Source organism: Adhaeribacter aerolatus (assembly GCF_007991635.1).
In the GTDB taxonomy this organism is placed as follows: domain Bacteria; phylum Bacteroidota; class Bacteroidia; order Cytophagales; family Hymenobacteraceae; genus Adhaeribacter; species Adhaeribacter aerolatus.
Map to the genome: position 1 here is coordinate 57672 of NZ_BJYS01000003.1, position 169136 is coordinate 226807.

Annotated in this window: 160 protein-coding genes and 1 pseudogene (1 of these 161 only partly in view); 73 read left to right on the top strand and 88 right to left on the bottom strand. The window is 44.1% G+C overall.

The window, feature by feature from the left end; genetic code table 11:
* A protein-coding gene (locus AAE02nite_RS03135) for a methyltransferase domain-containing protein (RefSeq protein ID WP_246150756.1) crosses the window boundary here: on the top strand, nt 1-645 show its 3' portion. Its footprint begins 69 nt before the window's first position; 645 of the gene's 714 nt are visible here — the last part of the coding sequence; the start codon falls outside the window, past its left edge; it ends in the stop codon at nt 643-645.
* A gap of 66 nt (nt 646-711) precedes the next feature.
* The gene (locus AAE02nite_RS03140) at nt 712-924 is read left to right on the top strand and encodes a hypothetical protein (protein ID WP_146894997.1); all 213 of its coding nucleotides are present in this window, start codon (nt 712-714) and stop codon (nt 922-924) included.
* A 4-nt stretch (nt 925-928) separates the two neighbouring features.
* On the opposite strand, the gene AAE02nite_RS03145 is transcribed toward AAE02nite_RS03140, so the two are convergent.
* On the bottom strand, nt 929-1831 hold the full coding sequence (locus tag AAE02nite_RS03145; protein WP_146894998.1) for a histone deacetylase family protein: 903 nt from the start codon (nt 1829-1831) through the stop codon (nt 929-931).
* 21 nt (nt 1832-1852) lie between these two features.
* Complete coding sequence (locus AAE02nite_RS26185) at nt 1853-2023, bottom strand: hypothetical protein (RefSeq protein WP_170252510.1); 171 nt, start codon at nt 2021-2023, stop codon at nt 1853-1855.
* 86 nt (nt 2024-2109) lie between these two features.
* Between AAE02nite_RS26185 and AAE02nite_RS03150 the strand changes: the two genes are divergently transcribed.
* From AAE02nite_RS03150 to AAE02nite_RS03175, 6 genes are all read left to right on the top strand, one after another.
* Nucleotides 2110-2739, top strand: coding sequence for a DUF6799 domain-containing protein (locus AAE02nite_RS03150; protein WP_146894999.1), 630 nt, complete (start codon nt 2110-2112; stop codon nt 2737-2739).
* Between the two features lie 471 nt (nt 2740-3210).
* The gene (locus tag AAE02nite_RS03155; RefSeq protein WP_146895000.1) at nt 3211-3807 is read left to right on the top strand and encodes an RNA polymerase sigma factor; all 597 of its coding nucleotides are present in this window, start codon (nt 3211-3213) and stop codon (nt 3805-3807) included.
* Nucleotides 3782-4012, top strand: coding sequence for a hypothetical protein (locus AAE02nite_RS03160; RefSeq protein WP_146895001.1), 231 nt, complete (start codon nt 3782-3784; stop codon nt 4010-4012). The genes AAE02nite_RS03155 and AAE02nite_RS03160 overlap by 26 nt, the downstream gene beginning before the upstream one ends.
* 18 nt (nt 4013-4030) lie before the next feature.
* Nucleotides 4031-4705: an endonuclease III gene (gene nth, locus AAE02nite_RS03165; protein ID WP_146895002.1), complete on the top strand. Its 675-nt coding sequence runs from the start codon at nt 4031-4033 to the stop codon at nt 4703-4705.
* Between the two features lie 368 nt (nt 4706-5073).
* Nucleotides 5074-6945, top strand: coding sequence for an asparagine synthase (glutamine-hydrolyzing) (gene asnB / locus AAE02nite_RS03170; RefSeq protein WP_170252511.1), 1872 nt, complete (start codon nt 5074-5076; stop codon nt 6943-6945).
* Complete coding sequence (locus AAE02nite_RS03175; protein WP_146895004.1) at nt 6945-8132, top strand: glycosyltransferase family 4 protein; 1188 nt, start codon at nt 6945-6947, stop codon at nt 8130-8132. Before asnB ends, AAE02nite_RS03175 begins: the two co-directional genes overlap by 1 nt.
* A gap of 50 nt (nt 8133-8182) precedes the next feature.
* Here AAE02nite_RS03175 and gldB read toward each other — a convergent pair whose 3' ends face one another.
* Nucleotides 8183-9175, bottom strand: a complete 993-nt coding sequence (gene gldB, locus AAE02nite_RS03180; RefSeq protein WP_146895005.1) for a gliding motility lipoprotein GldB — start codon at nt 9173-9175, stop codon at nt 8183-8185.
* Between the two features lie 81 nt (nt 9176-9256).
* Between gldB and AAE02nite_RS03185 the strand changes: the two genes are divergently transcribed.
* On the top strand, nt 9257-9922 hold the full coding sequence (locus AAE02nite_RS03185; protein ID WP_146895006.1) for a porin family protein: 666 nt from the start codon (nt 9257-9259) through the stop codon (nt 9920-9922).
* A gap of 71 nt (nt 9923-9993) precedes the next feature.
* On the opposite strand, the gene AAE02nite_RS03190 is transcribed toward AAE02nite_RS03185, so the two are convergent.
* The 3 genes from AAE02nite_RS03190 to AAE02nite_RS03200 all read right to left on the bottom strand — a co-directional run bounded on the left by AAE02nite_RS03190 (nt 9994) and on the right by AAE02nite_RS03200 (nt 13096).
* Nucleotides 9994-11607, bottom strand: coding sequence for an Rne/Rng family ribonuclease (locus tag AAE02nite_RS03190; protein WP_146895007.1), 1614 nt, complete (start codon nt 11605-11607; stop codon nt 9994-9996).
* A 240-nt stretch (nt 11608-11847) separates the two neighbouring features.
* Nucleotides 11848-12627 carry a tetratricopeptide repeat protein gene (locus AAE02nite_RS03195; protein WP_246150757.1) on the bottom strand — a complete coding sequence of 260 codons (780 nt, stop codon included), beginning with the start codon at nt 12625-12627 and terminating at the stop codon, nt 11848-11850.
* Between the two features lie 163 nt (nt 12628-12790).
* Nucleotides 12791-13096: an HU family DNA-binding protein gene (locus tag AAE02nite_RS03200; RefSeq protein WP_146895008.1), complete on the bottom strand. Its 306-nt coding sequence runs from the start codon at nt 13094-13096 to the stop codon at nt 12791-12793.
* Between the two features lie 197 nt (nt 13097-13293).
* On the opposite strand from AAE02nite_RS03200, the gene mutY reads away from it, so the two are divergent.
* The 6 genes from mutY to AAE02nite_RS03230 all read left to right on the top strand — a co-directional run bounded on the left by mutY (nt 13294) and on the right by AAE02nite_RS03230 (nt 21275).
* Complete coding sequence (mutY, locus tag AAE02nite_RS03205) at nt 13294-14373, top strand: A/G-specific adenine glycosylase (RefSeq protein ID WP_146895009.1); 1080 nt, start codon at nt 13294-13296, stop codon at nt 14371-14373.
* A 55-nt stretch (nt 14374-14428) separates the two neighbouring features.
* The gene (locus tag AAE02nite_RS03210) at nt 14429-14884 is read left to right on the top strand and encodes a single-stranded DNA-binding protein (RefSeq protein ID WP_146895010.1); all 456 of its coding nucleotides are present in this window, start codon (nt 14429-14431) and stop codon (nt 14882-14884) included.
* A 26-nt stretch (nt 14885-14910) separates the two neighbouring features.
* A complete protein-coding gene (gene gldE, locus AAE02nite_RS03215) occupies nt 14911-16248 on the top strand; it encodes a gliding motility-associated protein GldE (protein WP_246150759.1) in 1338 nt (445 codons plus the stop codon).
* Between the two features lie 55 nt (nt 16249-16303).
* On the top strand, nt 16304-16849 hold the full coding sequence (gldD, locus tag AAE02nite_RS03220; RefSeq protein WP_146895147.1) for a gliding motility lipoprotein GldD: 546 nt from the start codon (nt 16304-16306) through the stop codon (nt 16847-16849).
* 179 nt (nt 16850-17028) lie between these two features.
* Nucleotides 17029-19122, top strand: a complete 2094-nt coding sequence (gene recG, locus AAE02nite_RS03225) for an ATP-dependent DNA helicase RecG (protein ID WP_146895011.1) — start codon at nt 17029-17031, stop codon at nt 19120-19122.
* 668 nt (nt 19123-19790) lie between these two features.
* Nucleotides 19791-21275 (top strand): hypothetical protein, encoded by a 1485-nt coding sequence (locus AAE02nite_RS03230; RefSeq protein ID WP_146895012.1) that lies wholly within the window; start codon nt 19791-19793, stop codon nt 21273-21275.
* An 85-nt stretch (nt 21276-21360) separates the two neighbouring features.
* Here the strand turns inward: AAE02nite_RS03230 and AAE02nite_RS03235 are convergent, their stop codons facing one another.
* The 7 genes from AAE02nite_RS03235 to AAE02nite_RS03265 all read right to left on the bottom strand — a co-directional run bounded on the left by AAE02nite_RS03235 (nt 21361) and on the right by AAE02nite_RS03265 (nt 30725).
* On the bottom strand, nt 21361-23148 hold the full coding sequence (locus tag AAE02nite_RS03235; RefSeq protein ID WP_146895013.1) for an acyl-CoA dehydrogenase FadE: 1788 nt from the start codon (nt 23146-23148) through the stop codon (nt 21361-21363).
* Nucleotides 23149-23202: 54 nt separating this feature from the next.
* Nucleotides 23203-23568, bottom strand: coding sequence for a four helix bundle protein (locus AAE02nite_RS03240; protein WP_146895014.1), 366 nt, complete (start codon nt 23566-23568; stop codon nt 23203-23205).
* A gap of 39 nt (nt 23569-23607) precedes the next feature.
* Nucleotides 23608-24786, bottom strand: coding sequence for a thiolase family protein (locus tag AAE02nite_RS03245; RefSeq protein ID WP_146895015.1), 1179 nt, complete (start codon nt 24784-24786; stop codon nt 23608-23610).
* 184 nt (nt 24787-24970) lie between these two features.
* Complete coding sequence (locus tag AAE02nite_RS03250) at nt 24971-25267, bottom strand: GIY-YIG nuclease family protein (protein ID WP_146895016.1); 297 nt, start codon at nt 25265-25267, stop codon at nt 24971-24973.
* Nucleotides 25268-25489: 222 nt separating this feature from the next.
* Nucleotides 25490-27892: a 3-hydroxyacyl-CoA dehydrogenase/enoyl-CoA hydratase family protein gene (locus AAE02nite_RS03255; RefSeq protein WP_146895017.1), complete on the bottom strand. Its 2403-nt coding sequence runs from the start codon at nt 27890-27892 to the stop codon at nt 25490-25492.
* 97 nt (nt 27893-27989) lie between these two features.
* Nucleotides 27990-28472 carry a MarR family winged helix-turn-helix transcriptional regulator gene (locus tag AAE02nite_RS03260; RefSeq protein WP_146895018.1) on the bottom strand — a complete coding sequence of 161 codons (483 nt, stop codon included), beginning with the start codon at nt 28470-28472 and terminating at the stop codon, nt 27990-27992.
* Between the two features lie 495 nt (nt 28473-28967).
* Complete coding sequence (locus tag AAE02nite_RS03265; protein WP_146895019.1) at nt 28968-30725, bottom strand: AMP-dependent synthetase/ligase; 1758 nt, start codon at nt 30723-30725, stop codon at nt 28968-28970.
* Between the two features lie 172 nt (nt 30726-30897).
* Here AAE02nite_RS03265 and AAE02nite_RS03270 point away from each other — a divergent pair, with 172 nt between their 5' ends.
* Complete coding sequence (locus tag AAE02nite_RS03270) at nt 30898-32049, top strand: formimidoylglutamase (protein ID WP_146895020.1); 1152 nt, start codon at nt 30898-30900, stop codon at nt 32047-32049.
* Between the two features lie 4 nt (nt 32050-32053).
* Here the strand turns inward: AAE02nite_RS03270 and AAE02nite_RS03275 are convergent, their stop codons facing one another.
* Nucleotides 32054-32524, bottom strand: a complete 471-nt coding sequence (locus tag AAE02nite_RS03275) for a hypothetical protein (RefSeq protein WP_146895021.1) — start codon at nt 32522-32524, stop codon at nt 32054-32056.
* Between the two features lie 117 nt (nt 32525-32641).
* On the opposite strand from AAE02nite_RS03275, the gene AAE02nite_RS03280 reads away from it, so the two are divergent.
* From AAE02nite_RS03280 to AAE02nite_RS03295, 4 genes are all read left to right on the top strand, one after another.
* The gene (locus tag AAE02nite_RS03280) at nt 32642-32884 is read left to right on the top strand and encodes a cytochrome b5 domain-containing protein (RefSeq protein ID WP_146895022.1); all 243 of its coding nucleotides are present in this window, start codon (nt 32642-32644) and stop codon (nt 32882-32884) included.
* Nucleotides 32885-32978: 94 nt separating this feature from the next.
* Nucleotides 32979-33812 (top strand): N-acetylglucosamine kinase, encoded by an 834-nt coding sequence (locus AAE02nite_RS03285; protein ID WP_146895023.1) that lies wholly within the window; start codon nt 32979-32981, stop codon nt 33810-33812.
* 185 nt (nt 33813-33997) lie between these two features.
* A complete protein-coding gene (gene murQ / locus AAE02nite_RS03290) occupies nt 33998-34804 on the top strand; it encodes an N-acetylmuramic acid 6-phosphate etherase (RefSeq protein ID WP_146895024.1) in 807 nt (268 codons plus the stop codon).
* Nucleotides 34805-34980: 176 nt separating this feature from the next.
* The gene (locus AAE02nite_RS03295) at nt 34981-35547 is read left to right on the top strand and encodes a hypothetical protein (RefSeq protein WP_146895025.1); all 567 of its coding nucleotides are present in this window, start codon (nt 34981-34983) and stop codon (nt 35545-35547) included.
* Nucleotides 35548-35631: 84 nt separating this feature from the next.
* On the opposite strand, the gene AAE02nite_RS03300 is transcribed toward AAE02nite_RS03295, so the two are convergent.
* The 6 genes from AAE02nite_RS03300 to AAE02nite_RS03325 form a co-directional block, all read right to left on the bottom strand.
* The gene (locus AAE02nite_RS03300) at nt 35632-35829 is read right to left on the bottom strand and encodes a hypothetical protein (RefSeq protein WP_146895026.1); all 198 of its coding nucleotides are present in this window, start codon (nt 35827-35829) and stop codon (nt 35632-35634) included.
* Between the two features lie 518 nt (nt 35830-36347).
* On the bottom strand, nt 36348-36545 hold the full coding sequence (locus AAE02nite_RS03305) for a hypothetical protein (RefSeq protein ID WP_146895027.1): 198 nt from the start codon (nt 36543-36545) through the stop codon (nt 36348-36350).
* Between the two features lie 187 nt (nt 36546-36732).
* Nucleotides 36733-36954, bottom strand: a complete 222-nt coding sequence (locus AAE02nite_RS03310) for a hypothetical protein (RefSeq protein ID WP_146895028.1) — start codon at nt 36952-36954, stop codon at nt 36733-36735.
* A 58-nt stretch (nt 36955-37012) separates the two neighbouring features.
* Complete coding sequence (gene der, locus AAE02nite_RS03315) at nt 37013-38326, bottom strand: ribosome biogenesis GTPase Der (protein ID WP_146895029.1); 1314 nt, start codon at nt 38324-38326, stop codon at nt 37013-37015.
* A 255-nt stretch (nt 38327-38581) separates the two neighbouring features.
* Nucleotides 38582-39475 carry a GTPase Era gene (gene era, locus AAE02nite_RS03320; protein WP_146895030.1) on the bottom strand — a complete coding sequence of 298 codons (894 nt, stop codon included), beginning with the start codon at nt 39473-39475 and terminating at the stop codon, nt 38582-38584.
* A gap of 177 nt (nt 39476-39652) precedes the next feature.
* The gene (locus AAE02nite_RS03325) at nt 39653-40513 is read right to left on the bottom strand and encodes a TraB/GumN family protein (protein WP_146895031.1); all 861 of its coding nucleotides are present in this window, start codon (nt 40511-40513) and stop codon (nt 39653-39655) included.
* 297 nt (nt 40514-40810) lie between these two features.
* Between AAE02nite_RS03325 and hemH the strand changes: the two genes are divergently transcribed.
* Nucleotides 40811-41836 (top strand): ferrochelatase, encoded by a 1026-nt coding sequence (gene hemH, locus AAE02nite_RS03330; RefSeq protein WP_146895032.1) that lies wholly within the window; start codon nt 40811-40813, stop codon nt 41834-41836.
* Nucleotides 41837-41889: 53 nt separating this feature from the next.
* On the opposite strand, the gene AAE02nite_RS03335 is transcribed toward hemH, so the two are convergent.
* The 5 genes from AAE02nite_RS03335 to glmM all read right to left on the bottom strand — a co-directional run bounded on the left by AAE02nite_RS03335 (nt 41890) and on the right by glmM (nt 46895).
* Complete coding sequence (locus AAE02nite_RS03335) at nt 41890-42357, bottom strand: hypothetical protein (RefSeq protein WP_146895033.1); 468 nt, start codon at nt 42355-42357, stop codon at nt 41890-41892.
* Nucleotides 42358-42452: 95 nt separating this feature from the next.
* Nucleotides 42453-43034: an LOG family protein gene (locus tag AAE02nite_RS03340; protein WP_146895034.1), complete on the bottom strand. Its 582-nt coding sequence runs from the start codon at nt 43032-43034 to the stop codon at nt 42453-42455.
* Nucleotides 43035-43159: 125 nt separating this feature from the next.
* A complete protein-coding gene (locus AAE02nite_RS03345; protein WP_146895035.1) occupies nt 43160-44116 on the bottom strand; it encodes an L-threonylcarbamoyladenylate synthase in 957 nt (318 codons plus the stop codon).
* Nucleotides 44117-44206: 90 nt separating this feature from the next.
* On the bottom strand, nt 44207-45349 hold the full coding sequence (locus tag AAE02nite_RS03350) for a cysteine desulfurase family protein (RefSeq protein ID WP_146895036.1): 1143 nt from the start codon (nt 45347-45349) through the stop codon (nt 44207-44209).
* 160 nt (nt 45350-45509) lie between these two features.
* Entirely contained in the window at nt 45510-46895 is a 1386-nt protein-coding gene (gene glmM, locus AAE02nite_RS03355) for a phosphoglucosamine mutase (RefSeq protein ID WP_146895037.1), read from the bottom strand.
* Nucleotides 46896-47150: 255 nt separating this feature from the next.
* On the opposite strand from glmM, the gene mazG reads away from it, so the two are divergent.
* The 8 genes from mazG to AAE02nite_RS03395 all read left to right on the top strand — a co-directional run bounded on the left by mazG (nt 47151) and on the right by AAE02nite_RS03395 (nt 54689).
* Complete coding sequence (mazG, locus tag AAE02nite_RS03360) at nt 47151-47963, top strand: nucleoside triphosphate pyrophosphohydrolase (protein WP_146895038.1); 813 nt, start codon at nt 47151-47153, stop codon at nt 47961-47963.
* Between the two features lie 504 nt (nt 47964-48467).
* Nucleotides 48468-49361 (top strand): MotA/TolQ/ExbB proton channel family protein, encoded by an 894-nt coding sequence (locus tag AAE02nite_RS03365; protein WP_146895039.1) that lies wholly within the window; start codon nt 48468-48470, stop codon nt 49359-49361.
* Between the two features lie 26 nt (nt 49362-49387).
* The gene (locus AAE02nite_RS03370; RefSeq protein ID WP_146895040.1) at nt 49388-49990 is read left to right on the top strand and encodes an ExbD/TolR family protein; all 603 of its coding nucleotides are present in this window, start codon (nt 49388-49390) and stop codon (nt 49988-49990) included.
* An 11-nt stretch (nt 49991-50001) separates the two neighbouring features.
* On the top strand, nt 50002-50532 hold the full coding sequence (locus tag AAE02nite_RS03375) for an ExbD/TolR family protein (RefSeq protein WP_146895041.1): 531 nt from the start codon (nt 50002-50004) through the stop codon (nt 50530-50532).
* Between the two features lie 3 nt (nt 50533-50535).
* Nucleotides 50536-51348 (top strand): energy transducer TonB, encoded by an 813-nt coding sequence (locus AAE02nite_RS03380; protein ID WP_146895042.1) that lies wholly within the window; start codon nt 50536-50538, stop codon nt 51346-51348.
* A gap of 325 nt (nt 51349-51673) precedes the next feature.
* A complete protein-coding gene (locus AAE02nite_RS03385) occupies nt 51674-51925 on the top strand; it encodes a hypothetical protein (protein WP_146895043.1) in 252 nt (83 codons plus the stop codon).
* 171 nt (nt 51926-52096) lie between these two features.
* On the top strand, nt 52097-53038 hold the full coding sequence (locus tag AAE02nite_RS03390) for a PstS family phosphate ABC transporter substrate-binding protein (RefSeq protein WP_146895044.1): 942 nt from the start codon (nt 52097-52099) through the stop codon (nt 53036-53038).
* Nucleotides 53039-53081: 43 nt separating this feature from the next.
* A complete protein-coding gene (locus tag AAE02nite_RS03395) occupies nt 53082-54689 on the top strand; it encodes a tetratricopeptide repeat protein (protein WP_146895045.1) in 1608 nt (535 codons plus the stop codon).
* A 244-nt stretch (nt 54690-54933) separates the two neighbouring features.
* Here the strand turns inward: AAE02nite_RS03395 and AAE02nite_RS03400 are convergent, their stop codons facing one another.
* The 13 genes from AAE02nite_RS03400 to AAE02nite_RS03460 form a co-directional block, all read right to left on the bottom strand.
* Nucleotides 54934-55962: an RluA family pseudouridine synthase gene (locus AAE02nite_RS03400; protein ID WP_146895046.1), complete on the bottom strand. Its 1029-nt coding sequence runs from the start codon at nt 55960-55962 to the stop codon at nt 54934-54936.
* A gap of 134 nt (nt 55963-56096) precedes the next feature.
* Nucleotides 56097-56756 (bottom strand): OmpH/Skp family outer membrane protein, encoded by a 660-nt coding sequence (locus AAE02nite_RS03405; RefSeq protein WP_146895047.1) that lies wholly within the window; start codon nt 56754-56756, stop codon nt 56097-56099.
* A gap of 22 nt (nt 56757-56778) precedes the next feature.
* Entirely contained in the window at nt 56779-57474 is a 696-nt protein-coding gene (locus AAE02nite_RS03410) for an OmpH/Skp family outer membrane protein (RefSeq protein ID WP_146895048.1), read from the bottom strand.
* Between the two features lie 154 nt (nt 57475-57628).
* Complete coding sequence (gene bamA / locus AAE02nite_RS03415) at nt 57629-60145, bottom strand: outer membrane protein assembly factor BamA (protein WP_146895049.1); 2517 nt, start codon at nt 60143-60145, stop codon at nt 57629-57631.
* A 6-nt stretch (nt 60146-60151) separates the two neighbouring features.
* Nucleotides 60152-60895, bottom strand: coding sequence for an undecaprenyl pyrophosphate synthase (gene uppS / locus AAE02nite_RS03420; RefSeq protein ID WP_146895050.1), 744 nt, complete (start codon nt 60893-60895; stop codon nt 60152-60154).
* A gap of 157 nt (nt 60896-61052) precedes the next feature.
* On the bottom strand, nt 61053-61823 hold the full coding sequence (gene porG, locus AAE02nite_RS03425) for a type IX secretion system protein PorG (RefSeq protein ID WP_146895051.1): 771 nt from the start codon (nt 61821-61823) through the stop codon (nt 61053-61055).
* 43 nt (nt 61824-61866) lie between these two features.
* Nucleotides 61867-62835, bottom strand: coding sequence for a DUF6089 family protein (locus AAE02nite_RS03430; protein WP_146895052.1), 969 nt, complete (start codon nt 62833-62835; stop codon nt 61867-61869).
* Between the two features lie 117 nt (nt 62836-62952).
* Entirely contained in the window at nt 62953-63834 is an 882-nt protein-coding gene (locus tag AAE02nite_RS03435; protein WP_146895053.1) for an NAD kinase, read from the bottom strand.
* A gap of 112 nt (nt 63835-63946) precedes the next feature.
* The gene (locus AAE02nite_RS03440; protein ID WP_146895054.1) at nt 63947-64612 is read right to left on the bottom strand and encodes a CBS domain-containing protein; all 666 of its coding nucleotides are present in this window, start codon (nt 64610-64612) and stop codon (nt 63947-63949) included.
* A 117-nt stretch (nt 64613-64729) separates the two neighbouring features.
* Nucleotides 64730-65515 carry an alpha/beta fold hydrolase gene (locus tag AAE02nite_RS03445; RefSeq protein ID WP_146895055.1) on the bottom strand — a complete coding sequence of 262 codons (786 nt, stop codon included), beginning with the start codon at nt 65513-65515 and terminating at the stop codon, nt 64730-64732.
* Nucleotides 65516-65561: 46 nt separating this feature from the next.
* The gene (locus AAE02nite_RS03450; protein ID WP_146895056.1) at nt 65562-66128 is read right to left on the bottom strand and encodes an anthranilate synthase component II; all 567 of its coding nucleotides are present in this window, start codon (nt 66126-66128) and stop codon (nt 65562-65564) included.
* Between the two features lie 66 nt (nt 66129-66194).
* The gene (locus AAE02nite_RS03455) at nt 66195-66713 is read right to left on the bottom strand and encodes a CvpA family protein (RefSeq protein ID WP_146895057.1); all 519 of its coding nucleotides are present in this window, start codon (nt 66711-66713) and stop codon (nt 66195-66197) included.
* 4 nt (nt 66714-66717) lie between these two features.
* Nucleotides 66718-67179: a GatB/YqeY domain-containing protein gene (locus AAE02nite_RS03460; RefSeq protein WP_146895058.1), complete on the bottom strand. Its 462-nt coding sequence runs from the start codon at nt 67177-67179 to the stop codon at nt 66718-66720.
* Nucleotides 67180-67403: 224 nt separating this feature from the next.
* Here AAE02nite_RS03460 and AAE02nite_RS03465 point away from each other — a divergent pair, with 224 nt between their 5' ends.
* The 9 genes and pseudogenes from AAE02nite_RS03465 to AAE02nite_RS27000 all read left to right on the top strand — a co-directional run.
* Complete coding sequence (locus tag AAE02nite_RS03465) at nt 67404-68117, top strand: pyridoxine 5'-phosphate synthase (RefSeq protein ID WP_146895059.1); 714 nt, start codon at nt 67404-67406, stop codon at nt 68115-68117.
* Nucleotides 68118-68120: 3 nt separating this feature from the next.
* Nucleotides 68121-69179 (top strand): tRNA 2-selenouridine(34) synthase MnmH, encoded by a 1059-nt coding sequence (gene mnmH, locus AAE02nite_RS03470; RefSeq protein ID WP_146895060.1) that lies wholly within the window; start codon nt 68121-68123, stop codon nt 69177-69179.
* A gap of 219 nt (nt 69180-69398) precedes the next feature.
* The gene (selD, locus tag AAE02nite_RS03475; RefSeq protein WP_146895061.1) at nt 69399-70439 is read left to right on the top strand and encodes a selenide, water dikinase SelD; all 1041 of its coding nucleotides are present in this window, start codon (nt 69399-69401) and stop codon (nt 70437-70439) included.
* A gap of 16 nt (nt 70440-70455) precedes the next feature.
* Nucleotides 70456-71040 (top strand): PH domain-containing protein, encoded by a 585-nt coding sequence (locus AAE02nite_RS03480; protein ID WP_503826132.1) that lies wholly within the window; start codon nt 70456-70458, stop codon nt 71038-71040.
* Nucleotides 71041-71050: 10 nt separating this feature from the next.
* Nucleotides 71051-71815 (top strand): alpha/beta fold hydrolase, encoded by a 765-nt coding sequence (locus AAE02nite_RS03485; RefSeq protein ID WP_146895063.1) that lies wholly within the window; start codon nt 71051-71053, stop codon nt 71813-71815.
* Nucleotides 71816-71901: 86 nt separating this feature from the next.
* The gene (locus AAE02nite_RS03490) at nt 71902-72609 is read left to right on the top strand and encodes an SAM-dependent methyltransferase (protein ID WP_146895064.1); all 708 of its coding nucleotides are present in this window, start codon (nt 71902-71904) and stop codon (nt 72607-72609) included.
* A gap of 162 nt (nt 72610-72771) precedes the next feature.
* Nucleotides 72772-73689: a DUF5655 domain-containing protein gene (locus tag AAE02nite_RS03495; RefSeq protein WP_146895065.1), complete on the top strand. Its 918-nt coding sequence runs from the start codon at nt 72772-72774 to the stop codon at nt 73687-73689.
* Nucleotides 73690-74121: 432 nt separating this feature from the next.
* On the top strand, nt 74122-74412 hold the full coding sequence (locus AAE02nite_RS03500; protein ID WP_146895066.1) for a nucleotidyltransferase family protein: 291 nt from the start codon (nt 74122-74124) through the stop codon (nt 74410-74412).
* A 12-nt stretch (nt 74413-74424) separates the two neighbouring features.
* Nucleotides 74425-74538, top strand: a pseudogene (locus AAE02nite_RS27000) (hypothetical protein); the annotation flags it as partial.
* 14 nt (nt 74539-74552) lie between these two features.
* Here the strand turns inward: AAE02nite_RS27000 and AAE02nite_RS03505 are convergent.
* The 5 genes from AAE02nite_RS03505 to AAE02nite_RS03525 form a co-directional block, all read right to left on the bottom strand.
* The gene (locus AAE02nite_RS03505; RefSeq protein ID WP_146895067.1) at nt 74553-75341 is read right to left on the bottom strand and encodes a polysaccharide deacetylase family protein; all 789 of its coding nucleotides are present in this window, start codon (nt 75339-75341) and stop codon (nt 74553-74555) included.
* A 171-nt stretch (nt 75342-75512) separates the two neighbouring features.
* Complete coding sequence (gene feoB / locus AAE02nite_RS03510) at nt 75513-77666, bottom strand: ferrous iron transport protein B (RefSeq protein WP_146895068.1); 2154 nt, start codon at nt 77664-77666, stop codon at nt 75513-75515.
* Between the two features lie 6 nt (nt 77667-77672).
* Nucleotides 77673-77903, bottom strand: coding sequence for a FeoA family protein (locus AAE02nite_RS03515; RefSeq protein ID WP_146895069.1), 231 nt, complete (start codon nt 77901-77903; stop codon nt 77673-77675).
* A 156-nt stretch (nt 77904-78059) separates the two neighbouring features.
* Entirely contained in the window at nt 78060-80222 is a 2163-nt protein-coding gene (locus tag AAE02nite_RS03520; protein ID WP_146895070.1) for a cation:proton antiporter, read from the bottom strand.
* A 26-nt stretch (nt 80223-80248) separates the two neighbouring features.
* Nucleotides 80249-80836: a hypothetical protein gene (locus tag AAE02nite_RS03525; protein WP_146895071.1), complete on the bottom strand. Its 588-nt coding sequence runs from the start codon at nt 80834-80836 to the stop codon at nt 80249-80251.
* 608 nt (nt 80837-81444) lie between these two features.
* On the opposite strand from AAE02nite_RS03525, the gene AAE02nite_RS03530 reads away from it, so the two are divergent.
* Nucleotides 81445-81993 carry a lipocalin family protein gene (locus AAE02nite_RS03530; protein WP_146895072.1) on the top strand — a complete coding sequence of 183 codons (549 nt, stop codon included), beginning with the start codon at nt 81445-81447 and terminating at the stop codon, nt 81991-81993.
* 281 nt (nt 81994-82274) lie between these two features.
* Here the strand turns inward: AAE02nite_RS03530 and AAE02nite_RS03535 are convergent, their stop codons facing one another.
* The 8 genes from AAE02nite_RS03535 to xerD form a co-directional block, all read right to left on the bottom strand.
* Complete coding sequence (locus AAE02nite_RS03535; protein WP_146895073.1) at nt 82275-82991, bottom strand: LytR/AlgR family response regulator transcription factor; 717 nt, start codon at nt 82989-82991, stop codon at nt 82275-82277.
* 237 nt (nt 82992-83228) lie between these two features.
* The gene (locus AAE02nite_RS03540) at nt 83229-84032 is read right to left on the bottom strand and encodes a Rossmann-like and DUF2520 domain-containing protein (RefSeq protein ID WP_146895074.1); all 804 of its coding nucleotides are present in this window, start codon (nt 84030-84032) and stop codon (nt 83229-83231) included.
* Between the two features lie 222 nt (nt 84033-84254).
* Nucleotides 84255-86861, bottom strand: a complete 2607-nt coding sequence (ccsA, locus tag AAE02nite_RS03545) for a cytochrome c biogenesis protein CcsA (protein WP_146895075.1) — start codon at nt 86859-86861, stop codon at nt 84255-84257.
* 153 nt (nt 86862-87014) lie between these two features.
* Nucleotides 87015-87440, bottom strand: a complete 426-nt coding sequence (locus AAE02nite_RS03550) for a cytochrome c maturation protein CcmE domain-containing protein (protein ID WP_146895076.1) — start codon at nt 87438-87440, stop codon at nt 87015-87017.
* Between the two features lie 101 nt (nt 87441-87541).
* Nucleotides 87542-87820 (bottom strand): CcmD family protein, encoded by a 279-nt coding sequence (locus AAE02nite_RS03555; protein WP_246150764.1) that lies wholly within the window; start codon nt 87818-87820, stop codon nt 87542-87544.
* The gene (gene ccsA, locus AAE02nite_RS03560) at nt 87807-88478 is read right to left on the bottom strand and encodes a cytochrome c biogenesis protein CcsA (protein WP_146895077.1); all 672 of its coding nucleotides are present in this window, start codon (nt 88476-88478) and stop codon (nt 87807-87809) included. The genes AAE02nite_RS03555 and ccsA (AAE02nite_RS03560) overlap by 14 nt, the downstream gene beginning before the upstream one ends.
* Before the next feature lie 152 nt (nt 88479-88630).
* Nucleotides 88631-89272 (bottom strand): heme exporter protein CcmB, encoded by a 642-nt coding sequence (locus tag AAE02nite_RS03565; protein ID WP_146895149.1) that lies wholly within the window; start codon nt 89270-89272, stop codon nt 88631-88633.
* Nucleotides 89273-89531: 259 nt separating this feature from the next.
* On the bottom strand, nt 89532-90431 hold the full coding sequence (xerD, locus tag AAE02nite_RS03570) for a site-specific tyrosine recombinase XerD (RefSeq protein WP_146895078.1): 900 nt from the start codon (nt 90429-90431) through the stop codon (nt 89532-89534).
* 151 nt (nt 90432-90582) lie between these two features.
* On the opposite strand from xerD, the gene aroQ reads away from it, so the two are divergent.
* The 5 genes from aroQ to AAE02nite_RS03595 all read left to right on the top strand — a co-directional run bounded on the left by aroQ (nt 90583) and on the right by AAE02nite_RS03595 (nt 93993).
* On the top strand, nt 90583-91038 hold the full coding sequence (aroQ, locus tag AAE02nite_RS03575) for a type II 3-dehydroquinate dehydratase (RefSeq protein ID WP_146895079.1): 456 nt from the start codon (nt 90583-90585) through the stop codon (nt 91036-91038).
* Between the two features lie 68 nt (nt 91039-91106).
* A complete protein-coding gene (locus AAE02nite_RS03580; protein WP_146895080.1) occupies nt 91107-92168 on the top strand; it encodes an aminotransferase class V-fold PLP-dependent enzyme in 1062 nt (353 codons plus the stop codon).
* A 26-nt stretch (nt 92169-92194) separates the two neighbouring features.
* Entirely contained in the window at nt 92195-92767 is a 573-nt protein-coding gene (locus AAE02nite_RS03585; RefSeq protein ID WP_146895081.1) for a MarC family protein, read from the top strand.
* A gap of 42 nt (nt 92768-92809) precedes the next feature.
* On the top strand, nt 92810-93274 hold the full coding sequence (gene rnhA / locus AAE02nite_RS03590; protein ID WP_146895082.1) for a ribonuclease HI: 465 nt from the start codon (nt 92810-92812) through the stop codon (nt 93272-93274).
* 5 nt (nt 93275-93279) lie between these two features.
* Entirely contained in the window at nt 93280-93993 is a 714-nt protein-coding gene (locus AAE02nite_RS03595) for a tRNA1(Val) (adenine(37)-N6)-methyltransferase (RefSeq protein WP_146895083.1), read from the top strand.
* Between the two features lie 28 nt (nt 93994-94021).
* Here the strand turns inward: AAE02nite_RS03595 and AAE02nite_RS03600 are convergent, their stop codons facing one another.
* Nucleotides 94022-95353 carry a saccharopine dehydrogenase C-terminal domain-containing protein gene (locus AAE02nite_RS03600; RefSeq protein ID WP_146895084.1) on the bottom strand — a complete coding sequence of 444 codons (1332 nt, stop codon included), beginning with the start codon at nt 95351-95353 and terminating at the stop codon, nt 94022-94024.
* A gap of 120 nt (nt 95354-95473) precedes the next feature.
* On the opposite strand from AAE02nite_RS03600, the gene cdd reads away from it, so the two are divergent.
* Nucleotides 95474-95965, top strand: a complete 492-nt coding sequence (cdd, locus tag AAE02nite_RS03605; RefSeq protein ID WP_146895085.1) for a cytidine deaminase — start codon at nt 95474-95476, stop codon at nt 95963-95965.
* 145 nt (nt 95966-96110) lie between these two features.
* Here the strand turns inward: cdd and AAE02nite_RS03610 are convergent, their stop codons facing one another.
* From AAE02nite_RS03610 to AAE02nite_RS03635, 6 genes are all read right to left on the bottom strand, one after another.
* A complete protein-coding gene (locus AAE02nite_RS03610) occupies nt 96111-96503 on the bottom strand; it encodes a VOC family protein (RefSeq protein WP_146895086.1) in 393 nt (130 codons plus the stop codon).
* 12 nt (nt 96504-96515) lie between these two features.
* Nucleotides 96516-97265: an SDR family NAD(P)-dependent oxidoreductase gene (locus AAE02nite_RS03615; protein ID WP_146895087.1), complete on the bottom strand. Its 750-nt coding sequence runs from the start codon at nt 97263-97265 to the stop codon at nt 96516-96518.
* A gap of 3 nt (nt 97266-97268) precedes the next feature.
* Nucleotides 97269-98012 (bottom strand): type IX secretion/gliding motility protein PorT/SprT, encoded by a 744-nt coding sequence (porT, locus tag AAE02nite_RS03620; protein WP_146895088.1) that lies wholly within the window; start codon nt 98010-98012, stop codon nt 97269-97271.
* Complete coding sequence (ubiE, locus tag AAE02nite_RS03625; protein WP_146895089.1) at nt 97961-98683, bottom strand: bifunctional demethylmenaquinone methyltransferase/2-methoxy-6-polyprenyl-1,4-benzoquinol methylase UbiE; 723 nt, start codon at nt 98681-98683, stop codon at nt 97961-97963. The genes porT and ubiE overlap by 52 nt, the downstream gene beginning before the upstream one ends.
* Nucleotides 98684-98819: 136 nt before the next feature.
* Complete coding sequence (locus AAE02nite_RS03630) at nt 98820-100814, bottom strand: OmpA family protein (protein WP_146895090.1); 1995 nt, start codon at nt 100812-100814, stop codon at nt 98820-98822.
* 545 nt (nt 100815-101359) lie between these two features.
* A complete protein-coding gene (locus tag AAE02nite_RS03635; protein ID WP_146895091.1) occupies nt 101360-103351 on the bottom strand; it encodes a PD40 domain-containing protein in 1992 nt (663 codons plus the stop codon).
* A gap of 297 nt (nt 103352-103648) precedes the next feature.
* On the opposite strand from AAE02nite_RS03635, the gene yihA reads away from it, so the two are divergent.
* The 5 genes from yihA (at nt 103649) to AAE02nite_RS03660 (ending at nt 107425) form a co-directional block, all read left to right on the top strand.
* Complete coding sequence (gene yihA / locus AAE02nite_RS03640; RefSeq protein WP_146895092.1) at nt 103649-104251, top strand: ribosome biogenesis GTP-binding protein YihA/YsxC; 603 nt, start codon at nt 103649-103651, stop codon at nt 104249-104251.
* Between the two features lie 67 nt (nt 104252-104318).
* Nucleotides 104319-104717, top strand: coding sequence for an energy transducer TonB (locus AAE02nite_RS03645; protein WP_146895093.1), 399 nt, complete (start codon nt 104319-104321; stop codon nt 104715-104717).
* A gap of 16 nt (nt 104718-104733) precedes the next feature.
* Nucleotides 104734-105207: a DUF5606 family protein gene (locus AAE02nite_RS03650; RefSeq protein WP_146895094.1), complete on the top strand. Its 474-nt coding sequence runs from the start codon at nt 104734-104736 to the stop codon at nt 105205-105207.
* Between the two features lie 136 nt (nt 105208-105343).
* Nucleotides 105344-106600: an aspartate kinase gene (locus tag AAE02nite_RS03655; RefSeq protein ID WP_146895095.1), complete on the top strand. Its 1257-nt coding sequence runs from the start codon at nt 105344-105346 to the stop codon at nt 106598-106600.
* 51 nt (nt 106601-106651) lie between these two features.
* Nucleotides 106652-107425: an enoyl-CoA hydratase-related protein gene (locus AAE02nite_RS03660; RefSeq protein WP_146895096.1), complete on the top strand. Its 774-nt coding sequence runs from the start codon at nt 106652-106654 to the stop codon at nt 107423-107425.
* 182 nt (nt 107426-107607) lie between these two features.
* Here the strand turns inward: AAE02nite_RS03660 and AAE02nite_RS03665 are convergent, their stop codons facing one another.
* The 3 genes from AAE02nite_RS03665 to AAE02nite_RS03675 all read right to left on the bottom strand — a co-directional run bounded on the left by AAE02nite_RS03665 (nt 107608) and on the right by AAE02nite_RS03675 (nt 110840).
* Nucleotides 107608-108387, bottom strand: a complete 780-nt coding sequence (locus tag AAE02nite_RS03665) for a hypothetical protein (RefSeq protein ID WP_146895097.1) — start codon at nt 108385-108387, stop codon at nt 107608-107610.
* 23 nt (nt 108388-108410) lie between these two features.
* A complete protein-coding gene (locus tag AAE02nite_RS03670) occupies nt 108411-109643 on the bottom strand; it encodes a spore maturation protein (protein WP_146895098.1) in 1233 nt (410 codons plus the stop codon).
* 111 nt (nt 109644-109754) lie between these two features.
* Nucleotides 109755-110840: an aminotransferase class I/II-fold pyridoxal phosphate-dependent enzyme gene (locus AAE02nite_RS03675; RefSeq protein ID WP_246150766.1), complete on the bottom strand. Its 1086-nt coding sequence runs from the start codon at nt 110838-110840 to the stop codon at nt 109755-109757.
* A gap of 230 nt (nt 110841-111070) precedes the next feature.
* Here AAE02nite_RS03675 and AAE02nite_RS03680 point away from each other — a divergent pair, with 230 nt between their 5' ends.
* Nucleotides 111071-111688, top strand: coding sequence for a tetratricopeptide repeat protein (locus tag AAE02nite_RS03680; protein ID WP_146895099.1), 618 nt, complete (start codon nt 111071-111073; stop codon nt 111686-111688).
* A 190-nt stretch (nt 111689-111878) separates the two neighbouring features.
* On the top strand, nt 111879-112295 hold the full coding sequence (locus tag AAE02nite_RS03685; RefSeq protein WP_146895151.1) for a BrxA/BrxB family bacilliredoxin: 417 nt from the start codon (nt 111879-111881) through the stop codon (nt 112293-112295).
* A 184-nt stretch (nt 112296-112479) separates the two neighbouring features.
* On the opposite strand, the gene purD is transcribed toward AAE02nite_RS03685, so the two are convergent.
* Nucleotides 112480-113757, bottom strand: a complete 1278-nt coding sequence (purD, locus tag AAE02nite_RS03690) for a phosphoribosylamine--glycine ligase (protein ID WP_146895100.1) — start codon at nt 113755-113757, stop codon at nt 112480-112482.
* Between the two features lies 1 nt (nt 113758).
* On the opposite strand from purD, the gene AAE02nite_RS03695 reads away from it, so the two are divergent.
* Nucleotides 113759-113968, top strand: coding sequence for a hypothetical protein (locus AAE02nite_RS03695; protein ID WP_146895101.1), 210 nt, complete (start codon nt 113759-113761; stop codon nt 113966-113968).
* Between the two features lie 28 nt (nt 113969-113996).
* Here AAE02nite_RS03695 and recQ read toward each other — a convergent pair whose 3' ends face one another.
* Complete coding sequence (gene recQ / locus AAE02nite_RS03700) at nt 113997-116177, bottom strand: DNA helicase RecQ (protein WP_146895102.1); 2181 nt, start codon at nt 116175-116177, stop codon at nt 113997-113999.
* Between the two features lie 81 nt (nt 116178-116258).
* Between recQ and AAE02nite_RS03705 the strand changes: the two genes are divergently transcribed.
* From AAE02nite_RS03705 to AAE02nite_RS03715, 3 genes are all read left to right on the top strand, one after another.
* Nucleotides 116259-117230, top strand: coding sequence for a KpsF/GutQ family sugar-phosphate isomerase (locus AAE02nite_RS03705; RefSeq protein WP_146895103.1), 972 nt, complete (start codon nt 116259-116261; stop codon nt 117228-117230).
* On the top strand, nt 117230-118306 hold the full coding sequence (locus tag AAE02nite_RS03710; RefSeq protein ID WP_246150768.1) for a mannose-1-phosphate guanylyltransferase: 1077 nt from the start codon (nt 117230-117232) through the stop codon (nt 118304-118306). Before AAE02nite_RS03705 ends, AAE02nite_RS03710 begins: the two co-directional genes overlap by 1 nt.
* 156 nt (nt 118307-118462) lie before the next feature.
* The gene (locus AAE02nite_RS03715) at nt 118463-118822 is read left to right on the top strand and encodes a hypothetical protein (RefSeq protein ID WP_146895104.1); all 360 of its coding nucleotides are present in this window, start codon (nt 118463-118465) and stop codon (nt 118820-118822) included.
* A 123-nt stretch (nt 118823-118945) separates the two neighbouring features.
* Here the strand turns inward: AAE02nite_RS03715 and rlmB are convergent, their stop codons facing one another.
* The 5 genes from rlmB to AAE02nite_RS03740 form a co-directional block, all read right to left on the bottom strand.
* Nucleotides 118946-119755 (bottom strand): 23S rRNA (guanosine(2251)-2'-O)-methyltransferase RlmB, encoded by an 810-nt coding sequence (rlmB, locus tag AAE02nite_RS03720; protein ID WP_146895105.1) that lies wholly within the window; start codon nt 119753-119755, stop codon nt 118946-118948.
* The gene (locus tag AAE02nite_RS03725; protein WP_146895106.1) at nt 119725-120948 is read right to left on the bottom strand and encodes a GWxTD domain-containing protein; all 1224 of its coding nucleotides are present in this window, start codon (nt 120946-120948) and stop codon (nt 119725-119727) included. The genes rlmB and AAE02nite_RS03725 overlap by 31 nt, the downstream gene beginning before the upstream one ends.
* Nucleotides 120949-121102: 154 nt before the next feature.
* Entirely contained in the window at nt 121103-124066 is a 2964-nt protein-coding gene (locus AAE02nite_RS03730) for a glycosyltransferase family 117 protein (protein WP_146895107.1), read from the bottom strand.
* A gap of 126 nt (nt 124067-124192) precedes the next feature.
* Nucleotides 124193-124777: a T9SS type A sorting domain-containing protein gene (locus AAE02nite_RS03735; protein ID WP_146895108.1), complete on the bottom strand. Its 585-nt coding sequence runs from the start codon at nt 124775-124777 to the stop codon at nt 124193-124195.
* A gap of 443 nt (nt 124778-125220) precedes the next feature.
* Nucleotides 125221-125988, bottom strand: a complete 768-nt coding sequence (locus tag AAE02nite_RS03740; protein WP_246150771.1) for a biotin--[acetyl-CoA-carboxylase] ligase — start codon at nt 125986-125988, stop codon at nt 125221-125223.
* A 40-nt stretch (nt 125989-126028) separates the two neighbouring features.
* On the opposite strand from AAE02nite_RS03740, the gene rsfS reads away from it, so the two are divergent.
* The 9 genes from rsfS to AAE02nite_RS03785 all read left to right on the top strand — a co-directional run bounded on the left by rsfS (nt 126029) and on the right by AAE02nite_RS03785 (nt 135331).
* Nucleotides 126029-126400, top strand: a complete 372-nt coding sequence (rsfS, locus tag AAE02nite_RS03745; RefSeq protein WP_146895109.1) for a ribosome silencing factor — start codon at nt 126029-126031, stop codon at nt 126398-126400.
* A gap of 70 nt (nt 126401-126470) precedes the next feature.
* Nucleotides 126471-128588, top strand: coding sequence for an ATP-dependent zinc metalloprotease FtsH (gene ftsH / locus AAE02nite_RS03750; RefSeq protein WP_146895110.1), 2118 nt, complete (start codon nt 126471-126473; stop codon nt 128586-128588).
* A 20-nt stretch (nt 128589-128608) separates the two neighbouring features.
* Nucleotides 128609-129256 carry a LutC/YkgG family protein gene (locus AAE02nite_RS03755; RefSeq protein WP_146895111.1) on the top strand — a complete coding sequence of 216 codons (648 nt, stop codon included), beginning with the start codon at nt 128609-128611 and terminating at the stop codon, nt 129254-129256.
* Nucleotides 129240-130010 carry a UDP-2,3-diacylglucosamine diphosphatase gene (locus tag AAE02nite_RS03760; protein ID WP_146895112.1) on the top strand — a complete coding sequence of 257 codons (771 nt, stop codon included), beginning with the start codon at nt 129240-129242 and terminating at the stop codon, nt 130008-130010. The genes AAE02nite_RS03755 and AAE02nite_RS03760 overlap by 17 nt, the downstream gene beginning before the upstream one ends.
* Entirely contained in the window at nt 129970-130818 is an 849-nt protein-coding gene (locus tag AAE02nite_RS03765) for an NHL repeat-containing protein (RefSeq protein ID WP_146895113.1), read from the top strand. Before AAE02nite_RS03760 ends, AAE02nite_RS03765 begins: the two co-directional genes overlap by 41 nt.
* A 168-nt stretch (nt 130819-130986) precedes the next feature.
* Complete coding sequence (locus AAE02nite_RS03770; protein WP_146895114.1) at nt 130987-132144, top strand: zinc-dependent alcohol dehydrogenase; 1158 nt, start codon at nt 130987-130989, stop codon at nt 132142-132144.
* A 273-nt stretch (nt 132145-132417) separates the two neighbouring features.
* The gene (locus AAE02nite_RS03775) at nt 132418-133743 is read left to right on the top strand and encodes a PSP1 domain-containing protein (protein ID WP_146895115.1); all 1326 of its coding nucleotides are present in this window, start codon (nt 132418-132420) and stop codon (nt 133741-133743) included.
* Nucleotides 133740-134219 (top strand): gliding motility lipoprotein GldH, encoded by a 480-nt coding sequence (locus tag AAE02nite_RS03780; protein ID WP_146895116.1) that lies wholly within the window; start codon nt 133740-133742, stop codon nt 134217-134219. Before AAE02nite_RS03775 ends, AAE02nite_RS03780 begins: the two co-directional genes overlap by 4 nt.
* A 62-nt stretch (nt 134220-134281) precedes the next feature.
* Entirely contained in the window at nt 134282-135331 is a 1050-nt protein-coding gene (locus AAE02nite_RS03785; RefSeq protein WP_146895117.1) for an endonuclease/exonuclease/phosphatase family protein, read from the top strand.
* Nucleotides 135332-135504: 173 nt separating this feature from the next.
* On the opposite strand, the gene AAE02nite_RS03790 is transcribed toward AAE02nite_RS03785, so the two are convergent.
* Nucleotides 135505-135696, bottom strand: a complete 192-nt coding sequence (locus tag AAE02nite_RS03790; protein WP_146895118.1) for a cold-shock protein — start codon at nt 135694-135696, stop codon at nt 135505-135507.
* Nucleotides 135697-136001: 305 nt separating this feature from the next.
* On the opposite strand from AAE02nite_RS03790, the gene AAE02nite_RS03795 reads away from it, so the two are divergent.
* On the top strand, nt 136002-137708 hold the full coding sequence (locus tag AAE02nite_RS03795; protein WP_146895119.1) for a hypothetical protein: 1707 nt from the start codon (nt 136002-136004) through the stop codon (nt 137706-137708).
* A gap of 66 nt (nt 137709-137774) precedes the next feature.
* Here AAE02nite_RS03795 and AAE02nite_RS03800 read toward each other — a convergent pair whose 3' ends face one another.
* From AAE02nite_RS03800 to AAE02nite_RS03865, 15 genes are all read right to left on the bottom strand, one after another.
* The gene (locus tag AAE02nite_RS03800) at nt 137775-138647 is read right to left on the bottom strand and encodes an SDR family oxidoreductase (protein WP_146895120.1); all 873 of its coding nucleotides are present in this window, start codon (nt 138645-138647) and stop codon (nt 137775-137777) included.
* Between the two features lie 116 nt (nt 138648-138763).
* A complete protein-coding gene (locus tag AAE02nite_RS03805) occupies nt 138764-139618 on the bottom strand; it encodes a hypothetical protein (RefSeq protein ID WP_146895121.1) in 855 nt (284 codons plus the stop codon).
* A gap of 77 nt (nt 139619-139695) precedes the next feature.
* Nucleotides 139696-140655 carry a ComEA family DNA-binding protein gene (locus tag AAE02nite_RS03810; protein ID WP_146895122.1) on the bottom strand — a complete coding sequence of 320 codons (960 nt, stop codon included), beginning with the start codon at nt 140653-140655 and terminating at the stop codon, nt 139696-139698.
* Nucleotides 140656-140676: 21 nt separating this feature from the next.
* Nucleotides 140677-140823, bottom strand: a complete 147-nt coding sequence (locus AAE02nite_RS26190; protein WP_170252512.1) for a hypothetical protein — start codon at nt 140821-140823, stop codon at nt 140677-140679.
* Between the two features lie 3 nt (nt 140824-140826).
* Nucleotides 140827-142479 (bottom strand): sodium-dependent transporter, encoded by a 1653-nt coding sequence (locus tag AAE02nite_RS03815; RefSeq protein ID WP_146895123.1) that lies wholly within the window; start codon nt 142477-142479, stop codon nt 140827-140829.
* A gap of 176 nt (nt 142480-142655) precedes the next feature.
* Complete coding sequence (locus tag AAE02nite_RS03820) at nt 142656-143558, bottom strand: SDR family oxidoreductase (RefSeq protein ID WP_146895124.1); 903 nt, start codon at nt 143556-143558, stop codon at nt 142656-142658.
* Complete coding sequence (locus AAE02nite_RS03825) at nt 143555-144187, bottom strand: peptidylprolyl isomerase (RefSeq protein WP_146895154.1); 633 nt, start codon at nt 144185-144187, stop codon at nt 143555-143557. Before AAE02nite_RS03825 ends, AAE02nite_RS03820 begins: the two co-directional genes overlap by 4 nt.
* Nucleotides 144188-144231: 44 nt before the next feature.
* Nucleotides 144232-145170 (bottom strand): hydroxymethylbilane synthase, encoded by a 939-nt coding sequence (gene hemC, locus AAE02nite_RS03830; RefSeq protein ID WP_146895125.1) that lies wholly within the window; start codon nt 145168-145170, stop codon nt 144232-144234.
* 206 nt (nt 145171-145376) lie between these two features.
* Nucleotides 145377-146501 (bottom strand): DNA polymerase III subunit, encoded by a 1125-nt coding sequence (locus AAE02nite_RS03835; protein WP_146895126.1) that lies wholly within the window; start codon nt 146499-146501, stop codon nt 145377-145379.
* Nucleotides 146502-146701: 200 nt separating this feature from the next.
* The gene (locus AAE02nite_RS03840; RefSeq protein WP_146895127.1) at nt 146702-147907 is read right to left on the bottom strand and encodes a GlmU family protein; all 1206 of its coding nucleotides are present in this window, start codon (nt 147905-147907) and stop codon (nt 146702-146704) included.
* Nucleotides 147908-147979: 72 nt separating this feature from the next.
* On the bottom strand, nt 147980-148225 hold the full coding sequence (locus AAE02nite_RS03845) for a type B 50S ribosomal protein L31 (protein WP_146895128.1): 246 nt from the start codon (nt 148223-148225) through the stop codon (nt 147980-147982).
* 307 nt (nt 148226-148532) lie between these two features.
* Nucleotides 148533-149984: an efflux transporter outer membrane subunit gene (locus AAE02nite_RS03850; protein WP_146895129.1), complete on the bottom strand. Its 1452-nt coding sequence runs from the start codon at nt 149982-149984 to the stop codon at nt 148533-148535.
* A 34-nt stretch (nt 149985-150018) separates the two neighbouring features.
* A complete protein-coding gene (locus AAE02nite_RS03855; protein WP_146895130.1) occupies nt 150019-153156 on the bottom strand; it encodes an efflux RND transporter permease subunit in 3138 nt (1045 codons plus the stop codon).
* An 81-nt stretch (nt 153157-153237) separates the two neighbouring features.
* Nucleotides 153238-154377 (bottom strand): efflux RND transporter periplasmic adaptor subunit, encoded by a 1140-nt coding sequence (locus tag AAE02nite_RS03860; RefSeq protein WP_146895131.1) that lies wholly within the window; start codon nt 154375-154377, stop codon nt 153238-153240.
* A 157-nt stretch (nt 154378-154534) separates the two neighbouring features.
* Complete coding sequence (locus tag AAE02nite_RS03865; RefSeq protein ID WP_146895132.1) at nt 154535-154951, bottom strand: hypothetical protein; 417 nt, start codon at nt 154949-154951, stop codon at nt 154535-154537.
* Between the two features lie 566 nt (nt 154952-155517).
* Between AAE02nite_RS03865 and AAE02nite_RS03870 the strand changes: the two genes are divergently transcribed.
* Nucleotides 155518-156039 carry a phosphoribosyltransferase family protein gene (locus tag AAE02nite_RS03870; protein ID WP_246150773.1) on the top strand — a complete coding sequence of 174 codons (522 nt, stop codon included), beginning with the start codon at nt 155518-155520 and terminating at the stop codon, nt 156037-156039.
* A gap of 77 nt (nt 156040-156116) precedes the next feature.
* Nucleotides 156117-156779, top strand: coding sequence for an alpha/beta hydrolase (locus tag AAE02nite_RS03875; RefSeq protein WP_146895133.1), 663 nt, complete (start codon nt 156117-156119; stop codon nt 156777-156779).
* Between the two features lie 42 nt (nt 156780-156821).
* Here the strand turns inward: AAE02nite_RS03875 and AAE02nite_RS26480 are convergent, their stop codons facing one another.
* Both AAE02nite_RS26480 and AAE02nite_RS03885 read right to left on the bottom strand, forming a co-directional pair.
* On the bottom strand, nt 156822-156980 hold the full coding sequence (locus AAE02nite_RS26480; RefSeq protein WP_174761911.1) for a hypothetical protein: 159 nt from the start codon (nt 156978-156980) through the stop codon (nt 156822-156824).
* Between the two features lie 354 nt (nt 156981-157334).
* Nucleotides 157335-157964, bottom strand: coding sequence for a 3-keto-disaccharide hydrolase (locus AAE02nite_RS03885; protein WP_146895134.1), 630 nt, complete (start codon nt 157962-157964; stop codon nt 157335-157337).
* Nucleotides 157965-158711: 747 nt separating this feature from the next.
* Between AAE02nite_RS03885 and AAE02nite_RS03890 the strand changes: the two genes are divergently transcribed.
* The 5 genes from AAE02nite_RS03890 (at nt 158712) to secDF (ending at nt 164100) form a co-directional block, all read left to right on the top strand.
* Nucleotides 158712-159293: a non-canonical purine NTP diphosphatase gene (locus tag AAE02nite_RS03890; protein WP_146895135.1), complete on the top strand. Its 582-nt coding sequence runs from the start codon at nt 158712-158714 to the stop codon at nt 159291-159293.
* A 13-nt stretch (nt 159294-159306) separates the two neighbouring features.
* Nucleotides 159307-159798, top strand: a complete 492-nt coding sequence (locus tag AAE02nite_RS03895) for an SRPBCC family protein (RefSeq protein ID WP_146895136.1) — start codon at nt 159307-159309, stop codon at nt 159796-159798.
* Nucleotides 159799-159890: 92 nt separating this feature from the next.
* Complete coding sequence (locus tag AAE02nite_RS03900) at nt 159891-160529, top strand: uridine kinase family protein (RefSeq protein WP_146895137.1); 639 nt, start codon at nt 159891-159893, stop codon at nt 160527-160529.
* A 52-nt stretch (nt 160530-160581) separates the two neighbouring features.
* A complete protein-coding gene (locus AAE02nite_RS03905) occupies nt 160582-160950 on the top strand; it encodes a hypothetical protein (protein WP_146895138.1) in 369 nt (122 codons plus the stop codon).
* Between the two features lie 129 nt (nt 160951-161079).
* Nucleotides 161080-164100, top strand: a complete 3021-nt coding sequence (secDF, locus tag AAE02nite_RS03910; RefSeq protein ID WP_146895139.1) for a protein translocase subunit SecDF — start codon at nt 161080-161082, stop codon at nt 164098-164100.
* A gap of 417 nt (nt 164101-164517) precedes the next feature.
* Here secDF and AAE02nite_RS03915 read toward each other — a convergent pair whose 3' ends face one another.
* Together AAE02nite_RS03915 and AAE02nite_RS03920 are read right to left on the bottom strand one after the other, a co-directional pair.
* Nucleotides 164518-166776 carry a monovalent cation:proton antiporter family protein gene (locus AAE02nite_RS03915; protein ID WP_146895140.1) on the bottom strand — a complete coding sequence of 753 codons (2259 nt, stop codon included), beginning with the start codon at nt 166774-166776 and terminating at the stop codon, nt 164518-164520.
* Between the two features lie 726 nt (nt 166777-167502).
* Nucleotides 167503-169038 carry an aldehyde dehydrogenase family protein gene (locus tag AAE02nite_RS03920; RefSeq protein ID WP_146895141.1) on the bottom strand — a complete coding sequence of 512 codons (1536 nt, stop codon included), beginning with the start codon at nt 169036-169038 and terminating at the stop codon, nt 167503-167505.
* Nucleotides 169039-169136 lie beyond the last annotated feature (98 nt).

Sequence of the window (169136 nt, forward strand, 5' to 3'; positions counted from 1 at the left end):
AAAAACCTGGATGAGCTCGAAATAATTAACCATTGGCTGGGCGGCAATAAAGTAGTCACCAATGCCTTGGCCAAAGTTATCCGTCAGCCAACCAATTCCCCCTCTCCTTTTCAACCGCTAAATATTGCCGATATTGGTTGCGGCGGCGGCGATATTCTGCGCGTAGTAGCCCGATGGGCAAAAAGCCGGCAAATACCGGTAACCCTTACCGGCATCGATGCCAACGATTTTATGGTAAACTACGCCCGGCAAAAATGCCATAATTACCCCAATATCAATATTATACAAGAAGATATTTTTGCGCCTGCCTTTAAGAACCAACAGTTTGATGTTATTATTTGCAGTTTGTTTTGCCACCATTTTACAGATGCACAATTGCGAATAATGTGGCAGCAATTATACCAACAGGCAACCCGGGCCGTTATTGTTAATGATTTGCACCGGCATCCGTTAGCGTATTATTCTATAAAATGGCTGACAAAGCTGTTTTCGGGCTCTTATCTGGTTAAAAACGATGCGCCTTTATCGGTGCTGCGGGCTTTCCGGAAACCCGAAATAGGGAAAATATTAGATGAAATAAATATTACAAAATATTCCCTTCAGTGGCAATGGGCTTTCCGGTGGCAATTAATCTTGCACAAATAATTTCGATATAAGGCTGATTTACATTAAATTAGCTTTAGAACCAATAGCAGTAGTGCTTGTTAAAACATGATAGGTAAAACTTTTCATTTCTGGCTTTTACTCTTTTGCTCTTTATTTATTTCTACCCTCATCCTCTCTCTTGCTTTTCAAATAGTGAAAGCAATATTTTTCCTGTTGCTTTTAGCCGTACTTACGCCCGTTATTTACACCTTGCTTAAATATTTAATTTCGTCGGGTAATATTACGGGGCGTTCTGATAAACTCAAAAGCCGGCAATAATTTCTTAAAAATACAGGTATTGCGCCAGCCGGAAAGTATTGGCGTGCGCCTCCACTATATCGGCTATTTTTTCGGAGTAGCCGCCACCCATACTGGCGGTTACGGGTAATTTATGCCGCCGACAGGTTTCCAGTACCAGGCGGTCGCGTTCTTTGCAGCCGGCCATGCTCACTTTCAGCCGACCCAGTTTGTCGGTTTCCAAAATATCCACGCCCGATTGGTAAAACACAAAATCCGGCTGTACCTGGTCAAACAATTGGGGCAAGTGGGACTGCAATATTTTTAAATAACCCGCATCTTCCAGTCCGTCGGGCAAAGGTACATCCAAATCTGATTTTTCTTTATGGAAAGGATAGTTATGCCCCGAGTGCATACTAAAGGTAAATACCCGTGGTTCATCGGCAAAAATCTGGGCGGTACCGTTGCCCTGGTGCACATCTAAATCTATTACCAAAATGCACGAAATGGCGGTATGCTTGAGTAAATAATTGGCCGCAATGGCAATATCGTTCAGCAAACAAAACCCTTCGCCCCGGTTGGTAAAAGCGTGATGGGTGCCCCCGGCTATATTCATTCCGATGCCAAATTCCAAAGCGAAGAGCGCTGCTTGTACCGTGCCGTTCATAATAATTATTTCGCGCTGCACCAAACCCGCGGATAGTGGAAACCCGGTTTTCCGGATTTCTGAGGGAGTTAGTTGCAAGTGGCTTAGGCGGTGCCAGTAATCGGGGTCGTGGGTAAGCAATATTGTTTCTTCGTCGAGCGGTTCCGGCGAAAAAAGATTGTCTGGGGTAATAGTGCCTTCGTAAAGTAATTGTTCGGGCAGCAATTCGTATTTTAGCATCGGGAACCGGTGACCAGCAGGTAACGGGTGCGCATACCGGTGGTTCCAGGCAATTTTAAGCATGTAAACAATTATTTTTCTTCATTACAAACAAACGGCTTTTTTGTTTTGGTTTATTACCGGCAAAGCTGTTTTCCAATCCCTTGAATCAAGCCATTGTGGCCCAATTATTTCCAAAATTTGGAAGTGCCTGTCAGAAAAACAACAGAAATATGCCGAATTTTGTGGTTTTTCTATTCTTCTTGCTACCTTCATCCTTTAAATAGAACTCCGGCACTTTTATTGCGCTATAAAATCAAAGAAAAGGCCGAAATATTTATTAAGCATTAATGTACCCGATTATGAAAAAGTCATTTTTACTTTTTTTAACCTTTCTGTTTATTTCCGGAGCAGAACTGGCCAGTGCGCAAACTGCTACCAGTACCCAGGCACCCACCCAAGATCTGCAGCCTTCCCGGTTAAAAGATGGCTATGCCATGCACCAGGGCAAAATGATACAAATTAAAAACGGCGAAATTACACCGCTTACGCAAGATGTAACTTTACCTAACGGCACCAAGGTTTTACGCGACGGTACCGTATTGTTGCCTAAAAAGAAGCGGCAGAAAATACAGGAAGGTTATGTACTGAACAACGAAGGAAAAATTGTTATGCTGGATTACGACATGTTCCGGTACGATGTAATTCAGGACCATGCTCATAAAACCGTTGGCAGCACGGCCACCGAACTACTGGTAACCGATAATGGCATGGCGGTTGCTCCCAACTCTACTGAAGGCGAAATGTTTAACCGCAAAGTTGCCATTATTAACGAGCGGAATAGCTTAGTTAAAGAAAAAGCGGTTTTACTAAACAAAGCTAAAAACGTAAAAGAGCAAAAAAACAGTCCGGCCATAAAAAAAATAGACGAGCAGTTACAGAAGTTAGAGCAGGAGCTTAAACAAATAGAAGCGAACTTGCAAAAGAAATAAGTTATATTATAAGCAAACGGAAAAGCCCGTCTCTGCCGAGCCGGGCTTTTCTATTTTAAGGTAAGTAAAACAGACCAGTATTTTTAGTGGCCTAATTTTTGAGCAACTATTTTTTCAGTTAGTTGTTAAGGTGTGTTTTGACTTTTGAAAATAATTTTTTAAACTTTTTTTCTCACACCTAGCAACCATTATCGTGTTTGTGGAGTCTCGTAAGAAAGAGCTATTTATCGGGGAAAGTTGATTAACTGTTTTATTATTAAAAATCAGTGAGTTATACCCTGTTGGGTAAAATTTAGAAAATTTGAAAAAAGAGAGGCAGTTAAACTTTATTTTTAAAAAAACTTTTTTAAACTCATTGCTTTTCTGATAATACTTACATAAATTTGAATAAAGACAAAATAAAATTTACATAAACTTTTAACCGCAACCCGCATGAATAAAGCTCTACATTAATCCTTATGTAGCTTTAAAATGAATATTGTACAACTTAGCGATTCCGCTTTAGTTTCGCTCTATATTTCAGGTAACGAAAACGCTTTTGAGCTTTTAGTTAACCGCCATAAAAACAAAGTTTATACTACTATTTTACTGATCGTAAAAGATACTGAAACAGCCGAAGATCTGTTGCAGGACACTTTTATTAAGGCTATTCATACCATGAAAAGCGGTCGGTATAACGAAGAAGGCAAGTTCTCCTCGTGGATCTGCCGGATAGCGCATAACCTCGCGATCGATTATTTCCGGAAAGAAAAACGCAATCCGATGATAAATATCGAAGATAACGGCAATATTTTTAACACGCTGTCGTTTTCAGAAGAGTCAATCGAAGCATTGCAGATTAAAGAGGAAACGCATGATCGTCTGCGGGAGTTAATTCAGCAGTTACCGGAAGCCCAAAAGGAGGTGCTTATTATGCGGCACTACGCCGATATGAGCTTCCAGGAAATAGCCGAAACCACAGGTGTTAGCATTAATACCGCTTTAGGCAGAATGCGGTATGCCCTCATTAATTTGAGAAAGAAAATGACTAACCCTCAAATTTATGATAAAAACCTTTACTCAGAATGAACTGGTTCAGTATGTATACAACGAGCTGAACGGAAAAGCTAAAACCCAACTGGAAACCGCTCTGCTGCAGGACCAACATCTGGCCGAGCAATGTGCCGAACTTTTAATCGCGAAAGCCAACCTGGAACAATTAGAAAAAGGGCCCCGCGAAAAAACCATAAGTGCTATTTTAAGTTATTCTAAAAATTTAAGTTTGCAGCATTAAAAGCTGCAAACTTTTTTTATGCGCAAATCCGAACGCTTTCAGCACTTAATTAATTATTTCACGTCTAATTTTCCGGAACCCGAAACCGAATTACAGTACGGCAATGCTTACGAACTACTGGTAGCGGTAGTACTGAGTGCCCAATGCACCGATAAAAGGGTAAACATGGTAACCCCGGCTTTGCTCGAAGCTTACCCCACGCCCGAGCACCTGGGAGTTGCTACGCCCGAAGAAATATTGCCTTACATTAAAAGCATTTCGTACCCGAACAACAAAGCCAAACATTTGAGCGGCCTGGGTAAAATGCTGGCCGAAAAATTTAATTCCGAAGTACCCAGCACCGTAGAAGATCTGCAGAAATTACCCGGTGTAGGCCGTAAAACCGCAAACGTCATTGCCTCGGTTATTTACAACCAACCGGCCATGGCCGTAGATACGCACGTGTTCCGGGTTTCGAAACGGATTGGCCTGGCTACTAAAAATGCGCATACGCCCCGCGAAGTAGAAAACCAGTTGATGAAATATATTCCGACGGACCTGGTGCCGAAGGCGCACCACTGGCTTATTTTGCACGGCCGCTATATTTGCGTGGCCCGCCGCCCTAAATGCGAAGTATGTCCGCTTACCTTCTTCTGCGAGTTTTACCAGAAATATTACCCCAATCTCCCCGACGATCCGGAGAATAAACTTTAATGTGCGAATGATTGAATACTGAATGAGGGAGTTTTGAATGCATGAATTTTTAATAGGTGAGATAATTCGGAAATTCTTATAAACATTTAATACCTCTTTCTGGCCATTCTTCTGGAGAAGCGCTAAACGCTAAAAGCATAGTTTCCTCCACTATAGACGCTGGTAGGATAAGGAATTAACACAGTTTCCCAGAGGAACCTTTGGCAGGCAACTAATTTTTAAATTATTATAAATCCTACTTTCCTGATTTGGGTTACTCCCATGTGCCCCCTACCTTTGCAAACCTAACCGGCCATTTACTTATCAATTATTAAAGCTTTACGCATTCACTATTCAATCACTCTTTAAATATTCACTCCTTAGAACCTGTGTGCGGGATTAATCTGATAATTGATAAAAAAGGTAAACTTTCGGAGGAAACTATCCGGCAGATGACCGCTGCCACAGCACACCGGGGGCCCGATGTTACCGGTTTGCGGGTTGATTCGTACGGTTCCGGCGTTATTTATTTCGGACACAACCGGCTTAAAATTATTGATCCTTCGGATAATGCGAACCAACCTTTCTTTTCGGCTGATAACCGTTACGTGCTGCTCTATAATGGCGAGTTATACAACTACCGCGAGTTAAGAAAAGCGCTGCAACAGAAAGGCTGCACCTTCCGGACCAATTCTGATACCGAAGTAATTCTGCAAATTTTAATCCGGGAAGGTCAGCGGGGTTTAAGCCAGTTAAACGGCATGTTTAGCTTGGCCTTTTACGACCGGCAGGAACAGCACCTGTGGCTGGCCCGCGATCGCTTTGGCATTAAACCTTTATACTATGCCGAAACCCCGGATTACTTTCTGGTATCTTCCGAGATTAAAGCCATCGTTCGCACCAATCTGGTTCCGAAAGAATTAGACGAGACCCAACTGGCGCATTATTTGTATTATAAACATGCCGCTAAGCCCCAAACATTTTACCGGCACATTCATGAGCTAAAAGAAGGAACATCCTTATATTATGCCAAGGGTAAAAGTAACCTGGTAGCCTTTAACACTTCCAAACACTCAACTGTAAAAGCCGATAACCCTGCCCAATTAGTGCATTATACCGAAAGGTTATTAATGGATAGCGTGGAAAAGCACTTAATAGCCGATGTACCGGTAGGTTTGTTATTGAGTGGCGGCATTGATTCTACCTTATTGCTAGCCTTGCTGCACAAGGCCGGGCACCGGCACTTCCCGGCATTTACCATAGCGCACCAAACCACTGCCGGCACTTTTGGCACCCAGGATACCCGTTTTGCCCAAAAAGCTGCCCAGCAGTACGAAGCCAATCATACCATCTTTCAGATTGACGACTCGCTGTTAACCGGTACAGATGCCTTTGTGCAGGAACTGGACCAGCCCATTGCCGATGGCGCGGCTTTGTTAACGGGGTATCTGTCGGGCCAGGTAAAACCCCATATTAATGCAGTGCTTTCGGGTGCCGGAGCTGATGAATTATTTGGCGGGTATAACCGCCATTGGGCATTTTACAAATATTTACAAAACCAGGGTAAATCGGTGTTATTTAAGAATTTAGCCAAACCCTTGGTTCCGCTGTTGCCTACTGGTTTTAGCCATCCGTTCCGGAAAAAATTCTTACTCTGGCACAAGTTGGCGCATAAACTTCAGGCAAGCCCGCGGCAAACTTTCCTTAATTTTACGGCCATGGATTACCGGTTGCAGCAGCTACTCCGCCAAACCGACCTAACTGCTCACACCAATGGGCAAACCCCACTCGAAAATACCGACTGGCTGCGCTGGTGCCTGCGTCACGACCAGCACCAGTACTTAATTTCGGACGTACTTGCCCTTACCGACCAGGCCGCCATGCGGCACTCGCTGGAAGTAAGAACGCCTTATCTCGAAAATAACCTGCATCTGTTTTTGTCTGGTTTGTCCCCAGAAGTCTTATTCCGACACGGGCAAAAATGGGTATTAAAAGAATTGCTGGTGCAGCTACAAGGGAAAGAGTTTACCCAGCGGTCTAAAGAGGGTTTTGGCATGCCCCTAGGGCTTTGGTTAAGAAACCCGCAGAACAGCTACTTGCTAACCGAACTGCAGAACCCGGCTCATATTATTTTTAATTATATAGATTTTACCGGCACTCAAACCTTAATTCAAAAACACTTACGGAGCCGTCATGATTTTAGCACCGAGCTTTGGGCCTTAATCGTACTGGCGAAATGGCTGGGACATAATTTTGGCTAATGCATATTCTCTACATCCACCAATATTTCCGGAAGCCAGAACAAGGCGGCGCGTTGCGCTCGTATTATTTAGGCAAAGCCCTGGTAAATGCCGGCCACACGGTGGTGCTCCTTACCGCGCATAATGGACTTAAATATTACCAGGAAAATGTAGATGGCATAGAAGTACATTATCTGCCGGTGGCTTACGATAATCATTTTAATTTCATTAAGCGGATCTGGTCATTTCTGAGTTTTACCATCCGGAGCATCAAACTAGCTTTCCGTCTGAAAAATATTCAGCTGTGTTATGCTACTTCTACCCCGCTCACCATAGGGCTGGTAGCCTTAGCCTTAAAGAAATTTAAAAATATTCCTTTTTATTTTGAGGTACGTGATTTGTGGCCGGCGGCGCCTATCCAGTTAGGATATATCCGGAATATTTGGGCCCAACGCTGGTTATATGCCTTTGAGCATTATCTGTATCGGCAAGCCGAAAAAGTAATTGGCTTATCGCCGGGGATAGTGGCGCGCATCGAGCCCTATAAACCTGCTTCAGCCATTTACCTCTTACCCAACATGGCCGATTGCGATTATTATAATCCGGGCAGCCCTACCCGGAACAGCTTTAACGACCTGTTTTACATTTGCTATATCGGTGCTTTGGGGCGGGCCAATCGCGTGGCCTTTTTATTGGAAATTGCCCATGCTTGCCAGCAGCATGGTTTAAAACAGGTTAAATTTATAATTGTCGGAACCGGTGCCGAAGCAACCACTTTGCAGAATATAGCCGCCAATCTCAACCTGGAAAATATTACCTGGGCCGGCCCCCTGAACCGGGAACAAGTGCGGGAATATCTGGCGCTGGCGCATGCCACTTATACTTCCTTTGATACCCACCCCATACTGGAAACCAACAGCCCGAATAAATTCTTCGACTCGCTCGCGGCGGGCAAGCTAACCATTGTAAATACCAAAGGCTGGCTGCAACAACTGGTAGAAACGCATAAATGTGGCTTTTACGCCAATCCGGAAAAGCCCCGTGAGTTTGTAGAACAGCTTACATCTTATCTCGAACACCCGCCGTTACTTTTACAAGCCCAGCAAAATGCCCGTATGCTGGCCGAAGAGCAGTTCTCCCGCCAAAAAATAAGCCGAAAGTTTGTTCAGTTGTTTCCTCTGGAACCTCTAAACCCCATATTGGAATAAAGTAGCCTTACCACCAAGCTATCCAGCCTATTCAGAAGCGGCCAGAACATTTAATTGCGCTTGGGTTTGTACTTCGATTGGGTGAATAATTTCTGCGCATCTGTTTCAGCCATAAGCTGCGGCAACGTTACCTGCGGGTTTTCGGCCATGTATTTCTTAACAATCTGCCAGCCCACCCAGGTAGCAATACGGCCCGGACAGCGGGCGCTTATTTCGGGTACGCTGGGCCGCTCGCCGGTATATTTATTTACCTTAAAATGGCTGGTTTCGAACAATAAGCTTTTCTCGATAAAGTGTGCCCAGATTTTACCCTCGTTGTAATTAATATCGGCCATTTGCTGATCGGTATAGCCAATAATTAAGGAATCGGGCGTGCAGGGCATCATCTGCTTCGTAAAATAATAAGATTTACCGTAGTTCACCATTTCGGCCAGCATGGTATTCTTCTGGTCGGTTTTATTGTACTTCGATGAAATAAGCGTAACCAGTGCCGGCACTATATTCTCCTTTTCGTAGCGCTGCAGAATATAATCGGGTTGTTGGGGTCGGTAACTGGCTTTTCGGCCCGCAAAATAATCCAGGCCAATTATTACCAGGCTATCCGATAAAAATATATCCGGGCCTAATAATCCGCTCACAAAGGTTTTTACCTGCGGCACTGCAAACTGCGGGTAATAATATTTCAGGTGCTTAAAAGCGTTAGTCAGATCTTGCTGCACATCGGCCATATCGCCAAAATGCTGCTCCGTTTCTTTCGCAAATTTCTGCAGGTTTGGCTCCCGGATAAGCTGTAATAAAGAGCCAACCAACTGCTCTTCGCCGGGGTATTCACCGCGCTGTAAATATTTATCGGCAAAAACCGGGTGCTTTTCTAAAAAAGCGGCCACTTCCTTTTCGTTTTTTAAACCATAAAAAGGCTGTTCTAAACGTTCTATCTGGACATTAACATCAATTTTGGCAACCTCCGGATTTATTTCACAATTTTGCTTACCACAACTTAGAATGAATAGGAGAGTAAAAAGAAGTACTATTTGTTTACGCATGAAGTAAGTACATTTGAGTAAAATTATAAACGATTTTTAAAACCGTATAAATATTAGCCCTGTAATTTAATTTCTTATTCTATGAAAAAAATCTCTTTAGCTTTTTTACTTTTTTTAATTAGCGGTACGGCCTTCGCCCAATGGGAAATTGGTATAAAATTAACGCCCTCTATTGGTACCAACCGGGTAATAGCGCCCAAAAATTTTGAGTTTAAAAGCCTGAATGCTAAAACCCACTTTGGCGGTGGTGTTATTGCCGATTATTTTTTCCGGGAAAATTACGCAATCAGTACCGGACTTATTTATAATACCCGTGGTGCCGGCGTCTCTTACCTCGACCCCAACAGCTCCACTAACCAAAGAAAATCCGACGAATTTGCCATCCAATACCTGGAAATACCGGTTACCCTGAAATTATTCACGAACGAAATCGGTACCGATATGAAGCTCTACTTCCAAGCGGGCGGCTCGCTGGACCCGCGTATTACGGCTAAAGTAAACAATGAAAAACTGTCTAACAACGACGAAAAATATACCCGCCATTTTAATATTCTGGACATTAGTGTGCTGCTGGGCTCGGGTGTGGAACTACAGTTAGGCGAAAGCACCAAAGTGTTTGGGGGCCTATCTTATCATCGGGGCCTGATAGACGTTGATAATTTTTACGAAAATAAAGGCCAGTTTAACAACAATAAAATTTCTATCAAAAACAGCTATGTAGCCCTGGATATGGGCCTTAAGTTCTGATTTCAGCACTTTACCGCAACTAAAAAGCCCGTAATAAAATTATTACGGGCTTTCTGTTATTTACCGGTTAATTATTGAGCAGTTTCTACCTCCACCAGCTTTTCGGGTATATTATTCGGTTCCATATTAGTGGCGTGCAGTTCAATCTCTTCGCCCCGCTCATCTAATACCCGGAAATCGGTAATCCCCAGCGATGTATCCTGCACAAATTTTATCCATTTGTAATACTTAAAATACATCTTTAATTGTTTCGATACCAAACCTTTGGTATAGTAAGAATATACAAAAGGATGTACGTACAAAGTTATTTCTTTCTGATTCTGGACCGTTATTAAATCATCAATCGCGGACTCTATCTGGTCGGTTACCAGAATACTGGCGGTAATTTTACCGGTACCGCCGCACGAAGGACAAACTTCGCCGGTTACAATATTTTGTTCGGGCCGAACCCGCTGGCGGGTAATCTGCATTAACCCAAATTTCGAAATCGGAAGCACCGTGGATTTGGAACGGTCTTTCCTCATTTCTTCTTTTACCACATCGAAAACCTTTTGCCGGTTTTCTGCCGATTTCATATCAATAAAATCGGTTACAATAATGCCACCTAAATCCCGGAGCCGTAACTGCCTTACTACTTCGCGGGCGGCGGTCATGTTTACACTGAGTGCAGTGGCTTCCTGGTCGGTTTCTGAGTTAGATTTATTACCGCTGTTTACGTCTATTACGTGTAAGGCTTCGGTATGCTCTATTATCAGGTAACCGCCTCCGGGTATGCTCACTGTTTTACCAAAAAGCGATTTTAATTGCTTTTCGATGCCAAAGTGTTCGAAGGTCTTAACCTTGCCCGTATAATGCTTTAATATGCGAGCCTTATCTGGGGCAATCTTGTCAATATAAGTTTTGATTTCTTCGTACAGTTGCGGACTATCCACGACTATACTATCAAAACTTTCGTTCAAAATATCTCTCAGTATGGAGGACGAGCGTCCTAATTCGCCGATTACTTTATCGCGTTCTTTTGCTGTTCTTAAAACCCTTGTCCCTTCGTCCCAGTTGGCAACCATGCTGCGCATGTCCTTATCAAGTTCTGCCACCTCTTTGCCTTCGGCTACGGTCCGGATAATAACCCCGAAATTTTCGGGCTTTATGGACATAATAAGCCTTTTAAGACGTTGCCGTTCTTCTTTGCTCACTATTTTCTTCGACACGCTTACCGTGTTGGAGAAAGGAACGAGCACCAGGTAACGGCCCGCCAGCGACAGCTCACAGGATAAACGGGGGCCTTTCGTAGATATTGGTTCTTTTACAATCTGAACCAAAACCTGCTGGCCTTTTTTAAGCACATCCCCAATTTTACCCGTTTTATCTATTTCGGGCTCAAACTTAAAACCGTTAAGTCTGGCCGGTATATTTTTCTGGGTTTGGGTAGTTTTAACAAACTTATTAAGCGATTTTATATGTTCGCCTAAATCGTGATAATGTAAAAATGCGTCTTTCTGATAACCTATATCAATAAAAGCTGCATTTAAGCCCGGCATTACTTTTTTAACGGTGCCCAGAAAAATATCGCCGACGGTGTAATTGGTATCGTTCCGTTCGTGGTGAAATTCGACCAGGCGTTTGTCCTGTAAAAGGGCAATCCGTTCTCCATCTTGAGTAGAATTGATAATTAATTCGTTACTCAATGTCGTAATGATTTATGTAAAAAAGAAAATACTAAAACCCACGATTGCCTAGGCAACGTGGGTTATAAAGAAAATAACCGCGGGTTACTTCTTCTTATGTCTGTTTTTTCTTAGACGTTTTTTTCTTTTGTGGGTAGAGATTTTATGTCTCTTTCTTTTTTTTCCGCAAGGCATAGTTTAAATATTTTTGTGTTTAAAATTTATTTTGTGGCGCTGCTTGGTTTAAAGCAAACGCCAATATTATTTAAGTTTCTCCAACTCTGTATCAATAGAAGCCTGGAACTCCGGATTATTATCCAAGGTTTTGGCTTTTGTAAATACCTGCCGGGCTTCCTCCTTTTTACCAATTTCGGCCAAAGATACCGCCAGGTAAAAATTACCCTGAATATGCTTTGGATTTACCTCCACCAGGTGCTTGAATCGCTCAACGGCTTTATCGTACTGCCCGGACTGGATAGATAAAATACCCAGGTTAAACAAAGCTTTTTCATTGTTGGGGTTGGTGGTAATTACCTCTCTCAACAACTGAATTCCTTGCATAGGCTGCTCGCCGGCGGCAATGTAGGTCATCGCCAGGTTGGTTTTAGCATCCAGGTTAGCCGGGTTGTTCTGCAATACTTTGTTGTATAATTCGCGGGCTTTTCCGCTTAACTCTTTGGTGCGTTCTTCGGTGGCAGCAAAGCTAAAAGCTTCAAAATACTGATCGGCTGCTTTCTGGTAAGTTTTTTCACCGGGCCGAATGGCTGCTACCTGCTCGTAATAATAACCGGCACTGTCAAATTTAGCAATGGCGGTATACTGCACGGCAATTTCTTCGGCCAGCTTAGCCCGGTTAGCGTTCTCTCCGGCGGTCCGGTAATCTACCAACAAAGCTTTTAATTTGCTTAATGCTTCCGGGCTGGCCTTCACGTGTGCAGCCGAAGCTTCCGAACCATCGCTGTTATGCAAATGGCCCTCATGTTCGTCGGCTGTTCCGCCGGCAGCTTTATCGCGGTTGGCCGTGGCGGTAGCACCCGACAAAGCGGCGCCTGTTTCTTTATTTATAATTATTTTGGGTAAAGAAAACAATACCACCAACAGAACCAGGGCGGCAACAACAACCAGTATTTGTGCTCGGATAGTTTTCAGAAGTTCTTGGAAATAATTAATTTACAATACTTTACAAATGCAAAGATAGCAAAAATTAAGATACCACTTCGGATTTAATTTTTTTGCTGTTTTTGATTTTCTGAACAAAAGATTTAGAGGGTTTGAAGCTCGGCACAAAATGCTCATCTATAATAATGGAGGTATTTTTAGAAATATTTCGGGCTACTTTCTTAGCGCGTTTTTTATTTATAAAACTACCGAAACCTCTCACATAAATATTATTCCCGTTAGACATAGAATCTTTAACTACTTTAAAAAAGGCCTCTACTGTTGCCTGAACGTCAGCTTTTTCGATTCCTGTTTTGTCCGCAATCTCTGATATTACTTCTGCTTTAGTCACTTTACTGTATCAGTTAAATAGGTTGATATAAAATTTTACTTTCCCGTTTAAAGCGTTAACAAATTGTTTATTAGCTTTAAACGGGCACAAATGTAACCTCATTTCCGAAGAACTAAAAACTATTTAATTAAAAAAATATCCGGATGCCTGATTTATCTGTTTCCGGAATATAAATTTATACTTTTCAAATATACAGCATGATTTCTCCCGAGCCGGCTCTTTTTGGCAATGCCCTTATTAACTGGTATAGACAACACAAACGCCCCTTGCCCTGGCGCGAAACCCGCGATCCTTATGCCATCTGGCTGTCGGAAGTGATCCTGCAGCAAACGCGTGTGAATCAGGGATTGCCTTACTACCAAACCTTTTTAAGCAATTATCCTACCATAAAAGATTTAGCTCAGGCCACTGAAGATGAAGTACTCCGCCATTGGCAGGGTCTAGGCTATTATTCGCGGGCCCGCAACATGCACCATACTGCCAAATATATTTCTTTTGAACTGGACGGAAAATTTCCCGGCACTTACGCTGAACTATTAAAACTAAAAGGGATTGGGCCCTACACGGCCGCTGCCATTGCTTCGTTTGCTTTTAAAGAACCAGTAGCGGTACTCGATGGCAATGTTTTTCGGGTACTAGCCCGCGTATACGGTTTGGCCGATGATATCTCTTCGCCGGCTGGCAAAAAAGCTTTTCAGTTACTGGCTGATTCTTTGATTTACAGAGCCGAGCCGGATACCTACAACCAGGCTATTATGGAGTTCGGCGCTATACAGTGTACGCCGGTAATGCCCGACTGCCTTTTTTGCCCTTTACAGCAAACCTGTTTTGCTTTTTTAAATGGCTTGGTAGCCGCCTTGCCGCACAAATCTAAAGCCAAAGCAGGCCGCAAACGCTATTTCCATTATTTGGTGCTGCAATGGCAAGACAAATATTATTTACGCAAGCGCACCCAAACCGATATCTGGCAGGGGCTCTACGATTTTTATCTCCAGGAAACCGATTCGCCGGATTTGCCCGACGAAATCCTGCTGCAGGAATTAAAATTATTAGCGCCTGCGGAAACTAAACCGGTAATAAAAGGAGTTTCAGAGGTTTACAAGCACGTACTTACGCACCAAAAAATATACGCTAAGTTTTATCTTATCGGGCTGCACGCACGTTTAAGGGAGGAGGTTACAGAAAGCACAGGTTTGAGCCTTTTATCGGCATCCGAAATAGAGCAGTTACCCAAAGCTATTATGATTGACCGGTATTTGAAAGCTACTGTTTTTTAATTATATTTACCTTTAAATACTTTTAAGTAAACCTTAAAAAAAACCGCTAAAATAAATGGCAAGCATCAACAGAGTAATACTGGTAGGTAACTTAGGGAAAGACCCCGAAATTCGTCATATCGAAGGCGGTGTAGCCGTAGCCCGTTTTCCGATTGCTACCTCCGAAACGTACAAAGATAAAACCGGCAACAAAGTAGAGCGTACGGAGTGGCATAATATTGTGGTCTGGCGTGGTCTGGCCGAAGTTGCTGAAAAATACCTGAAAAAAGGGCAGTCGGTTTACATTGAGGGTAAAATCCGCACGAATAATTATCAGGATAAAGAAGGCATCCAGCGTTACAGCGTTGAAATTGTAGCCGATAACATGACGATGCTTAGTCGGGCTGAGGGCAGCAATGGCCAGGGCCAAAACAACGCGCAGGAAAGCAGCGCCGTTTACAACAGTGGCAACCCGGGCAAGCCCGAAATGAGCGCCAACTACGAAAACGAGCCGGATGACTTGCCGTTTTAAACGATTGTTGTACTAAATTTTAAAATTTGGAACCCACCGACGCCGGCGACCCTCCGAGTTATTTTACTTACCTGGTCTCCGCCTTTTTCTCGCCTTTAAGCCTGGATTTAGTTCTGGCTGCAACCGGCATAATCTTTTTGTTGCTGCTTTCTGCGCTGGTATCCGGCGCCGAAGCAGCATTTTTCTCTTTATCCGAAGCCGAGTTGGCTACCTGCCGGCAGCATCCGCGGCGATCTTATAAGCGTATTCTGGATTTATTGCAGCACCCGCGGCGCCTACTTACTACCATGTTGGTAATAGATAATATTATTAATGTGGCATTGGTTATGATTATTATTAACCTGGCCATGCGGCTGAATGGAAGCTACCTGGGCTTTTCTACGGTTTTAACAATTGCCGTTGTACTTACCATTGCCATTTCTTTTTTTGGCGAGGTACTACCCAAAATCAGGGCTACGCAAAACCGCTTAACCACCGCCTGCCGCATGGCTGGGTTCCTGCACTGGGCCGACATGCTGCTAACCCCCATTTCGGGGTTATTGTTGGGCCTGAGTAACCTGATTGAGCAAAATACAAAGTCCAGGCCACCTTCGGAACGGTTAGATGAACTGCAAAACGCCATTGATGCCACCTTAACCACCGAAAACCGCGAAGAAAAAGAAATATTAAAGGGTATTGTAAATTTTAGCACCACCACGGTAAAACAGGTAATGCACTCGCGGGTAGATGTTATTGCCTTCGACAGCAGCACATCTTACGCCGACTTACTCCCCCTGATAAACCAGTGGGGCTATTCGCGGGTACCCGTTTATACCGAAACCATCGATAAAATAGAGGGTATTCTGTACATTAAAGATTTACTGCAACACCTGGATGCAGGCCCGGATTTCGCCTGGCAAGCTTTACTGCGCCCGCCTTACTTTGTGCCCGAAAGCAAAAAAATAGACGATCTGTTGCGGGAGTTTCAGGAAATGCACGTGCACATGGCTATAGTGGTAGATGAGTACGGCGGTACCGCCGGATTGCTTACCTTTGAAGATATTGTAGAAGAGATAGTGGGCGAAATAAAAGACGAATTTGACGAAGAAGAGGAAGTGGAATATGCGCAAATCGATGAAAATACGTTTATTTTTGAAGGTCAAACTTCGTTGAATGAATTCTGCAAAGTAACCGGCATTGAGCCGGAAGTGCTGGAATCTGTCCGGAAAAACAACGAATCTGTCGGCGGGCTCATGCTGGAATTATTTTCTAAAATTCCGCAGGAAGGCGAAGAAATAGAGTTAGATGTATGTAAGTTTGTTATCCAATCGGCCGATAATAAAAGAGTAAAGCAGGTTAAAGTTTATGTGGGGGTTACCAAGTAGCGTTTTGAAATTTAAGTTTATTAAAAATATCTCCTGGCCACTAGCCTGTTTAGCCATGCTGGTATCGGCTTGCGGCCGCGAAGATTATACTCCCAAACCCAAAGGCTATAACCGCATAGATTTACCCCCGGCCAAATACCAGCCCTTAACCCAAAAGCATCCTTATTGGTTTGAATATTCGGCTTACGCCAAAATATTGCGCGACTCTTCACGCACGGCTATGCCCCACTGGATTAACATTTACTACCCGCAGTTTCAGGCTAACGTGCAGCTCACTTACCGCCCGGTTAACCACGGCCGGCAAATGCTGAATAAACTGCTCGAAGATGCCCGCACGCTCACCATTAAACACCAGATAAAGGCCGAATCAATTGAGGGTGGTATTATTAAAACCAAGAATGGCATGAACGTAAATGTAGCCGAACTAACCGGCGAGGTGCCTACCCAGTTTCAGTTTTACGTAACCGACAGCACCAAACATTTTTTCCGGGGCGCGCTTTACTTCCGGACCGCCACCGCCAACGATTCGCTTGCCCCGGTTATCAACTATATCAAAAAAGATATGGTGCACCTGCTCAATACCCTTAAATGGACGGAATAGTAATGAATTAAAGATTATGAATTAAAAATTAGAAATTAATTATCGTGAAATAATTAGGCAGTTTTGGTTATCAGAAATGATTAACGCTTAACAAGAAGACATATAAATTAATTATTCACAATTTTTAATTTTCTAGTTTAACTTCTAATTCAAAATTTCTAATTTTTAATTCAAGTAAGGTGTCCGGGTTTTTTAATACAAAGATTGAGTTTCTGAAAGGTATCGGTCCTCAAAAAGCCTTATTGCTGCAGCAGGAACTTAATATTTTTACTTATGGTGATTTAATCCAGCACTACCCTTTCCGGTATTTAGACCGTACCCAGTTCTACCAGATTGCCGAAGTCTACGAAGATTTACCCTACATTCAGGTCAAAGGCCGCATCCGCTCGAAAGAATTATTGGGCGAAGGCCGCAAGCAGCGCTTATCGGTAGTTTTAGCCGATGCCTCCGGCGAAATAGAACTGGTTTGGTTTAAAGGGGTGAAGTGGATGAACACCAGCCTGAAAACCGGCGTCGAATATATTGTATTTGGCAAGCCTACGCTGTTTAATGGCCGCTTAAACATGGCTCATCCCGAAATGGAAGAAGCCACCGACGTAAAGCAAGACCAAAGCTATTTACAACCCGTTTATTCTACCACCGAGAAACTAAAAAACCACCGCCTCGACAGCAAAGCCATTTCTAAAATAATGGCCGAATTGCTAAAAGCTGCCGCTCCCAATATTGCCGAAAGCCTTACCCCCGAACTTATCGATCAGTACAAAATGCTGCCGAAGCGGGAAGCGTTGCTGCAGATTCATTTCCCGGCTACTACCGATAAATTAAATGCGGCACGGTTCCGGCTGAAGTTTGAAGAGTTGTTTTACGTGCAGCTAAAGCTGCTCCGGCAAAAAACCGTGCGCAAAGCCGATTTGCGGGGACAAGTCTTTAAAAACGTACCGACCTTAACCGAATTTTACAACCACCACCTGGGTTTCGATTTAACCAATGCGCAAAAGCGTGTTATAAAAGAAATATATAAAGATTTGTGCGCCGGCAAGCAAATGAACCGGCTGCTGCAAGGCGATGTAGGCAGCGGCAAAACCATTGTGGCTTTTTTAACCATGCTCATGGCCACCGATAACCAGGCGCAGGCTTGCCTCATGGCGCCCACCGAAATATTAGCCGACCAGCACTATACCGGTTTAAAAGTGTACGCCGATAAACTGGGCATTAATCTAGGCAAACTAACCGGCTCTACCAAACAAAAAGAGCGCCGCCTTATTCACGAGCAACTGCAATCCGGCGACATGAAAATGATTGTAGGTACGCACGCTTTGCTCGAAGATGTGGTACAATTTCAGAATCTGGGTTTATGTATTATTGATGAGCAACACCGGTTTGGCGTAGCCCAGCGCTCTAAATTGTGGCAAAAAAATCCGGCCATTATTCCGCACGTACTGGTCATGACCGCCACTCCTATTCCGCGCACCTTAGCTATGACCTTATACGGCGACCTGGATGTATCGGTGATTGATGAATTACCGGCCGGCCGGAAGGAGATTGTAACGGTGCACCGTTACGATGCGCACCGGTTACGGGTATTTGGATTTATGCGGGAGCAGATAAAAGCCGGCCGTCAGGTATACGTCGTCTATCCGCTTATCGAAGAATCCGAAACCATGGATTATAAAGATTTGATGGATGGTTACGAAAGCGTGAAGCGGGCTTTTCCGGAATACGGCATCAGCATTGTACACGGCAAAATGAAACCCCAGGACAAAGATTTTGAAATGCAACGGTTTGTCCGAAACGAAACCCAGCTAATGGTGGCCACCACCGTAATAGAAGTAGGGGTAAACGTGCCTAATGCTTCGGTAATGGTTATCGAAAGCGCCGAACGGTTTGGCTTATCGCAGTTACACCAGTTGCGGGGCCGGGTGGGCCGGGGTGCCGAACAATCTTACTGCATTTTAATGACCAGCTACAAACTGAGCAAAGAAAGCAAAATCCGGCTAGAAACCATGGTACGCACCAACAACGGCTTTGAAATTGCCGATATCGACCTGAAACTCCGCGGGCCTGGTGATTTAATGGGCACCCAGCAAAGCGGCGTTTTAGATTTGCTCATTGCCGATTTATCTAAAGATGCCAGAATATTGCAGGAGTCGCGGGCTGCAGCGCAACAGATAATTGAAGAAGATCCGCAACTGCAACTGCCGCAACACGAAAACCTGCGCCGGCACATCCAGTCATTAAGTAAAAATACCGTAAACTGGAGCCGGATTAGCTAAAAACCGGTTTTAGTAGTTATTATACTTAAGCGATATTCTCTGAATATTATTCTCCTGAAGAGATTTTGGATTAAGGTTGGCATCGGTGTTATGAGAATATACGGGGCTATATAAACTTTTAGATGGCTTACTGATAACCTGATTTTGTTTTTCCATTTTGCTAATAACTATCAATACAACCAAAAGCAAAACTTTAAAAGCTAATTTCATAGTTTAAATTATTTACCGATATGCTATTGATGTAGATTAGTATTTTAACGACTTAGTTCTTTCGTAAGATGTTAAGTTTATGTAAAGGATTTTATTTGCCTTTATTCTATCATCCAGGAAAAATATCTAAGTAATTGGTGCCTACACTTTTAGTATTCGTTTTTCTTATGTTTTTTATTTAAATGAACTGTTTCTTAAACTGCTTACGCAGGGCTTACTTTTACTACTATTAAAAATAAATGTTACAAATATTTTAAGCCAAATAAATCAAAATTATTATTTTAATAAAAGCTTTCGGATTTATTTAACAAATTTACAATACAAGAATTTAAAATCCTATTATTAATAATAATTTTAATATTCTGATGGTTAAATTTTCGAAAATTTTAAATCGTCTTTTTACCGCTTTATCCTAAATAATATCTTTGCAGAAACTATTCTTTAAATTTGTAGTAGTTATGACGCGTAGCTCAGGTAAAAGTTGGTTTAGCTTTATTCTATCAGTGGCACTCACAGTGGCACTCATTCTGGTTGTTTCCAGCTTTGCTCAAGCGCAATCCAGAACCCGGTCGGTTCCTTTCAGTTATCTGCCTGATCAAACAGAAGACCAGTATAACCAACGCATTAAGCAAAAAACGTTGCCGGTAGGTACGGCCGGTTTTATTATCTTATCTAAAAAAGCCGCCGGCATTTACGCAGTTGAATTTTATAGCAACGAATTAAAAAAAATTTGGGAAGCCGCCCTGCCCCTATCGGCTACCGAAGAAGTAGAAGCTTTTGCCCGGAATACGGAGAATGCTTTGGTTCTTATTCACCGGAAAAACCAGGAAACCGCGACCCAGGGATTAATTGGTTATGCCATAGACTTAAAAACGGGTAAAAAATCAGAAATAAAAAAATTAGCCGAAGCCCCCCTAAAAAGCCGTCGGCTGGGAGCTGCCTTCTCCGAAGATGGTACGAAGCTCGTGACTTACAACTATCTGCAACAGCAAAGCGGGTTAAAAGCCATTCAGGCAACCATCTTTGATGGCAGTTTAAACAAGGTTCAGGAGCGCACCTACAGCTTCCAGGATTTAGCAGGTATCCAGTCGGCCAATGTTAAAATTGATAATGCCGGCCACCAGTACGTGGCCCTAATCAACAATAATGCTACGCGGCTTTCGGTAAGGCGTTATAACCAGGCTGGTCCCGAAATAAAAGGCATGGATATTCAGGTGGGCGGCGTGTTTGAGGGAAAGAAAGTTTATGTGTTGGATACGTTCTTCGCATTGCAGCAGGACAGTAGTATGTTTGCCGCCGCTACCGTGGCCGACGAAAAAACCGGGGATTTCTATAGCCTGAAAGTAATAAAATTTGATTTTGGCTCCGGCGACATGAAATACGCCCCGGAATTCAGGTTTACCCCCCAATATATTGCCGATATAAACAAGCTGAATAAAACCGGGAGCCCGGCGGTAAAACGCCTGTCTGATATTTACCTCTCGGAAATTGTAGTAAGCCCGGATAAAAACGTGCTGGTAATGGCGGAAAAGAAATACAACGAAGGCCCGAAGCTGCCTTTTGCTGCCCGCGAAATACACTTATTCTCTTACGACGAATTTCTGAACCCAACCTGGCACTCGATTCTGAATAAAAGTCAGATAGCGCCGGCATCCGAAGGTTTTACCGGTATTTCGTATAAGGCAAACTTGGCAGGCAATGAATTGCAACTTATTACCCTGGAAACCCTAAACGGTAAAACCGATTTATTTAGCCGCAAGATAAATATGAAGGATGGGACCACCGCTGCTCCGCAGCCACTGAAGCTGAATGTATCTACGAATCAGCCATTAGCTTACCTCAAAGATTTTACCGCCTGGTTAAACGAAAACACCCTGGTAGCCGTTTTTAAACCTTCCCGCAAATCCAAAGCACTCCAGTTAAGCAAAATAATAATTAAGTAAACAAATAGCCGTGCCTAAAAAGAAAGCCCGCTAGTAACTCTAACGGGCTTTCTTAATTACCGGAAATTTACTCAAATCTTTAAAGCTAATACACGTATTGGTTAGCTTGAATTAAAGTGCCTGCAATGCGCCGGCGGGCCTCTTTGGTATTATAAAATTCCGCTTTGGTAAAACGTTTTAACCCGATAAATAAAAGTTTCTGTTCGTCCCCACCTTCGCCCATGGCACCGATTGCTTCTTTTCCGGCTAAATAAATTTTATCGAGGGCCTCATACAGGGTAACACAAGCCATATCGGCCTGGCGGGCAGCTGCTTCCTCCCCTTTCTGACCAATCAGCTTTTCTACCCGCAGCAGCGTTGATTCTGCCACATAGGTTCTGATAATCATATCGGCAATATTCATTAATATTTCTTGCTCTTTCTCCAGGGTCATCATAAACTTTTGCACCGCGGTACCGGCCACCAGCAGAATGGCTTTTTTCAGGTTACGGATTATTTTCTTTTCAGCGATAAATAAACCTTCTTCCTCTTCGCCGAAATCCGGAATACTTAACAGTTCGTCTTGCACGGCTTTAGCGGGCCCCATTAAATCGAGTTCCCCTTTCAAAGCTTTCTTTAAAACCATATCTACAATCAGCATCCGGTTTATTTCGTTGGTACCCTCAAAAATCCGGTTGATGCGGGAGTCGCGGTAAGCGCGGTCCATGGGATAATCGGCGGAAAAGCCGTAGCCGCCGTAAATCTGCACGCCTTCGTCCACCACGTAATCCAGCACCTCGGAGCCTTCTACTTTCAGGATGGCGCATTCTGCGGCAAATTCTTTCGCGGCACCCAGCAAAGCCTCTGAGAAAGGTTTCCCCTCGGCTAACAGCTCCTGCTCTTTCTGATAAATATCGTTACCACAGCGGTACAAAGCCGATTCCATGGCAAATATCCGAACCGCCTGTTCGGCCAGTTTGTGCCGGATTGCGCCAAATTTAGAGATCGGTAATTTAAACTGCGCGCGTTCATTGGCATATTTTACCGAAAGATTGGCTACTTTTTTGGCGGCTCCCAGGGTAGCGGCACCGAGTTTAATCCGTCCGAGGTTTAATATATTGAAAGCGATGAGGTGGCCTTTGCCAATTTCGCCGAGCACATTTTTTTTGGGCACTTTGCAATCGGTAAAAAACACCTGGCGGGTAGAGGAGCCCTTAATTCCCATTTTGTGTTCTTCATTGCCCAGGCTTAATCCCGGCGCAGTTCGTTCCACAATAAAACCGGTAAATTTGTCGCCGTCTACCTGCGCAAACACAATAAACACATCGGCAAAACCGGCATTGGTAATCCACATTTTCTGGCCGTTCAGGATGTAATTTTCGCCGGAGGTATCCAGCACCGCTTTGGTTTTAGCCGCCAGCGCATCTGAGCCGGAACCCGGTTCGGTTAAGCAGTAAGCAGCTATCCATTCGCCGGCAGCAAGTTTGGGCAGATATTTATTTTTCTGCTCTTCGGTGCCGAAATACAGAATAGGCAGAATACCAATGCCCGTGTGGGCCGCAAAGGCCACCGGGAACGAATGCCCGCCCCCCACGGATTCGGTAACCAGCAAAGACGTATTAAAATCACGATCGAATCCGCCGTAAGCCGCTGGCAAGGATACCGCAAACAATCCCAACTCGCCGGCTTGTTTCATCAGGCCTTCCATTAAGCCTTCTTCGTGGTTATCCAGCCGATCGAGCAGCGGGGTTACCTCGGCCGCGATAAACTGATGCCCGGTTTCCGACATCATGCGCTGCTCCTCATCGAACTCCTCCGGAATAAATATTTCGGCAGCTTCGGTTTCCTTGATGATAAACTCACCGCCTTTCAGGGTTTTATGTTCTACGTTCATTACTTTTGGATTATTAGAATTTCGATATTCGATTATTAGCTTTTTAAATGATTTCTAAGCTTGCAACTTCTTGGTTATTGTGCTACGAAAACTGCTTATCATTCTTTGGGTTTTATCAATTTGCTCTGCCAATGCCGAAAATTTATCATCTGCAATAAATCCAAAGGAATGCGCCAACAAGACCTGCGTTTCCAGTTCGAAAGAGGAGCCTAAAGCAATATTTAAAAAATGCAGGAACTCTTTATTCGATTCTCGCCCTGCACCTTCTGCTATGTTTGAGGGAACCGATACTGCCGCACGGTTTAACTGAGAGGTTAACCCATATTTTTCTCCCATAGGGAAACTTGCTGTTGCAGTATAAATCATTTTGGTTAACTCCATTGCTTCCTGCCAGATTCTCAGTTCCTTAAATTTATGCATGGTTTTAAAATCGAAAAGCGATGATCGAACATCGAATATCTATTTTAACAACTCATAAATTCCCGCCACACCTTGTCCTCCTCCCACACAGGCCGTTACCAGGCCGTACTTTTGCTTACGTCGGCGGAGTTCGTGCCATTGCTGGATGCTGAGTTTGGCACCGGAGCAGCCGAGCGGATGTCCAGTGGCTATTGCGCCGCCACTTACATTTAATTTTTCTTCCGGAACATCCAAGTGCCGAATCACCGCCAGGGTTTGGGCTGCAAATGCCTCATTTATTTCAAACAGATCGATGTCTTTCATTTGCAAACCTGCTTTGGCCAGCGCTTTGGGAACAGCAGCAATGGGTCCCATGCCCATAATGCGGGGGTCTACCCCGCCGGTAGCGTAGGTAACCAGGCGGGCAATCGGCTCCAGGTTCAACTCCTTTACTAAACGTTCGCTCATGACCAGCACAAACGCAGCGCCATCGGAGGTTTGCGAGGCATTACCAGCGGTTACGGTGCCATTCAACGCAAAAACCGGCTTCAACTTGGCTAATTTATCCAGCGAGGTGTCGGCCCTGGGTCCTTCGTCGGTATCTACGGTATAGCTGCGGGTTTTCTTCTTACCGTTTTCGTCCACGTAAGTTTCTTCTACAGTTATGGGCACTATTTGCTCCTGAAACAAACCAGCTTGCATGGCTTTAATGGCTTTCTGATGGGAGTTATAGGCAAATTCGTCCTGATCTTCGCGCGTAACCTGGTAATCTTTGGCCACCGCTTCGGCGGTTAAACCCATACTCAGGAAATATTCCGGATGTTTTTGCGCCAGATTGTAGTTAGGCACCGTTTTATAGCCCACCGTTGGCACCAGCGACATAGATTCGGTACCGCCGGCAATAATGCAATCGGACTGCCCCGCGGCAATTTTGCTACAGGCTATGGCAATGGTTTCGATGCCCGAGCCACAATACCGGTTCACAGTCATGCCCGAAACACTAACCGGTAACGACAGGAGGGCAATCATGCGGCCCATTTGCAGACCTTGCTCCGCTTCCGGAACGGCATTACCCACAATCAGGTCGTCTACCCGCTCCGGGTCTAACTGCGGGACCGAGGCCAGTAAATGCTTGATTACTTCAGCCGCCAAATCGTCGGAGCGCATAAACCGGAAGCCGCCCCGGTTGGCTTTTGTTACAGCCGACCGGTAGCCGGCAACGATATAAGCATTTTGCATATTTTTAGATTCTTAGTTTAGATGTTAGGTTTTTGAAGTTAGATACTCGATTTCTTACACTTGCACCAATTAGCAGTACATTTAATTCCCGGCTTGTAATCCCCACCCGTCATTCTGAAAGAATCTTCTGCTTAGATCGGAATCTCAATAGCCCTACTTTTAAAATATTACCTGTACACTTTAATTAACCTTCGATTTTTAAAAACAGCAATTTAGGATTCGCGGATTTTATCAACTTCTCCTTTTCTTCTCTATTCATAAGCTTTACCTCTCCCTCTCTTTCAATCGCATGATTAGCAGTAGTATGTCTTTCATAATAAACTAGGTTATAACAGTAATATTTCCCGGCAAATGTCTCTGGCTTTCCTTTGTTCTCCCGATGCTCTTCTAATCGCCTTTCCAGATTATTCGTCATGCCAACGTAATAAGCGGTCTTCTTTGGGTTTGTGGTAATATATACGAAATAATTCTTGTTCCACATCTACATAGCTTTTGGTATTCAGGCTCATCAGAAGATTCTTTCAGAATGACAGAGAAAGTAGAATGAGTTATGCTGAAATTGTTCTTGAAGAGGAGTTAATGTGTTATAAAACCAACAATACGCTAACTTTATAATAGATTACAATTTTTAACCTAATCATTCAATGAAGTCGTCTCCTTATTGAATCTTAAATTCTCGACTTTCAACTCTTAACTCTCAAACCTAATTCCTCAAAGGCTTGCCACCCGTTAAAATGCTTTTAATGCGTTCCAAGGTTTTGCGTTCACCGGTTAAAGACAAAAACGCTTCCCGTTCCAGGTCGAGTAAATATTGCTCCGATACCGACGCGGGAGCCGACAAATCGCCTCCGCACATTACATAGGCCAATTTATTCGCAATTTTCCGGTCGTGCTCCGAGATGTAATTACCGTCGAACATGGCGTAAACTCCTGTAATAAACATGCCCAACGCACCCCGGCCTAATACCTTAATATCTCGGCGCGGAATGGGTTGGGTGTAACCGGCTTCCGCTAAATCAATGGCTGCCTGTTTGGCTTCAGATATTAAGCGATTGTTGTTAAGGGTAATCTCGTCGCCGCGACGCAGAAATTTATAATCGAAGGCTTCGTGCGCCGAAGTTGATACTTTTGCCATGGCAATGGTGGTAAAGGTATTGCGCAAGCTGTTGTATTCGGGATCGCCTTCTTCGAAGCTATCAGCGGTGCGGAGTACCATTTCTTTAGTACCGCCGCCGGCTGGTATTAAACCAACGCCAAACTCCACCAAACCCATATAGGTTTCGGCGGCCGCCTGCACCTTATCGGCGTGTAAGCAAAGTTCGCAGCCGCCACCCAGGGTTAAGCCATGTGGCGCCGCTACCACCGGAACAGCACTGTACCGCATCCGCATCATGGTGTTCTGGAACTGCCGGATCATCAGGTTTATTTCGTCGTAATCCTGGTCCAGGGCATACATGTACAACAAAGCCAGGTTAGCGCCCGCCGAAAAATTAGGTGCATCGTTGCCGATTACCAACCCTCTGAAATCTTTCTCGGCCATTTCCACGGCTTTATTCAGGCCTTGCGCTACTTCGCCGCCCATGGTATTCATTTTGGTATGAAACTCCAGGTTCAGAATGCCATCACCCATATCGAACAATGTAGCCCCGGCATTTTTCCAGACCACACTGCTTTCGCGGTAATTATCCAGAATAATAAAGCTTTCGGTGCCCGGTATTCCTTTGTAGGTCTTAGTAGGAATATCGTAATACAACTTCTGGCCCTTTTCTACTTTGTAGAACGAATTATTGCCACTTTCCAGCATTTCATACACCCAGGCGGCCGGTTTCTGGTCTTCGGCCTCCATAACACGTACAGTATCGGTTACGCCCAAAGTATCCCATAATTCGAACGGCCCCATATCCCAGCCAAATCCCGCCCGCAGGGCATCGTCAATGCGGTATAATTCGTCGGCTATTTCGGGAATGCGGTTGGATACGTAGCGGAATAAACCGTGGGCGGTAGCCCGGAAAAACTCACCGGCTTTATCGGTAGCTTTATAAAAGGCCTGCAGCCGGGGCTTCAGGCCTTCGATAGGCTTAAGCTGTTCCATGCTCGCAAACCGAACTTTCTGCTTGGGTTGGTATTCTAAAGTTTGCAGGTTCAGGGTTAATATTTCGGTTTCGCCCTGCGCATTTTTGGTTTTCTGGTAAAAGCCCTGTTTAGACTTGTCGCCGAGCCAGCCTTTATCGAGCATTTGCTGCACGTAAGGCGGTAATTGAAATAATTCGCGGGCTTCGTCATGGGTGCCGGTTTGGTAAAGACCTTGCGCTACTTTAGCCAGCGTATCCAGACCCACTACATCCAGCGTCCGGAAGGTGGCCGATTTGGGCCGGCCTATAACCGGCCCGGTAATGCGGTCTACTTCGTCGATGTTGAGGCCCAAACGCTGCATCTGGTTAAAAGCATCCATAATGCCAAATATTCCGACGCGGTTGGCAATAAACGCGGGCGTATCTTTGGCAAGCACGGTGGTTTTTCCCAGGTATAAATCGCCGTAATGCAACAGAAAATTTGTTACTTCTTGGTCGGTGTCCGGGGTCGGGATTATTTCTAATAACTTCAGGTAACGGGGCGGATTAAAAAAGTGCGTACCACAGAAATGCTTCCGGAAATCGTCGGAGCGGCCGGCGGCCATCAGGTGAATGGGAATACCCGAGGTGTTAGAGGTAATCAGGGTGCCGGGCTTGCGGAACTGTTCTACCTGCCCGAACAAAGATTGTTTTATTTTTAAGTTCTCTACTACCACCTCAATAATCCAGTCGCAGGAGGCAATATCTTTTAAATTATCGGTAAAGTTGCCGGTGGTAATTAAGCTGGCAGCAGACTTTTGGTACAGTGGCGCCGGATTAGAGCCAATTGCCGCCTGCAACGAGCTGTTTACAATCCGGTTTTTTACGGCCGGACTATCCAGGGTCAAACCACGGGCTGCTTCTTCGGGCGCTAGTTCCTGGGGAGCCATATCGAGCAGCAACACCGGCACCCCAATATTGGCAAAGTGGCAGGCAATGCGGGAGCCCATTACGCCAGAACCCAGTACGGCAACTTTTTTAATATTTCTTTTCATAGGCTGGAGTGAGTATCAGGTCTGCAGGCACACAACATATTGTTCGCCTTTCAGTTATGCTGTATCCTTTGTATTTATTCTTCGATAGAATTTCTTTTTATCTTTCGATTTTTGCTTCTTCCCGCAGGCTTTTTTGATTCGCAGAATCATAGATTTCTTTGTTATCAATCATGCGGTTTATCCGGGAAATTACTTTAAAGAAGGTAGTCAGTTCTTTGGCCGGTATCTTTTCCTGCACCTTTTTATTAAAATGCCGCACGGTTTGCCGGGAGATTTCTCTTTTTTCGAGGCCTTTATCGGTTAGCATAATGCGCACCGATCGCTTATCCTGTGAATCTGCTTTTTTACAAATCAGCCCTTTTTCTTCCATGCTTTTCAGGATGCGGGTCAGGCTACGGGCCTCGAGGCCCAACAGGGGCGCAATTTTGGTGGCGGGGGTTCCTTCCTGCGGATTAATATTGAGTAATACAAACCCAATGGAAGTAGTGATATCAAACTGAGCCGCTTCGGTGTTATACATCCGCGAAATAGCGTGCCAGCAGACCTTAACATTATAATCTACCGTTTCTTCAGGTTTCATAATTAAGCACGTTTGCTTTTTTAAGGTTTACTAAATATAATAAAAATTGTTATGCTTGCATACTAGTTGTTCTATATTTTTTATTCTGCATGTAAGCATAAAGTTTATTTTACAACTAACCGGATGATGTTGATTAATAGTAACAACAGAAAAGATAATAGTCCAGCAAAATAAATATAAGCGAAGGCCCTGCAGAAAAGCAACTACCATAAAAACCTGGTAAGCTTCTTTCAGGATAAGGATGTTAAATTGAGTAATTTCTCAGCAGTACGAAACGTTTGCGCGAAGCCACCAGCGTGTCTGTCCCAATGGTCATTACAAATAAACTAGTTTAGAGCTTCGTTTGGTAGCGAATGTACAGCAATGCTCACAGCAAGTCAGCAACAAAAGGATGAACTTTAAAAACGAAGTGCTTAGTACAATAAATAAAACTGCTAACCCGATGATGGGCAGCAACACAGACACTTCTACTATTTTTTACAGACTCAGCCGCTATTATTTATAAAGGCCTTCTATTAAATCACGGTAGTTGTTGTAAATAATTTTGCGTTTCAGTTTAAGCGAAGGCGTTAATTCGCCGCTTTCCACGGTCCAGCCGTTCGGCACAAGTTTAAACTTTTTAATTTGTTCCCACTGGGCAAACTGCTCGTTAAATTTAGCTATTTCTTTTTTGTATTTGTTCAGTACCTCCGGATGTTCAATCATTTCGGTATTGGTGGTGTATTCGATGTTATGGAGCTTGCACCAATCCTGTAAGCCGGTAAACGAAGGTACGATTAACGCCGACGGAAATTTTTGTCCTTCGCCTACTACCATCGCCTGCTCAATTACCAGCGATTCTTTCAGCTTATTTTCTATCATTTGGGGAGCAATATATTTACCGCCCGAGGTCTTAAACATTTCTTTTTTGCGGTCGGTAATCTTCAGGTACTTGCCGTGCACAAACTCCCCGATATCGCCGGTATGAAAATATCCTTCGGGGTCAATTACTTCGGCTGTCAGGTCGGGGCGATTGTAATAACCTTTCATCACGTGCGGACCCCGGGTTAATATTTCGCCGTCCGGCGCAATCTTTACTTCCACATCATCTACCAGCGGGCCCACAGTACCAATTACGTTCTCGTCGGGGTTGTGCCGGTTTACCGCAATTACCGGCGAAGTTTCAGTCAGGCCGTATCCTTCCATCACCCGGATTTGCGCCGCCCAGAATACCCGGGCCAGCCGCGGCTGTAAGGCGGCTCCACCCGATACAATGGCTATTACATTCCCGCCCAGCGCTTCGCGCCATTTATTAAATATTAATTTATTTGCAAGTGCCAGTTGGGCATTGTACCAGGGCGTGCGGTTTTGATTATCGTATTGCAGACCCAGATTAAGGGCCCAGAAAAATAATCCCCGTTTTACGCCAGTCAAATCCATGCCTTTGCTCACAATTTTGTCGTAAACTTTTTCCAGCAGGCGCGGTACCGTCGAAAAAACGTGTGGCTTTACCTCTTTTAAATTATCTGCAATGGTTTCCATGCCCTCGGCGAAGTAAATAGAAACCCCTACCGAAATATACAAGGCCGTCAGCATCCGCTCGTAAATATGGCAAAGCGGCAAGAAACTTAAAGCCCGGTGGGTGTTATCTACGGGTACGTAAGGCTGGCACGACCGCACATTACTGATTAAATTATGATGGGTCAGCATTACGCCTTTGGGGTTACCCGTAGTACCCGAGGTATAAATAATGGTAAATAAATCTTCCGGATCGATAGCCGCTTTTATTGGCTCCAGCTGGGAGATATCCTTTAAATCAGACTGATCTAGCAATTCACGCCAGTGGCGGGCGCCGGGTACTTCATCAAACGTATAAACCTCCTGAATGCCTTCTATATCGGCAGTGGCGGCCATTACTTTATTATACAAAGCACTGCCCGATACAAATATCATTTTCACTTCCGCTTCCCGGAAAATATAGCGGTAATCTTCTACGGTAATGGTGGGGTACATGGGCACACTTACAGCCCCTACCTGCTGAATGCCCTGATCCGCGATGAGCCATTCGGGCCGGTTCATGGCCACAATCGCAATTTTATCGTTTTTCTTGATGCCGGCTTTCAGCAATCCCAGACTCAAAAGATTTACGGTATTAATGACCTCCTGCGTACTTTGCTTTTCCCACCGCCCCTCAATTTTGGCCACCATACAATCGTCTTGCGGAAAATGCTGTAGCTGGTACGGCAGTACATCAAATACTCTTTTTATTTCCATGTCAATCGGCAGATCAGTTTTTTACCGTCTTAAATAAAAGACTTTTTTTCCAAAAATTTATGTATCCTACGCATAACATTTACCTCGGCTCTAAGAAATTGGCAAATTTGTTTCTGCTTCTGCGCGCTTTCTTAAATTTTGTTAATTTTGACTTTACGCCCGGTGCTCGTTTATGAACTTATCTATCTTTTTTGAACCCCTGCGGGATTTTGCCGATACCTATATTGCCGATCCTAAATCAGTAGGAAATGCCGTTAGTTTGTTTAGCCATAAATTTCCGGATTGGCGCACTGCCGATATTGCCTTGATTGGGGTAAACGAATACCGGGGCAGCGCTCAGGAAACAAGCGCCGAGCACCCGGCTAACGAAGTCCGGCGGAAATTGTATAACCTGAAAAAAGGAACCGGCGCTTACAAAATTGCTGACTTAGGCAACCTGCTGCCGGGCATTACCCTCGAAGACACCTATCTCCGGTTAAAAGAAATCCTGGAAAACCTGATAGCTCACCAAACTTTACCTATTGTTATTGGGGGTAGCCACGATCTGGATTTCGGGCAATTTCTGGCCTACGAAAACCTGGAAAGAGCCGTAAACCTGGTAACCGTGGATAGCTGCATTGATATGCAGGAAAGTGCTGCCGAACCGCACCAAAACAAACGGCACCTGCACCGCATTTTAATGCACGAGCCCAATTACCTATTCAGCCTGAGCCAGGTGGCCTATCAATCTTATTTAATAGAACCGGAGGTAATTGCCACCCTGGAAAAACTACATTTTGAAACCGTACGCATCGGCGAAATTCATCATAACCTACAGTTGGCAGAGCCCGTTATCCGGCAGGCCGATTTAATCAGTTTTGATATATCGGCTATTAACGCGCAGGCCGCGCCCAACAATACCGGCGGCAACCCGTTTGGCTTAACCGGCGAAGAAGCCTGTCAGCTTTGCTGGTACGCCGGCCTGAACGACAGCTTAAGTTCTTTTGGTTTGTACGAGTACCACCCCGAGAACGACTCCCACGGCTTAACTGCTATGACCATTGCCGTTATGATCTGGTATTTTGTAGAAGGCTATTATCACCGCAAAAACGAAACCGACTTTACGAGCAAAAAATTTGTGCGTTACGCCATTGCTTTCCACGACAACCCGAATAAAATGATTTTTTATAAAAGCAAGGTTTCGGATAAGTGGTGGATGGAAGTGGAAGGGCTGAGCGGCGAAAAGAATATTAAAATTGTACCTTGCAGCTACGACGATTACCTGTCCGCTTCCAAAGGTGAAGTACCCAACCGCTGGATTTTAACGCAGGGCCGTATGGCTTAGCTATTTAATTGGCCCCGCTAATTTTCTTCCGGACAAAGTAACTTTCAGAGCAATCATTACATGATTCAACAATTCGGGTATGGAGCGTGTCGGCACTTATAAGGTATAGCGGTCGTCGGGAATTATCTTTTTGCAGATAATAAACAAAAACAGAATCCTTGCCACCGGCAGCGCTCTTCTCTTTTTTAATGTAAAAAGCAGATTCTTCTATAACCTGACCATCCCGAAACTTTTTATAAATATTATCGGGTCCAAATAATATCTTTTCGGTGTAGCCAGTCTGTGCCGGGGTTTCAGTAGGTCCCCAGCCATGCTGGGTTTTAATCCACTGCCATTCGCCCAGAAACTGGTGACGTACTTTTTCCGTCGCGCCGGTTTCCATACCTGGCTCCACGCAGGTAACCAAATCGCAATTGCTTAGTAAAAATATTAGATTTAAAAAAATAAGATAGCAGCCGTATATTTTTGTTTTCATAGGTGGGTTAAGTTTACTTACATGACCCTTACTTTTGTTTTTGGTTGCATGCGACCAAAAGGATTAATTTAAAATCAGCATTATTTTAACCAAATAAATATTCCCAGATTTTACCGGATGCAGGATAAAGTACTACCAGAATACACTAAAAACCAGTTGGCCTTGCGCAATGGCCAGGATCGTGACGAAATCTGGATTGCCTACAAAGGCCAGATTTACGATGTAAAAAAGTCCCGCCTCTGGAGCCGGGGTAACCATTATGAACACTGGGCCGGCCAGGACTTGACCGATGAGTTAAAAGATGCCCCGCACGACGAGTATGTTTTTGATAAATTTGAAGTGATTGGCTTATTAAAATAGCCTATTATTATTTTTACCGCGATAACAATTTTTATTCTTACAGACAATTTAAACCAGGCCTTTGGTATTTTGCCGGAGCCTTTAAACCTAAAAGATGATTTTAATTGCCGATAGCGGCTCTACCAAAACAGATTGGCGCCTGCTTTTGCCCGACGGAGAAATTGCCCAGGCTACTACTGTCGGTTTTAACCCCAACTACCAATCCGCCGAAAATATTAGAACTGAACTGCAGGAGAGCTTACTGCCCCAATTAGGCAACAACCAGCCCACACAAATATATTTTTATGGCGCCGGTTGCAGCACCGAAGCCAAATGTAGCCTGGTAGCCGATGCAATTTTAAATGTATTTCCCGGCAGCCACGTGCAGGTAATGAGCGATGTGGTGGCTGCCGCCCGGGGCACTTGCGGTCATCAAGCTGGCATTGCTTGTATATTGGGTACGGGATCCAACTCCTGCTTGTACAACGGCGAAATAATTACAGCGCAAATGCCGTGCTTGGGTTTTACGTTGGGCAACGAAGGCAGCGGCAGTTATTTAGGTAAAAAATTATTGCACTTGTACCTGAACCACGAATTACCCGCAGATTTACAGGAAGCTTTTGGCAAGCAATATCCGGCCACGCAAGCCGAAATATTGCACCGAATTTACAACGAGCCATTTCCGAACCGCTACGTAGCTTCATTTGCGCTATTCTTACAGGGTCGGCAGCGCCACCCGTTTGTGGCCGAGTTGCTGCACCAAAACTTTCTCGATTTCTTTCGGCTAACCGTTTGCAAATACCCCGATTACCAGATGTTGCCCACCCATTTTGTAGGCTCCATTGCTTTTTATTTTGCCGATATTTTGCGCAAAACAGCCAAAAGTCAGCACATTCAGGTTGGCCGCATTCTGCAAAGCCCCATTGCCGGCTTAGCCCTTTACCATTAAGAAAAAGCCGCGATTATTTAACTGCTGCTAAATATTACAGAGCGGTTTAAGGCGTCTGTACTCCAAAATATTCTTTCTAATTTTGTCCTGATACCAGCCAGATATTAGATATTTGATACTTAACACCTGATACTTGTTTCTTAATACCTGATACCTGATAACAACAGCTAAAATCCATTCAACCTATGAGTACCACCGAGACCCGTTCGCATTTCGATAACCTGGAGCACATGACCGTACATGAGTTGCTGGTAAATATTAACCAGGAAGATAAAACCGTGCCATTGGCTGTCGAAAAAGCCATTCCGCAAATAGAAGCGTTGGTGCAGGCCGTAGTAGAACGGTTGCAGAATGGCGGCCGGTTGTTTTACATTGGGGCTGGTACCAGCGGGCGATTGGGTATTGTAGATGCTTCGGAATGTCCGCCTACTTACGGCGTTCCCCACGGCCTGGTAGTGGGTATTATTGCCGGCGGCGATACCGCTATCCGGAAAGCCGTTGAATTTGCAGAAGACGATCCCGAACAAGCTTGGAAAGATTTAGAACAACACCAGATAAATAGAAAAGATATTGTGGTGGGAATTGCTGCTTCGGGCCGGACACCTTACGTTATAGGCGGCCTGGATAAATGCCGGGCGGCGAGCATTGCTACCGGCTGTGTGGTGTGCAATGCCGGCTCTAAAGTGGCCCAAGTGGCTGACTATCCGGTTGAGGTAATTACCGGTCCTGAGTTTGTGACGGGCAGCACCCGCATGAAAGCCGGTACGGGCCAGAAGTTAGCCCTGAACATGCTTACCACGGCTACCATGATTCAGCTGGGCCACGTGAAAGGGAATAAAATGGTAGATATGCAACTCTCTAACCATAAGCTGGTGCACCGGGCTATCCGGATGGTAATGGAAGAAATACCGGTGAGCGAAGCCGAAGCCGAAAAATTATTGCAGCAATACGGCAGTGTCCGGGCGGCGGTTGATAATTATACTGCCAGTTAAGCAAAGGCTCTGTTCACCCACCGATTGCGGCCTGTTAAATTTTACGGTGTTTCAGCTAATGGTAGGCAGAAATAAAAATAGAATATTCAGGTATTTACGGAAACCTGGTACAACCTCTTTTTTGTATGTAAGTATGAAGAACATTCTTTTTAAAATAACCAAATGTTGGACTTTATATGCATACCATAGAGCCCTTTTATAACTGGATAGATCAATACAGCGCGACAGAGGATCCGCGGTCGCCGCTCTATGGAGCCGAAAATAATTTAATGGAATATACCCATAATATTTATGGCTACTATATCCATCCGCAATGGGACGATATTGAATCCGAAACGCTGTTTCTGAAAATATTATTCGTGGATTACGACCTGGGTTTTGGCGTAATTCAATTTATTGGCGAGTGGAACGATACGCTCCACAACGACATCATGCACCTGAAACGCAACATCATCGACCCGATGGTACAGGAAGGCATTACCCATTTTATTTTAATCGGCGAAAACGTTTTTAATTTCCACGGTTCCGACGATTCTTACTACGAAGAGTGGTTTGAGGACGTAGAAGACGGCTGGATTGCGGCCATTTGTTTTCAGGACTTTGTTCTGGACGAAATGAAACAATACAACCTGGATTATTATATAAATTTTGGCGGCACTCTCGAACAGATTAACTGGCGGACCCTGGAACCCCGCCTGCTTTTTAACCGGGTAGGCAACCTCATTCAAAAACGCTTAGGTTAGTACTGCCCAAAATTCATATTCCTTAAAAAGAAAACCGCCTGCAGAGAAATCAACAGGCGGTTTTCTTTTTAAGGAACATTATTTCTAACGGGGGTCATTTTTGTCGTTGCCATCTTCAACTTCATCCGCTTCGTCTTCCATGTCTGGCTTATCTTCATCCTCGTTTGCATCATCCACGGCTTCGGTTCTTTCTTCGGTATTATTTTGGCTGGCAGAATCGCAGGAAGCAAAAGCAAAACTAAATAAACCGGTGGCCAGTAACATTAAAAATATCTTTTTCATAGCAGGTAAATTCTTATTAAAATCAGAATAAAAAACAGTTTAACCGTTAATAATCAACGGTTTTTTATTTTTTAAGTTTAAACCTCAAGCTGCTTTTGTTAATTATACCCGACCCTGCGAATTGCTGGTGTACATAAGCCATGTAAGTTTTAGCAAACGTTTAAACTAAATGAATTATTGATACGGCTTTAGGAGCTATGCTTAGGACACAAAGAAAATGTCCTGTCCTGCTGAAAGCATCTATTGTTTAGAAAGTAAAGTAGGCAAACAAAGATATTACTAATTTACCTGTAACGCTTTTTACCCAATAGTTCCTTGCAGGATGACAGCAATGAAGTGTTATCCGTCTGTAGAACACCTTTGCTTTGCTATGTCCTAATCGTAGGGCTTTAGCAGAGACGTTAAAAAGATAGCACGTATTGTCTGGTTTTCAGGCAACGAAAACAAAACCGTTAAAAAAGAAAATGCCAATCAGAGAACTGATCGGCATTTTTGGGTGGTTCTGGATATTAATACTACTATTGGGGATCAACCGCATCAATGCTATCCTCTGCTTCTTCTGCGGCTTCCTCAGCGGCTGGCATATCTGCATCATCGGCGGCATCTTCCGCAGCTTCTGCCCTTTCTTCGGCTTTGTTTTCCCGACTGGAATCGCAAGAAGTGGTTGCAAAGCTAAACAAACCAGTAGCCAGCAACATTAAAAGTAGTTTTTTCATAGTTTTAGTTTTAGGTTCATAAATTTTTATTAAAAGCGCATAGGCTTATAATAATATTTAGATTAAACGATGTATTTTTTTTTTGGTTGAAGCTAAGCCAATATATTTTAAAGCTAACCTAGAGTTTAAATAAAAAAGAGGCTGACCCAAGGTCAGCCTCTTCAGTAAATAAAACAACACTTAACCTTTACAACGCACTACTATCTCCCGGCAGCGAATCCCTTAAAATAATCACCCTGGTCGAATCAGTAGGGGCGGCGAGCGTTTCAGCCCGGTCGGCCGCCGTTGCCTCTTCGGTTGCCCCATCCGTTCCTGACATATAAGTACCATTATCTTTTTTGGGAGAATTACAAGCGTTACTTAAAAGAAAGCTGCCTACCAACAGGCTGGTTAATATTAGTGTTTTCATGGATTTTAATTTTATCAGGGGCGAATCAAAATTTTAGTAATCTGTTTTGGCCGGACAACTACTTTTTCCGGTAAATCACATTAATGGGCACGCCTTCAAAACCAAAGTGCTTCCGAATTTTATTTTCTAAAAACCGGGTATAACTCTCGCGGATGTACTGGGGCGAGTTACAGAAAAAAGCAAACGTAGGGTTATGCGTAGGCAATTGGGTAACGTATTTAATTTTTACGAACTTACCTTTTATGGCCGGCGGCGGATAAGCCTCAATTTCTTTTAAAATAACATCGTTCAGCTTAGAAGTAGGTATTTTCTGGGTTTTGTTCTGGTATACCTGCACGGCTGTTTCGATGGCTTTATGCACCCGCTGCTTGGTTAATACCGATGTAAAAATAATAGGCATATAGGTCATAGGAGCCAGCTTTTCCCGGATCTGCTCTTCTATTTCTTTCATGGTATTGGTGGCCTTGTTTTCGATTAGGTCCCATTTATTTACCAGTATTACAATGCCTTTCCGGTTTTTATCGGCCAGACCAATAATATTTACGTCCTGGGCTTCCAGTCCGCGCGTGGCATCTATCATTACAATACAAATGTCCGATTCTTCTAAAGCCCGGATAGAACGCAGCACGGAGTAAAACTCTATATCTTCGTGTACTTTGGTTTTGCGGCGCAAACCAGCTGTATCGATAATGATAAATTCATTGCCAAACGCATTGTACCGCGAGTGAATAGAATCGCGGGTAGTTCCGGCCACATCGGTTACAATGTTCCGTTCTTCGCCCAACAATAAATTTACAAACGACGACTTACCTACGTTCGGGCGGCCCAGCACCGCAATTTTCGGAACACCTTCGTCGGGGTTTTCCGGATCTTCGGTCTGGAAATGCTTAACTACTTCGTCGAGTAAATCGCCGGTACCAGAGCCATTAGCCGATGAAATGGGGAATATATTATCGCCGAGGCCCAAAGCGTAAAACTCGCCGGCCAGGTGCGCCCGTAAATTAGTATCGGCTTTGTTAGCTACAATAAAAACGGGTTTATCGGTACGGCGCAAAACATCCGCAAACTCTTCATCTAGTCCGGTCAGGCCGGCATCCACATCTACCATAAATAATATTACGGTAGCCTCTTTTATGGCCAGTTCTACTTGTTTCCGGATTTCACCTTCAAATATATCGTCGGAGCCGTGCACATAACCGCCAGTATCAATTACGGTATAAAATTTACCACACCACTCGCCATAACCATAATGACGGTCGCGGGTTACACCGCTCACGTTGTCCATGATAGCTTTCCGTTCACCTACCAGGCGGTTAAAAAGAGTTGACTTACCGACGTTGGGCCGGCCGACAATAGCTACAATATTTGCCATTAACTTTAATTTGTTTTTTCAGCCCGGTTTAGTTGCGTCCGGGTATCCGAAAAAGATTTAGAAATTTATTTAAATTTTGCCTCAGCTTTTCAACCTCCGGCTACCTTATTTTTCTCTTTCGTAAGAGAAGAACTAAATATTTAATCTGGAACGCTAATTTAAACCCTTACGTCCGCCGGGTATTATCTTTAATATTTATTTACAACCACCAGCGAAAGCATCACTGATGGCAGGAATGTAATATTTAATTACAACCTACTCGCTGCTGTTGTAACCAAACCGGTTTAGGGCTTTAGGACTGGTGCGCCAGTTTTCGTTAACTCGTACGTACAGTTCCAGGTGTACCTTTTTACCAAAGAATGTTTCCATGTCTTTGCGGGCCAGCGTTCCTACTTTTTTCAGCATTTCGCCCTGGTGCCCGATAATAATGCCTTTCTGGCTTTTACGCTCCACGTTAATATCAGCCCGCATCCGAATAATGGTATCTTCTTCTTTAAACTCTTCTACCACTACTTCGCAGCTATAAGGCACTTCTTTTTTGTAGAGCAGGAATATTTTTTCGCGAATCATCTCGGCCGCAAAGAAACGTTCGGGCTTATCGGTTAGTTCATCTTTGTCGTAATAAGGCGGGTGCTCGGGCAAATACTGCAGAATCAGTTCAAATATTTTGTCGGTGCCTTTTCTTTCTAAAGCCGATATAGGCAATATTTCTTTGGCCGGCAATTTATCTTTCCAATATTCTATTTTCAGCAGCACATCGTCCTGGCTGGCCTGGTCTATTTTATTAATGAGCAGCAAAATAGGAACATTGGTTTTCTGCAACCGCTGCACTATTTCTTCTTCGTCGTGCTTTTCGTAAATATCGGTTACAAACAAAATAACATCGGCATCTTCTAAACTCATGTGCACAAACCGCATCATAGATTGGTGCAGCTCGTACTTAGGCTGAATGATGCCGGGCGTATCGGAATAAACAATCTGGAAATCGTCGCCGTTTAAAATACCCATTATGCGGTGGCGGGTGGTTTGGGCTTTGGAGGTGATGATTGAAAGCCGCTCGCCTACCATTACGTTCATGAGCGTAGATTTACCTACATTCGGTTTCCCGATGATGCTGACAAAGCCGGCTTTGTGTGGTTTTTCGCTCATAGCTAGGGCTGCTTTGTTATTAATTACTTAAAATTCAGCGTCTCCGTTTTGAATCAGGGGGCAAAAGTACAATAATTAAACGGGATTTCCGGCAGCTATTTTATTTATTAAGAACAACCGCAACGCCGGCAACCGGCACCGGCAAAAAGAGAAATTAAAATAAAGGCAAACTACATTTTAGTTTTCCTTTCTTTTTAATTTAACCGGGGTAAGTTTATACCCTTCTTTTCTTAACAACTGAATTAAACCAATTTCGTACTTCAGGTGCCCGGCACCTACGGCAATAAAGCACGAACCACTTTTAATCTGCTCTTCAATTTTTGGCAACCAAAGTTGATTTCGTTCCGACATTCGTTTGTCCAGTGAAACTTCCTTTAATTTTAAGTCAGCTTTCAAGGTTAAAATATAGGACGCGATTTCCGTCTCTAAATATTTACCTGTTAAACCTATATCCTGAATAAGATTTACCATAGCCACGGCCATCCCCCTCGGAGTTGTTAATTCCGAAAGATGCAGATAAGCTAAATTTAGATCATCGAGCGGAAAGATCTCTTTTTTCAAATCCTCGCTCATAAATTTCATTATCCAATAATCAAAAGTCATATTTTCTGCTGCCTTTGGATTATCTTTCATGGTCATAACCACGTAGAGCATTGCCAATAAATCAGCATTATGATTGTGTGGTTTTATGCTGCCATACATGGTTTTGGAAAAGAAATCATCTACTATTTCGTATTCTTCCCTGGTAAATATTTCATCTAAAGGCGGATTCATCTTCTTTTCCAGCGTTGAATCTAGTTTTATGGGGGATGACGGGGTAGTTTCAAACAAACCTTTATCTGTATTTTTAATAATTTTCAGGATTTTGGGAAATTGCTGGAGTTCCTGATACGGTGCCACATGATTGGTACCAAATAAATAGGAATGCTTCTTTAAACCCTTCCCCGATATTTTCCAGAGTACTGACTGCTCCTGCTGCGCCCAAACGGTGATTGGAAAAAGAAATAAAAAAACCAGTAAGAACTTTAGCGATTTCATGGCGACAGCAGGATGAGATTAAAGGATAATGATAGCATTAAATTCATGAAATTAAATATTTATAATATTTGTGGAATAATAGTAAACTCAGGACCAACTAAATATTACTTTCTGAACAAAATATTCCTACTAAAAGAACATCTGTTAAGGCACGCTGTTTAAGAGGAGATTATTAGCAGAACCTGCGTATCTTTGCGGGCGCATTTTACAGAATATTTTAAGTTAGCAGAAACTACCATTTACGGCTAGTGGCCAATGGCACCTTACTGCGCTTAGCTTAATACATATAATTTATTTATGGCAGCTTCTTACGGAAAAATTGGCGTTTTATTAATAAACCTAGGTACACCCGATACACCCGAAACGCCGGATGTGCGTAAATATTTGCGTGAATTTTTAATGGATAAACGGGTAATTGACATTCCGGCCCTGCAACGTTATTTTTTGATAAACGGGATTATTGCTCCTTTCCGGGCGCCTAAATCGGCAAAAGTTTACAAACAATTATGGGATGAGCGCGGCTCGCCGCTCTTGTATTACGGCCACGATTTACGCGATTTGTTACAAAAAGAATTAGGCGACGGATATTATGTGGCATTGGGGATGCGCTACCAGAGCCCCAGCATTAAAAGCGCTTTGGAAGAACTCCGGGAACAGCAGGTAGAACGTATTATTGTGCTGCCGCTTTATCCGCAATACGCCTCGGCCTCTACGGGCACTTCGCACGACATGGTTATGGAAATTGTGAAAGACTGGTGGATTGTACCCAGTATTAATTTTATCAGCACGTTCTGCGACGACCCGTTATTTATTAAGGCTTTTGCCGAAATTGGCCGCAAACATTTAGAAGCCAGAAAGTACGACCACGTGGTTTTTAGTTACCATGGCTTGCCGGAACGACATATTTTAAAGGGCAGTACCCGCAATTATTGCAAATTAGGTACTTGCTGCAACACATATCATAAATTAAACCGCTATTGTTACCGAGCCCAGTGTTTTGAAACCTCGCGGTTGCTGGCTAAAGAATTAGGTTTAGCTGAAGACCAATATACCGTGGCATTTCAATCGCGTTTAGGAAAAGACCCGTGGCTGAAACCTTATACCGACGAAATATTAAAAGATTTACCCGCGAAAGGCATTAAAAATGTGCTGGCCTACAGCCCGGCTTTTGTGGCCGATTGCCTCGAAACCACCATTGAAGTAGGCCAGGAATTTAAAGAATTGTTTGAACAGGCCGGCGGCGAACATTGGCAGCTGGTAGAAAGCCTGAACACGCATCCATTGTGGGTAGAGGCCGTTAAACAAATGGTACTCCGGAATTAAACAGATATACAATTGCGGCGGGTAAAACCCGCCGCTGTTATTTTACAAAATGGCTAATTATTAAAAATATATAACAAATGGTCACCACCATCTTCGAAACCAAACATAAAAGGATATTTGGCATATAAACCGGGAGCGAAAGTTTTTTGGTTGTTTATTCGACGCCAGCGCAAATTAATTCCGCCAAAGTAATTAGCCCAAGTATTGGTTTGGAACCCTAGGCGGATAACATCGTCTTTCCTCTTTTCGAATACCGGCCCGAAAGATAATCCGGCTAAACCAATGCCCACCTGCCCTTCAAAATAAAAACGCTTGGCTCCTTTCTGAAACTCCATGCCCACATCTAAACCAGCCGGAAATTTTTCTAAATTCCAATAAGCGGCTTCCAGGCCAAAACTCAGACGGTTGGTTTTTTCCCCAATATTCAGGTGGAGTATGGGCCCAATGCTCAAGGCACCCTGCTGGGCCCGGATCACTAATGGCAGGGATACCAGTAGTAGTACCAGAAATAATGTTTTCAACTTTAAATCAGGAAACGTTAAATATTAAGATTCGCTAATTTAAGAAGTGAAATTAGATTCTTTGGCAGAAGCAAAAATATTTAAAGTTAAGGTATTCAGGCTTTTTTCAGATCGGTCCATTTATCGGTAATCAGGGGCTCGTATTGCCGGATTTTTTCTAATATTTTTGCGCCATCTTCTTCTATAATCAGGCTGTCGCGGCGTTCCTGGCGCAGAAAGCCCTCGGTAACGCAGGTATCAAACATCTGTATTAACGGATTAAAATAACCATTTACATTCAGGAAAGCACAGGGTTTTACCAGAATGCCCAGTTGGTTCCAGGTAATAATTTCACAAATCTCATCAAAGGTCCCTAAGCCGCCTGGCATGGCTACAAACCCGTCCGACAAACTGGCCATTAAAGCTTTTCGTTCGTGCATGGTTTCTACTACGTGCAGTTGGGTCAGGTTGTCGTGGGCTACCTCGCGGGCTACCAGGCTTTGCGGTATTACGCCAATGGCAGAACCACCGGCGGCCAGCACACTATCGGCAATAATCCCCATCAGGCCCACTTTACCGCCACCAAAAACCAAGGTTATTGATTCCCGGGCCAGCAGTTCGCCAAAAGCTTTTGCCGCCGCCGCATAAACCGGACTATTACCATTATTGGCCCCACAGAATACCGCAATACTTTTCATGCTCAGAATATTATTTTGTACGTGACTTTGCAATAGACCTTATAAGCAGATTAAGCATTAGGGTTACGCCAAACCATTAAACGCCGATTTTCCGGTTTTAAACAGCCACCTGGTGCTGCCCGAAATCAAAAAGCCGCCCGGCGCAGCCGATCGTTTACCGCCCGGCCCAATCCTTCTTCCGGCACAAATTCCGCTAAAATAACTTCCACCGGCTGGGCATCGAGGTACCGGAGGCCGGAAAACAAGTTACGGGCTGCTTCAAATACATTGCCGGTGGCAGAAAGTTGTACCTGATGGGCCTGCGGAACTCTTGCATAAGTTTCGGAAAAAGAAAGAATGCCTATTTTTTCCGGATCGAACGCAGGTAGCAACTGCTTAATATTACCTACCAGTACTTTTTTACGCGGGGCATAATGGCTGCTGAGCATACCCGGTGCCTGGGGGTTAGAACTGGAGGTTTTTACCCGTTGGATTGATTTGCCCAACACCTTTTCTATTTCTTCCAAAGCCAATCCGCCCAAGCGTAATATTTCAGGTTCGCCGGCGGCAAAGCTAATGATGGTTGATTCGATGCCTACCTGGCAAGCACCACCATCCAAAATATAAGGTATTCTATCGCCTAACTGCTGATTTACGTGCTGGGCCGTGGTTGGGCTTACGTACCCAAACGGGTTGGCACTGGGGGCCGCTAGCGGAAATGGTAATTCTTTTAATAAACGTAGCGTAAGTGGGTGGTTGGGAATGCGCACCCCCACCGAATCGTGGCCGGAGGTTACCAGCAGCGGCACCTGCGGGGCCCGGGGCAATATTAGGGTAAGCGGACCGGGTAGAAATGCTTCGGCCAAGCGATAAGCCATATCCGGAATATTTGTGGCTACCTGCGTAAAGTTTTGAATACTGTGGGTATGAACAATCAGCGGATCGAAAGAAGGCCGGTTCTTAGCCGCAAATATCTTTAAAACAGCCCCTTCGTTAAAAGCATTGGCGGCCAGGCCATAAACGGTTTCGGTAGGAATAGCCACCAATTCCTGCTGCTTTAGTAAAGTTGCTGCCTTTAATATATCGGTACCTAATTCTGCCATAAATTTAAATATTGCCGCAAAGCTAAATAAATTATAAAAGAAAAAGCCTGTCCGGAAAAAGAACAGGCTTGCTTATACGGCAACTGGTAATCAACCTGTTACCTTTTTATACATTTTTGCGAGTTTTTCTACTACGTAGTCAATTTCTTCGGGGGTGTTGTACTTGCTCATCGAAAACCGGATGGCTCCCCGGTTTGGATCAGTATTAATGGCCTGCAATACGTGAGAGCCAATATTGGAGCCGCTGGTGCAGGCACTGCCTCCCGAAACCGAAATTTTATTTATATCGAGGTTAAAAAGCAGCATTTCGTTGATAGACGAAGCCGGCAAACTTACATTTAAAACGGTATATAAACTTTTATCAGCTTCGGCCGAATAGCCGTTAAACTGCAAGTCGGGCACGTTCTGCAGCAGTTGAGAAATTAACCTATCCTTCAAGCCCTGGATATATTTTTGCTGTTCGTTCATATCGCGGTAAGCAATTTCCAGGGCTTTGGCCAACCCGATAATGCCGTAAACATTTTCTGTTCCGCCCCGCATATTCCGCTCCTGCGCACCGCCATGGATGAGCGGCGGCACTTTTACGGCGGCATTGGTATAAATAAACCCCACCCCTTTCGGTCCGTGAAACTTATGCGCGGAACCCACTAAAAAATGTACGGGTAGTTTCTGCAAATCGTGCCGGTAATGCCCCATGGTTTGCACCGTATCGGAATGAAATATTGCCCCGTAGCGCTTACAAATTTCCCCAATAACCTGAATATCATTAATATTTCCGATTTCGTTGTTGCCGTGCATAATGGAAACCAGGGTCAGCGGCCGTTCGGCTAATAACTGTTCCAGGTGCTCCAGGTCTAATCCGCCTTTATCATCGTGGTTTACAAAACTTAATTCCAGTTCGCCGTTTTTTTGCAAAGCCTCTAAAGAGTGCAGCACCGCGTGGTGCTCCAGGGGCGAGCTAATGGCGTGCTTAATACCCAGACTACGCACCGTACTGAAAATGGCAGCATTATCGGCCTCGGTACCACCCGAGGTAAAAAATATTTCGGCGGGTGATGTATTTAATATATTAGCAATGGTTTTCCGGGCTTTTTCAATAGCTGCGCGTACCTGCCGGCCGTGGGTATGAATAGACGACGGATTCCCGAAATGCTCCAGCATATAAGGCGCCATTGCTTCAAACACCTCCTTATCTAAAGGTGTGGTGGCCGCATTATCGAGATAAACCTGCATATATTAGTTAAAAGTTGAGAGTTAATCGTTAAAAGTTAATCTGGTTAGAATAATTACTATAATGAGAACAACGTCCAGACATAAGCCGGTTTTTAAACAGGCTTTCTATAATCCTCCATATCTCACCTTTATCCATTTAACTTTTAACGATTCTCCAGATTTAATTATTAATAATCTCTTTTATATCAGTGATTATTTTATTGGCCAAATGGTCGGCGGTTACAATGGCATCCGATTCGGCATATATCCGGATGATGGGCTCTGTGTTTGATTTCCGAAGGTGTACCCATTCTTTTTCAAATTCAATCTTTACCCCATCGATGGTATTAATGGGCTGTTTGGCATATTTCTGCTGCACTTTCACCAGCACCTCATCCACATTAATATTGGGCGTTAACTCTATTTTATTTTTAGAGATGTGGTAATTGGGGTATGTATTTCTTAAGCGGCTGGTGCTTAACCCGGATTTTGCCAGGTAGGTTAAGAATAAAGCAATCCCCACCAACGCATCACGGCCGTAGTGCAGTTCAGGGTAAATTACACCACCGTTTCCTTCGCCGCCAATAACCGCATTTTCCTCTTTCATCTTGGTAACTACGTTTACCTCTCCTACCGCGGCCGCTGCATACTGGCCACCGGCTTTCTCGGTTACATCGCGTAATGCCCGGGTAGATGATAAGTTAGAAACTGTATTACCTTTGGTATGTTGCAACACGTAATCGGCAACGGCCACCAGGGTATATTCTTCGCCAAACATGCTACCATCCTCGCAAATCAGCGCCAGGCGGTCCACATCCGGATCTACCACAATACCCAAATCGAACCGGCCTTTTTCTATTAAATTAGAAATTTCGTGCAGGTTTTCGGGCAGCGGCTCGGGGTTATGCGGAAAATTACCGTCGGGCTCGCAGTATAGTTTTTCAATTTGGGTAACTCCCAGGGCCTCTAACAGCATTGGCACCGCAATACCCCCCGTAGAGTTTACCGCATCAATTGCTATTTTAAAATCGCGGGCTTTTATAGCTTCCAAATCTACCAGGGGTAAATCCAGAATAGCCTTAATATGCGCTTCCAGCGCATTGTCGTTTTGGGTATACGTACCTAACTTGTTTACCGGAGCAAAATCAAAAGCCTCTTGTTCGGCTAATTGCAGCAACAGTTTACCTTCGGCATCCGAAATAAATTCGCCTTTGTTGTTTAACAATTTTAAGGCATTCCACTGTTTGGGATTATGGCTGGCCGTTAATATAATGCCGCCCGCTGCCTTTTCGGCCGGTACCGCCATTTCTACAGTTGGCGTGGTAGATAAGCCCACATCAATTACATTAATACCCAAGCCCTGCAAGGTAGCACAAACCAGTTTGTTAACCATGTCGCCGGAGATTCGGGCATCACGCCCAACCACTACGGTGTTTCCCTGCGCTGCCTGCAATATCCAGGTTCCGTAAGCGGCCGTAAACTTTACAACATCCAGCGGCGTTAATGCTTCGCCAGCTTTTCCGCCAATGGTACCCCTAATACCTGATATAGATTTTATTAAAGCCACTTTTGTTTTAATTTTTGTACAAAAGTAGTTAATAGAATATAATATCACGCGAAAAATTCACTTGGCCCGGTTATAATTAACATGCGCTCCCCACCGCCCCAGCCGGTCAAAATTAAATTCGGATTTTTTTAGAAAAGATTTATGGAATTTCGAAAGCGCTGCATCTTATTAGTATAAATTGCACCAATGCGGCTATTTAAAACGTTAGCTAACCCTAAAAACGAAGCAATACCGCAGTAATGTAATTTATAAACAATGGAACACACTGAAGAAGGAAAAGAATCAGTAAGAGCAAAACAGTTGCAGGCCTTTAACCGGCTTTTGGATATTATGGACGACCTGCGGGAGAAATGCCCCTGGGACCGGAAACAAACCATTGCCAGCCTGCGGCATTTAACCATTGAAGAGACCTACGAGCTTTCGGATGCTATTATACGCAACGATATGCAGGACCTGAAAAAAGAATTAGGCGATGTAATGTTGCACCTGGTGTTTTACGCCAAAATAGCTTCCGAAACGAACACGTTTAATTTGGCGGAGGTGCTTGATACCTTATGTGACAAACTGGTATTCCGGCACCCGCACATTTACGGCGAAACCACCGCAAATACAGAAGAGGAGGTAAAACAAAATTGGGAGAAACTTAAAATTAAAGAAGGTAATAAATCGGTATTAGGGGGCGTTCCGGTTTCGTTACCCGCATTGGTAAAAGCCATGCGTATTCAGGAAAAAGCCCGCGGTGCAGGTTTCGACTGGGACGCAAAAGAGCAGGTCTGGCAAAAAGTGCAGGAAGAACTCCGGGAGTTTGAGCATGAGTTTAACCGTCCCGATTCATCTCAGGTAGATTTAGAGAAAGCTACCGGTGAATTTGGAGATTTGCTGTTTTCGCTCATAAACTTTGCCCGCTTTATCCGGATTAACCCCGAAGAAGCGCTGGAGAAAACGAATTTAAAGTTTATTAAACGTTTTCAGTACATGGAAGAAGAATCGGCGAAGGAAGGAAAAAATTTAGCTACGATGTCGTTGGCCGAAATGGATGTTTATTGGGAAAGAGCCAAGCAACATTAACGCACACCAGCCGTTAATGTCTGTAAAGTGTTACAAATCTGATGAATACCTTAGATTTAGCAGCTACAACATAGTAAAATACTTTAATAAATACTTGTTTTATTCCAAATTATTAAATAATATATTTGGCTTACTTACAAAATTTATAAATATTTTCCACCATCCTAGATTATTTACTAATATAAATTAGCTTTTATTAGTACAATAGTAAAATTCTTCTATATTTGTTAAATTATGAATGAAAACGTGAAAAGCGGTGTTTTGTGGGATATTTGATTTTAATTAGGTTTGTAAAGAGAAGGCAAAGCAAATAATGTAAAAAAAGCATATTTATCCGGTTGACCGCTTTGAAATTTCAATCCGTTTTACATATTTGCATAAACATTGGTTATTTAATAGTTAAAAAGATAATTAGTAAAAACACATTTTAACAACTTTATAGCAGGATAATTAAAATTTTAAAAACCCAAACACAAACAACTAAACTTTAAATTTACAACAACAATGGAAAGAAAGAATGTAGTAAGTACCAATGCTCCAAAACCAGCAGTTAATACCGCAACTGATAAATCTGATGGTAAAGCGGGTTCTGTTTTTGCCAGTATTGTTATTCCAGTAGCAATTGTGGTTTCGTTTTTAATTTACATGTTTATTTTAGGTAACCCTGCTAACTTCGAAGGTGGCAATCCGGAAAATCACCCGCTGCCAGGTAACTATTTAGGTGTAGTATACAAAGGTGGTATTATCGTACCTATGTTAATTTCGCTTAACCTAATGGTTTTAGTATTTGCTATTGAGCGTTTCTTAACTATCAGCAAAGCCAAAGGCACCAAAGGCATCGAGCAGTTTGTTCGGACTATCCGTCAGAAATTAAACCAAAAAGACATTAATGGTGCTATTGCGGCCTGCGATGTACAAAAAGGTTCGGTAGCTAACGTGGTTAAGGCTGGTTTAGGCAAATACAAAGAAATGGAACTGGACCGCGAATTACCAAAAGATCAAAAAATTCTGGCTATTCAGAAAGAAATTGAGGAATCTACCGCGCTGGAATTACCAATGTTAGAAAAGAACCTGGTTATTATTTCAACCATTGCTTCTATCTCTACGCTGGTTGGTTTGATCGGTACAGTACTTGGTATGATTAAAGCGTTCGCGGCTCTTGCAACTGCCGGTTCTCCGGATGCAGTAGCACTCGCCAACGGTATCTCTGAAGCCTTGATTAACACAGCTCTTGGTATTATTGGTTCTACCCTGGCTATTATTGCTTACAACTACTTTACCAGCAAAATTGATGCCCTTACTTACAGCATCGACGAAGCCGGTTTCAGTATCATTCAAACGTTTGCTGCCGAGCACGATAGTGTTGGTAATGCCACACACCGTCCGGCTAACGTATAATTTAAAAATTCTTAAAAGAAAAGTAAATGCCAAAAGTAAAACCGCACAGAGCCAAGCCCTCGCTGGATATGACACCCATGGTGGACTTGGCCTTCCTGCTGGTAACTTTCTTCATGCTGATTTCAAAATTTGCGCCTGAAGAAGTTGTTGTGGTAGATACGCCTTCTTCTACATCTGATATTAAACTGCCGGAATCTGATATTCTTACCATTACGGTAGATAAAAACGGCCGCATTTTTTACGGAGTAGAAGGGCAGCATACCAAGCGGGAATTAATTGATAAAATGTCAGCGAAATACAACATTGCTTTCACGGAAGCGGAAAAGGCAAAATTCTCGAATACCGCAAGTTTCGGGGTGCCTATAGCCAACCTGAAGCAAGTATTAAACGCATCTGAAAGCCAGATTAAAAATATTAATCAACCTGGCATACCGGCTGACTCTCTTAACAACGAATTGGGTGATTGGATTTACCAAACCCGTTTGTCTAATCCGAAAGTTAGGATAGCCATTAAAGGAGATAGCGACGCTGATGTGCCTACTATTAAAAAAGTAATTAAAACGTTGCAGGACAAAAAGGTAAACCGGTTTAACCTGATTACCGATATGGAAGCAAAACCTAGAATTTAAACCGCAAGAAAATGGCAGAAATACAAGAAAAAGGCGGCGGTGGCGGTAAAGGCGGGAAGAAAAGGGCAAAGAAGCAGTCAACCAAAATCGATATGACACCAATGGTGGATTTGGGTTTCCTTCTCCTGACCTTCTTCATTCTTACCACAACGTTCGCTAAGCCACAGACGATGGAAATCAGTATGCCGGTAAAGCCTAAAAACCAGGATGAGCAATCGGAACTAAAAGCTTCCAATGCGCTTACCTTATTATTGGCTGAGAACGATAAGATATACTGGTACGCTGGTTTGCCGGACGCCCCGGCCGAACCGGGGGTACAAACAACAACTTATGCGGCAAATGGTATCCGAAAGATATTACTTGATCGTAAAAGTAATCCAGACTTAGTAGTTTTGATTAAACCCATGGAAAAAGCGCGCTACAAGAACTTAGTAGACTTGCTTGACGAAATGAACATAACTGAATCTAATAAGTATGCGATTGTGGATGTGGACCCGCGGGATGAAAAGTTAGTGGAACAAGCAAAAGCTGAAGGAAAATAGGAAATGGAAACTAAACTTGATTATTCAACCGCGTCGCTGAATGACATTGTCTTCGAGACGCGGAACAAGGCTTACGGTGCTTATTTTCTTCGCAAGATTTACAACAAGCACGTAACCATTGCAACATTTATCGCTATTGCTATTTTTATTCTTTTTATTAGTGCTCCGCTTATTGCCAACCTGTTGGGTGGCGATGAAGAAGAAGTAGTTTTACAAGAAGAAAGAGTAGTTGAGCTGACCGAGCCACCGGCCCTGGAAAATAAACCACCGCCACCGCCGCCACCTGATTTGCCGCCACCGCCACCACCAGTGGTATCAACGGTAAAATTTACCCCTCCCGTTATTAAAAAAGACGAAGAGGTACGGAAGGAAGAAAAAATTCCGGATCAGAAGGAACTGGAAGATGTGGTTATCTCTACGGCAACAGTAGAAGGAAACACCAAGGAAGAGGTTTTAACTGTGGTTGAAGCGCCTAGCGAAGTAGGCGAAGTAGTAGAAGACAAAATCTTTACCTTTGTGGAGCAGCAACCATCTTTCCCGGGTGGTGAAAGCGAACTGAACAAGTTCATCAAAAAGAACCTGAAATACCCGCCAGCCGCTTTACGGAATGGCCTGGAAGGCTTGGTGGTAGTACAGTTTGTGGTAAACCGTGAAGGCGAGATTTCTGACGTAGCTGTAGTTAAAAAACTAGGCGGCGGAACTGATGAAGAAGCTATGCGCGTTGTGAAAATGATGCCCAAGTTTGCCCCAGCCAAGCAGAACGGTAGACCTGTTAGCTTCCGGTACACTTTACCAGTTCGTTTTGGTTTACAATAAAAAATTAATTTAAAAATAAAAAAAACCGAAGTAACTAAAACTTCGGTTTTTTTTATTGCCGCCTTATAAATTTCCAGGTCATTTTCTGATTTCAGCCAGCAAATTTTGTTTTTGAAATTGTTGTGCAATATCTGTCATTCTGGAATTCTAAGGATTCCGGCAGAAACCAGTTCATTAATTGCTAACAAGTTTTCTTACCAAAACAGGTAAGAACCCCATGTATAGTAGCAGTTATAAAATCAACCTTTAAACTGGTAATAATATTTCCGTTGGTTCTTTATGGAATTTAAACCTTTTTCAATCATTAAAAATAAAGAAGAGAAAAATGAGGGAACAATTTGAAAAAACACCGGAAACCACTGCCCAAAAGGTACTGAAATACTTTTCACTCCTCATGACGCTGGCTTACCCAATTTTGGGATTGTATTTGCTGTTATCTTCGCCGGAACAAATAGCCCTGGATCCTAAAGCAAAAATTGGGGTAGGTGTAATGCTTATGTTGTATGGTATCTATCGTTTTTACCGTACCTACCAGCGCTATTTTAAAGCAAACAGAACCACAGAACAAAACGATTAGCATCTGCTATCATGGAAAGCTAGTAGTAAGTAAAAATTATGATAGGCTAAATTCAATAAATATCGTATATAATATTTATTTGGGTTTAAATGAGAAAAGATAAAGTAAATAAAAGCTGTTTGTTTGATTAGGTTTATCTGTTTTACACTTACAATTTTAGGTAATAAGAAAATGAAAAACTGCTTTAATTTACTCCTTTGGGCGATTTTTGTTTGTGCTGCCATGGGTGCGTGTAATAGATCGGGTGAAATATCCGATACTCCTACCTCCGGTACCATGAAAATAAGCGTAGATGAATCTTTTGCGCCCATTATAGATTCGCATGTTTATACTTTTCAGAAACTGTATAAGTATGCTAAGGTAAATGCTGCTTATAAGCCTGAAGGCGAAGTAATGAAAGACTTACTGCAGGATAGTGCCCGCTTAGTAATTGTAGCCCGGCAACTTACCCCTACGGAAATGCAGGTTTTTGAAAAAATAAAAATTACCCCACGGGTAACCAAAGTAGCCATAGATGGGGTAGCTCTAATTGTACATCCCGAAAATACCGATACCCTTTTGGCTATTCCCCAGCTAAAAGATATATTTACCGGTAAAACTACGTCTTGGAAAAAAATTAACGCAAAGTCGGCGCTAGACGATATTACAATAGTTTTTGACAATAGCAATTCCAGCACTGCCCGCTACGTTATTGATTCAATCAATCAAAAACAGCCATTGCCGGCAAAAGCTTTTGCCGCTAAATCTAACCCGGAACTGGTAGACTACGTAGCCAACAATCGGAATGCTATTGGTGTAATTGGTGTAAACTGGATAAGTGATTTTGATGATTCGACGGCGATTGGCTTTTTAAAGAAGATAAAAGTAGTAGCAGTGGGTCGTAATATAAATCCAGCTGCGCCGGACACTTACTATCAGCCATTTCAAGGCTATCTGGCCGAAGGAACTTATCCGCTCCGCCGCAACTTGTATATTATAAGCCGGGAAGCACGGGCAGGTCTTGGCACAGGTTTTGCATCTTTTGTAGCAGGCGATAAAGGTCAGCGCATATTTTTAAAGTCGGGACTAGTACCGGCAACGATGCCTATCAGGCTGGTGAATATTAGAGAATAACAAACAATAACTTTAAATTTATAACAACTTAAAAGTAAAACCAATGATTAAGAACTGGAAATATGTCCTTGTGATTGGCGCCTCTTTCGTGGCTACGACTGCATTTTCGCAATCGGTGAAAGACGGGCAACGCGCAACTGATTTAGAGCGCTACAAAGAAGCGACAAGGACCCTGCAGACCTTAAGTAAATCGAACAACGAAGAAGCAGCACTTTATTTGGCTGATGCTTACTTAAGAGCCGGCAAAGCAGATTCTGCCGCTATTTATTTAAACCAGGCCGCCGGCATGAATGCAAAATCGGCTATAGGTATGGTTGCTGCCGGTAAAGCAGCTTTACTCAAAGGTAACGCAAGCGAAGCTGAAAGTAAATTTGAGGATGCGATTAAAGCTTCCAGGAAAAAAGACCCGCAAATTTACAAGCTGATTGGCCAGGCCTACGCCGATGCCAATGTGAAAGATGCTACCAAGGCGATTGAATATTTAAATCGAGCCAATGAGCTAGCCAAAAACAAAGATCCGGAAGTATTTATTATTATGGGTGATGTGCAGCAACTGCAGCCAAACGGCGGTGGCCCGGCTATGACAGCTTACGACCGGGCTTTGCAAATCGATAGCAAAAATGCAAAAGCACATTTCAAGCGAGGTCAACTTTACGTACGTTCCCGTAACTTCAACGAAGCGCAAACGGCTTTGCAAGCAGCCATAGCGGCCGATGCCAATTATGCACCTGCTTATCGCGAATTAGCCGAAATGTATTATTTCGCCGGTAAATATGACCAGGCTTTGGAGAATATGAAGAAATATATTTCCATGGCAGAGAATACGCCGGATACCCGCGCTAAATATGCTTCCTTCCTTTTCTTAACCAAAGACTATGCTGGTACCATTCGGGAAGCCCAGGAAGTGTTAAAGCGGGATCCGAAAAACGCAGTAATGAACCGGGTTATGGCTTACTCGCTGTACGAAACTGAAAAAAATGCGGAGGCTTTAACTACCATGGAAAACTACTTTAAAGTAGCCGATCCAACCAAAGTGCTAGCCTCGGATTATGCCTACTACGGCCGGATGTTGGCAGAAGGGGGCAAAGCGGCTGAAGCCCAGACAAATTTCGACAAAGCTTTGGCCATGGATGCAACCAACATAGAGCTAATGGATGACATTGCTTCGTTCTACCTGAAACAAAAAGATTATGCCAAAGCCATTGATTTGTACAGAAAGATTATTGCTTCGAATCCTAAAAACCTAAACGTTTATAACGTAAGGTTAGCTGATGCGCTCTTTGCCAATAACAACCTGGACGAAGCCGACCAACTATACGGCGCTGTATTAAAGGCAAATCCTACTTATGCGCACGGTATTTTCAGAAGAGCTCAGATTGCCGATGAAAAAGACACAGATAAATCCGGCGATGCAAAACCACTTTTTGAAGAGTTTATAAAAGTTGTGAACCAAGATCCGTCTAAAATTGAGTCTTATAAAGGTTATTTAATTCCGGCCAATTATTTATTAGGCTTCTATGCTTATAAAGCAAAGGATTATCCTACTGCCCGTAAGTACTGGCAAGAAGTTAAAAAACTAGACCCAAGTAATAAAGAGGCGACTACTGGTTTAGCTAACCTGGATGCTTTAAGTAAAGGCGCCAGAAGATAACCTGATTCGTATCTTAAAAATAGAAGGGCTGCTTTTTTGAAAGCAGCCCTTTTTTATTCTTCTTATCTCCTGCACATAGCCATCCATTAGGAATATAGCTTTTTAAAAGATGATTATTTAGAATAGACCTGGCTACTATCTAATTAAATACAAGAAGCGGGGGGCAATAAATTTCTAAGCCAGCGCTATGCAAAGCCCAACGGGTTTACCTAATCTGGCACATGATACACCAAGCAAGGGGATATTACTCGGCATAAACCTCCCATTTTTGCAGCACTTGTACAAAGTCTTCGGGCAGTTCCGAATCGAACTGCATAAACTGGTGGGTAACCGGATGCCGGAAACCTAATGATTTGGCATGAAGCGCCTGCCGGGGCATTATCTTTAAAGCATTTTGTACAAAGGCTTTAAAGGAGGCGGTGTGTTTACCGTAACTGCTTTGGTTAAGACCGTAAGTAGCATCGCCGAATAACGGATGGCCGATAAACTTCATGTGGGCTCTAATCTGGTGTGTACGGCCAGTTTCGAGGTTACATTGGATAAGCGACACATATCCGAAAGATTTTAAAACTTTGTAATGCGTAACCGCGTGTTTACCCTGTTCGCCGTTCGGATAAACAGCCATTACTTTCCGGTCTTTAATACTCCGGCCAATGTGCCCGGTTATGGTACCCTGCGCTTCTTTCGGTACCCCCCAGACCAACGCATAATAGGTACGCTCTATACTGTGGTCGAAAAACTGCCGTGCCAGGTAAGCCATTGCTAAATCGGTTTTGGCTATTACCAATAAACCCGAGGTATCTTTATCGATGCGGTGAACCAAGCCAGGCCGACCTTCGCCGTTACGGGACGTAGGTAAATTCTGTAAATAATAAGTTAGCGCATTTACCAAAGTACCGGTCCAGTTGCTATAAGCCGGGTGCACCACCATGTTAGCGGGTTTATTTACCAGCAGCAACTCATCGTCTTCGTAAATAATATTTAAAGGAATATTTTCGGGTACAATATCCGTGTCGCGGGGCGGGTCTGGGAGCGTTATGGTAATTATGTCCTGCGGCTTTACCTTATAGCTGACCTTAACCGGGGCATTATTTACCTGCACCGACTCGGCTTTGATAGCACTCTGGAGTTTGTTACGGGTAACATTAGGCAACCGATCCATCAGGAATTTATCAATTCGCAATAAGGCCTGGCCTTTATCTACCACAATCCGGTGGTGCTCGTAAAGCTCATCCGAATCAGCCGTAGTAATATCAATATTTTCTGTATCCATAGAAAGCAGCCTGTATTATCAGCGGTTAATTACCCTAATGGGTAAAACCCGAAATAAAAAAGAAACACAAAACTACGTAAAAAACAAAAGCCGATGTGGTTCACACATCGGCTTCTGGTTAAACTAAAAACTTATTATTTTTTCTTTTTAGTGTTGGTAGCTGGTTTGGTAGCAGCCGGCGTAGTAGTAGCCTTTGGCGTAGTGTTGTTAGCGGCCGGAGAGGTGGTAGTATTACCAGCAGTACCTTTTGCCGGCGGCGTTACGCCCATTTTCTTTAACACCAGGTCAGAGATATTACCATCTTCCGGCGCGTGTAATAAAATAGCGTTGGTTCCGTAACCAGCATCGGAGTTAAACACATAGGTATAACCATTTTCTTTTGCTACTTCGTCGATAGCTGACTGCATTTTTTTGTAAGCCGGCTCCAGCAAAGACTGTTGCTTTTTCTGTAAAGAAACTTCGGCATTCTTCTGAAACTCCTCAATAGAGGTTCTCAAACCCATTAATTCTTTTTCTTTATCGGCCCGCACAACTTCCGTCATGGTAGAGGCGCCTTTTTGGTAAGCTTCGCCTTTGGTTTCAAATTCTTTATACTTAGCCTGTAGCTGAGACTCTAATTGGGTGCTATATGCTTTCAGATCTGATTCTATCCGTTTGGCTTCCGGCATTAAGGCCAGGATATACTCTACGTTCGTATATCCGATTTTGAGAGAGGCAGGGGCTTGTGCGCGCGAGGAAAAAACACCCACAGTCATTAAAAATGCTACTGCCACTAAAACTTTAAATTTGTTCATTGCTTAAATAATTACGTTTGTGTTACTTTTTTTTACTTTGGGTTTTATTAGGTTGTGCTTTATTTGTTGTTGGCTTCCGGTTAGTGCCAGTTCCGGCAGGTTGTGTCGCCTTTTCTTCTGTTATATCGTCCGGCTGCACGCCAGCCCCGGGCGTATCATTGGCGTTCACAGTTGGCCGGTTAGTACCCGGCGTATTTTTCTCCGGCGATGAGAGGCCTAATGCCTCTAAAACATATTCGGTGTAATCATGCACCGGGTTGGTATACAACATTACCAAAGACCCCGATTTATCGAAAACAATTTGTAATTGCCGCTGCTTGGCAACTTTCTCGATGGCATCGTAAACCTCGTCCTGCACCGGTTTAATCAACTCCTGCCGCCGCCGGAACAACTGGCCTTCAAAACCAAATATTCTTTTTTGATACTCTTTTACTTCCTGTTCCTGCGACTCGATTTCGGCCTGACGTTTTTTCTTCATTTCTTCTGTCAGAAGTACTTCTTCGGCCTGGTAGCTTTTATGCAGTTTATCTATTTCTTTATACCGGTTTTCAATATCCCGCTGCCAGTTTTCAGCAATCTTGTCTATCTCTTTCTGTGCAGCTACATAAGCAGGCATCTTACTCAAAATAAATTCTGAGTCTACGTAGCCGAACTTTTGCCCGTAAGCCACTTGCCCCAGCGAAACCAAGCTCAAAACTAAAAATACTATCTTTTTCATTTTATTCAAAATGGCATCTGCTTTAAAGCAAGTTTTAAGCTAAATCAGTTCCTTTTTCACTTAGTAGTTTTAAATCTTGCAATAATTAATCCAGTTTTAAATTTGCCCGGTTTAATTAAATAACAAAAAAGAAAGAAAAACAATTTAGTTTCTATTACCTGATTTGCTGGCCAATCATAAAGTGGAATTGTCCTTTCTTCTCACTACCTGGGTACTGATCAAAAGGTATACCATAATCAAAGCCCAGCAAACCAAAGGCCGACATAAATATCCGGGCTCCTACCCCAGCCGACCGGTATAATTTAAAAGGATTATAATTGCGGTAAGAGGCAAAGTTATTACCAGCTTCGGCAAAGCCCAGCACAAATACCGTAGCGGCCGGGTTAGGCGATACCAGGAAGCGCGCTTCGGCCACGTACTTGGTAAAAGCAATACCGCCATTATTCTGCCCGGTCTTCGGATCAACCGGCGATACCGACTGGTCTTCGTAACCACGCAAACCCACAAACTCGGTACCCACAATAAAATTACCTACCCCCATACCAGAGCCACCTAACTTAAAGCGCTCAAAAGGCCCAACATCGCGTTTGTCGCTAAAGGTATTCAGGAAGCCAAAGTGCGCACGGGTATTCAGTACAAACTTACCACCGGCCGTTAATGGCGTAAACCAGGAGGCATCAAACATCCATTTATGGAACTCAATCCATTTGTTTTTATCGAAATTATCGGATAAGCGCGAGTAAGGAGGCGTTACGTTCAGGCTTAAGCTAATAGAAGAACCGCGCCGCGGGAAAGTTAACTGGTCTAAGCTGCTGCGCGATAAAGTATTAATAAAGGAAATACTGTTGGCCGATGCTTGGGTAGCATTCGGGTCAGAATTACCAAAATTATAATAGTTAATAAAATCGCCGCTGGTAATGTATTGGTTATAACTAAGCGAGTGCGATAAAGAGAAATTTTGATCGGGTTTGCGCAAACGACGACCCAAACTAATATTAGCTCCGTTAATAATAATTGCTCCTTGTTCGCGGTTATCGCCGGTAATGCTTCTGGAGATGGTTTTATTAATACCTACGCTAAAAGAGTTACGGCGACGTCCGCCCAACCAAGGCTCGGTAAAGGACAAAGAGTAAGACTGGTAACGCAAACCGTTGGCCTGAATGTTAAGCGCCAGCCGCTGGCCATCGCCACTCGGAATAGGCCGCCAGTTCCTGAAATCGGTAGCTTTACGGGCCGAGAAATTATTCAGCACCAAACCTACCGTACCAACCAGGCCATAAGGGCCACCCCAGCCACCCGATAGCGTAATTTGGTCGTTAGGTTTTTCTACTACGGTATATTTAATATCAACGGTACCTTCGGCTTCGTTCGGAATAGGGTTCATGCCAATTTGTTCCGGGTCGAAATAACCCAAACCGGCAATTTCCCGCTGGGAGTTAATCAGGTTAGTCCGGCTAAATTTTTGTCCGGGCACCGTATAAAGTTCGCGCAATACCACGTGGTCGCTGGTTTTGGAATTACCCGCAATGGTTACGTCCTTAATTCTGGCTTGTGCACCTTCGTAAATACGCATTTCAATATCAATAGAGTCGCCTTCTACGGCCACTTCTACCGGGTTAACCTGAAAAAACAGGTAACCATCGTCCATGTATAACGATGAAACATCCATGCCGCCGGCCGGATCGTATTGCAGACGTTTTTCTAAGCGCTCTTTGCTGTACGCATCGCCACGCTCTATGCCCAACACGCTGGACAACTGCTTATCGTCGTACACATAATTCCCCCGCCAGGTAATATTCCGGAAATAATATTTCTGACCTTCGTTAATGCGCAAGGCAATGCCTAAGCGGTCTTCCGAAATATTATACACCGAATCCGAAATAATTTCGGCATCGCGGTACCCTTGCGAGTTATAATAATCTATAATAGCTTTTTTATCTTCTTCGAACTTAGCAGGCTGAAACTTAGAAGCGGTGAGTACTTTGTAGAACTTCTTTTCTTTGGTGTTCTTCATTTTGCTCCGCAGCTTTTTATCCGGAATAGCATCGTTGCCGATAAAGGTGATATCTTCTATCTTAACTTTATCGCCCCGGTCTACATTTATGTTTAACACCACACTGTTCGCCAGCACCGAATCGGGCCGGGGTACAATATTTACCTTTACATTCCGGAAACCTTTTTCGAGGTAATATTTCTGTACGGCATTTTTGGTCGTGTTCATTAAGGCATCGGTAACTACCCGGCCCCGGATTAAGCTTATTTTCTTAGTTAGTTCGTCTTCCTGGCCTTTCTTTATGCCATTAAAAACAAACCGCGACAATCGTGGCCTCTCAGTCAGGAAAAAATCGAGGTATATTTTGTCGCCCTCTATTTTGGTAACAAAAACCTCCACATCGCCAATAATGCCCTGATCCCATAGCTTATTAAGGGCTTTACCCAGGTCTTCGCCGGGCACCGTAACCGGATCGCCAACTTTAAGGCCCGTAATGGAAATAAGCGTATTCGGATCGAGAAATTTAGCCCCGCTCACCGTAATACCCCCAATCTGGTACCGTTTAGGATTGGCGTAATCCAACGGAGTAGCATTGCCGGAAGGATTTAAATTTACTTGTGCTCCTGCTGTAAGCACCGTTGCCGTTAAAAATAACAGCAACATAACCTTTTTAATCATTTAACGTTATTTCGTAAGTTGTTCGCTTATTTTACCAAATCTTCTTTCCCTTCGCTGGAACGAGAGCAATGCCTCATATAAATGCTGCTTCCGAAAATCAGGCCATAATAAGTCTGTAATGTATAATTCTGAATAAGCCAGTTGCCACAACAAAAAGTTGCTAATTCGCTGCTCACCACTCGTGCGGATTAATAATTCCGGATCGGGCATGTTACGCGTAGATAAATAATTGCTTACTGTTTCTTCCCGAATATCGGTTACCGTTAATTTACCAGCTTCCAAATCCTGGCCGATGGCTTTTATGGCTTGGGTAATATCCCAGCGGCCACTGTAACTAAGCGCCAGCACCAAGGTCATGCGGGTATTTGATTCGGTCAGGGTTATGGCTTCCATTAATTCTTTCCGGCAGGCATCCGGTAAAGAATCCATGTCGCCAATTGCTTTTAATCTGATATTATTTTTAGTTAAAGTAGCAGTTTCTTTCCGGATAGTTGTTACCAACAACTGCATGAGGGCATTTACCTCCAGCTTCGGCCGCGACCAGTTTTCCGTCGAAAAAGCATATAAAGTTAAATAACCAATGCCCAGTTCCGCTGCTGCCTCTACCGTTTCGCGTACGGCTGTTATTGCATTCTGATGACCAAAAATCCGAAGCCCACCTTTTTTCTTTGCCCACCTACCGTTACCGTCCATAATAACGGCAACATGCTTCGGCAAATTGTTTAAATCAATTTTTTCCTGAAGGTTCATCCAAACAAAATTTCGTTGCAAGTTATAAAAACCTGCCCAATTTTCAGAACACCCAAAGTCTTTTGTTAGTTTTAATAAGCGGATTTATAATTAATTAGCCTTAAAGAAGCTATGCAAGGCGCGCTAAAAAGCCCTGCGTAAGGATTAAAACAGGTGTTTACTGCAGTAATCTTTTGTTACCCTTGTAAGGCTCAGGGCAAATAAGTTTATAAAATGTATAAGAAATGCTTACCCCGCTGTAGTAGTACCAGTCTTTATCATAAGGATTGGTAAAAGGCAGTTCCTCGGGCGGATTCGATTCATGATCTTTCTTTTTCAGGTAATCTACCTTATCACCGCCTTTCAGCAGGGTTTTCCTGGCCCCCACTTCCAACCCCAGATTCCAATGCCGCGATAAGGCATATTTAAAACCTACCCCCAACGGAATAGCTAGTACAAAACCGTTTTCGAAAGGTTTAATGGTGTTATTATGCAAAACTACTTTGTTGTTATAATTGGTAACCGCCGCGTTCAGGAAAAAATAAGGGGTCCAGCGGATGCGCCGTTTCTGATCATAATAATTTAAAAAATTATAATCTATTCCGGCCGATAATTCAATCAGGTTGGTTCGCATGTCGGCCAAGCGGTATTGGTTAAGAGGCCTATCTACGTTTTCGTCCTTGGCGCGCATCAGGCCCAGCAGCAATCCGCCCCGCAGCACCAATGCCTGCGATACATCTCTTTTATAAAAAATATTAAAAGCCGGCCGGTTGTTCGCAAAACGGTAGTTGGGCGATACCTCACCTTTGTAAGTGGTTGCACCTACCCCTATCCCTAATTCACTGGTCCGGTAAGATTGTGACTGCGCCTTGGCACTTGGAGCAAAAAAAACACTCCCTACTTGAATGCTACAAATAAGGAGTGTAAATAAGAAACGAGTTTGAATCATGCTTTAATTTAAATATACCATAAGCTAGCCTAAGCTAAACTTATTACCTGAATTTAGGCCCTCTGGTCCGTACAGGCATTATATAAGTCAGGTGCAATCCGGTAATAATATACCAATCGTCGTCGGTAACATCACCCCGCTGTTCGCCCTTTACGCCATAACCTGGCAAATGCGAATACGGCGTACCGCTTGGGTCGGCCATAGCGCCTGGAAATCCAGACTGTCCGCTTCTATCCGATAAAATGGCCGCTGCTTTGCCTTTTTCGCCACCCATCGATAATAAATCGGCTTTAGAAGCATACTGGCCGCTCACATCATCTAAATAATCGGTGAAGGTTTTACGCCAGCCAATCTCAAAACTTAAATCCCACAACCGGTCTAGCTTATAACGAAAACCAATGCCCGCTGGTATAGCAATCTGTATTTTCTTATAAGGCGATGCATAACCATTACCGCCAACTTGCTGGCCTTCCGTTCCCAAAGGCTGCAACTCATAATAACCTTCGGCTAAATCCTGACCACCATCGTGGTAGGCTTTGGGGTTATGATGGAATAAGGCTACTCCCACAAAAGCATAAGGCGTAAAGTCCGGACGGCGGGTATAAGCGCCCCGGTTTTCGTACAGGTCAAAAATCATGGTACCGCTTAACTCCTTAATATCGTTCCGGAAATTTAAGTTACGCTTGTACCGCGGAATATTTTCTTCTTCATTCTGCGAGGCACTTTTCCGGTCGTCGCCGGTTATACGCCCCCAAAACATGTTCCCACGCACCGAGAACCGGGGATACATGCGATAGGTATACTCAATACCGATATTGGGCCGGGTTGATTTAACACGCAAACTGGTGAAATCTGCTTCCGGAACAATATCCCCGAAATAGTTCATGGCGTTAAGATTAACCCCAATACTGGCGTATCTTCTTCTTTTTGTAAAGCGCTGGGCTTCGGCGTCGGTAGGCACCAGCGATAACAATATTACGCCAAGAATAAATAATGCGACAAAATTCTTCATACTGAACCAGTTAATTTCTTTACTAAACTCTTTTATGCTGATGAGGTTTACCCGTAGGGCGCTAAATTAACAACAAAATGCTATATAAAAAAAGTAATACAGCTTACCTGCATATATTTATTCGGCATTGCGCTTATCGAGTCCCCAATTTAGTTTACTACGTAAGGTATTTAAAAAGTTTACCTGCGCTATCTTTACTAATCGGGCATTAAAATTTTCCCGCCTCACGGCAATCTGCACCCTGGTATCTACCGATTGGGAGCGCGAATCGAGTGAAGCCAGAAAATTATGGCTCCGGGCTTCTACTTCAAACGAGATGACACTTTTGTCGGATACGACCAGGGGTCTAACGTTTAAATTATGAGGACATACGGGCGAAATCACAAAATTGTTGGTTTGGGGGTGCAGCAACGGGCCGCCGCAACTAAGTGAGTAACCGGTAGAACCGGTAGGCGTGGCTACAATTAAGCCATCGGCCCAGTAAGAGTTAAGGTAATCGCCATCCAGGTACGTGTGCACCACAATCATGGTCGTAGAATCAGATTTCTGAATGGAGAATTCGTTTAGTCCGAAATTAATACCATTAAAAACTTCCTGATCGGTATCGGCCCGGATCAAAGATCGGTCTTCCAGGCTGTAATGCCCTTTGTATAAGGCTTCGATGGCCGTGGGAATTTGGTCGTACGGAACCGTAGCCAGAAAGCCTAAACGGCCGGTATTAATGCCCAGAATAGGAATTTGGAGGGCCCCAACGTAAGTAATGGCATCCAGCAGGGTGCCGTCGCCGCCAATACTAAGCATAAAACTAACGCCGTGAAGCGCGTCGCCCCGCCGGAACGACTGCAGGTTGTCCGGCAATTGAATATGCTCCTGCAAAATAACTTTAAATTCTTCGCCTACTAATATTTCGGTCTCGTGACGGACCAGTTCATCAAACATACCTTGTATGTAAGGCACTAATTTTTCGGCAAAGGGTTTTCCAATAATTGCTATTTTCATGTCTGCAGGTAATCCGCGCGGCCAGCCAAGTTCATTTTAATTTAATTTAGGTTGCCGGTATCGGGTGGCTGGCCCGGCTTACTTGGTTTAAGAAATTAAAAATTGCCGGAATTTAAATATTTAAATATTTCATCAGCAAATCCAGCCGGTCCTGATCGTCTTTTATTTCGGCTGCATCCTGGAACTGGGCTACTATCCGGTAATCGAAACGTTCGAAGGTAGCAATAATACGGTTCAGGTCGGTGCGGTTAATGCGGAGGGTAACTTTTATTTTATAGTCATCCATTTCGTCCGGCGACACATAAGCACTTAATATTTTAGCGTTGTTTTCTTCTACGTGCCGGCTAATCTCCGCTAAAGAATAATCGCGCTCGTTCATGCTCAGTATCAATATGCCGCCCTGCCCCTGCAAAGCCGACATTTGCCCGAAAGCCGCAATGGTATCGTTAACGGTTATTACCCCAAAAAACTCCTGGTGTTCATCCAGCACCGGCACTACCTGTATTTTGTTCCGGATGGCTACCTCCATTACGCTATAAAAATGCTGGTAATGCATCACAAAAGCTTCTTTATAACCAAGTTCTAAAGTATCCAGGGTTACGCCATAGAGGTTTTTCTCGATAATATCGTCCTCGGTGATCATGCCCATGTACTGCCGGTTTTTTACAATCGGCAACTGATTTACCCGGAACTCTTCCATCCACCGCACCGCCTTTTCCACGGAATCGGAAATTTTAAGAGGGGGAATCATTTGGTTGATGAGCTCTTCGGCAATCATGTTTTGGTTTGTTATATACCAGTTTTAACCGGGCAACTGCATTATTATTGCTTTTATTAACCTAATAAATCGCTGTACTAATAAATAAACTATCTTAAAATATAATATCTCTATTGTTTAAAGCCAATGGGTTTGCTCCAGTTGCTTCACTTCTTTCTGCAAAAATTTTCTTAATATTTTATTAAAGGTATCGGGCTGTTCCATCATGGGCGCATGCCCGCATTCGTCAATAAAATGCAACTCCGAATTTTTAATTAACCGGTTAAACTCGTGCGCCACGTGCGGCGGGGTAATGGTATCGTTTAAGCCCCAGATAAGTAAAGTTGGCACCTGGATGCGGGTAATATCTTTGGCCATGTTGTGACGCTGGGCCGATTTGGCAATGGTTACAATCCGCATACATTTAGAGTTGCTGTTGGTTATACTAAAAACCTCATCGATGAGTTCTTTCGTAGCCGTTTCGGGCTTAAAAAAAGTATACTCAACGCGCTCTTTCAGGTACTCGTAATTGCCGCGTTTCGGAAAAGATCCGCCCATCGAATCTTCGAACAAGCCGGAACTACCGGTAAGCACCAGGCGCTTTACCTGGTTCGGAAAATCGAGGGTATACACCAATGCCACGTGCCCTCCCAGCGAGTTTCCCAGCAAGGTAAGATCCTGCAGGCCCATAAACCGTACAAATCCTTCTACAAAATTAACCAGGCCCGGCACACTAGCCTTGTGCAGCGGCATTTCGTAAATAGGCATTAATGGTATAACTACCCGATACTCTTTAGAAAAGGCTTCTACTACCCCACCCCAGTTGCTCAGCGCGCCAAACAACCCGTGCAGCAGCAACAACACTTCGCCTTGTCCTTCATCTATAAACTGATATTCTCCTTCTTCTTTAATTTGTATATCCATGCCTGAAGGCTAAATTTAATTAAAAATAAGGTGTGGCCTTTTAAGCTCACTTTATACCCGCCAACCGGGCCCAGTTGCGCAAGATGTCTAATCCGTAGGTAGTTAAAATAGCTTCCGGATGAAACTGCAAGGCATACAACGGTAATGATACGTGCCGGAACGCCATCAGTTCCTGATCGGCGGTATATGCCAGCGGAACCAGCACCGGACTTTCGTTATTTATTACCAGTGAATGATACCTTACAACTGGCATTTTATCCGGAAGGTTGTCAAATATAGCGTCTTTCCGGCATATTATCTCGGATATTTTACCGTGCATGGGCCGTATACCTTTCTGCAGCGTAGCCCCAAAGTATTCGCCCAAAGCCTGGTGTCCGAGGCAGATTCCCAACATGGGTTTGGTCTGGTGATACTTATGAATCACGGCTAGCATATTACCCGCATGCTGGGGTACGCCCGGCCCCGGCGACAGCACAATGGCCTGAAAATCCAGTTTTTCGAAAGCTGCCAGGGGCACATCGTTCCGGACCACCTGCGCTTGTATGCCTAACTGCCCGAAATAATCGAGCAGATTATAGGTATACGAATCAAAATTATCCAGCAGCAATATCACCTTACTATACCCAACACGTTTATTCTGGCCCAAAGGCTGCCTGGCGCTGTAAAATATTTCAGTGGCTTAAAACAAACCTTTCAGCGTAGCCAGCATACCCTTTATAAAAGGCATCAGAAAACTCATAATATCCAGGGCATAGGGCGTAGCCTTCAGCACCACCGGATAAATGACCGATTCGCTGGCCATTTTGTCTGAAACCGATATACCGGCCAGGCGCGATACATTCAGCAGCAAACTTAAAGCCAGACAAAATTTAAGGCCACCCAGCACCCCACCCAGTATATTATCAAAAACGCCAAAAGGTGTAAAATCCAGCGCGGTTTTAAGCACAGTACCCAATAATCTTACGCCCAAAATAACGCCAACGAATACCAATAAAAACGATACAAACGGCAACAGCCCGTAGGCATTGCCTATATATTGCTGTACTATTGGAATAACAGTGGTTAATAATTTTAAACCCAGAATAAACCCGAGCACCAGCGCAATAACGGCCAGCAATTCCTGCAACAATCCTTTCCGGAAGCCCTGAAAAACCCCAAAGGCCAAAGGTATCAGCAGAAAAATATCGAACGTTGACAAGGTACTAGGCGTTGGTGTTGTTTAATAACCGACTTACTACCGACGAAATAGCTTTGCCATCGGCTTGTCCGCTCAGTTCGCGGGCGGCTACTCCCATTACTTTACCCAAATCTGATGGACCCTGGGCACCTACCCGCTGAATAATTTCTACCAGTTTCTCTACCAAATCGGCTTCAGAAAGCTGCTGCGGCAAATATTCTTCAATGATGGCCAGTTCAGCCAGTTCGGTTTCTGCCAGATCGCTCCGGAACTGATTTGAATAAACCTCTGCCGACTCCCGGCGCTGTTTAGCCGCTTTGTTTAATAATTTTAGTTCCGTTTCGGGTGTCAAAGCCTGGGGAGCGCCTTTTTCGGTTTCGGCTAATAATATCAAAGACTTAATACTGCGCAAAGCGGTCAGACGGGTTTTATCTTTCGCCAGCATAGCTTGCTTTATATCCGCTTCTATTCTTTCTTTTAAACTCATAGTTTTATATTTAACAGTTATACAGATAAAATACCCTAAACTGGTTTAGAGAATAACCACAAAGCAAATAAATATTCTTAACAAAAGGTATTAATTTTGATTTATTAGTACACCGTTAAATATTAAATGCCAAGCCTTAAAATCAGTTATGCCGGAAAATATTTCTTTTATTTAATTAATTTTTAATAATTAAGAATTAATTACCAATAAACTAACCACTAACTATGACCAAGCTAAGTGTAAATATAAATAAAATTGCCACGTTGCGGAATGCCCGCGGGGGTAACCGCCCCGATGTGGTGCAGGCCGCCCTGGATTGCGAGCGTTTTGGGGCGCAAGGCATAACAGTGCACCCCCGCCCCGACGAGCGCCACATCCGGTATCAGGACGTGCTGGACCTGAAACCGGTAGTTACCACCGAATTTAACATTGAAGGCAACCCGACACCAGACTTTCTGGAGCTGGTGAAAAAAGTTAAACCCGAGCAGGTTACACTGGTGCCCGATGCGCCCGATGCCATTACCTCCAACGCCGGTTGGGACACTATTAAGCACCAGGCTTACTTAAAAGAAATTATCTCCGACTTAAAAGCCATTGGTACCCGCGTTTCGATATTTGTAGATCCGGTGGTAGAAATGGTGGAAGGCGCCGCCCAAACCGGTACCGACCGCATTGAATTATACACCGAAGCTTACGCTAAAAACTTCCTGCAAGATCCTGCCAAAGCCATAGCCCCCTACGCCGCAGCCGCTCAAAGGGCAGTTGCTTTAGGCTTAGGTATTAACGCCGGTCACGATTTAGATCTGGATAATCTTAAATATTTAAAGCAGAATATTCCGGGTTTACTCGAAGTATCTATTGGTCATGCGCTCATCTGCGATGCTTTGTATTTGGGCCTCGAAAATACGGTTCAGCTTTATTTAAGACAGTTGCAGTAGCCTTTGATAAACAAGCTCACCACCGAACAATTTTTAGAAAAAACCGCTTCGCTGCCGGTGCTGGATGTGCGTGCGCCGCTGGAATTTACAGCCGGCCATATTCCGGGGGCACTTAGCTTTCCGTTGTTTACCGATGCAGAACGCAAGCAGGTAGGCACTGCTTACAAACAAATAAGCCGCGATAAAGCTATCTTAATCGGGCTGGATTATTTTGGACCTAAAATGTCGGGGTTTGTGAAAATGGCTACCAAGCTGGCGCCCCAGAAAGAAGTACTGCTACATTGCTGGCGTGGTGGCATGCGCAGCAACGGCGTGGCCTGGCTCCTGGATTTGGCTGGTTTTACCGTAAACCTGTTGGAACACGGCTACAAAGATTACCGCCATTTTGCGTTGGCCCAGTTCGAAAAAAAATATCCTTTAGTAATATTAGGTGGCATGACCGGCAGCGGCAAAACCGAAATATTACACCAATTGCAAAGAGCCAATGAAAGCATTATTGATCTCGAAAAACTGGCGCATCATAAAGGATCGTCTTTTGGCCTTATCGGGCAACCGCCGCAAACCAGTACTGAACAATTCGAGAACGACTTAGCCCTGGCACTCTACGGGCAAAATAACCCGGAGCGGATCTGGCTCGAAGACGAAGGCATCAGCATTGGCAAAGTAAATATTCCCAAGCCTTTTTACGACCAGATGCAAGCCGCCACCTTAATAAAAATAGAAGTTCCCAAAGCCGAACGCATCCGGAAACTTGCCATAGAATATTGTCAGGCCGACAAAGCTTTGCTAATCGAAGGTATCCTCCGCATAAAAAAACGTTTGGGCGGCCTGGCTACCAAAGAAGCCCTGCAAGCCATTGAAACCGGCGACATGGAGAAAATGGTAGAACTGGCCCTGGTTTATTACGACAAAGCTTATTCTTTTCAGTTGGCTAATAAGAATCCACAACAACTTATTACCATTCCATTACCTGGTACCAACGCATCGGAAAATGCACAGCAAATATTAGAGCTACTACAGCAAAAGCAAGTAGTAATTCAGACTTATAGCCAGCTTGATTAGCTTTGGCTCTTCTGCAACTCCTTCCCTTATTTAGGGAAGGTGCCCGGAGGACAGAAGGGTTAATTCTAAAAAGGAAAGTAAGTACCCGCCCCATAAGCGGAAACTTGCGAACAGAAAAGCTAAGTTAAGTAAATAAAAAAAAAGTTAAGAATTAATTATACGCAACTAATAACTAATTACTAACTACTAACCACTTAAATCTACCACAAACAACCAAACATGACCGACTTTAAACTTACCCAATACAGCCACGGCGCTGGTTGCGGCTGCAAAATATCTCCCAAAATATTAGACACCATTCTTAAAACCGCTACCCAAGCTCCCGATAACCACAACTTATTAGTTGGTAACCATTCCCGCGACGATGCCGCCGTGTACGCCATCGGCGATGGCCGGGCCATAATCAGTACCACCGATTTTTTTATGCCGATTGTGGATGATGCTTACGATTTCGGACGGATAGCTTCTGCCAATGCGATCAGCGATGTGTACGCCATGGGCGGTTCGCCGCTAATGGCTATTGCGGTACTGGGGTGGCCACTAGATAAACTCCCGGCCGAAGTAGCCCAAAAGGTAATAGAAGGCAGCCGAAGTATTTGCGCCGAAGCCGGTATTCCGTTGGCCGGCGGCCACAGCATCGATAGTCCCGAGCCTATCTTCGGGTTGGCGGTAACCGGCATGGTAGCCATCGAAAACCTGAAACAAAATAATACCGCTACGGCGGGCTGCGAACTATATTTAACGAAACCTTTAGGGGTTGGAATTTTAACCACGGCTCAGAAAAAAGGAATATTAAAACCAGAACATGCCGATTTAGCACCCCAGCAAATGATGCGGTTAAATAAAATTGGATCTGACCTGGGAAAATCAAAATTTGTAAAAGCCTTAACCGATGTTACCGGCTTCGGTTTGGTGGGCCACCTGGCCGAAGTATGCGAAGGCAGCAACCTGACCGCCGAAATATATTTTGACGAAGTACCCCGCTTACCCGAAATAGACGAATATTTAGCACAAAAAGCTTTCCCTGGCGGTACTACCCGCAACTTCGACAGCTACGGCCACAAAATAAGCGCCCTTACCGATTACCAGAAGCAAGTACTCTGCGACCCGCAAACCAGTGGCGGTTTGCTCGTTGCCGTTGAACCAGAAGGCCGCGCAGAAATGTTGCAGGTATTCAGGAATTATAACCTGAATTTAAAACCGTTTGGTAAATTACAACCGCGCCATAATATTTCGGAACCATTTATAACCATAAAATAATCCCGATAAAGCCTTGATGCCCATCTATATAAAACTGATAAAGACCCTTGCTTTTGTAGCCGTTGTTCTTTACGTGCTGCGGTTTTTAATTACGCTGCTCTCCAAAGAACGGAGTGTTTATGTACCCGACCCCAGCCGGCATTTTTTTATGCTATTCTGGGCTTTGCTTTGCCTGATGATAGCCGGCCCGTTGGTGGTTACTTATATTGCGGCGCCACGTATGTCGCCGTTGGAAGCCGCTTTGCTCTTAACCGTTGGCGTAATATTGGCGGCCTTTTCGTTACCGGTTTTTGCACTCCATATTCAATATTTCTTTAACGATTTTCAGAAGCTGGTAGAGTTGGATAAAAAAAACGAATCGTTTAAAATTTACGATGTTCGGAATAAACTTTTTTACCGCAAAGAAGATATTGTGCGAGCCACCCGCGTAAAATGCGGATCGAAGAAGTTCTTCTGGAGTAATTACGAATATATTACCTTTGAAATAAGAAACGGCAGTTTAATAACTTTAACCTCGCTGCTGATGCCGCTGGATAAGCTTACTAAATTTATAAACAGCAATCGCATCCAGGTCGAGCATAAATCAATCTGCTTTATTTAAATTCTGCACTATGAAATTACACTTCCGGGAAATGGGTTCCGGCTCACCGCTGGTTATTTTACACGGTTTATTTGGTTTGTCGGATAACTGGCAAACCTTAGCCAAATATTTATCGCAGCAATATCGGGTCTTTCTGGTAGACCTGCGTAACCACGGCCGCTCGCCCCACAGTACGGAGTTTAATTACAACCTGATGGCCGAGGATTTGCATACTTTTATGCAAGACCTGCAGCTAGCCGAAGCCGCTATTATGGGTCATTCGATGGGCGGCAAAGTGGCCATGGAATTTGCCTTAACCTACCCTAACCTGGTAACCCGGCTAATTGTGGTAGATATTGCTCCCCGGCCCTACCCCGTACACCATCAGGATATTATTGATGCTTTAAACTCGGTGAATATTGCCGGTGTTAAAACCCGGGGCGAGATAGACCAGGCTTTGGCGCAATATATTCCGGAAGAAGAAGTACGGCTATTTTTATCGAAGAATTTGTACCGGACCGAAGAAAATACTTTTGCTTGGCGCATGAACTTAGCCTCGATTGAAGCCAATATTGAAGAAGTGGGCAAAGAAACACAATCCGATACGACCTATACCAAACCCGTATTATTTATAAAAGGCGCCCGTTCGGGTTATATAAAACCGCAGTACGATACCGAACCGATTCATAAATTATTTCCGGCCGCCCAGATTAAAACCGTAGAAAACGCTGGCCACTGGGTACACGCCGAAGCCCCGCAGGAGGTTTTTAATTTAGTTACCGAATTCCTGAAATAAACTTTTTAGGTAATTATTTATTAAGGGCCAAGCGGCTTAGTTACCAAAAATACTTCGGCTCCGCGCTATTGGCTACCTAGTAATCTATGACGACAGGTACTCTCTATTTAATTCCATCGGTATTGGCCGAAGATACGGCAACGACCGTTATTCCCCCCGAAATAATTTCGGCCGTGGCTGGTTTGTCTTACTTTATCGTAGAAAATGCGCGTACGGCCCGGCGGTACATTAAAACCGTGTCGCCTGCAAAAGTAATTGAAGAATTACAGATAGTGGTAATAGACAAAGACTCGTCGGAAGCTGAGGTAAAGAAAGCTTTGCTGCCCCTGCAGGAAGGTATCAGCGCCGGCATTATTGCGGAAGCCGGTTGCCCCGGCGTAGCCGATCCTGGCGCCGAAGTAGTAAAATTTGCCCATCGCCAAGGTATTAAAGTAAAGCCGCTGGTTGGTCCTTCGGCCATATTATTATCCCTGATGGCTTCGGGTTTTAACGGCCAGTCCTTTGCTTTCCACGGTTATATACCCATAGAAAAAAAAGACCGGATAGCCGCTATCCGGAATTTAGAAAAGGAAATGCTGCAGAAAGACCAGACCCAGATTTTCATGGAAACGCCTTACCGCAACAACCAACTTCTCCAGGATTTAATGCAGCACCTCACCCCTAGTTACCGCCTCTGCATTGCCGCCAATATTACCGCCCCCAACGAATTCATCCGCACCGATACCATTGCCAACTGGAAGAAGAATTTACCGGATTTACATAAGCAGCCGGCAGTGTTTCTGTTGTATAAATAAGTACAGGGGGTATTTTCGAGAGCTTTAAATAATTCAATTATTTAATTCTAATGAATAAAATTTTTGTTGTATTATCTAAGAATTATCCGCTTATTTAAGATAAATCAATCTAATGCTTTGGTACAGCAATAAGCTAAGTGCCTTTATATAAACTGACAAAGTATGCCATTATATAAAATTGGACAGCAACTCGAACACATTAAAGAAACCTCATTTAAATTTGAAAGAGAAATACAACGGCTGACAGAACAAAATTTACGTGCATTATTACATTTAAACTTTATACGTTCTGAATTTTCTTTAAACAATTTCCGAATTGATACATTAGCGTTTGATCCGGAAGCAAAAACATTTGTTATTATTGAATACAAGCGAGACAAAACTTTTAGTGTTATCGACCAAGGGTATGCTTACTTATCTTTAATGCTCAATAATAAGGCTGACTTTATTTTGGAATATAACGAAAGCCAAAATCAAAGTTTAAAGCGGACCGATGTTGATTGGACACAATCTAAAGTAATTTTTGTTTCACCATTGTTTACAACTTATCAGCGAGAAGCTATAAATTTTAAAGACTTGCCGATTGAACTGTGGGAGGTCAAAAAATTTGAGAATGATACAGTTTCTTTTGAGCAAATTCAAAAAGCATCAGCTAAAGAAAGTATAAAAACCATTTCACGCACAGACGATACTGTAGAAGCTGTAAGTAAAGAAGTGAAGGTTTATACTGAACAAGATCATCTTAGTAAGGTTGATTTTGAAACACGTGAGCTATATGAACAATTAAAAGACAGATTATTAAATATGAACGACAATGTAACCGTTCAACCAAAAAAACAAACAATCGGTTTTAAAGTAAATAGCAATATTTTTTGTGATATTGTGTTACAAGGTAAAGGATTAAAAATCTATCTAAATTTGAAAAGTGGCGAGTTACAAGACCAAAAGAATGTTTCTCGTGATGTCTCAAACGTTGGGCATTGGGGTAATGGGGCTTATGAAATTAAATTGGCAGACCTTGAGGATATTGACTATATTTTAAGCCTTTTAAAACAATCCTTACGAAAAAACAATGAATAACAGCAACAACAAGGCATTATTAAAAGCGGGGCTAACGCAATATTATTCGGCTGACGTAAACAAACCCCTCCAATTTTAGTCAACGGTAATCTTGAAATTACCTGTTTTCGTCAATACCTAATCCGCTAGTGTTCGGTTAAGTTACAACTATAGAGTAGGAATTCATATCTATATGGCGTGGAAGTTACTTCCGTGCCTTCAACCCAAGCACGGAAGTAACTTCTGCGCTAAAAAAATTATTAATTATGAACATTTAATTATTTATGATTTAAATGGAGATGAACATTTTATGTAACCACACTTCTTTTGCAGGTTTAAGCATAATGGCACACCATTTATTGAGGAATATTATTTAATAATTGATAACAAAAATATTCCTTATATTTTTGACAAAACGAGAAAAACAAGCAATAACTAAAACCAATTTTTAAAATGATATCCTCTAAAGAAATAGAACAAAAAATCAAAGAAGTCAAGCCTATTCTCCAAAAAAAATTCCTGGTTGACCGAATTGGCTATTTTGGTTCTTTTGCCAGAGGTGATTTTTCGGAAGATTCTGACGTGGATATTATTGTAACTTGTAAAAGGGGGATTGGGTGGATTTTTTTTGACTTGAAGGATTATTTAGAATCGGTGTTGGGCAGGAAGGTTGACTTGGTAACAGAGAACTCGCTAAGAAAACAGTGGAAGGAAAGTATTCTTAGCCAGGTAAAATATTTATGAAACCTTTCAGCTCATGATTATCATAAAATAGATAACAGCATACTTTGGGAAATAGCCAAAGACCATCTGGCGGAAAACAAAAAGATGCTGGAAAATATATTAGATAAAGAAAATAAAGCAGAGTAACAAAACTCTTTAGTTTATTTTCCTGCTCCTGTTGCTTTCAAATATTTAGAAGCTTCCACAAAAGTGGGCACCCAGATTTTCTTCTCGTTATCTTTCAGGAAACGCAGTAACTGATTGTGGGCTTCCAGCGATACGTTTAAGTTATGCTCCCCGCCTACGCCGTGAAACAGAAACACAAGCATACTGTTCGTTTCAATGGCTTTTTTCACCAGTGCTATTAGTTCCTCTCCGGATTGGCCGTTTATCATATAGCTGCCAATATTATATAAATCTACATTGCCTTTACTTACCATTTCGCTTTTTACCCCACGAGCCGAGATGAATTCGTTTTTAGAGGCATCCAGGTAAGATACACCATTAATTTTGGTATCGCCGCACGGGTAAGCAAAGGTGCGTTCTTGCTTCCCATCAAGGGCTTGTAACACCGCATTGGTCATTTTTATTTCATCGGTAATTCTGCGCACCGAATAAGTAGCCAGGTTATAATCTGGGGTTACAAAGCTGCGGCCGGGTAGGCTGCCATCGCAGGGATGGAAAAGCGTATGATTGGCTAATTCGTGTTTATTAGCGGCTACTTTTTTCCATTCATTTAGCCGTTTGGTAAAAGCCGCCGATGAAGCTGTAAGGTAAAACGTGCCTTTTAACCCCACGGCATCCAGGGCTGGGACAACTTTATCCAAGTGCACATTCAGGGCATCATCATAAGTCAGGACAACTGCGCTTTGCTTTTTATTCCAATCCTGCGCCTGCAGGGCTAAACTGAACAGGCACAGTAAAAAGGTAAAAATTCTTTTCAGGGGCATTTTGTTTTTTATTAAATACGAGGGCTACTAAAATACAATATTTAAAGCATATCTGGCTTAATAAATTCACTATTTAACCGTGAAAACGCAGCCATGAAAAAGGCGCGAACTAGCTGCCGCGCCTTTAATATTTATTCTAAAAAGCTGTTAAAATATTTAACCGTTTATTTATTATTTAAATAACTGGTAAACAATGTAAGAGCTAACGTAGGCCAGGCCGCTCATGTAGAAGAGTTGCATAATAGGCCATCTCCAGGACTTGGTTTCGCGGTAAACCACGGCCAGCGTACTCATACACTGCATCGCAAACACGTAAAATATGAGCAGCGAGAAAGCGCGGGCCGGGGTAAAGAATGGGTTGCCGGCATCGTCTTTTTCGGCTAGTAATTTTTCTTTAATGGTACTGATATTCTCCTCGTCGCCGACGCTGTAAATGGTAGAAATAGTACCCACAAATACTTCGCGGGCCGCAAAAGAAGTAAGCAAAGCAATACCTATTTTCCAGTCGAAGCCCAGCGGCCGGATGGCCGGCTCGATGGCGTGACCGAATACCCCGGCGTAAGAAGATTCCAGTTGGTGCGCCGATATTAAGCTGTTGGTTTCGGCTTCAGATAAGTTTTGAGTGGCGGCTTCCTGCCTGGCCTGCGTTTCAGCCGCTTCGAAGGCGTTACCAGGGCCGTAAGAGGCCATTACCCACAAAATAACCGAGATAGCTACAATTACTTTACCGGCTTCAAACACAAAAGCTTTTACTTTTTCGATAATGGTAAGACCTACGTTTTTCCAGCGGGGCATTTTATACACCGGAAACTCCATAATAAAGTAACTGCGCTCTTTGGCTTTCAAAATAACTTTCATAGCCAACGCCGAAAATATGGCAGCCAGAAAACCGAGTAAATACAAACCCATCAGCACAATACCCTGCAAATTCAAAAAACCCAGGTAATATTTTTCGGGTACTACCAGCGCAATTAATACCGTATAAACCGGAATCCGCGCCGAGCAACTCATCAGCGGCGTTACGAAGATGGTAATCATCCGGTCTTTCCAGTTATCGATGTTGCGGGCGGCCATGACGGCGGGTACGGCACAGGCCACCCCCGAAATAAGCGGCACCACACTTTTACCGTTTAGGCCAAACTTACGCATGATTTTATCCATCATAAACGTAACGCGAGCCATGTAACCGGTCTCTTCCAGTATTGCAATAAATGCAAAGAGCAAAGCAATCTGCGGAATAAATATCAGTACCCCACCCAAACCAGCAATTACGCCTTCGGTCAGCAAATCTACGAGCGGCCCATCAAACTTACTCTGGATAAAAGCATTTAAGGAGGCAATGCCGGCATCTATCAGGTCCATGGGGTAAGTGGCCCAGGCAAATATGGCCTGAAACATCATAAACAGCACCCCGAAGAAAATAAGATAGCCCCAAACCTTATGGGTTAAAACCTGGTCGAGTTTGTTGCTGAATTTCTCGTTCGATTCGGCGCGGCTTACTTTTACCGAATCCAGGAGTAAATCACTAATTAAGGTATACCGCTGAATGGTTTCGGCAGCCTGCAAGGCGTTGGAATTAAAGCCGTATTGCTGCCGCAAATCTTCGATGTAGTTTTTATCGGCTTCGCTTAAAAACGACAGCTTCTTGTACTGGTGCGCGTAGTGCAGCGCCAAGTAATCGTTTTTCAACTCAAAATAATACCTTATTTGGCGTACCAACACCACAAGTTCGTCGGGTATCTGGTAAAATGTTCGGGTAGGTTTTTCCAGTTGCTGCGACACCAGAATTTTCAGGGCCGCAATACCTACGCCGTTGCGGGCATTCATAGGTACCACGGGCACGCCTAAATCCTGTTGCAGTTGTGCTACATCAATTTTAACGCCGTGTGTTTCGGCCACATCGGTCATGTTCAGGCCCAATACTGCCGGAATACCTAAGTCGGCAAGCTGCGTGTAAAGCAACAAGTTCCGTTTCAGGTTAGAGGCATCTACCGTAATAACTAAAATATCGGGATAAAGGGCCGATTTTTTATTATACAGTAAATCTATTATAACTTTTTCGTCGAGCGATTTGGGATAAAGGCTGTAGGTACCGGGCAGGTCAATTATCTGGGCCTTGTGCTGGGGCGTCAGGTGGCTGATGCCGGTTTTTTTATCAACGGTTACGCCGGGGAAATTCCCTACTTTTTGGTTGAGGCCGGTAAGCTGGTTAAATAAAGAGGACTTACCGGAATTAGGATTACCAATTAAGGCAATCCGGGAGATATTATTTTTTACAGGGTTTATTACAGGCGCTGCCGCTACCGATCCGATCACTTCTGTCATAGACGCTTATTTAAGCATAATGTTTTCTGCCTCGTCTAAACGCAAAGAAAGGGTGTAATCATTTACAATAATGGTTATGGGGTCACCCAATGGGGCTTTGCTGTTGAGCTTTACTTCGGTGCCGGGTATGCAACCCATTTCCAGTAGCTTCAACGACATTTCCGGATCGAGGAGGCCAGCAATAGTGCCTTTCTCGCCAATTCTTAAATCTCTGACACTGCGCTGGGTTTTCTGCACTTTTCGCTTATTTAGACTTATTACAAACAACTGCAAGTTACAAGGTGTTCCGGGTTATTCCAAAATATGTTTTACTTTAAAATTTCGCGTTATTCTTTTTATCTGCCTGCATCATATTGCTTTCTCTAACGAGAATTTATACGGGCCTAATATCTTTTATTTCCGTTGCTCGCCGGGAGTAAATATATTACGCATATAGTTGCCGGCTTTATCTATCAGTTGGGCATTCTCTTCCAGCGACCGCAGGTTTGGATCGTCCAAGCCTTCCAACTGCTCGGGAAACAGAATAATATAGCTGTTCTGCGAAAAATACTTAGTTAAGTAATAAGGCAGCTTTTCGGTTTCGGGATGGTAAGAAAGATACCCTCTCCGCGACGAAACAATGATGAATAAATCGTCGGGTTTAACCTCGCGGCTAAAAATCAAAAATTCCTGCCAGTTCTCGAAAGGTTCATAAACAATCGTAAGCGGCGAACTATCGCTACCGTTCATGTCCTGTAGCATTCTTATAGTTCTGGCGTCGGCATACATATACAGGGGCAGACCGGTGCCCCGGGCTATGGTCTGGATACGCTTAAACCAGTGCTGAAACCCTTGCTCATACTCGGCTTTAGGCGGCACAGCTACTACTATCCGGTTTAAAGTATTGATGGGCTGGGCTGCATGATAAATAAATATGGTTTCGGGGGTGCGTTCTAATATTTTTTCGGCTACCGGCCCAAAAAAACCGTCGCCCGCGTGGGCCAACCGGTGCAGACCCATAATTAAATCGGTAATGTCATGTTCTTTAATGGTATAAATAATACCGTTGCTGATATTTAGATCGAAGCGGTTAAGGGGCACTATGGTATTGTCGGTGGCGGCGGCCTGCGTAATGGCCTTTTCCATCATCTTTTTGCCCGTTGCCTGCTTACTTTCGGTGGTGTCCTGCTCATCCTCCTCATCGCGCACATGCAGGGCATAAATCGGAGCCTTGCTTTTATTGGGCTTTATCAGCAAGGCTAAATCAACTAAATTATTAACGGTTTCGGGGTAAGCCAGCGATATTAATATTTTTTCGTCGTGTTTATCTTCGGCAGAACTTTGTTTGGCACTTTCTTCGAGAGCAATTTGGCGGGAAGCTTTTTCTACCGTAAATGAGCTAAGCGTGCAAGTAACCAGAATCATGATAATCGTGCCGTTTAATACATCTTCGCTTAACAGCCGGATAGGCTCGCCGGAAGGCGTTTCGCCTAATATTACATTATAGCCTACCAAAACTACGGCCAGGGTTGCCCCCACGCGGGCATTGCTCAACCCAAATATCATTTGCCGTTCGAGGTTGTTTAATTTAAAAGTTTTTTGGGTAAACCAGGCCGCCAGAAACTTGCCGGCTACGGCCATAGCAATCATTACGCCGGCAACTTTCAAGGCGCCAAAGCCTTTAAACAGCACACTAAAATCTACCAGCATCCCCACGCTTATCAGAAAGAAAGGAATGAACAAGGCGTTGCCCACAAAGTCGATGCGGTTCATGAGCGGGGAGGTGTGCGGTATAAACCGGTTGATGGCCAAGCCCGATAAGAAGGCCCCTATAATGGCTTCGAGTCCGGCTACTTCGGCTAAAAAGGAACCTAAAAAAACAATGGCCAGTACAAAAATATACTGCGAAATATTATCGTCGAACTTCTTAAAAAACCAACGGGCAATTAACGGGAACACAAAAAACACAATTGCCGCAAATATTAACGACGATACGGCCAGCCGAATCCAGAAAGCACTGCTGATATCGCCTTTATACATGCCCACAATGGCCGCTAAAACCAACAGGGCCAGCACATCGGTAATAATGGTGCCCCCAATGGTAAGCGTAACGGCCCGGATGCGGTTAATGCCGTAGCGACTGGTAATGGGGTAAGCCAGCAATGTATGCGTGGCAAACATACTCGACAACAGAATAGCCGAGGGAATATTAAAACCCAGAATAAAGTAGGCGGCCGGTACCCCGATAGCCATTGGAACAAGAAAAGTATACAGCCCGAATACCAGGCTCTTAAACTGGTTTTTTCTAAATTCTTCCAGGTCTATTTCTAAGCCGGCGGTAAACATGATATACAGCAAGCCTACAGTACCAAACAGCACAATGCTGCTGTCGCGCAATAATAAATTTAAACCATAGGGCCCAATAATTACGCCTGCCACAATCAGCCCGATGATGGGGGGAACCTTAATTCTGTTAAATAAGATAGGCGAAAATAAAATAATAAAAAGTACCAGGGAAAATATAATCACCGGGTTACGTAAAGGCAACTCGAAGTTTAATTCACTTAACAATATCATTCTTTTAGCTTAAGAAGTTGTCTTGATTATTGTTTATTCAATTGTAAATTATAAACAATCCGGCAGTCGCCGGCTCTGATGATTTCCCGTTGCCCGTCTAAGGTGATTGGATTTAACAGGGTAAGCCGAACTACCATTTTGGTGGCGGGAGCGGCGGCAGTATGCTCCACGTTTTCGGTTAATTCGAGTAAATTATTATGATAAGCGCCCGTATAAATCCGGGTCAGGTTTTCGCCGGTCATGGCTTTGGCTATTACCTGGTTACCCTGGTAAGACAAGTCCCAGGTTTCGGTTTTGGTATCGCCCACCGCCGAGCCGGTACAGGTTGTTTCGGTACAAACCATGCGGGCATTCCAGGTTCCTACCAGGGCCGGATTAACTTCGCCGGCAACGGGCTGCGCTACAGAATCTGGTTGTGGCGCGGTTTTAAGTTGCTGCTCTCGTTTTATTAATTCTGTTTCTTTCAGTTGCAGGTTATTTTCTTTTACCAGCAATTCCTGCTCCCGCCGGGCCAGTTCTGCTTCCCGCTTTTGCACCAGTTCTTCCCGTTGCCGGAGGCCACAGCCAAACATTGTAAAAACTAGTAGCAGCGGTAAATAAGTGGTCCATTTCATGCGCAGAAATCGGTTTAATTTTAAGTGAGTCAGAAAAACGAACGCCAGTATAAATTAATTAAACGGCCCAAATTATAGTTTCCTGATGAAAATACGTGTCAGGTACGGAGCTGCCCGGAAGGCGACAATTTCCGTTAATGCCCAGTCAGAGCGGTTTTAAATTGCTGTCTACAGCAATTATCTCAGATTATAAGTACCTTTTTTTTGTAATAACGGTTACAAATTAGCCCATCCGGAAATTTGCGGGTCTTTGTAGCGGCCATTTAGCTTATTTTGCTACCGGCCGATGCCCAATCATAAACCGGTTTAACAAATTTAGCCGTATACCTTACAAAACCAAAGTATCAGTAAAATGGCAACGAAAAAAGAAGACTCAAAAAAAGACCCCTGCTGGGATGGTTATCAAAAAGAAGGAATGAAGACCAAAGGAGGTAAAAAAGTACCGAATTGTGTGAAAAAAGAAGATAAATAAGGCAGCTTCACTTAAAAACTAACAAACCATTTGCGCAACAAATGGTTTGTTAGTTTTTAAGTGAAGCCCGTCTTTTATGCTGCGGCACCATCCATATTTTTTATCAGACCGAAAATATTAAGGAAGATTCAATAACATGACAACCAGAAATAAATACCTGCTAGGAGCTGGTTTGGTAGCACTGGGCGCTACCTACCTCTTGCTTACCCGTACTAAGAACTACCCGCCATTGGCAACTGTGGCGGCCGTAGATTTAAACCGTTACGCCGGCAAGTGGTACGAGATTGCCGCTTTTCCGCAACGCTTTCAGAAAGGTTGCCACTGCACAACTGCCGAGTACCAGGTAAACCCCGAAGGCTACGTAGAAGTATTTAATGCCTGCCGGAAAAATAAACCAACCGGTAAACTTAAAAGCATTAAAGGCAAGGCTTTTGCCGTACCGGGCAGCAATAACAGCAAACTGCAGGTACAATTTTTCTGGCCTTTTACCGGCGATTACTGGGTACTGGCACTGGCCGAGGATTATTCTTACGCTGTAGTAGGTACCCCCGACCGTGATAATTTATGGATTCTCTCCCGCACACCTGCCATGGCACCTACCCTATACGCCCGGCTGGTGCAGGAAATTGCCGAAAAAGGATTTGAGGTAAGTAGGTTGCGCAAAACCAACCAAAGCTGCGGTTGAGCTTAACAGGCAGACTAAATATTGCTGGAGGTTAGAAATGGCATTTAAAAAGCTACTTAGTGGGTTTATAGTAGTTTACTTAAAATATACCATCTCTCTTAAAGGCTATTCTATCAATAACCTGGTTCAAGCGTCCGCTCAGACTTTTTCTGCTTATCTATGGCAGGTACTCCGAACTATTTGGTATGAGTTCTATGTAAGTGGCTACGCACCAAAGAACGGATCGCAACAAATCAGTTTACTTACCTTTCCAGTTAATAACTGGTAAACAGCCGCATTTGTTAAAACCGGTTTAACAACTGCAAAATGCCTTTCATGTAGGTAGCGCCAATGGGTATGTATTTATCGCCGATCATGATATTGTTATCTTCTATTGAACCTATTTTATCGAGGTTTACAATAAAAGAGCGGTGAACGCGAATAAATTTATTTGAAGGGAATTTATTTTCGATGGATTTCATGGTAGCGTACACAATGGTTTTCTTATTATTTGCCACAATATGTACGTAATCGCCCAAAGCTTCTATGTAAAAAATATCGGCGAAAGGAATTTTTACCAGTTTCTGCTCTACTTTAACAAAAGTAAAATCCGTAGCGGCGGTTTGGCTGGTTAACTTTACTTTATCGAGGGCTTTCTGCGCCGCAATTAAAAAACGGGGGTAACTCACCGGCTTAACCAGGTAATCAATTACGCTTTGTTCAAAAGCTTCCACGGCATATTCGCGGCTGGCGCTTACCATAATTACCATAGCTTCGCGGTTAAGCGTCGATAGCAAATCTAAACCGGACATTTCAGGCATTTCTACATCCAGTAACAGCAAATCTACTGGTTGCGTCCGCAGAAACTTAGCTGCTTCGAGACTGCTGTTACAAATGCCTACTAATTCTAAAAACTCGGTATTCCCAACAAATTTCTCCAGCACTTTAGCCGAAAAAGGATCATCGTCGATGATTAAGGTTTTTATACTGATGTTCTCGGAATTTCCCGTTCCTGGCATAATAGCTAATTATTATTCAGAGCGAAATTAATAAAATATTCCAAAATATTTTCTGGAATTATACTATGAAGCACTTACCCACCTAAAAATTTAAACTATTTTTATACAAAAGACTAATTCTTTCAAGATAGAGCGTTGTGGTAACTGGATTAATATCTACGCAAAGCAGCTGTATTAAACTTTAAACTACTTCCGCTCAACAACCGGGTATCATCTGTTTTGAATAGTATACTTATTTCATTTACCTGCCTGGATGCTGCGGGAAAGTAAAAGGTAAATTTCCTGGTAAAGTGGCTCTTCGGATAGCATTTGTAAGTGTTCCTGCAGAATATTTTCGTCTCCCCGCACGGCGGGGCCGGTTTGCACGCTAAAAGGATGATTATGAAAGCTTTTTTCGATGGTTGTTCTAATCAGCGGTTCCAATAAATCGGGTGCTAGTTGGTTCTTAACTAATATTTCGTGGCTGATGCCCAATAAATGGTTTGTAAAATTACAGGCAAAAACCGCCGCCAGATGTAGTTTCTTCCGTTCGGTTCCTGCCATAAATATTACCTTCCGGCTGATGCTTGCAGCGAGTTGCTGCAGCAAAGCGGCCAATTCCGGTTCGGGGGCTTCCAAGGCAATCGGAACCTCGGCTAAATTAATTGGTTGGTTCCGGGAAAAAGTTTGAATAGGATAAAATACACCAATCTGCAGCTTAAAGGCCGGCCGCAATAATACTGCCATTGGCAAACTGCCGGAGGTATGCACCACCCGGCTATCAGTTGGAAATTGGGCCGCGGCCATAACGGTTGTTACCGCCGCATCGGAGAGGCTGATAATATATAAATCACAGCCCGGCTGCTCTACAAAATTAAGATTATCGGTGGCGCTGGTCTGGGTTAGCTGGTTTGCCAGTTGGGTAGCATGGGCTAATTGCCTGGAATAAATTAGTTGCACCCGGTGCCCTGCCTGCTCGAAGGCCAGAGCTAAATGCGTGGCCACCTGTCCGGAGCCAATAAAAGCCAATTTTAGAGGATGAGAAATGGGAGTTTCCAACATTAGCAATAATATTTTATTTAAGAGAATAATACCAAACCTCTTGAACGCTCTTCCCTAAGAGAACCATGGTTATTCTGGTTGCACAAACCTCACAGGTCTTTAAAACCTGTGAGGTTTTAAGCAATGGCAGCTAGTTTATGCCAGTTGGTATAAGTATTGCCGGATAAAACTAAAAAAGCTCCTTTAAACAAAGGAGCTTTTTTGTCGGGCATGATTAAAATATTAAACTTTTGCCACTTGTTTCTTTTCGCCGGAACGCTGTTGGTTAGCGCCTTTACCAGTGGTAATATTTTCGGCTTTACCTTCGCCGGAGCGGCGGAAAATAGCCATTATAAAGCCCAGGCTCATAACCATCGTACCAATCCAAAGCAGGTTTATAATAGGTTTTTCCATGGCTTTCAGGATTACATAATCCTTCTGGGTGGTATTGACGCCAATGGTAAACCGGTTATTTTCCGTGTCAATGCTCATGAAAGTTAAGCGCAAACCTAAATCTTCGATTTCGTCGGGTATGCGACCAACCATGTTGTCTTTAATCACAAATAACGGATGGCCGTGGTACTCCTTGTTCTCGCCGAATATTTTTAAATCGGCTTGCACCGCTACATCTTTCTCACCTAATTGGATGCCTTCTACTTTCCGAACCGGCTCAATACCTTTTAATACGGCCACGTAATCGTTCAGGAATAAGGTGTCGCCGATAGCTACATTATGTTCTTTCAATTCACTCCACTCCCGTTCTTCTTCGTTATTCATCACCGCCGAAACGTGGGTGTACAAATCGCTGGTTAAACCATTTTTAATATCCGGAGAAGCCAGAAAGCCCATTTCCTCATTAATCTGAGCCCGCGGATACAAGGTAAAAGTTTTGCCAGTGCCTTTTTCCAGGTATACTATTTTGTAATAGGTATTTTCAGGTGTAATAGAAACAGTATCGCCGGTTTTAAAATAAACTTTGTCTTTATATTTTAAATCGGTACGGGCCAGAGCACGGTGCTCATCCAGCGCCAACCGGAAAAGCGATTCTTTGTTTACGTACTCCGGGAAATCATCTACTTCCATGAACTGTCCTTCGTACGTTAACTTATATTTACCCATTTCTATTGGGTTATTCCGGAAAAGTAACACATTATCGCGGTTAATTTCTTCCGGAAAATCGCGGGAGTAAAGCAAGCCGGAGGTATTTTGGGAAACAATAGTAGAGTAGCCCGAAGAATACAGAATACCAATCAGCATTAAAGCCACGCCAATGTGCGCCACCGCGCCACCGGTTAAAACCGCCTTGCGTTTTACCAAAGTAAATATCATTCCTAGGTTGGCAAATACCGCAAAGAAAGCTACCAGTAACAATACAATATAAACCGGATTATCTATTTTGGGACCTACACCTAAACGGCCCAGCACTAATATTAAACTTACAAATAATAAAGTAAGAATAGCCGGTACGGCCAATGCATTGCTTAAACGGGCTTTGTCGTTTTTCTGCCACCACATTAGCTGCGCCACCCCCGATAAAACAGCAATACCTACCCCCATCCAGAGCTGGAATTTGGTATAGTGGGCAATCTGGTCGGCGGGTAAGGCCAGGTTGGTTTTAATGCCAATAAAGCCCATAAACGCATTATATACCGGAATAGAAGTGGTAAATAATACCTGGAAGGCCCCTAAACACAATACCACCGCACCAATAAATACCCAGAATTCGCTGTTGTAAGTAGTCAGTTCTTTCTCGGTAGCCGGAATTTTTTTCCAGCGCCAAACCAATAAAGCACTGGCTAATACCACAAAGGCCGCCATATAGGTAAATAACTGCCCCGACAAACCTAAGTCGGTGAAGGAGTGTACGGAAGCATTACCCAGAATACCACTACGGGTTAAGAAAGTAGCGTATAATATCAGCAGGAAAGAAACCATTACCAGCACGAAAGAAACGTGTAAACCGGCTTTGCTCCGGCGGTAAATCAGCAGCGTATGAATAGCCGCCACCAGCACCAGCCACGGAATATAAACCGCATTTTCTACGGGATCCCAGTTCCAGTAACCGCCAAAGTTCAGGGTTTCGTAAGCCCAGTAAGCGCCCATCATGGTACCGACACCTAATACCAGGCCTGCAAACAGAGCCCAGGGTAAAGCGGGCTTCACCCATTTGGTAAATTCGCCTTTCCACAAACCGGCAACCGCAAAAGCAAAGGGCACCAGGGTAGCTGCAAAACCTAAAAACAAGGTTGGCGGGTGAATCACCATCCAGTAGTTCTGCAACAGCGGGTTCAGGCCGGTACCATCTTTCGGCACAAAATCGGGGTTGAGCTTAAATACCGGGGCATCCGGCATAAAATCGCGGAGCAAGATAAACGGCGAAGAACCAATTTTCAGGTCACCGATAACCACGCCCAGAATCATAGAAGTCAGGAAGAACTGCACAAAGGCAAAAACCGCCATGGTGGGCGCTTCCCATTTTTTGTTAAACCAGATAATACCTAATCCCAGCAGGGTATGCCAGAATATCCAAAGCAAAAAGCTACCCTCCTGCCCTTCCCAGAAACACGAAATCATAAAGTGGGTAGGCAGGTGGTTGCTGGAGTGGCTCCAGGCATAATGGTACTCGTACCGGTGGTTCTGAATAATATTAAACAGGGAGATAATAATACCCAGCACCGCTACCGTATGCACATAAAAAGCAATACGGCCCAGCCTTTTCCAATTCGCATCTTCCAGGCCCAACGGCTGTTTCCAGGAGGCCATAAAATACGAAAGCGCTGCCACTACCGCCGCTACAAATGCCAGGATAACGCTAAAGTGCCCCAGGTCTCCGATAAATGTATTTATCACGATTTATTTTTTAAAGTTAAAGGTTAAAAGTTAAAGGTTAGAGAATATTTAAATCTGTTTACCTGTATTTAACTTTCTGATTTACTACATTATAATAAAGAGTTAAAACTTGTCGATTATCCTTTAACCTTCAACTTTTAACTCTTCACGCATTTACAAGCCGGCCGATTCCGTTTTAATCTCGTTTTCGACGTACTTAGACGGACACTTGAGCAATATTTTATCAGCTACGAATTTATCCTGCTGCATTTTGCCAATAATTACTACCTGCTCCGAGCGTTCAAAGTCCTGGGGTTTGTTGTTATAGTAAACAACTTGTTGTTCAACCCGATTGGTGTCTACCAAAGTAAAGGTAAAATAATTCGGGTCTATCCTTGGATCGTACTGCATGCCCACAATGTGGTTGTTTGCATCCTTTTTCAGGCGGCCTACTACGTGTACCGGGGTGGTATTTCCTTCCTGAGCCAGTTCGCGGGCTTCTTTAAACGATACATAACTACTGGCATCGCCAGCGGTGGTTATAATAATGGCAATGGCTATGGCTATAACCGCAATACCAATAATGTGTGTTTTCTTCATTTTATTTAAAATCTAGAACCTGCAGCTTTATATTAACACGCAAGTTGGGTATAAAAATCCGGGACTTGCAAAATATTTATCAGTTTTAAACCTGACAATAATCAACTTCTGTATTCCTTTTCCAGGCGACCAACTTTACGGTCGATGGAAACCAGGTAAAAAAGCACGCCGGCCAGCACCACCAGCACACAACCCACTACCACATAAATTTTGCCGTCGCGCCGGAGCTGGTCAGCCATTTCAATATCGGCCGCTTTGCTATTGGCTTCTATCATTACAGTTTCTTCCGCAGCGGCCGGCGTTTGGGCTACTGCGGCATTGTTTATATTTAAAGTGAGCGTGAGCAAAAGCAGAAACACCCAATTTTTAAGCATGCGCATGTTCGTATAGTTTTTGTTTCAGAATTTCGAAGCGTGATTTCACGTTTAAGATCCAGACTCCTAATAAAGTCCAGGCAATAACGGCCGGGTAAAAGACCATCCGCATTTTACTGTCCATGTCGTAAGAGCTAAAGCCCGGGTTACCACCGTTGCCGGGGTGCAGCGAATCGGTGAGGCGGGGCAGAATAAACAACAAGGGAATTAAGGCGGCATAGGCAAAAATATTATACACCGCGCTGATACGGGCCCGTTGCTGCTGCTCGGCAAAAGAACCACGCAGCACAAAGTAGGCAAAGTACATAAGCAGGCCAATGGCCGAAGCATTTTGCTTGGGGTCGTTGCTCCAGAACTCCCCCCAGGTAACGCTGGCCCAGCCCATGCCGGTAATGATGCCCAACACCCCAAACAATAAACCAACCCGGGCAGCTTCCGTGGAAATAATATCGTTGCGCAGCGTAGGCGTTTTTAAGTATTTAATGGCGTAAATTACCGATATCAGCAACAACAAAATCATACCAAACCACATAGGCACGTGAAAATACGTGTTGCGGATGCTCTCATTCAGGATGGCCAGCCGCGGTACATCGTTCAGAAAACCGGCTACTACGGTATACACCAACAATAGCACCGTTACCACTTTCCACCAGTTTTTTTGCATGTTTTTATTTTATTTTTACCACTTCTGTCACGAAGCGCCAATATTTTATTTTATTTTTTTCCTTCTCGGCCTGTCTACTTTTCTGTTTCTGAGGGCTTTAGGCCTGATTATTTGCGCTTAATTTTTTCTTTCTTAACCGTAAAACTAAAGGTTTAATTCCGCCAGAGATAAGGAAACAAAATATAAGACACCGTTATCACAATGGCATTAATCGCCAGCAAGGTGGTTAGTTCGTCGGTACTGGCTGCCCGCTCCAAACCATCAATGGCGTTCTTCGACATCTTCATGAGCATCAGCAGCATGGGAATAATTACCGGAAAACTCAGAATAGCCATTAAAGTACTGCTGTTGGAAGCCTTGGCGGCAATACCCGAAATCATGGTTAATGAAGTAGAAAAGCCAACGGCCCCGAGCAGAATAGTAGCTAAAAACATGCCTTCGTCCTGCACAGGGTTACCGATAACCACCGCGTAAAATAAATAACAGAGGAGCGCCAGCACCAGCATGAGGCAAGTATTATAAGCTATTTTTGCCAGTATAACGCCCTGCGGACTAACCAGCGTATATAAATACAACAGCCGACCTTTATTTTCCTGCATAAAACTTTTGGCAATGGCATTTACCGAAGTAAAAAGCAGAATTATCCAGAACAAAGCATTCCAGACGGGCACCCCCAGCGTGCCGCCGCGCAACCCAAAGCTCAGGTAACAAATAAATACCGTGCTGCCCACATACAACAACATGCCGTTAAAGGCATATTTTTGCCTCCACTCCAGCACAAAATCCTTTTGCATCAGGTATAAAACTTCTCGCAGCAACACTTTAATATTTTGCCGCAAAGTTACAACACAAATGTTTAGGATGGTAATAAATAGGAAGGTATCTGCCGGCCTCCGGGTATTAACCAAAGCGAACCAAAAAACTTTACATTTAGGTTTGCCGTCGGCTTCTAAAAACTTTAAAACGAACCTGAATGGTTAAAGAAACTTAGCCTAAGCCGCTACCAAATAATGTCTGAATTGCTCAGACTAAAAACTCAGTGGGCCAGAAATATTAGCTTCGGGGGTGAAAATCTTTGATAATTTGCTTTAAGTAATCGCGGTCCAGGTGGGTATAAATTTCGGTAGTAGTAATAGACTCGTGGCCCAGCATTTCCTGAACAGCCCGCAAATCGGCGCCGCCTTCTATCAGGTGGGTGGCAAAAGAATGCCGGAAGGTGTGCGGACTGATTTGTTTGTTTAAACCAACTTTCTGGGTAAGCTGCTTTATAATGGTAAACACCATTACCCGCGTCAGTTTAGCCCCACGTCGGTTCAGGAAAATAAAATCTTCGTTGCCTTTTTTTATCTGCAAATGGCATCGGATCTCGTCTAAGTAAATCCGGATATATTTTAGGGCATCGCGGCCAATGGGCACCAGCCGTTCTTTATCGCCTTTGCCGGTTACTTTTAAAAAGCCCATGGTTTCGTAAAAATTACTGATTCGCAACTCTACCAACTCACTTACGCGCAAACCGGAGCTGTACAGGGTTTCGAGCATGGCTTTGTTGCGGGCGCCTTCGGGTGTAGAAACATCAATGGCATTAAACAATTGCTCAATTTCTTCCACGTTTAAAGTATCGGGCAGCTTGCGGTCAAGTTTAGGTGCTTCTATCGTTTCGGTGGGATCAGCCGATAGCAAATCTTCCATTATCAGGAACTTGTAAAAAGCCCGGATACCGGATAAAGTGCGGGCCTGGGAGTGCGGCGTCATACCCAACTCATTTACCCATTCTAAAAATTCCTGAATAAAAACCGGCTGCATATCCAGCGGATTAACTTTATAACCTTTCAGGTCCAGAAACTGGGTTAACTTCCTGATATCGCGCATGTAAGCCTCTACCGAATTCCCCGACAAAGATTTTTCAAGTTGCAGGTAAGCTTCAAATTGTTTTATCAGGGTAGACCAGTTCATTTAATTCTTTAATGGTAAAACGGGCGGCAAAGCCGTTAATCAGCACAACTGCTTCCTCTTTACATATAATATAAACCGTAAATTACGGTATTTAAATATTAGGTACGTACCTTTGCTGGCTTATAATTTTAATTAACGGCAATTTCAGAAAATGAAATATTTAATTATAAACGGCCCCAACCTGAACCTGCTGGGCGTACGCGAAAAATCGGTTTACGGCAATCGCTCTTTCGAAAATTATTTCGAGGAACTGAAAACCACTTACCCGGATGTGGAACTGGAATATTTTCAATCGAACACCGAAGGTGCGCTGATTGATAAATTACACGAAGTCGGTTTCAGCTACAAAGGCATTATTTTAAATGCCGGGGCTTATACCCACACCTCGGTGGCTTTGTCCGATGCCATTGCGGCCATTACCACCCCGGTAATTGAAGTGCATATTTCCAATATTTACGCCCGCGAAGCGTTTCGTCATAAAAGTTTGATTGCCGCCCGCTGCCAGGGCAGTATCTGCGGTTTTGGGCTCGAAAGCTACCGCCTGGCGCTGCAATATTTTTTAAGCCTGCGCCCCAAAAGAGTTGGCTTCGAAATCAAGAATACGTAGTGGTAATTTATTTACTGCTCTAAGCCGGCTTACGCTAAACCTCTGTTCAACCTTACACCAACTAATGCATGCTCACATTTTATCCAGGTCCGTCTAAAGTTTACCCCGAGGTAAAAGATTATATGGCCATGGCCTACGACGAAGGCATCCTGAGCATTCCGCACCGGAGCGACCGTTTTGTGCAACTCAGCAAAAACGTAGTGGCTTTGTTGCGCAAGAAGTTAAATATTCCGCAGGATTACCATATTTACTTTGTTTCGTCGGCTACCGAATGCTGGGAAATTATTGCCCAAAGCCTGACCCGCCACAATAGCTTTCATTTGTACAATGGCTCTTTTGGCGAAAAATGGCTCCAGTATGTGCGAAAAATAAAGCCCCAGGCCAAAGGTTTTAAATTTGGGGTGAACGAAGAAATACCGGTAAAAGACCTGGAAATAGAAGCAGAACCCGAACTGATTTGCATTACCCAGAACGAAACATCTAACGGTACGCAGATAAAGGAAACCACCATTCTGAACTTGTTTAACCGCTACCGCGATGCCTTGATTGCCGTAGACGCAACCTCTTCGATGGCCGGTATTTCTTTAAAATATATTAAAGCCGATGTGTGGTACGCTTCGGTACAGAAGTGTTTTGGCTTACCGGCAGGCTTAGGCATTATGGTATGCTCGCCGCGGGCCGTTTTCCGGGCGAAAGAAATAAATGAGCGCGGGCATTACAACAGTATGGTTATGCTTTACGAAAAAATGCTCAATTACCAAACCACTAATACCCCCAACGTATTGGGCATCTATCTCCTGCAGCAGGTGATGGAACAACGGGCGCCTATTAAAACCATCGACCACGATATTGTCAAGCGCAGCCAGGATTTGTACGAATTTTTCGATTTATTTTCTTCTATTACCCCGCTGGTCACCAACCCGGAGGTGCGTTCGAATACGGTTATTACCATACAGGGGCCCGAAAAATTAATCGACGAAATGAAACGCAACGCGCTGCGGAACGAAATTGTTTTGGGTAACGGTTATGGTCCCTGGGCTAAAAACACCTTCCGGATTGCCAACTTCCCGGCTATTTCGGACGATGAATTCAAAATATTAAAACATTTTCTGCTCTCTAATTACGAGTAAAGCTTAAGAACCAGGTTTTTAGAACGATGTTTAATTTTAAAGAAATACTGTCGGTAACGCTTATCTTATTTGCCGTAATCGATATTCTGGGTTCCATTCCGCTTATAATAGAATTACGCAAACGCGAAGGCATCATACAGTCAGGAAAAGCGACTTTGGTGGCCGGCATTGTGATGGTTGTTTTTCTTTTTCTGGGTCAGGAAATATTAAAATTATTTGGCCTGGATTTTCAGTCGTTTGCGCTGGCGGGAGCCATTATTATTTTTCTGTTCGGGATGGAGATGATTCTGGGTATTCATTTATTTCAAAGTAACCCGGAAGCCAGCACCGGTTCTATTGTGCCCTTGGCTTTCCCGATAATTGCGGGCGCCGGCACCATGACCACCTTGCTATCGTTGCGGGCGGCTTATGCTTTACCCAATATTTTGGTGGGTATTTTATTAAACTTGGTGTTCATTTACATTGTACTTAAGGCTTCGGGCTGGCTGGAGCAAAAGCTGGGGCACGCCGGTACCGAAGTAATCCGCAAAGTTTTTGGCTTTATATTGTTGGCCATCGCCATTAAATTATTTATTACCAATCTTCGGATGGAGGGTTAAAATCTTACCGAAGATTCTATTTCGCCATTCTAAAATTAGTTAATGATACAGATATTTACCGATGGTTCTTCGCGGGGCAATCCGGGGCCGGGGGGCTACGGCACCATTTTACGCTACAAGCAGCACGAAAAAGAACTAACGGCCGGTTTCCGGCTTACCACCAATAACCGCATGGAATTAATGGCCGTTATTGTAGGTCTCGAAGCTATTAAAACCGAAGGCATTCCGGTTACCATTTATTCCGATTCCAAGTACGTGGTAGATGCCATCGAAAAAAAATGGGTGTATGGCTGGCAGAAGAAAGGCTTTGCCGGTAAAGCCAATGCCGATCTCTGGACCAGGTTTTTAAGAATATATCCCAAATACCAGGTGCGTTTTGTCTGGATAAAAGGGCACGCCGGCCACCCCGAAAACGAGCGCTGCGACCAACTGGCGGTACAAAGTGCCCTCTCGCCCAACCTGCTCATCGACCACGGTTACGAAGCCAGCGTGAAGCTTAATCCTTAATTCCGGTGCCCAACGATTATTTTCGGTTTAAGCAGTTTCTGGTAAAACAGGATAAATGCGCCATGAAAGTCTGCACCGATTCCTGCATTCTGGGAGCCTATGCACCAGTTGCGGAAGCCAAAACTATCCTAGACATTGGCACTGGTACGGGTTTACTCGCCCTCATGACGGCACAACGTTCTGAAGCACAAATCCAGGCCATCGAAATAGATGCGCTAGCTGCTGTGCAGGCGCGGGAGAATATTGCGGCTAGTCCCTGGGCCGACCGAATAAGCGTTTATCACCAATCGTTACAAGAATTTGCACAGCATAACCAGACCTTATTTGATGTAATTATTTGCAATCCACCTTTTTACGCTGCTTCTCACAAATCACCGGATAAGGCGCGTAATTTGGCTATGCACAGCCACGAATTTTCTTTAGCCGAATTAGTTCATTTTTCCGAGCGCTTTCTTTCTCCAAACGGGTGCTTATTTGTTCTGCTTCCACCTGCCGAAAGCCGGCATTTATTTGCTTTAGCAGAAAACGAAAACCTACATTTGCATTCGGCCCTGCAAATATTTACCGCTACCAATGGCAAGCACATCCGCACGGTTCAGGAGTTTAGCCGAAATCCGGCCACTTCCGTTTTGAGCCAGGATTTATTTATCCGCAACCCTGATAATTCCTATACCCCAGCTTTTCAGCAACTGCTTCGGGAATATTATTTAATATTTTAAGCTGGTTGAATAAATCGGGTCTAGTTTTCTAAATAGTTCTTTCCTCCTCCGTAAAATAGATTCCGTAAATTTTCAGTTCATGCAGGATAGGTTCGTAAATATCGGGGTGTGTTGGAATAACAATGCCGGTATGCTTAAGCTTTCCTTCTAGTATTAATTTGGCCGCCATGCCCACCGGCAAACCCACGGTTTTGGCCATGGCCGTATTGGTCTGGTCTTCCCCCCTTACTACCAAGGATGAGGTTAATTCTTTGGTTTCTCCGTTTAGCACATAAGTTATCAGGTGCTGCATCACCACCATATCTTTATCGTGGGGTTCGAGTTGCCATTTTTGCAGCAGCAGTTTTTCAAGTACCTGGGCCGGGGTAGCCTGTTCCAGGGCAATAGGTTCTTCCGGAAATTCTAAATATTCAAGCAAAGAGAGCGCTTCGTTATCCGGCGCAATATTTAAATAGGAAGCTATCCGGGCTAACCAACTGGTTTGTAGTGGTGGTGCGGCTGGCAGATAACTTTCCAGGAACTGGCGGTAAGTTAGATGTCGGCTTTCCGGCAATTGGTAAGCATCATCGGTAAGGCCCAATTGCACCAGCAGGTGCCAGGCCTGGCAATAACCCCGCCGCCGCAAAGTACCCCTAATTAAAGTTTGCACTTCCCGTAACCCGTACGGCTCCTGGTACAGCAAAGAATCGCGGTTCGCATACCCATCAAAGGCTCCCAAATCTGGTATTTCCAAAGACTCTGCGCGATTGAATAACTGATGGTACGGAATAAATTTGTGGCAACCATCTTCTAAATATTTGGCGGTTCCTTGGCCTGCCAGCACTACATTACGCGGGTTCCAGGTAAATTTGTAATGCCACGGGTTATTATCCGATTCCGGCGATACCAAACCGCCGGTGTAAGATTTATACGACATAATTTTTCCGCCTTTTTGCCGGATATTGTTTAATATAGCCATGGCCGACATGTGATCGATGCCCGGGTCCAGGCCGGCTTCCATCAAAAACAACAAGTTCGCTTCTTTGGCTGCCTGGTGCAATTCTTTTAACTCGGGTCTAACATACGAAGCCGTAATCAGGTTTTTCCGGTATTGCACGCACAGCCGGGCAATCTTTGGGTGCCAGAAAGCCGGCAGCATCGAAATAATTAAATCCGCGGCCTTTACTTCTAAAATTAACTGATCTTCATCCTGAATATTCAACGGAATAATCCGGAGGTGATCCTGGTCCGGCGGTGTTAGGTGATTTACGAATAAATCAGCCACAGTAACCCGCCACCCCAAGATACCGGCCTGTTGGAACAGGTAAGAAATTAAAATTGTAGCCGAACGACCAGCACCGAGTACTACTATATGGGGCATCGTGATTAAAGTTATAGCCGGTGAAATATTAATATTTGTATGGGATTGCCAACCCACTTTGGAGTATTTACCAATTTAAGTTTATTTTTATTTTCTGAATAATATTCTTACTCTTATTAAATGGCCCATACCTTAGAAATAAAGATTTCCATTAACGTATTTTCTTCCGCTACGGAATTACCCGCCGACGAACAAAACCTGCTGCAACAAGCCCAGGCTGCCACCCGGAAAGCCTATGCACCTTATTCTAATTTCCTGGTAGGGGCCGCACTGCTTTTAGAAGATGGCAGCATACACTTGGGCAATAACCAGGAAAATGCCGCATTTCCCTCCGGCTTATGTGCCGAAAGAACCGCTTTATTTGGTATGCGGGCTAATATCCCGGATAAAAAGATAAGTAAAATAGCGGTAACGGCCCAACGGGCCAACCAGGAAGCGTTTGTACTGGCACTGCCTTGCGGCGCCTGCCGGCAGGTAATGTCCGAGTACGAAAACCAGCAAGAAGCTCCCATTACAGTGCTCATGCAGGCCGATAATGGCCAGGTGTACCGCTGTGAATCGGTGAGCGCACTGTTGCCGCTACAATTTACGCGGCATAATTTAGGGCTGTAAGTTACCCGAAACCCGCTCCCGGCTTAGCTGTACATAAACAAGGTAAATTGTTGATTTTATGCTATTTAACCAGGATAAACAGAAGCCGGTTAAAGAAAAAGTTTGATGTAAGCGAATAACAATTTCAATGGGCAACCGGTTAGATTCAGGAGTCCCACATGCCGGTCATGACAACTTCCAGTAAATGGCCATCAGGGTCGCGGAAGTAAAAAGATTTAAAGCCGTGGCCCCAATCGTACTCCAGTTCAACTGGAATACCCAAGGCTTCTATCTCGGCTTTGCGGCTATCATAATCCTCGGGAGCTGTTTCGAATGCTAGGTGCAGATTGCCCTGGCCATAATGAGGCGGTAATATTTTACTTTGCTCTGAGGCCTCGGAAATAAAACACAACAAAACCGAGGAACCTACCCGGAAGAACACATGCCTCCCCGGTACTTCGCCAATGAGTTCGAAACCTAAGCGGCCGTGGTAAAATTCTTTGGTGCGTGCCAGGTCGCTTACGTAAAGACAAGTTTCTTTTATGCCCTGGAACTGCATTAAAATACTGCTTTAACTTTTGTGTACCACCGTAGCCGAAGCCTGCGCGGCCGGAAAAACCAACACCTCGGCCAAATTAACGTGGGCCGGCCGGGTAACCATAAACAAAATAATATCGGCAATATCTTCGGCAACCAAGGGCTGAAAACCCTGGTAAACGGCTTCGGCCCGGCCTTTATCGCCTTTAAACCGTACTTCCGAAAACTCGGTTTGCACCAAACCCGGGTTAATTTCCGATACCTTAATGCCTTCTTTCACTAAATCGAACCGCATGCCTTGTGAGAGTGCATCTACGGCAAACTTAGAAGCATTGTAAACATTACCGTTGGGGTAAGCTTCTTTACCGGCCACCGAGCCAATATTTATAATATGGCCACGCTGTTGCTTTATCATGAGCGGGATTATTTCTTTCGATACGTACAGCAGACCTTTCACATTTATATCCAGCATCATCTCCCAGTCCTGTTCATCGCCGCTTTGGATGGGCGCCAACCCGTGAGCATTACCGGCATTATTTACCAGGACCTCTATTTGCCGCCAATCTTCCGGCAAACCAGCCACCAGTTCTTTTACTTTAGCTTTATCCCGTACATCAAATTCCAAAGTCAAAACCCGGCCTGTGGTTATCTGGTTCTTAAGTTCTTCCAGGCGGCCGGCGCGGCGGCCGGTAGCAATAATATCGAAACCGTTTTGCGCCAGCAGCAAGGCGGTGGCCCGGCCAATGCCCGAGGTGGCACCCGTAATGAATGCAATTTTATTCATGGCTTAGTTCTCGAAATTCAGGTAAAGCGTAATGGTATTGGACCTGACGGCCTGCACACTACGGCTGTAAGGATTTACGCCCGATGCATACCGGTTGGTAATGCCATTAGAGAAACGAAGTTCGGGGGCGAATTTAAAGAATGGGTAAAACATATCGAGCCCGACACCATACTCAATCGCAAAATCCTGGTTGTTTACTTCCAGTTCGGAGCTGGCATTGGCTTTCTTTTTATTGCCAATATCTACCCCAGTTTTGGCGCCGCCCACAAAATACATGCGCACGTTACCGCGCCGCAACGATTTAAATTTAAACAACAACGGAAATTCCACCGAAGTAGCACCCATTTCCTGGGTAACGGTTTTGGTGCTGGTTTTATATTCTATGCCCCGCGAGTAAAAACTTACGCCGGGTAAAAACCGCAAGTCAATAAAATCGGTAATGCGCCGGTTCAGCACAAAGCCAATGGCAAAGCCCGGGTAAAATTTAGGATTAACCGACATGGAGTCGCGGAGCCGTTCTACGTAATAATCGGAATGTACCAGGGTAAAGCGGGCGGTATTTCCGGCCAGGTAAAAACCGTAGTGCATCGGTTTATCATCGTGGTTCGGCAGGTTCTGGCGGATATATTTTTTATCCTGGGCCATGGTAGTGAAACCGGTAGCCAGCAGGAATAAGCAAAAAGCAGTTGAAAAAATTATTTTAACCCGGTGTAAATAGAACTGATGCCGAACGTAAGAGAATGCCATTGTGTGTTTTTAAATCCTACTTGCTTTAGAATATTAATAAAATCCTGCCCGTCCGGGAAAGCCTGTACCGATTCGGGCAAGTACGTATATGCCGCCTGGTCTTTAGAAATAAGCTTTCCAAAAACGGGTAATATATTTTTAAAATAAAAATTATACACCTGCTTAAACGGAAAAGCCCGGGGTTTCGAAAATTCGAGTACCACAATCCGCCCGCCCGGCTTTAAAACCCGGTACATTTCGCTGAGCCCCTGGGGCAAATTTTCGAAGTTCCGCACCCCAAAGGCCGCCATGGCGCCATCAAAAGTATTCTCGGCAAAAGCCAGGTTCTCCGAATCGCCGAGTTGCAGTTCTATCTTATCGGTCAGGTTTTTCTTTTTTATTTTTTCCCGGCCTACCGCCAGCATTCCTTCCGAAATATCTACCCCTATTATTTTTTGTGGCTTAAGCTGCAACGCCTCTATGGCAAAATCGCCGGTGCCGGTAGCAATATCCAGCAACAAAGCCGGCTTGTTTTGCCCCATTACCTTAACGGCTTGTTTGCGCCAATAAATATCTATACCCGCACTTAAAAAATGATTCAGAAAATCGTATTTGCCGGCAATGCTGTTAAACATTTGCGCCACCTGCGATTTTTTACCGGCCTGGGCATCTTTATAAGGAACTACCGACATGCTATAATTATTGTAGAAAACGAAACACTAAAACTAATAATCCCTTAACTTTTATTGCAGGATAAGGTTTAAAAAAAAAGGCTAAACCTGGGTTTAGCCTTTTTTTCTCGGGACCAGGCCCAAAGTTAATAGTTTTTTATTTTTGCGGCGTAATGGTGCCGTTATTATTCGTACCACCCTCAATTTTAATATCGTTCGGGTTTTGTCCTTCTCTTGGAATAATCACGAATTCGGTACGACGGTTAAGCTGCATGTTTTCCGGCGAATCGTTTGGCGCCGCCGGACGGCGCTCGCCGTAGCTTACGGTAACTAAGCGGTTTTGCGCAACGCCGTTTTTAACCAGATAATCGTAAGCCGCTTTGGCCCGGTTCTCACCCAGTACAATGTTATATTCATCAGTGTTCCGCGAGTCGCAGTGGCCGTTAATTGATATATTAATACCCGGGTTCGCTTTCAGAATCCGCACCAGATTGTCCAACTCGGTTACCGATTCGGCCCGTAAGGTATATTCGTCGGTATCGAAGTAAATTTTCTCAAAAGCCAGACGGCCGGCCGCTGTGGTATCGGTAAACGGTACGTAAAAATCTTTCTCGATAACAGTAGTATCGTTGGTTACTACCGGAATATCAAATTCTTCGGTAGCAATATTATTACCGTCTTTCGAAACACTTACCTGGTATTTACGACCTGATAAAACGCTAACCGAATAGGTACCGGAATCGGGTTTGGTAACATCGCGGTAACTAATGGCCTGTTTGTTGGCCTGCTGGCCGCTAAATACTAACTCTACCCCTGGTATAACTGATTTATCGCGCAGGTTGTATACGTGGCCGCGGATTACCACATTTTTAATATAGTTGATGGTCCAGATATCTTTTTCGCCGTAGCCACCCATGCGGTAAGACGATAAGTAAGCGTAAGAGCCATCTGGGCTTAAGCGGTAATAAGCATCATCATCGGGCGTGTTAATCGGATAACCCATGTTTTCCGGACGGCTCCAGCGACGCGAAACCGAATCGAACTTGGTCACAAACACATCGTAGCCGCCCATGCTATTGTGGCCCCGGGAAGTAAAATACATGGTTTTGCCATCGCGGGTCAGGTAAGGGCTATCATCATCGTCCTGAGAGTTAATTAAAGTACCCATGCTTTTAGGTTTACCCCAATCGCCGTTCGCATCGCGTTCCGACACGTAAATATCTTTGTCGCCGTTTTCAGAGTAATGGCTGGTAGAATAATATAAGAATTTACCATCCGGGGTAATGTAAGCGTCGCCTTCGTAGTCGCGGGTATTAATATTATTGCTCAAAGGCTTCGGGGCCGACCAGGTACCATTTTCGAGGGTGCTGAAAAAGAAGTCACCGTTGTTCTGGTCGCGGTATAAAAGTAGTTTGGTATCGTTGTCGAATAACTGAATCGCCGCATCGTGGAACTGTGAGTTAATGTTGCCAACCGGTTTGGGCTGTTGCCAGGTAGCAGTAGGATCAGCGCGGCGGGTTTCAAAAACATCTTCGTAATATTCGCCATATTGGTCGGCTTTACCACCAGTTACGTTTTCGGAACGGGAGGTAAACAGCAAATAATTATCATCGGCAGCAATTACGGGGCTGTGCTCCGAATAGGCCGTATTAATTTCTGATCCCAGGTTTTTAACAAAAATATCTTTGGCATTATTAAACTGGGCTTTGGCATTCCGGCTTTGCTGCATTAAACGGGCAATTTCGGGCTTGCGCTCATCGTTCTTCTTCAGGGTGGCATCATAGGCCCGGTAGTGGGCAATGGCTTCATCGAACCGGTAGTTCAGGTGATCGATGCGACCTAACCAGTATTCTACATCTTTGGCTACCTTGGGGCTTAACCGTTGGGCCCGGTAAATGTATTCGCTGGCTTTTTCTTTATCGAACGAGATGTAACTTACCCCCGCCCGGAATAAAGCTTGCGCGTTATCGGCGTCTTTGGCCAGCACCTGCTCGTAAAAAGGAATAGCCGACCGGTAATTTTCATCATCAAAAAACTTATTACCTCTTTTCATTAACTGCCGATTGCTCTGCGCCATTGCCGAAACTGCCACCAGGAGCGCCAGACCGAATAGAAAAGAAAACCTGAAAACTTTTTTAGTTAAATTATTCATAGGAAGTAGTTATTATTTTCAGATAAGCTTAAAGTTTTTAAGTAACAAAAGTTTGAAGGTGTAAAATAAAAAAAATTATATATCTAATTACTATACGCTATTTTTCCAAGATTGATAAAGGTATTTTTCGGAATTTTAAGAACCCAACGAGCTCCGAAAAGGCAGTAACAAGTAAATTCACCAATAAGCTTATTTGCATTTAATGCGGTTATTTGGCCTTTTTGCCTTTAATTCTGCGCTAAGATAGAAAACTTAAGGATATACAAAAAATAATCTAAATGTTCTAAACTAAAATATTAGCCTTGTCTATATAGAAGCCTTTAATCTAAAGGGTTTTAGCTGGCAGGTTATCTTTTTAATTCCTCCTCATTATTATTTATTTAGTTAGCGGCCAGAAGCTGTTATAATAGCCGCCGGTTAAAATTGCCGCGTGCTCGTAAGTTATTTAAAATTAACGCTTGATGATGGCCGTTGTAGCACAAAAAAAGCGGATAATTCATGCTCCGATGAATTACCCGCTATACTGATTAAACAAACAAACTATTTTATTCTGCTTCGGTCGCTTCCAGGTTTATGACCATACCCATAACCGTGTTATTATCGGGTAAGTTTTTGCTGTATATTGGCTTGTATTTAACCCGGCCCGGCTCTAAACCTTTGGCATTTAAATATTTGATAACACTGCCGGCCCGTTGCTGGGTTAGTTTCCTCTTATCCTGCAGGGTATCTTCGGCATTCTGATAATCTGTAATTACGGCATCTACCTGCGGGTTATCCAATAAATAAGTGTATAACCAATCCAATTCTGCTACCGAGTAACTCTTTATATAATCGTGGTTAGGATAAAACTGAATATTTTGCAAAGCTATAGACGAAGCGACACTGTCGCGGCGGAGCGTAGTCATCATATTCAGTTCTCTTTCTCCGGTATCTTCCAGCTTAGCTAAATCTTCGGAACGAACCTGATAACCATCGCTCTCGATTAATAAACCATAGCTTTTGTCGTTTTCCAGTTCCAGTTCAAAGTACCCTTCGGGGGTTGTTTCCAGCACGACGTCGGTATTAAATAAAGTTTTATCGAGTAAAGTTATGCGGGCAAAAATGGTATCGTTGGTTTTAGCATCTACCACATAGCCTTTTAACTTCCGGGTTTTGTTCAATAGGTCCTGCTGCGCCTTGGTAAGCGAGGGCATAATAGCTTCTAAATCATCATCGCCCACCATAGCGGTATAAGGCCCAATCATTTCTTCCGGCTCGGCGGCCAAAATAATCTCTTCTTTTTCTACAACATAAATATCGCTTTCGCCAAAACCTCCCGGCCGGTCCGAAGAAAAGTAAGCGGTTTTGCCGTCCTGCGTCTGCACATAAAAGGCATCGTCGTAAGGCGAGTTGACGGGTACTCCCATGTTTTGCGCCAGCGACCAAACGGTACCGTTAATGTTAGACTTAAAAATATCGTAGCCGCCAATGGTGTTGTGGCCTTTCGAACTAAAGTATATTACATTGTTATCGCTGCTCAAGAAAGGAGCGTCTTCGTCGTAAGCCGTATTAATATTGGGACCCAGGTTAATGGCTTCGCTCCACTTGCCGTTACCTTCCGAAATGCTCATGTATAAATCCAGTCCACCGTAACCACCCGGCCGGTCCGAAGAAAAGAAAGCAAAGTTTCCGTCGGCTGATACGATAAAAGACAACTCGTGGTGCCGGGTGTTAATATTACCGTCTAATTTTACCGGCGCCTGCCACACGTTATTATTTACTTTCTGGCTCTCGTAAATATCGCCTTTACCTTTTTTGTTGCTGTACAAATACATTTTACTACCTTCGGCGGCTACGGCCAGAATAGCTTCGTGCCCCGGGGTATTAAAAGGTTCTTGCAGGCGGGTTGGCGACGACCAGTTTTCTTCCTGCCGGTTAATCATAAAAATATCTTCGTCGGCGGTAGCCTTTGGTTTACGCAGGTCTTTAGAGCGTTGCGACGTAAATAATATGGTATTGTCGTTGGCAGTTAAAACCGGCACATGATCAACGCTGGCCGAATTGACCAGGGCACCCATATTATTTACTTTAACCTTTAGCGGAGCAGCCATTAACTGTTTGCCCGAGACACATTCGTTAATTTTTTTCTGGTAAACGCCTACTTGGGTACTGTTCTTTTTTTCCCGCTTTAACAAATCATAGTAAATAGTTATGGCATTATCATAATCGGCGGCCAGCTGATAGGCAAGCGCCAACTGCTGATTCAGATCCTGACCATATTTTTTATTTACCTCAATCGCCTTCTTTAAATATTCAATAGATTTAGCCGGCTGGTTTAAACCTAAATAAAGACTGCCCAGGCGGGCGTTGCTTAAATAATGATTGGGCGTTTGTTTCAGCACTTGCAGGTAAAGCGCTTCGGCCTGGGTTAGGTTGCGCTGGGCATAAGCCGCTTCTGCTTCCTGCAGGCTGGTTTTTTTAATTGGTTTTGCCATCCCCTCCGAACCAATCAGGCTTATTAGGAGTAGCAAGATCATAAATTTGTAGTTCTGTTTCATACTTTTGGTTTTCGGAATTGATTACTTAAACAGATATTGCTTTTTAATATTTTTAAATATTTTTACTTAAGTGCATTAAAAAACTACTTCCATTATTTTGCACTTAATTAACAAAATTAAACATATAGCTAAATATATTTACTATCGGTAATTGTATTATTAATTTAACAAAAGCAACAATAATATTATTTTATAAAGCTTAACAGAAGTAAATGTAAATTATCGCGCCTATATAAACAAATAGGTTAATAATAATTTTTCAAGAATATTATAAAGATATAAAGTAAGGTAAAAATAATGATAATTAAAGAAGCAACCTTTATCAGCAGCAACACCACCGTGGCCAAGTGCCCCGAGACGGAATTACCGGAGTATGCTTTTATTGGCCGATCCAACGTAGGTAAATCCTCGCTGATTAATATGCTGACAAACCGGAGCAAGCTGGCTAAGACCTCTTCTTTTCCGGGCAAAACCCAGCTGATCAATCATTTTAAAATTAACGACAATTGGTTTTTGGTAGATTTACCAGGTTACGGCTGGGCTAAGGTGAGTAAAGAATCGCGGGATAAATGGCAAAAGATGATTAAGGCTTATCTGCAGCAACGTAAAAACCTGGCCTGCGTTTTCTTACTCATCGATTCGCGGCACGAACCGCAGCAATCAGATTTGGAATTTATTCAGTTGCTGGGCACCTTGGGCGTACCGTTCGTACTGGTATTTACCAAAACCGACAAACAATCGTTAAACAAAACCCAGGAGGCCGTAGCCGCTTATAAAAAGAAATTGCTGGAAACCTGGGAGGAGTTGCCCCAAATGTTTCTAACTTCATCGGAAGAGAAAAAAGGGCGCGACGAGATTTTGGATTTTATAGAATCGGTAAACACCGAACTAAATAAATAAAAGATTATTTTTGGCACTAAAATTGGGTAAAAAGTCGTTGTTAACCCGTTATAAAAGATTAAAAATTATGAATTTAAAAGTTTTAAGTTTTTGCGCTGTGCTGCTGCTGGCCGGCTTTTCGGTTTCAGCTCAGACTACTACCCCGGCCGCTACTGTTAAACTACAAAGCCCTCCGCCTGCCAACAAAGTACCGGCGGCAGAATTTTATGAAGGCGGACAAGAAGCCATGTACGCTTTTATTAACAAAGAAATGGTGTATCCGCCTTTGGCCAAGCGTAACCGTATTGCCGGCCAGATAATTGTTAGCTTTGTACTGAACGAAGATGGTAGTACCTCCAGCCACAAAATAGTGAAAGATGCCAGCGGCGGATTAGGCGCAGAAGCCTTAAGACTGGTGAAGCTTTTAAAATTTAAAGCCCCTGGTTATAGCCTGAATACAAGTATTCCTATTAACTTTAAACTTTAAAACTTAAATTTTATTTATGCCTGTTGATTTAAAAGATATTGCTTCTATTGCCGGTATGAGCGGCTTATACCGGGTGGTAAGTCCATCGCGCAATGGTATAGTGGTGGAAACTTTGGATGAAAAAAATAATCGTTTTGTCGCACAGGCAAAGCACCGGATCTCTTTACTAAGCGAAATATCTGTTTACCAGCAAAATACGGAAGAAACCCTGCCTTTGGCGGAGGTTTTCGATCGGATTCGCCGGCAAGAGGGCCAGGAGATAAAGGTAAACCCTAAATCGTCGAATGCCGAGTTGACCCAGTTTATGGAAACCATTGTACCGGATTACGATCGCGAGCGCGTTTACATTTCGGATATTAAAAAGATTACCGGCTGGTACAATATTGTGAGCAAACACGTACCGTTTACCGAAGCCGGCGCCGAAGAAAATACCACTCCGGAACCCGAAACGGCTGAAAATAAAACAGAAACAGCAACTAAAACCAAATAATCAAACTGCTTTACCCCATAAAAGAAGAATCCTCGGCAGAGGATTTTTTTTTGCCCTTTACCGCCGGATTATTCTGTATCCTGAATATTTAAATAACTTACCGGCTCATACTACAGGTTTGCCTTAAAATAAAAATATGAAAGTATTTAAATTTGGTGGTGCTTCGGTAAAAGATGCACCTGCCGTTAAAAATGTAGCTACTATTGTGCAGCAGCATCCCGGCCCGCTTTTAATTGTGGTTTCGGCCATGGGCAAGACTACCAACGCTTTGGAAGAAGTTTTCCAACACGCGGAAAACCGGCAGGATTACGAGCCTGCCCTGCAGCAGGTAGAAAATTACCATTACCAATTAACCGCCCAATTATTCAGCGATAGCCAGCACCCGGTATTTGCCCGTTTACAAAGCCAGTTTACCGCTATCCGCGAATATTTGCAGAACCTCCCACCTAACCGCTCCGATGAACACTACGATCAGATAGTTAGCCAGGGCGAATTTCTTTCTTCGTTGATTCTTTATTATTACCTGGTTCAAAGCGGTTTTTCGGCCGAGTGGCTCGATTGCCGCGATTGCATTTGCACCGATTGCAGTTGGCGCGAAGCCCGGGTTGATTGGCTTACCACGGAAAAAAATATTCAAAATAAATTAGCGCCTTTACTAGAGCAGCAAATAGTAATTACGCAGGGCTTTTTGGGAGGTACCACCGAAAACCGTACCACCACCCTGGGCCGCGAAGGTTCTGATTTTAGCGGGGCCATTTTTGCCTATTGCCTTGGGGCCGAATCGCTTACCATTTGGAAAGACGTAGCCGGCTTTTTAAATGCCGACCCTAAATTTTTCCTGAACCCGCATAAATACGATGAAATATCGTACCAGGAAACCGTGGAAATGGCGTATTACGGGGCCAGCGTTATTCATCCCAAAACCATTAAGCCGCTGGCTAACCGCCACATACCGCTATATGTAAAATCATTTCTGCAGCCCCAAGAGCCCGGTACAGTTATAAAAGATTCTAAACACGAAAAGCTGGTACCGGCTTTTATCCGGAAAGCAAACCAATGTTTGCTGTCGTTTGGGGTACGGGATTTTACGTTCGTGTCGGAGCGGAATTTAAGCGTTATTTTTCATGCGCTGGCCGAACTGCGTTTTAAAATAAACCTGATGCAAAACTCCGCTATTTCGTTTTCGGTATGTACCGATTACGATGCCGACCGGCTGCAATTGCTGCAGGAACAATTACAGGAGCAATTTATTTTTCATTACAATGCCGGGCTGCTCTTGTATACCATAAAAAATTATACCGAAGACAGCATTAATCACCTGACCAACGGCAAAGAAATATTACTCGAACAACGCACCCGGTCTACGTTTCAGTTGGTGTGCCGGGAAAAATAAGATAGCAAATCAGGTTAAAAATTGTTTGTTTAGAATTTAAAAGGCAAGCGCATGGAATTTATAGAAGTTACCAATCCGGTCCGGGAAAATATTGCTTTAGTAGCTTTTAATCGGCCTAAAGAACTTAATGCGCTTAGCCCGCAACTGATGAGCGAACTACGCGATGCCCTGCTAACCCTGGACCAGGACGATAGTGTGCGGGTAATTGTTTTAACCGGTAACGAAAAAGTATTTGCTGCCGGTGCCGATATAAAACAGATGGCTGATAAATCAGCGATTGATATGCTGCTGCAGGACCAATTTGCTACCTGGGACCAGATTAAAAAAACGAAAAAGCCCATTATTGCGGCTGTATCGGGTTTTGCTTTGGGCGGCGGCTGCGAACTGGCCATGACTTGCGACATGATTATTGCCTCCGAAACCGCCGTGTTTGGTCAGCCCGAAATAAAAATTGGGGTACTACCCGGGGCAGGCGGTACCCAACGCTTAACCCGGGCTTTAGGAAAAGCTAAAGCCATGGAGATGGTACTCACCGGCAAATTTATCTCCGCCGAAGAAGCTGAAAAACACGGATTAATTAATAAAGTGGTTCCCGTAGAATTATACCTGGAAGAAGCTTATAAACTAGCCGCCGAAATTGCCCAGCAATCGCCGGTAGCGGTGCGCCTCGCCAAAGAAGCTGTATTGCGTTCTTTTGAAAGTTCGCTGGAAGAAGGACTTTATTTTGAACGGAAAAATTTTTACCTGGCTTTCGCCTCTGACGATCAGAAAGAAGGCATGGAAGCTTTTATTCAAAAACGCAAACCGGATTTCAAAGGCAAGTAATTGGTTTATGTCCAATGGCAGTAAACTGAAATTTTGCTTTAGTAAAATTTCTATTAAAATTCCTAAGACACACTAACATATACTTTTCTAAAGTCTGTACCCTCACAGACCTTCAGAATGGGCTTTTGTTTTGGGCCGTGAGGGCACAGGCCGAAGAACGGGAGCACTTGCATAAGTTTTAATTAATAATTTTCCTTCACATCTAAGCCACTTTTACTAATTAACCATTGGCCTGCTCTTCTCAGAAGTAATTCATCTTCATAAATCAAACCCGGATGAAAACGACTTAAAACTTTATACCCATAGGGTACATGTGCCTCAATAGTCCAGTGGGAGCCATCTACCCCCAAAACCCATTTATAAGGTTGCAGAGCCCAAAAATTACTGTTATTTAGTAGCTCCTTAAATTCTTCGTATTGCTTCAACGAAATACTTATCTCTTTTTCTGCAAGGCCTCCTGTTTTTTTATTTATTCTCGTTATATGAATTTCAGCTTGTTTAGAATGCCTGAACAACCTAATAATTAAATCATCATGAAATGCGCTGGTTCGTATAAACCTGTAAGTTTCGTTACCTATAAAAAAGTTATTTAAAACAGGCTCTTTAGCTCTAAACAGTAAACTAGATATATGCCGGACTGTAGCGGAATCAATACCCAATTTGTGATAAAGCCCTACTTTATTATCCGGAATCTTACTCAAATCTTTCTCTTTATCATAAGGTTTATCTGCAATAATATACCCAGCAGGATCAAAATCAGCGAAATCTTCAAAGTTAAAGTAAGGCATGGATTTAAGTGGTACGCCTTGCTCGTCTAATACCCCAGGGATATTTTTGTACCTGGTACCGCTATATAAATTATCTTTATTCGGAAGAACTACTTGCCGATCTGGTAGCTGAGTAGCTGATGAACAACCTAAATTTATAAATAGTAAGTAAGGTATATATCTTACCAAATGCATATTGCCATAGTTATATACGCAAATTACTTAAAAAACAAATAAGCCATAAAAATGGCAGTTGTAACTCCTACTAAATCAGCTAATAAACCGCAGGTAACCGAATAGCGGGTATTGCGAATACCCACCGAACCAAAGTAAACCGCCAGAATATAAAAAGTCGTTTCGGTGCTGCCCTGGATACAGGATGCAACCCGGCCTACAAACGAATCGGCCCCGTAAGTTTTCATCGCGTCTAACATCAGGCCCCGGGCACCGCTGCCACTCAGGGGTTTCATAAAAGCAACGGGTAAAGCCGGTACAAACTCGGTATCAAAACCCATTTGGGCAAAAACCCAGCCCATGCCGTTTACAACCATATCCAATGCCCCCGAAGCCCGGAATACGCCAATCGCCACCAGCATGGCCACCAGATATGGAATAATATTAATTGCCACGCCAAATCCTTCTTTCGCCCCTTCTATAAAAGCATCGTACACATTTACTTTCCGCAACCAGGCCAGCGTGATAAAAGCTACTATTATAGAAAACAAGATTACATTGCTGACTACCTGCGAAATAATAGCTACCTGTTCCTGAGGTTGCCCAGCCAGGTAATAAATAACCAGCCCGATAAGCAAAAAAGCCGTACCCAAGTAGGCCATAATTACCCAATCAAACAAGTTAATGCGTTGGTAAATAGCTACTAAAATTAAACCGAAAAAAGCGCTAATTAGGGTGGTAAGTAATATCGGAATAAAAATATCGGTGGGGTCGGCGGCTCCCATTTGGGTCCGGTACACCATAATACTAATAGGAATAACCGTCAGACCTGCCGTATTCAGCACCAAAAACATAATCTGCGGATTGGAAGCAGTCTCTTTGGTGGGGTTTAGCTCCTGCATTTCTTTCATGGCTTTAAGGCCCAGCGGGGTAGCGGCATTATCCAGGCCCAGCATATTCGCCGAAAAGTTCATGAGAATAGACCCGAAAACCGGGTGATTTTTAGGTAAATCCGGGAAAATTCGGTTAAAAAAAGGCCCTACGGCTTTGGCCAAAATAGCCACAATACCGCCCCGCTCCCCTATTTTCATGAGGCCCAACCACAAAGTCATTACGCCGGTGAGGCCCAACGATATTTCAAAACCGGTTTTGGCATTGTCGAAGGTGCTGGTCACCAGGGCCTGAAAAATAGCTGTGTCCTGAAAAAATATCAGCTTAAAAAGAGCAATTACAAAAGCAATCAGGAAAAAGGCAATCCAGAGGTAATTTAAAGCCATGTACGCTGTAGAAAAGTCAATAGAATATAGCCGACAAGATACTGCTTCTTCCGAAAAGTACTTAAACCGGAGTAAAACTTTTATTTACTGTTCGGGCTTAAACCGCAGGCTTCAACCGGTGGCCTGGTTACTTAAGTCCGGCGAAAACGTGTTTATCAAACTGGTCAGTTTATCAATATCTGCTTGGGTGTGTAAACTGTTCAGGATTATGCGGGTAACGGGTTCGTGCTGGGGGGTGGGATAAGCAAAACTGGATATCAGAACATCGTGCGCCAGTAAATATTGGTACAACTGATTTTGGGGCGTATAAAAAACCGGGTAATCCGGAAAGCGCTGGAAAAGAGAAGGCTCTGCCAGGCAAGATAAAAAATAATTAATATTCCGGAAGAGTTGTTCGCGGGCAACCTGGTAAATGGCGGGCGCCTGCAGAAAAGCAGCTAAATAAGCCGGTACTACCGGCGATGCACCGCCAAAGAAAGTATGATTTTTTAAAAACTGTATGGTAGCCTCCTCCGCTAAAATTACGCCTCCCGGAATACCCAGCGCCTTACCCAGCGAACTTACCACAATTAATTTAATGGCCGGCGGCAATACCAAATCGCGGTAAACACCGGCACCGTTTTGGCCGGTAACACCCAGGCCGTGCGAATCGTCAATAATTAGGGTAATATTTTTAGTAGTATCTAACTGGCTTAACCAGGACAGGTGGTGTTTTTTAACCCATAAGGGGTCTAAAGAATTAAATAAGATAAAAATATTATCGGAGCTGGTTTGGGCAATAATATCTGGTAAATCATGGGCCCATTCGGTAAAACTTTGATGATTAATTGGCTGCACTCCCTGCCACAAAGCCGGGTGGGTACGCGGACCGTAAATAAACGTACCCTTACCGGAAAACGCCTGCACCACCAATTGCCCCGCCATAAATCCGGACGATACCGTTAGGGCGGCTTCGGCCCCGGTGTAAGTAGCCAGATAATTTTCGGTTTCTTCGAAAACGGACAGTTGCACATTAGATAGCCGCGAACTGGAATAATTTAAGCCGTATTGCCTGAAGCCCGCTTGCAGCAACTTCTGAAATTGCTCGTTGCGGGACATACCCAGGTAAGAAGTACCGCTAAAATACAAATATTCCCGACCGCCGGAGGTTAAGGTCCGGCCAGGCAATTCCTCCGCAATTAATATAGGTATTGACACCAGAAGAAGAAATTAATATAAAGCTAAGGCCTTTCTCCTAAACTTAATCAACAAAACCCCACTTTCCAATACCCAAATTAACTTTGCGGAGTCTCTGAAAATATAGACGGCCGCGCGCCCAAGCGCTTTTATACCGGACCTGAGCAAAAGCTTAATTAAAGGCCTGTTTGGTCCTATGCTTTGATCAGAAAAATATTTAAATTGCCAGATATATAAAAAAGGAGTTATAGATGCAGAAATTTTACCTTTTCGTTTCTATGCTATGCCTGGTTTTACTAGCTGCTACCCCAACCGAGGCCCAGAAAGCCAAAAGTTACCTGGAAGCCGGCAACCGTTTTTTTGCCTTACAACAATTCGAAGCTGCTATTACCCAATATTCCAAAGCCATAGTCGAAAAGCCCGATTTGGTGCAGGCTTATAACAACCGGGGCCTCAGCAGGGCTGGTTTAAAGAAATTTGAGCAGGCCTTAACCGATTACAACCAAGCCTTAACCCTGGATCCGAAGAATGCGGAAGCGTATTATAACCGGGGATTGGCTCAAGCCAGTTTAAATAATCAACCGGAAGCTATTGCCGATTATACCCGGGCCATTGCCTTGAATAATTCTTTCGCTGCCGCCTACTACAACCGCGGCCTGGCCAAAGGTTTGCTACAGGATAACAAAGGAGCCATTCCGGATTTCCAAAAAGTAGTTGCCCTTAACCCCTCGGATGCTGCGGCTTATTATTTGTTAGGCTTGGCTCAGTATAATACCGGCCACCGCCAGGCGAGCTGCGAAAGCTGGCAAAAGGCGAGTAAACTGGGAAATAGCAAAGCTAAAGCTTTGCTCTCCCAAAAATGCCGGTAATCAACTGGTATTAATTTGGGATAAAAAATTATGCCCTGCCAGCCGGTTTAATATATTTTGCCGGCACGAATCTTATTTACCTTTGCAATTGTTTGTATATAAATTCCGATCCTGAACCTTTTGGGTTACATTAGGTTTATGTATTTTTGTAAAGTATTAAGTTTAATTTTAAATAGATAGCAACATGGGAATGTATCCTGAATATATGGTGGCCCCAATCCGCGAGGATTTAACTTCGGCCGGTTTTGAGCAATTAATGACGCCAGAAGAAGTAGAGAAAGCACTTGCTGATAGCGAAGGTACGGTATTGGTTGCCGTTAATTCGGTTTGCGGTTGTGCTGCAGCAAAAGCCCGCCCGGCTTTAAAAATGGCAGTGTCAGCGGCTGATAAGCGCCCGGACAAACTTGTTACGGTATTTGCCGGTATGGAAACTGAAGCCGTAGCGAAAGCCCGCGAGCACATGCTGCCATATCCGCCGTCGTCGCCGTCGATTGCTTTATTTAAGAATGGCGAGTTGGTGCACATGATTGAGCGCTACCACATTGAAGGCAACGATTTGGTTAGAATTGTAGACAACCTGAAAGGCGCTTTCGAAGAATATTGCTAGACAATACCACTGATTAGCGCTGATTTTTAGATCATGTTGATTTCAGAACAAAAAAGGGCCGCTTTAACAGCAGCCCTTTTTTATTTTATATTATTTAAACTTCTTTTTCTACCAACCCACCAATATTATCAACCCTAAAGAGGTTTATTGTTACTGCTAATTGTTAACTGTTTACTGTTAAATGTTACCTTAAATCAAAGCCAATATCTTTCCGGAAATAGCGGTTTTTCCAGGTAATCTTTTCGGCGGCAGTAGTGGCTTTGGTTAGAGCTTCGGGTAAATTATTTCCCAGGGCTGTTAAAGCAATTACCCGGCCCCCGTTGGTAGTTATCTGGCCTTTATCGTTCTGGGTAGTACCCGCATGAAACACTAAAACATCGTTGGTGGCTTCCAAGCCCGAAATCACATCGCCTTTCCCGTAATCTTCCGGATAACCGCCGGCTACCAGCATAATCGTAGCCGCCGTACGCGGGTCAATTTCGAGGTTAAAATTGTCTAATTCGCCATCGTGTAAGGCCCGGAACAACTCAAACAAATCGGTTTTAATGCGGGGCAGAATGGCTTCGGTTTCGGGATCGCCCAACCTTACATTATATTCAATTACATACGGGTCGTCGTTTACTTTCATCAAGCCAATAAACAGGAAACCAGAGTAAGAAATATTTTCGGCCTGTAACCCGGCTAAGGTAGGTTTAATAATCCGCTCCTCCACTTTTTGCATAAAGGCCGCATCGGCAAAGGGCACCGGCGAGATAGCGCCCATACCGCCGGTATTTAAACCGGTATCTCCCTCACCTATCCGCTTGTAATCTTTAGCTTCGGGTAATAAAATATATTCTTTGCCATCGGTTAATATAAATGCCGATAACTCAATACCTTCTAAAAACTCTTCTATCACTACTTTGCTGCCCGCCTCGCCGAAACGGCGCAAATGCAGCATACCTTCCAGTTGCCGGCTGGCTTCTTCAAAGTTCTGAGGAATAACTACCCCTTTACCGGCGGCTAATCCATCGGCTTTTAACACCACCGGGTAGTTATGGTTTTCTAAATAACTAATAGCGTCCACGTAATTGGCTTCGGTAAAGGTGGCGTACCGCGCCGTAGGAATATTATGCCGCTGCATAAACTGTTTCGAGAAATCTTTGCTGCCCTCCAGTTGCGCGCCATCTTTGCAAGGCCCGATTACCAATATATGCCGTAAATTTTCCAGCTTTTTAAAATAATCGTGAATACCGGCCACCAGCGCAGCTTCCTGCCCCACCACTACCATCATAATATCGAAATCGTCGGCGAACTTGGCCAGCACTTCAAAATCGGTAATGGCTATATCAACATTGGTAGCTACCTGCGCCGTACCGGCATTGCCAGGTGCCACAAATATTCTTTCGGCATACTCGCTTTGGCGTAATTTCCAGGCCAAGGCATGTTCTCTTCCACCCGATCCGATAATTAAGATATTCATTATGGCTGAATTGTTAAATGGTTTAATTGCTAAACGGCTTGTTAAGGCAGTATGTGCTTGCGCGGCGAAGTTACCAATTTTCCAAAAGCCTTCCTGTATTCGTGCCGGAAAATTAATAGAAAATAAACCGCCCCAAACAAAAAAGCTGACCCAAAATGAGTCAGCTTTATGTCTTGGCTATATTAAATGCTCTCAATCATCAACAATTTGACCATTTAGCAATTCAACTATGCAACCATTTAATTTGCGTATTCCGACAAGAACTTAATACGCATCAGGCGCACGTCTTCTTCAGTGTAATCGTCGGTACCTAATTCTTTTAAAGCTACGGCTATGTTATCGGTACTGGCTTGCATAAAATAATCGCAAATTTCTTCCTGCCGCTCTTCATCCAATACCTCGTCTATGTAATAGTTCAGGTTCAGCTTCGTGCCAGAATAACAAATATGCTCAATTTCTTCGATCAGTTCGGCCATGGTAATGTCTTTAGAAGCCGCAATTTCTTCCAAATCCATTTTTTTATCTATTTGCTGAATAATGTAGATTTTAATTTTAGATTTATTAACGGCTGATTTTACTATTACATCGGCGGCCGTAACAATATCGTTATCTTCTACATATTTGGCAATGAGATCCATAAAGGGCTTGCCAAACTTCTGCACCTTACCCATACCTACCCCACTAATGTGGGCTAAATCTTCTTTTTTGGTGGGGTAAGTAGTGGCCATTTCTTTTAAAGAAGGATCCTGAAAAAGCACGTAAGGTGGCAAATTCAGTTGGTTAGCCATTTTTTTCCGGAGCGCTTTCAGCATATCAAACAGCACCGTATCGTGGCCGGCCGACGACTGAATTTCTTCTTTTTCTTCTTCTTTCTGAACTTCTTCTTCGAAATTGTGGTCTTTGGCCAGTTTAATCGGGTGAGGACTCTGAATAAAGTCAAGGCCTTTTTGGGTAACTTTTAATACCCCTATATTTTCAATATCTTTTTCCAGGAACCCGGATAATAAAATTTGCCGGATAACCGAATTCCAGAACTGGGCATCGTGCTCGCTGCCTTTGCCATACACCTCCAGTTGGTCGTGGGCGTAGCTTTCTACGTACTGGTCTTTCATACCGGTAAGTACCGCTACTAAATGGTCCATGCCGAAGCGCTGTTCGGTTTGTACGGCGGCTTTCAAGGCTAATAAAACCTCATCACCGGCTTCAAAGCGTTCTTTTGGGTGCACACAATTATCGCAGAAACCACAATCTTTTTCAAAATGCTCGCCAAAATAATGCAACAGTTGTTTCCGGCGGCAAACCGCCGAATCGGCGTAAGCGGCCATTTCCTGCAATAATAATTTAGAATTATCGCGCTCAGTAACCGGTTTGTCTTTGCTGAACTTTTCGAGTTTTACAATATCGTCGTAGGAGTAGAACATGAGGCAGTTGCCTTCCAGGCCATCGCGACCGCCCCGGCCCGTTTCCTGGTAATAACCCTCAATAGATTTAGGCGTATCGTAATGAATTACAAAACGTACATCCGGTTTATCAATGCCCATTCCAAAAGCAATGGTGGCTACAATTACATCGGCATCTTCGTTCAGGAAAGCATCCTGGTTAGCCATCCGGACACCTGGTTCAAGACCCGCGTGATACGGCAGCGCCTTCACATCGTTAACGCGCAGGAGTTCGGCAATTTCTTCTACTTTCTTGCGGCTCAGGCAATAAATAATACCGCTTTTACCTTTGTGTTTCTTAATATATTGAATTAGCTGTTTCTTGGTGTTGTGCTTCGGCCGAACCTCGTAATACAAGTTGGTGCGGTTAAACGACGATTTAAACACCGACGCATCATCCATCTGTAGGTTCTTCTGAATATCGAGTTGTACTTTGGGGGTGGCTGTAGCGGTCAGCGCAATAATAGGCAAATCGCCAATACTATCGATTATACCCCGAATTTTACGGTACTCCGGCCGGAAATCGTGACCCCATTCTGAAATACAATGGGCTTCGTCGATGGCCACAAACGATATTTTAGCTTTCTGCAGGAAATCTAACGTTTCTTCTTTCGTCAGCGACTCGGGGGCTACGTAAAGCAGTTTTACCTCACCGCTGATGGTTTCTTTTTTAACTTTATTCATCTCCGCTTTGGTAAGCGTAGAGTTCAGGAACTGCGCATTTACGCCAAAAGCGTTTAACTGATCCACCTGGTTTTTCATCAGCGCAATTAGCGGCGAGATAACAATGGCAGTACCCGGAAGCACAAGAGCGGGAAGTTGGTAGCACAACGATTTTCCGGCGCCGGTAGGCATAATAACAAAGGTATTGTTACCCTTTATTATATTATTGATGATGGCCTCCTGAGTTCCTCTGAATTGGTTATACCCAAAAACTTCTTTTAATTTGTCTTTAATCTTTACCTCTTGTGTGACTAACATTTGTTTTTTAAGGGTATTTTAATAATAATAGATTTAGGTTAATTTTATTTCAGCTATTCTCTAGCCCAATACAAATTTAAATTGAAAATAATAAAAAATATTAAATTAATCGCGAAAAATGTTTTGCAGCAGGAAGCAACAGCCATTCAGCGACTTGTAAATTTTATAGATGATGATTTTGAAGCCTGCGCCGAAGCTATTTTAAATACCAGGGGCCGGGTGGTAATTACAGGCATTGGCAAAAGCGCGCATATAGCCGCCAAAATTGTAGCTACCTTAAATTCAACCGGCACACCCGCCTTGTTTATGCACGCTGCCGACGCCATTCACGGCGATATTGGCATGATACAACCCGAAGACTTTGTAATTTGTATTTCTAAAAGCGGCAATACACCCGAGGTAAAAGTGCTGGTACCGCTGCTCAAACGCAAAGGCTCTAAATTAGCGGCATTGGTAGGCAACCCCACGTCTTATCTGGCCCAGCAAGCCGATTATATTTTAAATGCTTCGGTAGAAAAAGAAGCCTGCCCGCATAATCTGGCGCCGACTTCCAGTACCACGGCTGCCCTGGCATTGGGCGATGCCCTGGCCGTTTGTTTGCTGGAAACCCGCGATTTCAGCAGCCGCGATTTTGCCAACCTGCATCCGGGCGGCTCACTGGGCAAACAGCTGTACCTGCGCGTAACCGATATTTATACCCAAAATGCCGCCCCGGCGGTAACCGAAACAGCTGCTTTAAAAGAAATAATAATCGAAATATCTTCTAAAAGATTAGGCGCTACGGCAGTATTAACTGAAGATACCGGCCGCTTAACGGGCATTATTACCGACGGCGACTTGCGCCGGATGTTAAATAAATACGACTCGCTCCAAACCATACAGGCCAGCGATATTATGACGGCGGCGCCGCTTACCATTGATGCCGATGAGTACGCCACAGCCGCTTTAGAAATAATGCAAAAACGCAATATAACCCAATTAATTGTCACAAAATCTGGTAACTTTGCCGGCTTTGTACACTTACACGATTTACTTAAAGAAGGCTTAATCTAATGAGAAGCAAAGATACATTTGTAGTAATAATGGCCGGTGGTATTGGCAGCCGCTTCTGGCCTTTTAGCCGCACCAATAACCCTAAACAGTTTCACGATGTGTTGGGCGTAGGCTCCAGTATGCTGCAAATGACGGTTAACCGTTTCCGGAATATTTGTCCGCCCGAAAATATTTATGTGGTAACCAACGCTGATTACCGCGACCTGGTAAAAGAACAATTGCCACACCTGACGCAAAACCAAATTTTGTGCGAACCAATCGGGCGCAATACGGCGCCGGCCATTGCTTACGCCAGTTATAAAATCAGCCAGATTAATCCGAATGCCACTTTGGTGGTAGCGCCGGCCGACCACGTAATTCTGAAAGAAGAAGCATTTGTGCAGATTATTCAGGAAGCGGTTGCTGCCGCCGAAAAAGAAGACATCTTACTTACTTTAGGCATTACCCCCAGCCGCCCCGATACCGGCTACGGCTACATCCAGTTTATTGAAGAAGGTAAGCACCTGAAAAAAGTTAAAACCTTTACCGAAAAGCCGAATCTGGAGCTGGCGCAAATGTTTTTGGAAAGCGGCGACTTTGTCTGGAACTCGGGCATATTTATTTGGAACGTAAAATCTATCCTGCATGCTTTCCGGCAATATTTAGGTGAAATTGCCGAAATATTTGAAGAAGGATTATTGTACCTGAACAAACCCCAGGAAGAAGAATTTATTAACCGGGCCTATTCGCACTGCCGCAATATTTCTATTGACTACGGCATTATGGAAAAAGCTGATAATGTGTTTGTGCTATTAAGTGATTTCGGCTGGTCGGATTTAGGCACCTGGAACTCCTTGTACAGCATTGGTAATAAAGACAACGCCGGCAACGTAATAGACGGAGATGTACTGCTATACGATACCCGCAATTGCATTATTAAAACGCCGCAGGAGAGGCTGGTGGTAATAAACGGATTAGAGAACTTTATTGTGGCCGAGTATGACAACGTGCTCATGATTTGCCCGAAAGACGAGGAGCAGCGCGTAAAAGATTTTGTAGCGGATGTAAAATCGAAAAAAGGCAGCGGCTATAATTAATTATTATGTGTAACCTTAAACAAAAGAGGCATTAAAATTTTAATGCCTCTTTTGTTTTTAGCGGATGCCAGATTACGCCGGCAAATAATTTTAATGGCAAGTGCAACGCTTTAGTTATTATCCGGCTCTTATAAACAGAAATTAAAATATTACCCCATGAAAAACTGCTTCTCTGTTCTGGTGTTTTGGTTCTCACTAAACCTGTTTTCCTGTGAGCAAAACAACCCCGAAATAGCTTGTGATATAAAAGATCCGGTTAATAATTTAGCCTGGCTAAAAGCTAAAATCCAGGCCTTCGAGAAAAGCAATATGTGCGATAATAATGCCTGTTACATGCAGGTTTATAAAGTTAATACCGGTAACCAGCAGCAGATTGTAACCTGGGTAACCGGACCGGCTGTGGATGGCATACCGCAATATTATACCTGCACCGGCGAATTAATTATTTGTACCAACGAAGACCCTTGCCCCAACCTGACCAATGCCGAATTAATCTGGACGAGTAAAGCTGATTAACAGGTAGTCCCGTAGAAGCGAAGAATAAAACGAGCGGCCGGCAAATTTTAAATATGCCGGCCGCTCGTTTGCTGTTTTACAGCTGCTTATAAATTTTATAAATTACTCAAACAAAAGATAGTTCTAACCCGGCACTGCCAATCGCTGCCGCAATACTTCAAATAAAATAATACCACTGGCTACTGAAACGTTCAGCGAACCAATCTGCCCTACTAATGGAATTTTAACCTGGGCATCGGCTTTCTTTAAATATTCCGGCGAAATACCGTCTTCTTCGCTTCCCATTAAAATAGCCGTTGGTCCGGTTAAGTCTACGGTGCCTGCGTTAATAGCTACATCGCCTTTTTCGGTGCAGGCCACTACCTGAATGCCTGAATTCTGTAAAAAACTTAAGGTATCTTTTAAGTTGTTTTCGCGGCAAACCGGCACAATATTCAGCGCTCCGGCCGACGTTTTGAGGGCATCGCCGTTGATCTGGGCGGCACCACGACTGGGTATTACAATGGCATCTACGCCCATACACTCGGCGTTGCGGGCAATCGAACCAAAATTACGGACATCGGTTATCCGGTCCAGCACCAGAATAAGCGGGGTTTTTCCTTTCTCGTAAATATCCGCAATAATATTATCGAGCGGCAGGTAAGTAATTGCCGACAAATAAGCTACGGCTCCTTGGTGGTTTTTCCGGGTTAAGGTATCCAGTTTTTCGGGCGGCACCATGGCTACCGGTACTTTGGCTTTGTGCGCCAGTTCGGTTATTTCAATGGTCATGCTGTTTCGCTGACCTTTCTGCAAATATATCCGCTCCAAACCTTTGCCCGCCAGCAAAGCTTCGGTAATGGGCCGTAACCCAAATATCATTTGAATATTATCGGCATTGTCGCGGCGCGGACCGCGGGGGTTTACTCCTCTAGTATAGTTCCTTTTCTCCATTTTTCTACGGTGCTGTACCACACAAACTCGTACTCCGGACGCCGGATTAGTTCGTAATGATTTTGTGTAAAGGTATTCGGTTTTTTAATGAAAATAAATTTATAAGCTGCGCCACCTTGTCTGCGGTTAACATACGTCCATTCTTCAGCATCCTGCTTCCGGTTAACCACACTCGGTTTGCCTAAAATAATATATAACATGCCGCGGTCGGTTAGCCAGCCATCTTTGTGCGAGCTAAAAAAAATATTAGCTTCTTTCACCCGCTGGTAATATTCTTTAATTAAGCGTTTGGCCAACGCCTGATCCTGGTTCGCAATATCCAGCCAGAAACGATCCAGAGCTTTTTTCGGTTCGGTGGCCTCGTACAACTTTTTACGTTCTTCCGAACTGGTCATGTAAATTAAAGGTTCAATTAATTCGCGGGCGGTGGTGAGCTCCGGATATTGGTTGGCTACAGAAATAATGCTGGTACTGGCTTCCCCGGCATCCAGCACATACAGGCCTTCCCGCGCCAAAGTAACATTTTGCCCCACCGGAATTTCACTGGTTTGTATGAGGCTTAGCGTAGGCGATACTTTCTTTTGGCTTAGCGAAAATGGCGGCAGGGCTGCCGGAAAATCGGTCTCGTATTGCTTTAGCTGCACGGAAACAATGGGCAAGGTTGATACCACCTGAAAGGTATCGGAGGTATTTACGTACGACCGGAACAAAGGCCAGCCCGTGTTTACATCGGCTAATAATAATCTTTTGGCAAGCCCCTCGCGCCGTAACGGAATATCGAGCCACAAATATTCATCTTCGGCTACGTGCTGGGGTATTTGCAACTGCAACACCGAGGGCAAGGTAATGCCAGCCGTAGGCAACTTAAAAGAAGCATAAGCAAAATTATCCTTAAAGCTTAATCGCTTGCCAAATTGCCGCACCGAATCCCGCCGGATAATGTCGGGCCGCTCGTAACTCAGGCTGATGGTGTAAAGTAGTTTGAGCTGCGCTTGGGGTACATCTTTAAACAGACCCTCATCCGCAAACTTCAGAAAAACCTGTAAACTGTCTTTATCGGCGAGTAAATCATAAGCAATGGTGGTAGCAGGCAGGTAAGTATAATTCAGGTTTTGCCGGTACAACACTTGCTTGGGCGAACAAGCGGCCGAAAAGAGCAGTATGCAAATAAAATAAATAGCTGTCTTTTTCATGTGTTACCGGCCGGGATGATTCTCTATTGGAATAACGTAAAATTAAGTTGATTTTCTATAGGTAAGTTGCTTTTACTTATAACCTGTTTACTTATTAACGGAAATAAAAAAACCGGTTCTGTCCGAACCGGTCTTTTGTGTGGTATTAATTAGTTTAACGGTTGCCGTAATATTTCATAAATGTTTGTTCTAACTCGGCCGCTTTTTGTTCCAGACCCAGCGCCCGCGCCGACATAACCAATTGCTGCAAAATCATAAAATTGGTTTGCACTTCCCGGTCGAACAAAGCGCTGTTGGGGTCGTTAGCGTAATAAGCTAAGGCTTTGTTAGCCCGCTTGGCCATTACATCCATTATTTCCAGTGCCTTTTTCCGTTCGCCGACGGCATTTAGCGGCTCAATAAATTGCGGCGTATAATAATCATACGGAATAGATTTATCGGGCATAACCGTAAAGCAACGCTCCATCACTTGTTTAGCTTTGGCTTTATCGCCGGCTTGAAGGTAAGCCGTAGCCAGGCGATAGAATTTATCGCGGGTATTCGGCGGCAATTGGCTCACGTAGCTATCGTCGTAGAAAATAGTAGGGTCATCCAGGTTGCGCCAGCTAAACTTGTTCATCATGTTGTTATACATAATGTCTTTCTGCACGAAGCCTTCCTCTTCCGGGTCCGGATTTTTTACCGGCACAATGCGGTAAGCCAAACCTTCGAGCTGGAAATAAGGTTGCAGGTTCAGGTAATCCGAAGAACTGGTAGTAGTAGAGAAATAAACCGGCCGCTCCCAGTTGTTTGTAGCCAGAATATCCAGAATTACCAGGTGTTTCTTTTCGATGGCCGATTTTCCAATATTCCAGGCAAGCTGGTTAAGAATTTCGCCCTGCCGATCCTTTGGCACTGCATTATGCCGGATTACGGCTTCTTTGTCTACCTCCAGCGTAAAAGCTTTGGTCGGGAACGATAAAAATGGTTTGGCATTCTGGGCCGCTACTTGCAATACTTCGTGGTTTTCTTTTACCAGTGCCAAATAACGTTTCAGGTCCATGCCGCCTTTTACCTCGGGCCGTTCCACATAAGGCAGATAATCGTTGGTACCTTGCCGGTAATTTTCTATTTCCATTGAAATAGGCAGCGGCGCCGATTTGTAAGAGCGGCGCTTCATCTGGTCGATGTACCAATCGGTGTTCAGATAACTTAATACGGCTACGCGTACGTCGGTCCGGAAACCTTCTACTTCTTGCGCGTACCACAACGGGAAAGTATCATTATCGCCATTGGTAAATATAATAGCATTAGGCGCTAAAGAACTTAACAGGTTTTTGGCCGAATCTACCGAATGATAGCGGTCCGAACGATCATGGTCGTCCCAGCCTTGCGCTGCCATTACAATTGGCACACTTAAACACAGCAAAGTTACTACCGCTGCCCGGGCTACATCGCTCTTAATAAATTTACTTAGCAAATCGGCCAGGGCCAGAACACCCAAGCCAATCCAGATAGAAAAGGCAAAGAAAGAACCGGCAAATGTATAATCCCGCTCGCGCGGCTCTACGGGCGGTTGGTTCAGGTACAAAGCAATGGCTAAACCAGTAAAGAAAAACAACAGGCCCACAATAAAGGCATCCCGCTGGTCTTTCCGGATTTGGTAAATCAGGCCCAGAATACCCAAGGCCAGTGGCAGCATGAAAAAATTGTTACGGGCTTTGCTTTCGGCTACCCGTTCGGGTAAGCCCTGGCTCGATTCGGCTGGCCAAAGCACCCCGGCATTTTGCACGTCGCTGTCGCGGCCCACAAAATTCCACAGGAAATAACGCCAGTACATGTGGCCCAGTTGGTATTTCATCATGAATGACAAATTCTCGCCCATGGTAGGTTTGCGGCCCTCCTGAATGGGTACCCATTTCTGGTATTCCTGAATGTGCATGGGCTGGTTGCTGTAGATACGCGGCAGCAGGCTCATGTCCTTGGGATCGTAAACCGGCTCTACTTTATAATCTACAATCTCGTATTTTTCCTTGCCTTTTACATAGCGCGGATCACCTTGTTCCTGGTCAATTACTTCGGCTGTAAACTGCGGACCGTACAACAAAGGTCGATCGCCGTACTGCTCACGCTTAAGGTAAGAAACAAAGCTTACAATATTTTCCGGGTCGTTTTCGTCGATGGTTGGGTCGTAAGCCGAGCGAATCGGAATAATCATGTAGGACGAATACCCGATTAATATAAACAGAAAGCTGAGCAAAGCGGTGTTTAAAAAGCGGTTGTTCCGGCGGAAAGAATACCGGAAGCCGTAAATAATCAGGCCGATAAATAAGGCCAGGAAAATTAAAATACCACTACCAAACGGCAAACCAATATTGTTAATAAAGAACACCTCGAAAGAGCCTGCCAGCGAAGGCAAACCCGGAATAATACCCCATAATATTATTACAATAATTAAAGAGCTAATCAGGAAAGTATAAATAGTACCCTTACGGTTAGGTTTGGCAGTTTTACGGTAATAATAAATAAAAGCCAAGGCCGGAATAGCCAATAAGTTTAACAAGTGTACCCCAATCGAAAGGCCCACCATGTAAGCAATTAGAATAAGCCATTTATCCGAATAAACTTCGTCGGCCTTCCCTTCCCATTTCAGCATGGCCCAGAATACAAAGGCTGAGAAAAAAGCCGACATACCGTACACTTCTGCCTCTACTGCCGAAAACCAGAAAGAATCGCTGAAAGTAAAAGCCAGGGCACCCACCGTGCCACTGCCCATAATCAATAAAGTTTGGCCAAAAGTTGGCTCCGTCACCCTACCCACCATCATTTTGCGGGCCATGATAGTAATGGTCCAGAACAGGAACAGTACCGTAAAAGCACTTACCAGACCAGATAAAAAGTTAACCAGAGGGGCTACCAGCAGTACATTATCGCCGGCAAACATCGAGAAAATACGGGCTACGAGTAAGTAAAAAGGCGCGCCGGGCGGGTGTGGCACTAATAATTTATACGAGCAGGCTATAAATTCACCGGCATCCCAGAAACTGGCAGTGGGTTCGAGGGTAAGTCCGTAAACCGTGGCCGCAATAAGAAAGATAATCCAACCGATTATATTGTTAATCCTGCTATAATTACTCATAAACTGCTTTAGAAATAATCCCCGAAATTAAGAAAATTACCTCTTATACAAGAAGTGCCCAAAAATTAATTAAAAAAATAGCCGGCCTTAACGGGCCGGCTATTTTATATCGCAAAAAAACAGATTTTATTGTTGTAACACCAAACGTTTGGTTTCTACCATTTTATCGTTCACCAGGAGGCTGTAAAAGTAAATACCGGCCGGATAAGACGATAAATCGATCTTAATTTCGGAATTAGCCGCTGACTCCGGCACTTTAATGGTTTTTACTACCTGCCCAATGGTGTTGGAAAGCGTAATTTTATAGGCTTCGTTGCTGGTTTGGCCCAACTGAATTTTAATAATACCACGAGTAGGATTTGGGTAAACACTTAAAGTGGGTTTGGTTTGCCCCTCGTCTACAGAGGACATTAGATTTACCACATTCAAGCCCAAAGCCGGTTCTTTTGAAGCACTGGCAGTAAAGCTATACGAATACCGTTCCGGCATTTTTAAGGTTTTAGAAAGGCCTTTGTAAAGCGTTGCAAAATCAAAATTAGAAATAAAAGCGGTACTGGTTAAGCAGTTACTGGCACTGGCAGATGCAACCGCTGTACTTTTAGGAATATATACGCCCTCTCCTTTTAAATCGAAAGCAAGATTAGCGCTATAGCCCGTTATATAAGCAGTCAGCAAGACCGTTGCCATAAATAATTTAGTAAAAGTTTTCATATCATATTTTATCTAAAAATTAGAATCAACAATAATTCAGGTGTTCAAATATACACCTATATTTTTAACCAGCCAAAAATAAATTAAAGCTAGGATATATTTAAGTTAACCCAATGTGTTATTTATCAACCTTATACAAAATATTAAGATCTGGTAAACACCAAAACCCAGCAGGTTAACAAAATTTAATCTAAAATAATACAAGACAAAAATTCTGCCAGAAATCAGGCGGAGAGTAGAAAATAGCTCAGCTTAAATATAGAGAATATACCTGAAACTGCCAAATAAGTTACAGAGAAGATCATTAATACTCAAATATTACAATATTCACATTCAACTACCCGAAATTGCAACAAAATCTTTGATATTGGTAGCGGAATAAATTTATCTGTTGCAAATATTTTAATTTATTTTTGTTGTATTTGGGAACAAGCAGTTTACAGTTAGTCCGAATTTTGGATAAAAGAAATTTCTTTAAGGTTAAAATATTGAACCTCCTGGCCCACGTGCAGGCACAATCGCCCGGCATCATCTACGCCAATAATGGTCCCCGACACCAACTGCCCGCCAACCTGGTAAGTATGCTCTTCCTGGTACCGGTACAAGTTCTGTAAATATTCAAACCGGAGCAGGGCCGCCTTCCCTGCTTTTAGTTGCAAATAACGGGCTTCTATAAACTCCAGTAACCGCTCAATTAGGGAGCGCAAATCAAAGGTTTTGCCGGTAATCTGGGCAAAGGAACTCGCTGCGGGGGCCGTAAACAAATGCTGGTTAATATTTAAACCAATTCCGACGACCGCATGTTGTATTAATTGGCCATAGAGTGAATTCTGAATTAAAATACCTCCAATTTTTTTATTTCCGTAATACAAATCGTTGGGCCATTTTAGCTTCAGAAGAGGCGGCAAATACGCCTGGGCAAAATTTAAAACGGCCAGCGAAATACAAATATTAAGGTTAAACTGGTATTGAGCGGCTAAAAACTGCGGCTTTAAAATGAGCGACAAGGTAATATTTTTGCCGGGCTCGGCTTCCCAGGTATTACCCCGTTGCCCCTGACCGTGCGTCTGCCGATCTGTTATAACAACGGTGCCTTCTGTGGCTTCATTTTTGTTGATAAGATTTTGCGCAAAACGGTTAGTGGAGTCGCATTGTGGTAAATATATTACCTGCTTACCTGTAAATAAGGTATTTGGAGCTATTTTCTGCAAAGAATTTTATAATATTGTAGTTCAAATTTAGTTATATCAAATGAAAAAAACGAAGATTAAGGAAAATTCGGACATATTGGCAGAGCTGGTCGTAAAAGGAATGCAGGACAAAAAGGCCTCCGATATATGCGTAATTGACCTTAAGTCCTTAAACAACGCAGTTTCAGATTATTTTGTAATAAGTTCGGCTAACTCCGATACCCAATTAGATGCCATTGCGCGGGCTGTAGAAGAAGAGGTTTTTAAGATTACAAACCAAAATCCTTGGCAGAGCGAAGGCCGTACAAACAAAGAATGGATTCTTCTGGATTACGTAGATGTGGTGGTGCATATCTTCCTGAAAGACAAACGGGAATTTTATGCCCTCGAAGAACTTTGGGGCGATGCTCCCATCCGGTACATTGAAGAATAATAAAACTTGTATCTAAATTGAACATTTTGGTTTACCTGATGTTCTTAAAATTAATTGAATTTTAGAATAGATGACAGATAATAAGACGCCTAAGAAAAAGAAGATAAACATGCCAAACACGCCTCCCCGGCCTACCATGCAAATGTGGGTGCTGGCCGCGCTGGTGTTTTTAATATTCGGAATTGCTTATTTTAACCGCAGTAACGCTACCGTACAAATAAACCAGCAGCAGTTTGAAGACATGGTTCTGAGCCGTGATGTAGAACGGCTGGTAGTGGTAGTGAACAAACGGATTGTAGAAGTTACCCTGAACCCGGCGGCACTGGAAAATGAGAAGTACCGGAAAATTGTACCCAGCCGGGGCGCTTTTACCCTGGAGCAAGGCCCACACTTCTACCTGCCTATATTTTCCGGCGAAAGCTTTAAAGAAGACTTAGCCAAACTGCAGGAAAAAGTACCGCAAGACCAGCGTATTGGCTACAGCATAGAAGAAAGAACCGGCTTCTCCGAATTTTTCGTGAACTGGGGCTTTATTTTGTTAATGCTCTTTGGTTTCTGGTTCCTGATGCGCCGGGTTACAACCGGTGGTGCCGGTGGCCAGATATTTAACATTGGTAAATCGCGGGCCGCTTTATTCGATGCCGAAAACAAAGTGAAAATTACCTTTAAAGATGTGGCCGGTCTGGAAGAAGCCAAAGAAGAAATCCAGGAGATTGTAGAGTTTCTGAAAAACCCGAGCAAGTTTACTATTTTGGGAGGAAAAATTCCGAAAGGTGCGTTGCTGGTAGGACCTCCGGGTACCGGCAAAACTTTATTAGCCAAAGCCGTTGCCGGCGAAGCCGATGTACCATTCTTCTCCCTGTCGGGTTCTGATTTTGTGGAGATGTTTGTGGGAGTTGGTGCTGCGCGGGTACGCGACTTATTTAAACAAGCCAAAGCCAAAGCACCCTGTATTATCTTTATTGATGAGATTGATGCCATTGGCCGTTCGCGGAGCCGGGGCCAGGTGCCGGGCGGTAACGACGAACGCGAAAATACCCTGAACTCCTTACTAGTAGAAATGGACGGGTTTGCTACCGACTCCGGGGTAATTATTCTGGCAGCCACTAACCGCCCTGATACACTGGATGCGGCCCTTTTAAGACCAGGACGTTTTGACCGTCAGATAAGCATTGATAAACCAGATATTATTGGACGTACCGAAATATTTAAAGTCCACTTAGGTCCGCTGGCTTTATCTGAAGATGTGGATGCCAAGAAATTAGCCGCCCAAACGCCTGGTTTTGCCGGAGCCGAGATAGCCAACGTATGTAACGAAGCAGCCTTGATTGCAGCTCGCCGCGATAAGAAGAAGGTAGAAATGCAGGACTTCAACGACGCCATCGACCGCGTGATTGGTGGTTTGGAGAAGAAGAACAAAATTATTTCGCCGGAAGAAAAGAAGATTGTGGCTTACCACGAAGCGGGCCACGCCATTGCGGGCTGGTTCCTGGAGCACTGCGACCCATTGGTTAAGGTAAGTATTGTACCCCGTGGTATTGCTGCTTTGGGCTACGCCCAATATTTACCAAAAGAGCAGTTTTTGTATACCACCGAGCAGTTAGTAGATGAAATGTGTATGGCCTTAGGTGGCCGTGCCGCCGAACAAATAATTTTTGGTAAAATATCAACCGGCGCGTTAAGTGATTTGGAGCGTATTACCAAAATGGCTTACAGCATTGTAACCATGTACGGCATGAACGATAAGATTGGTAATATTTCTTATTACGACTCTAAAGGTGCAAACGAATATTCTACTACCAAGCCTTACTCGGAAGCTACTGCCCAAACCATCGACAACGAGGTTCGCAAAATTATCTCGGATGCTTACGAGCGGACCAAGCAGTTATTGACAGATAAATTAGATAAGCTGGAAATTGTAGCACGGGAATTATTGCAAAAAGAAATCTTGTTCCAGACTGATTTGGAACGTTTGGTAGGTCCGCGGCCGTTTGCCGCCTTAACTACCTATCAGGCCCATACGGCTGGTACCGATCGCAGTAAAACCCTGAGCGAAGTAGAGCAGGAAAACCATCCGATTCCGGTTGCCCACGATAACGGCAAACAAAACGGCCAGGAAAAGCAAGTAGAACCAGAAAAGGAAAGCGAAGGCGCTACGCCCGGCTCTACTTATTCTTTCGATGTTTAATGGCGCTTACCCAATAATTTATGTACGAACCAAGGTCTAAAGATATAATTTTAGGCAAAATAAGAGAGGCGCTGGCTAAACCAGCGCCTTTTATGCCTTCTACCCCCGACTTTGCCACTTCGGTGCATCCCCTGCCCGATGAAGATTTATCTATAACTTTCGCCACTGTTTTTTTAAGAAACAGCGGCACTTTTATTTACTGCGATTCCGACGAAAATTTCTTCGACCATTTGTATGTTTTTAAAAAAGAAAAAAATATACAGCACTTGTATGTGTGGGAACCAGAATTAAAAGCCCATTTACAGGCTGGTGGCATTGATTTTAACGAGGACGAAGCTTCTTTTATAAAAAATGCGGAAGCCAGCCTTACTACCTGCGAAGCGCTGATTGCCCGCACCGGCAGCATTCTGGTGAGTGGCGCCAGCGAAAGCGGCCGCCGCTTAAGCATTTACCCGGAAAAACATTTAGTGTTGGCTTATGCTTCCCAATTAGTGCCTGATATTAAGGATGGTCTGGCTTACGTCCGGCAGAAGTATAAAAAATTTCCTTCCATGTTGTCTTTGGTAAGCGGGCCCAGCCGGACTGCCGATATCGAGAAAACCCTGGTGATGGGTGCCCACGGTCCCAAAGAGTTGGTTTTATTCCTGATTGATGATACCATCCATTAGTCAGCTTTTACCCGGTAAAAAAGTATATTTTGCGTCTGATTTTCATTTGGGTGTGCCCGATGCGGCATCGAGTTTAGTCCGGGAAAAAAAGATTGTTCGCTGGCTCGATACCATTAAACACGATGCCCAAATGGTGTTTTTGGTAGGCGATATTTTTGATTTCTGGTTCGAGTACCGGCACGCCATTCCTAAAGGCTTTATCCGGCTGCAAGGCAAATTAGCCGAGTTAAGTGATAGCGGGCTGCCCATCTATTTCTTCACGGGTAACCACGACATGTGGATGTTCGATTATTTTACCCAGGAACTAAATATTCCGGTACTGCGCAAGCCAGTTTCTATCCAAATTAACGAAAGTAAATTTTATATCGGCCACGGTGATGGCTTAGGCCCCAAAGATTACACCTACAAAGTTTTAAAAAAGATATTCGCGAGTAAGCTGGCCCAGTGGCTCTTTGCCCTCGTTCATCCTAATCTGGGTATTGGGGTGGCTAATTATTGGTCGCGGAAAAGCCGCATCCGAAACACCAAGGTAGACGAAGTATTTAAACCCGGCGAAGAATGGCTGGTAACGTACTGCACCGAAATGGAAAAAAGCCATCACCATGATTACTATGTTTTCGGACACCGGCATTTACCCCTGGATTTAGAAATAAATAAGAACAGCCGGTACGTAAATTTAGGAGAGTGGGTTAATTATTGCTCTTATGCTACGTATGATGGTCAATCGCTTAAGCTCGAATATTTTGAAGCCTGATATTTCGATTCGGCTGATGCTAACCGGGCTGCTCTGGTTATTTTTATTAGCCGGCGCAACGGCGCAATCCTTAACTTTCATCCGTTCGGTACCCGTAGACCGGCCCGGGGCTATTTCCCTCGACCGTTTATCTAATATTTACGTGGCCGATGCGCGAAATATTCTTTACAAATACGACCCAGCAGGTAAGTTAAGCCAAACCTTTTCGCCGCCTACTACCGGCCAGGTGGCCACTGTAGAAGCCTGGAATACGGTAAAAACTTTATTGTTTTACGATGACCGGCAGCAAATAACCCTGTTGGATCGCTTTCTCACCCCCATTACTGCTACCCGCCTTTCCGACTTTACCTCTGGCATTATCCGCGCCGCTACGTTGGCTGCCGACGATCGTATCTGGCTCCTGAACGAAAGCGATATTTCCCTTAGTAAAATAGACATCCGGCATCCCGATGCTGTACTTAAGACCCAACTGAATCAGATTTTAACCGAATCCGCCGGCGACCTTAAATTTATGCGGGAATATCAGAATAATCTGTATTTGCTCGACCGGCTGTCCGGCGTTTATATTTTCGATAACATGGGCAACTACAAAAAAAAACTACCCTTAACCGGATTAAACTACCTGGGCTTTAAAGGCAATGAGCTTTATTACATAAAAGAAAACCAGCTCCAGTTTTTACATTTGTATACCCAGCAAACCCGCACCATCAGCTTACCCGCCGGGAAAAATTATCAAAAGGCTTTAGTTGGCGAAAATTTCTACTATCTTTTTACGCCCGCCGGCTTCGACATCTATTCTCTGAAGTAAGTCATTTTCTCTTTTTCTGCCAATTTTCTAGTTTACCTGCTTTGGTTTAATGCTGGATCATAACCATTTACCGGATTGTATCCGTTAAAGCTTTTATCTGCTGCTGTTTAGCCCTTCTCTAAAAGCCACAGCCTGCCATTTTAAACCATTAATAAAACTAAGAAAAAGATGAAAGCACTGGTATTTCACAAAATTAATGATGTACGCGTCGAAAATGTAGAAGATCCCAAGATAGAGGAAAGCCGCGATGCCATTATCCGGGTAACATCAACGGCCATTTGCGGCTCCGATTTACATATTCTGGATGGCTTTGTACCGCAGTTGCGCAACATGGTGCTCGGCCATGAGTTTATGGGCATTGTAGAAGAGGTAGGTTCGGGGGTGGGCAATCTAAAAAAAGGCGACCGGGTAGTAGTACCGTTCCCGATTGCCTGCGGCACCTGCTACTTTTGCACCCACCAATGGCCCACCCAATGCGAGAATTCTAACCCTAAATATGGCCCCGAAGGTGGTTTTATGGATCAGAAAGGCGCGGCATTATTTGGCTATACCGATTTATACGGCGGCTATAACGGCGGTCAGGCCGAATACGTGCGGGTACCCTACGCCGACTTTGGTCCGCGCATTGTACCCGATGGCCTTACCGATGAACAGGTATTATTTCTGACCGATATTTTCCCGACCGGTTGGGCGGCTGCCGACTGGGGCAGGATAAAAGGTGGTGAAACAGTGGCCATATTTGGCGCTGGCCCGGTAGGTATTATGGCCGCCAAATCGGCTTGGTTAATGGGAGCCGGCCGGGTAATCAGCATTGATCTGCAGCCATACCGCCTCGAAATGGCCCGGCAAGCGGCCAATGCTGAAGTTATTTTGTGGGAAAACCAGGAGCAGGTAGTAGAAATCATCCGCAGCATGACCGAAGGGCGCGGTGCTGATGTTTGCATTGACGCTGTTGGCATGGAGGCGGACCGGAGTATTCTGGAAAAAGCCAAAGCTGTTTTTAACGTAGAAAAAGGCACGCCAAAAGTTTTGGAAACCTGCCTGAGTGCCGTGCGCCGAGGCGGCGTAGTAAGCGTAGTAGGCGTTTACGGTTCTGCTTTCGATAATTTCCCAATATATAAATGGTTCGATAAAGGCGTAACCCTGATGGGCACCCAGGCCCCGGTGCAAATTTACATTGACCACCTGATGCAACTGGTGCAGTCTGGCAAAGTTCGTCTGGACGATATTATTACCCATACCCTCCCACTCGACCAGGCGCCGCAAGGCTACGAGATATTTAAGAAAAAAGAAGATAATTGCGTGAAGGTGGTATTAAAGCCGTAAACATCTGATAATTATTATATTACTTACCAGAAGGAGCTAGTCCAAACAAAGGATTAGCTCCTTTTTGGCTTGTTGCCATTACTCGTTCAGATAGCAATACGAATCTTTTTCGGCAGATATTTGTCTTAACAACAGCAGAATGTCCGTTAAATATAGTAGTATTAGGGCTGGGGTAATTTCTAAATGAATATTATCGCGTGCGGGAGATTTTAGTATATTTGTCTCTTATCATTAGTTAGAAAACAAGAATTAACATATAAAGGAGTACTAGTTGTGGGATGTAATTCATGTTCTAGTGGCGGTTGTAGCCCCAAAGGCTGCAAAAGCAACGGCGGCTGCAGCACCGGAGGCTGTAACCGATTAAATGTATTTGATTGGCTCAGCGATATGGATTTACCTACGTCGTTTGAGGAGTTTGATATTGTAGAGGTACGTTTTAAAGGAGGCCGGAAAGATTTTTTCCGGAATAGCAATAGTCTGGTTTTAACTACCGGCGATGCGGTGGTGGTAGATGTGCCCAATGGGTACCACGTAGGGTATGTTTCGCTGAAGGGGGAACTGGTGCGCCTGCAAATGCTGAAGAAGAAGGTTGATAACAGCGAAGAAATCCGGGCTATTTACCGGATTGCTAACGAAAAAGACCTTGAAAAATTCGCAGCTGTACAGGATCTGGAAAACAGTACCATGTACCGCGCCCGCGGCATTATTCAGGAACTTGACCTGAAAATGAAATTATCGGATGTAGAATATCAGGCTGATCGCTCCAAAGCTACTTTTTATTACTCCGCCGATGACCGGGTAGATTTCCGGGATCTGATTCGCAAGCTAGCCGATGAATTTAAAGTGCGGGTAGAAATGCGCCAGATTAGCTTGCGTCACGAAGCCGGCCGGTTAGGCGGTATTGGCTCCTGCGGCCGCGAATTGTGCTGTTCTACCTGGCTAAGCGACTTTAAGAGCGTTTCTACTACCGCGGCGCGTTACCAGAATTTATCGCTCAACCCCAGCAAATTATCGGGCCAGTGCGGCCGTTTAAAATGCTGCCTGAACTACGAACTCGAAACGTACCTGGACGCTTTAAAAGATATTCCGACTATAACAAAACCCTTGCAATTACAAAAGGGAGATGCTATATTGCAAAAGACAGATATATTTAAGCGGGTAATGTGGTTTGGCTTCAAAAACGACAATAACTGGTATCCGGCCCCGGTAGAACGTGTAAGAGAAATTCTGGAACTGAATAGCCGCGGGATAATAGTAGAGTCGCTGACGGTAGAAGAAAAAGCGGAGCAGCAGAAAAAAGTGGAACTGGTAGCGCAACTGGAAGGGAACCTGGAGCGCCTGGACGAGAAGTTTAAATCGAAGAAAAAGAAAAAGAAGAAAAATAAAAATGGTCAGGCCCCGGCTTTGGCCGCTGCTGCAACCACCGTACCGGAGGTTAAAAGCAATGAGTTAAAACAAAACGGTGCCCGCAACGAGAATAAACCGCAGGCAAATGGCAATGGTGGCCAGGGACAAAAGAAAAAGCAGCACAAGCGGCCTTTCCGCGATAACCGTCCGCCCCGTACCGACAACCGGCCAGATAAACCTGTTAATACATGATTAAGCAGTTATTATTCTTAATAATTCTTGTAAGTATTTTTTCTTTATCGGCTTGTGACAGCAGTAACCGGGTATACGAGCAGAATATAGATATCCCAAATAATAACTGGCGGATTAACGACACCAAAGAATTCCGGTTCGAGATAACCGATACTACTAAAACTTATCAGGTATTTTTTAACATTCGGAATGCCCTGTTTTATGAATTCTATAATTTGTACGTAAGCGCCACGCTGCTTGATCCGGCTGGGCAGAAGGTGCATAATAAATTGCACGAGATGTACCTGATGGATAAAAAAACCGGCGAGCCCCTGGGAAAAGGCGCCGGAGATTTATTTGATCACTCATTTCTGGCTTTGAAAAATCAACATTTTTCAAAGCCAGGCACTTATACGCTAAGGTTAACCCAATATATGCGCAAAAATCCGTTACCCGGTATTATGGCAGTGGGTATTAAAGTAGTAACTGTTGAATAGCTTCTGAACAATAATCTAACACAAATAATACTTCTTTTTATTACCATGACCGGCAAAGCCTTATGAAACTTGCTTTAGAAGTTTTCGGATCTATTATGATCGTTTTTTCGTTTTTGCCGCTTATTAAATCAACGTATTGGTGGATTAGGGTGCTGGATTTTCCCAGACCTCAGATTGCCTTTTTCCTGGTTGTTATTTTAGGATCTTACCTTTATCTGTACGGGGCCACTACCCTGCCCGAAAAAATATTTTTGTTTTTGCTGGGGCTGGCGTTGGTAAACGAGGTGCTGCACTTTTATAAGTTCACAATTCTGTACCCGGTAGAAGCCCTGCGGAGCAACCTGAAAGCACCTAAAAATACCTTCAGCATCATGATATCCAATGTCAGGATGTCGAATATCCATTATAACCGGTTTTTGAAGCTGGTACGTGAAAATGACCCGGATATTTTACTCATAAACGAACCGGACCATAAATGGGCCCAGGAAATTTCCGAATTAGACACCGTGTATGCTTTTAGTATAAAATGCCCCTTGGAGAATACCTACGGCATGATGTTTTACAGCAAGTTTAAATTGCTGAACGAAGAAATCAGGTTTTTAGTAGAAGAAGGTATTCCGTCGTTTTATGCTATTGTGGAGCTTCCTACCGGTAAAATGTTTGATTTTTATACAGTACATCCCCAGCCCCCGCACATCGATAAAAATACCGATACCCGCGAAGGAGAATTGCTGCAGGTAGCGCGAATGGCAAAAGCCTCCCGTTATGCCTCTATCGTGGCCGGTGATTTAAATGATGTAGCCTGGTCTCATTCTACTAATTTATTCCGAAAAATAAGTGGCTTACTCGATCCGCGTATTGGCCGGGGCTTTTATAATACCTATAACGCTTTAATTCCTTTTTTCCGGTACTCGCTCGATCATATCTTTTATGATCCGGCCTTTCGATTAATCCGGTTAAAGCGGTTGCGGGGTTTCGGCTCCGATCACTTTCCGATTCTGATTCGGTTAAGTTATGAACCGCAGGAAGCCGATGAGCACGATCCACCCAAAGCTAATTCGGAAGAAAAGGCCGAAGCCCAGGAATTAATTGAAAATGTAAAGGAAAATTAAAAAGTAAAGCCCGGGAACTACCCGGGCTTTTTTTATTTATAGGTGGTGTATTAAACAACCATAAGCCAGAGAAGAAATATCTTTAATGGTTAAAAATAAAAATCCCGTTTAGTTTACCTAAACGGGATTCGAATAACAATAATAGCCTGGAGCTATCAGCGTATATTTGAAAATTAGATTCTCTCTACGTTAACCGCGTTCAATCCTTTTTTGCCTTCTGTAACTTCAAAAGATACTCTGTCATTCTCACGAATCTCATGAACTAAACCAGACTGGTGAACGAAGATGTCTTGGTTGTTATCATCAGAAACAATGAATCCGAATCCTTTAGATTCGTTGAAAAATTTTACTTTACCTGTTTTCATAAAAATTAATAATAAATAATGGTACAAATATAGGCATTTAATTTTAAAACCTAATGCTGCAATATACATTTCTTTCAGAATAAGGTTTTTTAAAATTCCCTTTATTTTAAAATAAATATTAAAATAATCGCAAATATTTACTACGGCGTTCTACCACTTCTTCCAGAACCTTCAAAAACATAAGGCTTTAGGCCTCGTATATCTTATATGCAGTAAATAAAAATTTATTTATGCTTATCCGGCAGGCAGCCTTAATCGAAGCTAGTTTACCCGATAAGTAAATTATTCACCTAAAAAATAAACCTATGGAAGAGAACAAAAAAAATGAAAGCGGTGAAAACAAAGGCGTAATTTCAACGATTACTGATATGCTAACCGGAAATACCAGTCAATCGGCCAGTAACACAGAAAAAACAGTCGGCGACCAAAATAAAAATAAATCACCGCAAAGCGGAACCGAGTCTAACCCCTGGGGGACCAATCCGAATCAGGCCAAAGATGCCGGCAATAAAAACTTAACTTCTTCGGCCACCGACCCCAGCAGCACAACGCTGAAAAAAGAAACCGGAAGTGCGACTGCCAAGACCAATTCGGGCACTAGCAAAGGCACTACGGGAAATAACAAAAATAACGCTACTATGGCGGCAAGTACCTCTAAAACTACGGCCAAAACAACTAAAGATGCCAAAGCAGGTGCTCAGAACAAATCAGAATCTAGTGCACAAAATAAAGCTTCTGACACAAACAATAACCAGAACAAATCGGCTACTTCGGAATTTTCGCAGAACAATACCAATATGGGTATAAACTCCGAAAACACGGCTAACCGGAACCAAGGCAGCAACCAGGATAATGATCGGGAGCAGCGTAATCAGTGGGGAGGCACCAATAACCGCGATTACAACGACCATGATAATTTCAGCACCGACCAACGTGGTGGCTGGGGTAACCAGGGCGGCAGCTATGGCCATCAGTCCGGAAATTATGGCGGTGGCTATGGTAATCAAGGCTTCCAGGGCAATTATGGCCAAGGTGGTCAGGACTATCAGGGTAACTATGGCCAGAACCGGCCGGGCTACCAGGGCAGCTTTGGACAAAGCAGCTACGGACAAAGTAATGATAGTTATGACCAAAACCGGTCTAATCAACGGGGAGGCTACGGCTACGAACCATACAACAACGAAGGCAGCGGTTACCAATCAGCCGGACGGGGCGGTTTTGGCCATACCGGTCACCAAAGCGGCGGTGGTTACGGACAAAGCAACTTTAACGAAGGCTCCGGTTACCGGAGTAACTACGGTAGCGGCTCCGATTATCGCCAGGATTATGGCAACCGAAACGATAATAATAACTATGGCCACAACCGCCAAGGAGACCAGGATTGGAATCGGCAGCAAAACCAGGGTGGTAACCAAAACCGGTCGTCGGACTGGCATTGGCAGCAAGACCAAGATTGGAACCGCAACAACATGCAGGGTGGTAACCGGGGCGGCTACGGCCGCATGGATAACGACCAGCAGCACCATGAATCTTACCGGGGCAGTGGCACCAGTGGCTGGAGCGATGGTTACGGCAACCAGCGCGGCTACGGCAATCAGCAAGACCGGCAGGGCGGTTATAACCAGCAAGGGGGCTTCGGCTCGCGGGGCGGCTCTTATAACGATGAATACCGGTCCGGAGACAGCCGGCGCGGCAACCAGGGCGGCTACGAGAACCAAGGTGGCAGTAATTACGGCCAGGGAAATTCCTATGGTAACGAACAAGGTTACCGCGCATCGCGGGAAGGAGGCCAAACCAATTACCGGGGCGGCTACGATAATGCCAGCCACGATGATTACCGTTCGCCATGGCAAGGAAACCAGTTTAACGATACCAACAGTACCAGGGGCAGAAACCAGCAGAGAGGTTACGAAAGTAATTACCGGTCGGGCCGCCAGGAAGATGACGATGATAATAACCGCTGGAACGAAAGAAGCAATCATTACCGCGGCAGTAATGAATATGATGATTAAGGTAAATATTTAATAAAAAGACAAAAGGCTTCCGGTAATCGGAAGCCTTTTTGTTTGAATACCATTTTAATTCGGCTGAAAATGCTGGCTATAATCCTGTGCAAAATCCACTATGCTGCGGGGTTGCCGGCCAGTTAATTTCTCAATGGTATCGGTAATATTTTGGGCGTAGCCGGCTTTGTAAACACCATTCAACTCCACTATGGCATTTACCATCCAGCCGGGCACGTGGTGCTGCAGCATGGTAGCTGTTGCAGCCTCTTCGGGCACATCTACATAAGCAATTAACCGATTAGTGGCTACCGTTATAGCATGGGCTACGTCGTTCACCGAAATAGCTTCCGGACCGGTAATTTCGTAAACTTTGCTTTCGTGGCCGGGTTGGGTTAAAATAGTTGCCGCTACCGCTGCAACATCACGGGCATCTACATAATTTACCTTGGCGTTACCCAGCGGCATATAAAGGCTGTTATTATTACAGATACTATCGGCATCCATTAAAAAGTTCTGCATAAAACCGGCTGGCCGCAAAATAGTGTAAGGTACGCCTGAACTTTCCAGGTACATCTCTACCTCGCGGTGATCTCTCCCTAACTGAATGCCCGGTTCGGCATCGGCGCCGCTGGCTGATAAACGCACAATATGATGGACACCAATTTCTTTGGCTACATCAACTAACTTTTTGGCCATTTCAACCTGATCCTGGGTAAACGGGGTAATCAGAAAAACATGCGTTACGCCGGTAAGTGCCACGCGCAACAATTCCGGATCGTGAAAATCCAGGTGCACCATTTCTACATGCGGTAACCCCCGGAACCTGTCGCCTTTAATAAGCGAATGTACACCGGCCCGGACGCGGAATTCGGTACCTGCCAAAATTTTGATGGTTTCGCTGCCAACGGTGCCGTTAGCAGCCGTTACTAAAATGGTTTCTTTCATAGTTTTTTATTTTACAGGATGGCGCCATTTAATCAGGTAATCCGGCTCCAGTTATTATCTGTATAGTTTATTGTTGTATTACTGGTTAATTAACATTTAGGCCAACTAAACCCAAATTACTTATTTCTTTTTACGGCTTTAAATATTTTACCACCCTCATTACTGAAAACAAAATCGGTGTTATTAATAAAAACAAGCCCCTCGGCCTGGCCCGACTTACCAAAGGAGAGGCAATATTTTTTACCGGCAAAAAAGTTGCCATTGGGGCCAACCTCCAATACATAAATATTGCCGTAACCCAGTAAGGCCACTTTTTTACCATCCGGACTTATATCAGCGGCGGTAATCATATTGTTTATTCTGATGCTATCGGCAATGGTGGCTTCGTAAGTACCGGGCTGGGCCGGTATTTTATAAAGCTTAACCTTTTTATTAGGGCCGCGGTTTTTAGAAAATATATAAAGGTAACCTTGGTAATAAAAAAAAGCTTCGGCATCAAAGGTAAGTGCTTCTTTGGGTGGCGGAAAACCCCTCTGGTCGGCGTAACGGAACAAGATGGTATCGACCTGGCTTCCGTCGTTTTCCTGTATCCGGAAAATGCGGAGGTTGCGCCGGTTGTTTTGGTTATTTCCAAAATCGCCGATATAAATATTGCCGGCCTGGTCTTTAGCTAAATCTTCCCAGTCCTGGTTATGGGTACGCTGAATTTCCCGGGTTTGCAACAGCGTTCCAGTTTCGTTTATCTTAAATAATACCGGCGGGTTTCCACTGTCCCCATGGGTCCATAAATTTTTATCAGCGGCCAAGGCCAGGCCCGAACTTTCCGGCACCTCATCTTTGGCCATCCGGCCTATCCTTTCTATTTTATATTGTTTGGTTCTCACCAAAAAACCAGATTGTTTCTTATCGGCAGCACAACCACAAAATAACGTTTCGAGAAAAACATAAACCGTAAATAGCTTAAATAGCATAGGCACGCACTAATTTATCAACCAGTATACGCAGGACACGCACGAAAGTAAAGCACCTTTAAAACGGGCAGACACAGCTACAGGCCTAAGTAAGGTCTAAGCTTTTGGTAGATAGTTTCGTTTACCAGCTTAATATTTTTAATATCCTCGGGAGACTGAAACTGGCCGTGCTGGGTACGGTAAGCGATAATGAGGCGGCCCAGGTTAAACCCTACGTATGGATGCGCCCGCAATTCTTCTAACGTAGCCGTATTTAAGGCAATTCGGCGCGGCGTAAAATCCGGCTGAACAAAAGTATATTTATGCAAGCTATCCACTACTTCCGGCGACAAGCCATACACTTCGGCTAACTGTTCCGGTCGCGCAAAGCCGCCGAGCTTATCTCTAAAATTTACAATACGGGCCGATAACTTAGTCCCGATGCCTTTAATCTTTTTTAACTGCGTAGTGTCGGCGGTATTAATATCAAATGGCTGTAGCCGGTAATCGGGGCGTTCGGTCTTAAAAGACGGGCGATTGGCGTAAACCTGGTTGTCGGCAGGTCTGCTACGGTGGTCATTATTCTGCTTATCCGGTTGGGCCGGTAAGTCTATGTACGGGTAAAGCTGCTGGTATAACGCGTCGGGTAAACCGTAGATGCGCTGCAGTTGCTCTTTGTACTTGAAACCACCAGCCTTAGCGCGGTACTTAATAATATTGCCGGCGGCGTACCGGCTAATGCCCAATTCCACTAAATCGGCCTGGGTAGCGGTGTTGGGGTTAAACCGGTGCAGCCGGATGGGCGCGGTAATTGATGCACCCGGTGCGTCTTTCGTTGCATATCGGCCGGTCGGAGCCACATGGTCTAATTGCGCCGCCAGGCTATCGAGCGCGGCCTGGTCTTTTAATGGATTATAGCCCGTAGATTTAATTAGACTATCAAAAAGAAACGGTGCGGCTGCCGCCAGCACCGTTATCAAAAGCAAAAACAAAAAGCCATTGGTTTCGCGCTGCGAGAACCCAAAATAATTCCGAAGCCAATATTTTATTTGCTTCATAGGCCCAATATTACCAAAAGCTTATGGCCGGGGTTCGTCGTCGTTTTCGGAATAAGAATCTGGTTCGGGCCGGGGTGGTGTTTTTAATACCAGAATAAAAAAATAGATGGTAACAACAGTTACGCTAATCATTGTGAAAAGCATTACACTCAGCGCTAAAGTATTCATCTTTTAAATTTCCCCCTCTTTTAATCTTCTGTTATAAGCTACGTAAACCAGATAGGTAATACTCAGAAATAGTACTACCAGGAGCAACCGCGAGCCGTTTACAAACATTAAAGTATCTTCCAGGTTGGCTTTGGTAGCGGCATCGGTGGCAGCGGTAATTTGTTCTTTTAAACCCGCATTGGTTATTTTCCGGATAATCGAACTATCATCCAGTACCCAGTTCCCGCTTAAGGCCTCATCCCAATTACCGTCTTTAGGAGTAACCAGTGAACTCAGGAAAACCAGCAAAATAAATGTAGGCGTAATATATTTAATAATAAACCGGTAAATATTGGGTACCTGAATATCGGAGCCCGCATTAATTTCGCGCATGCCCTTATCGATGCCAAACACCCAGGCAAATAAAATAGACTCTATCATGGCAAACACCACCAACGACACCGTGCCGGACCAATAATCGTATTCATCGAACACGCCGTAGTTGAAAAACAATACGGTAGGCATGCCCAGCACAAATACAATTATTCCAAACGACCAGGCGGCCGATTCACGCTTCCACTTAAACTCATCCATCAGAAAACTCATCCACGGCGTACCCATGGCCAGCGAGGAAGTAATACCGGCAAAAAATAAGAGCCCAAACCACATTACCCCCGAAAGCGCCCCCAACAAATCGCCCCACTGGTAAAACAGGTACGGCAGTGTCCGGAAACCTAAGCCCAAACCACCCGACTTGGTTAGTTCAATAACGTTATCGATGCCCAGGTAACCCACCGCAATGGGTATAATAATGGAGCTGCCCAACACCACTTCCACAAATTCATTCATCCAGCCCGCCGACATCGCACTCAGGGCAATATCGTCTTTAGAGCGCATGTACGAAGCATAGCACTGAATAGAACCCATGCCCACCGATAAGGTGAAGAATATTTGTCCGGCTGCGGCCAGCCATACCTTGGGGCTCCAGAGCGAATCGAAATTGGGGGTCCAGAGAAAATTTAGCCCCACCGAACTATCGTTAATAGCCCCATCTTCGCCGGCTGTAATGGTAAAGCCTTTAAAAGCCAGGAACATCCCGAATAAAATGAGCAAGGGCATACCTATCTTGGCTACTTTTTCGACCCCACCGCTTAAGCCACGCGATAAAACCCACGTATTTAAAGCCAGACACACCACAAAGAAAAAAATGGGCTCGTACGGAATGCCCGAAGTAGAGACCGAGAGATTTACATAATCGTTAAAAAATTGGGCAATCTGGGTTTGGGATAAATCGCTAAAGGAACCTACCAGCGAATGGTACACGTAAGACAGCGTCCAGGATTCCAGGTAACAATAATAAGCCGCTACGGCAATGTTAGTCCAGACGCCAAATACGCCTAAATATTTCCAGAAGCGGCGTTTATCAAGGGAGTTAAGAATAAAGGGTGTGGAGTGATAGCCAAAGCGACCGCCAAACCGGCCAATAGACCACTCGATCCAAAGCAGGGGAATGCCCATTAATAAAAAGCAGACCAGGTAAGGAATAATAAAAGCCCCACCCCCATTCTGCACTGCCTGTACCGGAAAACGCAGGAAATTGCCAAAGCCCACCGCATTTCCGGCCATAGCCAAAATAAGACCAACCCGCGACCCCCAGGACTCGTTGTTTGCACTCATATATTAATTATTCAGAATATTTTAAACTGAAAGATATTAATTTATACCTATACTTTAAGTATTCCGGTAAAATATTAATGAACCGGTAAAGTTTTGAACCACCAAATATAAACTTAAGCGTTCTGCCTTTTTGGAACGGCATACCACCTAAAAGAGAAGCATTTTTTTAACACCTATTATAACTGACTGGCTATCACGGCTATCCCCTCGCTAAAATTATGTGGCTTAAAGCCCAATATTTTTTCGGCTTTGCTAATATCGAAGCCCGTACGGGGCGGACGTTTAGCCGGCTGCGAAAAGTTGGAGGCATCGGCCTTGTTGATGTAAGATTTATTTAGGTTAAAATATTCGGCTACTTGCAAGGCCATTTCGTAGGGCGTTAAAATTTCTTTGCTGGAGATGTGGAATATACCTTTGGCGTCGTGTTGCACCGCCAGCCAGCAGCCCATAGCCAAATCCTCGGCCAAAGTGGGCGTCCGGAACTGGTCGTTTACTACCTGAATGGTTTTCTGAGCTTCGAGGCTGTTTTTCACCCACAACACAATATTGGTGCGGCCGTAATCGTGTACCACGCCGTAAACCAGCACCGTCCGGATAATGGCCCATTTCGCTTTGCTTTGCCTTACAATCTTTTCGGCAGCTAATTTGCTTTGCCCGTAGTAGCTGATGGGGTTGGGTTGGGCTTCCTCGTTGTAGGGTCCGGCTTCGCCATCAAACACAAAATCGGTGGACAGGTGAATCAGGTGAACATTATATTTTTCGCAGGCCTTTACCAGATACTGCACGGCCTCCATATTCAGTTTCCAGCATGCTTCCTGGTTCAACTCGCACTCGTCTACGTTGGTCATAGCAGCCGTATGAATTAGGTGCGTGGGGCGCTCTACCGATATTATTTTTTCAACCTGCTGCTCGTCGGTTACATCCAATGAAATAAAATGGAGTTCCGGTACCGCTTGCGCCAGTTTATTTTGCCCGCGCGAAGTAGCTATTAAATCTATATCGGCATTGTGAATGAGCAATTGCGCCAGCTTCTGCCCCAGCAGACCATTGCTGCCCGTTATTAGAACTTTCTTCCTCATGCAGCCTGCGCGTAATCGTAACCGTATTCTTTGGTAATCTTTTTCTTTTTAACCTTATCAACTTTTACCTTCATCCGGATGGGCGTTGTGGGCCGGTCCATAGGGCCTTTGGGTTGCTCCGCTATTTTATCAATTACCTCCAAACCCGAGATAACCTGCCCGAACACGGTATAATTATTATCCAGAAAGGGGGTGCCGTTGTGGTTTTCGACAATGTAAAACTGCGAGCCGCTGGATTCTTTCTGCGGATTGTTGTTCCGGGCGGCGGCTACCGCACCGCGTACGTGTTTCAGGTTTGGGAATATTTCAGCCGGTACGCGGTACCCGATATCGCCGGCACCGTCATTATTCGGGTCTTCGTCTTTGGTGTTGGCATCGCCCCCCTGAATCATAAAGCCATCAATAATCCGGTGGAAAGTAGTATTGTTGTAAAAACCCTTTTTAGCCAGTTTTAGAAAGTTTTCCTTGTGTTTAGGCGTCTGATCGAACAGCACTACTTTCATGTCGCCGAAACTGGTGGAGATGGTAACCAGCATATCTTTTTTAGAAGGCTTTTTCTGGGCAAATACTGTGTTGCTCAGGGTCAAAAAACTCAGAACAAGAGAAAGTCGGACTAAATATTTAACCATCATTTGTTAAAAATATAAGGTGCTGTTATTAAATAAGCAATAGCTTAGGCGCGGGCAGCCCGGATATCGGCTAATATTTTATCGCCGCCCATTTGCAAAATGTTATTACCCAATCGCTCACCCAGGGCAATTACTTCGTCGGAAGGCGCTGTTAACGTATCGGTTATCATTTGCTGACCATCCAGGCTGACCACCCCGCCCGTAATACTCACCTCGTTACCCGCTTTGGTGGCCAGAGCAAAAGATGGAATGCTGCAACCGCCTTCCATGGTGCGTAAAAAAGAGCGTTCGGCTAATAGGCAAAAGTGGGTTTCTTCGTGGTCGAGACATGCTTTTAAGGCTTCTTTCCGGGGCAACGGCAAGCTTTTGGCACACTCAATGGCAATACTACCTTGCCCGGCGGCCGGTACAAATTTATCGGTTGGCAAAAATTCGGTAATCAGGTGGTTGTACTGCATCCGGTGTACGCCGGCATATGCCAACAATATGGCATCGTACTGGCCATCCTTCAGCTTCTGCAAGCGGGTCTGTAAATTGCCCCGGCACTCCGCGGCAATTACGTTGGGATAATACCGGCTCAGCAAAGCCCGGCGGCGCGTAGACGAAGTTCCCACCACAATCTGCTCTTTCTCCAGCGAAAATTGCGAATCAAAAGAAATAACCACGTCGTTTACCTGCTCGCGCTCCATAAAAGCCAGAATCTCTAAATCTTCGGGTATTTGCGACTGCAAATCTTTGGCGCTGTGTACGGCAATATCAATGGTGTTGGCCCGTAATCCTTCTTCCAACTCTTCAGTAAATACACCTTTGGCGCCTATTTTATCAAGCGACCGGTCAAGTACTATATCGCCTTTGGTATTGATAATTTCGATTTCTACTTCAAGGCCGGCACCCCGTAGTTTCTCGGCTACAAAATGCGTTTGCCAAAGGGCCAGTCGGCTACCCCGGGTTCCAATCCGGATAGGTTTATTATTTTCAGACATTTTTTCTGTTTTAAAATATTTAATGTGCTAATTATTTAATGTGCTGATGTGCTCATTTGATAATATATTAGCTGTAAAATAGGTTAATTTAAAATCGAATCTCCAGAACATTAGTTATCTAATTTAGGAAAACCATTCGTTTTCAATTTTCAAATCCTCCAATTAATTAGCACATCAGCACATTAAATAATTAGCACATTAACCTCCTAACTCATTTTTAAATATTTGGCAATTTGGATAGAGGAATCTACAAAAACAATTTTGGGGTTGGCGTTCCGTTCAATGTGGTAATGTGCATTCCCTAATTCTTCTGTTAGTAAGGCTGCATTATGGGGCCTTATAAGCTTCGAGAATTTACTCACAAAATCAACCTCGGCGGGTGGAATAAAAGGTACCAGTTGGGCATCTATGCCGTACAGCATTACCCGGCGCAAATTGTTAAGGGCGTAGTGCAAAAAAGCTTTCTGGTTTTCGCGGCCCAACTTCTGAAACTCATCGCTCATGTCCACCACGTCGCCAAATTTATTTGCGTAGCAACTCCGCATCCACCTCACAAAAGTTTCGAAATAATTGCTGGTTAGTTCCTGACTCAGTTTGCGGGCAGCCTGCAGGTTGCCTTCGGCCAAATTGGCTATCTGGTGCGCAGCGCTTTCGGTTACCTGCAATTCTTCCTGCAAATAATTTATGACCTCTTCGTCGGAGAAAGCCCTTACGGGTACTTTCTGGGTTCGCGACAAAATGGTGGCGAGTAGTTTATCGGAAGCGTTAGAAACCAATAAGAATATGGTTTTAGCCGGCGGCTCTTCGAGCAGTTTGAGCAAAGCATTAGCCGCCGCCGAATGCATGAGTTCCGGTAACCAGATTAATATTATTTTGAATTCGGCCTCAAAAGCTTTGAGCGAAGCAAAACGTACCAGTTGTCGGCTTTCGTCCTTAGAAATATTACCCTGCTTGTTTTCGGCCCCGATAAACTGCATCCAGTCGTTCAGGGTTTGGTAAGGATTTTCCAGCAGGAACTCCCGCCAATCCGCTAAAAAATTCTGGCTCAACGCATCTTTGGTCACCGATTTGGTAGTAGTAACCGGCATCACAAAGTTCATATCCGGATGTACCAGTTTATTCATTTTGGTACAACTGGCGCATGTTCCACAGGGTTCTTCTTCGCCTTTGTTTTCGCAATTGAGGTACGTGGCATAGGCCAGCGCCAGCGCCAGGTTAGCGCTGCCATCTGCTCCCATAAAAAGCTGGGCGTGCGCCACGTGCTGGTTCTGCACCGATTTTACTAGCAGCCTTTTTGTTTCCTGGTGGCCCGGTATCTGGGAGAAAAACATTTTCGTTATTCGATATTCGTTATTCGTTAATCGTTGTTCGATTCGAAAACGATAATTTTATGTTAATTTAGATAATTACGCAACAGACTATCAGCCAAAATGAACAGGCATATTTTAACCAACTTGCTACTCCTGAATAATTGGTTTAGCAGGAATTTCAGGTTAACCGCTAAAGGAATAAAGATTAACGAGCAACGAACCTACCGTTCCCAGGACCGGTGTTCGCGTTCCTGGTGGTAAATATTGCTCAAGATATTGCGTTCCGTTTCATCGAACACCTTGCCGCGGCGTTCCATGGCTTTTTCTACGGCCTCAAAAACTTTGCGCAACTGGTAGGTTTCAAAGCTATTGGCCCCACCCCACGAAAACGACGGGATGAAAGTACGCGGATATCCGGCACCGAAAATATTGGTTCCGACCCCGGCTACGGTACCAGTGTTAAACATAGTATTAATGCCGGACTTTCCATGGTCGCCCATTATCAGGCCGCAAAACTGCAAACCGGAAACTTTGAAGCCACCCTTGGCATAATTCCACAGCTTTATCTCGGCATAATTATTTTTCATGTTAGAGGTATTGGTATCGGCGCCCAAATTACACCACTCGCCCATCACCGAATTGCCCATAAAACCATCGTGGCCTTTGTTGGAATAGCCAAATATGACAGAATTACTAATTTCGCCGCCTACTTTACAAAATGGCCCGATGGTATTATCGCCGCGCATTTTTCCACCCATGTTAACGACACTGCCTTCGCCCAGCGAAAAAGGCCCCCGAATAATAGCGCCTTCCTGTACCTGCGCGTTTTTACCTAAATAAATGGGGCCACCGGAGGCATTTAAGATAGCTGCCCGCAACTCCACTCCTTCTTCCAGAAAAATATTTTCCGGGTTATAAACCAGTGTGTGCGGATCGGTAATGGGTTGGCTTTTACGCCCGGCGGTAATTAACTCAAAATCGCTGCGGATTTGGGAGCCATTGTTTTTGAAGATATGCCAGATTTCTCTTATAAAGTAAATATCCTCGTTATATTCTCCCGCTTTATCAAAATGATGATCATGCAGGTCGGCTAAGGTATTAAAGTTGTTGGTACCGGCATGGAAGGCTACTAAAGTGCCTTGCTTAAAAATAACTTTGCCGGGTTGTAAATTCTTAATCTTTACCACTAAAGCCACATCGGGGCAAATAGCGCCATTTACGTAAACATTACCTTCGGCACTGGTTTTATAAGGAAATTTTTTTTGGAGATAATCCTGCGTCAGGAATGATACTTCTTTTTTAAAAAAGTGGCCCCACTTTTCTGCAATGGTTAAAATTCCGGTTCTGATTTCGGCTACCGGTCGGGTAAAAGTCAGCGGCAGCAGATTCGGTCGAATTGATTTATCGTCGAAAAGGATAATATTCATGATGCAAAAATAAAAAAGTCTTCCCGATATACGGGAAGACTTTAAATAAAATGGCGGTAAATGCTAAGGAAATTATTTCTTCGCGTAACGCTTCTGAAATTTTTCCACCCGGCCGGCAGTATCCACGAAGATGTTCTTACCAGTATAGAACGGGTGAGAAGCAGAAGAAACTTCAACTTTAATAACCGGGTAAGTTTTGCCGTCTTCCATGGTAATGGTTTCGTTAGAAGTCATGGTAGAACGGGTAATAAATTTAAAATCACTGGATGTATCCTGAAATACTACTTCGCGGTATTGCGGATGAATATCTTTTTTCATGGGTACTTATATGTTAAAACTGCTAAATTCGAATCGGACTGCAAAAATAAGGAGATTTTTATTTTTTACCTAATGCTTTAGTAATAATTTATTTCAGACAAAACTAACTTGCCCCTAGTGCATTAGCAAAAAATATCAGCTTACTTTTTCTGCTTGTAGCGCTTGGTTTGCTACTCAGAAAAGGCACAGAAGTAAATCTGCGCCATAGAAACCCCTAGCTTAAAATAATCCCCTTCGTTTTATTTATTGGTAACCAACTGAATATTGCTTTTTTAACAACCTCGTTAATATTCATTTATCTACACAATTATTGCCAGCCGCCCCCTAAAGCCCGGTATAAATCTACCGTAGAAAGCAGCCGCGCTTTATGAATATTTATCAGCTCCAGTTCGGCGGCTAAGGCACCTTTCTGCGCTGTAATAATTTCGAGGTAAGTGGCGTAACCGGCCCGGAATAAGTCGTTGGAAGTAGTAATCGCATCCTGTAAAGTGGTTACTTCCTGCGCCTTTAGTTCCTGTATTTCTTTGTACCGCTGAATGGCATTTAAACCGGTAGCTACTTCCTGCACCCCGTTAAAAATGCTTTTCTGGTAATTAAAGAAAGCTTCCTTAGTAGCGGCAGAGGCATACCGATGCCGCGCTTTTAGCTGGTTCTGGCTAAATATAGGCAGCGATAAACCACCCAGCAAACCGTAAGCCAGCGAGGCCGGCGTGGTCATGAGCAAGGAAGCCTTAAAAGCGTTTAAACCGGCATACGGCGAAATAGTAAAAGACGGCAGAAAAGCGGCGCGGGCAGCGGCAACATCGGCCTTGGCAGCCGCCAACTCCCACTCCGCCTGCTGAATATCGGGCCGGCGACGCAATAAGTGCGTGGGAATACCCGTCTGCATATTTTCCGGTAATTGCTGTTCCCGGACAGATTTTCCGCGGGTTATCGGCTGCGGAAAACGCCCCAGTAATTGGTTCAGCAAATTCTCGGTGGCGGTTATTTGCCGTTTCTTCTCAGCCTGCAGACTTTGGGTATTTAACAGCTGCGCGGTAGATTGCTGCACTGCCAGTTCGGTTTCCCGGCCGCCGGCTTTCTTTATTTTTATCAGGTCAATAGCCAGTTGCTGCAAACTCAGGTTCCGGTCGATTATTTCGAGTTCGTTATCCAGTGCCACCAACTCGTAGTATAAATTAGCCACCTCGGCTACTAAAGCGGTTTGCACCAATTGCCGACCGTTTTCCGAAGCCAAATACCGGTTATAGGCTGCTTTGCGGTAGTTCCGCAATTTTCCCCAGATATCCAGTTCCCAGGTACTGCGCACCCCTAAAAAATATTCGGGCACTACACGGTCGGGTATTTTTTGGTTTTCGTTGATGTTCGGCGATAAATTAGTATCGTAATTACCGACCCCGTTGAGGGTATAATCGCCGTATTTGTCGAACCGGGCGGAAGCTTCGGCCTGCACCGCCGGCATTAGAGTTCCTTTGCTTTGCAACACGCCGGCCCGGGCCATTTCTACACGTTGTAAAGTCACCTGTAAATCCGGGTTCTGACGCAGGGCCGTATCAATCAGGCTAACCAGATTAGGGTCGGTAAAAAAAGCGGACCAGGCAATATTGCCTGTGCTGGTGGTATCGGCACTGGTGCCAAAAGTACCAGGCAACGCCCGGCTCATGGGTAAGGTAACCGGACCGGCTACTTTACAGGACCAGAAAAGTACCTGTAGCCCTGCTAATAAGAAAAATTTATATAAATATTTAGGAAGATACATTTAAATGCTTTTAAATTAATTAAAAATTTGAGGGCTAGGCGGTTTGCAACTCCTTCTTTTTCTTCGGCTGCCCCATTTTGGCAAACAGCACGTACAAGCCCGGAATCAAAATAATGCCAAACAAGGTACCAATGAGCATTCCGCCGGCCGATGCCGTACCAATAGAACGGTTACCCATGGCACCGGCGCCGCTGGCAATACACAACGGAATCAGACCCGCGATAAAGGCAAAGGAAGTCATCAGGATAGGGCGCAAACGGGAAGCGGCTCCTTCTACGGCTGCCTGCAATACTGTTAAACCTTCTTTCTGGCGCTGAATGGCAAACTCAATAATGAGGATGGCGTTTTTACCCAGCAAACCAATAAGCATTACCAGCGATACCTGCGCGTAAATATTGTTTTGCAGGCCCAGCAACTGTAAAAAGAAGAAGGCACCAAAAATACCCGTTGGTAACGATAATATTACCGGCAGCGGCAACAGGAAACTCTCGTATTGGGCCGCCAGCAGCAAATACACAAACAGCAAACTAATCAGGAAGATGTAAACCGCCTGGTTACCGGATAATATTTCCTCGCGGGTCATGCCCGACCACTCGTAAGTAAAGCCACGGGGCAAGGTTTCTTCGGCCACGCGTTCGATGGCCTGAATGGCATCGCCGCTACTGAAGCCGGGCGCCGGACTGCCGTTAACCATGGCCGAGGTGTACATGTTGTAGCGGGTCAGCTGCTCCGGACCGTACACGCGCTCCAAGGTTACAAACGTTGAGAAAGGCACCATTTCGCCCTGGTCGTTCTTCACATGCAGTTTTAATACATCTTCGGGCTGGGTCCGGAAAGTGGGCGAAGCCTGCACCATCACCTTATACATTTGCCCAAACCGGATAAAGTTAGACGCATAATAGCTACCCAGTAAGGTTTGCAGCGTGTTCATGGCGTTATCGATGGTAACGCCTTTTTTGGCGGCCATATCCTGGTCCACGTGAATCATGTACTGCGGAAAGTTGGGGTCGAAGCTGGTAAAGGCCGTGTTGATTTCGGGCGTTTCCTGCATAGCCTGGATAAACTTGTTCGTTACCTCGGCGGTTGCCTGCAGGTCATCGTTTTTACCCCGGTCCAGCAAACGTAATTCAAAACCGCTGGAGTTACCAAAACCCGGCACCGTGGGCGGTGGGAAAAACTCGATGGTAGCATCTTTCAGGTTGGCGGTTTTTTCTTCCAGTACCGCAATAATATCATCTACCGATTCCCCCCGATCTTCCCAGGCTTTCAGGTTAATCATGCCCATGCCGTAAGAAGCGCCCGCCGATTCGGTTAGTAAACTATAACCGGCCAGCGTGGTAACCGATTCTACCGCATCCAAGCCTTTCGTAGCTGCCTGAATATTGTCCAGCACTTTTTCGGTTCGTTCTACGGTGGCGCCGGCAGGCGTTGTCACGTTTACGTAAATCATGCCCTGGTCTTCGGTCGGAATAAAGCCGGTCGGCAATAATTTGGTCATGCCCCAGGTTCCCACGCAAAAGAGCAGCAACAATCCCAGGGTAACGGTACGTCTGCCAGCCAGCCGTTGCACGTATCCCTTATAGGAATTTTCCACCGAATTGTAGCCCCGGTTAAATTTATTGAAGAACCGCTGTAATAAATTCTGCTTCTGACTGGCCGGGCTGTGCTTCAGCATAATAGCGCAAAGCGCCGGGGTAAGCGTAAGCGCGTTTATACCCGAAATTACAATGGAAATAGCCAGCGTAAGGGAGAACTGCCGGTAAAATATACCTACCGGACCCGACATAAACGAAACCGGAATAAATACCGCCGACATTACCAGCGTAATGGCTACAATCGCACCGCTGATTTCACTCATGGCTTCCAATGTCGCTTCTTTGGCTGGCATGTGTTTTTCGGTCATTTTGGCGTGCACGGCTTCTACCACCACAATGGCATTATCTACCACAATACCAATAGCTAGTACTAAGGCAAACAGCGTAAGCAGGTTAATCGAGAACCCGAGTAACTGCATAAAGAAGAAAGTACCCACCAGGGCTACCGGTACGGCCAGCGCCGGAATAAGCGTAGAGCGGAAATCCTGCAAAAAGATAAAGACAATGATAAACACCAGGATGAAGGCTTCGATCAAAGTCCGGATTACTTCGCTCATCGAAGCATCCAGGAACCGCGATACGTCATAAGAAACGCTGTAGGTCATGCCGGGCGGGAAAGAAGAATCTTTCAGTTCGGCCATGCGGGTTTTTACGTTTTCGATTACCTCTTTGGCATTAGAACCCGGGCGCTGCTTAATCATGATGGAAGCGGATGGCCGGCCGTCGGTTTTCGATACCATGCCGTAACTCATCGAACCAAACTCTACGTCGGCTACATCTTTCAGGCGCAGCACCGAGCCGGAACCATCTTGTTCGGCGCGCAACACAATATTTTCGTACTGACTGGGTTCAAAAAACTTACCAGTGTAGCGGAGTACATACTGTAGCATTTGTGGCGATTGGCCGGAACTTTCGCCGGCTTTACCCGGCGCGGCTTCTACGTTTTGCGCCCGGATAGCGTTAATTACTTCATCCGTCGAAACTTGATAAGCCGCTAAGCGGTCGGGCTTTAGCCACACTCGCATCGAATATTCGCGCGAGCCCATGATTTCGCAGAAACCTACCCCGTCAATCCGTTTCAGTTCCTGCAATACGTTAATATCGGCAAAGTTATATACAAACTGCTCTCCCGCAGCTGGATCTTCACTCATCAGGTTGAGGTAAAGCAGCATACTATTCACCTCTTTCTCGGTAGTTACCCCGGCTTTAATAACTTCTTCGGGTAACTCATCTATAATAGTGGTAACGCGGTTCTGCACGTTTACCGCCGCTAAATCGGGGTCGGTACCTACTTCAAAAAATACCTGAATCAGCGTGATACCATTGTTGCTGGATACCGATGACATATACGTCATGCCGGGCACCCCGTTAATGGCTCTTTCGAGCGGCGTGGCTACAGCCTTGGTACATACTTCGGCGTTGGCGCCGGTATATTTAGCCGTTACGGTTACTGAGGGCGGCACAATGTCCGGGAACTGCGTAACCGGTAAGTTAAAGAGCGACAAAGCGCCTAACAAAGTAATTATAAGCGATATTACCAACGACAACACGGGCCGCTGAATAAACATTTTAACCATTATTTCTTAAATTAAAACCAAACTCCTTCCAGGTCACCCCCAAGAGGCGACACAATTCTGTCTCCGGAAACCAAACCCCTGTTAAGGATTAGTGGCCAGAATGCTGTCCATCGGGATAAAGGAAGGTTTGATAACCTCCCCGTCGCGGATCTCCTGCACGCCTTCGTACACAATGTTATCGCCGGGTTTCAGGCCGGAATCCACAATGTAGAAGTGGGAGAAGCGGGTTTTAGGTTTAAAATTTCTGGTTTTTACTTTGTTTTCTTTATCAACTACGTACACAAAATTCTGATCCTGCACCTCAAAAGTGGCTTTCTGCGGCACCATTACCACATCGTTTACGTCGCTGGCCAGGTGCACGGTACCGGTAGAATTGTGTTTTAATAATTTATGGGGGTTGGGGAATTTGGCCCGGAAGGCAATAGAACCGGTGTTGGCTTCAAATACACTTTCCACGGTTTCAATTTTGCCTTTCAGTGGGTATTTTTTACCATCGGCCAGCACCAAATCTACCACACTGCTGCGGGTATTGGTACCTTGCTGTACCGATTTCAGGTAGTTTAAATATTCTTTTTCCGATACGTTAAAATACGCATAAACGTCTTTTAAGTCCGACAAAGTAGTTAGCAAAGTACCTTCACTAATTAAACTACCCGTTTTAAACGGAATGCGGTCGATAACGCCGGAGAAGGGCGCCTTAATATTGGTGTAAGAAAGCTTGGTTTGGGCATTGTCCTGGGCCGAACGGGCTTCGTCGATGCGGGCATTGGCTGCACTTAGTTTTACCTGGGCTACTTCCAGTTCTGATTTGGAAATTACTTTTTTATCAACCATAAGCTGCACCCGTGCTACTTCCAGTTCGGCCGCTTTGGCCTCGGCAATGGCAGTTTTCAGGTTTGCTTTGGTTCGTGCCAGTTCGGCCCGGTGCTCGGCAGAGCTTAACCGGAAAAGTGGTTGTCCTTTTTTAACCGTCTGGCCTTCGTCTACTAATATGGCATCGAGGAAGCCATTAACCCGCGCCCGCACATCGATGTGGCGAACCGCCTGAATTTGGGCCACGTACTCGTTGAGCAAGGTGGTATCGTGGGTAACCAGCCGCGTTACCGGCACTACCGGTATGGCATTCTGTTTTTCATTTACATCTCCTTTGGCCACACATCCGCCCAAAAGGGCACCGGCACTTAATGCATATAACAGACTAATATTTTTAAAAATTTTCATATCTCTTTTCTAAATCTAATTTTTAACAAAACCATTTTTGCTGCCATCCAAACCGCTCCGGAACCGGCTAAAAGCATAGCCAGCCCCTAAAACGCCTGTTTAGCAGAATTTAAATAATTAACAGGCTAACTCGCCTGCAACAAGAAATGATTTGAAATTAGAACGGCGTGAGCCGGAAAAGAAAACTGTAGTATTCGGGTAATAGGGGAATAAGGTGAGAATATTCTCCGGCCGGTTTTTGCTCCGTTTCGATCCACTGGTTTAAATAAACCAGTTTAATAACCCGCGCCAGCACCGAGAAAGAATAACGCATTACGCGGTGCGGCCGCAAATGGAAATTAGGTTGTTCAATGCCGCTAAAATTTTCGGAAAGCTCCATCACTTCCCACAAAAGAACTTCGATTAGTTCTTCTTCCGCATGGGCAGTTGCTGGTGCTTCGGCATTATCTTTTAGTACTTCATTAATAATGGCATCTGGTAGCCGGTCGAAGACATGCTTGCGCGGGAAAAAGGAGAAGACGAGCATGTGCACTAAAAAGCAAAATACAAAAAAGAAACTCCAATTTCGATTCATGTTTTGTAATACTTTCTATACTAACTTTCCTTTATTTAGGCGCTTTTGAATTTTGAAGCTGCGAATATAGTAAAATCTGTCCGTTATATCCACGCTACTAGAAAAACTTGTATTAAATTTTGATTACCAAAATTTATACTTCGGTCTGCTTTTAACAGCATATAATTTTACAAAATCTTGTCAGAACAGGTTTCGTAAATTTCTAACAAATCTAAAGTATAATTCTGGATCAATTCTGAAGATTAGCGGTTCCTTTTAAAATATTTAATGTTACCGGTTAGTTCCCTTCCCTTTTTAACGAGCGCATTTTTCAAAAACCAATTTGCTAACCTAAGGGTATTACATCATTCGTCTGCCTGCATTTCAACCGTACGCCATCCTGGTAAGCAGTATAATTACCTGGTAGCAGCCGATGCTTTTACTGGTAGTTAAAGTAAGATATTCGGTAAATACCCGGCCGCTTACCAGGTTTGTACTGGCCAGGTGAAAAGATAACTGCTATTCGTATTTTTCTTTTTAATAATAGTACCGCATATTTGGGCAATTTACCTGGCCTCAATATTTATATGGAAGATATTACTTTCGACGAGAAGAACCGGATTCTGGACCGCAACCAGATAATGCAAAAAATTAAACGGATAGCTTACGAGCTGTACGAGAACAATTTTGAAGAAAAAGATTTTTTACTGGCCGGTATCCAGGAAAACGGTTATTTGCTGGCCCAGTTGCTGGCCAAAGAACTGCACCATATTTCCCCGGTAAAAATAGAACTGGCCAGCATTACCCTGAATAAAATCCATCCCCTGGATCACCCTGTTCTGGTACAACCAGATAATATACCCCTGGAGCAACGGGTTGTAATTTTGGTAGATGATGTACTAAATACCGGCAAAACCCTGGCTTATGCCATGCAGGCTTTCTTAAAAACCGAAGTTAAAAAAGTTGAAACCGTAACTTTAATTAACCGCCATCACACGCTCTATCCCATAAATGCCACCTACACAGGCTTGTCTTTATCTACTACCCTGCAGGAACACATCCGGGTAGTATTAGCCGACGGGGAGCGTTTTGGCGCTTATTTAATTTAAATGCTTTATACCTACTTCGTAAAATAACTTATCTAGTGGGGATAAATATTTATATCTATTAACGTTTAAGCATTTGCATGTTCCACGTGGTTATGATTCCGGGGTTGGGTGTAGACGAAAGAATATTCCAGAACCTGGCCATTGGTAAACAATTTACCCGCACCATTATCCGCTGGATACCACCGGAACCAAACGAGAACCTGGCACATTATGCCAGCCGCCTGGCCAACCAATTACCGCAGAAAAATAATTTAATATTAATAGGTATTTCTTTTGGCGGTATAATAGCGGTAGAACTGGCCAAACATTTAAATCCGGTACAAACCATTATCATATCGAGCGTAAAAACCCGCCAGGAACTGCCCTGGTACTACCGCCTGGCCGGCGGGTTGCGCCTGCCCTACTTGATACCGCTGGGTTTAGGAAAAGCTATGCCGCGCTTACAGGCTTATATTTTCGGGGCCAAAACCCGGGAAGAAGCTACCCTTCTCCATCAAATTATCCGGGAGCTGGATATACCCTATGTAAAATGGGCGCTTTATCAGATAAGTACCTGGTCCAAAAAAACCAAAATACCCGGCCTTTTGCACGTGCACGGCACCCACGACAAACTCTTCCCGGTTAAATACATTCGCCATTATACGCCCATAGCCGGGGGCGAGCACTTAATGGTGATTAGCCAGGGCCAACAGGTAAGCCAGCTAATCAATCAGGAGGTAGCTAAACTGCTGCATAGATAATCGTTCAATTATATTCAGCCAAATTTAATAAAAGCGGCTTGCCTAATGCCTTTCTACTGCACCAGTACCTAAACCGGGCCGGTAAAAATCAAACTGCGCATTCGGATGGTCGGCTAACAAAGACATGGGTACCGCTCCATCCGGAATATTCTGGGAGATCATATAAGTAGATAGCCGTTGCCCGAACGGAGTATCGTGCATACCGGCCTACCAGATAAATAATTTTTCGGCTTTCCTGGTTGAAACCGGGAAAGCCGAAATGGCTTGGGTTGGCACCATAGTAATATTACCACCGCCGGACGTGCGCGCGCTCTGAGCAATGGTTATCGGGTGCACATCACCCTAGCGGGTAGCCTGGCTGGTTCTACTAAATTTGGGTTAACAAAACCAGGGTTCAGCAATCAGTTAACTGTAAACTTTACTTTTAAATATTCTGACTTCCTTTCAAACTTTGGTGCCAGACAACTGCCCTCCTGCCGGAAAATTCTAAATACCTGTCTATCCGTGCCGCTCCTTGCCCCTGTTCTTTATTCACCAACAACCAAAATGGCAGTTTTACATATTTATTTCTTTCACCTTTAAATTCTTCCAGCGCACTTTAATTCCCCCGCCGCTGTGAATCTGCAACGCTATCGAGCCATTGGCCTGCCCAATTTTTTCATCTTTAAAATCAACCATTTGCTGGTTATTCAACCAGGTTGTTACCTGTTCGCCCACTACCCGTATTTTCATGTGGTTCCATTCGCCCTGCTTCAAAATATTCTCTTTTTCGTCGGGAATTTGTACCAGCCAGCCCCGTCCGTAAGATTCGTAAATACCACCGGTATCCATGCCTTTGGGAGCTATCTCTACCTGCCAGCCCGAAATTTTTGTTCCGTCCAGCGACGATCGGAAAAACACCCCACTATTGCCATCAGCTTCCTGCTTAAAATCCAGATCTAATTCAAAGTTTTTGTAGGTTTTATTTGTAGCCAGATACCCGTATTCTTTATCTGGTCCGCTTTCACATATCAATTCTCCATTTTCTACATACCACTTTTCGGTGCCATGTACCTTCCAGCCCGTCAGGTCTTTACTGTTAAAAAGCGATACACCACCTTTTGATCTTGAATTTTTCTGAGCATAGCCGCCGGTTACCAGGAGGCAGGTGAGCAATACCGTAATTAAAATTTGAATCCGTTTCATGTTAATTCATTTTAAATTTGACTGATGAAAAATAGCTATATTTATTCTTTTATCCATTGCGAATATATGCTTCTTTTTCGTGGCTAATACGCTTTCCCAGGTTCTGTTCGTATTCTTCTTTTATTAAATAATTTCTTACTAATTCCCGAAGCAGGTCGGAATCAGCGCCTAAAAACTTATTTAGTTTATATAATATACTTTATAGCTGCTCATTTTCCGACAAGCAATATTTGATTACCGCCGGAAGTAAATTAGTTTATTTTATGGAATATTTTACATTACTAATCCGGATTCTGAGTTCTATTACTACTTATTATCTATTTAAAGTTCACTTAACAGGCTTTCGTAACTATCAATTCATCCTCCAATAAAAGGCTAATCCGGTAGCAGACAAGAAAAGAAAATAATTAATAGGATAACAGAATCAACTATAGGAAAACACCTGAAGAAGGCTTTTTAAGTTTCGGAAAGATTGCGCATTCTCTTAGAATGGCCTAAGCAAACATGTTCTAATATTGCTTATAAAGGTTGAGCCCCTTAAGAATTCTGTTTTCAAATTTCTTTATTTTACCTTTTTTGTTGTTCAAAACGCTTTAGCAGGTTTAACTTGAGGCAAAAATGAAAGTGAGTCACCTAACTAACTGGTACCTGGTTTAATGCTTGACTATTTTTAGGTTTATAGTAAGGTAGGTAATCGAAATACGTACAACCGGAATCTAAGTAGTTGGAATAATAAAGTAAAAATATATGAAACTCTGTTTTGCCAGTAATAACGAACACAAATTAGCCGAAGTACGCCAGATATTAAGCGGCCAATACGAAATAGTAAGCCTGCAGGAAATTGGCTGCCACGAAGAATTACCCGAGGAACAGGAAACTTTAGAAGGGAACTCTCACCAGAAAGCTAATTATGTTTGGCAAAACTACGGCGTTAGTTGCTTTGCCGATGATACCGGCCTGGAGGTAACCGCCCTGAACAACGAACCCGGCGTTTATTCGGCCCGCTATGCCGGCTCGCAGCGGAATAATCTGGACAACATGCAACTGCTTTTAGAAAATCTGGCCGGTAAACCCAATCGCCGGGCGCAGTTTCGCACTTCTATTACCTTAATCCTGGATGGTCGGGTGCACCAGTTCAACGGCATTGTGCTGGGTACCATTGCCGAAACTCCCGACGGCGAAAAGGGCTTTGGTTACGACCCGATTTTTATACCCGATGGCTTCAACCAAACGTTTGCCCAAATGCGTGCGGAACAAAAAAACAGCATCAGTCACCGGGGCCGGGCTTTGCAGGAATTGGCCACATTCCTGAAGCAGCACCAATCTTAGAATTTAGCCGCCTATGCCGGAAATAAATATCCGAACGTTTGTTAAGGCTCCCATCCAGATTTGTTTCGATCTTTCGCGCAGCATCGACCTTCATCAGCTATCTACTCAGAAAACCGGCGAAAAGGCTATTGCCGGCAGAACAACCGGGCTGATAGAATTGCACGAAACCGTAACCTGGCGAGCAAAACATTTTGGCGTCTGGCAAAAGCTTACTTCTAAAATTACCGCCTTCAATTATCCATTTTATTTTGAAGACCAAATGGTAAGCGGGGCATTTAAATATTTCCGGCATGAACATCATTTTACGCCAACCGAAAATGGCACCCAAATGCAGGATAAATTCTACTTCGAAGCACCTTTCGGGCTGCTTGGCACCTTAGCTAATAAGCTTTTCCTGGAAAAATATATGCTTCATTTGCTGGAAGAAAGGAACGCGGTAATTAAGGCGTATGCTGAATCTGGAAATTGGCGGCTATTTTTATCTTATCCAAATGAAGCCAATTAATAAGAATTTTACGCATTTTTAAATTATTTTACCCGAAATCATGTTGCCCGAGTACAAACCATTACTTTTGTATTTTAATTATTAACTAATACATGCAGAAGCCCTATCTGGTAGGCATTACGGGTGGCAGCGCCTCCGGCAAAACCACGTTTTTACGCAAACTTATTAGTTCTTTTGCGCCCGAAGATATTTGCCTTATTTCGCAAGACAATTATTATCATCCGCGGGAAAACCAGCTACAAGACGAGAAAGGCGTTATTAACTTTGATTTACCTTCATGTATAGATGCCCATGGTTACGCGCAGGATGTTTTTAAAATTAGTCAGGGCCAAAGCTTTACCCGCACCGAGTATACCTTTAACAACCCCAATATTGTTCCGCAAGAGTTAGTTTTTAATCCGGCGCCGGTGGTTATTGTAGAAGGCATTTTTGTATTTTACTTTGAAGAGGTAGCCCGGCAACTGGATTTAAAGGTTTATATTGATGCCAAAGAGCACGTAAAACTGCACCGCCGCATTCTGCGCGACAAAGTAGAACGGGGCTACGACTTGGACGATGTATTGTACCGGTACCTAAACCACGTAGCGCCTACTTACGAGAAATATATTAAGCCTTATAAAGACGATGCCGATATCATTATTCCGAATAACCAACAGTTTGAGCGGGGATTGGAAGTTTTGGTATCTTTTTTGGCAGGAAAAGTGAAGAATTACCGAAAACAACCGATTTAAGAACAGGAATTTTCTTTTACGGGTTTATTAAAATACATACCTTTACAACTTCATGCTTCTTCCGGTTAACATAGCGAAACAGTTACGCGTGGTACTTACGGCCATCACCCTGCTTTTAATGGTAGGACTGAATAACCGTGAGGTAACCACCTATACGCTTGTTCCTGCCACTAAAGCCGGCCACCAGCAAGTAGATAAATCGGCTGCCGCTGACCGCCACGGCACCGTGAAACAGAAAATATCTTTTGAAGCCACGCCTTCTTACGTGGTTTTGCAACAAGCAGCCGCTGTTCCGGAATTATCCTATTTCAGCTTTGTAAAACCGGTTTTGCTGCATTTTACGCCGCAATACCCCGCTGGTATTGTGCTGCGTTACTTTAAAACCCTCCTTTCTACCTCTATTCAGGTCAACGCCCCCTGATTTTTCTTCTTTTTAAGGAATTACGCTGCCTAAAATATTGTTTCGTGTTTTTGGCGGCCGGTAGCTCTGCCCAGCAGCGTGTTAATCAGAAATCATCATTTAATTAATATTATAATTTAGTACTAAATAATGCGTAACAAAACCGTAATTTTTGTCCTGACGGTAATAGTGGCAGCGCTCTGCCTTTATTATTTGTCATTTAGCCTGGTATCGCGGAATGTACAGCAGAAGGCGGAAGCTTTTGCAACGGCCGCTAATGGCAACGTCGATATCAACAAAAAAAATGCTTACCTCGATTCTATCCGCAAGGAGCCGGTATTTAACTTCTTAGGGGCAGAATATACCTACGAAGAAATTCAGGATAGTGAATTAGGTTTAGGCCTCGACCTGAAAGGCGGGATGCACGTAACTTTGGAGGTGTCGCCGATAGAGATTATTAAATCGATGGCGGGCAACAGCAAAGATCCCAGCTTTTTGAAAGCTTTGGAACGGGCGCAACAGTTACAGCGCAACAGCCAGCAAAACTTTACTACCTTGTTTGCCCAGGCTTATCGTGAAATTAACCCCAATGGTAAATTAAGTGCCATTTTCGCGAATGCCGCTAACAAAGGCCGTATCTCTTTTAGTTCTACCAACGACCAGGTAATTGCCGAAATTAACAAAGAAGTAGAAAGCGCCATTGATCGGTCTTTTAACATCTTACGCACCCGTATTGATAAATTTGGCGTTAATCAACCCAATATTCAGCGCTTAAAAGGTACCGGCCGTATCCAGATTGAATTACCCGGCGTAACCGATGCTACCCGCGTGCGGAAATTGTTACAAGGTATGGCTAAACTGGAGTTCTGGGAAGTGTGGACCCCGGAAGAATTTTCGCCGTATTTTGGTCAATTAAACACCTACCTGGCTAAACAGGAAGCTGCGAATAAATTAAATGCCCCAGCTAAAAAATCAACTGACGCTTTAACCGGTGCTGCTGCTACCAAAACGCCTGCTATCGATCCGCTTACCGGCAAACCGGTAGCCGATTCTGGCGCCACTGCCGCTACTACTGCCCCTGCTGATTCAACTCAGGCCGACTCATTGGGTGCTAATCAAAGCAGCCTGCTGGCTCGTTTATTTGTACCGCTACCAGGTGGTTTAGGTGCCAACCTGCGCGATACCGCCCGGGTTAACGATTTGCTTAACCGTTCTGATGTAAAGGCTATCTTGCCGCCAAACCTGAAGTTTTTATGGGGAGTAAAGCCCATCCAAAGTCCGGATGGCAAAGAATATTTAGAGCTTTATGCGGTTAAAAAAGGCCGCGATGGTAAAGCCCCGGTAACCGGCGAATATATTAGTGATGCCCGCCAGGATTTTGACCAAACCGGTAAGCCCGAAGTAACCATGGCCATGAACACCACGGGCGCCCGTAGCTGGCAGCGTTTAACCGGCGCCAACATTGGCCGCCAGGTTGCCATCGTACTCGATGATTATGTATATTCTGCGCCGGTAGTTCAATCAGAAATTGCCGGGGGTAACTCTTCTATCTCGGGTAACTTTACCATTGAAGAAGCCCAGGACTTAGCCAATATTCTGAAAGCCGGTAAAATGCCTGCTCCTACCCGTATTGTAGAAGAAGCCATTGTTGGACCTTCGCTGGGTAAAGAAGCTATCAACCAAGGCTTGCTTTCTACGCTAGCTGGTTTAGTACTGGTTGTATTCTTCATGGTGTTCTACTACAGCAAAGGCGGGGTAGTAGCCAACTTAGCCTTGTTGTTCAACATTTTCTTTATTCTGGGTATTCTGGCGCAGTTTAATGCAGCGCTTACCTTACCGGGCATTGCGGGTATTGTGTTAACCATTGGTATGTCGGTAGATGCGAACGTACTTATTTTTGAACGTATCCGGGAAGAACTCGCGCGCGGGTTAACGGTGCGCGATGCCATTAATAAAGGTTATGAGCGGGCTTTCAGTTCTATCTTCGACTCTAACGTTACCACCTTACTGGCTGGTATTATTCTTTACTTCTTTGGTTCCGGTCCGGTTAAAGGCTTTGCCATTACCCTGATGATTGGTATTGCCACCTCATTCTTTACAGCTGTTTATATTTCGCGTTTAATTATTGAATGGTGGATTTCCGGCAAAAATGGCGAAAACATGAGCTTTGCAACCGGTATTTCTAAAGGTTTATTTAAAAACTTTAATTTCGATTTCCTTAAACACCGCAAAGTGGCTTACATTGGCTCTGCTACCGTAATCACGCTTGGCTTTGTAGCGATGGCGTTGCAGGGTGGTCCTAACTTGGGGGTTGACTTTAAAGGTGGCCGTTCTTACGTGGTGCAGTTCGATAAAGCCGTTCCGGCCTCGGATGTGCGGGCAGCCCTAAACGATGAATTTAAAGACGCAGGTACCGAAGTAAAAACTTACGGCGCCTCTAACCGCCTGAAAGTTACCACCAGCTACCTGGCAGAAGAGGAAGCCACCGAAGCCGATGTTACAGTGCAAACAGCTTTGCAAGCCGGATTAAAGGAGTATGCTTCGCTTAATCCCCAAATTTTAAGTTCTGCGAAAGTGGGCGCTACTGTAGCCGATGATATCCAGAACACCGCTTTAATTGCTGTTTTGTTATCATTTGCCGGTATCTTCCTCTACGTAATGCTGCGTTTCCGGAAATGGCAATATAGCTTGGGCGGGGTAGTCGCCTTGATTCACGATGCTTTGATGGTAATTGCTTTCTTTGCTATTGCCCGTATATTTGGCTTAAGCTACGAAATGGATCAGGTGTTCATTGCTTCTATCTTAACCATTATTGGTTTCTCTATTAACGATACCGTAGTAATCTATGACCGTATCCGGGAATATTTAGGTAATAACCCTCGCATGAAAATGAAAGATGTAATAAATCCGGCGCTGAACGATACGTTAAGCCGGACCATTATTACTTCTTTAACCGTATTATTTGTGGTGGTTATTCTGTTCATCTTTGGCGGCGAGACTTTACGTGGTTTCTCTTTTGCCATGCTCGTGGGGGTAATCTCGGGTATTTATTCTACTCTGTTTATTGCAACTCCACTACTGGTAGATACCACTAACGACGAATCGAACAAACCAACTGCGCCTGCTTCGGTTACGCCCAAGTTAGCAACTACAGAAAGGGTTCGTTCTTAATACTTAATTAAAACTTATTCTCTAGGTTGAAGAAACCTTATGAGGATAAATAATAAAAAAGCCTCCAAATATGTTTTGGAGGCTTTTTTATTTATTGCTGTTACAGGAGGATCTTACCCTAAATCCCTCTCCTGAAAAAGGAGAGGGCCTTTGAATACGCTTTCAGCTTTTACAATAACGTTGTTTTGTTTCTTAAGGAAGTTTATAATAAGAATGGAATAACTCATGCTGGTATTCAGATGGCAGTAATAAAGGTCAAATTAGTTTTAAAGGATTGACTGGATCCACTATAGAATACATGACAGTACCTCATTTCTCCTGATATTAAAAGCGTTTCCCATAGAAAACGCATTACCGGAGCTCCCCTTCGCCCAGAGGAGAAGGGGTTGGGGGATGAGGTGCTTCAACCACCTTAAATCAGGCACTTATAGTACCCTCAGGAGTTGGCACAAAAGAACTTTGCTCTATTTTTCTTATTAACCGTTGTTCACCGGCCAGCCATACAATATCCCCAATCTCAAAGGTGGTACTTGGGTGCGGATTTAATATTCTGTCGCCGTTACGCTCAATACCTACAATTAAACCATTAGTACTTTCCCGGATACCAGAGGCCCTGATGGTAGTACCCAGGTAAGGGAATTTGGCATCTACCACTATTTGCCGGAGTCCTACTTCGGGTTGGTCTGCCGCGTTAATCTCCTCCGGCGTGGTTACTTCAATAAAAGGCTTAAAATTACTTAACTGTTCATCAGTGCCAATTACCGTAATTTTATCGGCCGGGAATAACATTTCGTTTCCTCCCGGAACCGGCAGCGTCAGACGGCCTCTTTCTATCTGGGCAATACTTACCCCGAACTTTTCCCGGAGGCCCAGATCGGCCAACGTTTTTCCTACATACTCCGATTCGGGACTTACCTGGAAGTGGGCCAAATGCGCATCCCAGGGCAAAAGCTTTTTAGCAGATTCTCCTGCTTCACGGGCGTTCAGGTTGGTCATAAACCGATGTTCGATGCGTTCGTAGGCGCTCCGGATGCGTTTCCTGAATAAGGGGAATAATACACCTATCACTACAACCGCAAACAATAAGGCCACCTGGTACGAAAATAAATGATCCAGCAGGAATAGCACAAAAAATAAAGCAAGCACAATACGCCCGATTTCGAGGGCTACCAATGGCCCTCTGGAATACTTTTTATTTTGCCATAACCGGGAATAAGCCCGGTTCTTTACTTTTTTAATTGCCAGCGCATAAATAAAAGGCGCCATAAAGGTTAAGGAAATAAACGCGGTTAAAACACGTCCCCAAGAACCTGCTAAAATCGATTCGGCAATAAAGGGCGCCAGAAAATTGGTATTAATGAGTAAAATACTGATTAGTACCACGGAGTTGGTAATAATGGGTTGGGCAAAAGAGCGTAAAACCAATTGCCAGTCGCTGACGCTGCTAACGGTTTGCGCATCGGAGCTGTAATTGGCTAAGAATTTCTTCCAGCTTTCCGGCAATCGTTTTTCCAGCCAATAGTAAAAAGGCTCGGAAAAGCGAATGAGGAAAGGCGTGGTAAAAGTGGTAAGCGCCGATACGGCTACCGCAATGGGGTACAGGAAATCGCTGGTTACTTTTAAGGTTAAGCCCAACGTAGCAATAATAAAAGAAAACTCCCCGATTTGGGCCAGACTAAGCCCCGTTTGGATGGATTGTTTTAATGGCTGCCCCGAAACCAAAGCCCCTAAAGAACTGGTAAAAGCTTTGCCGAAAATAGTGATAAAAGTTATCAGGATAACCGGACCGGCATACTCCAGGAGCATTATGGGGTCTATCAGCATACCTACGGAAACAAAAAATACGGCACCAAAAAGGTCTTTTACCGATTTGGTCAGGTGTTCGATCTTTTCGGCATAAACGGTTTCGGCCAGGATAGAACCCATAATAAAGGCGCCCAGAGCCGGCGAAAAGCCGGCATTAGTAGCTAGTACCACCATTAACAAACAAAGGGCTACCGATATTACCAGCAAAGTCTCTTCGTTCATTAATTTCTTAGATTTCCGCAGAAAGGTAGGAATGAGGTAAATACCCCCTAAAAACCAGACCGAAAGGAAAAAGGCTAATTTCACTACGGAGGATAGCATAGCAGCCCCCCCAAATTGCTGGCTAACTGCCACCGTAGATAATAAAACCAGTAATAATATGGCTACTAAATCTTCGACTACCAGAATACCAAACACTAAACCGGCAAACTTCTGGCTTTTAACGCCTAACTCATCGAAAGCCCGGATAATAATGGTAGTAGAAGAAATAGATAAAATACCGCCCAGGAAAATACTATCCATAAAAGACCAGCCCAATAGCTGCCCTGTTATATAGCCCAGCACCAGCATTCCTACCACTTCGGTTACAGCGGTAATAGTGGCGGTGCCTCCTACTTTGGCTAATTTTTTAAAGCTAAACTCCAGCCCGAGACTAAAGAGCAGGAAAATAACCCCAATCTCGGCCCAGATTTGAATAGATTCTACTTCGGCAATGGAAGGAATAAACGGAAAGTTGGGACCCACTAACAGACCCGCTATTATATACCCCAGCACTAAAGGCTGCTTAAGCCATTTAAATATTAAAGTAGTAGCACCCGCTACCCCTAAAATAAAAGCCAGGTCAACAATAAGTTGAGGAACATGTATCATAAACTATGAATAATCTTTATTTAGCTGCGCCAGGGCTTGCTTTATATGCTAAAAATTGACGCCAAAAAGTTAAGAAGGTAATTTGCCCGGCACAGTGAAATCGGGTAAATAAAAAAGCCTGGTAGATAAAGAGTAGAAAATATTTTCTAAGGACCGTTGGGCTGAATGGTAAAGAAGAAAATACGGGAAGTAAAACTTACCCCGAACAGCCTGGTCCCATGTAAAGAAATTTTGGGCTGCTGTGAAACAAAAAAATAAGCCGGTCCAAAAATTTGCCAGGCAATTATCTGAGACCGAAAAGTTATGTGAATAAAAGTTAAAGCCGCCTCCAGCGATACTTTTTTTCGAGGTACCTTGGCAGAAGAAAGTTTGCCTTTTAGTTCTTTGGCTTTACATAGGAAAAGAGGCTTTTTAGTTATTGTGGTGGCAGCGACCAGGTAAGGCGCTTGAGATAAAAAGCACCCCGGTTGGCTTAAAGAAAATAATGTAGTACAGAGAAAAACTACAACTAAAGCCGGGTGTCGGGATCGGGAAAGTATACTTAGAGCTGTAATTATAGGCATCAATATTACAAAGGTAAGTTTTTTGCCTAAAAAATAAAGATCGACTGTGCTTCGGATTAGCAGATTCAGTCGGGCGTTCCTAGCCGGGAAAAGTTAATTCTGGTATATAGCCGGAAAAAAGGCAATCCTTCCCGACTATATACCAGTACAAAAAATTAAAAATTTACGGCAATAAGGTATAATCCGGGAAGTTACCAGGTAGTTTCTCGTTAGCGGGGCCTTGCGTAACGGCGTAAACCAAATATTTACCGCCTACAAAACAGCCTTTCCAGCTTTGACCCAGACCACCAAAAGTTTCTTCTTTGTCGCCCCTACTTCTCACTTTATTAATACCCACTTTAAAAGAACGCAATTCCGATGCCATCCGCCCGGCTACTACCTTGTTGTCGGTAGCCACCGACGATACCAGATTACCGTTAGAAACATTCATTTCGGCAATCATTTCATCTACGCTGTCTACCACCAGAATGGTATCTAAGGGGCCAAACGGTTCGTTGTAATACAGGTGGCTGCCCCGCGACACATTAAGCAGGGTGGCCGGGGCAAAGTAAGCCGAAATATCCTGGTTAGGCGTAAACATACTTTCATCCAGTTCGCCTTTGTATAACCCAATAGCGCCTTTGCCTAACGCATCGCCGTAGTACCCGCGCAATTCTTCTACTTTAGCCGTATTAATTAAGGGGCCAATATCTAATTTTGGCAACTCAGTTTGGCCTTCTTCTACCAATAGCGGATTACCTACTTTCAGAGATTTTATAGCCGGAATATACGTATCGAGGAATTTAGGGAATAATTCGCGCTGCACCACCCACCGCACGTAAGCCGTACAACGTTGTTTACCATACTCAAAGCCTTTTTTAATCTGTCCGGCCAATTCTTCCCAGTTATCATAATCCCAGATACCGTAGGCATTTACGCCTTCCATCTCCAACATATGCCGTTTGTGCGTATCTAACAAGCTCAGAGCAATTCCGCGGCCATGGCTTTTTCCGCCCACGTAAGAAAGTGCCGATACTTCCTGGCAATGAATCAGGGCATCGCTCAACTCACCGCCCGAACCACTAATCAGTGAAACCGGAATACCGCACCGGCGGGCCAGCGCACAAGCCAATGATAAAGAAAATAAACCGCCATCAGTAGGAGTTTTAGCAATAACCGAGTTTCCGGCTAATGCTTGTACCAGCATGGCGTGCATCAATACACTCATGGGGTAGTTCCAGGAAGCAATATTGCTAATCAGGCCCAGCGGTTTACGACCGGCCAGCATGCTGTCAATATTTTCGAGGTACCATTCTACGCCGGTAATACACCGGTCTACGCTTACCATCGATTGCTGATAGGGTTTACCAATTTCCCAGGTAAGCAGGTACGCGAGTAACTGGCTGTTTTCTCTAAGCAGATCCAAACAGGCTTTTACTTTGTCTTTGCGGTTATCTAAACTTACTTTTTGCCAGCTATCGTACTCGGCGGCGGCCGCTTTTACCGCCTGGTAACCTTCGTGCAAACTGAGCATGGGTAATTTACCAAGCTCGGTACCATCAATGCTCGAAAAATAATGTCTACCCCGACCCGGGTTTTTCCACTCGCCGGCAATTAAATTCAAGATTCTGCCTTCGTTATCGAATATTTCCGGCGTTACATTTTTTAGCTTTTTCAGCAAAACATCCCATGCTGCTTCGGGTAAAATAACTTTTGCCATATTTAAAAATTTTGTAATGTTTCGCGATTAAGGCGATGATTTAAAGAAGTTTATTGAAAATTCGTTTTTTTGTGATTAGTTAACCTATTGCGTTGTAA

Excerpts from the sequence above, each read along its gene's own strand:
- AAE02nite_RS03140 (WP_146894997.1), top strand. The coding sequence starts at position 712 with ATGATAGGTAAAACTTTTCATTTCTGGCTTTTACTCTTTTGCTCTTTA.
- AAE02nite_RS03145 (WP_146894998.1), bottom strand. The coding sequence starts at position 1,831 with ATGCTTAAAATTGCCTGGAACCACCGGTATGCGCACCCGTTACCTGCT.
- AAE02nite_RS26185 (WP_170252510.1), bottom strand. The coding sequence starts at position 2,023 with ATGAAGGTAGCAAGAAGAATAGAAAAACCACAAAATTCGGCATATTTC.
- AAE02nite_RS03150 (WP_146894999.1), top strand. The coding sequence starts at position 2,110 with ATGAAAAAGTCATTTTTACTTTTTTTAACCTTTCTGTTTATTTCCGGA.
- AAE02nite_RS03155 (WP_146895000.1), top strand. The coding sequence starts at position 3,211 with ATGAATATTGTACAACTTAGCGATTCCGCTTTAGTTTCGCTCTATATT.
- AAE02nite_RS03160 (WP_146895001.1), top strand. The coding sequence starts at position 3,782 with ATGATAAAAACCTTTACTCAGAATGAACTGGTTCAGTATGTATACAAC.
- nth (WP_146895002.1), top strand. The coding sequence starts at position 4,031 with ATGCGCAAATCCGAACGCTTTCAGCACTTAATTAATTATTTCACGTCT.
- AAE02nite_RS03175 (WP_146895004.1), top strand. The coding sequence starts at position 6,945 with ATGCATATTCTCTACATCCACCAATATTTCCGGAAGCCAGAACAAGGC.
- gldB (WP_146895005.1), bottom strand. The coding sequence starts at position 9,175 with ATGCGTAAACAAATAGTACTTCTTTTTACTCTCCTATTCATTCTAAGT.
- AAE02nite_RS03185 (WP_146895006.1), top strand. The coding sequence starts at position 9,257 with ATGAAAAAAATCTCTTTAGCTTTTTTACTTTTTTTAATTAGCGGTACG.
- mutY (WP_146895009.1), top strand. The coding sequence starts at position 13,294 with ATGATTTCTCCCGAGCCGGCTCTTTTTGGCAATGCCCTTATTAACTGG.
- AAE02nite_RS03210 (WP_146895010.1), top strand. The coding sequence starts at position 14,429 with ATGGCAAGCATCAACAGAGTAATACTGGTAGGTAACTTAGGGAAAGAC.
- gldD (WP_146895147.1), top strand. The coding sequence starts at position 16,304 with ATGCTGGTATCGGCTTGCGGCCGCGAAGATTATACTCCCAAACCCAAA.
- AAE02nite_RS03230 (WP_146895012.1), top strand. The coding sequence starts at position 19,791 with ATGACGCGTAGCTCAGGTAAAAGTTGGTTTAGCTTTATTCTATCAGTG.
- AAE02nite_RS03235 (WP_146895013.1), bottom strand. The coding sequence starts at position 23,148 with ATGAACGTAGAACATAAAACCCTGAAAGGCGGTGAGTTTATCATCAAG.
- AAE02nite_RS03240 (WP_146895014.1), bottom strand. The coding sequence starts at position 23,568 with ATGCATAAATTTAAGGAACTGAGAATCTGGCAGGAAGCAATGGAGTTA.
- AAE02nite_RS03245 (WP_146895015.1), bottom strand. The coding sequence starts at position 24,786 with ATGCAAAATGCTTATATCGTTGCCGGCTACCGGTCGGCTGTAACAAAA.
- AAE02nite_RS03250 (WP_146895016.1), bottom strand. The coding sequence starts at position 25,267 with ATGTGGAACAAGAATTATTTCGTATATATTACCACAAACCCAAAGAAG.
- AAE02nite_RS03255 (WP_146895017.1), bottom strand. The coding sequence starts at position 27,892 with ATGAAAAGAAATATTAAAAAAGTTGCCGTACTGGGTTCTGGCGTAATG.
- AAE02nite_RS03260 (WP_146895018.1), bottom strand. The coding sequence starts at position 28,472 with ATGAAACCTGAAGAAACGGTAGATTATAATGTTAAGGTCTGCTGGCAC.
- AAE02nite_RS03265 (WP_146895019.1), bottom strand. The coding sequence starts at position 30,725 with ATGGAAATAAAAAGAGTATTTGATGTACTGCCGTACCAGCTACAGCAT.
- AAE02nite_RS03270 (WP_146895020.1), top strand. The coding sequence starts at position 30,898 with ATGAACTTATCTATCTTTTTTGAACCCCTGCGGGATTTTGCCGATACC.
- AAE02nite_RS03275 (WP_146895021.1), bottom strand. The coding sequence starts at position 32,524 with ATGAAAACAAAAATATACGGCTGCTATCTTATTTTTTTAAATCTAATA.
- AAE02nite_RS03280 (WP_146895022.1), top strand. The coding sequence starts at position 32,642 with ATGCAGGATAAAGTACTACCAGAATACACTAAAAACCAGTTGGCCTTG.
- AAE02nite_RS03285 (WP_146895023.1), top strand. The coding sequence starts at position 32,979 with ATGATTTTAATTGCCGATAGCGGCTCTACCAAAACAGATTGGCGCCTG.
- murQ (WP_146895024.1), top strand. The coding sequence starts at position 33,998 with ATGAGTACCACCGAGACCCGTTCGCATTTCGATAACCTGGAGCACATG.
- AAE02nite_RS03295 (WP_146895025.1), top strand. The coding sequence starts at position 34,981 with ATGCATACCATAGAGCCCTTTTATAACTGGATAGATCAATACAGCGCG.
- AAE02nite_RS03300 (WP_146895026.1), bottom strand. The coding sequence starts at position 35,829 with ATGAAAAAGATATTTTTAATGTTACTGGCCACCGGTTTATTTAGTTTT.
- AAE02nite_RS03305 (WP_146895027.1), bottom strand. The coding sequence starts at position 36,545 with ATGAAAAAACTACTTTTAATGTTGCTGGCTACTGGTTTGTTTAGCTTT.
- AAE02nite_RS03310 (WP_146895028.1), bottom strand. The coding sequence starts at position 36,954 with ATGAAAACACTAATATTAACCAGCCTGTTGGTAGGCAGCTTTCTTTTA.
- der (WP_146895029.1), bottom strand. The coding sequence starts at position 38,326 with ATGGCAAATATTGTAGCTATTGTCGGCCGGCCCAACGTCGGTAAGTCA.
- era (WP_146895030.1), bottom strand. The coding sequence starts at position 39,475 with ATGAGCGAAAAACCACACAAAGCCGGCTTTGTCAGCATCATCGGGAAA.
- AAE02nite_RS03325 (WP_146895031.1), bottom strand. The coding sequence starts at position 40,513 with ATGAAATCGCTAAAGTTCTTACTGGTTTTTTTATTTCTTTTTCCAATC.
- hemH (WP_146895032.1), top strand. The coding sequence starts at position 40,811 with ATGGCAGCTTCTTACGGAAAAATTGGCGTTTTATTAATAAACCTAGGT.
- AAE02nite_RS03340 (WP_146895034.1), bottom strand. The coding sequence starts at position 43,034 with ATGAAAAGTATTGCGGTATTCTGTGGGGCCAATAATGGTAATAGTCCG.
- AAE02nite_RS03345 (WP_146895035.1), bottom strand. The coding sequence starts at position 44,116 with ATGGCAGAATTAGGTACCGATATATTAAAGGCAGCAACTTTACTAAAG.
- AAE02nite_RS03350 (WP_146895036.1), bottom strand. The coding sequence starts at position 45,349 with ATGCAGGTTTATCTCGATAATGCGGCCACCACACCTTTAGATAAGGAG.
- mazG (WP_146895038.1), top strand. The coding sequence starts at position 47,151 with ATGGAACACACTGAAGAAGGAAAAGAATCAGTAAGAGCAAAACAGTTG.
- AAE02nite_RS03365 (WP_146895039.1), top strand. The coding sequence starts at position 48,468 with ATGGAAAGAAAGAATGTAGTAAGTACCAATGCTCCAAAACCAGCAGTT.
- AAE02nite_RS03370 (WP_146895040.1), top strand. The coding sequence starts at position 49,388 with ATGCCAAAAGTAAAACCGCACAGAGCCAAGCCCTCGCTGGATATGACA.
- AAE02nite_RS03375 (WP_146895041.1), top strand. The coding sequence starts at position 50,002 with ATGGCAGAAATACAAGAAAAAGGCGGCGGTGGCGGTAAAGGCGGGAAG.
- AAE02nite_RS03380 (WP_146895042.1), top strand. The coding sequence starts at position 50,536 with ATGGAAACTAAACTTGATTATTCAACCGCGTCGCTGAATGACATTGTC.
- AAE02nite_RS03385 (WP_146895043.1), top strand. The coding sequence starts at position 51,674 with ATGAGGGAACAATTTGAAAAAACACCGGAAACCACTGCCCAAAAGGTA.
- AAE02nite_RS03390 (WP_146895044.1), top strand. The coding sequence starts at position 52,097 with ATGAAAAACTGCTTTAATTTACTCCTTTGGGCGATTTTTGTTTGTGCT.
- AAE02nite_RS03395 (WP_146895045.1), top strand. The coding sequence starts at position 53,082 with ATGATTAAGAACTGGAAATATGTCCTTGTGATTGGCGCCTCTTTCGTG.
- AAE02nite_RS03400 (WP_146895046.1), bottom strand. The coding sequence starts at position 55,962 with ATGGATACAGAAAATATTGATATTACTACGGCTGATTCGGATGAGCTT.
- AAE02nite_RS03405 (WP_146895047.1), bottom strand. The coding sequence starts at position 56,756 with ATGAACAAATTTAAAGTTTTAGTGGCAGTAGCATTTTTAATGACTGTG.
- AAE02nite_RS03410 (WP_146895048.1), bottom strand. The coding sequence starts at position 57,474 with ATGAAAAAGATAGTATTTTTAGTTTTGAGCTTGGTTTCGCTGGGGCAA.
- bamA (WP_146895049.1), bottom strand. The coding sequence starts at position 60,145 with ATGATTAAAAAGGTTATGTTGCTGTTATTTTTAACGGCAACGGTGCTT.
- uppS (WP_146895050.1), bottom strand. The coding sequence starts at position 60,895 with ATGAACCTTCAGGAAAAAATTGATTTAAACAATTTGCCGAAGCATGTT.
- porG (WP_146895051.1), bottom strand. The coding sequence starts at position 61,823 with ATGATTCAAACTCGTTTCTTATTTACACTCCTTATTTGTAGCATTCAA.
- AAE02nite_RS03430 (WP_146895052.1), bottom strand. The coding sequence starts at position 62,835 with ATGAAGAATTTTGTCGCATTATTTATTCTTGGCGTAATATTGTTATCG.
- AAE02nite_RS03435 (WP_146895053.1), bottom strand. The coding sequence starts at position 63,834 with ATGAAAATAGCAATTATTGGAAAACCCTTTGCCGAAAAATTAGTGCCT.
- AAE02nite_RS03440 (WP_146895054.1), bottom strand. The coding sequence starts at position 64,612 with ATGATTGCCGAAGAGCTCATCAACCAAATGATTCCCCCTCTTAAAATT.
- AAE02nite_RS03445 (WP_146895055.1), bottom strand. The coding sequence starts at position 65,515 with ATGGATATACAAATTAAAGAAGAAGGAGAATATCAGTTTATAGATGAA.
- AAE02nite_RS03460 (WP_146895058.1), bottom strand. The coding sequence starts at position 67,179 with ATGAGTTTAAAAGAAAGAATAGAAGCGGATATAAAGCAAGCTATGCTG.
- AAE02nite_RS03465 (WP_146895059.1), top strand. The coding sequence starts at position 67,404 with ATGACCAAGCTAAGTGTAAATATAAATAAAATTGCCACGTTGCGGAAT.
- selD (WP_146895061.1), top strand. The coding sequence starts at position 69,399 with ATGACCGACTTTAAACTTACCCAATACAGCCACGGCGCTGGTTGCGGC.
- AAE02nite_RS03480 (WP_503826132.1), top strand. The coding sequence starts at position 70,456 with ATGCCCATCTATATAAAACTGATAAAGACCCTTGCTTTTGTAGCCGTT.
- AAE02nite_RS03485 (WP_146895063.1), top strand. The coding sequence starts at position 71,051 with ATGAAATTACACTTCCGGGAAATGGGTTCCGGCTCACCGCTGGTTATT.
- AAE02nite_RS03490 (WP_146895064.1), top strand. The coding sequence starts at position 71,902 with ATGACGACAGGTACTCTCTATTTAATTCCATCGGTATTGGCCGAAGAT.
- AAE02nite_RS03495 (WP_146895065.1), top strand. The coding sequence starts at position 72,772 with ATGCCATTATATAAAATTGGACAGCAACTCGAACACATTAAAGAAACC.
- AAE02nite_RS03500 (WP_146895066.1), top strand. The coding sequence starts at position 74,122 with ATGATATCCTCTAAAGAAATAGAACAAAAAATCAAAGAAGTCAAGCCT.
- AAE02nite_RS03505 (WP_146895067.1), bottom strand. The coding sequence starts at position 75,341 with ATGCCCCTGAAAAGAATTTTTACCTTTTTACTGTGCCTGTTCAGTTTA.
- feoB (WP_146895068.1), bottom strand. The coding sequence starts at position 77,666 with ATGACAGAAGTGATCGGATCGGTAGCGGCAGCGCCTGTAATAAACCCT.
- AAE02nite_RS03520 (WP_146895070.1), bottom strand. The coding sequence starts at position 80,222 with ATGATATTGTTAAGTGAATTAAACTTCGAGTTGCCTTTACGTAACCCG.
- AAE02nite_RS03525 (WP_146895071.1), bottom strand. The coding sequence starts at position 80,836 with ATGAAATGGACCACTTATTTACCGCTGCTACTAGTTTTTACAATGTTT.
- AAE02nite_RS03530 (WP_146895072.1), top strand. The coding sequence starts at position 81,445 with ATGACAACCAGAAATAAATACCTGCTAGGAGCTGGTTTGGTAGCACTG.
- AAE02nite_RS03535 (WP_146895073.1), bottom strand. The coding sequence starts at position 82,991 with ATGCCAGGAACGGGAAATTCCGAGAACATCAGTATAAAAACCTTAATC.
- AAE02nite_RS03540 (WP_146895074.1), bottom strand. The coding sequence starts at position 84,032 with ATGTTGGAAACTCCCATTTCTCATCCTCTAAAATTGGCTTTTATTGGC.
- AAE02nite_RS03550 (WP_146895076.1), bottom strand. The coding sequence starts at position 87,440 with ATGAAGAAAACACACATTATTGGTATTGCGGTTATAGCCATAGCCATT.
- AAE02nite_RS03555 (WP_246150764.1), bottom strand. The coding sequence starts at position 87,820 with ATGCGCATGCTTAAAAATTGGGTGTTTCTGCTTTTGCTCACGCTCACT.
- ccsA (WP_146895077.1), bottom strand. The coding sequence starts at position 88,478 with ATGCAAAAAAACTGGTGGAAAGTGGTAACGGTGCTATTGTTGGTGTAT.
- AAE02nite_RS03565 (WP_146895149.1), bottom strand. The coding sequence starts at position 89,272 with ATGCAAAAGGATTTTGTGCTGGAGTGGAGGCAAAAATATGCCTTTAAC.
- xerD (WP_146895078.1), bottom strand. The coding sequence starts at position 90,431 with ATGAACTGGTCTACCCTGATAAAACAATTTGAAGCTTACCTGCAACTT.
- aroQ (WP_146895079.1), top strand. The coding sequence starts at position 90,583 with ATGAAATATTTAATTATAAACGGCCCCAACCTGAACCTGCTGGGCGTA.
- AAE02nite_RS03580 (WP_146895080.1), top strand. The coding sequence starts at position 91,107 with ATGCTCACATTTTATCCAGGTCCGTCTAAAGTTTACCCCGAGGTAAAA.
- AAE02nite_RS03585 (WP_146895081.1), top strand. The coding sequence starts at position 92,195 with ATGTTTAATTTTAAAGAAATACTGTCGGTAACGCTTATCTTATTTGCC.
- rnhA (WP_146895082.1), top strand. The coding sequence starts at position 92,810 with ATGATACAGATATTTACCGATGGTTCTTCGCGGGGCAATCCGGGGCCG.
- AAE02nite_RS03600 (WP_146895084.1), bottom strand. The coding sequence starts at position 95,353 with ATGCCCCATATAGTAGTACTCGGTGCTGGTCGTTCGGCTACAATTTTA.
- cdd (WP_146895085.1), top strand. The coding sequence starts at position 95,474 with ATGGCCCATACCTTAGAAATAAAGATTTCCATTAACGTATTTTCTTCC.
- AAE02nite_RS03610 (WP_146895086.1), bottom strand. The coding sequence starts at position 96,503 with ATGCAGTTCCAGGGCATAAAAGAAACTTGTCTTTACGTAAGCGACCTG.
- AAE02nite_RS03615 (WP_146895087.1), bottom strand. The coding sequence starts at position 97,265 with ATGAATAAAATTGCATTCATTACGGGTGCCACCTCGGGCATTGGCCGG.
- porT (WP_146895088.1), bottom strand. The coding sequence starts at position 98,012 with ATGGCATTCTCTTACGTTCGGCATCAGTTCTATTTACACCGGGTTAAA.
- ubiE (WP_146895089.1), bottom strand. The coding sequence starts at position 98,683 with ATGTCGGTAGTTCCTTATAAAGATGCCCAGGCCGGTAAAAAATCGCAG.
- AAE02nite_RS03630 (WP_146895090.1), bottom strand. The coding sequence starts at position 100,814 with ATGAATAATTTAACTAAAAAAGTTTTCAGGTTTTCTTTTCTATTCGGT.
- AAE02nite_RS03635 (WP_146895091.1), bottom strand. The coding sequence starts at position 103,351 with ATGAAACAGAACTACAAATTTATGATCTTGCTACTCCTAATAAGCCTG.
- yihA (WP_146895092.1), top strand. The coding sequence starts at position 103,649 with ATGATAATTAAAGAAGCAACCTTTATCAGCAGCAACACCACCGTGGCC.
- AAE02nite_RS03645 (WP_146895093.1), top strand. The coding sequence starts at position 104,319 with ATGAATTTAAAAGTTTTAAGTTTTTGCGCTGTGCTGCTGCTGGCCGGC.
- AAE02nite_RS03650 (WP_146895094.1), top strand. The coding sequence starts at position 104,734 with ATGCCTGTTGATTTAAAAGATATTGCTTCTATTGCCGGTATGAGCGGC.
- AAE02nite_RS03655 (WP_146895095.1), top strand. The coding sequence starts at position 105,344 with ATGAAAGTATTTAAATTTGGTGGTGCTTCGGTAAAAGATGCACCTGCC.
- AAE02nite_RS03660 (WP_146895096.1), top strand. The coding sequence starts at position 106,652 with ATGGAATTTATAGAAGTTACCAATCCGGTCCGGGAAAATATTGCTTTA.
- AAE02nite_RS03665 (WP_146895097.1), bottom strand. The coding sequence starts at position 108,387 with ATGCATTTGGTAAGATATATACCTTACTTACTATTTATAAATTTAGGT.
- AAE02nite_RS03670 (WP_146895098.1), bottom strand. The coding sequence starts at position 109,643 with ATGGCTTTAAATTACCTCTGGATTGCCTTTTTCCTGATTGCTTTTGTA.
- AAE02nite_RS03680 (WP_146895099.1), top strand. The coding sequence starts at position 111,071 with ATGCAGAAATTTTACCTTTTCGTTTCTATGCTATGCCTGGTTTTACTA.
- AAE02nite_RS03685 (WP_146895151.1), top strand. The coding sequence starts at position 111,879 with ATGTATCCTGAATATATGGTGGCCCCAATCCGCGAGGATTTAACTTCG.
- purD (WP_146895100.1), bottom strand. The coding sequence starts at position 113,757 with ATGAATATCTTAATTATCGGATCGGGTGGAAGAGAACATGCCTTGGCC.
- AAE02nite_RS03695 (WP_146895101.1), top strand. The coding sequence starts at position 113,759 with ATGGCTGAATTGTTAAATGGTTTAATTGCTAAACGGCTTGTTAAGGCA.
- recQ (WP_146895102.1), bottom strand. The coding sequence starts at position 116,177 with ATGTTAGTCACACAAGAGGTAAAGATTAAAGACAAATTAAAAGAAGTT.
- AAE02nite_RS03710 (WP_246150768.1), top strand. The coding sequence starts at position 117,230 with ATGAGAAGCAAAGATACATTTGTAGTAATAATGGCCGGTGGTATTGGC.
- AAE02nite_RS03715 (WP_146895104.1), top strand. The coding sequence starts at position 118,463 with ATGAAAAACTGCTTCTCTGTTCTGGTGTTTTGGTTCTCACTAAACCTG.
- rlmB (WP_146895105.1), bottom strand. The coding sequence starts at position 119,755 with ATGGAGAAAAGGAACTATACTAGAGGAGTAAACCCCCGCGGTCCGCGC.
- AAE02nite_RS03725 (WP_146895106.1), bottom strand. The coding sequence starts at position 120,948 with ATGAAAAAGACAGCTATTTATTTTATTTGCATACTGCTCTTTTCGGCC.
- AAE02nite_RS03730 (WP_146895107.1), bottom strand. The coding sequence starts at position 124,066 with ATGAGTAATTATAGCAGGATTAACAATATAATCGGTTGGATTATCTTT.
- AAE02nite_RS03735 (WP_146895108.1), bottom strand. The coding sequence starts at position 124,777 with ATGAAAACTTTTACTAAATTATTTATGGCAACGGTCTTGCTGACTGCT.
- rsfS (WP_146895109.1), top strand. The coding sequence starts at position 126,029 with ATGAAAAAAACGAAGATTAAGGAAAATTCGGACATATTGGCAGAGCTG.
- ftsH (WP_146895110.1), top strand. The coding sequence starts at position 126,471 with ATGACAGATAATAAGACGCCTAAGAAAAAGAAGATAAACATGCCAAAC.
- AAE02nite_RS03755 (WP_146895111.1), top strand. The coding sequence starts at position 128,609 with ATGTACGAACCAAGGTCTAAAGATATAATTTTAGGCAAAATAAGAGAG.
- AAE02nite_RS03760 (WP_146895112.1), top strand. The coding sequence starts at position 129,240 with ATGATACCATCCATTAGTCAGCTTTTACCCGGTAAAAAAGTATATTTT.
- AAE02nite_RS03765 (WP_146895113.1), top strand. The coding sequence starts at position 129,970 with ATGATGGTCAATCGCTTAAGCTCGAATATTTTGAAGCCTGATATTTCG.
- AAE02nite_RS03770 (WP_146895114.1), top strand. The coding sequence starts at position 130,987 with ATGAAAGCACTGGTATTTCACAAAATTAATGATGTACGCGTCGAAAAT.
- AAE02nite_RS03780 (WP_146895116.1), top strand. The coding sequence starts at position 133,740 with ATGATTAAGCAGTTATTATTCTTAATAATTCTTGTAAGTATTTTTTCT.
- AAE02nite_RS03785 (WP_146895117.1), top strand. The coding sequence starts at position 134,282 with ATGAAACTTGCTTTAGAAGTTTTCGGATCTATTATGATCGTTTTTTCG.
- AAE02nite_RS03790 (WP_146895118.1), bottom strand. The coding sequence starts at position 135,696 with ATGAAAACAGGTAAAGTAAAATTTTTCAACGAATCTAAAGGATTCGGA.
- AAE02nite_RS03795 (WP_146895119.1), top strand. The coding sequence starts at position 136,002 with ATGGAAGAGAACAAAAAAAATGAAAGCGGTGAAAACAAAGGCGTAATT.
- AAE02nite_RS03800 (WP_146895120.1), bottom strand. The coding sequence starts at position 138,647 with ATGAAAGAAACCATTTTAGTAACGGCTGCTAACGGCACCGTTGGCAGC.
- AAE02nite_RS03805 (WP_146895121.1), bottom strand. The coding sequence starts at position 139,618 with ATGCTATTTAAGCTATTTACGGTTTATGTTTTTCTCGAAACGTTATTT.
- AAE02nite_RS03810 (WP_146895122.1), bottom strand. The coding sequence starts at position 140,655 with ATGAAGCAAATAAAATATTGGCTTCGGAATTATTTTGGGTTCTCGCAG.
- AAE02nite_RS26190 (WP_170252512.1), bottom strand. The coding sequence starts at position 140,823 with ATGAATACTTTAGCGCTGAGTGTAATGCTTTTCACAATGATTAGCGTA.
- AAE02nite_RS03815 (WP_146895123.1), bottom strand. The coding sequence starts at position 142,479 with ATGAGTGCAAACAACGAGTCCTGGGGGTCGCGGGTTGGTCTTATTTTG.
- AAE02nite_RS03820 (WP_146895124.1), bottom strand. The coding sequence starts at position 143,558 with ATGAGGAAGAAAGTTCTAATAACGGGCAGCAATGGTCTGCTGGGGCAG.
- AAE02nite_RS03825 (WP_146895154.1), bottom strand. The coding sequence starts at position 144,187 with ATGGTTAAATATTTAGTCCGACTTTCTCTTGTTCTGAGTTTTTTGACC.
- hemC (WP_146895125.1), bottom strand. The coding sequence starts at position 145,170 with ATGTCTGAAAATAATAAACCTATCCGGATTGGAACCCGGGGTAGCCGA.
- AAE02nite_RS03835 (WP_146895126.1), bottom strand. The coding sequence starts at position 146,501 with ATGTTTTTCTCCCAGATACCGGGCCACCAGGAAACAAAAAGGCTGCTA.
- AAE02nite_RS03840 (WP_146895127.1), bottom strand. The coding sequence starts at position 147,907 with ATGAATATTATCCTTTTCGACGATAAATCAATTCGACCGAATCTGCTG.
- AAE02nite_RS03845 (WP_146895128.1), bottom strand. The coding sequence starts at position 148,225 with ATGAAAAAAGATATTCATCCGCAATACCGCGAAGTAGTATTTCAGGAT.
- AAE02nite_RS03850 (WP_146895129.1), bottom strand. The coding sequence starts at position 149,984 with ATGTATCTTCCTAAATATTTATATAAATTTTTCTTATTAGCAGGGCTA.
- AAE02nite_RS03855 (WP_146895130.1), bottom strand. The coding sequence starts at position 153,156 with ATGGTTAAAATGTTTATTCAGCGGCCCGTGTTGTCGTTGGTAATATCG.
- AAE02nite_RS03860 (WP_146895131.1), bottom strand. The coding sequence starts at position 154,377 with ATGAAAATTTTTAAAAATATTAGTCTGTTATATGCATTAAGTGCCGGT.
- AAE02nite_RS03865 (WP_146895132.1), bottom strand. The coding sequence starts at position 154,951 with ATGAATCGAAATTGGAGTTTCTTTTTTGTATTTTGCTTTTTAGTGCAC.
- AAE02nite_RS03870 (WP_246150773.1), top strand. The coding sequence starts at position 155,518 with ATGGAAGATATTACTTTCGACGAGAAGAACCGGATTCTGGACCGCAAC.
- AAE02nite_RS03875 (WP_146895133.1), top strand. The coding sequence starts at position 156,117 with ATGTTCCACGTGGTTATGATTCCGGGGTTGGGTGTAGACGAAAGAATA.
- AAE02nite_RS26480 (WP_174761911.1), bottom strand. The coding sequence starts at position 156,980 with ATGCACGATACTCCGTTCGGGCAACGGCTATCTACTTATATGATCTCC.
- AAE02nite_RS03885 (WP_146895134.1), bottom strand. The coding sequence starts at position 157,964 with ATGAAACGGATTCAAATTTTAATTACGGTATTGCTCACCTGCCTCCTG.
- AAE02nite_RS03890 (WP_146895135.1), top strand. The coding sequence starts at position 158,712 with ATGAAACTCTGTTTTGCCAGTAATAACGAACACAAATTAGCCGAAGTA.
- AAE02nite_RS03895 (WP_146895136.1), top strand. The coding sequence starts at position 159,307 with ATGCCGGAAATAAATATCCGAACGTTTGTTAAGGCTCCCATCCAGATT.
- AAE02nite_RS03900 (WP_146895137.1), top strand. The coding sequence starts at position 159,891 with ATGCAGAAGCCCTATCTGGTAGGCATTACGGGTGGCAGCGCCTCCGGC.
- AAE02nite_RS03905 (WP_146895138.1), top strand. The coding sequence starts at position 160,582 with ATGCTTCTTCCGGTTAACATAGCGAAACAGTTACGCGTGGTACTTACG.
- secDF (WP_146895139.1), top strand. The coding sequence starts at position 161,080 with ATGCGTAACAAAACCGTAATTTTTGTCCTGACGGTAATAGTGGCAGCG.
- AAE02nite_RS03915 (WP_146895140.1), bottom strand. The coding sequence starts at position 166,776 with ATGATACATGTTCCTCAACTTATTGTTGACCTGGCTTTTATTTTAGGG.
- AAE02nite_RS03920 (WP_146895141.1), bottom strand. The coding sequence starts at position 169,038 with ATGGCAAAAGTTATTTTACCCGAAGCAGCATGGGATGTTTTGCTGAAA.